Here is a 214,955-nt window from a genome sequence, read left to right as displayed (position 1 = left end):
CCACCGGATACCCGGTCCGCTCACCGATGATCTCCAGCACCACTCCCAACACATCCGCCTCCGAGAACCCCACGGCAGCCGGGGCGGGGGCGGGGACAGGCACGGCCGTCGTCAACCGCGCCGCGAGCCACGCCGTCACCGAGGCCGCCGTACGGGCCTTGGCCAGCTCCTCCAACTCGGCATCCTCGAGCACCGTGAGGTCACCACCACCCCCGACACCGAGCCGCTGCGCCAACTCACCCGCGATCTCCGCCCGCTTGATCGAGTCGATACTGAGATCCGCTTCCAGATCAAGATCCGGCTCGATCATGTCCACCGGATACCCGGTCCGCTCACCGATGATCTCCAGCACCACTCCCAACACATCCGCCTCCGAGAACCCCACGGCAGCCGGGGCGGGGGCGGGGACAGGTGTGGGCACGGCGTAGAGCGCCGGCGGGTACGTGGGCGCGGGCGCCGGCGCGGCCTGCTGCACCTGGGGGTGCGTCTGCGCGACCCCCAGGGACTCCTCCGTCGCCGCCGGTCCGGGTATCCACTGGCCCGGCGTCGCGCCGAAGTACGTCAGGAGTACGTCCCGTTGGGCGGCGACCATCTCGCGGCTGGTGCGCAGGAACTCGGAGATCAGCGCGTCCCTGCCGTCGGTGCCCGGGGTGGCGTCCTGGTGATTCGCGGTCACTGGCGTCGTCTCCACTACGCGTCGGGCCGGTGCCAGGGCACCGGGGAGGAGGTCGCCGGCGGCGGTGCGGACCAGATGGCCGTCGACCGTCCAGCCGGGGCGCTTCGGTGCCTTGGTGCGGGTCGCGTCGACGGCGTCACGCCCGTGGAAGAGCCATCCGGTGCGCACCGGCAGCCCCGCGACGGCCAGTTGGGCCAGCGCGTCCAGCCAGCCGCGCAGTCCGCTGTCGGGCCGCGGTTCGCAGGCGACCGTGCGGTGCGGGCGGTCGCCGAGGATCTGGCCGACCAGTCGGGTCAGTACGGACCCGGGGCCGGCCTCGACGAAGATCCGGGCGCCCGCCTCGTACATGGCCTCGATCTGGGCGACGAAGCCGACCGGGGCGCCGATCTGGGCCGAGAGTTCGGCGCGCACCGCGTCCGCGTCGGCGGCGTACGGGGCGGCCGTACGGTTGGACCACACCGTGAACTCGGGTGCGCGCACGGGATGTTGGGCCAGGGACTCCGCGAAGAGTTCACCCGCCCCGGCGACCAGTGGGCTGTGGAAGGCACAGGCCACGGGGATGCGCTTCGCGCCCAGCCCGGCCGCGCGCAGCAGGCGTACGGCCTCGTCGACCGCCTCCGTCGGTCCCGAAATCACCGTCTGCGTGGGCGAGTTGTGGTTGGCGACGACTACCGAGGCGGGCGCGTCGGCGGCGCGAAGGGCCGCCGTGACCTCCTCGGCGCCCGCCGACACCGCCGCCATGGTGCCCGCGTCGTCGCCGCCCGCGTCACCGGCGGCCGAGAGGATCGCGGTCGCGCGCTGCGCGCTCAGCGCGATCAGGGTTTCCGGGTCGAGGGCGCCGGCCGCGCTGAGGGCGACGAGTTCGCCGTAGCTGTGCCCGGCGGCCATGTCCGGGCGTACGCCCGCCGTGGTGAGCAGGGCGTGTGCGGCAAGGCCGGCGATGCCCAGGGCGGGCTGGGCGACCCGGGTGTCGGTGAGGGCGGTGTGCTGGCGGTCGCGGGTGGCGTCGTCGAAGGGGGTGGGCGGGTAGAGGATGTCGGCGTGGTCGCGGCCGAGCTCCAGGTAGTACTGGAGTTCGGGGAACGCGACGAACACATCGGCGAGCATCCCGGTCCGCTGGCTGCCCTGCCCGGGAAAGAGGAAGGCTACCTGGCCCGGCATCTCCTGTTCGGGCTCATGCCCGGGCTTTTGTTGGTGCTGACCCTGCTGGTCCCGCTGGCTCTGCTTGCTCTGCTTGCTCTGCTTGCTCTGCTGACTCTGCGCGAGGTGGACGCCGGCGCGTGGTTCGTGCTCCCCCGCCAGCGCGCGCCGCAGCTGCCCTACGAGCCCCGCCGGGTCCGTCGCCACGACCGCGACCTGCACGGGCTCGTGCCGGGCGTCGGAGCGGCGCGAGGCGGCGAGCGCCAGATCGCGCAGCCGCCAGGACGACTCCTCGTCCTCCGCCGCCTTCAGCACGTCCTCGATGGCCCGCCGCGCGCCCGCCGGATCGGCGGCCCGGAAGGTGAACAGCTCGGCGGGCCAGGCATCGAGTGTGTGCGTGGGCGCGGCGGAGTCGGCGTAGGCACCCAGCACCACATGGAAGTTGGTCCCACCGAAGCCGAACGCGCTGACCCCTGCGACGCGTTCATGCGCCGGTGCCGCCCAGGGCCGCGCCTGCCCGTGGAACACGAACGGGCTACTGCTCTCCTCCCAGGCGGAGTTGGGCTCGCTGACGTGCAGGGTGGGCGGCTTGACCCCGGTGTGCAGGGCCAGCACGGTCTTGATGAGCCCGGCCAGTCCGGCGGCGCACTTGGTGTGCCCGATCTGCGACTTGACCGAACCGAGGGCGACGGCACCCGGCTTCGCCCCGGCCCCGCTGAACACCTCGCTCAGGATGGTCAGTTCGGTACGGTCGCCCACCACGGTTCCCGTGCCGTGCGCCTCGACCAGCCCGACCTCGGCGGGTGACACCCCGGCGTTGCGGTACGCCCGCCGCAGCGCGATCCGTTGCCCCTCCGGCCGGGGAGCCGTCAGCCCGAGCGAGCGTCCGTCGCTGGAACTGCCGACGCCCTTGATGACACCGTAGATCCGGTCGCCGTCGCGCTCGGCGTCCGCCAGCCGCTTCAGGACGACGCACGCGACGCCCTCCCCCAGCGCGATCCCGTCCGCCGAGCTGTCGAAGGCGCGGGACCGCCCGGTCGGGGACAGGGCGTGCACGGAGGAGAAGAGGACGTAGTCGTTGATGCCGTTGTGCAGATCGGCGCCGCCGCACAGCACGACGTCGCTGGTCCCGCCCACCAGTTCCTTGCAGGCCACGTCGACGGCGGCCAGGGACGAGGCGCACGCGGCGTCGACGGTGTAGTTGGCGCCCCCGAGGTCGAGCCGGTTGGCGATCCGGCCGGAGATGACGTTGGAGAGCATGCCGGGGAAGGAGTCCTCGGTCAGCCTGGGCAGCTGGTCCGCGAGCCCGTCGGGCACCTTGCCGTAGTAGGAGGGCAGTACGGCTCTGAGGGTGCCCGCGTTGGACAGGTCGCTGCCCGCCTCCGCGCCGAAGACAACCGACGTGCGTGAGCGGTCGAACTCCCGCCCCCGCTCCCCGTATCCGGCGTGCGCCAGGGCTCGCCGGGCGGCTTCGAGGGCCAGCAGCTGGACGGGCTCTATGCTGCCGAGCGAGGTGGGCGGAATGCCGTACGACAGCGGGTCGAAGGGGATGCGGGGCAGGAAGCCGCCCCACTTGGACGGCGTGACGCCACCGTCCCCGTCCGCCTCCGAGTAGTGCACGGCGGGGTCCCAGCGGTCGGCCGGCACCTCCCCCACCGCGTCGTGACCGCCGACGATGTTCGCCCAGAAGGAGGCGAGGTCGGGTGCGTCCGGGAACATGCAGGCCATGCCCACGACGGCGACATCGAGGGGCGCGGGCGCCGGGGCTTCCTCCGGCGGACGCACACCGAGAGGCTCCAGCAGCCGCGCCGCCCGCCCGGTGAGGAAGTCGGCGGCGCCGTCCGCGACGGAGTGGTGCAGCGCGTCGATGGTCGTGGTCGCCGAACGCAGTACGGCCACTTCCCCGGCCATGAACATGCCGTCGGCGAGCTGCCGTTGCTCGTCCACGGCCGCCAACTCGCCCTGGGTATCACGCTCGATGCCCTTGCTGGCGATCCGCAGCCGCCCGATGTTGAGCCGTTCCAGCTCCTCCCAGATCCGCCGCTCGGGCACCCCGCTCGCCCTCAACTCCGCCTCGAGCGCGCGGTAGTTGTCGCTGAACGGGCTGGGTACGCACCGGGTGGCATGACCGGGTGCCGTCTCCAGCAGCGCGGTGCTGGTCGCGTCGACGACCTGGCGCTGGAAGAGCGGCTGGACCGCCCCGCAGGCCACGGCCTCCTCGGTGAACAGATAGGCGGTGCCCATCAGCACCCCGACGGACGCGCCGCGCGCGGTCAGCGGAGCGGCGAGGGCGGCGACCATCGCGGCCGACCGTTCGTCATGGACGCCGCCCGCGAAGAACACCTCGATCCGCTCGGCCTCACTGGCCGGCGCACCGGCCAAGTAGTCCTCGATAACGGCGAGTTGGGCCTCCCAGAGCGGAAAGCTGCCGCGCGGCCCGACATGCCCGCCGCACTCGGCCCCCTCGAACACGAACCGGCGTGACCCGGCTTCCAGGAACTGCCTCAGCAGACCCGGCGACGGCACATGCAGGAAGGTACTGATTCCGGCCCGCTCCAGCACCTCGGCCTGGGCGGGCCTGCCGCCCGCGATGACGACGTGCGTGGGCCGCAGCTCCCGTACGGCTTCGAGCTGGGCGTTGCGCAGTTCCTCGGGCGCGAACCCGAGGACGCCGACACCCCAGGGCCGGTCGTCTCCGACGGCTTCCCGGGTCTCGGCCAGCATGGTCCGGGTCTGCTCGCTGGTGGCGAGGGCCAGCGCGACGAACGGCAGCGCACCGCTCCCGGCGACGGCCGCCGCGAACCGCGCCTGGTCGCTGACCCTGGTCATCGGGCCCTGGGCGACGGGGAGTTGGGTGCCGAGGGCCCGGCTCATCGGCGAACCCGCACGCAACGCACGTACGGTCCCGTCACCCCGTACGACATCCCGTACGACCTCCCGCACCGCGTCGGTGAGGGCGCGGACCGTGCGGGCGGTGTCGCCCCAGCGGTCGGCGAAGTGGGCGGCGAGGAAGCCGTCCTGGCCGACCGGGAGGAGCTGGGTGCGCGGGTCCTGGGCGCCGAGCAGCGCCGCGACCACCGCCGGATCCCCGGCCGGGACGGGCGGGGCGTCGGGGCCACGCCGGTGCAGTACGCGATGGCCGGCCACGACGACGGTCTCCGAGCCGTCCATCGAGCGCAGCGCGGCAGCGGTCGTTTCCGGCAGCGACGACTCGGCGAGCAGGGCGAGTTGGCTGTCGAGGACGACGCCGGCGGCTCCCCCGGCGACAGCGGCGGCGGCCGTACGGGGGCCGATGCCGCCACGGGCCCAGACGGGCAGTTCGATGCCGGGTTCGGCGAGGAGCCGTTGCAGCAGGACGAAGGTGCTGAGTTCGCCGATCCGGCCGCCGCCGTCGCTGCCCCGGGCGATCAGCCCGTGCGCACCGGCGCGGACGGCGGCGAGGGCCTCCGCCAGGTCGGTGACCTCGACGAGGACGCGGTGGCGGGCGGCGAGGTCGGGGACCGGCCAGAGGGTGTCGGGAGCACCGGGGGCGTCGGCGGCCAGGATCACCGTGTCCGGGCCGTCGTCCCCGGCCAGGTCAGCGGGGGTGAGTCGGCAGCGAGGGTCGATTCGTACGCCGTAGCGGAATCCGGGGGTTGGGGCGGAGGCGGAGGAGGGAGCGCGGGCGGCGAGGCGGCGCATTCTCGCCAGGGCGTCTCTCGCTCTGCGGTCACCGAGGCCCAGGTCGAGTACTCCCAGGGCGCCCGCCCGGCTGACGGCGGCGGCGAGCCGGGCGTCGGGCTCGCCGAAAGGGGTGACTCCAATGATCATGTCAACGGCGCGCACGGCAGACGTCATGATTCTCCGAAATATTCGGTGAAACTGCACGGTGGGGGTTTTGTGTGGCGCGGAGGCACTTCATCTCAGGGGGGGGAAACCACCGGGAAGCTAGCGCCGACATTACTCGCGAGTCAACATGGCGTGGAGCATTCCGTATGCGGCCGATACCATTCAGCCAGCACCGACCAGCCGTCCCAAGTCCCGAAAAAACGTTCAATTCCCAAACAGTTGCGACGTCAGCGCAGAGCCGACGACCACCCCTCGACGTCAGGGAGTTTCACGATACCCCGGTGAATTCACTTCTGCATCACGCCCTGGAAACACCATCGGCGGAGGAAGTAAACCTTGTAAATTCCTCATGTCGACGCCCCTGGCGGCCGAATCGGGCCATGCGTGGGACACCCCTCGGCGCGACCAAAGAACCCGCCGGGCGAAACCGAGAACCCTCTACTTTCACGCGCCCTCCGCAAGAGGACAAGAGACGGGACACGACAGAACGAGCCGACCTCCCCGGCGGACACCAGGGGAGGTCGGCTCGCTACGAGGGCAAGGACGAAGACGCGGACGAGGGCGCGGACGACTGACCGTCAGGCCTTGACCTCGGCCGAGTCGGAGGCGATCCCCGAAGCCGCCTCAGCCTCCGACGCGGCCCCCGCCGGGCGCACCGGAATGAGGAAGGCGACGACCGCCGCCGCGAGACCGACACCGCAGCCGATCATCATGGCGGACCGGAATCCCGCCTCGGAGGGCAGCGCGAAGCCGCCGAAGTCGGTGGTCATCTGCGCCAGGACGACGCCGATGACGGCGGCCGAGACCGAGCTGCCGATCGAACGCATCAGGGTGTTGAAGCTGTTGGCGGAGGCGGTCTCGGACTGCGGGACCGCGCCCATGATCAGCGCGGGCATGGCGCCGTAGGCGAAACCGACACCCGTGTTGCAGACGATGGTCACCGCGAGCAGGCCCCACGTGGAGCCGGAGCCGACGAGCGGCAGGGAGATGCCGTACCCGATGGCGATGACCAGGCTGCCGACGGAGAGCGTGACCCTGGGGCCGGACTTGGCGGAGAGCATCGCGCCGAGCGGCGACATGACCATCATCATCAGGCCGGCCGGAGCCATCCACAGCCCCATGGCGAGCATGGACTCGCCGAGCCCGTAACCGGTCTCCTTGGGCAGCTGCATCAGCTGGGGGATGACCAGGGACTGCGCGTACATCGCGAACCCGACGAGGATCGAGGCCGCGTTGGTCATCAGCACCTGCGGACGGGCGGTCACCCGCAGGTCGACCAGCGGCTCGGCGCTGCGCAGCTCCCACCGGCCCCAGGCCAGCAGTACGACCACGGCGACGGCGAACAGCCCGAGGGTGATACCGCTGCCCCAGCCCCAGTCGGCACCCTTCGACACGGCGAGCAGGAGGCAGATCAGCGCGGTGCCGAGTCCGATCGCGCCGAGCAGGTCGAAGCGCCCGGAGGCGGTGTTCTCACGCCCGGCGGGCACGAACAGGGAGATCAGCGCGGCGACGGCGAGGGACAGCGCGGCCACGACCCAGAACAGCACCCGCCAGCTGGCGTTCTCGGCGATCGCCGCGGAGAACGGCAGCCCGAGGGCGCCACCGACACCCATGGACGCGCTCATGATCGCGATGGACGAACCGAGCTTCTCCGCCGGTACGACGTCCCGCAGCAGGCTGATGCCCAGGGGTACGACGCCCATGCCCATGCCCTGGAGTCCACGCCCGGCGATCATCGGGAGCACGGAAGAGGAGAGCGCGCAGACGACCGAGCCCAGGATGAGCGGCACGAGCGAGGCGAGCAGCATGCGCTTCTTGCCGTACATGTCGCCGAGCCGGCCGGCGACCGGGGTCACGACCGCCGCGGCCAGCAGGGTGGCGGTGATCACCCAGGACGCGTTCGAGGCGGAGGTGTCGAGGATGCTCGGCAGCTCCCCGATCAGCGGGACCACGAGGGTCTGCGTGATCGCGGCCACGATGCCGGCGAAGGCGAGGATGCCGACGACTCTGCTGGAGCCGGGGCCGGAGCCCGAGTCGGGGCCGGAGTCGGGCTTGGAACTGTCCACTGGGTTGCTCCCTCGGAGAGGATGAAGACGACGCGATGTGCACGATACACAAGAAGTGCATCATGCACATCTCCACTGAACGCATTAACTTGGCAGGGGGCCCGCCGAGGAGAGGCCCCTTCAGGAGCCGGAGGAAGCAGCTGCATGGACAAGCCCATGGACAAACCCGTTGATCAGATCGAGTTCGAGATGATGCTCCTCGGGCGGTACATGCACCTGCTCTCGCCCACGTCGCGGGGCATGGTGGGACGGCTCGACCGCAGCGCGTACATCGTTCTCAGCCGCATCGAGGCGGAGGGGCCGATGTCCATCGGCCAGCTCAGCGCCGCGTTCGGCCTGGACGTGTCCACGCTCAACCGGCAGACCGCCGCGATGGTCCGCGCGGGGATCGTCGAACGCATCCCCGACCCCGAGGGGGGCATAGCGCGCAAGTTCGCGATGACGGAGGAGGGCGAGCGCCGACTGGCAGCCGACCGCGCGGAGAACCGGGTGGGCCTGGGCAAGATCATGACCGAGTGGACAGCCGGGGAGGTCGCCGACTTCGCCGCCCATCTGAGCCGCCTCAACCGTGACGTGGAGCGACTGGACGGACGGCCGTGGCCGCGCGACTGATCGGCACCGCCGACAAGCGGTGAACGCTCGCGCACGCTTGAAGCGTGAACCAACTCGGCATGAATTGCCCCTGGCATGGGCAGAGTTGAGGTGCGCCGACCGTCCCGCGCCGCATTCCGGGAGGCAGCCCAGTCATGCACCCCGAGCCGGACAGCCGCACCCGCCGTCCTTCCGGGCACCCGATTCCCCGCCGGGTCGTCGTCACCGGCCTGGGAGCGGTCACCCCGCTCGGCATCGGGGTCCCCGACCTCTGGCGAGGCCTCCTCGAAGGCCGGTGCGGGATAAGGGAGTTGACCGGCGAGGAGTTCACCGGCCTGCCGGTCCGCTCGGCCGGCACGGTTCCTGTGGATCCGGCCGGTCTGCTCCCCCGCCCCCAGGCCCGCCGGATGAACCGGGCCGCGCAGTTCGGCGTACTGGCGGCGCGGGAGGCCTGGCGGGACGCGGGCTTCGACGGTTCGGGCACGGAGGCCAGCGGCCTGTCCCCCGACCGCGTGGGAGTGTCGGTCGGCGCGATCCTGGGTGACGCGTCGGTGCTGGTCGGCGGCGACCGCCGACTGCGCGAGAAGGGGCCCCGGGCGGTCTCGCCGCTCACCACACCCATGACGGTGCCGTCGCAGGCGGCGTCCCAGATCTCACTGGCCCTGCGCATCACGGGCGAGGCCCGCACGGTGACCAGCGCCTGCGCGTCGGGCACGGAGGCGATCGGCCAGGCGATCGACCGCATACGGTACGGCCATGTCGACGTCGCCCTCGCGGGTGGCGCCGAAGCTGTCGTCACCCCGGCGATCATGGCGTCGTTCGCCGCGATGCGCGCCCTGTCGACGCGCCCCGCCGGGGATCTGCCGTCCCGCCCCTTCGCCAGGGACCGGGACGGTTTCGTCAACGGCGAGGGTGCCGGTTTCCTGCTCCTGGAGTCGGAGGAGCACGCCCGGGCGAGGGGCGCCCGCGTCTACTGCGAGGCGGCCGGCTGGGGCCTCTCGGCCGACGCCCACCACATGGCGGCCCCGGACCCCTCGGGCACCGGCGTGGCCCTCGCCCTCCGCCGCGCCCTGCGGGACGCCGGAGGCCGCCCCGCCGACGTGATCCACGTCAACGCGCACGCCACGGCCACTCCGGACGGCGACCTGGCGGAGGCGAACGCGCTACGGACCGTACTGGGCACACCGGGCGCACCGGGCAGACCCCGCGTCCCCGTCACGGCGCTGAAGGGCCACCTCGGTCATCTTCAGGGCGCCGCGGGCGGGGTGGAGGCGGTGGCCACGGTCCTGACCCTGCACCACGGCACGATCCCGCCGACGATCGGCTGCGCGGAGGGGGAACAGGACGAGGCGATCGACCTGGACGTGGTGAGGGGCTCTCCGCGCGCCCTGCCCGGCCACGGCGACCTGGCCCTCAGCAACTCGTTCGGCTTCGGCGGCCACAACGCGGTGCTGGCGCTACGGCGGGTGGGGTAGGGAGCGGGGAGGAGAAAGGGGGAAGAGGGGGATCACGCCGAACGCTTACGGGCGGCGGCGGTCTTCTTGGCAGCGGTCTTCTTGGCCGTACTGGCGGTACTGGCCTTGCTGGTGCTCGCCGTCTTGCTCGCCGTCTTGCTCGCCGCCCTGCTCGTCGTCTTCTTGGCGGTGCCGGTCGACTTCTTGGCGTCGGCGGCCTTCTTGGTGGCGGCCTTCTTGGCGGTGGTCTTCTTCGCGGTGGAGGTCGACTTCTTCCCCGGCTCGGCCTTGGGCGTGGCTCGGGAACTCGTCCGGGGTGCCGCCCTGGAAGCCGTACGCCGCTCACGCAGCGACTTGACCTCCCCTTCCCCCTCCCCTTCTTCTCCTCCGGCCTCGGCTTCCGCGACCGTCTCGCCGCGCGATTCCTTGGCCTCCCGCACGCTCTTCTCCAGCGCGGCCATCAGATCCAGCACCTTGCCGCCACCGCTCGGAGCCGGGGCGTGCGGCGCCTCCTCGCCGGAGGCCTTCGCGGCGACGAGTTCCTCGACGGCCTCGCGGTAGTCGTCGTGGAGGTCGGCGAGGTCGACCTCGCCGAGGGTGGCCATGAGGGCGTCGGCGAGATCGAGTTCCTGGTCCCGTACGGTGACGCCCGCGTCCGGCGCGACACCCTCCGTGCCCCGGATCTCGTCGGGCCACAGCAGCCCGTGCATGGCGATGACGTCGTCGACGACCCGCAGCATGCCGAGCCGCTCCCTCCCCCGCAGGGCGAACTTGGCGATGGCCACCTTCTGACTGCGCTTCAGCGCCTCACGCAGCAGGGTGTAGGGCTTGGCGGCCGGGACGCCGTTCGCGGAGAGGTAGTAGGCCGTGTCCATCTGAAGGGGATCGATCCGGTCACTGGGCACGAAGGCGACGATCTCGATGGTCTTGGCGGTGGGCAGCGGCAGTGACGCCAGATCGTCGTCGGTGATCGGGATCATCGCGCCGTCGGCACCCTCGTACGCCTTGCCGATCTCGTCCCCCCGGACCTCGCGGTCCTCCATCTCGCACACCTTGCGATAGCGGATGCGTCCGCCGTCCTCGACGTGGATCTGCCGGAAGGAGATCGAGTGGCTCTCGGTGGCGTTCACGAGCTTGATCGGGATGCTGACCAGCCCGAAGGAGATGGCGCCGTTCCATATGGATCGCACGAGGTGAACCTTCCTCCGGAGGTGGCTTTGCCCCGCTTTCGTGGGATTCTCATCGTATGACGCCGATCACGGAGGTGGAGGGGCGAAGGGTGGCCCTCTCGAACCTGGAGAAGGTGATCCACCCGGCGACAGGCTTCACCAAGGGCGAGCTGCTCCACTACTACGCCACCACCGCGGACGCCCTCCTCCCCCACCTGCGCGACCGCCCGGTCTCCTTCCTGCGCTATCCGGACGGCCCCGACGGCCAGGTCTTCTTCACCAAGAACGTGCCGCCGGGTACGCCCGACTGGGTCACGACGGCACATGTTCCGCGCTCGGAGGGCCCGGCGCGCATGGTCCTGATCCAGGACCTGCCCTCCCTGATGTGGGCGGCGAACCTGGTCACGGAGTTCCACACCCCCCAGTGGCTGATCGACGCCCCCGGCGAGGCGGATCGCCTGGTCATGGACCTGGACCCCGGCCATCCGGCGACGATCGTGGAGTGCTGCGAGGTGGCGCTGTGGCTACGGGAGCGGCTGGCGGCGGACGGGATCGAGGCGTACGCGAAGACGTCCGGCTCGAAGGGCCTGCACCTCCTGGCCCTGCCGGCTGCCAGGACCCCGTCCGGCGAGATCACGGCGTACGCGAAGGAACTTGCGGTCGAGGCGGAACGCGCCCTCCCCCACCTGGTCGTCCACCGCATGACCCGCAGCCTGCGCCCGGGCAAGGTCTTCGTCGACTACAGCCAGAACGCGGCCCGAAAGACGACGGCGACGCCGTACACGCTCCGGGCACGCAGAGAGCCGACGGTCTCGACGCCGGTGACGTGGGAGGAGGTGAGGGAGTGCACGGATCCGTCCCAACTCGCTTTCGGGGCGGGGGACATCGGGGGGCGGCTGGGGTCGTACGGGGATCTGTTGGCACCCCTGCTGAGGAATTGACCCCCCGGGATACGAAGCCATCCGCCTCCCTTACCCCCTTGCTCCCCCCTACCCGTGACCGCCCCTAAACCCGCCCCCAAGTCCCCCGATCCCGAGCCACCGCATGCAGCGCCTCCACGTCCGCCGGTTTCAGCACACCCCCCAGTCGCGCCAGCCCCGGCAGTTCCGTGTCCTGGAGGACCCTGACCTCTCTCAGGGGGACCGTGAATCTCAGGTCGGCAGGGCCGGCCAATGCCAGGACCGGGTGGACCTCTGCCGTCAGGGCGTGCGAGGCGCGGTCGGCGATTGCGCGGACTCTGCGGAGCAGGGGGTGGGGGTCGCGGCGGCCCAGGGTCACCATCGGGTCGGCGATCAGGACGCGCTGCTTGCGGGCGTACAGGGTGGTCACCGCGAACAGTCCGCCCGGGCCGATCACCAGGTGGTGGATGCGGTCGCCGCCGGGTAAGGGGAGCGAGTGCAGGGTGTGCCAGCCCGCGCCCTCCAGCGCCTCCAGGGCCTCGCCCACCGCCTGTTCCGCCGTCAGGGCGCGTCGCCTGGGGTCCGGGCGGAGGCGGTGGGGCGGGGCCGGGTCGCGGTCCAGGGCGATCTGGAGGGCCTCGCCGGGACGGTTCGGGGCCAGGTCGTCGTCGGGGTGGAGGGACAGCCGGGCCAGTTCCGCCGGAGTCGGGACCGGGGGCGGGCCCACCGTCACCGGGCCGGTCAGGAACGGCCCCAGGGCCTCCAGTACGTCCCCTCTGAGGTCCTCGCTCAGCAGGTTGACCCGGGACGACTCACGGTCGTACCAGGCGATGCTGCGCCCGTCCGTCATGCACACGTACAGCCGCTCGTGGCCTTGGCGCCAGGCCGGTACGACGCGCAGTCCGCTCATCCACCATCACCCCAATCCCCGCACGCCCATGGGAACAGGCGGGGTGCTGCGACGGCAAGAACCCGGTTACCTTTGAGGAGAGTCGGGGGCGGAGTCGGTTGCCCCGAGTGGGGGAGGCGGCGTAGTTGCGGACCCGCAGGAAGCAGCCCGACGTACCGGCTCCGGGCGAGCCGTGGAGCGAGATCGTGCCCGGTCTGTGGATGGGCGGACACGAGTTCGCCAGGCGCCCGGGAGAGCTCGAACTCGCCGTCGTGCACGACGAGTTCGACCTGGTCATCACCCTGTTGAGAATGCCGGGGCACGGGCCCGATCCCGGCGTCGAGCATCATGTGTGGGCCATCCCGGACGGGCCGCTCGACGGGACCCAGCTCGCCGGTGTGATCCGGCTCGCCGAGGCCGCGTGCGTCGCGCAGGAGGACGGGCGCACGGTGCTCGTCCGTTGCTACAGCGGGTACAACCGGTCGGGGCTCGTCGTCGCGCACGCCCTGATCCGGGACGGACACACCGTCGACGAGGCGATCCGTCTCATCAGGTCCCGCCGCTCGCCCTGGGCCCTGCACAACGACCTGTTCGTGGACTATCTGCGGACGGGCCTGCCCACGGCCCGGCTGCTGGAGGAACTGGCCGAATAGGTGGAGCGGGCGCAGCGGGCGGGGCCTGATGAGCGGACACCGCACTCACAACCCCGGCGTGGCGGGCGGAGCAACCCACCCGGCGTCCATGTCCGCCGTGCGAATAAGGTGTCGGGTACGAGGCGACCGACCGGTTGTCGCCCGCACATCCCCCGGCCCGGAGCAGGAGCGCATTGACTCCCAGCCGCATCTCCCGCGCCGCCCTCGCCTGCCTGGCCACCCTGGCCCTCGCCGCCCTCACCTCCGCCTGCGGCGACGCCGGCGGGCTGCGCGGTGCCGGGCCGACCGCCACCGCCTCCAGCCCCGCCCGGCTCTGGCCCCAGCTGCCCGCCGCCTCCAGCCCCGCCTGGGACTACGGCGAGGCCGAGACCGAGACCGTGCGGGGCGTCACCGCCCCCGGCGACGACATCCACAAGGTCGACCCGGTGGCCGTCGTACGGGCGGAGATCGCCGCGCATCCCGACCTGTACACCGCCGACAGTCCCCCGTACGCCGGGACAGCCGCCGGGATGGCGAACTGCGGCCGCAAGAGCAGCGGCGCCGGTTCCGGTGTGGGCGCCTGTCCCGTCCTCAAGGCCTACTACCGCGACCTCACCGGGGACGGCCGCGACGACATGGCCCTCGGTTTCCGGCTGCTGCCGGGCAACGGGACCGCCGTACGGGTGTACACCTTCCAGCGGCACAAGCTGGTGCAGATCATGGCGAACGACGACGCCGTGACCGCCGTGCAGCTGGCCGGCCGGGCCGTGATCATCCGGTCGCCCTCGCAGATCCCCGGGTACGAGTACCGCACCCAGTGGACCTGGGACGCCGACCAGAAGGCGATGCTGCTCACCCGGGACGAGTTCCTCCGTACCGGCAAACCCAAGCACGCCCCCTCCTCCCTCACCGCCTCCGCGTCCGCCTCCGCGAGTCCCCGGTGAGGGCCGTGCTGCCTGGCTGGGCGGGCACCCTCGCCGCCAAGGCCGCGCTGTTCATCACCGGGATGTGCTGCGCCCTCGCCGCCCTGCTCGGCGTCCTCGTGCATGTCTCCGTGACCCACCAGACCGTCGACCAGGCCCGCGACCGCGCCCTGTCCCGGCTCGTGGAGGCCACGTCCGCGTACGAGGCCGGGGACGCGCTCCGGCCACACGCCGGGATCGATCCCGAGGGGCTGCCGAAGCCGCTGCGGACGCTCGCGGCGGCCGGGGAGCGCGGCACGATGGTCACCGACCACGACGGCGTGCCGACGATGTGGGCGGCCGGCCCGGCGGAAGGCGGCCACGCGCTCGCCGTGGCTCTCGACTACTCGCAGAGCGCCCGGACGATCGAGGGCCTCGACCGGGCCATCCTGTGGTCGTCGGGTCTCGCCATCGGCGCGACGCTGCTGGTCGGCGCGTTCGCGGTGACCCGGGTGAGCCGCCGCCTGCACGCGACCGCGCAGGTGGCCCGCCGGATCAGCGCGGGCGACCTGGACGCCCGCGTCGGCGACCCCCGAACGAAGGACCCGAGCCGTTCGCCGGACGAGGTCGCCGCCGTCGCCGCCGCCCTCGACTCGATGGCGGCCTCGCTGCAACGCAAACTGCTCAGCGAGCAGCGCTTCACCGCCGACGTGGCCCATGAGCTGCGCACCCCGCTCACCGGGCTGCACGCGGCGGCCGAACTGCTGCCTGCCGGCCGCCCGACCGAGCTGGTCCGGGACCGGGTCGCCGCGCTGCGGACCCTCACCGAGGACCTGCTCGAGATCTCCAGACTGGACACGGGCAAGGAGCGGTTGGAGGTCGACACCGAGGCGCTGGGCGCCCTCGCCGAACGGGTCGTACGGTCCGTACGGGGTGCGCGGGACCCGGGAGCCGCCGGGGCCGACACGGAGATCGTCGTCGTCCGTGACGCCCTGGTGGACACCGACCGGCGTCGGCTCGAGCGGGTGCTGGGGAACCTGGTCGCCAACGCCCACCGGCACGGCCGTACGCCGGTGACGCTGACCGTCGACGGGCCGGTGGTGAGCGTGCGGGACCACGGTGACGGCTATCCGGAGTACCTGGTGGAGCACGGGCCGCAGCGGTTCCGTACGGAGGGCGGGGCGACCGGACACGGGCTCGGGCTGACGATCGCGTTGGGCCAGGCGGAGGTACTGGGCGCCCGGCTGGTCTTCGCCAACGTGCCGAGGAGCGAGGGCGGCGGCGCCCTGGCCACGCTCACGCTGGCCGAATCCCGAGGGCTCGCCACCAACGGCCCAGCGTGACGGGCGCCTTACACGACCCGCTCCTAGCGTGGCGGTTAGTCAGCTCGTCCGGACAAAGGAGCCCACATGCCATCGCGGACCGCCCTGACCCGCCTCGGTATAGCCGTCGCCACCACCGCGCTCTCCGCCGCCGCCATCGGCCCGGCACTCGCGAGTCCCGCCGACAACGACTGGGGCCAGCAGAACAACGGCAACAGCTGGAACCAGCAGCAGCCGAACAACAACCAGAACAACAACCAGAACAACCAGAACAACCAGCACAACCAGAGCAGTCAGAACAGTCAGAGCAGTAGCAGCTGGAACCAGCAGCACAACAGCCAGCAGCAGAGCAACAACGGCGACTGGGGTCAGCACAACAACAGCGGCACCAGCAGCGCCGTCGGCCCCTACCGGGGCGTCGTCACCGCCGTCGGCGGACTGCGGCTGCGCAGCGCGCCGAACCGTGGCAGCGCCATCATCCGGGTCGTCCCGCAGGGCGCGATCGTCAACATCTTCTGCAAGGTCGGCGGCGAGAACGTCGACGGCAACTCGCTCTGGTACCTCCTCACGGACGGCACCTGGGCCTGGGGCGCGGCCCGCTACATCAACAACATCGGCGCGGCACCGCGCTTCTGCTGACCTGCGCACCATTTGTCATCCGTTTTAGGTAGATTCCGGACATGACGAAGCCCGGAACCACCGTGGCGGCGGAGTACGAGGAATCCCCGAAGCCCTGGCTCTCGGAGCCCGCCGATCCCTCCGCTCCCGCTCCACGCGTCCCCCGGCGCCGTGGCATCGAGTTGGCCCTCCTCGTCGTCGCCGTCCTCCTCTGTGTGTACGGCTACTGCGCGGTCGGCCTCGCGAGGAACGGCACCGTCCCACCCGGCGCCGCCGGTCACGGCGCCGGGCTCGGCGTTCTCGCCCTCCTCGCCCATCTCGCGGTGCGCCGCCGCGCCCCCTGCGCCGATCCGCTGCTGCTGCCCATCGGCGTGCTGCTCAACGGCCTCGGCCTGGTCCTCATCCACCGGCTCGACCTGGAGACACCCGGGCACCGGGCCGCTCCGGCCCAACTCGTCTGGTCCACGGTCGGAGTCGCGCTGTTCATCGTGGTCGTCGTCTCGCTGCGCGACCATCGTGTCCTCCAGCGGTACGCGTACGTCTGTGTGACCGCCGCCCTCGTACTGCTCGCCCTGCCGATCTTCTTCCCGTCGGTGAACGGGGCCCGCATCTGGATCCGGATCGCCGGATTCTCCATCCAGCCCGGCGAGTTCGCGAAGGTGCTGCTCGCGGTGTTCTTCGCCGCGTACCTCGCCACCAATCGGGCCGCGCTCGCGTACACGGGCCGCCGGATCTGGGGCCTGCGGCGTCTCCAGCTCCCCACCGGGCGGGTGCTCGGCCCGATCGTCGCGATCTGGCTGCTCAGCGTCGGCGTGCTGGTCCTGGAGCGCGACCTCGGCACCTCGCTCCTCTTCTTCGGCCTCTTCGTGGTCCTCCTGTACGTCGCCACGGGCCGCACCGGCTGGATCGCGGTCGGGCTGCTGCTGGCCGCACTGGGCGCGTTCGCCGTCGGCACCCTCGAACCGCACGTCCACAGCCGCGTCGAGGACTGGCTGCACCCCTTCGCGACGATCGACGCAGGCCAGGGCCCCAACCAGCTCTCCCAGTCGCTGTTCGCGTTCGCGGCGGGCGGGGTCCTCGGAACCGGCCTGGGCCTCGGCCACTCGATCCTGATCGGCTTCGCGGCCAAGTCCGACTTCATCCTGGCGACGGCGGGCGAGGAACTCGGGCTGGCCGGTCTCTCCGCGATCGTCATCCTGTACGCCCTCCTGGTGGAGCGCGGCTACCGGGCCGGCCTCTCCCTCCGTGACCCCTTCGGGCGGCTGCTCGCCATCGGCCTCGCCTCGATCGTGGCCCTGCAGGTCTTCGTCATCGCGGGCGGGGTGTCGGGCCTCATCCCGCTCACCGGCATGGCGATGCCCTTCCTGGCGCAGGGGGGCTCGTCCGTCGTCACCAACTGGATCATCGTGGCGCTGCTGATCCGGATCAGCGACTCGGCCCGCGGCCGGCACCAGGACGACGACGGGCAGCCCACACGATGACGAGACAACCCGAAACCCGGACCAAGTCGCGACGGCCCGAACGGGCAAGAAAACCACGGCAGATGAGCCGCTGCATCAAGCACGCAGCCGTCTTCTGCGCCCTGCTCCTGCTGTCCCTCCTCGTCAACATCACCCGCGTCCAGGTCGTCCAGGCCCAGCGCTACGACGACAACCCGGCCAACCGCCGCCAGGTGATCGCCCGTTACGGCCAGCCGCGCGGCGCCATCCTGGTTGGCGGGCGGCCGGTCACCGGGTCCACCGACACCGGGGAGCAGCTCCGCTACGAACGGACGTACAAGAACGGCCCGTTGTACGCCCCGGTCACCGGTTTCGCCTCCCAGGTGTACGGCACGACGTTCCTGGAGCACGCGGAGGACGGCATCCTGTCGGGCACCGATCCGCTGCTGGCGCCGTTCCCCCTGTGGAACGACGTGACGCGTGCCCGGAACCCCGGCGGCAAGGTGGTGACCACCATCGACCCGGCCGCCCAACAGGCCGCCTACGAGGGCCTCGCCGGGCGCAAGGGCGCGGTCGCGGCCGTGGAGCCGTCGACCGGACGCATCCTGGCCCTGGTCTCCTCACCCTCGTACGACCCGGCGGCGCTGTCCGGCAACAGGCTCTCGGTGAAACGGAGTTGGCGACAGCTGAACGGTGATCCGGACAAGCCGATGCTCAACCGGGCGGTGCGGCAGACCTATCCGCCGGGTTCGACGTTCAAGGTGGTCACGGCGGCGGCGGCCCTGGACGCGGGGGTGGTCACCGATCTGGACGAGCCGACCCGCTCCCCCGACCCGTACCGCCTCCCTGGTACGTCCACGGTGCTGACGAACGAGGGCGACGGGTGTGCGGACGTCTCGCTGCGGGAGGCGTTCGCCTGGTCGTGCAACACGGTCTTCGCCAAGCTGGGCGTGGACGTGGGCGTGACCGACCTGGCGGCCACGGCGGCCGGCTTCGGCTTCAACGACCCGGGGCTGCGCATCCCCTTCTCGGTCGCGCGCAGCACCTTCGACCGGCACGTCGACAGGGCGCAGTTGGCGTTGTCCGCGATCGGCCAGTACAACACGCGGGCCACTCCGCTCCAGATGGCGATGGTCTCGGCGGCGGTCGCCAACGGCGGTCAGGTGCCCTCCCCTTATCTGGTGGAGCGGGCAACCGACGTCAACGGCACGACAGTTGCCACGCCGGGGGTGCGGAGCCGGTTCCGGGCGATGCAGCCGTCGACCGCCGTACGGATGCGCGAGCTGATGCGGGACGTCGTGGAGCGGGGCACCGGCACGAACGCGGCGATCCCCGGCGCGACGGTCGGCGGCAAGACGGGCACCGCCCAGCACGGCGTCGGCAACTCCGGTACCCCGTACGCCTGGTTCGTCTCCTGGGCGCAGGGCGAACGGGAGGTCGAACCGACGGTGGCCGTCGCGGTGGTGGTCGAGGACGCGTCCGCCGACCGTACGGACATCAGCGGGGGCGGGGTGGCGGCGCCGATCGCGCGGGCGGTGATGGAGTCGGTGCTCGGCGGGTGAGACAGGGGCGAGCCTGGTCCCACGAGCCTTGTCCCCGACCTGCCGTGCGGCCACGACACCGTCCCGCACACCCCCGCCGCCCACGAACTCGCCCAGGGCGATTGGCCTCCGGTCAGCCGATCGGCTTCCTGATCTCGCCGCGGATCTTGGCGGCGGTCTCGGCGGCCGCCGCCAGGTCCACCTGGTCGGGCTTCTTCGTGACCGAGTCGGCGGTGATCTCGGCGATGGAGGCGCCGGTGTTGCCGTCCACCCAGCCGCAGACGGGCATGGTGATCTCCGTACCGAGCTCAGTCTGGATGAGCACCTCGCAGGTGACGGTGACGTCGGAGCCCGCCGGCTTGAAGTCCTGGGGTTTGACGGCGATCTTGGCCCCCTCGCCGCCGGCCGCGCCCTTCATCATGTTGTCGCGGGCGAGAGCGGTGTTCTTGAACCGTCCGTACATGCCGGAGATCACCAGCGTGCCCTTCGCCTGGTCGCCGCCGAGGCTGTACTGACCGACCACGGCCTTGGTGTCCCGGGCGTCCCAGGCGCCGTCGGCCTCGTTCTCGATGGCCTGGCCCTCGGAGCGGGAGAGGTCGCCGGCGAGTTCGTACTTCTCGTCGAGCACCTTCTGCGGGAGCGTCAGCTTGTACTCGGCCTCGGGGAAGCCGGTGTCGGACTTCACGCTGAACCAGTACAGGCCGGCCACGGCCGCCACGGTCAGCACGACGGCACCGCCGACGATGCCGAGAATCAGCCCGACCTTGCTCTTCTTGGGCGGCGGAGGCGGGGCCCCCCAGGGCGCGGGGGCAGGGGCCCCGTAGGGCTGCTGCCCGTAGGGGGACGGGGGCGGCGGCTGCTGGCCGTACGGCCCCGGCTGCTGGCCGTAGGGACCAGGCTGCTGCTGGCCGTAGGGGCCCGGCTGCTGCCGGCCATAAGGGCCCTGCTGCTGCGGGGCCTGATACGGCGGCGGGGGCGGCTGCTGGCCGTACGGTCCCGAAGTCGGGGGCGGGCCATAGGGGTTGCGGTCGGGCGGCTGGGGCGGCGGAGTCGTGGACACGCCAGCACGCTACTGCACCTGGGTGACACCCAGGGGATTGACCGACTTGCTGACAAGCGGTCTCATAAGAATGTGACGACAGTGACGGAAGCCGAGATACTCCGCGACGCGCTCGGCGTGCTCAAGGACCGGGAACAGGTGGCCGAGCGACTGCTCGACGCCTCCGCCAAACACTCCTTCGACCCGGACAGGGAACTGGACTGGGACGCCCCCTTCGAGGACGGCAAGTGGTTCTGGCCGCCCGAGCTGGTCTCGCTCTACGGCACCCCGATGTGGAAGCGGATGAGCGAGGAGCAGCGTCTCCTGCTCTCCCGGCACGAGTTGGCGGCGCTCGCCTCGCTCGGCATCTGGTTCGAGATCATCCTGATGCAGCTCCTCGTACGGCACATCTACGACAAGGCGGCGACGAGCGCGCACGTCCGCTACGCCCTGACGGAGATCGAGGACGAGTGCCGTCACTCGAAGATGTTCGCCCGGCTCATCAGCCGTGGCGGCACGCCGTACTACCCGGTGAGCCGCGCGCATCACAACCTGGGCCGCTTCTTCAAGACGGTGTCCACCACGCCCGGTTCCTTCACGGCGACCCTGCTGGGCGAGGAGGTCCTCGACTGGATGCAGCGTCTGACGTTCCCGGACGAGCGGGTGCAGCCGTTGGTCAGGGGCGTGACGAGGATCCATGTGGTGGAGGAGTCCCGCCACGTCCGCTACGCCCGCGAGGAGCTGCGCCGCCAGATGATGACGGCCCCCAGGTGGTCCCAGGAGTACACCCGGGTCACCTCCGGCGAGTTCGCCCGCGTCTTCTCGGTCGCCTTCGTCAACCCGGAGGTCTACGCGAACGTGGGGCTGGACACGGCGGAGGCGGTCGCCCAGGTCCGGGCGAGCGGGCACCGACGGGAGGTCATGCAGACCGGCGCACGGAAACTGACGGACTTCCTGGACGACATCGGGGTCCTACGGGGTGTCGGGCGACGGCTGTGGAGGTCATCGGGGCTGCTGGCTTGACTTGAGAGTGCGGCCCGGTGGGTGCTGGTCGCGCAGTTCCCCGCGCCCCTGAAAGACAACGACACGGGCCTGCGGCCCGAAAAGCACGGGGCGCAGCCCCTGCTTTTCAGGGGCGCGGGGAACTGCGCGACCAGCCACAACGCACCCGCACCCGAAACACAACCGCACCCGTCCGACTACCCTGCACACATGCCCGCCGCCCCTGCCTACCGCCGTCTGAACGTCGAGGAGCGCCGCAGCCAGCTCCTCGACGCCGCCCTCTCCCTCTTCGCCCACCGCGCCCCCGAAGAGGTCTCCCTCGACGACGTCGCGGAGGCAGCCGGCGTCTCCCGCCCCCTCGTGTACCGCTACTTCCCCGGCGGCAAGCAGCAGCTGTACGAGGCCGCGCTGCGCTCCGCCGCCGAGGAACTCGAGCTCTGCTTCGACGAACCCCCCGAGGGCCCGCTCCCCGAGCGCCTCTCCCGCGCCCTGAACCGCTACCTCGCCTTCGTCGACGAGCACGACGCCGGCTTCAGCGCCCTCCTCCAGGGCGGCAGCGTCGTCGAGACGTCCCGGACGACAGCCATAGTGGACCGGGTCCGCCGTACGGCCGCCGAGCACATCCTCAGCCATCTCGGGGTCGAGAAACCGGGCCCCCGGCTGCGGATGACCGTACGGATGTGGATCACCGCGGTCGAGGCGGCCTCGCTGATCTGGCTGGACGAGGAGAAGGATCCGCCGGTCGACGAGTTGCGGGACTGGCTGGTGGAGCAGTTCATGGCGGTCCTCACGGTGACGGCCGGCCGCGACCCCCAGACCGCGGCGGTCGTTCGCGACGCCCTGGGTACGGATACCGGACACTGATCCCGTGAAGAGCCAAGACACCGCTTTCGAGGGCGGCCCCCTGGACGGCCGTGTGCTGCCCATCCTGCTCGGGCCGACGGGGCACCCGCCGAAGACGTACCGGGTTCCCGTGCCGGACTCGGCCGGCGGCCCGCCGACCGTGCTGGTCTACCGGCGCGTACCCCGGGGCCAACCGGGAAAGCTGGGCCTGCACCCGGGCTGGAAGTACGCGTACGACCCCGAGGGCGACAGGGGCGGCGAAGGCAAGGTGCGCTGGCCGTGGTCGAAACCGGCCACGGGACCAGGCGCCACGCCGCAGGGCAAGCCGGACGACACCGACGGGTGACGGGGTTGGGCCGAACCGCGCACGCTCGCCGCGCGGACCTCGCGCCCGCGTCACAAGCTCGCGGTGCGGAGCGGAAGGGCCGCCTCGCACCGGAGGTGATGACGTGTCAGGAAGGCTTCTGCGTCTGGTGTGTACGGCGGCGATGACGGTCGGCACGCTCCTCGCCCCGATCCCCGCACTGGCCGCACCGGACCCGAGTCCCAGCGCCGTCCCCGCCCCATCGGCGACCGGATCTCCACGCGAGCCCCTTACCGATGCGGCGGAAGAACCGTCCGTGGCCACCCTCCTGACGGATCTTCAGCGGCTGTACCGCGAGGCCGAGCGGGCCACCCGGACCTACACCGCCACCGCCGAGCGGCTGAAGCAGCAGCGCGCCGAGGTCCGGCGGCTGGACAGCAGGCTCGTACGCGCCCGGCTCTCTCTGCGCGAGCGGCGCGGCGCCCTCGGCCGGCTGGCCCGGCAGCAGTACCAGAGCAGCACCGACATCTCCCCGTACGTGCGGCTGCTGCTGGCCCGCGACCCGCAGCACGCCCTCGAACAGGGCCATGTGATCCGGCAGTTGGCGCTGGAGCGGGTCGAGACGGTGGGCCGCCTGGTCGGCGGCGAACGGCACACCGACGGTCTGGCGCGCGCCGCCCGAGCCGCCCTGGACGAGCAGCTCACCCTCGCGGAGAAGCAGAAGAAGGACCGCGACACCGTACGGCGGCGACTGCGGGAGGTCGAGGAGCTGCTCGCCTCCCTCAGCTCCGAACAGCTGGCAGAACTGGCCGAGTTGGAGCGTGCCGAAGTGGCGGGCAGGCAGCGGGAGTTCATCACCTCCGGTGCCCTCAGCGCCGACCGGAAGCCGTCCGCGGAGGGTGAGCGGGCGGTTCGCCAGGCTGTGGCGCAGCTCGGGAAGCCGTACGAGTGGGGTGCCGAGGGGCCGGCGACGTACGACTGCTCGGGCCTGACCTCACAGGCCTGGGAGTCGGCGGGGCGGCCCATTCCCCGGACCAGCCAGGAGCAGTGGGCACGGCTGCCGCACATCCCGCTGGCCGAGCTGCGCCCCGGTGACCTGGTGGTCTACTTCCCCGAGGCGACGCATGTGGCGCTGTACCTCGGGGACGGGATGGTCGTACAGGCGCCTCGGCCGGACGCGAAGGTGAAGGTGTCGCCGCTCGCGGCCAACCCGGTGCTGGGCGCCGTACGGCCGGACCCGGACGGGGAGCCACTGCGGCGGTACACCCCGCCGACGCTCCCCGCCGACGCCACGGAGGGTCCGGACGAGGGTTACTCCCTCGCGACCGAGCCCACGCGAACTGTCGACACCGCCGGCCCCGCCGGCTACGCGCCCGCGACCGAGCCCAGATAGGCGGCCGTCTTGTCCGGCTCGTAGAAGAAGTTCTCGAAGTCGGACGGGTCGTCAAAGGCGTTGGCGAAACGATCAGCCACAGGCGGCAGCTGGCCGGCCGCGCCCAGCAGGTTGACGATGTGCTCCGGCGGCGGGGCGAGCATCGCGTTGGTCCACTTGGTGACGTGCTTGGCGGTGTCCCAGTAACGGTCGAACGTGGCCCGCATCCAGGCCTCGTCGAACTCCTTCTCGCCGTGCTCGAGGATCGAGGCGAGGTACGAAGCCGCGCATTTCGAGGCCGAGTTGGAGCCCTGGCCGGTGATCGGGTCGTTCGCCACGACCACGTCGGCCACGCCGAGGACCAGACCGCCGCCGGGCAGCCGGCCGACCGGGTTGCGGACGGTGGGCGCGTAGCGGCCGGCCAACGTGCCGCCCGCGTCGGTGAGTTCGGCCTTGGTGGCCCGCGCGTACTCCCACGGCGTGAACCGCTCCATGAGTTCCAGGGTCAGGGAGAGGTGTTCGGCCGGGTCGCGCACGCCGTTGAAGACGTCGAGCCGGCCGCCGGGTATGCCCTCCCAGAACAGGATGTCGGCGCGGCCCGATGTGGTGAACGTCGGCATGACGAACAGCTCGCCGACGCCCGGGACCAGGTTGCAGCGGACCGCCTCCGTGTCCGGGTGCTCGGGGCGCGGGCCCAGGCCGTGGACGTAGGAGACGGCGAGCGCGCGCTGGGGCTCGCTGTAGGGGGAGCGCTCGGGGTCGCGGGCGAACATCGACACCAGCTCGCCCTTGCCCGCCGATATGAGGACCAGGTCGTACGTGCGGGAGAAGTAGTCGAGGTCGCCGACCGCCGCGCCGTGGATGACCAGTTGGCCGCCGCGCTGGGCGAACGTCTCCATCCAGCCGGCCATCTTCACCCGCTGGTCGACCGACTGCGCGTGGCCGTCGAGCCTGCCCAGCCAGTCGATCGCACGCTGGGTCGGGCCCGGGTCGTGCGAGCCGGGGGCCGCGACCGAGACGCCGAGTCCTTCGATCTTCGGGGCCTGGGACTCCCAGAAGTTCAGCTGGAGATCGCGCTCGTGCTGGAGGGCGGTGTGGAACATGCACTGCGTGGACATGACCCGGCCGGACCGGATCTCGTCCGGGGTCCGGTTGGACATCAGGGTGACCTCGTACCCGTGCGACTGGAGTCCGAGGGCTGTCTGGAGTCCGGCCTGACCGGCTCCGACGACGAGTATCTTCCGCATACGGTCTGGTCTCTCCCCTTGTCACCGGCTTTCGCCGGCTGCCGTTGTTACTCGGGACTGACGTCCAGCGCGTGCCCCACCAGGGCGAGCAGGGTCTCGATCACCGGGAGACGGCGCCGCGCATCCATGATCATGACAGGTATGTGCGCGGGGACCGTGAGCGCCTCCCGCACGTCCTCGGCGTCGAACTCGGCGCTGCCGTCGAAGTGGTTGACGGCCACGACGTACGGCAGCCCGCAGCTCTCGAAGTAGTCGAGCGCGGGGAAGCAGTCCTTGAGCCGGCGGGTGTCGGCCAGCACGACGGCGCCGATCGCGCCGCGCACCAGGTCGTCCCACATGAACCAGAACCGCTGCTGGCCCGGCGTACCGAAGAGGTAGAGGACCAGGTCGTCGTCGAGCGTGACGCGGCCGTAGTCCATGGCCACGGTCGTGGTCCGCTTGTCCGGGGTCGCGGTGAGGTCGTCGGTGCCCTCGCTCGCCTCGGTCATCAGCGCCTCCGTCTGGAGAGGCTCGATCTCCGAGATGGTGCCGACCATCGTGGTCTTGCCGACGCCGAACCCGCCCGCGATCACGATCTTGGTGGCGATCGGCGCCCGGGTCCGGTCCTCCTGCCAGGGCCGCAACTCCTCTTCACGCGCGGAGGGTTGGCCTTCCGGCGGGAGTTGGAGAAGCGGGGAGACACCACGGGCGACGTCAGAGACGACGGAGTCCACTCAGTACCCTTTCCAGCAGCGCGCGGTCCGGCTGCCCCGGCCCGTGGCCGGTTCCGTACACACGGATCTTTCCCTGGTCCGCGAGATCGCTGAGGAGCACGCGGACCACACCCAGCGGCATTCTCAGCAGCGCGGAGATCTCGGCCACCGTACGCATCCGGCGACACAGTTCGACGATGGCCCGCAGCTCAGGCATGACCCGGGTGCTGAGGGAACCATTCTCCAACTCCCTGCGCTCCTCGGGCGCTTCGATCGCGGCGACGAACGTCTCGACGAGGAGGACATGGCCGAAGCGGGTCCGGCCACCGGTCAGCGAGTACGGGCGTACCCGGGCCGGTTTGCGGTCGCCGCCCCGGACGGGAAGCCTGGGCGTGCCCGGCGTACTCACTTGGCACCCTCCGCGAAACGACCGCGCCCGGCCCTGACGGCCATCGGACCGACCCCGGCGGGCTCGTCGACCACCGAGCGGCGTTCGATCGACTCCCTGAGTTCACTGCGGAGTTCGGGGGTCAGGACGTGTCCGGCACGGCCCACGAAGAGCGCCATGTGGTACGCCACCACGCTCATGTCGCAGTCCGGGGAGCCGTGCACTCCGAGCAGCGAGCCGTCGCTGATCGACATCACGAAGAGGGTGCCGTCCTCCATCGCGACCATGGTCTGCTTGACGCCCCCGTAGTCCATCAGCTTCGCGGCGCCGATGGTGAGGCTGCCGATGCCGGAGACGATCGTGGCGAGGTCCGCGGCGGAGCCCTTGGGGCCGGTCGGCTGGTCGGGCCGACGTTCCGCGTTCCTGTCTGGGTCGGACGAGAGCAAAAGCAACCCGTCGGAGGAGACGACCGCGACCGACGTCAGTCCCGGCACCTCCTCGACCAGATTGGTCAGCAGCCAGTGCAGGTTGCGGGCTTCACTACTCAGGCCGAAGGTACTGGGCGCGGTCAACTGCTTGCCTCCTCGACTGTTCCCCCCGTGGTTTCTTCGGCACGCGCGGGCTGCGCCGTACGAGCCGGTTGTTCCGTCTGTGATGACTGTGACGCCTGTGAGACGTGCGATGCCTGCGGTGTCGGCGTCGGCTGTCCCGTCTGCTCCGCGAGCTCCGCCTCCACGTCACGGCGTCCGTCACGGGCGCCCCGCTGGAAGCCGCCGAGTCTGCGGCGCAGGGCCTCCGCGTCGACGGACCCGACGCGCGCTCTCGGCGGCGCGGCGGGCGCGGTGATCTTCGGGGTCCGCTTGGGCAGCCCCTTGTCGGTGACCGGCTCCTCGTCGGCGCGCTCGTGCGCGTCGGGGCCGATGGCGTAGGGGTCGTCGGAAGCGGTGGTGCCGGGGGTCGTGGGGGCGACCGGCTCGGTGGTGTCCTCGGCCGGGGGGAACGGCAGGAGGAGTTCCATGGTGATCTCGGACGCGGGGAGGGGCTCGGGGGCGGACTCCGGAGCCGGTGCGTCCGTGTCCCGGACCGCTGCCGTGACCGCCTCCGGCTCGGAGACCGCCTCGACGTCTGCCGCTGCCCCTGCCTCCGCCTCCGCCTCGGCGTTCCGTACGGCCCTTTCCGCCAGGGCGATCATCGGGTCCGGGGCGTCGGCCACGTCCGGGTCGTCGAGCGGTGACGCGCCCGGCACCGCGTCTGGTTCTTCGCCGGGCTCCTCCGCCTCCGAACGCCCTTGCAGGACATTGGAGTTGACCTCCGCGTCGACCCCCGGGAAGGAGAGCGTCGCGCCGCCGGACGTCGACGAGACCGACGGCGGTACGGCGGCCGGGTCCGGGGCCAGCAGCGTCTTCGGCAGGATGACGACCGCCGCGACACCCCCGTCCTTCTGCTCCCGCAGCTGCACCCGCACCCCGTGCCGATGTGCGAGCCGCGCGACGACGTACAGCCCGAGCCCGATTCCGTCGCCGCCGTCCTCCTCGGCGTCCCCGGCCGTGTCGTGCGGGGCGTCCGGATCGAAGTCGGCGAGGCGGGAGTTGAGCCGGACCAGGCGCTCGGCGGTCATACCGATGCCCTCGTCCTGGACGGAGAGCATGATCTCGCCGCTCTCCAGGAGCCACCCGGAGATCTCCACCGGAAGCTCGGGCGGGGTGAACGAGGTGGCGTTCTCCAGGAGTTCGGCCAGCAGATGACTGACGTCGTCGGCGGCGAACCCGGCAAGATGCGCGTGCGGCGGCAGCGCGGCGATGCGGACCCGCTCGTACCGCTCGATCTCGCTGACGGCGGCGCGGACCACGTCCACGAGCGGGACGGGGTTGGCGTGCTGCTGGCCGTGTTCGGCGCCGGCGAGGACGAGGAGGTTCTCGTTGTGCCGGCGCATGACGGTGGCGAAGTGGTCGAGCTTGAAGAGGGTGGCGAGCCGGTCGGGGTCCTGCTCGCGCTCCTCCAGGCCCTCGATGACGGCGAGTTGACGCTCGACGAGGCCGAGGGTGCGCAGCGCGAGGTTCACGAAGGTGCCGTGGATGCTGTCCCGCGTCCGCGTCAACCGGACGGCGGCGGCGGCGAGTTCGGCGCGCAGCTCCTCGCGGGCGTCGGCCATCTTCTGGCGCTGGCCGACCAGGTGCTTGCGGTCGGACTCCAGGGTGGCGATGCGCTCGTGGACGGCGAGGGCGCGCGCGTGCAGGGCGTTCACGGAACGGACGACCTGGGCGAACTCGTCATTGCGGCCGGTGAACTTGACGGGTTCCTCGGCGAGCGGGTCGGCGGCCTCGGCGAGCCTGGCGGTGCCCCGGCGCAGCACGGAGAGCGGGCGGGTGAGGGTGCGGGCCATGGCGGTGGCGATACCGACGGCGACCAGGAGGAGGGCGCCGAGGGCGGCGATCCGGATCTCCAGGTCGGTGACGTCCTCGTCACGGAGCTTGATGAGGGCCTTGGCGCGGCGGTCGTAGAGGGAGGACTCGACGCCGCGCATCAGGTCGACGCGGGCGGAGAGGGCCGCGTCCACGGCACTGAGGCTGGTGGCCAGCTCGCGGGTGGAGAGCGTGGGCTGGTCGGTGAGCGAGGCGAGGTACTTGTCGGCGGTGTCGACCTCGGGTCCGGTGACCGTGGAGTCGTAGCTGCCGACCGAGGACTCGGGGGCGCTCTCGCGGAAGTCGGCGAGCGCCGCGTCCGAGCGCACCCGGGCAAGCTGGGCGGCGGTGCTGAGCGCGGTGCGCTGCCTGGTGTTCGCCGGGGAGGTGACGGTCTGCTCGGAGGACAGTCCGGTGATCGGGTCGTACACGCTCTCGGTGGACGTCGGCACGCTGAGCGCGGCCAGCAGGAGGCCCCGGGCGGCGGCGGCCTGCTGGACGGCCGAGTCGAGTTCGGCGAGGGCGTACGCGCCGGCGCCCGCGCGGGGCGGCTGCCGCTCGGCGAACCGGTCGGCGAGGCGGTGCAGTCCGGCGATGGCGGCGGAGTACGTCTCGTGCGCCTCGAGAGCGGTGCTCTTTCCGGCGAGCGCCGCTTTGCGCAGCGACGCGATGTCGTCCAGGTCGGCGCGCAGCGCGGCCGGGATGTCGGGGTTCGCGCGCAGGTCGCCGACCTGGCGGTCGACGCGGGCGGTGCGCTGCGCGGAGGGCGCCTTCACCTTGGCGCGGCCGGCGGCGAGGTAGACGGTGACCTCGTCGCGTTCGTCGGCGAGCGAGTGGGCGAGGGTCAGGGCGTCCTGGGTCTGTGCGGCGAGGGTCACCAGGTCCTGGGAGTCGTGGAGCTGGGAGGAGGCGGCGATGAGGGTCGGGGCTCCTGCCCCGGCGATCGCGGCGGCCACGACGGCGACGGCCACGATGAGCCGGTTGCGGACGTGTGCGGGGCGTCCCCGGCCCGCGGGATCGGTCGGGGCGCCGCCGGCAGTGCTCCCCGCGGGAGCTGTCTGCCTGCCTGTGCGCCGAGGCCGCGTCTTCTGCACCGGTGCTCGCATTCCTGACTCGTGTGCCCATGGGCCCGGGTGACGATGCGTCCGGACCGGGATGACGATCCGTCAACTGCATGGCCGCCCGGATGGTTCTGGCCTGCCGCTCACCCGGTTACGGTTCCGGTTCTCCGGCACGGTCCGGCTTCCGACCCTCCCATGCCCGTGGGCGGGGAGCGCGCGTCACCTGACCCGCCACTCAAAGGAGTGAACATCAAGGAGTCAACATCGGCGCGGAGTTGGCGGCAAGTTCCTCTGGCCTGTGCTGCCCCTGTGCCCGGCAGGCCGGTTGGACGTGGGCGGCGGGCTTTGACATTATCCGCCGCGACGTCTTCACGGAGTGTCTCATTCCGTCCCAAAACCGGCGGCTGACCAGCGGCTACGCGCTGTTTCGGCAACTGTTGCCAGCCTTTTGGGAAGCTTGTGGAGGGCTCGTGCAGACTGGCCGGATGCGCACTGAACTCGTCACGGAGCCCGGCGATCCGGCCCGCCCCAATGAGGACTTCGCAGCGATCGGGCTCCCCGCCTCCGGACAGGGCGGTTCGCTCGTCCTCCTGGACGGGGTGACTCCCCCCAGGACCGGGACGGGCTGTCTGCATTCCGTCCCCTGGTACACGGCCCGGCTCGGCGGCGCGCTGACCGAACTGTCGGTTTCGCGACGGGATATGACCCTGACGGAGGTCCTGGCGGCGGCAATCTCTCGTACCGCCGAGGCCCACGCACAAACCTGTGACCTTTCTCACCCGCGTACACCCCAGGCAACCGTGGTTCTCGCCCGTTGGTCTTCGGCCGTCGTGGAGCACCTGGTGCTGTCCGACTCGGCCCTGCTGACCGCGTCCCCGGACGGCACGGTCACCGCGCACCTGGACGACCGGCTCTCCCGCGTCCCCCGCGCCTCGCTGGCCACGGACGCGATCGCCGACGCGACGGTACGGAACAAGGAGGGCGGCTTCTTCACGGCGGCGGCCGACCCGTCGGTGGCGTCCCGCGCGGTGACGGGCTCGCTGCCGCGCGCCGAGGTGCACGCCCTGGCCGCCCTGACGGACGGCGCGACCCGCTGGGTGGAGAGGTTCACCGAGGGCGACTGGACGGCATGCTTCACCACCGTACGCAAGGAGGGCGCGGGCGCGCTGGTGCAGCGGGTACGGGAGCTGGAGCGGACGGACGCGGACGGTGGCCGCCCGCGTCTGGGCCGCAGCAAGACACACGACGACGCGACGGTGGTGTACGTGGAACTTTGAAGACGGGTCGCCGGGACGCTGGGTCGGCGGAACGCCTGGACGCCCGGGGCGCCGGGTCCGCGGGACGGACGCCGGGCGGCAGGACGCCGGGGCGGCGGGACGGCGGGTCGGCGGGTCGGCGGGTCGGCGGGACACCCGGGGCGCCGGGACGCTGGGTCGCCGGGACGCTGGGTCGGCGGAACGCCGTGACGCCCGGAACGGCGGGACGGCGGGTCGGCGGGACACCCGGGTCGGCGGGACGCCGGATCCGCGGAACGCCGGGCGGCAGGACGCCGGAACGGCGGGACACCCGGGGACGGCGGGTCGGCAGGACACCCAGGGCGCCGGGACGCCGGGTCGGCGGAACGCCGGGACGCCCGGAACGCCGGGACGCCCGGAACGGCGGGACGCCGGATCCGCGGAACGCCGGGCGGCAGGACGCCGGAACGGCGGGACACCCGGGGACGGCGGGTCGGCGGGACGCCGGGGCGGGCGGAACGCCCGGTGCGCCCGGAGTCGGCGGAACGGAGGGCGGCGGAACGCCCAGGGGCACCGGGGGCACCCGGTGCCGCCGGGGTGCCTACTTCTCCATGCCCGCGTTCAGCTGGTGCAGCAGTCGGGCGAGTTCGGCCACCTCGACGCGGTCCCACGCGATCAGCTCGCGCATGTACCGCTCCCGCCTCGCCTCCCGGACCGCGCGGAAACGGACGCGGCCCTCGTCCGTGAGGTGGACCAGCCAGGCGCGGCCGTCCGCCGGGTCCGGCTCGCGGGCGATGAGGCCCAGCTGCTCGAGGGCGCGCAGCTGCCGGGACATGGTGGCCTTGCCGACGCCGATGTACGCCGCGAGCTCGGTGGCCCGCTGGCGCCCGCACTCCTCGAGCCGTACCAGCAGCCCGTACGCCGAGGACTCCAGGTCGGGATGGACCTCGCGGGCCATCTCCCCGGAGTTGGCCCGGGCGCGCCGCAGGAACACGGTCAACTCGCGCTCCAGGGCGAGGAATTCCCGCTCGACCGCGCGCCCTGGCGTCGCGGCCTCGACAGGCAGCTCGCCGAGGCTCCCCTCGCCGTTCCCGTCCTCGTGCACGTCAGCACCCCTGATCCGGTTTTCGCCGCTCGGAAAGACTCCGTCGAACACGGCCGTTGCCGCAGCTCGGGGCAGTATTCCGCAGGCGCGGGTCGCCGTCGTCACCCAGGTCCCCGCCAGGGCCCTCCGACCCCCGGATCGGCGTACGGGAAGACCCGGACCCCCGTATGGGGACCCGGGTCCTCGCCGACCGGCAGCGTCCGTCACGCCGCTGCCGGAACCTTCACCTCCGCCGGGTTCTCCGCCGGGGTGAGCGCCAGTTCGAGGACCTGGCGGACGTCGGTGACGGCGTGCACGTCGAGCTTCTCCAGGACCTCGGCCGGGACGTCGTCCAGGTCGGCCTCGTTGCGCTTCGGGATGATCACGGTGGTGACCCCGGACCGGTGCGCGGCGAGCAGCTTCTGCTTCACCCCGCCGATGGGCAGCACCCGCCCGGTCAGCGAGACCTCGCCGGTCATGGCGACGTCCGTCCGCACAAGCCGTCCGCTGAGCAGCGAGGCGAGGGCGGTCGTCATGGTGACGCCCGCGCTCGGACCGTCCTTGGGCACGGCACCCGCCGGGAAGTGGATGTGCACGCCCCGGTCCTTCAGGTCGCCCACGGGCAGTTCCAGTTCGGCACCGTGCGAGCGCAGGAAGGAGAGCGCGATCTGCGCGGACTCCTTCATCACGTCACCCAGCTGCCCGGTGAGCGTGAGCCCCGCCGCCCCGGTCTCCGGGTCGGCGAGCGACGCCTCGACGTAGAGGACGTCACCGCCGGCCCCGGTGACCGCGAGCCCGGTCGCCACACCGGGTACGGCCGTACGCCGCTCGGCGGGATCCGTGGCGGACTCGGGCACGTGGTGGGGGCGTCCGATGAGGCCGCGCAGATCGTCCTCGGTGACGGTGAACGGCAGCTTCCGCTCCCCGAGTTCGTGCTGTGCGGTGACCTTGCGCAGCAGCCGCGCGATGGACCGCTCCAGGTTGCGGACGCCGGCCTCCCGCGTGTACTCGCCGGCGAGCTTGCGCAACGCGCTCTCGGCGAGGGTGACCTCGGCGTCTTCCAGGCCGGCCCGCTCAAGCTGCCGGGGCAGCAGGTGGTCCCGGGCGATGACGACCTTCTCGTCCTCGGTGTACCCGTCCAGCCGGACGAGCTCCATGCGGTCGAGGAGGGCCTCGGGGATGGCGTCCAGCACGTTGGCGGTGGCGAGGAACACCACGTCGCTGAGGTCGAGTTCGACCTCGAGGTAGTGGTCGCGGAAGGTGTGGTTCTGCGCCGGGTCGAGGACCTCGAGCAGCGCGGCGGCCGGGTCGCCCCGGAAGTCGGAGCCGACCTTGTCGATCTCGTCGAGGAGGACAACGGGGTTCATGGACCCGGCCTCCTTGATGGCCCGCACGATACGACCGGGCAGCGCGCCGACATACGTACGCCGGTGCCCGCGGATCTCGGCCTCGTCCCTGACCCCGCCGAGCGCGACCCGGACGAACTTGCGGCCCATGGCATGCGCGACGGACTCACCGAGGCTGGTCTTGCCGACGCCGGGCGGCCCGACGAGGGCGAGCACGGCGCCACCACGACGCCCGCCGACGACCCCGAGCCCGCGCTCGGCGCGCCGCTTGCGCACGGCGAGGTACTCGGTGATGCGCTCCTTCACGTCCTGCAGCCCCGCGTGCTCGGCGTCGAGCACGGCCTGGGCGCCCTGGATGTCGTACTCGTCCTCGGTCCGCTCGTTCCACGGCAGTTCGAGGACGGTGTCGAGCCAGGTCCGGATCCAGCCGCCCTCGGGCGACTGGTCGGAGGACCGCTCCAGCTTGTCGACCTCCTTGAGGGCGGCCTCGCGCACCTTCTCCGGCAGGTCGGCGGCCTCGACGCGGGCCCGGTAGTCGTCGGACTCCTCGCCGTCCTGCTCACCGTTGATCTCGCGCAGTTCCTTGCGTACGGCCTCCAGCTGCTTGCGGAGCAGGAACTCCCGCTGCTGCTTGTCGACGCCCTCCTGGACGTCCTTCGCGATGGTCTCGGCGACGTCCTGCTCGGCGAGGTGGTCGCGCAGCTGCTGGGTGGCGAGCTTCAGCCGGGCCACCGGGTCGGTGGTCTCCAGGAGCTCGATCTTCTGGTCGGTGCTGAGGAAGGGCGAGTAACCGGAGTTGTCGGCAAGGGTGGAGACGTCGTCGATGGCCTGTACGCGGTCGACGACCTGCCAGGCGCCGCGCTTGCGCAGCCAGGCAATGGCAAGTGCCTTGTATTCCTTGGCGAGTTCGGTGACCTGACCGGGCACGGGGTCCGGGACGGTCTCGTCGATCCGCGTCCCTTCCACCCACAGCGCGGCCCCGGGTCCGGTGGTGCCGGCTCCGATGCGCACCCGCCCCCGGGCACGGATGAGGGCGCCCGGATCCCCGTCGGCCAGTCGGCCGACCTGCTCCACGGTGCCGAGGACACCGGTGCTCGTGTATGTCCCGTCGATGCGCGGCACCAGCAGAACCCTGGGCTTGCCGGGCTCGGTGCGCGCGGCGGCCTGGGCGGCCTCCACCGCGGCACGCACATCGGCGTCGTTCAGGTCCAGCGGAACCACCATGCCGGGCAGCACGACCTCGTCGTCGAGCGGCAGCACGGGCAGTGTGAGCGGTGTGGACGTCGAAGCCATGATCTCCCCTTCGGCACTCAAGTTGAGTTATGCCGACTCAATGCTTGGGCGGGGTCGATTGTTCCCCGGGGCGTGTTCGCCGTGAGCGATCACCTCTGTCGCCCTGCTCGGGCACCCGCATACAGTCACCGCAGTAACAGCCATTAGCCACTATCGGCTATTACGCAGGAGGTGGGCGTGGACGGAACCGTGCGGGCCTGGGTCGACGGCTGGGTCGTCTCGCGCGGGGCGTCGCCGCCCCTGGTCGAACCCTGGGGATACACGATCGACATGGGCATGGCCGAGCACGTCACCCGGCACGTCCTCGACGCGGTGAACGACGGCGTCGAGGAACGGACCGTGCGGAAGGTGGCCGACGCGGTGACCGGGCCCGGCGTGTGGCTCAAGGTGTTCGACGACCCGGCGACGGTCGGCGCATGGCTCGGCGCGGGCTGGTGGATCGACCCCGAGCCCGGCTACCTGATGTCCGTACCGCTGACGGCCGAAGAGGCGCCGGCCGTCCCGGACGGTTACCGGGTGCGGATGTGGACGCGCGGCGGGGTGACCCGTGTCCTGCTGGCGGCACCCGACGGCTCCTGGGCGGCGCGCGGCCAGCTCGCCCCGACGGGCAGAACAGCGGTCGTCGACCAGGTGGCCACCTCTCCCGCGCACCGCCGCCGGGGACTCGGCTCCTTCGTGATGCGCACGCTCACCCGGGAAGCCGTCGCGCAGGGCGCGGAGAGAGGAGTACTGGCGGGGACGCCGGACGGCCGGGCGCTGTACGAGGCGTTGGGCTGGCGGGTGGAGGCCCATCTGACGAGCGCGAAGTTCACGGGGGCGTAGGCGGATTCGGCCGACGCCGGCGTGCTCACGGCACCGCCGGGCGCAGTCGCCCTGACGCCGGCCACTCCCCACGCTCCGGCGGCGCAACGGCCGCGCCCACGCGGGCGGCCGATGGCGCACGGCAATGCCGGCGCGTTTACTGCAACGCCGGGCACAGCCAGCCTCCGCTGGCCGCTCCCCATTGCTCCGGCGGCGCAACGGCCGCGCGGGCGGCCGACTGCGCACGGCGGTGCCGTCGCGCTTACTGCACGGCCGGGCGCAGCCGGCCGACGGCTCCGGGCAGGGGAGATTGCCGACGGCTCCGGACCGGCTATCCCGGCCGCCACTGCGGTCGTACAGCGACCTGGCGGGATGCGCCCGAGCCGGCGGCCTGCCTCACCCACGGCCGCAGGGCGACCCCGATGGCCAGCGCAGTCACCCTCACGCCGACCGCTCCCCGCGCTCCGGCGGCGCGACGGCCGCGCGGCGGAGCCCGCGCGGGCGGCCGACTGGCACGGCGGTGCCGGCGTGCTTACCGCACCGCCGGGCGCAGCCGGCCGACGGCTCCGGACCGGCTATTCCGGCCGCCGCTGTGGTCGGCCGGCGACCTGCCGGGATTCGCCCTGGCGGGCGGCCCGCCGCACCCACGGCCACAGCGCGACCCCGATGGCCAGCGCCATCACATGCCCCCAGTTGGTCATCGGATCGGTGTACGCGACCAGGTCCTGGACCAGCATCCAGCCGAACCCCACGAGCAGCGGCCACCCCAGCCAGGGCCGCAGCAGCCCGGCCAGCGCCCCCACGCTCGCCGCGACCCCGAAGCTGATCCCGTAGTCGAGCCGGTGCGCCGAACTCACCGGCAGCCACCCCACCAGCACCCCGAGCCCCACGGGCACCTCGGTCGCAAGGGTGGCCAGCAGATGCCCGAGCGCGAACACCCCGGCGGTCCGCGCACCGCCGATCCGCCGTTCCAGCGCGGTGAGGACGAGAAGCAGGACGACGGCGTACGGCGAGGTCACGCCGCCCGCGATCCACAGGGCGCTGGCGACCAGCACGAACACGGGCGTCCGTACGAGATGGGCCACGTCCGTGCTGGAGCCCTGGTAGAGGGCGTGCACCAGGGCGGGGTGGGCATGCTCGGCGACGGAGGCGGTGACCAGGAGGAGGGCGGCGAACGTGAAGGTGAACGGGGTTCCGGTGGGCGTGGGGAGAAGACGCCAGGGGCGCGGGAGGCGCCGCCTCGCGGGAGCGGCGCCCCCGTCGGCGACCGGCCGCGCGCACCCGGTCTCCGCCGGACCCCGCTGCCTCGGCACCCCGTCCAGCAGCCGCGCGCCCTCCACGCCGGGCGCACCCGTGGGCGCCGGCGCACCCGGGGTCACGTCAGGCACCGCATCGGCCCGTTCCAAGGTGAGGCGCTCCTTCCGTTTCGCCCCAGCCTTCGCCTTCACCCGTGCCGCTGTCTGTGACCCGCGCCACGCCCCGGCCGATTCACAGGAAGCCGATAAGTCCGCCAAAGGCCCCGCCCGACCCCGCCGCACTGCCAAAATGCCGGTATGACCCGCACGACCGACCCCCACGAAACCCCCGAAGTCCTGGACCGCCACGAGGGCCCGTACGGAGAGGTCGTGCTGCGGCGGCACGGGGAGTTGCTCCAGATCATCGCCAACGGGTGCTTCCTGATGGACACTTCGGACGGCCGGTCCGAGCGTCTGCTCATCGACGCCGCCCGCGACGCCCTCGGCGGCGACCGCACCACCTCTGCCCCGCACGTCCTCATCGGCGGCCTCGGCGTCGGCTTCTCACTCGCGCACGCCGCCGCCGACCCCTACTGGGGACACATCACCGTCGTCGAGCGCGAACCCGCGATCATCGGATGGCATCGGAACGGACCTCTCGCCCCGCTCTCCCGCGACGCCCTCGCCGACCCCCGTACCGAGGTCGTCGCAGCCGACCTGGTGAGGTACGTCAATGAGACCTCCGACACATTTGACGCACTGTGTCTCGACATCGACAACGGGCCCGGCTGGACCGTCACGGAGGGCAACGAAAGCCTGTATTCGCAGGCCGGACTGGCAAGCTGCGCAAGGGTGTTGAGGCCGGACGGGGTGCTCGCGGTGTGGTCCGCGCAACCCTCTCTGGAATTTGAGCAAACTCTACGGAATGCCGGGTTCCGGGCAGTACGCACCGAAGAGATCCCGGTTGCCCGGGGCGTCCCCGACGTCGTCCACCTCGCCGTCGGGCCTGGATAGCCCGAATGCGGCGACTGCCCGTACTCTGCTTCCCGACGCCGATCACTCATCCGATCAGTCGTGCGTCAATCGCAGTCATGCGCGGACAAGCGCAGCCAAGGAACCACCCCACTGGTTCCGGAAAGCACACTTCAGGGGCGGGCGATGGAGCAGACACACACCTCCCAGAACAGCGCGACGGCGACTCCGGGCGCCCAGCGCCGGGTCCTCGTGGTCGAGGACGACCCGACGATCGTCGACGCCATCGCGGCCCGTCTGCGCGCCGAGGGATTCCTCGTGCAGACCGCGGGTGACGGGCCGGCCGCCGTCGACACCGCCGAGGCCTGGCAGCCCGATCTGCTGATCCTCGACATCATGCTGCCCGGCTTCGACGGGCTGGAAGTATGCAGGCGCGTACAGGCCCAGCGGGCCGTGCCCGTCCTGATGCTCACCGCGCGCGACGACGAGACCGACATGCTGGTCGGGCTCGGGGTCGGCGCCGACGACTACATGACGAAACCCTTCTCCATGCGTGAGCTGGCCGCGCGGGTGCATGTGCTGCTGCGCCGCGTCGAGCGGGCGGCCATCGCCGCGTCGACGCCGCGCTCCGGCATCCTGCGGCTGGGCGAGCTGGAGATCGACCACGCGCAGCGGCGGGTGCGGGTGCGCTCCGAGGACGTCCACCTCACGCCCACCGAGTTCGACCTGCTCGTCTGTCTCGCCAACACGCCCCGCGCGGTGCTCTCCCGTGAGCAGCTGCTCGCCGAGGTGTGGGACTGGGCGGACGCCTCGGGCACCCGCACCGTCGACAGCCACATCAAGGCGCTGCGCCGGAAGATCGGCGCCGAGCGGATCCGTACGGTGCACGGGGTCGGCTACGCACTGGAGACACCGACGCCATGAGCCGAGGGCGGCCGGCCGCACGGAGAAGCCCCGGGGGCGAGCCCTGGGGCGGCGTACGTCCGTTCTCGATCAAGACCAAGCTGGGTGCTCTGGTCGTCGTCTCGGTACTGATCACCACCGGTCTGTCCATGATCGCGGTGCACACCAAGACGGAGCTCCGCTTCATCACGGTCTTCTCGATGATCGCCACACTGTTGATAACGCAGTTCGTGGCCCATTCACTCACCGCGCCGCTGGACGACATGAACGCGGTGGCCCGCTCCATCTCCCACGGCGACTACACACGCCGGGTGCGCGAGAACCGCTGGGACGAACTGGGCGACCTGGCCCAGACGATCAACGTCATGGCGGACGAGCTGGAGGCTCAGGACCGTCAGCGCAAGGAGCTGGTGGCGAACGTCTCGCACGAGCTGCGCACCCCGATCGCGGGTCTGCGCGCCGTGCTGGAGAACGTCGTGGACGGGGTCTCGGCCGCCGACCCGGAGACCATGCGTACGGCGCTCAAGCAGACCGAGCGCCTCGGACGGCTGGTGGAGACCCTGCTCGACCTCTCCCGGCTCGACAACGGGGTCGTACCGCTGCGAAAGCGCCGGTTCGAGGTCTGGCCGTATCTCTCGGGCGTCCTCAAGGAGGCCAACATGCTCGCCGCCACACGCGCGGGCATCGCCTCGGGCTCCGGCGGTCGCACCCGTAACGACGTCCATCTGCACCTGGACGTCAATCCGCCCGAGCTGATCGCACACGCCGACCCGGAGCGCCTGCACCAGGTCGTCGCCAACCTGATCGACAACGCGGTCAAGCACAGCCCCGCGCACGGCCGGGTCACCGTCAAGGCACGGCGCGGGACGCCCCCCGAGTCGCTGGAGCTGGAGGTCCTGGACGAGGGTCCGGGCATTCCGCGCTCCGAGTGGCACCGCGTCTTCGAACGGTTCAACCGCGGCGGCGTCAGCTCGCCGCACGGGCCGGGCAGCGACGGCGGTACGGGTCTGGGGCTGGCGATCGCCCGCTGGGCGGTCGATCTGCACGGCGGCCGGATCGGTGTGGCCGAATCCGAGCGAGGGTGCCGGATTTTGGTCACCCTTCCGGGAGAGTCATCCGTCCCAAGTTGACGTAAAGTTCGAAGCGGAGCCACAAGATCCACCTACGTCCGCGCTGGCGGACGCGCGTGGACACGTGTGATTGATCACAGGCCCGCGCATTTCGTGCGCCCGGGCGACAATCAGGGCTTCCCTCAGGTGTCCCTTTCGGACCGGAACCCCGCTTGTTTCCCGCCATTTCATCCCCCGAAACACGATTGTTGATGTGACTTACGCGACGATGAACGGACCCGGACTGACCTTTCGGCCACGGGGGCGTAGCCTTGATTCCCGCTGTCCATCACCTTGTGAAGCCACCTTGTGAAGCGGAAGAGGGCGGTTGCCGCCGTGTCGCCACAGTCCCCCAGTAACTCATCGAGCATCTCGACCGACGAGTCCGCAGGTAACCCTGCGGCAGCGTTCGGACCCAATGAGTGGCTCGTCGACGAGATCTATCAGCAGTACCTCCAGGACCCGAACTCCGTAGACCGTGCCTGGTGGGACTTCTTCGCCGACTACAAGCCCGGAGCGGCCTCCGCTCCCACGGCTACGGCGGGTACTGCGGCCCCGGGGGCCGCAGAGACCACCTCGACCCCGGCCGCAGCGGCCCCGGTCGCCCCCGCGGCTCCCGTGACCCCGACCGTGCCCGCGCCGGCTCCCGCGGTGGCTCCCAAGCCCGCCGCCGCTCCGGCGCCCGCGCCGGCCGCGAAGCCCGCCGCCGCGGCGCCCGCACCGGCCGCCGCCAAGCCCAAGGCCGCCCCCGCGGCCGAGGCGGAGGCCGTGGACGGTCCGGAGTTCGTGACGCTGCGCGGCCCGTCCGCGGCCGTGGCGAAGAACATGAACGCCTCGATCGAGGTGCCCACGGCCACGTCCGTGCGCGCGGTCCCGGTGAAGCTGCTCTTCGACAACCGCATCGTCATCAACAACCACCTGAAGCGCGCCCGGGGCGGGAAGATCTCCTTCACCCACCTCATCGGCTACGCGATGGTGCAGGCCATCAAGGCCATGCCGTCGATGAACTACTCCTTCCAGGAGAAGGACGGCAAGCCGACCCTCGTCAAGCCGGCGCACGTCAACTTCGGCCTGGCCATCGACCTGGTGAAGCCCAACGGCGACCGCCAGCTCGTCGTGGCCGGCATCAAGAAGGCCGAGACGCTGAACTTCTTCGAGTTCTGGCAGGCCTACGAGGACATCGTCCGCCGCGCCCGCGACGGCAAGCTGACGATGGACGACTTCACCGGCGTCACGGTCTCCCTGACCAACCCCGGCGGCCTCGGCACCGTCCACTCGGTCCCGCGTCTGATGCCCGGTCAGTCGGTCATCATGGGCGTCGGATCCATGGACTACCCGGCGGAGTTCCAGGGCACGTCCCAGGACACCCTGAACAAGCTGGGCATCTCGAAGGTCATGACCCTGACCTCGACGTACGACCACCGGGTCATCCAGGGTGCCGCCTCCGGCGAGTTCCTGCGGATCGTCGCCAACTTCCTCCTCGGCGAGGGCGGTTTCTACGACGACATCTTCGAGGCGCTGCGCATCCCCTACGAGCCGGTCCGCTGGCTCAAGGACATCGACGCCTCGCACGACGACGACGTCACGAAGGCCGCCCGTGTCTTCGAGCTGATCCACTCCTACCGGGTCCGCGGCCACGTCATGGCCGACACCGACCCGCTGGAGTACCGCCAGCGCAAGCACCCCGACCTGGACATCACCGAGCACGGGCTCACCCTCTGGGACCTGGAGCGCGAGTTCGCGGTCGGCGGCTTCTCCGGCAAGTCCCTGATGAAGCTGCGCGACATCCTCGGCGTGCTGCGCGACTCGTACTGCCGCACCACCGGCGTCGAGTTCATGCACATCCAGGACCCGAAGCAGCGCAAGTGGATCCAGGACCGCATCGAGCGCCCGCACTCCAAGCCGGAGCGGGAGGAGCAGCTGCGCATCCTGCGCCGGCTGAACGCGGCGGAGGCCTTCGAGACCTTCCTGCAGACGAAGTACGTCGGCCAGAAGCGCTTCTCCCTCGAGGGCGGCGAGTCGGTCATCCCGCTGCTCGACGCGGTCATCGACAGCGCCGCCGAGTCGCGCCTGGACGAGGTCGTCATCGGCATGGCCCACCGCGGCCGCCTCAACGTCCTCGCCAACATCGTCGGCAAGTCGTACGCCCAGATCTTCCGGGAGTTCGAGGGCAACCTCGACCCGAAGTCGATGCACGGCTCCGGCGACGTGAAGTACCACCTGGGCGCCCAGGGCGTGTTCACGGGCCTGGACGGCGAGCAGATCAACGTCTCGCTGGCCGCCAACCCGTCCCACCTGGAGACGGTCGACCCGGTCATCGAGGGCATCGCCCGCGCCAAGCAGGACATCATCAACAAGGGCGGCACGGACTTCACGGTCCTGCCGGTCGCCCTGCACGGTGACGCGGCCTTCGCGGGCCAGGGCGTGGTGGCCGAGACCCTCAACATGTCGCAGCTGCGCGGCTACCGCACCGGCGGCACGGTCCACATCGTCATCAACAACCAGGTCGGCTTCACCGCCGCCCCGGAGTCGTCGCGCTCGTCGATGTACGCGACGGACGTGGCGAGGATGATCGAGGCCCCGATCTTCCACGTGAACGGCGACGACCCGGAGGCCGTCGTCCGCGTCGCCCGCCTGGCCTTCGAGTTCCGTCAGGCGTTCAACAAGGACGTCGTGATCGACCTCATCTGCTACCGCCGCCGCGGTCACAACGAGTCGGACAACCCGGCGTTCACGCAGCCCCTGATGTACGACCTGATCGACAAGAAGCGCTCGGTGCGCAAGCTCTACACCGAGTCCCTCATCGGTCGCGGCGACATCACCCTGGAAGAGGCCGAGCAGGCACTCCAGGACTTCCAGGGCCAGCTGGAGAAGGTCTTCACGGAGGTCCGCGAGGCCGTCTCCGCCCCGGCGGAGGCCCTCACCGGCGACCCCAGGGCCGAGTTCCCGGTGCCCGTGCAGACGGCGGTCTCCCAGGAGGTCGTCAAGCGCATCGCCGAGTCCCAGGTCAACATCCCCGACCACGTCACCGTCCACCCGCGTCTGCTCCCGCAGTTGCAGCGCCGGGCGACGATGATCGAGGACGACACGATCGACTGGGGCATGGGCGAGACGCTCGCGATCGGCTCCCTGCTCCTGGAGGGCACCCCGGTGCGCCTCTCGGGTCAGGACTCCCGGCGCGGCACCTTCGGCCAGCGGCACGCGGTCCTCATCGACCGGGTCACCGGCGAGGACTTCACCCCGCTCCAGTACCTGTCGGACGAGCAGGCCCGCCTGAACGTCTACGACTCGCTGCTCTCCGAGTACGCGGTCATGGGCTTCGAGTACGGCTACTCGCTGGCCCGACCCGACGCGCTCGTCATGTGGGAGGCGCAGTTCGGCGACTTCGTCAACGGCGCGCAGACGGTCGTCGACGAGTACATCTCGGCGGCCGAGCAGAAGTGGGGCCAGACGTCCGGCGTCACACTCCTGCTCCCCCACGGCTACGAGGGCCAGGGCCCGGACCACTCGTCCGCGCGCATCGAGCGGTTCCTCCAGCTGTGCGCCCAGAACAACATGACGGTCGCTCAGCCGACGCTCCCGTCGAACTACTTCCACCTCCTGCGGTGGCAGGTGCACAACCCGCACCACAAGCCGCTGGTGGTCTTCACCCCGAAGTCGATGCTGCGCCTCAAGGCCGCCGCGTCGAAGACGGAGGAGTTCACGACGGGCGCCTTCCGTCCGGTCATCGGCGACGAGTCCGCCGCCCCGGCCGACGTCCGCAAGGTCGTCTTCTGCGCCGGCAAGCTGTACTACGACCTCGAGGCCGAGCGGAACAAGCGCGGCATCACGGACACGGCGATCATCCGCATCGAGCGCCTGTACCCGCTCCCGGGTGCGGAACTCCAGGCGGAGATCGCCAAGTACCCGAACGCCGAGAAGTACCTGTGGGCGCAGGAGGAGCCGGCGAACCAGGGCGCGTGGCCCTTCATCGCCCTCAACCTGATCGACCACCTGGACCTGGCGGTCGGCGCGGACATCCCGCACGGCGAGCGACTCCGGCGCATCTCGCGCCCGGCGGGCTCGTCCCCGGCGGTGGGTTCGGCCAAGCGCCACCAGGCGGAGCAGGAACAGCTGGTGCGTGAGGTGTTCGAGGCGTAGGCCTCGGGCGGTACGACGGTAAGGGCCCGGCACCGGGGCGATCCGGGGCCGGGTCCTTCGTCATACGCTGCCGGGCGGATCGTAGTAGACGCCGAGATGTCTGATCCAGTCGGTGTTCTTCTCCCGCATGCCGTTGCGGATCCACACCCCCCGCACCCGGGCGAGGAGTTCACGTACGCTCTCCGACCCGCGCAGCAACTCGCGCTCCACCCAGTTGCAGAAGGCGGCGCAGTCGCGGTGATCGGCCTGGCGGCCCCAGAGGATCAGCGGGTAACCGAGGGCGCGGGCCTCTTCGAGCGGGGCGTCGTCGTCGGAACCATGACGGCACCACAGGGGTACGGAGTTCAGCGGGGCGTCGTGGAGGGGGGCCGGGAGCCGGAGGCCGGCCATGGGACCGCTCTGTACGGCGTTCCAGCGCTCCTCCCGCGACGGCCCCGGCGCGACCCGGACCGGGCTCCGGCCGCTGACGAACACGTTGGCCTCGGTACGGAGCAGCTCGCCCGGCGCCCAGTGCATCACGTCGAGCCGCCAGAGCAGTTCGTCCGGCAGCTCGTACTCCACCGTCGCCCGGTGTCTGCTGGTGTCGGCCCATGCCAGCGCCCCCTTCAGCTGATCGCGCAGTTGGGTCACCGGGCCGTCCGGTACGAAGGGCGCCTTGGGCGGCGCGGCCTGGCGCACCCGGTCCGCCTGCGTCGCCCGCAGACTCCAGGTGTAGAGGTCGTTCCCGTCCGTGCCGGTGGGCCAGATCTTGACGGTGATTCGGCATCCGTCGCTGTCGGCGGATCCTGGGCCCACCTGTTGGAGTGCGTGGCGGACGGCCCGTGCCTGTTCCTCGGTCAGCCCCTCCCCGGACTCCCTCTCGATCCAGGCGGGCAGGCCCGCCGGCCCCGATGCCCGGCGCCGGCCTTCGAGCAGGGCGAGGACCTGCGCCGCGTAGACGACGACCGATCCGGCGGCTCCTACGGCGTACAGGTGTCCCGCGCCGTCGCGCCAGCTCCGGGGGGCGTGGTCCGGTGTCGGCGCACCGGCCGACGCGACGAGGCTCAGGACGGTCTCCGGCCCGTCCGGCGGCTCCGACTCGGCGAGCAGACCGTAGAGTTCGGGCCGGCCGGAGGTGCGTTGCCCGGCGTGGTGGCGGTCATGCGCGCGGACGATGCGATGCCACAGGTCGAAGCCCTTCCCCTGCTCCTGCTCGCACAGCTCCCGCAGCACCTCGATGCGTACGGCACGGCCGGACCCGGTGTCCGCCGGCGAGGGAGCCAGGACCACGCCGACGACCGAGCCGTCCCGGCGGCTGCGAACGGGAGCGCCGGCGTTGCCCAGCGCGGTGGAGGGGGCGCCGAGCAGGGTCATCGTGCGGTGCCCCGACTGCCCTTCGGCACGCGCGGGGAAGGAGGGGAGCACCGCGCCGCCCATCACCCGGGTGGGGCTCAGCAGCGTCACCCCGTCGGGCCGTACGTCCGGCGTGTCCGTGAGCCACAGGCAGCCGTAGCGGTCGGCGGCCTCGGGGACCTCCAGCAGGGCCAACTCCCCCACCGTGCGCAGCAACCAGGCTCGGTGCCCCAGTCCGTCCGTGGTGTGGACGGTGATCCGGTTGCGGTCGCCCTTCGACACCCCCTCGACCGCGCTCGCACAGGTGACGAGGAGTCCCGGCGCGACGAAGAACCCGCTGCCGGCCCTCTCGCGTGCCAGGTGTACGGCGGCCACGGCTCGGCCGGCGCCCTCGGGTTCCCGCAGCGGCCTCGGCTCCAGCGGAACCGTGTCCACCCCGCGCGGCCAGTTCGCGTCCCGGGAGGTGATCAGCACATGACCGCCGACCGGGAAGTCCGGCGGGTCCTGCGAGCGCTCCCAGTCGTCCAGGACGATCAGCCAGTCGAGGGCGGTGCCCGCCAGCACCCGGTACAGCTCCCGAAGCCGCTGTTCGATGTCCCCGCCCGCCGGCAGTCCGAACTCGACGCCCAGCCGGGCCAGCCGCTCCCTGCGCTCCTCGGCGTTCTTGCCGCCGACCCACCAGACGATGTCGTACGTGAAGCCGTAGTGGTGCGCGAACTGGGCGGCGAGGTCGGTCTTGCCCGCCAGGCGCGGGCCCACGAGGGCGCACCTCGCGGAATGACGCCCCTGGGACAGACTCCCCCGTACCCGCGCCAACGCCCCCGCCGGTGCCACGAACCCGGTGCTCGTGCGGGGTACCCCATCGCGAAGCCGCTGTGTGGGGCCCGGGAAATGTGGGCCCCGCCCGTCGTCGGAGGTACTCGCCGAGCCGAGGCCGAGACGGATGAGCAACCGCTCCGCCGCCGCTTCCTCGGTGGTGTCCCACACATCCGTGCAGGAGCCCATCTCCCGTGCCCAGGCGAGACCTTCGCGGCGGGTCAGCGTGACGGCGTCGACCCGGACGTCGAGCAGCCCGAGCGCCGCCCGCAGCGGGTTGCCGACGCGGAACGCCGAGTACCAGCTGCCGACGAGGAGGACGACGCGCCCACCGCGGGGACGATACGCCGACAGCCGTTCCCCCACCTGGTCCGTCAGTTCCTGCGGGCTGCCGCGCATCGGCCGCTTCGTCACGAACTGGCCGCGTGATGTCAGCAGATGGGCCACCCACGTCGCCCATGCCTCGTCCTCCGCGACGTACATGAGGTCGAAGACCTCCGCCCGTACGCGCGGTTGGCGCGGTACCCCGAACCGCCCCGCCACCAGCGCCGAGACCTCGGCGAACGCTCCCGGCACGGCGTCCGCGTCGTCCCCGGTGGGTCCTTCGACGGCGCCCCCGCTCAGCTTCGCCAGGGCCAGCGCCGGGAAGTTGCGGGCCCGGCGCCCGAAGTGCCGCTCGACGTACCCACCGCAGTGTTTCAGCACGAGCATCGCGTCGCCGCGCGGCAGCAACCGCAGAAGCGCCTCCCGCACCCCCGGCCGGAACTCGTACCACCCGGCCTCCGCACCCCGTTCCAGCAGCCCGCTGAGCAGCACCTCGGCCAGCACACTCGGCCCTGACCTGGGATGCATCGCCCGCTGGACGAGCTGCATCACCGGCAGGGTCAGCGGCGCCGCCGAGACGGAGACCGCGAGAGCGACGGCCTGGGGGGACGCCGTGCGCCGAAACGCCCGCACGATCGACTCGGGTTCGGCGGCCGGCCGTTCGGGCCGTGGCGGGGACGCCGGGTGGTCGGCGTGCACCCAGGCGGCCGGGGCGGACACCGCCAGCCCGGTGCTGCCGGCGAGCAGCCGCGCCCAGGTTCCCAGCGCCGTACGGGTCGGCGACAGCACCGGCACGGGAAGGGCCCCGGCCGGCCGTACGGCCCCGTCCGCCGGTCTGAACTCCAGTCGTGCGCCGAGCCCTTCGCGCCGTCGGAGCGTGCCGGGCAGCGCGGGCAGATGCGTGCGCTGCCACATGCGCTGGGGCAGCGGCTGCACGACGGCCACGGGTGCCGCCCGCCCCCAGCGATGAAGGAGCCTCTGCATCGCACCCGACCGCCACAACGGGCCCGCACAGTCGCTGAGTACGAGGGTCAGCTGTCGGCCGGTCGGATCGCGCAGTTGCTCCGCGGCCCGCACGGCTCGGTCGAAGTCCCGCCCGGGCGCGGCCTCCAGGCGTCCGTTTTCGCCCTCGCGGACGTAGTCGATCGCCACCTCGCGAAAGGCGCCGAGCCCGGCGCACAGCTGCCGCAGCTCCTCAAGTGCCGTGTCCCAGACACTGGTTGACGTCGAGACGTCCATGAGGAGGCGGAGTCGGGCCTCGCGGCGGGCCGTGGCGCGCAGGACGGGCAGCAGGAGACGGGTCTCCGCCGCCTGTTCCGCCGTGGCCTGTTCGTCGAGGTCGAGGGCGGGACTGCGGACGGGCGGGTGGTAGTGCTGGAGTGGACGCAGGGCGCGTTGGAGCGCGAGGGGGTGCGGCAGCGCGTTGGCGGCGGGCACCCGGACCCGTACGAAGTCACTGTCCGCGTCGCCTGGCCGGTCGCCCGGCGACGCTTCGGCCGACGGCCGGTCGGCATGCAGGCGGGTGCGGTCCACACCGGGCCCGGGGCCGGGATCGGCGGGTCGCGGTGGGACGTCCGGCCGCGTGGCCGTGCGACGGCCCGGCCGTCCGGGCGCAAACGGCGTACGGCCGGGCGCTCCCGAATCCGCGTCGGGCTCGGTCACCCTGTCCGCCCGCCCCATGAACGGCGCCAGCCACAGCGCCTCGGCGAGTTCACGCGCGGACGGCTCGACTCCGAGGGCCCGGAGCCGTTCGGTGAGTTCGGCGAGCTGCCCGGCGTGGTCCGGTGCGTCCGGGGAGGTCATCAGCGCGGTCCGCCGCCCGGCCCGTGTTCGCCGTGGTCGAGGGGCCGCATCAGCAGCTCGGCGAGCCGTTTCCGGTCCGGCTCGCTGTCGCGCACGGCCTCCTGGGTGAGGTAGATGGCGTTGAGAAGCTGGTCTGCGGCGCGCAGGGAACCGGGCGCGGAGTCGAGGAAGGTACGGATCAACTCACCGTTGCGGCCCGCCACTTCGCTGCCCTCCTCGCCGAAGTGGGCGGTGACCATGGTGTCGAGCCGGGCCCTGCCCAGGACGTCGTTGTGCGGCGAGGGGACATCGAGGTGGAGGCAGCGGCGCAACAGCGGTGCGGGGAAGTCGCGTTCACCGTTGCTCGTCATCACCACGATCGGGAAGGCCTTGCAGCGGACGCGTCCGCCCTTCACCGCGGCCCGCTCGTCGTCGTCCGTGAGGACCTCGACGTCCGCCTGCCGTTTGGCGATGCGCTGGAGCTCGGCGATCCTGAACTCGCCTTCCTCCAGGGCGTTCAGCAGGTCGTTGGGGAGGTCGATGTCGCTCTTGTCCAGCTCGTCGACGAGCAGGACGCGCGGCCGTTCGTACGGCAGGAGCGCCGTTCCGAGCGGGCCGAGCCGCAGGTAGTCGCCGATGTCCTCGGTCTGCGTCTCGCCGCGCGCGTGCGCCATCTGGGTGTCCTGGAGACGGGCGATGGCGTCGTATCTGTAGAGGCCCTCTCGCAGCGTCGTACGGCTCACGATGGGCCACTGGAGGACCCTGCCGAGGCCCAGTTCGTGCGCGATGGCGTGGGCGAGGGTGGACTTTCCGGAGCCGGGGTCGCCGGTCACGAGAAGCGGGCGGCGCAGATACAACGCCGCGTTGATCAGCTCCAGTTGCTCCGGCCGCCAGGCGATGCCCCGCCCGCCCCGGCTGCCGAGCCGCCGCGTCGACTCGGTGCCGAGCGGCGGTACGACGGTGTCGCCCGGTACGCCGTCGAAGTCGCGCCAGGGCGGCGGGGTGGGCAGCCGGCCGATGCCGTCGTGCGGCCTGCCTGCGCCCCGGTAGATGTACCAGTCGGGCTCGGGGGTGCCGATCGTGTCGGTCGCGGTCGTCAAGGGGACTCCAGCAGGTCGTCGCAGTGCGGGATCGGGCGCCCGGGGTCGTCGTAGAGAAGGGCCAGGTGTTCGACCCAGTCGGCGTCGGGGTCGGCCCGTCTGAACCCTTCGCGCAGGGCACGCACACGTTCCGGCAGGGCGGTGGCCCGGCCCGCCGAGCTGAGCAGTTCCGCCGTACGGTCGTGGAGTTCGCGACAGTCGGTGCCGCAGCCGTGCGTGTGCTCGGCCTGGAGGTTCCAGAAGATCACGCCGTATCCGGCGGCCACCGCCTGCGCCAGCGGTCCGGTGCTCTCGGCCGGGGGCCGGCACAGCACGGGCACCGCGCCGGGCGGGGCCGCGTCGAGGGCCTGGCCCGCGTAGGCGTCGGAGATGACGGGCAGCGCCTTGGGCTCGCCCTCGGCGACCGCGCGCCAGCGCTCGCGCCACACGGCCGTGGGCTCTCCGCGCCGCTTCAGACACCGCACCACGACCTGCCGGTGCACTCCGAAGGGCCGCTCGGCGAGGTGCGCCCGGAGACTGGGGACGACCGGTCCCGGCAGCCAGAGATGGGCGTTGATCCCGAAGTGCTCGACGGGTACGGCGAGTTCGAGCCGGGCCCGGCGCCCGTTGTCGAGCCGGCCGAAGGTACGGGCCAGCGGCTCGTTCAGTACGGACGGCAGGTCGGCGAGCGAATCGCCCTCGGGGTCGGAGCCCTCGTCCCCGGCCCGTACGGTCTCCGGGCCGCCCGTCCAGGTCCAGATCCGCCAGTGGAAGCGGTCGTGCGGCCGGAACAGATCGGGCTCCAGCTCGACGGCGACCACCGGCCCGTCCGAGTCGTCCGACCCGTGCGCGTAGTCCGCGTCGTCCCCGTCACCGTGCCTGAGGAAACCGTCGATCCTCGGGTCGGTCCACACGTCGGCACCGGCGCTGCCCCAGGGGGCAGGCGCGCCGGCCACCACGCCCATGAGGAGGGCCCGCAGGTGGCCGGGCAGGGCCTCGGCACGCTGTTCGACCCACCGTTCGAGCGCGGCGGCCGCATCCGGTGCGCGCGGGCCGCACACCTGGGCGACGACCCGCAGATAGTGGAGTGCCACAAGGTCGGCGCCCTCCGGATGGTCGTACAACCAGCCGTGGCCGTCCCGCCAGTCGCGAGGGGCGGCCTCCTCCGTCCACAGGGGATCGTCGCCCACGACGTGCCCGATCAGACCCTGCAACTCGGCCGAGGAGCGCGGCTCGGGCAGCCCGGCGAGCAGCGCGGAGGCCTTGGCGCTGTCCCCCGGCCCCCAACTCCGGTCGCCGCCGACGGCGACCCCGGTCTGCGCCTTCACCCAGGACACGGCTCCGGCTACCTTGCTGTGCCAGATGTCGTGGGCCCGGATGAGGGCCGCGTAGGGGTCGGCCCCGAGGCCGTTCTCCTCCCCCACGGGCACTGCCCGCCGGAAGCCGCGCAGCGCGGTGACGGCGACGGCCAGCCCGCCGTCCTTTCCCACCCGGCGCGCCTTGACGATGCCGGCGACCAGCCCGCGCTCACGGTCGAGCAGCGGCCCGCCGGACGCCCCGTGGGGGATCTCCGCCAGGGGCCCGAGCGTCAGTCCGTAGCCGCCGTCCGTGCCGTTGCAGTCGGTCTCTCCGCTCCAGCGCTTGGGCAGTCCGTCCGTGGGGCGCCAGCCGTACGCGGCGACGGAGTTGGGACGGTCGTAGTGGTCGGTGAGCCGCACGCACGCGTGGGGCACGTCTTCCGTCAACCTGATGAGGACGAGGTCCTGTTCGGGGTCCGTGCCGCCGCCGAGCCAGTAGGCCGGCCGGGCCCGTACGTCGAGGCCGTCGTACCCCTGGACCCGTAAGGAACCCACGCCCTCCGGGCCGTCCTTGAGGGGCAGGATGTGGCGGCAGGTCAGTAACCATCCCGGTGCGACGAAGAATCCGCTGCCCCAGAGGGTGCCCGGTTCGTCGTCGGGTCCGATACGTACGGTGGCTCGCACAACCAGGGCGTCGAGCTTGGCCGAGGTCATGTGGGGTTCGTGTCCCCCCGCCAGGTGAGGGTGATGGACAGCGCCGCCTTGGCCTCGCCGTCGGCGAGCAGCGCGACGGCCTTGCCCGGTTTCACGGCCAGTTCGATCCCGAAGGTAGCGCTGACCTCGTCCGGCTTCACGGCCCGCGCCGCGTCGAGCACGGCGCCGCCGACGCCTCGCACCAGTTCGTTCAACTGGTCGACGCGGGACGCCATGTGGTCGAGGGCGCCGACGTCGTCGTAGGAGAACTCGTCCGCGGCGCCCGGCACTTGCCCCGGCCACGCCTCCGGGTCGAGAACGCTGACCCGGGCGAGTACGGTCCCGCCGCCCGGCAGCTCGATCTCCTGGATTCTGCGCTGTTCCACGACACCCCCGAACCTGGTGACTACAGGTGATGCCATTGTGCCCGTACGAGCACGCGCGCGTGGCGAGGATCGTGAGGTTCCGGCAGGCAGGGCCCGTTCACGCGTGCGCATAACCTGGAGGGACAGCACAAGCGGACCCCGAGAGTCCCCCCATCAGCCCAGGAGAACATCCGTGTACTTCACCGACCGAGGCATCGAAGAACTCGAGAAGCGCCGCGGCGAGGAAGAGGTCACCTTCGAGTGGCTCGCCGAGCAGTTGCGCACCTTCGTCGACCTCAACCCCGACTTCGAGGTACCGGTGGAGCGCCTGGCGACCTGGCTGGCCCGCCTGGACGACGAGGACGACGAGTAGTCCGGTCCACGAACGGGTGTCTTGACTTCCCGTGAGCGCGATATATCGTGAATAGCGGAAGACGCGATATGGCGCGTTGCGTCCTGTCGTCTCCTCCGTCGTTCAGCCTGTCATCCGTTCGCGTTCACCAGGGGGTCCGCATCATGTCCACGACGTCCGAGTGGTCCGTCAAGGAGCCCGGCAAGCTCACCTTCGACGAGCCCGTCACGGGCCTGCACGTACGCATCGTCAACGGAACGGTGAACGTGGTGGGCACCGACGATGGTTCCGCCCGTCTGGAGATCTCCGAGATCGAGGGCCCACCCCTGCTGGTGACCCAGGAGGACGGCGTCCTGACGGTGGCCTACGAGGACCTGCCCTGGAAGGGTTTCCTCAAGTGGCTGGATCGCAAGGGCTGGCGCCGCAGCGCGGAGGTGTCCCTGGCCGTCCCGGCGGCCACCCGCGTCAAGGTGGGCGTGGTCGGCGCCAGCGCCGTGGTCTCGGGGGTCGACGGACCGACAGTGGTCAACGGCGTCACCGGCGACACGACACTGGTCGGCCTCTCCGGCCCTGTCCGCGCCGACACGGTCTCGGGCAACCTGGAGGCCCAGGCGGTCACGGGCGATCTGCACTTCAACTCCGTCTCCGGCGACCTCACCGTGGTCGAGGGCTCCGGCCCCTCCGTGCGCGCCGAGTCGGTCAGCGGCTCCATGATCGTCGACCTCGACCCGGAGGGCCCGACGGACGTGCGGCTGACGAACGTGTCAGGCGAGATCGCGATCCGGCTCCCGCATCCGGCGGACGCCGAGGTGGAGGCGAACACGGCGAGCGGCAGGATCTCGAACGCCTTCGACGACCTCCGCGTACACGGCCAGTGGGGCGCCCACCGTGTCACGGGCCGCCTGGGCGCGGGCACGGGCAAACTGCGGGCGACCACGGTCTCCGGTTCGATCGCCCTGCTCCGCCGCCCCCAGCACGAGGACGAACCGACCGACGCCACCCCCACCGCCCCCGCCGCCCCGAAGGACGCTTCCGGCCCGACGAACAAGAAGGTGCTCTGACATGCCTCCCGTCTTCGCCCACGGCCGCCTGCGCCTCTACCTGCTGAAGCTGCTGGACGAGGCCCCGCGCCACGGCTACGAGGTGATCCGCCTCCTGGAGGAACGCTTCCAGGGGCTGTACGCACCGTCGGCGGGCACCGTGTACCCCCGTCTGGCCAAGCTGGAGGCCGAGGGCCTGGTCACCCACACCACCGAGGGCGGCCGCAAGGTGTACGCCATCACGGACGCGGGCCGCGCCGAACTGGCCGACCGAAGCGGCGAACTGGCCGACCTGGAACTGGAGATCCGCGACTCCGTCGCCGAACTCGCCGCCGAGATCCGGGCCGACGTCCGGGGGGCTGCGGGCGACCTGCGCCGAGAGGTTCGCGCGGCGGCGAGCGAGGCCCGCAGGGGCCCCGGCACCGTTCGGAACGCTCCGTACGGAGAGCACGCGGGGACCGGGACGTACGGGGACCACACCGACCTCGGCGACAAGGAGGCGTGGCGCGCCGCGAAGGAGGAGATGCGGCGCGCCAAGCAGGAGTGGAAGGAGCAGGCCCGCCGCGCGAAGGACGAGAGCCGCCGCGCCCGCGAGGAGGCACAGCGGGCCAGGCGCCAGGCCAAGGAGGCCCAGGACCACGCCCGCGCCCAGGCGCAGGAGGAGGTGCAGCGCATCGCCCGACGCGTGCAGGAACAGGTCCAGGACCACTTCAGCAGGGGCGACTGGCCGACGGGAGTCCGCGAGGGCCTGACCGAACTGGCCAAGGAGTTCGGCGAGTTGGGAATGGACATAGGAAAGAACCTGGGCAAGGACTTCGGCTTCACACCCCCCTCAGCCAACCCAGCCTCCGCAACACGCGAACCGGAGAACCCGGAGCACCCGGAGCACCCGGAGCACGCGGAATACTCGGACACTCCCCCGGACTTCCCGGCCAGCTATGAACCGCCCTGGGCCCACGAGGCGTCCACCGGCGACCCGGCCCGCGACCTGGACCGCCTCCTGGACCGCTTCCGCGACGACATCCGCGACACGGCTCGCGACCAGGGCGTCACGGAACCCCAACTCCACGAGATCCGCCGCCACTTGTCAGCGGCGGCGGCCCTGACGGAGGCGGCACTGCGAACACCGAAGGTGTGAGGCGGTGGGGGCCAGGGACTCAGCCCGCCTTGGCCTCACCCCCACGCTCCCCCTCACCGTAAAGCACACGATTCAGGGCCTCGTAGGTGACGCCTTGATCGGCGAGGACCTCCGACGGGACGCCGAGGCGGGTCACGAGGGCGAGGAGGATGTGCTCGTCGCCGATACGGCGGTCGCGGTGGGCCACCGCGATGCGCAGGCACCTCTCCAGCACGTCCTTGGCGTCCCGGTCGAAGAGGCGGCGCCCCGACAGCCACCCCCCGTCCTGACGGTCACCGGACATCGCGCCGACCCCGTGCACCTCCTCGACCCGGGAGACGATGTCGGACACGTCGATACCGAGCCCGGCGAGTGCGTCGGCCTCCGCCTGGGACAGTCCGGCGCGGCGGCGGGCGTCGGCCAGGGCGGCCCTCACCGGCTCCTTGCGGTCGGCGAGTCCGAGCGAGGCCAGCGCGAAGGAGGCCCGCCCGCCCTCGCGGTCGAGCAGCGCGAGCAGAAGGCACTCGGCGCCGACCCACCGACTGCCGATGCGCTCCGCGTGCTCGACGGCACCCTGCACCACGGCGCGCGCATCACTCGTGAACCGTTCGAACATCACTGCCTCCCGTATTTCTTGTGCACGGCCTGCCTGCTGACACCGAGTTCCGCGGCGATCTCCTGCCACGACCAGCCCTGATTGCGCGCACTGCGCACCTGTACGGACTCCAACTGCTCGACCAGCTTCCGCAGCGCGGAGACGGCTCGCAGCCCGATCCGCGGGTCGCGGTCGCCCGCGCGCTCGGCGAGATCTGTTGCTTCGGTCATGATGTCAACCTAGGTTGACATCTTCATCCTTGTCAACCCTGATTGGCACCTCAGGGCGCGCGGACACACAAACGGCGGGCCCGGAAACCCGGACCCGCCGCGGAGGGAAGGTATGCGCGATGGCGCTCAGGAGGCGGTGAGGACGATCTTGCCGAACTGGTCACCGGATTCCAGACGTTCGAAGCCCTCGCGGGCCCGGTCCAGCGGAAGCACCTCGTCGATGACGGGGCGTACGCCGGTGGCGGCGCAGAAGGACAGCAGGTCCTCCAGCTCGTCCTTGGTGCCCATCGTCGAGCCGACGACCTTGAGTTCGAGGAAGAAGATCCGGGTCAGTTCGGCGTGCGAGGGCCGGTCGCCGCTGGTGGCACCGGAGATGACGAGCGTGCCGCCGGGCCTGAGCGACTTGACCGAGTGCGACCAGGTGGCCGCCCCGACCGTCTCGATCACGGCGTCCACGCGCTGCGGCAGCCGCGCCCCGGACTCCACCGCCTCGACGGCACCGAGCTCCACCGCCCGCTTGCGCTTGGCCTCGTCCCGGCTGGTGGCGAAGACCCGCAGCCCCGCCGCCTTGCCGAGCACGATCGCGGCGGTCGCGACACCGCCGCCGGCGCCCTGCACGAGCACCGAGTCCCCGGGGCGTACACCCGCGTTGGTGAAGAGCATGCGGTACGCCGTCAGCCAGGCCGTGGGCAGACAGGCGGCCTCCGCGAAGGAGAGCTCCTTGGGCTTGGGCAGGATGTTCCACGCCGGTACGGCGACCTGTTCGGCGAAGGTCCCCTGGTAGCGCTCGGTGAGGATGGAACGAGGTTCCCTGGGACCGACACCGTGACCCGTCTGGCCGATGACGGAGTGCAGGACGACTTCGTTGCCGTCCGCGTCGACGCCGGCGGCGTCGCAGCCGAGAATCATCGGGAGACGGTCCTCGGGGAGTCCCACTCCACGCAGGGACCACAGATCATGGTGGTTGAGCGAGGCGGCCCTGACATCGACCGTCGCCCACCCGGGACGCGCTTCCGGGGCTGGGCGCTCACCCAACTCCAGCCCGTTGAGCGGATGGTCGGGATCGATGCGGGCGGCGTAGGCAGCGAACATGCCTCCGACGATAGGCCTCAGGGCGGAGCCGCGGAACGAGCCGCCCCTGTGACACACACCCTGTTGACGCCCCCCGCCCCTTCAGCCCGTCCGGCGTTTGAGGACGAGGCCCGTTTCAGGGCCGTAGGGGGGGTCTGGGGGCGCAGCCCCCAGGAACGGGATGGGACGGGTAGGGGCGGCGGGGGCGAGATGACCCCACCGCACCCGGACGGGGCCACCCCCGAAAGACACCCCTCAGCGCCGAGCAACCCCCTCCGCCCGAGCCGCCGCAGCAACCGCGGCCGTAACCGCCGGAGCCACCCGAGGATCGAACGGCGACGGAATCACGTAGTCAGCCGCAAGTTCCTCCCCCACCACCGCAGCCAACGCATCAGCCGCCGCGATCTTCATCCCTTCGGTGATCCGAGACGCCCGCACCTGCAACGCCCCCGCGAAGATCCCCGGAAACGCCAGCACGTTGTTGATCTGGTTCGGGAAGTCCGAACGCCCGGTCGCGACGACCGCCGCGTACTTGTGCGCCACATCGGGGTGCACCTCGGGATCCGGGTTGGCCATCGCGAACACGAACGCGTCCTTGGCCATGGAAGCGACCGCCGCCTCGGGAACCGTACCGCCGGAGACGCCGATGAAGACGTCGGCGCCCGCCAGCGCGCTCTCCAGCGACCCCGTCAGCCCGGCCTTGTTCGTCAGCTCGGCCAGCTCCCGCTTGACCGGCGTGAGGTCGTCCCGGTCCGCCGAGACGATGCCCTTGCGGTCGGCGACCGCGACATCGCCGAGCCCCGCCTCGAGAAGGAACTTCGCGATGGCGACGCCCGCCGCACCCGCGCCGGAGATCACGCCACGCAGTTCGCCGAGCTCACGCCCGGTCAGCCGCGCGGCGTTGCGCAGGGCCGCGAGCGTCACGACCGCGGTGCCGTGCTGGTCGTCGTGGAAGACGGGGATGTCCAGCCGCTCCTGGAGCTGCCGCTCGATCTCGAAGCACCGCGGTGCCGAGATGTCCTCCAGGTTGATCCCACCGAAGGACGGCGCCAGCCGGACGACCGTCTCGACGATCTCGTCCACGCCGGTGCAGGCGAGCGCGATCGGGACCGCGTCCACGCCGCCGAACTGCTTGAACAGGATCGCCTTGCCCTCCATCACCGGGAGGGAGGCCTCGGGGCCGATGTCCCCGAGTCCGAGGACGGCCGTACCGTCCGTCACGACCGCGACGACCGACGACTTCCAGGTGTAGTCGTTGACGAGGTCGGGCTGCTCGGCGATGGCGGTGCACACCCGGGCCACACCGGGTGTGTACGCGAGGGACAGGTCGTCCTTGTCGCGGATCGGCACGGTGGCCTGGACGGCCATCTTGCCGCCACGGTGCAGGGCGAACGCCGGGTCGAAATCACCGGCGTCACTGTCCGTGTCGATGTCGCTGCGAGGATTGACGGTCTCCGCTGCCACTTTGTTTTACCCCTTAGGTCTTCACGGTTGAGGGTGGCCACTCCTGGTGAGGGGTGGGCGGGCACCGCGTAAGGCCCCGGTGAGTGATGCGCACGGGCACGAACGCGACGGGCGCGCCGCACACGCGCCCTGAGCCCCTGATGAGGGGTGTAAAGAACCTTCTTACCGGATGGAGAACACAGACGACGACCCCACAACGGGAAGGTCACACCTGGGCGGCCCGACTCATCACCACACATGCCCACATACACGGGCATGATCGATCAAATCAGTAGCGCTCGGCGCCCCGGCGGGAAGCGGATCGATGCCCCGGGCCGGGAGCAGTCGTGACGGAGTCCTCGTGACTCCTCGTGACTCCTCGGCGAGTCCTCGTTCGGCCGTTCGCGCGGGATGCAACAGCCGTTCACCTGGCGAGATGCGCCGAAGATCTTCCGGCCGGAACGAATGATTCCCGTAGAAGATCCGGGAAGGTCCGGCCTGATGTACCGACCTGACACATGACGGGGGTCACCCGTTATCCGATTTTGACATAGTCGGTCGCCTGAATGACCAAGTCCGAATGGCAAGATGCCGTAATCACACAAGGTCGCGACACTCAAAGATGCGTGCACCGGCGGACGACCCGCCGGTACCGTCCGCTCCCCGAGCGGACGGCGGCCCAATGGCACACCATCCATCCGCCGGAGGAACCCACCATGACCGCAAGCTCCACCCTTCGTACGACCGCCGCGCACAACCGGCTAGCCGCGGTCGGTGCGATCGCGGTCGCGGGCGCCCTGCTGCTCACCGGCTGCGGTGACCAGACAGACAAGAACAGCGACAGCAACTCCAGCGCTCCGTCCTCGTCGGCGCCACTCGCCGCCAAACTCCCCGCGAGCATCCGGGCCGCCGGCGTCGTCAAGGTGGGCTCCGACATCGCGTACCCGCCCGTCGAGTACGTGGTCGGCGGCAAAGCCACTGGCATCGACCCGGACATCGCAGCCGCCCTCGGCAAGCAGTTGGGCGTGAAATTTGAGTTCCAGAACGGGAAGTTCGCCCAGCTCATCGTCGGTCTGCAGTCCAAGCGGTTCAACGTGCTCATGTCGGCGATGAACGACACGAAGGACCGTCAGAACGGCATCGACTCGGACACCGGCAAGAAGGTCGGCAACGGAATCGACTTCGTCGACTACTTCACCGCCGGCACCTCGATCCTGGTCCAGAAGGGCAACCCGAAGGGCATCAAGTCCCTGGACGACCTGTGCGGCAAGGTCGTGGCTCTGCAGAAGGCCACCACATCCGAGGGCATTGCCAGGGCTCAGAGCACGAAGTGCACGAAGGACGGCAAGAAGGCCATCACCCTGCAGACCTTCGACACCGACCCCGAGGCGCTGCTCCGCCTCAAGCAGGGCGCCTCGGTAGCCGACCTCAACGACTTCCCGGTCGCCGCCTACAACGCGAAGACCTCGGGCGGCGGCAAGGACTTCGAGGTCGTTGGCGAGCAGATCGAGGCAGGCCCGTATGGCATCGGAGTCAGCAAGGACGACACCGAGCTGCGAGATGCCCTCCAGGCGGCGATGAACGCGATCATCAAGAATGGCGAGTACGCGAAGATTCTTGAGAAGTGGAACGTCACGGATGGCGCGGTTACCGAGTCCAAGGTCAACGGTGGCTCCTGATCCGCCCGGCGCAACACTGAAGGGCAGTCACTGTGACTGACACTGTCGACAAGGCTCCGGCGCCCCCGCTGCCGCCGGAGCAGATCAAAGCCATCCCGGTGCGCCACTACGGCCGCTGGGTGGCCGGCTCTGCGGTCGTCGCGCTGCTGGTGACGATCGGAATCGCGTTCTCCAACGCGAAGATTAACTACAGCATCATCCCGGAGTACATCACGGATGGGACCATCCTGTCCGGCGTCTGGCACACGCTGTACATCTCCGTCCTCGCCATGATCCTCGGACTCGTCCTGGGTGTGATCCTCGCGGTGATGCGGATGTCGTCGAACCCGGTCACGAGCACGGTGGCCTGGTTCTATGTCTGGTTCTTCCGCGGCACGCCCGTACTGGTCCAGCTCCTCCTCTGGTACAACATCGCGCTCGTGTTCCCCGTCCTCAACCTGGGGTTCTACAAAGACGAGATGAACCAGGTGATGACGCCGTTCCTGGCGGCACTGCTGGGGCTCGGCCTCAACGAGGCCGCGTACATGTCGGAGATCGTCCGAGCAGGCATCCAGTCAGTGGACGAAGGACAGACGGAAGCGTCGCATGCTCTGGGCATGACCCAGGGCAAGACTCTGCGGCGGGTAATCCTCCCGCAGGCGATGCGGGTGATCGTGCCACCGACGGGCAACGAGTTCATCAACATGCTGAAGACCTCGTCGCTTGCTTACGCGGTCCAGTTCAACGAACTCATCAAGCGGGCCCAGGACATCTCCAGCACTTCGCTCGCGGTCGTTGAATTGTACTTCGTGGCATCGATCTGGTATCTGATCCTCACCAGTGTGTTCAGTGTCGGCCAGTACTACCTTGAACGACGTTATGCTCGTGGCTCATCGCGCAGCCTGCCACCGACGCCACTGCAACGCCTGAGGAAGAACCTCCGGCTGTTCGGTTCGTTTCGCCGCCCGGAGGCAGCCCGATGAGCGGTATCAGCAAAGGCCTCAGCAAGCCCGCGAGTGGTCACCCCATGGTGAAGGCTGAGGGCGTGCACAAGTCCTTCGGTCCTGCGCACATCCTCAAGGGCATCGAGCTGGAGGTGAACGCGCGTGAGGTGTTTTGCCTGATCGGCCCGTCCGGCTCCGGCAAATCAACCTTCCTGCGATGCATCAACCACCTGGAAAAGATCAGTGCCGGCCGCCTGTCCGTCGATGGCGAGCTGGTGGGCTACCGGCAGAAGGGCGACAAGCTTTACGAGCTGAAAGAACGTGAAGTCGCCGCGCAGCGACGGGACATCGGCATGGTGTTCCAGCGTTTCAACCTTTTCCCTCACATGACGGCTCTGGAGAACGTCATGGAAGCGCCGGTCCAGGTCAAGGGCGAGTCCAAGGCCGTCGCCCGGGAGCGGGCCCAGCAGTTGTTGGACCGTGTGGGCCTGGGCGATCGCAAAGGTCACTACCCAGCCCAGCTCTCCGGCGGCCAGCAGCAGCGCGTCGCCATCGCCCGAGCATTGGCGATGGAGCCCAAGCTGATGCTCTTCGACGAGCCGACCTCAGCCCTCGACCCCGAGCTCGTCGGCGAGGTTCTCGATGTCATGCGCGACCTCGCCGAGGACGGTATGACGATGATCGTCGTCACACACGAAATGGGCTTCGCCCGCGAGGTCGGTGACTCTCTCGTGTTCATGGACGACGGGGTGGTTGTCGAATACGGCCAGCCACGCGAGGTCCTGACGAACCCTCAGCATGAGCGGACCAAGTCGTTCTTGTCCAAAGTGTTGTAGCGACATAATCGTGCAAACAAGTGTCGGGGTGGTGCGGGGGTTCATGAACCCCCGCACCACCCCGACGTCTTCAATGGCTCACGTTGCAAGTCCCCAAGCGGCGGAAGCGGCGGCTCCGGGCAGGGAACTCAGTCCATCCACCGGTTGTTCCACTTCCCGTCGTAATACACCTGCCATCCCCACTTCACCATCTCGGAGTTGCGGGAACAGTATTCGGTACGGCTGGTCCCTCGCGTGACCGAAGGCCCATAGTTCATGCCGGACCCGCCGAGGGCCGCACACTTCGTCATCGCCCGGGCCGGGCGGTCGCAGCGGTTGAGCGCTATGTCGATCTGGTACCCGCCCTGGCCACTCGACGAGATCGTCTTACCGTAGACGTCCATGGCACACGGCGGGTCAGCGGCAGCCGGGCTGGCAGCCAACGGAACCATCGCTGCCGCAGCGATAACGGCCGGCACCAAGGCGCCAAGTATCTTGCTACGCAAAATCTTCCCCCTCGTTTCATGCTGCCCGGCTGGTCAGAACCGGACGCATAGACAGAAACACATGCTGTCCAGCGGACAACCAAATCCGCCTCGGAGACCGTACAGTTCGCTCGCAATTCGATCAACAGTCTTTACAAGTCGACCGTTTTCCGCCGGAAGGGCCCCCGGGGCAGACGACGAGAGGGGGTGTGGTGTGGAGACGCGCCGAGCGCCTCGCACACGGCATTGTCGAACGTGAGCCTGCACCCCCTCGTAGCTCGGAGACCGTAGCCGGAGGGACAGTTGAGGGTTCCGAGATTCAGGAAACGCATCTGCGACGCAGAGTTCCGCGTCGGGCACGCCCGTCCAGGCGTCGGCGGAGGCGCTGGTTCGGGCGCACCGGCTGCGGAGGGGGAGCAGGCCGCTAGCCAGGTTCCGTAACCGCTGGCGAACCGGGTTGCAGCCGGTGTTCTGACCCCGCCCAAATACCTCTCGGGCCTACTTGAGCGCGAGCAGCAGCGTGTCCGACGGCGAGCACCACACGGGGCGCGCCTCCGCGAACCCCTTCTCGCGCAGCACGCGCGCGTGCCACTCGGCGGAGGGCATGTCGCCGTCGGCGTGCTCGCCGTAGATCTCGAAGCGGCGGGCGGTCGGGCCGGCTAGCACGGGGTCCTGGGCGGCGAGCCGCCACCATTCGGCCCAGTCGAGGGCGCCGTCGACTTTGGCCTGATCCATACGCGCGTGGCGCAGTGCGCGCTCCGCCGCGTTGATCCGGGGCGTGCTGTCGTCGATCATGTGGTCCGCGTTCATGAACAGACCGCCGTCGCGGACGACCTCCGCGATCCGGCCGTAGAGGTCCGCGAGAGGTTGGCTGTGCAGCCAGTGCAGGGCGGTGGCGGTCAGGACGGCGTCGTACGAGTCGTACGGCAGCCCGCTCGTCCACCGCGGGTCCTTGAGGTCCGCCGTGACGAAGGTGACGCGGTCGTCGCCCGCGAAGGTGCCCTCGGCGATGGCGAGGAGCGCCGGGTCGAGGTCGACGCCGACACTGGTGGCCTGCGGGAACCGGTCGAGCAGCCGGGCCGTGATACTTCCCGTGCCGCATGCCAGGTCGAGTACGTGCGGGGCGGGGCCCACGAGGGCCTCGACCATGTCGAGCATGATCCGGAACCGTTCCTCACGGTCCGGCATGTACCACTCCTGCTGCCGGTCCCAGCTCGCCTGCCAGGCATTCCAGTCGGTTTCGGCGTCACTACCGGTAGTGCCCGCGTTGCCGGTCGTGGTGGTCATTGAAACCCTTCCGTCGGCCGTTCCCTCGCCTGCCGCGCCCGCCTTTTGAACGCACGCGTAATACCCTGGAAGCAATGTCAGCCGTTACTTCCTCGCATCCACGACCATAGAACGCCCTCGTAAGGACTACAAGTGGAACTGGCCTATTACTCGGACTACGCCGTGCGCCTCGTCAACACCGAGGAACCGGCCCGCGGAAAGGACTCGCTGACCTCGATCGACGCCGTCCGCGATCTCTTCGGCGCCAACCAGCAGGCCGCCCGCCGCGCCACCGACGCCGACGTGACCCGGTTCCGCTCCGTACGGGCCAGGCTGCGCGCGGTCTTCGAGGCGGCGGACACCGGCGACGAGACGCTCTCGGTGGACCTGCTGAACTCGCTCCTGCTGGAGTTCCCGGTGAGCCCGCAGATCTCGGGGCACGACTTCCGCAACGACGACGGCCGCCCGCTGTGGCACATGCACCTCGCCGACCACCCGTCGAACGCGACCGCGGGCTACGCGGCCATCGCCGCGATGGGCCTGGCCTTCCACCTCACGGAGTACGGCGTGGACCGCCTGGGCCTGTGCGAGGCGCCGCCCTGCCGCAACGCCTACCTCGACACCTCGACGAACCGCTCCCGCCGCTACTGCTCCGACCGCTGCGCGACCCGGGCCAACGTGGCCGCCTACCGCGCCCGCAAACGGCTGGAGGCCGACCGGTCCGAGAAGACGAGCCTGGCGGCCGACACCGCCCAGCGCAGCAGCGCCAGCGGCGAACGCTGACCCGGCTTGAGCGGCCGGTAGCGGAACCGGACCCGGCCCAGGATCAGATCGTGCGGCACGGTCCCGTAGTCGGTGCTGTCGCCGCCGGCGAAGGAGTTGTCCCCGAGCACCCACCAGCCGCCCTCACGGCGCTCCGCGGCCCGCTTGACGACCAGCAGGTCCTGCTGGAAGGGATGACGCAGGACCACGATGTCGCCGACCCTGACGCGGTTCCCGTATCGCACCACGAGAAAATCGCCGTGATACAGCGTGGGCACCATCGACGGCCCGGTCACGGCGAACCATCCGAAGAGCTTCGCGATCCCTCCGCGTTCGCTCTCGTGTTCGCTTCCGTGCTCGCTCTCCTGCGACAGCTCCGGCATCCCGGCACCTCCCCGGTTCCATCCTCCACCAGTCCCAGTCTGACCCCCTACTTTTGTCCTAAGCCCATGGGGGCACTCGCGAAAACCCATCTCCCAGGGAGTAATGTCCAACCTGAGAAGACGATCACGAGGAAGGAACGCTCCATGCTTTCCCGCCTGTTTGCCCCCAAGGTCAAGGTCAGCGCTCACTGCGACCTGCCCTGCGGTGTGTACGACCCGGCCCAGGCCCGCATCGAGGCGGAGTCGGTGAAGGCCGTGCAGGACAAGATGGCCGCCAACGACGACCCGCACTTCCAGGCGCGTGCCACCGTCATCAAGGAGCAGCGCGCAGAACTCGCCAAGCACCACGTCTCGGTCCTGTGGAGCGACTACTTCAAGCCGCCGCACTTCGAGAAGTACCCGGAGCTGCACCAGCTGGTCAACGACGCCCTGAAGGCCCTCTCGGCCGCCAAGGCGTCCACCGACCCGGCGACGGGCCAGAAGGCACTGGACTACATCGCCCAGATCGACAAGATCTTCTGGGAGACGAAGAAGGCCTGATGCGAGGCCTCGACGAAAAGGGCCGGTCGACAACCCGACCGGCCCTTTTCGCTGCCCTCCCTCAACGGCCGCACACGAGGATCCCCGCCCGGCAGCCGACCTCGAACGCCCCCTGTCGGGTGATCCGGTCGGTGACGATGGTGCGGGCCCGTTCCACGACCGCGGTGAAGGGGGCCTCGTACAGGTCCGCCCAGGCGCGGTACGACGTCAGGTACGCGATCACCGGCTCGGGATCGCGGACCGTGACGGTGCTGGGGAGTTCGATGGTTCGCAGCCGGCCGAACTCCGCCCCGAGGAACGCCTGCGCCTTCTCCAGGGAGAAGCGGGCGCCGATCGAGAACCGGGCCGGTTCTCTGCCGGTGCCGAGCACGTCGGTCGCGGCCCGCTGCCACAGGTCGTGCAGTTCGGCCTTGTCGTCGTCGCTGTTGGTGGAGGCGATCAGCACGCCGTCACGGGCGACGACCCGCGCCAACTCCCGTACCGCCTGCGGGATGTCGGGTACGTGGTACAGCATGTGCATCGCCAGGGCCGCGTCGACGCTCTCCGAGGCCAGCGGCAGCCGCGTGACATCCGCCACGGCGACGGGGCCGGGGACGGTGGCGAGGATGCCGGGGGCGAGGTCCAGGCCCAGCGCGGCGAGGTCGGGGCGGGACTCGCGCAGCCGCTGGACGTATCTGCCGTTGCCGCAGCCGACGTCGACCACGCGCCCGCCGGCCCGGACACTGCCCAACTGTTCGACGACGATGCCCGGCAGATCGTGCCTGGGCGTCTGCCACTGGTAGAGCGACTGCCGGGCGGCGAGGTCCCGGTCGCTGCTGTACGCGCCTTCGGCGAGGCGGGTCCGGTCGGTGGCGGTGGATCGGTCGGTCACGTCAGCGGCTCCCGGAGTGTGTCGGGCGGCGTTCACACGCCGTCGTCATCCTCCCCCGCCTCCAGCAGGTTGGCCGCCGCGCCCACGATGCGCGGGTCCGGACTGCCGACGACCTCCTCGTCCTTGCCCGTGTAGTCGAAGCGGGCCAGCACGCTGCGCATCGCCTCCACCCTCGCCCGCTTCTTGTCGTTGCTCTTCACGACCGTCCACGGCGCCTGTTCGGTGTCCGTCGCGCGGAACATGGCGACCTTGGCCGCCGTGTAGTCGTCCCAGCGGTCCAGGGAGGCGAGGTCCATGGGGCTCAGCTTCCACTGTCTTACGGGGTCCACCTGGCGAATCGTGAAACGGGTGCGCTGTTCGCTCTGGGAGACCGAGAACCAGAACTTGATCAGGTCGACGCCGTCATCGGCGAGCATGCGTTCGAACAGCGGGGCCTGGCGGGTGAAGCGACGGTACTCGTCGTCCGTACAGAAGCCCATGACCCGTTCCACGCCGGCCCGGTTGTACCAGGAGCGGTCGAAGAGGACGATCTCGCCGGCGGTCGGGAGGTGTTCGACGTACCGCTGGAAGTACCACTGGCCGCGTTCGCGTTCGGTGGGCTTCTCCAGGGCCACCACGCGGGCGCCGCGCGGGTTGAGGTGCTCCGTGAAGCGCTTGATCGTGCCGCCTTTCCCGGCCGCGTCCCGGCCCTCGAAGACGACGACCAGCCGGCGGCCGGTCTGCTTGATCCAGCTCTGCAGCTTCAGCAGTTCGATCTGCTGGAGCCGCTTGTGCCATTCGTACTCCCGCCGTTCCATGCGCTCGGGGTACGGGTAGTTCTCCCGCCAGGTCTCGACCGGACTTCCGTCCGGCCGGATCAGCACGGGCTCGTCGTGGTCGCTGTAGTCGACCTTCAGTCCGGACATCAGTGGTGTCATACCGTAGGCCTCCTTCAGTGGAACTGCGGGACGATCAGATAGATCCCGTACGCGACCACCGCCGCACACGCCACAAAGCACAGTCCGGCCTGGGTGAACCCGAGCGCTCGGGTACTCCCGTCATTCTCGCGCGCCCCCTCCACCCGGGCGACTCCGAGCACGCCCAGGGCGAAGACGACGACCACGGCGACGGTGGCCCCGAGGCTCACCGCGGCGCCCGTGCGGTCCAGTCCAGCTTCATCAACGTCCGCAGGCGAGGTACGTGGCGATCAGGGGTGATGTCGTCCATGCCCCCGATGGAAGCAAGCACAGGCGTATTCGCGACGAACTGCGGGCAAAGCCTGTTCCCGGAAAAAGGCAGGTGACGTGGACAACCGCCGCTTTTACGATCACCCCATGAGCACTGCTCCTGGCACCGGCAACAGCACTGGCACTGCCACCGGCACTGGTATCCGCTGGACCTACGCCTTCGTCGACCGGCCCGCCGGGCTCCTGGGCCCCGCCCAGGCCTTCTGGACCGCCGTCACGGACACCCGCTTGTCGGGAACCCGGGGTGAGCAGGGCGAGTTCGTGACCCTGTTGCCGGGCGAGGGCGACGCCTGCGTCAAGGTCCAGGGGGTGGACTCCGGGGACGGGGGTGCCCATCTCGACTTCGCCGTCGAGGACGTCGACGCCTTCGTGGGCTCGGCGTCGGCGCTCGGGGCGACGGTCGCCGCCGCGCACACCGGGTGGGCCGTGCTGCGGTCCCCCGCCGGGCAGCTGTTCTGCGCCGTGCCCTGGAACGGGGAGTCGGTACGGCCCGCCGTGGTGAACGGCAGCCGCCTCGACCAGGTGTCCATCGACATCCCGCCGGCCGCGTACGCCACGGAGGTCGCCTTCTGGGAGCGTCTCACCGGCTGGGACTCCCTGACCGGCTCACTCCCGGAGTTCCACGTCCTCAGGCCTCCGGCCGGCCTCCCGATCCGCATCCTGCTCCAGCGCCTCGGCACCGAACGGCCCACCGCCTCCGCCCACCTCGACCTGGCCTGCGCCGACATCGGGGCGACCGCCGCCCGCCACGAGCGCCTGGGTGCGGCGGTCGTCGCCCACGGCCCCCACTGGACGGTCATGCGCGACCCGGCGGGCGGTACGTACTGCCTCACCGGCCGCGACCCCGAAACGGGCGGCCTGCCGAAGCCGACACAGACGTCGGCGGACGACATCGCCTAACGAGGGTCGCGTACACACACCACGATCACCCTGGTCGTCTCCTCCGGCGTCGGAGTGGGCCCCGGCGTCGCCGGGCACATGCTTTCGGCAGCCTCCTTGTCCTGCCGCAGCAGCGGGGCCGGATCGCTGTCGCCCGTCCGATACCAGGCGGGCCTCTCCGGCGGCTCCGCCGCGTCCTGCAGCCACACCGTGAGCCCGCCCCCGGCGGCCACCGCGACCACCCACACGAGCACGGCCCACCGCCACGCCCTTCGGCTCACTCCCACGCCTCGACGTCGACCACGGCGGCCACCGGAATCGGCCCGTACACGTGCGGGAACTCCTCGCCGCCCGGCTTCGGGGCCTCGTATCTCAGGGGTACGTCGAGGAGGGCGGGGTCCACGACCAGCACCACCAGGTCGTCGGGGCCGGCGTAGGTGCCGTACAGGAAGGCCGCCACTGCGGGGAGTTGGGCGCGGGTCGAGCAGTGGATGAACCCCTCCTCCTGGAGGGTGCGCCCACGCGTCGACATCTCGTACGCGCCTCGCTCGCGGGCCGCGTCCCAGAGGGCGCGTTCGGTGATGTGGAGTATGTGCGGGAGTTCGGACATGCGCCCAACCTAAAGGGTGGCCGCGACCTGCGGGGTGGCCGCCCTCATGGTTCCCGTACTCATGGTTTCCGTGCGGTGCGTCCGCCCTTCGTCCTCGGGCCTGCCGCCGCCGCTGCCTCCGCCTCGGCCGCCGGATCGACGTACACCTCGCACTCGGTGTTTCGGCACGGCCCGGCGACCCACTTCGGCACCCATGCGCCGAGCGTCTTGTACCGGCGGATCACCGTGGTCACATGCTGTCCGCAGACGGGACAGTCGTGCTCTTCTCTGTCCATGCCCTCAGGGTATTGCCGGAACACCCGAATCGCTCCCCGCCGGTCGGCGCATTCCGCGTCTTCAGCGCCTCTGCTGCGGTTCGCGCCACATGGGCCACATCCGGGGGCCGTCCGGGAGGTCCAGGGGGCGGTCGAGGAGGTCGAAGCCGAGCCGTTCGTACAGCTTGCGGCTGCGGGCGTTGCTCGCCTCCAGATAGGCGGCCACTCCCTCACGGTCGCAGCGGTCCAGGACCTGCCGCACGAGGGCCGTGCCCAGGCCCCTCCCCTGAGCGTCCGGTGCCACGGCGATCAGCCACAGATACTCGTGGGCGCGCCCGGCGGGATGGATACCGGCCGTGAGCCGTCCGATCAGTTCCACGCGCTCGTTGTCGGGTTCGACGGCCTCCCGCAACTGGGCGGCGCCGTCGTCCTGTTCCGCGTCGTCGGGGTGGGCGTCGGCGGGGACGGACAGCCACAGGGCGCACGCCGTGCCGTCCTCGGTGAGGTCGACCCGGCCCTCGGCGAGCACGATGTCGAGGAAGGCGGCCATCAGCCGGGGATGCGTCGCCCGGCGTTGCGCCTGGTCCGGGAAGACCCAGCCGCTCACCGGATCGTCCTGGAACGCCCCGTCCAGCAGCTGGACGACCAGCTCCCGGTCGCCCTCGTCCGCCGTGCGTATCGCCACGTCCATGCCCCGCCCCTTTTGTCTCAACCGCCGCTGATCACGCGGCGGTTGAGCCTAACGGGTGTGCGATGTGGCAGGGCCCGCACACCGTGGGGATGTGCGGGACCCGCCACCCGGAGCGCCGTGGCGGGGCGTACGGAGTCAGGGCCGTACGCCCCGCCACGGGTGTCTCCGGGGCTCAGGTGCTGCGGCGGGTCACGAACTCGGCCAGGGACAGCAGGCCGCCGGCCGCCTCCGGGTCCGGGACCGCGCGGGACAGTTCCTGTATGGCACGGGCCATCCGGTCGGCCGCCTGGAGCTGCGCCCAGTCCCGGCCGCCCGCCCGCTCGAGGGCGAGCACCGTCCGCTCCAGCGCCCCTTCCTCCCCCTCGTCGTACGGAACTCCGTACAACTCGGCCAGTTCGGTGGCCGCCGGTGTGCCGGAGGCCAGTGCGGCGACCACCGGCAGGGATTTCTTGCGGGCGAGCAGATCCGCCCCGGCCGGCTTGCCGGTACGGCTCGGGTCCCCCCATATCCCGATCACGTCGTCGATGAGCTGGAAGGCGAGCCCGGCCTCCCGGCCGAACGCGTCCATCGCCTCGACGTCCGCGGCCGATCCGCCCGCGTACAGCGCGCCGAGGGCACAGGCACAGCCGAGCAGCGCGCCCGTCTTGGCCTCGGCCATGAAGAGGCACTCGTCGAGGGTCACCTCGTCGGGGCTTCGTTTCTCCATGGCCGTGTCCGCGTGCTGCCCCTCGCACAGTTCGACGACACAGGACGCGAGCCGGGCGGCCGCGGTGGCCGCCGCCGGATGCGGGTCCTCGGCGAGCAGTCGCAGCGCCAGGGCCTGCAGGGTGTCCCCGGCGAGGATCGCGTCGGCGTCGCCGAACACGGTCCACGCGGTGGGCCGGTGTCTGCGGGTGGTGTCCCGGTCCATGACGTCGTCGTGCAGCAGGGTGAAGTTGTGGATCAGTTCCACCGCGGCGGCCGCCCGTACGGCTGCCTCCGGCCGGCCGCCGAGAGCCGCGGCCGCGGTCAGCACGAGGGCCGGGCGGATCGCCTTGCCCGCGTTGCCCGCCGCCGGGCTGCCGTCCGCGTGCTCCCACCCGAAGTGGTAAAGAGCGACGCGGCGCATGGACCCGGGCAGCGACTCGATCGCCCCACGCAGCTCGGGATCGACCACGGTCCGGGCCTGTTCGAGGATGAGGGCGGCGTCCTGCCCGTCCGACCCGCCGGACACCACCCGCTTCTCCCCCTGCCACCGTGCCTGTACGGGGGCACAGACCTGGCCCGCGTGCCTGGTGCCCACGTCCGGCCGCTCCCCTGCCACGGACTCCGGGGATCTTTCCGAAGGGCTCTGAGCGGGACTGCCCATGGGGTTCCGCCTCTCCGGATCCAGAGTCTCGATGGTCTCGGCCGGGCCGTGGGCCGAGGTCATCGCCAGCGGCCGATCTCGACGTTCTCCAGCACGCCGAGGGCGTCCGGCACCAGGACGGCCGCCGAGTAGTAGGCCGTCACCAGGTAGTTGATGACCGCCTGTTCGTTGATGCCCATGAACCGCACGGACAGGCTGGGCTCGATCTCGTCCGGGATGCCGGCCTGCTGGAGCCCGATGACCCCCTGCTCGGCCTCACCGGTACGCATGGCGATGATCGAGGTCGTACGGGCCTCGGTGACCGGGATCTTGTTGCACGGGAAGATCGGGACACCGCGCCAGGTGGGGATGCGGTTGCCGCTCATGTCGATGGTCTCGGGGACGAGGCCGCGCTTGTTGAGCTCGCGGCCGATCGCGGAGATCGCGCGCGGGTGGGCGAGCAGGAACTTGGTTCCGCGCCGCCTGCTGAGCAGTTCGTCCAGGTCGTCGGGGCTGGGTACACCGTCGTGCGGCTGGAGCCGCTGGTCGTACTCGCAGTTGCTGAGCAGTCCGAATTCCCGGTTGTTGATGAGTTCGTGCTCCTGGCGCTCCTTCAGGGCCTCGACCGTGAGACGGAGCTGCTGCTCGGTCTGGTTCATCGGCTGGTTGTAGAGGTCGGCCACACGGGAGTGGATGCGCAGGACGGTCTGGGCGATGCTCAGTTCGTACTCACGGGGCTTGGCCTCGTAGTCGACGAACGTGCGCGGGATGTCCGGCTCGCCGCTGTGACCGGCCGCGAGGTCGATCTGCTTCTCGCCGTACCTGTTGGCGTTCTGCTCCGGGATCGCGCTCAGCGCCTGGAGGTGTGCGCGCAGCGAGTCGGAGCGCTCGGCGACCTGCTCGAAGTGCGAGCGGGAGAGGGTCAGCACGACGCATGTGGTGACCGCGCGGGCCGTGTACTCCCACAGGGCATCGGGGTCGAGCAGTGCCTGGTCGCCGAAGTAGGCTCCGTCGGCCAGCATGCCGAGTTCGGCGTCGTCCCCGTAGGGACCCGTGCCGATCTTCTCGACCTTGCCGTGGGCGAGGAGGAACACCTCGTCGTTCGTGCTGCCGAAGGAGGCGATCTCCGAGCCGGGCGCGAACTCCCGCTGCTGGCAGCGTCGGGCGAGCTCGGCGAACACCTCCTCGTCCTCGTAGGAGCGCAGCGCCGGCAACTCGGACAGCTCAGCGGGGACCACTTCGACCCGTTCCCCGGTCTTCACGAACGTCAGACGGCCGTCTCCCACGGAATAGGTGAGCCGCCGGTTCACACGGTATGCACCACCCTGCACGTTCACCCAGGGAAGCATCCGCAGCAGCCAGCGCGAGCTGATCTCCTGCATCTGGGGTACGGACTTGGTGGTGGTGGCCAGGTTCCGCGCGGCCGACGTACCAAGACTCTGCTGAGGCCTGTCCTGCTCCGTGCGGATCTCTTCGCCTACCGACATAAAGAACTGCCCTCCCGATAACACGTAATGCGCCGATGCGTCGATTCCCCATCGGGTCCGCCCGCATCGGACGCCTGCCCGCCCCACCCTTCCTCACCGAACGTGCCGGTGCTATTACACGAATGAGCGGGAATGGATCATCCCCGAAGTGGGCACAAAGGGGTTCTTCGGCAGCTCGTTCGACCGGGCGAACGGAAAGCGCCCCGATCGGGGAACTTCAAGATCGGGCCGGGCGTTCGAGCCATTGACGGACGACGAACAGGAGACACCGATGACAGGCTTCCTGGACCGCGCCAAAGAACAGGCACAGCGCGGCCTGACGCAGGGCAAGCAGAAGCTCGACGAGGTGCAGGCCCAGCGGGCCGGCAGCGACCTTCTGAAGAAGGTGGGCGCCGCGTACTACGCGGAGCGGCGCGGCAGCGGTTCGCCCGACGCGACACAGCGGGCGCTGCAGGCCCTGGAGAGCCACATCGCGGTGAACGGGGACGCGTTTCTGCGTCAGTGACCGAGGTCAGCATCACTGACCGGATCGGCTCGCACGCCGTACGAACAATTCGCCCCTGACCGTCTGATTCCGGTACAAGCTGCGGTACGAGGTGGTCACGACCGGTGGCCGTCGCGCAGCACGAAGGAGACGGTCATGGCCCCACCCATGTCCGCTGCCGATTTCCTGGACCGGCTCAGGGAGGAAGGCGTCACCGTCGTCGAGGTCGGCGACTGGGCCCACCACAACCGCAATCACAAGGGCCCCTGGGGGCCGGTCCACGGCGTGATGATCCATCACACGGTGACCAGGGGCAGCGAACACACGGTGGAACTCTGCCGGGAGGGCTATGCCGAGCTGCCCGGTCCGCTGTGCCACGGCGTCATCACCAAGGACGGCTGCGTTCACCTTGTCGGTTGCGGCAGGGCCAATCACGCGGGTCTCGGTGATGACGACGTTCTGCGGGCGGTGATCGCGGAGAAGGCGTTGCCGCTGGACAACGAGGCCAATACGGATGGGAACCGGCACTTCTATGGGTTCGAGTGCGAGAACCTCGGGGACGGGGAGGATCCGTGGCCACAGGTTCAGCTCGACGCGATCGAGAAGGTGGCCGCGGCGCTGTGCCGTCACCATCGGTGGACGGAGCGGTCGGTGATCGGGCATCGCGAGTGGCAGCCCGGGAAGGTTGATCCTCGGGGGTTCAGCATGTCGTGGTTGAGGGAGAGGGTGCGGGATCGTTTGAAGTGACGGTTACGGCCCTGAAGAGGCCTCGTCCTCAAACGCCGGACGGGCTGAAAGGCAGAATGGGGCTGTGGCGCTCCCCTCCCCGCTTCAGGAACTCTCCGATCCCCGCTTCGGCCGTCACGGTCTTCGTCTGCTGCTGAAGCGGGACGATCTGGTCCATCCGGATCTGATCGGCAACAAGTGGCGCAAGCTGGTGCCCAATCTGGAGGCCGCCGACGGGCGGGCGATCCTTACGTTCGGTGGGGCCTACTCCAACCATCTGCGGGCCACAGCCACCGCCGGCCGACTTTATGGTCTGCCGACGGTGGGGGTGGTCCGCGGTCAGGAACTCGCCGATCGGCCCCTCAACCCCTCCCTCGCCCACTGCGTGGCGAACGGTATGCGGCTGCACTTCGTCGACAGATCGACGTACCGGCGCAAGGCCGAGCCCGACACCCTCGCCGCCATCCGCCGGGCGGCGGGCGGTGACGCCGAGGACGCCCACGTCGTCCCGGAGGGTGGCAGCAACCTTCTCGCCGTACGCGGCTGCCGGGCTCTCGGCGAGGAGCTGCGCGGCCACGCCGATGTCGTCGCGGTCGCCTGCGGCACCGGTGGCACCCTCGCGGGACTCTCCGCCGGGCTCGCCCCCGAGCAGCGCGCTCTCGGTATCCCGGTCCTCAAGGGGGGCTTCCTGGACGCGGAGATACGGGCTCTCCAGAACCTCGCCTTCGGCGGCCCCCGCGGCTCCTGGACCCTCGATCACCGTTTCCACTTCGGCGGCTACGCCCGCACGCCCCCCGAACTGCACGCCTTCGCCGACGACTTCGAGGCCCGTCATGGCGTAGCCGTGGAACGTCTCTATGTCGCCAAGATGCTGTATGGACTTGTCGCTCTGGCGGAAGAGGGGGCGTTCGAGAGGGGGACGGCCGTCGCGGCGGTGGTCACGGGGCGGCCGTTTCCGTAGGGGTGGCGGAGCGTGTCCCCCGCTACTCCGTTTCCCGGAACGCCGCCGCCTCCTCCAGGTCGAGCCGGCGCAGCAGTGTCCGCAGCATCTCGTCGTCGATGTAGCGCCCGTCGCGCAGCCGCACGAACACCTCCCGCTCCGTGCTGATCATCTCTCTCGACAGCCGCCGGTAAGTGTCGTCCACCGTCTCCTCGGTCACGGGGTTGACCGAGCCCAGACGCTCCCAGACGGCGTTCTGACGGCGTTCCAGCACCGAGCGGAGCCGATCGGCCAGCGGGGGCGGCAGGGTGTTGCGTTCGTCCTCCAGCAGGCCCTCTAGGCGTTTCTGTGCCGCCCTGGACGCCTGCGCCTGGGCGTTCGCCTCGGCGAGCGTCTCGGCCTGCGCGTCCCGGCCGGGCAGCTTCAGCAGCCGGATCAGCGGGGGCAGGGTCAGGCCCTGGACGACCAGCGTGCCGATGACGGTCGTGAAGGTCAGGAAGAGGACCAGGTTCCGTTCCGGGAAGGCCTCGCCGCCCTCCACCGTGAGCGGGATCGAGAAGGCGATGGCCAGCGAGACGACCCCCCGCATCCCGGCCCAGGAGATGACGAACGCGCCCTGCCAGGTCGGGTTCGGCTCCCGTTCGCTGAGCCGCGCCGACAGCAGCCGGGGCACGAACGTCGCCGGGTACACCCAGGCGAAGCGGGCGACGACGACCACGAGGAAGACGGCGATCGCGTACCAGGCGGCATGGAGACCCTCGTACTCCCCAAGCCCCTCCAGGACGACCGGCAGTTGCAGCCCGATCAGGGCGAAGACGGCCGATTCGAGGACGAAGGCGACCATTTTCCAGACGGCCTCCTCCTGGAGGCGGGTCGCGAAATCGACCTCCCACGCGCGATGTCCCAGATAAAGGGCGACGACCACCACCGCGAGGACCCCGGAGGCGTGCACCGATTCGGCGACCGCGTACGCGGCGAACGGGATCAACAGGGACAGCGTGTTCTGCAGCAGCGCCTCCCTGAGGTGGGTGCGCAGCCAGTGGATCGGCATCATCAGGATCAGGCCGATCCCGATGCCGCCGACCGCCGCGAGCAGGAACTCGCCGATTCCGCCCGCCCAGGTCGCGCCCTCGCCCACGGCCGCCGCGAGGGCGACGCGGTAGGCGGTGATCGCGGTGGCGTCGTTCACCAGGGACTCGCCCTGGAGGATGGTGGTGACCCGCGACGGCAGGCCGACCCGGCGCGCGATGGCCGTGGCCGCGACGGCGTCCGGCGGTGCCACGACCGCGCCGAGCACCAGCGCGGCGGTCAGCGGCAGGCCGGGCACGATCAGATAGGCGGCCCAGCCGACGACGATCGTCGCGAAGAGCACGTAGCCCACCGACAGCAGTGCCACGGGCCGCAGTTGCGCGCGCAGGTCGAGGTAGGAGCTGTCGACGGCCGCCGTGTACAGCAGCGGGGGCAGCATCAGCGGCAGGACGACATGCGGGTCGAGGGCGTAGTCGGGCACCCCGGGGACGTAGGAGAACACCAGGCCGGCGGCGACCAGCAGCAGCGGGGGCGGGACAGGGGTGCGGCGGGCGGCGGCGGCAATGGCGGCGCTGCCGGCGACCAGCAGGAGCAGTGGCATCACATGCATCGGTTTCGGCCCACTCTCGTCTCCGCCCACCCTGGTCCCTCGCGCGCTCGGGCATTCCGCGCGGCTTTCCCCACCACCGTCGTAACCTGGCAATCATGAAACAGTGCACGCATGCCGACGCGCTGCCGCACCCGGAGCCCGAGCCCAAGAGCGAGACCTGTCCGGAGTGCCTGGCGGCCGGTACCCACCCGGTGCAGCTGCGTCTGTGTCTGGACTGCGGCCACGTCGGCTGCTGCGACACCTCGCCGCATCGCCACGCGACTCAGCACCACAAGGAAACTGGGCACCCCGTGATGCGGACCTTCGAACCCGGCGAGAACTGGCGCTGGTGCTTCGTCGATCACGTTCTTGTATGACCGCGCGGAAACCGTACATCGCCGTGCCCCCCGGCTCCGCACCCGTGTGAGCAGGGGCATTGGTGACCGAGGGCGTACTCGTGTGACCCTGGATCCGGACGGTTCGACCGTCTGACGTCTGGGTACGTCAACCCGGCGCGCGCTCTTCCCAATTGGGCCCGCAGACCCCTAGCCACTGTGCGTATCCATAGGTTTACTATGAGTGACAGCAAGGGGCTGGGGTCCCGGGGACAGGAGCATCCGGAGCGCGGTAGCGTCACCGCTGAACCACGTACGCGTTACCCCGGGGGGCGACCCTCGGCCCCCGAAAAAGCTTGTACCACCTTGGAGGTGAGGGTGTCCCAGTTCGCAGGCGAGCCCGCGACCCAGGACTTCGTCGAAGTCCGGCTGCCGGCCGCGGGTGCCTACCTGTCGGTGCTGCGTACGGCCACGGCCGGACTCGCGGCCCGTTTGGACTTCACCCTCGACGAGATCGAGGACCTGCGCATCGCAGTGGACGAGGCCTGCGCGATCCTGCTTCAGCAGGCCGTGCCCGGCTCCGTGCTCAGCTGTGTGTTCCGGCTGATCGACGACTCTCTGGAGGTCACGGTCTCCGCCCCGACCACGGACGGTCACGCCCCCGCGCGCGACACCTTCGCCTGGACCGTCCTGTCGGCCCTCGCGGGCCAGGTCGACTCGACCGTGGCCGAGGACAAGACCGTGTCGATCAGTCTCTACAAGAAGCGCGGCGCGGGACCCGGGCCGGCGTGAGGAACGGGGACGGGCCGGTGCGGGACGAAGAACGCGGCACACGGGAGCTGCCCGCGGCGGGCAGCGACGGCCCGGACGGGCCGCGGGACACGGCGGACGCTGCCGCCGGTATCCCGGGCATCCCCGAACAGGCCCGGCCGCACCCGGAGGACGACCTCTCGGAGGCCGGCCTCAAGGACGACGGGCAGCTGGATCGGGAAGGTGCCGTGCAGAGTGCGCCCCTGGAAGGGCCAAGTGAGGTCTCCCCGGTGCGCGCCGACGCGCGGACTCGGGGAGGGTCGACGGGCGGGACGATGAGCGAGCACGAACGAGACGAAGCGCAGGGCTCACAACAGACGGTGCAGGTCACGCACCCCTCTCCGACGGACCGCAGCGGGGCCCGCGCCCTGTTCTACGAGCTGCGCGCACTGCCGGACGGCAGCGCGGAGTACGCGGAGCTGCGCAACCGGCTGGTACGTATGCATCTCCCGCTGGTCGAGCACCTCGCGCGCCGCTTCCGCAACCGCGGTGAGCCGCTGGACGATCTGACCCAGGTCGCGACGATCGGCCTGATCAAGTCGGTCGACCGGTTCGACCCGGACCGAGGCGTCGAGTTCTCGACGTACGCCACCCCGACGGTCGTCGGTGAGATCAAGCGGCACTTCCGTGACAAGGGCTGGGCGGTCCGCGTGCCGCGCAGGCTCCAGGAGCTGCGCCTCTCGCTCACCACGGCGACGGCGGAGCTCTCGCAGCTGCACGGCCGCTCCCCCACGGTCCACGAGCTGGCGGAGAAGCTCGGCATCTCCGAGGAGGAGGTCCTGGAGGGCCTGGAGTCGGCCAACGCCTACTCCACGCTGTCGCTGGACGTCCCCGACACGGATGACGAGTCCCCGGCGGTCGCGGACACCCTGGGCTCGGAGGACGAGGCCCTGGAGGGAGTCGAGTACCGCGAGTCGCTCAAGCCGCTCCTGGAGGATCTCCCGCCCAGGGAGAAGCGGATCCTGCTGCTGCGCTTCTTCGGCAACATGACGCAGTCGCAGATCGCGCAGGAGGTCGGCATCTCCCAGATGCACGTCTCCCGTCTGCTGGCCCGGACCCTGGCCCAGCTGCGGGAGAAGCTGCTGGTCGAGGAGTAATCCTTTCGGGGTTACTCCCCTCCCCCTCCGGCGCTTCGAGGTTATTACTGCGCGTTGCCGGGCCCCCGGATCCCGAGGGCCCGGGTCGTCTCCTGGTTCACCAGCAGCACGAGCGCGGCGATCGCCACGACGCCCAGCACGATCCCGCCCGGAATGGCCATGCTGTCGGCCTGGAGCAGGTTGTAGGCGACGGGCAGCGCCATGATCTGGGTGATGACGGCGGGCCCCCGGCTCCAGCTCCGCCGCCCCAGCAGCCCGCGCGCGGCGAGCAGCGGCAGCAGGGCGAGCACGATCAGCGTGACCCCACCGGTGACGGCCTGCTGCCGGTCGTCCGGATCGCCCGTCACCCCCAGCACGAGGATGAATGCCCCGCCGACCAGCAGGGCGAGTCCCTCCAGGGCGGCGAGCACGGCCGCGGCGGTCAGCCGCAGCGGGCGCGGCCCCGTCGGGTCGAGGGTTTCCGGGGCCGGGGCTTTGGGGTCGGGGGTCTGCTCAGCGCTCACCCCTGAAGGGTAGCCGTGGGCGCGGAGCGCATCGTGGGGTGTGCGGTTCGTCCGCACACGCCCCCTACGGGGTGCGGTCACGCGCCCCCTGATTCTTACGGACCCCTAACCTGCCCTAGGGGTGAGTACCACCCAGTAGGTACTCTGCTTCGCATGCGTGCACTTCTCGTGGTCAATCCGGCGGCTACCACCACAAGCGCACGTACGCGCGATGTGCTGACCCATGCTCTCGCGAGCGAGATGAAACTCGAGGCGGTCACCACCGAGTACCGGGGCCACGCGCGTGATCTCGGCCGGCAGGCGGCGGAGAGCAAGGACATCGACCTGGTCGTCGCCCTCGGCGGCGACGGCACGGTCAACGAGGTCGTCAACGGCCTCCTGCACAACGGACCCGACCCGGACCGGCTGCCCGGCCTCGCCGTGGTCCCCGGCGGCTCCACGAACGTCTTCGCGCGTGCCCTCGGTCTGCCCAACGACGCCGTGGAGGCCACCGGCGTCCTCCTGGACGCCCTGCGCGAGGGCCGCGAGCGCACGGTGGGCCTCGGTGTCGCGAAGGGCACCCCGGGCACCGAGGACGAGTCGGTGCCGGAGCGCTGGTTCACGTTCTGCGCCGGCCTGGGATTCGACGCCGGTGTGATCGGCCGGGTGGAACAGCAGCGCGAACGGGGCAGGAAATCCACACATTCCCTTTACCTTCGGCAGGTCGTGCGCCAGTTCCTGGGTGAGGCGAATCGCCGGCACGGCACGATCACTCTGGAACAACCGGGCGCCGAACCGGTTACCGATCTTGTGCTCTCCATAGTCTGCAACACGTCCCCGTGGACGTTCCTGGGCAATCGTCCGGTATACGCGTCGCCTAAGGCCTCGTTCGATACCGGGCTCGATGTTCTCGGTCTCAGTCGCATGTCGACGGGTGCTGTTGCCCGGTATGGCATGCAGTTGCTCACTTCGTCCCCCGAGCGGGGACCCCACGGCAGGCATGCCACCTCCCTGCATGACCTGACCGACTTCACCTTGCATTCGAAGGTGCCTCTGCCCCTCCAGATGGACGGCGACCACCTCGGACTGCGAACGAGCGTGACGTTCACAGGCGTACGCCGTGCACTGCGTGTGATTGTGTGAGCGGAACGGGCTAAAGTCCTTCCACTCGAACGTTTAGGCCAGGGTCCACCCCATGGAAGTACGGCTGTGACTGAGCCGACACCGAGGAATCAAAAAAAACTTTCCGGTAGGGGTTGTATCCGCCGCTGAGGTTTGCGAGTCTCTACGTGGCGCTCGGGACGGCCCGCAACACCGGCCACCACAGAGAGCCAGAACCCCTCCTCACTTCACAGGACCACATCAGTCCGTCTGATGATCGGCCCTTCAGTTGTTGAGGGATTCGTGAAAGCGTTCACATTCACAAGCAACGTGCATGTAATACCAAGGAGAGGTAGCAGCCATGGACTGGCGTCACAACGCCGTTTGCCGCGAGGAAGACCCCGAGCTCTTCTTCCCCATCGGCAACACCGGTCCTGCGCTGCTGCAGATCGAGGAAGCCAAGGCCGTCTGCCGCCGCTGCCCCGTCATGGAGCAGTGCCTGCAGTGGGCGCTTGAGTCCGGCCAGGACTCCGGCGTCTGGGGTGGTCTCAGCGAGGACGAGCGCCGTGCCATGAAGCGTCGCGCCGCCCGCAACCGGGCCCGTCAGGCAACCGCCTGACAACCCACCCCGCTAACAGCCTGAGCTTGGCGGCGCGTACAGCGAGTACGCATCTCCCGCCCCCGAGCCGCAGCGCGCAGTGCCCCCGATGCGCATAGCAAACGCGCGAACAAGCATATGAGCCCCGGACCGTTCCATGGTCCGGGGCTCATCGCTGTGCTGGGCTGATCGCCGCCGTGCGCGGGCTACTTGTTGGCGCGCACCGGGATGTCGAGGATCACCTGCGTACCCCGCTCGGGTGCCGGCACCATGTCGAAGGTGCCGCCCAACTCCCCCTCCACCAGCGTCCGTACGATCTGGAGGCCGAGGTTGCCCGAGCGGTGCGGGTCGAAGCCCTCGGGGAGGCCCACGCCGTCGTCCTGAACGGTGACGAGCAGGCGGGACTCCTTGGTCGTTCCGCCGCGTACCGCCGAGACCTCGACGGAGCCGGTGTCGCCCGGTCCGAAGCCGTGTTCCAGCGCGTTCTGCAGGATCTCGGTCAGCACCATGGAGAGCGGAGTGGCGACCTCCGCGTCCAGGATGCCGAAGCGCCCGGTCCGCCGGCCGGTGACCGTGCCCGGCGAGATCTCGGCGACCATCGCGAGGACGCGGTCGGCGATCTCGTCGAACTCCACACGTTCGTCGAGGTTCTGCGAGAGCGTCTCGTGCACGATCGCGATGGACCCCACCCGCCGTACGGCCTCCTCCAGGGCCTCGCGCCCGCGCTCCGAGTCGATGCGCCGGGCCTGGAGGCGCAGCAGGGCGGCCACCGTCTGGAGGTTGTTCTTGACGCGGTGGTGGATCTCCCGGATGGTCGCGTCCTTGGTGATCAACTCGCGTTCGCGGCGGCGCAGTTCGGTGACGTCCCGGAGCAGGACGAGCGAACCGATGCGCGTGCCCTTGGGCTTGAGGGGGATGGCGCGGAACTGGATGACCCCGTCGACGGACTCGATCTCGAACTCGCGCGGCGCCCATCCGCTGGCGACCTTGGAGAGCGCCTCGTCCACCGGGCCCCGGGTGGGGGCGAGTTCGGCGGTGGTCATGCCCAGGTGGTGGCCGACGAGGTCGGACGCCAGACCGAGGCGGTGGTACGCGGACAGCGCGTTCGGCGAGGCGTACTGGACGATGCCGTCGGCGTCGAGGCGGATCAGTCCGTCGCCGACGCGCGGCGAGGCGTCCATGTCGACCACCTGGTTGGAGAAGGGGAACGATCCGGCGGCGATCATCTGGGCCAGGTCGGAGGCGCTCTGGAGATACGTCAGCTCCAGGCGGCTCGGGGTCCGGACGGTGAGGAGGTTGGTGTTGCGGGCGATCACCCCGAGGACGCGTCCTTCCCTGCGCACGGGGATCGACTCGACGCGTACCGGAACCTCTTCGCGCCACTCCGGGTCGCCCTCGCGCACGATCCGGCCCTCGTCCAGGGCGGCGTCCAGCAGGGGGCGGCGGCCACGGGGGACGAGGTGGCCGACCATGTCGTCCTGATAGGAGGTGGGGCCGGTGTTGGGCCGCATCTGGGCGACCGAGACATAGCGGGTGCCGTCGTGTGTGGGCACCCACAGGACGAGGTCGGCGAAGGAGAGGTCGGAGAGCAGTTGCCACTCCGACACCAGCAGGTGCAGCCACTCCAGGTCGGAGTCACTGAGCGCGGTGTGCTGGCGTACGAGTTCGTTCATGGAGGGCACGTGTGCGAGCGTACCCGCCGGTCCGGACCTGGCCGGAAAACACCCGCGGGCCGCGGCGCCTGAGAGGGACCCTCAGCCCTCCCGGCACCGCAGCCCGGAGCAGCAACGGCCGTGGGGTGTGCGGTCCCGGTCGGCCGATGGATGAGGAGCCGGTGCAGTCAGGGCAGAGAGCCCGGTTCCTCGATCCGTCCTCCTGTGCGGGGAAGACGGAAGCTCTGGTCGTACTACTTGGTCGCCCTACTTCTACGCATTGTGGACTAGACCACAAGCCGTGTCCATGCGTTGAAGTGTGTTTGTTGCTGTGCCTTCACGAGCGGAACGGACTCCCCGGGGCAGTCCGGAAGAACTGGTCGGACATCCGAGCGTCCTCCATGCAGCCTAGCTCTGTTGGTTCCTGTGCGGGGGCGGATCTCCCGGTCAATTTCCGCCGTAACCGGGGTCTGTTAGATTGGTCTAAACCACACGGTTCTCTCAGATCGGCAGGCCCAGCGTGGAAGTTGTCATCGTTCCGGACGCCAAGGCGGGTGGCGAGCTCATCGCCGGGGCCATGGCACAGCTGCTCCGGCACAAGCCGACGGCCCTGCTCGGCGTGGCCACCGGCTCGACCCCGCTGCCCGTCTACCAGGCGCTCGCGGCCCAGGTGGGCTCGGGTGCCGTGGACGTGTCCCGGGCGCGCATAGCCCAGCTCGACGAGTACGTGGGGCTGCCGGCCGAGCATCCGGAGTCATACCGTTCGGTGCTGCGGCGCGAGGTGCTGGAGCCGCTCGGGATCGGGATGGACGCGTTTCTGGGGCCCGACGGGACCGCCGAGGACGTGCGGGGCGCGTGCGAGGCGTACGACAGGGCGCTGGCCGAGGCCGGCGGGGTCGATCTCCAGTTGCTGGGGATCGGGACCGACGGGCACATCGGGTTCAACGAGCCGTGCTCGTCGCTGCGCTCGCGGACCCGGATCAAGACCCTGACCGAGCAGACCCGGGTGGACAACGCGCGGTTCTTCGACGGGGACATCGACCAGGTGCCGCATCACGTGATCACGCAGGGTATCGGGACGATTCTCGAGGCTCGGCATGTCGTGCTGCTGGCCACGGGTGAGGGCAAGGCGGATGCCGTGGCGGCGACTGTGGAGGGGCCGCTCGCCGCGGTGTGCCCCGCCTCGGCGCTGCAGTTGCATGCGCATGCGACTGTGGTTGTCGATGAGGGGGCGGCTTCCGAGTTGAAGCTCGCGGATTATTTTCGGCACACCTTTGTCAACAAGCCTGAGTGGCAGGGGATCTAAGCGGTTGCCGGGTTCGGTTCGTGGGTGGGTGCGGGTTCGTTGTGGCTTGTCGCGCAGTTCCCCGCGCCCCTAAAGACAAAAAGCGCCGGTCCCCCTGGTTTCCGGGGGGACCGGCGCTTTTGTCATTGTGTGGGTCAGGTTCCTGTGAGGAATTCTGCTGCTGCCTGGCCGCAGACTCTTGCCGCGCCGTGGGTTGCCAGGTGGAGGGGGGCTCTGCGGGGGGCCTGGGGGACGCCCATTTCCACCACGATCGTGTCCGGGCGGGCGGCGAGGAGGGTGTCCAGGGCCGCCGACATCCAGGGGTGGCGGTGCTCGTCGCGGACCACGGCGACGATACGGTTCGGGCCCGCCTCGGCCAGGGCCGTCCGGCCCGCGTTCTCGCCGGTGAAGGTGCCCGTGCGGGTGCCCGGGAGGAGGCGTACCAGCTCGGCTGCCACGCCCCAGGGGGTCTCGTTGCCGACGGCGAAGTTCGCCACCGGGGTGAAGGCGGCCACGTACGGGGGTTCCCGGAGGGGTTCGTAGGGACCGGAGTGCGTTGCCTCCAGGGCTCGGCGGGCGGCTGTGAGGCCCACGTCCGTGGGCGTCGTACCGGCGGAGGTCTTCGGGGTTGACGCCGTCCAGCGGGCCAGGGTCCGGACGCGTTCCGCCGCGTCCGCCAGGCGGTCCTCCGGAAGTTCGCCGGTGCGGACCGCCCTGACCAGGGCGTCTCGCAGCCTGCGTACCGTCTCGTCGTCCGAGAGGCCGCCGCCCACGCAGATGGCGTCGGCGCCGGCGGCGATCGCGAGGACGCTGCCGCGTTCGATGCCGTAGGTGCCCGCGATGGCCTGCATCTCCATGCCGTCGGTGACGATCAGGCCGGTGTAGCCGAGTTCGCCGCGCAGCAGGTCTGTGAGGACGGGGTGGGAGAGGGTGGCCGGGCGGTCGGGGTCCAGGGAGGGGATCAGGATGTGGGCGCTCATCACCGCCTTGGTGCCGGCGGCGAAAGCGGCGCGGAACGGGGACAGCTCGCGTTCGAGGACGACGGAGCGGCTCGCGTCGATGCGGGGAAGGGCGTGGTGGGAGTCGACCGAGGTGTCTCCGTGGCCCGGGAAGTGCTTGGTGCAGGCGGCGACACCCGCGGCCTGGAGTCCGGTGACGTAGGCGGCGGTGTGGCGGGCGACCAGCTCCGGGTCGGCGCCGAAGGAGCGGACGCCGATGACGGGGTTGGCGGGGTTGGAGTTGACGTCCGCCGACGGGGCCCAGTTGAGGTTGACCCCGCAGGCGCGGAGGCGGTGGCCGAGTTCGTGGGCCACCTGCCGGGTCAGCTCGGTGTCGTCGACCGCGCCCAGGGCGTGGTTGCCGGGGAAGGAGGAGCCGGTGCGGACCTCCAGCCGGGTGACGTCGCCGCCCTCCTCGTCGATCGCGACCAGGACGTCTTCGCGTTCGGCGCGCAACTGGGCGGTGAGGGCGACCAGTTGGGCGGGGGATGTGATGTTGCGGCCGAACAGGCCGACGGAGGCCAGGCCTTCGCCGAGGCGGCGCAGCAGCCAGTCGGGGGCGGTGGTGCCGGGGAAGCCGGGCTGGAGGACGGTGAGCGCGTCGCGGGTCAACGTGTCCGGGCGCCGGGTGAGAGTCGTCATGGGGTGGGGGTTATCCCTTCACGGCGCCAGCGGTCAGGCCCGCGGCCATCTTGCGCTGGACAAGGAGGAAGAGGACGACGATCGGCACGGCCATCATCGTGGAGCCGGCCATCATCGGGGCGTACTCGGTGCCGTGCTTGGTGGTGAAGTTGCCGAGCCAGACGGTGGCGGTCTGGTTCTTCTGGCTCATCAGCATCAGGGCGTAGAGGTACTCGTTCCAGGCCTGGATGAAGCCGTAGACCGAGGTGGCGACCAGGCCGGGGGCCAGGAGGGGGAAGACCACGCGCAGAAAGGCGGTGGTGCGGGAGCAGCCGTCGACCATCGCCGCCTCCTCCAGTTCCTTCGGGATGTTGACGATGAAGCCGCGCAGGGTCCACACCGTGAACGGAAGGATGAAGGTGAGGTAGGTGATGATCAGGCCGGACAGGCGGTCGTACTGGTCGAGGTCGTTGAGCAGCAGGAACACGGGGATGATCATCGCGACCAGGGGGACCATCTGTACGGCCAAAATGCCGACGATGACGACTTTTCGGCCGCGGAAGGCGAAGCGGGAGATGGCGAGGGCCGCCAGCATGCCCACGACGATGCCGATCACGACCACCGTCAGGGACACGATGAGGCTGCGGCCGACCGGGCCCCAGAAGTCGGCGATGTCCAGCGCGCGGCGGAAGTTGGCGAGGGTGAGGCCCGTCGGCAGGAGGCTCGGGTCGGGGTCGATCGCGTCCTTCGCCGGTTTGACGGCCGTGTTCAGCATCCAGTAGACGGGGAAGCCGGCCGTCAGGAACACGAGCAGGCCGAGGAGATTCCAGCCGAGTCGGGACTTCCGGGGACCGGAGACGGTGGCAGTGCTCATGCTGGTCGTGCCGCTCATTCGACGTCTCCGATTTTCAGCATCTGGCGCATGTAGACGGCGACGACACCGAGCAGCAGCACCACGGTGAGCAGGGCGATCGCCGAACCCTGGGCGTAGTCGTTGACGGCGAAGGCGCGGTCGTAGGAGTAGGTGGTCAGGAGCTGGAACTCGGCCTCCGGGTGGCCGCCCCGCATGACGAACACCTGGGGGAAGACGCCCATGTCCCAGATGACCGACAGGGTCGTGAGCATCACGATGATCGGCTTGAGGATGGGCAGGGTGACGTACCGGAAGACGCCCCAGGCGCCGGCGCCGTCCAGGCGGGCCGCCTCCTCCAGTTCCTTCGGGACCTGGGTCAGGCCCGCGCCGAGCGTGATGACCACGAAGGGCACCGCGCCCCAGACGACGAGCAGCATGATCACGGCCAGGCCCTGCGGTCCGCTCGCGAACCAGTTGTGGCCGATCAGCTCGACGCCCGGCAGCTTGCTCAGCAGCGCGTTGACGATCCCGTAGTCGGAGTCGAACAGCCACTTGAAGACGGTGGTCGCCACGATGATCGGCATGCCCCAACTGGCCACCAGGACGATGTTGATGAGCGTCTTCATCCAGCCGCTCACCCGCTGGAGCAGCAGTGCGATCAGCATGCCGCCGACCATGGTGAGGACGACGCAGCCGACCGCGAAGACGATGGTGCGCACGACGACGTCCCAGAACTCGCTGTCGCCGAGCACCTTGTCGAAGTTGCTGAGTCCCACCCACTCGGCCGGCTGGAAGCCCCACAGCTGGGACTGCCCGAACTTCTGGAACGACAGGGTGACCAGACGTACGAGGGGATAGCCGAGGACCAGCGCGAGGATCAGCAGACAGGGGGCGAGCAGGGCCCACGGGATCGCGGCGGTCGTCCTCGACGTCCGTCTCGCGGGTCTCGCGTCCGAGCCGGGCGGCGGTGACGGCGGCGTGTGCCGCGTCGGCGGCGGCAGCTTGGCAGGTGTGGTGGTATCAGCGGCACTCATCCGCGCACTCCTCAGCGGTCCCTCAGGTCGTACGGTCGTTGCGGTCGCCCGGGTCATGGGCGATCAGGCGGCGAGCGAGCGGGGCCCTCCCCGTGACAGGGCCCCGCCTCGGCTCACTGCGTGACGTTGATGACCTTGTCGATCGCGGCGTCCGCTTCCTTCGCGGCGGCCTCGACCGTCTCCTTGCCGGTGCCGATGTTCTGGAGCATCGTCTGCAGGATCTGGGCCTTCTCGACCTGGCCCCAGCCCGGCGCCATCGGCACGAACCAGTTGGACTCGGCCGCCGTGGCCGGGACCGCGGTCGCCGGGTCGTTCTTCAGGGTGGCGAGGTCGGTCTTGTTGTTGGGCAGGTTGCCCTTGGCCATCAGGCCCTTCTGGCCGCTCGCTCCGGTGTAGGCGTTGATCCACTCGGCGGCGAGGCTCTGCGCCTTCGACTTCACCGGGACGGCGAGGTCCGAACCGCCCAGGAACACCGGCATGTTCTTGCCGGAGGGGCCGGGCATCACGAAGTTCTCCAGGTTGCCCTTGAGCTTGCCGGTCTTGTCGTTCTCCGGCGTCTCGGCGGTCGCGCCCTCCCAGGCGGCGCCGAAGATCATGCTGGTCTTGCCCTGGCCGTAGACGATGTAACGGTCGGACTCGTCCTTGGTCTTGTCGCCGTGCATGTACTTGTCGACGACGTTCTTGAACTCGGTGAGGCCCTTGACGGACTCCGGGGAGGAGAGGCTCGCCTTCCACTGGCCGCCGGACTCCTCGGCGATCGAGCCGCCGGCGTCGTACACGAAGGACATGGCGGCGTACCAGTCGCGGGTGGGCTGGTACCAGGCGTTGTACTTGTTCCCCTCCTTCTTCTGGATCTTGTCCAGGGCGGAGGTGAGTTCGGCGTATGTCTTCGGCACCGACTTGACGCCGACCGAAGCGGCAACGTCCTTGCGCCAGTTGGCGACACGGCCACCGGCGTAGTACGGGACGCCGTACGTCTTGCCGTCGTAGGTGACGGAGGCCTTGAGGCCGTCGAGCCAGGCGGACGAGTTCTCGAACTTCGCGGGGTCGACGGGGGCGAAGGCGCCCTTGACCATGTAGCCGAGCATCTCGGTGTTGCCCATCTCGACCACGTCGGGGGCCTTGTCGGTGGCCAGGACGGCGTCGAGCTTGGCGTTCTTGTCGGGCCAGCCGTAGTACTCGTGGTTGATCTTGACGCCGGGGTGCGCCTTCGTCAGCGTGGCGTCGGCGGCCTTCACCAGCTCGGGCCAGTTGTTCTGCGCGTCCACGGTCAACCAGACGGTCAGTTCCTTGGCGTCGGCCCCGGACTTGTCCGAGCCGCCGCCGTCACTGTCCCCGCATGCCGCGATGGAGACCATCATGCCCGCGATACCGATCGCGACTATCAGCTTGCGCTTCACGCCACCCTCCTCAGGGACCTGGACCAATGGTGTAGACCAGTAGGCGGAGCTTGGCTCAGACCAAACGGCGTGTCAAGGGTGCTGGAATGGCTTTGACCAGCCGTTATGCGACCTACATATGCAGGAACCTTTAAGTAAGAAAGTGGCGGAAATACCCCGCCCATCCATCCGGAACGAGGTAGACCACTCCGGCAGAGCGTCGGCATGCCGTCTTTGGCGCGGCTTTCCCCGCGGTGGACTAGACCAGCAGGGGGCGTGAAGGTATACAGAGGGGATCACGGAGCGCGCGGGGGTCCGCCCGGACCATTCGGAGGTCAATCGCGGCGCCGACCGTGCCACGATGTGAACTTCGACCGGCGGGGCGCCGGCGTAACGGCACCAGAAGCCGGGAAGGCGGAGCATGAGCACCGACGTGAGCAGTGCGGAGAACGAGGGTGGGGCTACCGTCCGTACCGCGCGCGTGCCCAAGTACTACCGTCTGAAAAAGCATCTGCTCGATATGACGGAGACCCAGGCACCCGGCACTCCCGTCCCGCCCGAGCGCACACTGGCCGCGGAGTTCGACACCTCCCGCACGACCGTCCGTCAGGCCCTCCAGGAACTGGTCGTCGAAGGCCGGCTCGAACGCATCCAGGGCAAGGGCACCTTCGTCGCCAAGCCGAAGGTCTCCCAGGCACTGCAACTCACCTCGTACACCGAGGACATGCGCGCCCAGGGCCTCGAACCCACCTCGCAGCTCCTCGACATCGGTTACATCACCGCCGACGACACCCTCGCCGAGCTGCTCGACATCACGGCGGGCGGCCGCGTCCTGCGGATCGAGCGGCTGCGGATGGCGAACGGCGAGCCGATGGCCATCGAGACCACCCATCTCTCCGCGAAGCGCTTCCCGGCCCTGCGCAGGTCACTCGTGAAGTACACCTCCCTCTACACGGCCCTCGCCGAGGTGTACGACGTCCACCTCGCGGAGGCCGAGGAGACCATCGAGACCTCCCTGGCCACCCCGCGCGAGGCCGGTCTGCTCAGCACCGACGTGGGTCTGCCGATGCTGATGCTGTCCCGGCACTCGCTGGACCAGGACGGGCAGCCGGTGGAGTGGGTGCGGTCCGTCTACCGGGGGGACCGGTACAAGTTCGTGGCGCGGCTCAAGCGGCCCCTGGACTAGGGCTGTTCCATAAAGCGGGGCCGTCCCGTAGATTTCCTGCGCGTTGCACTAGTGATCACAGGTAATCGGTAGTCGGTGAGGGGACGGAGGCCGTGACATGTCAGAAGCGCCTGAAGTGAGACAACCGGTGGCGGAACAACCGGTGGTGACTCCGATGCGCGTCGTCATCGGGCTCTGCCTATTCGCACCGTTCGTCTCGATGCTGTGGGTGGGCTCGTACGCGAAGGTCGACCCGACCTTCATAGGCATACCGTTCTTCTACTGGTACCAGATGCTGTGGGTGGTCATATCCACCGTGCTGACGATGACGGCCTACCAGCTCTGGCAGCGTGACCAGCGCGCCCGTGCCGCCTCGAAGGGTGGTGCGGACGCGTGAAGGACGGCGTGAACGGCGTGGCACTCGCCGTCTTCATCATCTTCTTCCTGGCCGTCACGGTCATCGGCTTCATGGCCTCGCGCTGGCGCAAGGCCGAGAACGAGCACAGCCTCGACGAATGGGGCCTGGGCGGACGGTCGTTCGGCACCTGGGTCACCTGGTTCCTGCTCGGCGGCGACCTCTACACGGCGTACACCTTCGTGGCCGTACCGGCGGCGATCTACGCGGCGGGCGCGGCCGGGTTCTTCGCGGTGCCCTACACGATCCTCATCTACCCGCTGATGTTCGTGTTCCTGCCCCGGCTTTGGTCGGTCTCGCACCGGCACGGGTACGTCACCACCTCGGACTTCGTACGTGGCCGGTTCGGCTCGAAGGGGCTGTCGCTGGCGGTCGCCGTCACCGGCATCCTGGCGACGATGCCGTACATCGCCCTTCAACTGGTCGGCATCCAGGCCGTGCTGGACGTGATGGGTGTCGGCGGCGGCGCGGACACCAACTGGTTCGTCAAGGACCTCCCGCTGCTGATCGCCTTCGGTGTGCTGGCCGCGTACACGTACTCGTCCGGTCTGCGGGCCCCCGCACTGATCGCGTTCGTGAAGGACGGGCTGATCTACATTGTCATCGCGGTCGCGATCATCTACATCCCGATCAAGCTGGGCGGCTTCGACGACATCTTCAAGGCGGCGGGCGACGCCTTCTCCCAGACCAGCCCGGCGACCGGCAAACCGCGCGGGGCAATCGCTCCCGGCGAGGCCTCGCAGTGGACCTACGCCACGCTGGCACTGGGCTCGGCGCTCGCGCTGTTCATGTACCCGCACAGCGTGACGGCGGTCCTCTCCAGCCGCAGCCGTGACGTGATCCGCCGCAACTCCACGATCCTGCCCCTGTACTCGCTGATGCTGGGCCTGCTCGGCCTGCTGGGCTTCATGGCCATCGCGGCCGGAGTCAAGGTCACCAACGGCCAGTTGGCGATCCCGCAGCTCTTCGAGAACATGTTCCCGTCCTGGTTCGCGGGCGTGGCCTTCGCGGCGATCGGCATCGGGGCGCTCGTCCCGGCGGCCATCATGTCCATCGCTGCCGCGAACCTCTTCACGCGCAACATCTACAAGGACTTCCTCAAGCCCGACGCGACACCGGCGCAGGAGACGAAGGTCTCCAAGCTGGTCTCGCTCCTGGTGAAGGTGGGCGCGCTGGTCTTCGTCCTCACCATGGACAAGACGGTCGCCATCAACTTCCAGCTCCTGGGCGGCATCTGGATCCTGCAGACCTTCCCGGCCCTGGTCGGCGGCCTGTTCACCCGCTGGTTCCACCGCTGGGCGCTGCTGGCCGGGTGGGCGGTCGGCATGCTGTACGGCACGCTGGCGGCGTACGGGGTCGCGTCTCCGACGCAGAAGCACTTCGGGGGCAGTTCGAAGGAGATTCCGGGGATCGGTGAGATCGGTTACATCGGTCTGACGGCGTTCGTCCTGAACGTCGTCGTCACGGTGGTCCTCACCTTCGTGCTGAAGGCGCTGAAGGCGCCGGACGGGGTGGACGAGACGAAGCCGTCGGACTACACGGCGGATGCGGGGGATGTGGGCGTGGAAGTCGAACTGCCGCCGGCCACGGCTGGCTCGGTTCACTGACGGCTCCGCCGGGTCCGTGGTTTTTGTCCGCGGGCCCGGTGGGGGGCTTGTCGCGCAGTTCCCCGCGCCCCTTAGGGGCGCTCAACTCCCGCCATGACACAAGATGTGGGGGTGCTTCCTGGGGGCGGCACAAGATGTATGCTCGTGCTCGCTGTCGTCGCAGGGGAATCCGGTGTGAATCCGGAACTGTCCCGCAACGGTGTACTCGTGCATGTTTGTGCGCGTGGTCAGTCCGAGGACCTGCCGACAGCGCGCCCGGCCGACCGGTCCGGGTGCCTGACGTCCGGGCCTCGTGGAGTGGGCCGGTGGACGCGCGCGTACCCGTAAGGCGTCCGTGTGCCCCGCTGCCCTCCGCAAGGCCCCGTGCCGAGCGAGGGAGAGCCCCCCTGTGACCATCGCGCCAGCCGAACCGGCTTCAGCGAACCCAGTGGACGCGGTCGAGACGGACGGTCCCGGTGCCGCCCTGCTGCGGACCCTGACCGAGCTGACCGCCGACCTCCCCGACACCGACCCCGGCCGGGTCGCGGCGGCCGCGTTGCGCGGCCGGTCCGCGCGGGCCGACGCGTCGGAGCTGCGCGAGCTGGCCACCGAAGCGGCGGCCGGCCTCATCTCCGAGGACCCCGCCTACTCCCGGCTGGCCGCCAGGCTGCTGACCGTCACCATCGCCGCCGAAGCCGCCTCACAGGGCGTCACCTCCTTCTCCGAGTCGGTCGAGGTCGGACACCGGGAGGGCCTGATCGCCGACCGCACCGCCGAGTTCGTACGGCTGCACACGGACCGGCTGAACGCCCTGATCGACGTCGAGGGCGACGACCGCTTCGGGTACTTCGGGCTGCGGACCCTGCACAGCCGCTACCTCCTGCGCCACCCGATCACGCGCCGGGTCATCGAGACGCCCCAGCACTTCATGCTGCGGGTGGCGAGCGGTCTGGCGGAGGACGACAGTCAGCGCGCCCTCGACGAAGTCGCCGCGCTCTACCGGCTGATGAGCCGCCTCGACTACCTCCCCTCCTCCCCCACCCTCTTCAACTCCGGTACCCGGCACCCCCAGATGTCGTCCTGCTATCTCCTCGACTCCCCCGTCGACGAGCTGGACTCCATCTACGACCGCTACCACCAGGTCGCCCGCCTCTCCAAGCACGCCGGCGGCATCGGACTGTCGTACTCCCGTATCCGCAGCCGCGGTTCGCTGATCCGCGGCACCAACGGGCACTCCAACGGCATCGTGCCGTTTCTGAAGACGCTGGACGCGTCCGTCGCCGCCGTGAACCAGGGCGGCCGGCGCAAGGGTGCCGCCGCCGTCTACCTGGAGACCTGGCACTCCGACATCGAGGAGTTCCTGGAGCTGCGCGACAACACGGGTGAGGACGCCCGCCGTACGCACAACCTGAACCTCGCGCACTGGATCCCGGACGAGTTCATGCGCCGGGTGAACGCGGACGCGCTCTGGTCGCTCTTCTCCCCCTCCGACGTGCCCGAGCTGGTCGACCTGTGGGGCGCGGAGTTCGACGCCGCCTACCGGAAGGCCGAGGAGGCCGGGCTCGCCCGCAGGACCATTCCGGCGCGCGACCTGTACGGCCGCATGATGCGTACGCTCGCGCAGACCGGCAACGGCTGGATGACCTTCAAGGACGCGGCCAACCGCACCGCCAACCAGACGGCCGAGCCGGGCAGTGTCGTCCACTCCTCGAACCTGTGCACCGAGATCCTGGAGGTCACGGACGACGGGGAGACGGCGGTCTGCAACCTGGGCTCGGTGAACCTGGGCGCGTTCGTCGACACGGCTGCCGGGGACATCGACTGGGAGCGGCTGGACGAGACGGTCCGTACCGCCGTCACCTTCCTCGACCGGGTCGTCGACATCAACTTCTACCCGACCGAGCAGGCGGGCCGCTCCAACTCCCGCTGGCGCCCGGTCGGCCTGGGCGCGATGGGCCTCCAGGACGTCTTCTTCAAGCTGCGTGTCCCCTTCGACTCGCCCGAGGCCAAGGCCCTGTCCACGCGCATCGCCGAGCGCGTGATGCTCGCCGCGTACGAGGCCTCCGCCGACCTCGCCGAGCGCAGCGGCCCCCTGCCGGCCTGGGAGAAGACCCGTACCGCCCGGGGCGTCCTGCACCCCGACCACTACGACGTGGAACTGACCTGGCCCGAGCGCTGGTCGGCGCTGCGGGAACGTATCGCCCGGGTCGGCATGCGCAACTCGCTCCTCCTCGCGATCGCTCCCACCGCCACCATCGCCTCGATCGCCGGTGTGTACGAGTGCATCGAGCCGCAGGTGTCCAACCTGTTCAAGCGCGAGACGCTCTCCGGCGAGTTCCTCCAGGTCAACTCATATCTGGTCCGGGAGCTGAAGGAACTCGGCGTGTGGGACGCCCGCACCCGGGAGGCGCTGCGCGAGTCGAACGGCTCGGTGCAGGACTTCGCCTGGATCCCGGCCGACGTACGCGCCCTGTACCGCACGGCGTGGGAGATCCCGCAGCGCGGGCTCATCGACATGGCCGCCGCCCGGACCCCGTTCCTGGACCAGGCGCAGTCGCTGAACCTGTTCCTGGAGACGCCGACCATCGGCAAGCTCTCCTCGATGTACGCGTACGCCTGGAAGTCGGGCCTGAAGACGACGTACTACCTGCGCTCGCGCCCGGCGACCCGCATCGCCCGCGCCGCGCAGGCCACCGTCCCCGTCCAGCAGGCCGCCGACCCCGACGCCGTCGCCTGCTCCCTTGAGAACCCCGAGTCCTGCGAGGCCTGCCAGTAATGACCACCGCACCCGAGAAGACCGCACCTGAGAAGACGTCACCCGAGAAAACCGGGAAGAACCTTCTCGACCCGGGCTTCGAGCTGACCCTGCGCCCCATGCGCTACCCGGACTTCTACGAGCGCTACCGGGACGCCATCAAGAACACCTGGACCGTCGAGGAGGTCGACCTCCACTCGGACGTCGCCGACCTGGCGAAGCTGTCCGAGGGTGAGCAGCACATGATCGGGCGGCTGGTCGCGTTCTTCGCGACGGGCGACTCGATCGTGGCCAACAACCTGGTGCTGACGCTCTACAAGCACATCAACTCCCCCGAGGCGCGGCTGTATCTGAGCCGCCAGCTGTTCGAGGAGGCCGTGCACGTCCAGTTCTATCTGACCCTGCTGGACACCTACCTCCCCGATCCGGACGACCGGGCGGCGGCCTTCGACGCGGTGGAGAACATCCCGTCGATCCGCGAGAAGGCCGAGTTCTGCTTCAAGTGGATCAACGAGGTCGAGAAGCTGGAGCGGCTGGAGACCCAGGCGGACCGCCGCCGCTTCCTGCTCAACCTCATCTGCTTCGCCGCGTGCATCGAGGGCCTGTTCTTCTACGGAGCCTTCGCGTACGTCTACTGGTTCCGCAGCCGGGGTCTGCTGCACGGCCTCGCGACCGGCACCAACTGGGTGTTCCGGGACGAGACGATGCACATGAGCTTCGCCTTCGAGGTGGTCGACACCGTCCGCAAGGAGGAGCCGGAGCTGTTCGACGAGCAGCTCCAGCAGCAGGTGACCGCCATGATGCGGGAGGCGGTGGAGGCCGAGCTCCAGTTCGGCCGCGACCTGTGCGGGGACGGACTGCCGGGGATGAACACCGAGTCGATGCGCCAGTACCTGGAGTGTGTCGCCGACGAGCGTCTGGTGCGCCTCGGGCTGGCTCCGGTCTACGGGTCCGAAAACCCCTTCTCCTTCATGGAGTTGCAGGGCGTGCAGGAACTGACCAACTTCTTCGAGCGCCGCCCGTCGGCGTACCAGGTGGCCGTGGAGGGCACGGTCGACCTCGACGAGGACTTCTGACGATGCGCCACTGATGGTGCCGGGCCGGACAAGCGGCCCGGCACCATCGGTTCGGCCTCGTCCATGGACCGTCCATCGGCCGTCCATGGACCTCCTATGGAGCGGCAAAGTTCTTCCGGCGCATCTGTTCCGGTCTCGTCGGTCCGGGCTACTTTCTGGCCATCCGGTCATGCGTACGCACCGGCATCACGGACCGCTCAATGTGTCATGCCCCTGACGACTGCGCTCTGCCGCCGCTACGCGCGTCACAGGCCTGCCACCAGCGTCGAGAACCCCACTCCAACGACGGAGGCAGTAACCCCCATGCGTAAAACACGCACCGACAAGCCCAGGCGGAGCCTGCGAAGACTCCTGGTCGTCGCCACTCCCGCCCTCGCCCTCAGCCTCGCCGGACTCGTCGCGGCGCCGGCGCACGCGGCGCCCACAGCGCGCGCGGTCGCGCCCACCTCCCACATCAGCCAGAACTCCAGGGCCCTCACCTCCCCGGACCGGCAGACGTTCCACTCGACCGGCAAGGCCGGCCAGAAGGTGCCGACCACGCATCTGTGCGCCACCGCCGAGCCCGGCCAGGTCTCCTGTTTCGCCCAGCGCCGGACCGACATCAAGCAGCGACTGGCCGGCGCGGCCGCTGCCGCCGCGCCCTCCGGGCTCAGCCCGGCCAACCTGCACAGCGCCTACAACCTCCCCTCAACGGGAGGGTCAGGCCTGACAGTTGCCGTCGTCGACGCGTACAACGACCCCAACGCCGAGGCGGATCTCGGCACTTACCGGTCGCAGTTCGGCCTGTCCGCCTGCACCAAGGCCAACGGCTGCTTCAAGCAGGTGAGTCAGACCGGCTCGACGACCTCGCTGCCGACCAACGACACCGGTTGGGCAGGCGAGGAGGCGCTCGACCTCGACATGGTCAGCGCCGTCTGCCCCAACTGCAACATCATCCTCGTCGAGGCCAACTCCGCCAACGACACCGACCTCGGCATCGCCGAGAACGAGGCCGTGACGCTCGGCGCGAAGTTCGTGTCCAACAGCTGGGGCGGCGACGAGGCCTCCTCCCAGACGAGCGAGGACACCTCGTACTTCAAGCACCCCGGTGTCGCGATCACGGTCAGCGCCGGTGACAGCGCCTACGGCGCCGAGTACCCGGCGACCTCCCAGTACGTGACCGCGGTCGGCGGCACCGCCCTCTCCACGTCCTCCAACTCCCGCGGCTGGACCGAGTCCGTGTGGAAGACCAGCAGCACCGAGGGCACCGGCTCCGGCTGCTCGGCGTACGACCCGAAGCCGGCCTGGCAGACCGACACGGGCTGCTCCAAGCGCATGGAGGCCGACGTCTCCGCGGTCGCCGACCCGGCCACCGGCGTAGCGGTCTACGACACCTACGGCGGTTCCGGCTGGGCCGTCTACGGCGGTACGAGCGCCTCGGCACCGATCATCGCGGGCGTGTACGCGCTGGCGGGCACCCCGGGTTCCAGCGACTACCCGGCGAAGTACCCCTACAGCCACACGAGCAACCTGTACGACGTCACCAGCGGCAACAACGGCTCGTGCTCGACCTCGTACTTCTGCACCGCGACCACCGGCTACGACGGTCCGACCGGCTGGGGCACCCCCAACGGCACCACCGCCTTCACCTCGGGCACCACCAGCACGGGCAACGCCGTGACCGTCACCAACCCGGGCAGCCGGTCCACCACGACCGGCAGTGCGGTCAGCCTGCAGATCGTCGCGACCGACAGCGCGGGGGCGGCCCTCACCTACACCGCGACCGGCCTGCCGACCGGGCTGTCGATCAGCTCGACCGGCCTGATCTCCGGTACGGCGTCCACCGCGGGCACGTACCAGGTCACCGTGACCGCGAAGGACAGCACCGGCGCCTCCGGTTCGGCCTCCTTCAGCTGGACCGTCGGGTCGAGCAGCAGCACCTGCACCTCTTCCCAGCTGCTCGGCAACCCCGGCTTCGAGTCGGGCAACACCACCTGGACCGCCTCCACCAGCGTCATCGGCAACTCCACCAGTGAGGCGGCGCACGCCGGCTCGTACTACGCCTGGCTGGACGGCTACGGCTCCGCGCACACCGACACGCTGTCCCAGTCGGTGACCGTGCCCAGCGGCTGCAAGGCCACCTTCACCTTCTACCTGCACATCGACACCAAGGAGACCTCCACCAGCAGCGCCTACGACAAGCTGACGGTCACCGCCGGATCGACCACCCTGGCGACGTACTCGAACCTCAACGCCGCCTCGGGCTACGCGCAGAAGTCCTTCGACCTCTCCTCGTACGCCGGCTCGACCGTCGCCCTGAAGTTCAGCGGGGTCGAGGACTCCTCGCTCCAGACCAGCTTCGTCGTCGACGACACCGCCGTCACGACCAGCTGACCACCGCTCGGCCACAGAGCCCCGGTCGCCGCCTTCGCGGCCGGGGCTCCGGTGTGGGATCCGGATGCGCGGGTCACACGTCGAACAGCGGAAGGAGGCTCCCCCATGCGTCGAACGACCCGTCGGCACACGATCCGCCGCCACACGACTCCCGCCCTCTCGGTACTGGCCCTCGCCATCGCTCTCGCGGGCTGCGCCGACCCGACCGACAGCGGCAAGGGCGGCGGCATCAGCGTGTCGCCCTCCTCACCGACGAGCGCGAGCCCGAGCGCGTCCGCGAGCCCGAAGACGAGCCCGACGCCGGGTTCCACGGACTGTTCGCCGACGGCGACGCTCGGCGCCCGCGACAGCGGCCGGACGGTGTGCCTGGCGGTGGGCGACACGGTCCGTATCAGTCTGGACGGAACCTCCGAGCGGCCCTGGAAGCCGCTCACCGCGAGCGGCTCCGGCCTGAAGGCCGCCAACAGCGGGATCGTCCTGCGAACCGGCGACGCGAGCGCCGCCTTCGAGGCCGTGTCGGCGGGCAGGACCCGGCTGGAGTCCACGCGGCCGCTGTGCGCCACCGGGCCGGACCGGGTCTCGTGCCGGGGGATTCAGGAGTGGTGGGTCACCGTGGTGGTGAAGTAGAGGCGACGCCGTGCGGGAAGCTCCGTCGGTCCGATTCGCTCGGCTTCCCGACGAGCCCGCTCGGCCGCGCGGATCTGCTGGTCGATGCGACGGTCGCGGGCCAGGCCGATCAGGGACGGGAGGGCGAGAGCCACGAAGATCGCGACGACGACGAGGATTCCGACGATGTTGTCCGTTGCTGTGTTCATGGACATCAGTCTCGCGCCGGACACTCCTGACCGTCAGTGGCAGGACTGCCGCACACCCTCGATTTCCTGCCAATGCCGAGGCACACTGGCAGCATGCTCGAAAACGTGGCCGTCGTCCTGCTCGACGGGGTGCATCCATTCGAACTCGGGGTCGTCTGCGAGGTCTTCGGCCTCGACCGCGGCGACGAGGGCCTGCCGGTGTACGACTTCGCGGTCGCCTCGGCCGAGGGCCCGACGCTGACCACCCACGCGGGCTTCTCCGTGGGTACGGAACACGGGCTGGAGCGCCTCGAGAGCGCCGACCTCATCGCCGTACCCGCCGGCCAGACCTATGTGGACCGCGAGTACCCGCCGGAGCTGCTGGACGCCCTGCGCAGGGCGGCGGACCGCGGGGCCAGGATCCTCAGCGTCTGCTCCGGGGTCTTCGTGCTCGCCGCCGCAGGACTGCTGGACGGCCGACGGTGCGCCGTGCACTGGCGGCACGCCGACGAGCTGGCCAGGCGCTATCCGCTGATCCGGGTCGAGCCGGACGTGCTGTACGTCGACGCGGGACCGGTGATCACCTCCGCCGGTACGGCCGCGGGGATCGACGCCTGTCTGCACCTCGTACGGGAGGAGCACGGGCCCGAGGTCGCCAACGCCATCGCCCGCCGGATGGTCGTACCGCCGCACCGGGACGGCGGGCAGGCCCAGTACATCGAGCGGCCCCTGCCCCGGTCGCGGTGCGACACCGTCGGGGAGGTGCTGGTGTGGATGGAGCGCCATCTCGACGAGGAGGTGACCGTCGAGCAGCTCGCCGAGCGCGCCCATATGTCGCCCCGCACCTTCGCGCGCCGGTTCCAGCAGGAGACGGGCACCACGCCCTACCGCTGGATTCTGCGGCAACGGGTGCTGCTGGCACAGCGGTTGCTGGAGGCGACGGACGAGACGATGGACGCCATCGCCTGGCGCACCGGGTTCGGCAACGCGGCGGCCCTGCGCCATCAGTTCGTACGGTCGCTGGGGACCACCCCGCAGGCGTACCGGCGTACGTTCAAGGGCCCGGAGGCCGCCTGAGCGTACGCCTGGTCGCCTTCAGGGGTTCTCAGTCGTTCGCCACCACGGGGTACCGGGGCTCGTTCTCGGCCATCTGCCGCAGGGCGTCCTTGCGCTCGCGCTTGGAGAGCCGGTCGATGTACAGGTACCCGTACAGGTGATCGGTCTCGTGCTGCAGGCAGCGCGCGAAGTAGCCGGTGCCGCGCACCTTGATCGGGTTGCCCTTCTCGTCCTGCCCGGTCACCTCGGCGTAGTCGGGCCGGGCGAGCGGCGCGTACGCGGTCGGCACGGAGAGGCAGCCCTCGTTGCTGTCGTCCAGCCGGCGCCGGTCGGCGGGCAGCTCGACGAGCTTGGGGTTGCAGATGACGCCGGTGTGCCGCTGACCCTCGTCGTCGGGGCAGTCGTAGATGAAGACCTTCAGGTCGACGCCGATCTGGTTGGCGGCCAGGCCCACGCCCTCGGCGGTGCGCTGGCTGGCGAACATGTCCGCGACCAGCTGGTCCAGGTCCGCGCCGAACTCGGTGACGTCCTGGCACTCCTTGTGCAGCACCGGGTTCCCGACGACCGTGATGGGCCGGGAGGTCCCCCGCTCACGCCAGGCGGCCTCACGCTCCTCCCCGTCCTCGGTGTCGATGACGAAACCCTCGTCGTCCACGGGAAGCACGCCCACGTGCTGCTGATCGGTGTCCTGCTGCGCCATGACCGACGATGCCTTCCTCAAACAAGCGGGGAGAGTTGCTGATACAGGGTACGGGGAGCGCGCCCTGGGGGCCGCCCCGCAGGGGGCGCCTCAGGGGCGCGGGGAACTGCGCGACAAGCCCCCACCGGACCCGCACCCGGCAACGATCCCTAACAGACCTCTTCCAGATCCCGCCAGTCCCGAGTCTCAGGACTGTCGGCAACCCACCCGTCCAACAACCCCCTCACAAGCGAGGCCGGGGCAGCAATGCCACATTCCCGCTCGGGCGCCCAGAACTGCCCATCCGTCCGATGCCCCAGCGGCCCAGGATGCCCCGGCTCACTGTGATCGTGGGGATCAAGATGCTCCCCGTCCCCCTCATCGGACGGCATCCGCGACTCCGAGCACATCCGGCACAGCAACCGCACCGACGACGACCAGTCCTCCGCCGCGAACCCCGCGTCGGACGCCAACCGCTCCAACGCGTCCCGGTCGTCCTCGGCGGCAGCCTCCAGCAGCACCACCCACGTCGGCACGGGCGACGGCGCCCACAGCTCGATCTCGTCGAAGACGGGGTAGGAGTGCCCGGCCGCGGTGGTCCGCTCCCCGTGGGGCACCCCGTCGTGCAGCACGACCTCGCCCCAGCGCCGCCCGGAGGACGGCAGCGGGATCGACAGCACCTCGAGACGGGCGGGGTCGAGCCGCCGCCCCCACACGACCTCGGCCTCGCCCTCCGGGGACAGCCGTACGGCCGCGCTGCCCAGCTCCATCCCGGCGGGCTCACCGGCGGCGGTGGCACCGCCGGGCACCCGCAGCCCGTACGCCTGCCAGGCCCGCCGGGCCAGCGACCAGTCCTGGAGGGCGGTGGCCGCGATGCCCACGTTCCACCAATCGGGGGCCCCGGTCTCCCGGTCGAGCAGCGCGACGGCGCGCAGACCGGCCGCCCGGGCCTGCTCCCAGTCGTGCCGGAACTTGTGCAGCAGGGCCAGATTGAACCAGGACTCGGACAGCCAGGGTTCCAGATCGGCGGCACGTGTCAGCAACGCTCCCGCGTCCTCGTACCGCCCGTCGCCGATCAGCGTGAACGCCCGGTCGGTGGCCTGCCGCCATGAGGCGGAGGGCCGGTGCCGCCCCTTGCCGAAGATCCTCACGATTCCCGCCTGCCAGTGCCGTGGAGTGGGCCGGCTTCTGCCCCCGTACAGCCTCTCCCTCGCATCCAACCACGGACCGCTGGAGGGGCGCTCATTACCCATGGGTTACCCAACCGAGGGCAGCGTAAGACCGTCCACCCCTGTCCCACCACCACCTTCAGCCGATGCGCTCATGGACGACTCCGCCATTCCTGGCGAGTACCCGGGCGAGGGATTCCACCACCTCGGGCCGATAATCCCGTCCCGTCCCGAGCCGCAACTCCTCGAGCGCGTGCAGCGGTCCGCCGGCTCCGGCGTCCCGCACCATCTCCTCGTACGCGTTGACCGCCCGCACGACGCACGCGGAGATGGGCTGCTCCCGGTAGGGGTCGGCCTGCCGCTCCACGACCACGGCGACGGCCGAGGCCACCCCCGTCCGCCGTACGACGGCCCCGCCGAGCAGTGCGATCCGGCGCTGTTCCGCCACCGGGAGTACGGCCGTGGCCCCGGCCGGAACCGGGTCGACGAGGCTGAGCTGCCCGATGTCGTGCATCAGGGCCGCGTACTCCAGCACGGTCAGCTCCGCCTCGGACAACCCCAGCTCACGGCCCACCGCCCGGCTGAGCACCGCGACCCGCCGGGCGTGCCCGGCCGGGGTGTACCCGGCGATCTCGGTGGCGCGGGCCAGGGAGGCGATCGTCTGCCGATAGGTGGCCCGCACGGCTGCGTACCGCCGGAAGGCGAACTGGGTGAGAAGCAGCGGCAGCGAGAAGACGGGCAGCGCCCAGAGCCCGACGACACCGACGGCGAGCGCCATGACCACCCCGGTCGCGCACACGGCGGTCCCGATCCCCAGCACGGCCCGCAGCTCGTCCCGCAGCAGCGAGTACGGCGTCGCAGAGCGCAGTGAGCCCGAGCAGCGCGACGAGCAGGGGGCCATAGGCAGGGAAGGAGCCGGGACCGCCCCAGGCCTCGAACACGCCCTGGTTGTAGAGGGGTTGGAAGCAGATGGCGGCGAAGCCGGTGGTGAGCACGCGGCGGGCGAGATGGTCGGCGGTCGGCCCCTGGCCACGTGCGACGTGCGACGTGCGACGTGCGGTACACAGCCGACGAGGGTGGCCGCGACGACGACGGAGACGACCTGGAGCGCGCCGTGGTGCGTGGCCCGTCCGGCGTCCTCCCCGAGCAGCGCGTACGACAGCGCCCCGGCGGCGGCGAGCGGCGCCGCCTCCCGCGACTCGGGCCCACTCCACCGGGTCAGCTCCCCGAGCAGGACGAGCAGCCCGAAGGAGAACGCGACGGCACGTTCGTCGAGGCCGAACCAGAGGGTGTGGGAGAGGGAGGAGGGCGGCGCTGCCGTGAACGAGGGGTGGTAGCTGCTCGACAAGGAGGACACGAGGCCGCATTAGCTCGATCGTGTGATCGTCCCCTTCGGGCTTGCGACGCCCTGGGCCGATCGGGCTAACGTGGTGGTGCGACCTGGGACACCAGGTACGGCGTCAGCGTGCGGGGCCCCTGCTCCACCAGAGGATGGTTCAGGGCCTCCCCGTCGCCTCTGGCCGTACCCGCCTGGCCAGGTCGCACAGGGAACTGGCCTCCCGGGCCCGGACAACGCACACGATGCGTGTCGCCACCCGGGGTCGAGTACGCCGGGGACCAGTACGCCCAAGACCGTTCGGGGCGCGCGGCTGAACGGACTCACCCCCGCTCAGTCCACAGGAACGGTACCCGCTGCCGTCGAGCCGCTCGTGGTGGTGCAGGGGATCGGGCCTCGCCGAGGAAGCCGATCCCCGGACCATCTCGTGTCCGTACTCCGGATGCAGCTCGATCACCCGCCGCTCCTCCGGCGTCAGCGGCCCGTCCTTGCGCAGTAGCCGGGTGGGAACGCCCAGCTTGCCGACGTCGTGCAGGATCCCGGCGAAGCGAAGAACCTCCACTCGCTCCTCGTCCATGCCCAGTTCCCGGGCGATCATCATCGACGCCTGCCCGACCCGTTCGCTGTGCCCGCGTGTGTACCCGTCCTTGATGTCGACGGCCTGCGCGAGCGCCCTGATCGTCGCCTGGTGTGCCGTCCGCTCCCGGTGGTACTGCGCGAAGACCCACCACGACACCCACATCGGCAGCAGCACGAGCAGCGCGGCGAGGGGCCCGTAGGGGCTGCGCCACAGGACGGCCATCATCAGCCCGGCGAGCCCGTGCACGCCGACCGGCACGAGTGACCGTACGAAGAGTCCCCGCCAGGCCAGCCGTACCGGCACCTGTTCGGCGAGCGCCAGGATGCCGCCGTCGAGCAGGGCCAGGACCAGGCAGAACGCGACCACGGACACCCCGGCGGCGAACAGGGTGTACGGGAAGTCGGAGGAGACGACCGTGTCCGGCCCGCCCAGGGCTCCGTGCACCCGCGAGGCCGTCCAGGCGCCGATCCCGAGCTGTCCGGCCCGCCAGAGCCGGCGCGGCCAGGGCGTGTGTTCGCCGCCCCGCACGAGCAGCGCACCCGGCAGCGGCACGAGCGCGGCTGCCTCGGGCGGCAGCAGAAACGCACCGGCGAGCAGGACGGGCGTGTGCCGGCGGGGCGGACCACCGACGGCGCCCCCGGGAGCCGCGGCGCCGGGACTCTCGTATCCCCGGCCCGCGCCGAACCGGCCGACCGCGAGCTGCTCGCACGCCGCGCACAGCGCGGCGAACAGCGCCACGGCGCCCCAGGGGGCGTGCGCGAACCGGACGGGCGCCGCACACAGGGCGGCCCCCGCGGCGACGGCGACGACGTAGACGCGCGCCCACGGCGTGATCGACCGCATGGCGCTCCCTCCCCCGAGTCCCGCCTGTTTCAGGCTCCGGGTCAAGGAGGATAGGGCGCCCGACGGCGGCCGTACGGAGGCATTGGGCGATTCTCAGGCCTCAGGAACCGCAGATTAGCCCGTTAGAGTGAGCCGCCGTCATACCGCGCCATACGCGCCATACAGCGTCGTACGGCGTTATACGGCGTCACACCGTCAGTACGCCACATCCGCGGCCAGCACCTTGGTCAACTCCTCGACCGTGGCCGGGGATTCACGCTGGAACGCGGCGATGTCCAGCCCGTCGTCGCCCACGACGGTCAGCAGCGCGCGTTCGCCGACGGCCAGGACGATGACGTGTCCGGAGCCGCACCGGGCGACCACTTCGCGCAGCGCGCCGACCTTCGCCTGGTCGGCGATGCGACGGCTCACTCCGAGTGTGGCGGCGGCGAGCGCCGCGACCGACTCGGGGTGCACGGTCTCCGCGTCGGCCACGACGAGAAGACCGTCCACCGTGGAAAGAACGCTCTCGGAGACTCCCAGCACCCGGTCCCGCAACGAGATCAGGATGCCGGTCAGTTGGGAGGACTGAGGGGGCTGTGGGTCGGGGTTGTCGCTCAGGGGACTCGGGGGGCTCAGGGGACCCATGGGACGTACTCCTTGCGGTCAGTCGGGCTCCGGAAGAGCGCGCAACGCGCGGCGGACCCGCCGCAGCGTCTCGACAGAGGGTTGGTCGGCGGCCAGTTCTTCGGCCGTGGGGCCCAGCAGGGCGGGGTTCGGCGCACCCCGTACGGGAAGCGGCTTCCGTACGGGCAGAGGGGGTGTCGTCACACCCTGGTCGTCGAGGTCCGCCGCACTTCCGTCGGGGCTTCCCTCGGTGTTTCCCGCAGTGTTGCCTTCGGCGTTCCGGTCGGCGTTCCTGTCGGCGTTTCCGCCAGTGTTTCCGTCAGTGCCCCGCTCGGTGCCGCTGTCGGCACCTCGGTCGGTGCCTGGGTCATCTCTTCCATCGTCCGCACTCACTTCCCCCCTTTCTCTCCGCCACGGGGCATACGCCTCGGCAGCGGCTCGGTTCTCGACGGCACCGGCGGCGGGCCGGCGGCCGACGTACGGCCGGGGGTGACACGTGGCGCCGTGCTGGGCCGACCGCCGGGGACGGTCGGGGTCTCCCACCTGAGGAGCCCGAGCGTCTGCATGCGGATCAGGTCCAGCATCACGGCGTACAGCCCGCGCCCCAGCGCGAAGGCGATGTCCCGGGCCGTACGGCGCCCGTTGACCTGGTTCAGAATGTTCTCGTGCCGCCCGGACAGCGGCCCCTCCACAACTCCCGTACCCGGTACGGGGCGTACCCGGGCGAGATCGCCCGGTGGTCCCCACAGGCGGATGAGCAACGCGATGCGCCGGGTGGTCTCGTCGGTCAACCGCCGTGGTTCCACGCCCGGTCGGGCAAGAACCGCCGGCTCCCGTTCGCTCAGCTGCCAACTGCCCGGCGCGCCCAGCGACATGGCGAAGGCCCCGTCGAACACCGCGGCCGCGCAGATGACTTCGAGTTCGCCGGCGCCCACCAGCCCGTCGGCCACCAGGCGTTCACCGAGCAGGTCCGCGTCGCGCTGTGCGGCGCACGCGGCGAGCCAGTCCTCGTCGCCGATCCGGCCCGAGGTCAGCAGTAACGAGGTCGCGGTCGGCGCACCCGGTGTCTCGACTGCGCCCACCAGACCCTCGCGCAGCTGGAGCGTGCCGCCCGGGGTGCCTTCCACCCGTACTGTGCCGCTGAACCTCTCCTCGCGCAGCTCCAGCAGCAGCGCGGGCAGATTGCGCGCGGCGGACGCCCTCATGCACCCACCCGCGCTCTCGCACCCTTCGTACGAGTCATGCCCTCCGTGCCGGTCGGGCCGGCCGTGCCGGTCGGGCCCCTCACGCCAGCACCTCGGCGGCCAGGTCCCCCACACTGCGCGCGGCGAGCGCGAGATTGGCCCGGTCCCGGTCGAGCCCGGCCGTCAGCAGCAGCGGATCCCCGGCCGGTCGGCCCACCATGGCCAGGACCTGATGGCGTCGCACGCTCGTCGTGACGACACTCTCCAACTCGCCCTCGGCGCCCGCCCGGCCCAGCCGTTCGGCGACGAGGGCGGCGAACTCGGAGCTCTCCTGGCCGTCCCCTGCCTCGGCGGTGTCCCCCGCCACTCCGTAGGTGAGGCCTGTGACTGCGTCGACGAGGGCGACACCGGTGACGCCGGGGGAGTCGAGGAACCTGGCCAGCGAAGCCTCAACTGCCGTCGACATTTCGCCATTCCCCCTTCGCGTGCGACCGCTGCGCAGTACTTTGAACGACAACTTTCGTACCGCACACCAAAGTTGATGTTTTGCGACCCGCAAGTCGCTTGAGTTCGATCGTAGTTGCACGGACAGCGACCGGTCAGCGTCACTGAGGAATTGGGGCAGCAGAATGAACATCGAGACAGCGCTCAAGGAAGCCATGACCGTCGACGGGGCACTCGGAGTCGCGCTCGTCGACTACGACAGCGGCATGTCGCTCGGCACGCTCGGTGGCGGCCCGGGCCTGGACCTGGAACTCGCGGCGGCGGGCAACACCGAGGTCGTACGGTCGAAGATGCGCACGCTGGCCTCGCTGGACATGGACGACACCATCGAGGACATCCTGATCACGCTGGGTAGGCAGTACCACCTGATCCGCCCGCTGGCCAGCAGCAAGGGCGCGCTCTTCCTGTACGTCGCGCTCGACCGGTCGCGCAGCAACCTGGCGCTGGCCCGGCACAGCCTGAAGAGGATCGAGAACGGCCTGGACGTCTGACGGCGCAGCCCGAAAACGACGCCGCAAACGACGATCGGCCCCGCTTGTGCGGGGCCGACGACGTACGAGCGTGGGTCAGCTCTCGGCAGCCACGTCGTGCTCGGGTACCGTCTCGCCGGATCGGATCATGTCGAGCCGTCCCATGACCTTGGCGCGCAGGTCGGTCGGCACGTCGTCCTGACCGCAGCAGCGCTTCACGAGCTTCTTCACGGCCTGTTCGAGCCCGTACTTCTCGAGGCACGGAGAGCATTCCTCGAAGTGGACCTCGAACTTGGTGCAGTCCGAGTCCGGCATCTCCCGGTCGAGGAACTCGTAGAGATGATCGAGTACTTCACTGCAGTCCGTCTCGTGCGGCTCTCCGCAGCTCATGAGCCCGAACCTTTCGCTTCGTTCGACTCTCCGGCACCGGCCGGAACGAGGCCACGGTCACGGGCGTAGTCCTCCAGCATGCCGCGCAGCTGACGACGGCCGCGGTGCAGCCGGGACATCACCGTACCGATGGGTGTCCCCATGATGTCCGCGATCTCCTTGTACGCAAAGCCCTCTACGTCCGCGAGATAGACCGCGATGCGGAACTCCTCCGGGATGGCCTGGAGGGCTTCCTTGACATCCGAGTCGGGCAGGTGGTCGAGCGCCTGCGACTCGGCGGAGCGCAGACCGGTCGACATGTGCGACTCGGCACGCGCGAGCTGCCAGTCCTCGATCTCCTCGGCCGCACTGCGCTGGGGTTCACGCTGCTTCTTGCGGTACGAGTTGATGAACGTGTTCGTGAGAATCCGGTACAGCCACGCCTTGAGGTTGGTGCCCTCACGGAACTGGTGGAAGGACGCGTACGCCTTGGCGTACGTCTCCTGCACCAGGTCCTCGGCGTCGGCCGGGTTGCGCGTCATGCGCAGCGCGGCCGAGTACATCTGGTCGAGGAATTCGAGCGCGTCCCGCTCGAAGCGCGCGCTGCGCTCGACGGTCGACTCACTCCTGCCCTGGCCCTCGGGCTGCTCCGCCTGACCGTGTTCGGTCCCCGCGTCGGTCCCAGTGACCGGACCCACCTCCTCAGACGATGTGATGGGACCAAAACCGATCCCACTCGAATCGGAGGATAGACGACCTGCGGTCGGAGAGGCGTGAACATTGTGTCCGCCCGCCGGCCTGATAGGGCCGGTCTTCGACGCGTGCAGCACCGTCCAGTCCAGGTCAGCGCTGCTGCGACGAGTCGGGCAGGTGGTCGAACCCATGCGGCGGACTTCCTCTCGTACGAACGGTTACCCCACGCTCGTGGTGTCTGATCCGCACAACAGTGGTCCGCCGCCCGGCATTCCCGGCCCTCACCCGAGTGACGCGACCCACTCCCCCACCCGGCGGGTGATCACCGCCACCGCCTCGTCCTGTCCGAGGGGCGCCCGCTTCGGCACGACGAAGCCGTGATCGCCGTACGGCACCTCCACCAACTCGTGCTCCCCCGGCGGGAACTCGTCCGGTTTCCCGAACGGATCGTTGCCGCCCTGGACGACGAGGGTGGGCACCCCGGCCCCGAGCAGTTCGGCGGCCCGCGACTTCTCCGGCTTGCCGGGAGGGTGCAGCGGAAAAGAGAGCGCGAGCACCGCCACAGCGCCCAGTTCCCGGGCCGTACGACAGGCCACGCGGGCCCCGGCGCTGCGCCCGCCCGCGATCACCGGCAGCCCGGGCTTCGCCAGCGCGGGCCAGATGCCCCGCCAGCCCACGTCCAGCGTCTTCGGCGCGGGCGCGACCTTCTTCCCGGCCACCCGCCAGGGCTGCTCGACGAGCGCGACGGTGACACCGTGCGCGGGCAGCTCCCCGGCGAGCGCCTGAAGATCCCGCGCCTCGATGCCCCCGCCCGCGCCATGGCCGACGGCCAGGACGAACCGGGCCGCCTCGGCCGGGTGCCAGGTGACGCGGGCGGTACCGGCATCGGTCTCGACCGTCTCGACGCTGTCGGCGGTCTCGGTATGCGCTTCGGAAGGGCTCACATCAGAAGAGTGTGCCCTCCTCGGGCCCCTCCAGCTCGGTGAGCAGCTCCGGCCCGTTGTTGCGGACGTTGCTCACGGCCGTGGAGACGGGGTACGCGCGCATCAGCCCGGTCGGGGGCGGTGCGAGCAGCTCGCGCAGGTCGTCCACCTCGGTACGCGCCGGGTCGAGCCAGGCGTCCCAGTGGTCCGGGGTGAGCATGAGGGGCATCCGGGGGTGGATGTCGGCCAGGGCACGCGGGCCCTCGGCGGGGGCGACCGCGAGCGGCGAGGTCTCCGCCTCGGTGGTGATGACGGAGCACGTCACCCACCAGGCGAGCGCGTGGTCGTCCGGCAGGGTCCGGTCCCGCCAGAACTCGTACAGTCCCGCCATCGCGAAGACCGACCCGTCGGCGGGCGTCACGAAGTACGGCTGCTTGCGCGGCCGCTTCTTCCTGCCCTCGACCTCCAGCTCACGCTCGCCGGCCCCGGTGACCCACTCGTAGTACCCGTCGGCGGGCAGGATGCAGCGCCGGGTGGTGAAGGCACGACGATACGAGGGCTTCTCGTGGACCGTCTCCGCGCGCGCGTTGATCATCCGGGCGCCGCCCTCGGGCGTCTTGGCCCAGGAGGGGACGAGGCCCCATTTCAGCTTCCGGAGCTGCCGAACCGGTTGGGGGTCCTCGGCGTCCTTCAGAGGACGGTCGAGGACCGCGTAGACCTCTTTGGTCGGGGCCACGTTGAAGTCAGGGGCGAGGGTCTCCTCGGGCTCCCACTTGTCGACCTCAAAGATTCCTGCGAGATCCTCGGGCGCACGACTCGCTGCATACCTACCGCACATACGTGCCACACTGCCAGGCCCACCCGCCTCCCGACCACCACCCCTCAACGATGGCGCTACGCGCCGGCCCCCATCGACTGCGACGCTAGGAGCCTCCGCCGACAATGGACAGCACCGCATCCACCTCGCTGGCCGGCCTCTGGGACGAGATATTCGGCAGCCAGCCCGACCCCGACCTGTGGGTGGTGATAGCGACCCTGGCCGCCGCGCTCGCCGTGACCGTCCCGCATCCCCTGTGGCGCCTCTCGCGCAACGCCATCACCATCGCCCACGAGGGCGGCCACGGGCTCGTCGCGCTGTTGACCGGCCGTACCCTCACGGGCATCCGTCTGCACTCCGACACCAGCGGCCTCACGGTCAGCCGGGGCAAGCCGCACGGCATCGGCATGATCCTCACGGCCGCCTTCGGCTACACCGCTCCCCCGCTGCTCGGCCTCGGCGGCGCCGCGCTCCTCGCCGCCGGCCACATCACGGCCCTCCTGTGGCTGGCCACGGCGCTGCTGGTGGCGATGCTGGTGATGATCCGCAACGCGTACGGCGCCCTCACGGTGTTCGTCACCGGCGGCACCTTCGTCCTGGTGTCCTGGTTCGCCGGCCCCCAGATCCAGGCGGCGTTCGCCTACGCGGTGGTGTGGTTCCTGCTGCTGGGCGGAGTCCGCCCGGCCTTCGAACTCCAGGCCAAGCGCAGAAGGGGCGGAGCGGGCGACTCGGACGCGGACCAACTGTCCCGACTGACCCACGTACCGGCAGGCCTGTGGCTCTTCCTGTTCCACGCGGTGAGCCTGTGCTCACTGATAGGCGGAGGCAGGTGGCTGCTGGAGGTGTAGGCGGGGCGAACAAGGAGAGACAGGCGGAGGCCCCCGACCCGATGGACGCGCCCCGCAGGGGCAGCGTCCCAGGGGCGCGGGGAACTGCGCGACCAGCCACAACGCACCCGCACCCGAACCACCACCGGCTACTAAAGTGACCCCATGGCCCCGAACCCCGCAGACACCGCCCTCTGGCCCGCCCCGCACGCGAGCGGAGCCGTCGACGCGACGGTCCACGTGCCCGGTTCCAAGTCCGTCACCAACCGCGCCCTCATCCTCGCCGCCCTCGCCTCGGAACCCGGCTGGCTGCGCCGCCCCCTCCGTTCCCGCGACACCCTCCTGATGGCAGCCGCCCTGCGCACGATGGGCGTCGGCATCGAGGAGACGGTGTCGTCGAGCTCCTCCGTGGCGGGCGGCTCCGACGGACCCTCGGGTGAGGCCTGGCGCGTGATCCCGGCCGGCCTGCACGGCCCCGCCACGGTCGACGTCGGCAACGCCGGCACCGTGATGCGCTTCCTGCCCCCGGTCGCCGCCCTCGCCGACGGCCCCATCCGCTTCGACGGCGATCCGCGTTCGTACGAGCGTCCGCTGCACGGCGTGATCGACGGTCTGCGCGCCCTCGGCGCCCGCATCGACGACGACGGCCGCGGCGCGCTCCCGCTGACGGTGCACGGCACCGGGGCCCTGGACGGCGGCCCGGTGTCGATCGACGCGTCCTCGTCGTCGCAGTTCGTGAGCGCCCTGCTGCTGTCCGCCCCACGCTTCAACCAGGGCGTCGAGGTCCGCCACACCGGCGCGACCCTGCCTTCCCTCCCCCACATCCGGATGACGGTCGACATGCTGCGCGCGGTCGGCGCCCAGGTGGACACCCCGGAGTCGGGCGGCGAACAGAACGTCTGGCGGGTCACACCCGGCGCCCTGCTCGGCCGGGACCTCACCATCGAGCCGGACCTCTCCAACGCCCAGCCGTTCCTGGCGGCGGCCCTGGTGACCGGCGGCAAGGTCACGATCCCCGACTGGCCGGCCCGCACCACCCAGCCCGGCGACCGGCTCCGCGAGATCTTCACGGAGATGGGCGGCTCCTGCGAACTCACCGAGTACGGCCTTGAGTTCACCGGCTCCGGCGCGATCCACGGCATCGACGTGGACCTGAGCGAGGTCGGCGAGCTGACCCCGGGCATCGCGGCTGTCGCCGCCCTCGCGGACTCCCCCTCCACCCTCACCGGCGTCGCCCATCTGCGCCTCCACGAGACGGACCGTCTGGCGGCCCTGACCAAGGAGATCAACGAACTCGGCGGCGACGTGACCGAGACGGCCGACGGCCTGCACATCCGCCCGCGCCCCCTGCACGGCGGCACCTTCCACACGTACGAGGACCACCGAATGGCGACGGCCGGCGCGATCATCGGTCTGGCGGTGGAGGGCGTACGGATCGAGAACGTGGCGACGACGGCGAAGACCCTCCCGGACTTCCCCGATCTGTGGGCCGGAATGCTCGGGAACTGACGGGCGGACCGGAATCATGCGCCGCTACGGCAAGCACACCGACGAGGACGACATCCGCTCCCGCCCGAACCGCAAGGGCAACCGACCGCGTACGAACATCCGCCCGAAGCACGAGGACGCGGCCGACGGCATGGTCCTGACCGTCGACCGGGGCCGGCTGACCGTCCTGGTCGAGGACCGGATCGTCCTGGCGATGAAGGCACGCGAACTGGGCCGCAAGGCGGCGGTGGTCGGCGATCAGGTGGCCCTCGTCGGCGACCTCTCCGGCAAGAAGGACACCCTGGCCCGTATCGTCCGCATCGGCGAGCGCACCTCGCTCCTGCGCCGCACGGCGGACGACGACGACCCCTACGAGCGGGTGGTCGTGGCCAACGCCGACCAACTGGCCATCGTGACGGCCCTGGCGGACCCGGAACCCCGCCCGCGTCTGATCGACCGCTGCCTGGTGGCCGCCTTCGACGGCGGCCTGGACCCCCTCCTCGTGCTGACCAAGTCGGACCTGTCCCCACCGGACAAGCTCCTGGAGCTGTACGGCGCCCTGGACATCCCGTACGTCGTCACAAGCCGCGAGGAGCTGGAGAACGGTACCGCCGTGGCCCGCGTACGCGAGCAACTGGACGGCAAGACCACCGCGTTCGTCGGTCACTCCGGTGTCGGCAAGACGACGCTGGTCAACGCGCTGGTGCCGAACGACCAGCGGCGCTCCACGGGCCACGTCAACGCGGTGACAGGCCGTGGCCGCCACACCACCACCTCCGCCCTGGCCCTCCCGCTCTCGGGCGACGCGGGCTGGGTCATCGATACCCCGGGCGTACGTTCATTCGGGCTGCATCATGTCGACCCGTCCCGGGTGATCCACGCCTTCCCCGACCTCGAACCCGGTACGGAGGGCTGCCCGCGCGCGTGCAGTCACGACGAGCCCGACTGCGCGCTGGACGAGTGGGTGGAGAAGGGCCACGCCGATCCCGCGCGGCTCTACTCCCTGCGCCGGCTGCTGTCGACGAGGGAGCGGACGGAGGGCGACTGACCTCCGCGTTGTTTGGCAGGGGCGAGTGCCGGTAAGTGCATAATCGCACCGAGCCGGATCCGAGCGTGACGAAGCAGAGCGAAGCAGACCGAGCCAGTCGGCGTGGCACACGGGAGGACAAGACATGGCGTGGCTGCTGGTCGTTGTGGCGGGGCTCCTGGAAACCGGCTTCGCCGTCTGCCTGAAGCTCTCCCACGGCTTCACCCGACTGTGGCCCACGATCGCGTTCGCCATCTTCGCCCTCGCCAGTTTCGGCCTGCTGACCCTCTCCCTGAAGAAGCTCGACGTGGGCCCCGCCTACGCGGTGTGGACGGGCATCGGCGCGGCGGGCACCGCGATCTACGGGATGATCTTCCTCGACGACCTGGTGTCCGTCCTGAAGATCGTCTCGATCAGCCTGGTGATCATCGGTGTGATCGGCCTCCAGCTGTCGGGCTCGTCGCACTGACGCGAGCTGCGGCCCGGGCGCTCCCGGCCCGCGCGCTCAGTTCCACACGGCAGGGGAAGGCGGCAGCTCCATCACACTTTTGACGAGCTCGCCGATGCCGCCCTCCCCCGGCGGCGCGGACACGCAGGACAGGGCGAGCCGGACGGCCAGTTCGCAGGCGCGGGACATCTCGGCCGCCTCCGACTTGGCCGCGCCTGCACCGGACAGCACGGTCACGGCACGGTCCCTGACCAGGGCCACGAGATCGCCGGGCGAGGGCAGCGGCCCGTCGGCCCGCCGCTGCGCGGGCACCGCCGCGGAGGACGGCACGGCGGACAGCGTCGGCGAGGGCAGCCGTTCGCTCCAGCAGCCGGTCAGCAGGGCCCGTACGAGGACGCTGTCGCGAGCGGCCGACGCGGTCCACTCGGCGGTCGCGGTGAGCCGCTCACGCGCTCCGGTACCCGGGTCGGCGGGCCCGGTCAGCGCCCGCTCGACGCCCGCGAGGTAGGCGTCGGCCTCTCTACGGACAAGGGCCCTGGCGAGCCCCTCCTTGCTGCCGAACTCGTTGTACAGCGTCTGCCGTGACACTCCGGCCGTCGCCGCGACGTCGACCATCCGCACCGCGGACCACGGACGGCGCGCGAGCGCCGTGTAAGCGGCATCCAGTAAGGAATCCCGCGCTGCAGGCATCATTCGCCTCCCAGGGGCGAGCGGCTCTGCGCCATAGGTTTGACGCGCACGGAGTCACTGTCAAGGGTTCGCGACGGCGCCGGGGGCGCATGGCGACATTCGCACCCTGTACGCGGCCGACCGCACAGCGCCGGAGCCGGTCAACCGCGGGTGATCGCACCCGCCTCCCCCTGTAGCCCGGCGGCAGCCGTGAAAGATACGGTTCGCCTATGCCCGACTATCTCGATGACCTGCGCCTTGCCCACGTCCTCGCGGACGCTGCCGACGCCACGACGATGGACCGGTTCAAGGCACTCGACCTCAAGGTCGAGACGAAGCCGGACATGACACCGGTCAGCGAGGCGGACAAGTCTGCCGAGGAACTGATCCGGGGCCAGCTGCAGCGGGCCCGCCCGCGTGACGCGATCCTCGGCGAGGAGTTCGGCATCGAGGGCACCGGTCCCCGCCGCTGGGTGATCGACCCGATCGACGGCACCAAGAACTACGTCCGCGGGGTGCCCGTCTGGGCCACGCTGATCTCCCTGATGGAGGCGGGCGAGGGCGGTTTCCAGCCGGTGGTCGGCGTGGTCTCCGCCCCGGCGCTGGGCCGCCGCTGGTGGGCGGCGAAGGGGCACGGCGCCTTCACCGGCCGCAGCCTCTCCTCGTCATCCCGGTTGCGCGTCTCGAACGTCTCGAAGATGACGGACGCGTCGTTCGCCTACTCGTCGCTCACGGGCTGGGAGGACCGCGGTGTCCTGGGCGGCTTCCTCGACCTGACCCGCGAGGTGTGGCGCACGCGCGCGTACGGCGATTTCTGGCCGTACATGATGGTCGCCGAGGGCACCATCGACATCTGCGCGGAGCCGGAGCTGTCCCTGTGGGACATGGCGGCCAACGCGATCATCGTCACGGAGGCCGGCGGCACATTCACCGGCCTCGACGGCCGCCCGGGCCCGCACAGCGGAGACGGGGCGGCGTCCAACGGCCACCTGCACGACGAGATGCTGGGTTATCTCAACCAGCGCTACTGATCCCCCGTACGCCCTGTAACAGCCGTACGCGCCCTCTTGTTTGCCGTCTCTTTAACTGCCACCCTGAAGTTCCCCCCATTTGTGAACTTGTGAAAAACTGAACAGGGGCGGGAACTCTCTAGGAGGTGGCTCCACCCCATGCTCGTACGTGACGCCATGAGCACCGTGGTCCTCACCATCGGCCCCGATCACACCCTTCGCCAGGCAGCCACGCTGATGGCCGCGCGGCGTATCGGCGCGGCGGTGGTCCTCGACCCGGACGCCGGCGGAATCGGCATCCTCACCGAACGCGACATCCTCAACTCCGTCGGCCTCGGCCAGAACCCCGACGCGGAACGCGCCCACGCCCACACCACCAACGACGTCGTCTTCGCCACCCCCTCCTGGACACTGGAGGAGGCCGCGTACGCGATGGCCAACGGCGGCTTCCGCCATCTCATCGTCCTGGACGGCGGCGAGCCGACGGGCATCGTCTCGGTCCGCGACATCATCCGCTGCTGGGCCCCACTACGACAGCACGCGCCCGCCTGACCGAAAACACACCGAGGGCCGGAACCCTATACAGGATTCCGGCCCTCGGCCTCAAGTAGCGGGGACAGGATTTGAACCTGCGACCTCTGGGTTATGAGCCCAGCGAGCTACCGAGCTGCTCCACCCCGCGTCGGTAAACCCAACGTTACGTCAGCCCAACCCACCAAGGCAAATCGCTTAGGTCTTGAGCCCCGGCGGGCACCCCCAGCCCGCCCCGGCGTTCGAGCACGAGACAGGCCCACACCCCCAGCCCGTCCGGCGCTTGAGGACAAGGCCCGCACCCCCAGCCCGTCCGGCGTTTGAGGACAAGGCCCGTTCAGGGCCGGAGGGGGGTCTGGGGGCACAGCCCCCAGGAAGTGATGGGACGGGTAGGGGCGGCGGGGGCGAAAAACCCACCCCCACCCACCCGCACCGTCAAGCCGACAGCTCCTCCCGCAAAGCGTCCCGCAACCGAGCCGCCCGCTCCGCCACCTCCCCAGGCCCCAACGAGACCGCCAGATCAGCCCACCGCTGCCCTTCCGCCAACTCCCCCCGCCGCGCATACACCAGCGCCAGCCGCAACGCAGCCCGCCCATGCCCCGCCTCAGCCGCCCGAGCCCACCACACCGCGGCCTCGGGCTCACTCCCCTCCCGAGCCAGCAACAACCCGAGGTTGAACGCCCCGTTACGGGACCCGGCCTCGGCCGCGGCCCGGTACCACCGAGCCGCCTCCACCACGTCCCCCCGAGCCGACGCCAGCATCCCCACCCGCACCTGCGCCCGCCGATGCCCCTGGGAAGCCGCCCGCTCGTACCACTCCTCGCACTCGGTCTTCTCGTGCGCGATCTCACCGAGTTCGTGCGCGGGCGCCTGCGGTCGCCGCGCGTCGAGCACCGCGGCCAGCCGGTACGCCGCCTCGGGGCTCCCCCCGCCCGCCGCACACCGCAGATACCGCTCGGCCTCGCGCTCGTCCCCGTCCCGCAGCCGGACGATCCCGACCTGAAGCGCCGCCTCGGTGTGCCCGGCGCCGGCGGCACGCTCGTACCAGCGCAGCGCGGCCTCGTCCTCACCGCGCCCGGCGTGCAGGATCCCGAGGTTGAAGGCGGCGTCGACACTGCCCGCCTCGGCTGCCTTGGAGAACCACGGCTCGGCCCCCGCCGCGTCCCCGCCCTGCAACAGCAGAATGGCGAGCGCGTTCGCAGCCTCGCGATGCCCGGCGTACGCGGCCCGCCGGTACCACTGCTCGGCCTGCGCGGTACGCGACTGCTCGGCGCACAGCAGACCGAGGTTGTACGCGCCGTTCACGTCCCCGGCGTCCATGGCCGCCCGGTACCAGCGTTCGGCGGTCTGCGTCTCACCGCGTTCGGCGTGCAGCGCGCCCAGCGCGTTGGCGGCGTTGCCGTCCCCGTCCTGAGCGGCCCGCAGCCACCACACGGCGGCACTCTCGGCGTCCCCCGCGTCCCGCAGCAGGAACCCGAGCGCGCACGCGGCCCGGGCCTCGCCGTCCTTGGCGGACGTCAGATACCAGCGCCCGGCCTCCTTGAGCTCACCACGCTTCTCCAGGATGGCCCCGAGGTGCAGCGCGGCCCGCTGATGCCCCCGGGCGGCAGCCTGTCGATACCACTGCTCGACTTCACCGGCCGCACCGTCGCCCGCACCACCCTCGGCGCCGGCACCACCCGCGCCGCCCATGCCCTCCGCGGCCTTCCGGTCGAGTGCCCGGGCCAGCCGATAGGCGGCCTCCCGGTGCCCCCGCTCGGCGGCGACCCTCATCCACTTCTCCGTCGCCGCGTCCCCGCGGTGCTCCAGCAGGTCGGCGAGGGCGTACGCGCCCAGCACATGTCCCTGTTCGGCGGACTGCCGCAGCCAGTACTCGGCGGCCGGCTCGTCACCGCGCTCGCGGTGGTGGCGGCCGAGTGCGTGCGCGGCGGGAGCGGATCCGGCGACGGCGGCGATCCGCCACCATCCGGCGGCGTCGTCGGCGTAACCGCGCTGATGGAGGAGGACGCCGAGGTTGTTGGCGGCGGCACGGTCACCGGCGGCGGTGGCGGCACGCAGCTGAGGCTCGGCTCCGTCGAGATCACCGCGGCGCAGCAGCATGGCTCCGAGGACACTCATCGCCTCGACGTCGCCGGCTTCGGCGGCGAGCCGTTGGCGCGCCTCTTCTACCGCCTCGCCGGTTTCGTCCCGGCCGGAAGGCTGCACAAATCGCCCTGTCTCCAACAGAGTTGCCTTGTCCCCCATAACGTCCATCGTCGCACCACCTGCAACCTGGGTACACCTGGTATACCGCAGCCAGTGAGGTCTCTACAGCGTTTTGTCGACATGCCCACAGAGAGACAAGTCAAACACAGTTCCTCTCAACTGCCCCAGGAAGACGTGGCCTTCACCAGGTCGGCACATGCGTTCGCACACCACGAAGGCCCGGATCCTTGGAGGATCCGGGCCTTCGAGATCAGTAGCGGGGACAGGATTTGAACCTGCGACCTCTGGGTTATGAGCCCAGCGAGCTACCGAGCTGCTCCACCCCGCGCCGTTGTGTCTCAACCGTACCACGGCGCGGGAGGAGCGGAGGACGCAGCCTCAGCAGGGCCTTCGACCAGCACTAACCACTGGTCGAACCGCTACTGGGACTACTGCTGGGACTGCTGCTCGGAGAACCACTGGGACGGGGACTCGCACTGCCGGAGGCACCGTTCCCGGCCCCACCGGTACCGCTGCCGTCGGTCTTCTTGTCGGCCGCGGACTGCGCCTCCTCGGCCCGCTTGAGCGCGTCCTCGAGGTCCGACTGCGCCTTGCCGTACGCCTCCCAGTCGCCCTTCTGGAGAGCCGCCTGGCCGTCGTCGAAGGCCTTCTGGGCGTCGGTGAGCGCCTCCTGGACCGTCGGATTGCCCGACGCCGGCGGCGGCTTGGTGGTACCCCCGCCGTCGTCCGGTGGCTGGGTGACCGGCCCCTCCGTCCCGAACACCTTGTTGAGCGCGGCGTCGAGAGTGTCCTCGAAGGCGGTCTGACCGCCGTAGGTCACCAACACCTTGCGCAACAACGGGTACTTGAGGCCGCTGCCGCGGACGTAGACAGGCTCCACATAGAGCAGGCCTCCGTCGAGCGGCACCGTGAGCAGGTTCCCGTACTCGATCTCCGAGTCGCCGCCTCTCAGCAGCCTGATGGACTCGGCGATGTCCTGTTCCGAGTTGAACTGGCTCTGGACCTGTTTGGGTCCGTCGACCGTTCTGCTCGTCGGCAGTTTCAGGATTCTGATCCTGCCGTAATCACTGGTCCCCGCCTCGGCGTTGACCGACATGAAGGCACTCAGGTTGTCCCGGCCGTTCGGCGTGAACGTCGTCGTCAGCGAGAACGCCTGTGCCTTCTGGTCGGGCATCTTCAGGCTCTGGTAGTACGGCGGGACCGCGTCGCCCGACTTGTTGCTCGGGTCGTCCGGCACCTGCCACACCTCGGAGCCGGAGAGGAACGTCTGCGCGTCCTTCACGTGGTACCGGGTCAGCAGTTCGCGCTGGACCTTGAACAGGTCCTGCGGGTACCGGAGATGGGCCATCAGCGAGGCCGAGATGTCGCTCTTCGGCTCGACCGTGTCCGGGAAGGCCTTCATCCAGGTCTTGAGGACGGGGTCCTTGGTGTCCCACTGGTAGAGCTTGACCTCGCCGGTGTACGCGTCGACGGTCGCCTTCACCGAGTTGCGGATGTAGTTGACCTGGTTCTGCTGGGCCACCACCGCCCGCTGGTTGTTGTTGGCGGTGAGGGAGTCGGCCGTCGTGTCACCCAGCGTGGTGCGGGAGGCGTACGGATAACCGTTCGTCGTCGTGTACGCGTCGACGATCCACTGGATCTCACCGTCGACGACGGCCGGATAGGCGTCGCCGTCGATGGTCAGCCAGGGCGCGACCGCCTCGACCCGCTCCTTGGGCGTGCGGTTGTACAGAATCCGCGAACCCTCGCCGATGGCACCGGAGTAGAGGATCTGCGGCTCGCTGAACGCGACGGCGTACGCGGCGCGGTTCATCGGGTTGGAGAGGTTGACGCCGCTCTTCCCCTTGTAACTGGTGGTCTTCTCACCGGTGTCGTCGGAGTAGTCGATCTCCTTCTGGGGACCGCCGACGATCGAGTACTGGCTGGTCTTCTCGCCGTAGTAGATCCGCTGCTGGTACGTCCCGAGGTCACCCGTGGACGGCAGATCGGACTCGGTGAAGACCGGGCGGCCCTCGGCGTCCGCCGTCGTGCCCTTGGCCGCGACCACACCGAAGCCGTGTGTGTAACGGAAGTGGTCGTTGATCCAGTTGTTCTTCGGAATGCCGTTGAGGTTCAGCTCACGCAGACCGATGACCGTGTCCTGGTCCTTGCCGTCCTTGCTGTACCGGTCGACATCCAGGTTGGTCGGGAACGCGTAGTAGTTGCGCATCTGCTGGAGCTGCTGGAACGTCGGCGAGACGATGTTCGGGTCCATGATGCGGATGCTCGCCGTGGTGTCGACGTCGTCGCGCAGCTTGGTCTTGTCCTCGGTCTCACTGCGTCCGGCGTACTCGCTGACCTTGGCGCCGTCGATGCCGTACGCCTCGCGCGTCGCCTTCAGGTTCTTCTCGACGTACGGGGCTTCCTTCGCCTGCTCGTTCGGCTGGACCTGGAACTTCTGGACGATCGCCGGGTACAGCCCGCCGATGAGGATGGCCGAGAGGACCATCAGTCCGAAGCCGATGACCGGCAGCTGCCAGGTGCGCCGCCACAGGGTCGCGAAGAACAGCAGCGAGCAGATGATGGCGATGCAGAACAGGATCGTCTTGGCCGGCAGATAGGCGTTGGCGTCGACGTACCGCAGACCCGTCCAGTTGCCGGTCGCCTTGAAGTCGCTCGACTTCACCGCGAGGCCGTACCGGTCGAGCCAGTACGCGACCGCCTTCAGGGCGACGAAGAGCCCCAGCAGCACGGACAGATGCCCGGTCGCGGCGGCCGTGGCACGGGCTCCCGGGCTGGTGATGCGCAGCCCGCCGTACAGATAGTGGGTGAGGGCGGCGGCGATCAGGGAGAGGATCGTCGCGGCGAAGCCGAAGCCCAGCAGGAAGCGGTACCAGGGCAGGTCGAAGGCGTAGAAGGACACGTCCAGACCGAACTGGGGGTCCTTCTGCCCGAAGGACACACCGTTGACCCACATCAGCCAGGTCCGCCACTGCCCGGACGCGGACGCGCCCGCGATGAGGCCGACCATCGCCGTGATGCCCAGCAGCAGCCACTTCTTGTACGGGGCGATGCCCATGCGGTACCGGTCGAGGCTCTGCTGCTCCATCGACATGGCACTCAACGGCGGACGCAACCGGTGCGCCAGCCAGATGTTCACACCCACCGCGATCGCCATCAGCAGACCGAAGACGAAGAAAAGACCGATCTTGGTCCACAGCGTGGTCTTGAACACCGAGGAATAGTTGACCGAGCGGTACCAGAGCCAGTCCGTCCAGAACCCCGCGAACATGATGAACGCCATGCCGAGTACGGCAAGGACGCCCAGCGTCATGAGCAGGGTCCGGACGCGCCGGGACGGGCGGCCCACTCTGATCCGTGGCCCCTGCGGGCCTCCGCCGCGGTCCGGCATCTGGAAAGCCAAGGTCGGCACCTCAATAGTCGCTGTCGGTCCGTCAGGCCCCCGTGATCGCGGACCATCCGTCAGGCCTCGTGATCGTAGAGGCCTCACCTATGCAACTTACTCACGCTTTACTCGGTTCCCGGTTCGGGCCATGAACGAGGCAGGATTGTGACCATGTCCAACACTCCCATGGCGGCGAACCCGCTCACCCGGGCCGTACTCGAGATCGACGAGTACGCCTCCGGCCTCGGCTGGGACCAGCCGGCCCGCCTCTTCGCCCTCGTAGACACCGCCCGGCTGCGGGTCCAGGAACCGGCTCTCGCGGCCCAGCTCGACCTGGCGGACGAGCAGAAGGCCGCCGGTCTCACCCCGATCGAGCAGGACGAGATCCCCGCGGGCAAGCCGCTGGACGAGTTCCTCGCCACCATCGCCTGGCCGGACGCGGTGGTCGGCTGCGCCCTCACCGTCGAGCGCCTGATGCTTCCGCCGTCGGCGGAGGCGTCGGTTCCGCAGGGACTGAGCGACAAGAAGCTGGCCGCCTGGGTCGCCGCGCACCCGGACCGCCAGGAGGTCCGGATGACGGTCGCGGTCCTGCGCGACGGCTCGCGCGACTCGGCGGTGCGTCTGCGCGAGAAGGACGCGGCGACGGAGGTGCTCACGGGCTCGGGCCTGGTACCGGGCCTCGCGGAGGCGCTGTCGGCGACGTTCGCGGACTAGCGGAACGCAGGAGCGGGTGCGCGGCTCTGCAAACCACGCACCCGCTCCACTCGGTGTTGCCGACTGCTGATGCCGACTGCCGTTGCCGAATGCTGTCCTTTACTTGGTGCTGCATTTCGGCAGATCGCCGGTGTCACCGGAGCGGATGTCCTTGAGGGCGTTCAACGCGTCGCCGATGGTGGCCACCTTGACGAGCCTGAGCCCGTCGGGGACGTCCTTGGCGGCGGCCGCGCAGTTGTCGGCCGGCGTCAGGAAGTACTGAGCCCCCTTGTCCCGCGCGCCGACGGTCTTCATCTCGATCCCGCCAATGGGACCGACCTTGCCGTCGTCGTCGATGGTGCCGGTCCCGGCCACGAACTTGCCGCCGGTGAGGCTTCCGGGCGTCAGCTTGTCGTAGATACCGAGGGCGAACATGAGCCCCGCGCTGGGCCCTCCGACATCGGCGAGCTTGATGTCGATGGTGAACGGGAAGGTGTGGTCGGTCCCGGCGGAGATCCCGACGATGGCGCGCTCGGGTTCGCCGTCGTCGGACCTGGTGGTCGTGATGGTGACGTCGCGCGTCTTGGTGGCCGCCCGGTGCGCCTTCTCGGCGGCGGCCTGCTCCGCGGCGGGCACGATGGTGAAGACGACCTTCTCGCCGGCCTTGTGCTTGGTCACCAACTTGGCCACGTCGGTGGTCTCCTTGATCGTCGTGCCGTCGACGGCCTTGATGACATCACCGGCGTGCAGCGCGCCCTCGGCCGGGGACCCCTTCAGGACGGTGGCGACGATCACCCAGGACTGCACCGGGACACGGAGTTCCTCGAGGGCCGCGACCTTGGCGCTCTCCTGGGACTGGCTGAACTCCTCGGCGTTCTCCTGGGTCGACTCCTCCTCGGTCTTGCCGTTCGGGTACAGCGTGTCGTACGGCACGATCTTGCTGTCGTGCGCGAGCCACCCGGTCACGGCCTCGATGAGGTTCATCCGGTAGCCGGCGCTGGTGACCCGGACGGTGGTCATGTTCAGATGCCCGGTCGTCGCGTAGGTCTTGCGCCCCGAAATCTGCAGCACCGGCTCGCCGTCGTGGTCCCCGAGGGTGTTCACGGTCGGCCCCGGCGACAGCTCCGAATACGGCACGCGGATGAACACTCCGGCGCACAGGAGCGTGATCAGCATCAGGGTGGAGGCGAGCAGCGTCGCGGTGCGGCGTGGCATGGCACGACAGTACGGGACGGTCCTGTCGGCACACCGTCAGGGCCGTCCGTACGGGAACTCAGGTACGGGACTTCTCCATGGCCTCGCGGAACCGCTCGTAGCCGTCGAGCTCGGGCCCGTCACCGCGGGTTCTGCGTGTCCGGTTGGCCCAACTGCCCCACAGACCGGCACCGATCGCAGCCACCAGCGGAATCAGCAACCAGGCGAGCGCCGCCATGCCGACCTCCCAACCCCAAAGAGCGACCGCAACTGACTGATCAGCAGACTAACCTCCGCCGTGTCAACGCTCACGTTCGGGGGGCGGTTACGCAACCGGAGAGTCGTCAGCAGGCGCCGACCCATTCCTCGGTCCCGTCCGAAAACGTCTGGTGCTTCCATATGGGCACCTCGTGCTTGAGGTCGTCGATCAACTTCCGACAGGCCTCGAAGGCCTCGCCCCGGTGCGGACAGGACACGGCGACGACAACCGCGAGATCCCCCACGGCCAGGTCTCCCACCCGGTGCACGGCGGCAAGCGCCCGCACCGGAAACTCGGCGACGACCTTCTCGGCCACACGCCGCATCTCGGCCTCGGCACTGGGATGGCACGAATAGCCGAGCGCCTTGACGTCGGCACCCCCGTCATGATTCCGCACGGTCCCCACGAACAGCGCGGTCCCCCCGGCGGAGTCGTCCCCGACAGCACGAAAAACCTCGTCAAGGGAGAGCGCCGTGTCACGAACGGCCACCAACTTGATGGGGTCGAGAGCCGCCTGCTCACCGGGGTGCTCATTGAGAGATGCCATACCCCCCATCCTGCCTCACCCCACTGACAACCCGCCCGCCACCACCAGCCCGTCCGGCGTCTGAGGCCCCGGCCCGCACCACCAGCCCGTCCGGCGTCTGAGGACAAGGCCCGTCCAGGGCCGGAGGGGGGTCTGGGGGCACAGCCCCCAGGAACAGGATGGGACGGGTAGGGGCGGCGGGGGCGAGAAACACCCGACCCCACCCCACCCCTCAGATCCGCCGCCGAGCCTTCCGAGCCCTCCGCACCAACGCCGCCGTACCCAGCAAAGCGACCGTCGCCCCCGCAGCCCCCGCCGCAGTCGCATCCTTCCGCCCCAGCCGCCGCCCAGCCACGGTATGCCGCCCGGCAACCTCCTCCAGCAGCTCAGCAAGCACCTCCTCGTTGCTCCACCGAGGCCGCCACCCCGCATCGTGCAACCGGCTCCCACTCACCACCCAGGGATACATCGTGTACGCCAGATCCCCGGCCGGAGAGGGCGTGAGCCCGATCCGGTGCAACCGCGCAGCCGCCCCCAGAGCGACAGCGGACGGCAGCTCCATGCGCCGGATCCCGCTGAGCTCCTCGACCTCCTCCTGCTCCAGCCACCCGTCGCACCCGACCGCCAGCTCGCCCTCGACCTTCTCCAGCACCGCGTACTCCAGAGCGCTGCACAGATCCTCGACATGACAGAACTGCCAGGCGGGCCGCGACCCGGCCACGACGAGCAGCCGAGGCGACTCGAAATACCTGGTCAGAGCGGTGTCCGTACCCCCGATCAGCACTGCGGGCCGGACGACCGTCACATTGAGCCCCGGATGCGCCCGCGGCGCGCGCCGGGCGAGCCGCTCGATCTCCAGCAGGTCCCCGACCCCGGTCGCCTCGGCGGTCGCCCGCAGCTCCGCGTCCTCGGCCAGCGGCAGTTCGTTGTCAGGCAGCGCCCCGTAGACCATCGCGGACGTGCACAGCACGACCCGGTGCACCCCTGCCGCGGCGGCAGCCGTCAGCACGGTCTGCGTCCCGCGCACGTTGTACGCCGTACGGGCCGCCCCGTCCGTCTCCAGGTCCAGGTCCACGGCCAGATGGACGACGACGTCGGCGCCCCGCAGCTTCTCCGCGATGGCCGGATCGCGTACGTCGAGAATGTGCCACTGCGCCGCCGCGCACTCGCCGCGCCGCTCGTCGATGGCGACGACCTGCTTGATCTCCTCGGACGCGGCGAGCCGCTCGGTGAGCAGCGCCCCGATCCCGGTCGCGGCGCCGGTTACCGCGACGACTGGTCGGCGTAGGGCCGGATTGGTTGAGTGGTTTCGCGCTGCGCGAACCTGCGGATCTGGGGAACTCACCGGCGTCTCCAGCGGTTGTCTTCAGTAAGGACGCGCGTGACGCGTACGTACCAGGTGACATCCATCCTGCCGCAGGCCAGGAGTCGGCGAAGCACCGAGCCCCCAACCGGCCGCGGTGTCTAGGCTGGGTGGTGTTGTCGGGCAGCCGCCGTCGAAAGAGCCGACGGCCTTACCAGCCGAGGAATCCCGTGAGTGACACCCCATTCGGATTCGGCCTTCCGCCGGAGGAGCCGGAGAACGGCGACGAGGGCAAGCAGAAGGACCCACAGGGCGGTGCTGGTCAGGGGCCGTTCGGTTTCGGACTGCCCGGCTTCGGCGGTCCAGGAGGCGACAATCCGTTCGCAGCCATGTTCGGTTCCATGAACCCCAACGACCTGGGTGCCGCATTCCAGCAGCTGGGCCAGATGCTCTCGTACGAGGGCGGACCGGTGAACTGGGACATGGCCAAGCAGATCGCCCGTCAGACGGTCTCGCAGGGGACGTCCGACGGCGTCAAGGACTCGAGCATCGGTCCCGCCGAGCGCACCGCCGTCGAGGAGGCCGTCCGGCTGGCGGACCTGTGGCTGGACGACGCGACGTCGCTGCCGTCGGGTGCCGGCTCCGCGGTGGCGTGGAGCCGCGCGGAGTGGGTCGAGGCGACCCTGCCCGCTTGGAAGGAACTGGTCGACCCGGTCGCGGAGCGCGTCGGCGCGGCCATGGGTGATGTCCTGCCCGAGGAGATGCAGGCCATGGCGGGCCCGCTGATCGGCATGATGCGCTCCATGGGCGGCGCCATGTTCGGCACGCAGATCGGGCAGGCCGTCGGGGTGCTCGCGGGCGAGGTCGTCGGCTCGACGGACATCGGGCTGCCACTGGGCCCGACGGGCCGGGCCGCGCTGCTGCCGGCGAACATCGAGGCGTTCGGCAAGGACCTGGGCGTCCCGCAGGAGGAGGTACGGCTGTATCTCGCGCTGCGCGAGGCCGCCCACCAGCGTCTGTTCGCCCATGTGCCGTGGCTGCGCTCGCACCTGTTCGGCGCGGTCGACGGCTACGCGCGCGGGATCAAGGTCGACACGGCCAAGCTGGAGGACGTGGTCGGCCAGTTCGACCCGCAGAACCCGGAGCAGTTGCAGGACGCGCTCCAGCAGGGCATGTTCCAGCCGGAGGACACCCCGGAGCAGAAGGTCGCCCTGGCCCGTCTGGAGACGGCGCTGGCCCTGGTCGAGGGCTGGGTGGACGCGGTGGTGCACGCGGCCGCGAAGCCCCGGCTGACGTCCGCGGACGCGCTGCGTGAGACGCTGCGCCGCCGCCGTGCGTCGGGCGGCCCAGCCGAACAGACGTTCGCCACCCTGATCGGCCTGGAGCTGCGTCCGCGCCGACTGCGGGACGCCTCGCGCCTGTGGGCGTCGCTGACGGACGCGCGCGGTGTCGACGGCCGGGACGGCCTGTGGGCCCACCCGGACATGCTGCCCACGGCGTCCGACCTGGACGATCCGGACGGCTTCGTGCACCGTGAGCAGCTCGACTTCTCCGAGCTCGACAAGATGCTCGGCGAGGCGGCAGGCGGCTCCACCGAGAAGCCGAACCTGAAGAAGGACGACGACTCCGAGTGACTCTTCACGGCGACGCGGTCCGGGTGCTCGAGAAGTACGAGGACCAGCAGGATCTCCGTCAGGTCTACCTGGACCATCTGCACGGCCGTCCCGACGGGATGTGGAAGGCCTGCGAGGACGGACACCTCACGGCCAGCGCTCTGGTGATCGACCCGGAGCGTGAGCGGGTCCTGCTCACGCTCCACAGGAAGCTGCGGATGTGGCTCCAGATGGGCGGTCACTGCGAGCAGAGCGACAGCACGCTCGCCGAGGCGGCGCTGCGCGAGGCCACGGAGGAGTCCGGCATCCCCTCGCTGCGGCTGCTCCAGAGCACGCCGGTCCGCCTGGACCGGCACCACACGCCCTGTGCCTGGCACCTGGACGTGCAGTACGCCGCCGTGGCCCCGCCCGGCGCGGTGGAGGAGATCAGCGACGAGTCCCTGGACCTGCGCTGGTTCCCCTACGCCGAGGTCGCGGACGTGGCTGACGACTCGGTCGTACGACTGCTCGAAGCAACCCGCGCCCGACTGTGAACGGCTGAACGGATGAACGGGTGAACTGGTAAGGGGCGACCGCCCATGGTGGTCGCCCCTTACCGTTCGTGCGGTCAGCTCCAGACGTTGCCCTGGTTCTGCGCCCGCGCACCGTGCTGTCCCATGCCGAACTGCGCGGCGGCACCCTGGCCGATCTGGGCGTTCTGCGGCGGCAGCAACTCGCTGGGCTGGACCAGCGCGTAGCCGCTGCCCATGAAGCTGAGCTCCCAGCCCTCGCCGGTGTTGCCGCGCCGCCGCCACACTCCGGACGTGTGCGTCTGGGCCTGCATCTGGACGCGCAGTCCGGTCGACCAGGCGACGATCGCGTCGGCGTCGCAGTTGACGTACTTGTCCGGCGTCACCTGCATCATCAGCGGCGCGCCCGAGGTCATCAGGGCGACCCTGCCGCGGCCGGTGATGTTGAGCTGGTACTTCCCGGAACCGGAGATGCCGTACAGGCTGTCCACGGCGATGACCTCGTGGTGCAGCCCGGAGTCCATCGCCAGCACGTAGCTGCTGTCGACCGTCAGCCCGTCCTGTTCCACGTCCACCATGTGGATGTGCTGGGCGAGGTTGGCGAGATAGACCGTGCCCTGCCCGTGGCAGCGCATCAGGTCCAGGCCCTCGCCGGTGTGCGCGCGGGAGCGGCCCTGGTTGCGGCTCTGGTACTCGGCGTCGAACTCCATCAGGCCCTGGTAGGCGACCATCGTGCCTTTGCGGGCGAGGATGTCGTCGTGGCCCTCCAGGGTGACCCGGAGCATCTGCTTGTTCTGCAGACTCCAGCGTTCCTGGGTCTGCGAGTCGTTGTGCGCGAAAAGTGGGCTCTGCATGGCGTTCTGGCTCCCCCTCAGCCCCGGAACCGGAGACGGTCGGTGCTGTCCTCGCTGGGCTGTACGACGACGATGCCCTGGCCGGAGAAGGCCATCTGGTAGGCCTCGCCGCTGCCCCGGCCGATGAGCGACTGCGCCTTGAAGCTGCGCTTGCCCTTCACCTTGAGGTTCGGGGACCAGGCGACGAGCGCGTCCGGGTCGACGTACGTCTCGTCGTCGCCACCGCCGCAGTCGACGACGATCGGCTTGCCCCGGGAGGTCAGCGCGACCCAGCCCTGCCCGGAGATCTTGGTGTTCCACAGGCCCTGGCCGGCGAACTTCGCGAGCCCCTTGACCCGCTCGACGCCCCAGGTGAGGTGCGCGTCGAAGGCGAGCAGGTTGGTGGCGTTGACGGAGATGCCGTCGCCGTTGAGGTTGATCACGACCACGTTCGCGCCGTAGTCGGCGAGATAGAGCAGACCGTCCCCCGAGCACTTCATCAGGGGCGCGCCCTCGCCGGTCATCCAGTCCTTGGCGATCTGGCGTACGGCAGGCGGGTTGGGCTCGTACTGGACGAAGCCCTCGTAGGCGACCATCGACCCCACGCGCGCGAGGAGGTCGTTTCCGGTCTGCATGGCGACCTTCAGCATGTGGTTGCCGTGGTTCTCCATACGGGCTGTGACGGGTGCGGGAGCGTAGCCCGCGAGTGGCTGGTTCATGACGGGCTCCCTCAGACCTCGTACGGCTGGACGACGATGAAGTTGCCGGGGGCGCCCCGGAACTGGAGGTTGACGCTCTCTCCGGTGTCGCCCGGGTAGGCGTTGCGGCGCATCCGTACCTGGCTGGAGACGACCACCTGGGAGGCGGCCGACCAGGCGACCACGGCGTTGCAGTCGGCGAACGTGGTGGGTGTGACGGGCAGGACGACGGGGACGCCGTGCGTCTTCACGACGATGGTGCCGGTGCCCGTGAACTGCATGGTGAACAGGGCACCGCCGGGGATGCCGTGTCCCTCGACGCGACGGACCTCGTACTGGAGGCCCTCGTCGAACGCGAGGACGTTCTCGGCGGACACACAGATGCCGTCGCCCTGGAGTTCGATGGGGTGCAGCATCGTGGAGTTGTCCGCGAGGAACACCTGGCCCTGGCCGGTACAGCGCATCAGCTGCATCTCCTGGCCGGTCGCGTTGCCCACGATCCGGCCGGAGAACCCGGCGCCCTTGTAGCTGAAGTCGACCTTGCCCTGGTAGAGCACCATGCTGCCCTGCCGGGCCAGCACGGGCTGACCGCCCACGCCCAGGTCGACGCGGATCAGCTTCTTGTTCTGCTGTGTCCAGCGCTGCCCGGTCGGCGTCTCCTTGAACTGCTGGAGCGCGGCCGACACTCCGGCGCCCTGGCCGCCGCCCTGGGGGACGCCCTGCGGCACCCCGTAGGCGGCCTGCTGGCCGGGGGCCTGCCCGAGCGGGGGCTGCTGAGCGTAACCGGGCGGGCCGGGGGGCGCCTGAGGAGCCTGAGGCTGACCGTAGCCCGGGGGAAGCGACCCGGTCTGACCGGGTACCTGGCCGTACGGAGCCTGCGGGGGCACCGGCTGTCCGTAGGGCGCGGGTGCCGGAGCAGGCGGTGGCACCTGGGCACCGCCGGGCGGTGTCAGGGGCGCCACGATGGTGGGGGCCGCGTGCACCGACGGCGCGGGCACCGGGGGCGGGGTGGCTCCCGGAGGGGGCGCGAAACCCTGGGCGACGGGCTGCGGAGCGGCCGGGGCCGCCGCCGGAGCACCGAAGGCGGGCGGCGGAGCGGCCGGGGCAGGGGCGCCGAAGGCGGGCGGGGCGAAACCGGGTGCGGCTGAGGGCTGGGGCTGCTGCTGGGCGGGGGCCTCCTCCTCTGCGACCTCACCGCCGAAGTTCTTCAGCAGCGCCTCGAGGCCGCCGTCGAAACCCTGTCCGACCGCAGCGAAGCGCCACACGTCCTTCAGATAGAAGTCGCCCAGCATCACGGCCCGCTCGGTGGAGAACTCCGAGCCGTTGAAGGCGTAGCGGGCCACCTCCTCGCCACCGGCGACGATGCGGATGTACCCGGGGGCGATCTGCGACATCTGCCCGGCGCCGTCGAGCGTGGCCGTGAACGACAGTTTCTGGATCTGCGGCGGGATCCGGTCGAGGGTGACGCGGAAGGACTCCGTGTCGCCTGCCTGAGCGCCCAGGAGCTGGATGGACTCCTCGGGTGACTTCGGCTGGTTGAAGAAGACGAAGTACCGGTCGTCCGAGAGCCGCTCGTCGGCGTCGAGGCCGAAGCAGCTGATGTCGAAGGTCAGCCCCGGTCCGGAGATCTGCACACCCACGTACAGATCCGTGCCCGCTGTGAGATCACTGATCCTGGCCTTGTGGCCGCGTTGGAATTCCCTGGCCATGCGTAACGACCGTCCCCCATCCCGAATGCCGAATGCGTCGGGTCAGGCTAACGGCTAATTCCGGCCTTGGACGAAGCCGGTACAAATCCGGTACACAACACCTCGTCGCCCCCCGGCCCACCCGCCGCTCGGGCTCACTCCCCGCGCGCGGAGGGCGGGGTCGGCAGCCGGTCGGCGGCGACCACTCCTTCGAGGTAGCCCCGGGCCCGTTCGGTGCGTGGATACGCGTCCAGCAGCCGCCAGAAACGGGGCCCGTGCCCGGGCACCAGCAGATGCGCCAGTTCATGGAGGAGGACGTAGTCGACGACGTACTCGGGCATGCCCTGCAGCCGGTGCGACAGCCGGATGCTGCCCTCGGCCGGGGTGCACGAGCCCCAGCGTGTGTTCTGGTTCGTCACCCAGCGCACCGACGCGGGCCGGGCGCGACCGCCGAAGTACTGGGCCGACAGCTGCTCGGCGCGCTCGGCCAGCTCGCTGTCGCCGGGCACCCGTTTGTGTTTGCTCTCCTGGGCGGCCAGTTTGTCGAGCATGACAGTCACCCAGCGCTGTTCCTCGGCCTCGGACATCCGGGCGGGGATGAGCACGATGGTGCGATCGCCCTCGCGGTACGCAGAGACCGTCCGGCGTCGCCGGGAACTCCTGCGGACCTCGATCGCGCTCGCCCCCGAGCCGCTTGGCGGCTGGCTCGTCGTGCTGCGCTGTGGGTTTCCGGCGCGGTGCAGTGGGTCGGCGGGCACGGCACGACGTTACCCGCTGTGCACGGAGGAAGTCTTGACTCCGGCACGGTTCGGCGGCGATCCCCCACCATGCGTTTGATTTGTACGACGAATACTCACCGCCTGTGGACAACTTTCGACGCCCGATGAGCGAACCGGGCAAGCTGGCACCCGTCGGCGGAACGATCACCGAAATCCACCGACAAACCAGGACTTTCAACGGGACGTTCTCTGGCTACGGGGGCCTGTCATGCGATCAACCACCACTTCTGCGCCTGCGTCGGACACAGCTGCCGCGCTGCCGGCCACAACCCACCTGGGTGAAACCCACCCGCGTGTCACCCACCCGACCATGAAGGGCGCGCTGCGCACCTGCTGGCGGGATCTGAACACCGTGCAGTTCGGGATGACGCCAGCCCACGCGATGACACTCGGCCCGATGGACACGGCGACGGGCAGCTTTCTGAGCCTGCTCGACGGCACCCGCGGGCTGCCGCTCCTCCATGAGGAGGGGCACCGGATGGACCTGCCCGCCGACCACATCGACGGTCTGCTGGAGCGGCTGAGCGAGGCCGGGCTCCTCGACGACTCGAGCGGTGGCGGCCCAGCCGTCGAGAAGCTGCGCGGTAAGAAAAGGGTTCTGGAGCGGCTGGGCCCCGATCTGGCCTCCCTCTCCCTGGTCGCACCGGCGCCGGGCGAGGCGATGGCCCGGCTGGCTGCTCGCCGGACGCTGCGGGTGCAGGTCCGGGGCGCGGGCCGGGTGGGCGCGGTGGTGGCCTCCCTGCTGGCGGGGGCCGGCGTGGGCCATGTCGATGTGCGCGACGGCGGGGTGGTCGAGCCGTGGGACGTCGCACCGGGTGGCCTGCCCCTCGACTCCGTCGGCGAACGCCGGGACGAGTCCGCCCGGCGCGCGGCCCGCAAGGCGGCTCCCGACCGCCCGCCACGGCGTACGGCCGCCCAGTCACCGGACGGTGAGAGCGACTCCGGTCTCTCCCTGGTGATCCTCGCCCCGCGCGACGACCTCGCCGTGCACGCGCCCGACCCGGCCGCGGCCGAACCGCTCGTGATGTCGGGCACACCTCATCTGTACGCGGGTGTCGTGGAGGGAACCGGAATCGTGGGCCCGCTGGTGTTGCCGGGAGAGACCGCCTGCGCGGGCTGCCTGGAGCGGTGGCGCGTCGACCGGGACCCTGTCTGGCCGCGTCTGGTGACGCAGTGGCGCTCCGCACGACCTCGCCAGGTCAGGGCCTGTGACCTGGCCCTGGCGACGACGGTCGCGGGCCTGACCGCGAGCCATGCGCTCGCCTTCCTCGACGGCAGGACCCCGTCCACCGCGGGCGCCCGTTGGGAGGTCTCCGTACCCGGGCTCGACTGGCACGCCCGCCCGGTCTGGGCCCATCCCGCATGCCCGTGCGGCGCCGAGGAGAAGAGTAAGAAGGAAGAACACACCTCAAAGGACGGGGAGTCGCACGAGACAATGGCGGAGCAACGGCCGTCGACGGAGTTTCGCCTTAAGGCACACGCGGCGCGGCTGTCCGGAACTTGGAGGGCTCATGTCTGATCTTCCCCGGAAGGCGGTCACCCGTACCGCCAAGCTCGCCGCGCTTCCGCTCGGCATCGCCGGGCGGGCCACCTGGGGACTCGGCAAACGGATCGTCGGCGAGTCGGCGGACATCGTCGGCCGCGAGCTGCAACAGCGCACCGCGGAACAGCTGTTCAAGGTGCTCGGCGAGCTCAAGGGCGGCGCGATGAAGTTCGGGCAGGCACTGTCCGTCTTCGAGTCCGCCCTGCCCGAGGAGGTCGCCGGCCCCTACCGCGCCGCGCTGACGAAGCTCCAGGAAGCGGCCCCGCCGATGCCGACCCGCACGGTGCACTCGGTACTGGCGACGCGGCTCGGCGCGGACTGGCACGACCTGTTCCTGGAGTTCGAGGACAAACCGTCCGCCGCGGCCTCGATCGGCCAGGTGCACCGGGGGGTGTGGCACGACGGGCGCGAGGTCGCGGTCAAGGTGCAGTATCCGGGCGCCGGCGAGGCGCTGCTGTCCGACCTGACCCAGCTGAGCCGCTTCGCCCGTCTGTTGGGGCCCCTCATTCCCGGCATGGACATCAAGCCGCTGATCGCCGAACTCCGGGACCGCGTCTCGGAGGAACTCGACTACGGCCTGGAGGCCCAGGCCCAGCGAGCCCACGCGGAGGAGTTCGCGGACGATCCGGACGTCGTGGTTCCGGCCGTCGTCCACCAGTGCGAGCAGGTGCTGGTGACGGAGTGGATCGACGGCATACCGCTGTCGGAGGTGATCACCGACGGTACCCCGGAGCAGCGCGACCGTGCCGGCCAGTTGCTGACCCGGTTCCTCTTCTCGGGTCCCGCCCGCACCGGTCTTCTGCACGCCGACCCGCATCCCGGCAACTTCCGGTTGCTGCCCGGCGGCCCGGCGGGCAAGGACGACTGGCGGCTGGGAGTACTGGACTTCGGTACCGTCGACCGCCTCCCGGGTGGTCTGCCCCCGACGATCGGCCACTCCCTGCGCCTGACCCTGGACGGCCGGGCGGAGGCGGTCTACGAGGCGCTTCGCGCGGAAGGCTTCGTCAAGGACTCGATCGACCTGGATCCCGACGCGGTACTCGACTATCTCCTGCCGATCATCGAACCGGCCCAGGTGGACGAGTTCACTTTCAGTCGAGGCTGGATGCGCAACCAGGCGGCCCGCATAGCCGACCCGCGCTCCCCCGCGCACCAACTGGGCAAGCGCCTCAACCTGCCCCCCTCCTATCTGTTGATCCACCGGGTGACCTTGAGCACCATCGGCGTCCTGTGCCAACTGGGCGCGACGGTCCGGATGCGCGCGGAACTGGAGGAGTGGCTGCCGGGATTCCTGCCGGAGGACGAGGAGGAGTCCGTGGCCGCCGAGGCCTGACCGGCGCCCACGCGGGCCCAACGCGCGGCGAGGGCCGGTCCGTTGGACGGACCGGCCCTCGCGAGAAGTGGTTGCTGTTACTGCCGAGTTGCCGTGGTCGTTACTGCATGACCGCCATGGCGAGCGCCCGGCGGGCGCGCAGCGAGGCGCGCTCCGCTCGGCGCTGGAGGCGGCGGGCGGTCACCACGCGGTGCGCGCGACGTTCCCGCTCGGCCTCCTGGAGGCGGTCGTGCATATGCGCACGAGCCAGGGCTTCTGGGATGAGTTGCATCTCTCGGGTCCTGTTCTGGCGCGAGTCGTTCGCACCGGTGGTGATGAAGTCTTGGGTCGCGGAGCCGACGGGCTCGCTGGTGGATGGCGTCATCGGGGCCTGCTTCTTGGGGTCGTGCGTGAAGGGGCGGTCGATCGTTCCTGCGGTGTTCATGCCGTGACCGGGTTCTTGCGCGGACGGCCGCGGGGCCGCTTGCGGGCCACGACGACACCCTGGACGAACAGTTCGCCGCCCCAGACGCCCCAGGGCTCACGCCGCTCCTTGGCGCCGGCGAGGCAGGCCTCCATCAGCGGGCAGGTGCGGCAGAGGGACTTGGCGTACTCGACATCGGCCGGCGACTCGGCGAAGAAGACCTCCGGGTCGTAGGAACGGCAGGGGACGGGTACGCCGAGGTTCTCGATGGCGTCGTCGAGCGCGGTGAGCGCAGTGAGCGGGATCAAGGTGCAGTCCTCCGTGAGGCCGGGCGGGGGGATCGTTTCGGAAGGCGGTACGGACGGGGCGTGCGCTTCGAGTTGCACGGTTTGTTTTCCTCGTCTGGTCGTTCCGGCCCTGTTGGGCCGAGTGCGGCTGGTACCGGCGGGTTTTCTCTTGTCCCGAGGCCCCTTCACTCCGTCGTCCCCGTTCGGGGAAAACAGAAGGGCCGCGGATCCCGGATGGGGTTCCGCGGCCCTGAAGGCGCCGGCCTGACAGATCAGGCTGGATCACTCCAGGGTTCTGGCCCACGGAAGGCCCACATCGTGTGGTGCTGCGTCGTCTGCTTGAGGGATCCGGCACCGGCTGCAAAGGCATAGGCCGGGGCCTGTGCCGCTACTGCTCCTGCTTCCAGTGCCTTGCTCGGTCGCTCATTGCGCTCGCGGACAGGGAGACCCGCGAGAGACACGGTGGACGCCGGCCGGACGGCAGGAATGCCGGACAGACCGGTGCCCAGGTTCGAGACGCCGAGCATGCACAGGGAAGCGGTCGAGAGATCGGTCATTTTGACCTCGCTGACAGAGCTGGTGTAGATGCTGATCACTGGACTCGCCTCCTCTCGGCGTCTTGGGGGACTGGGGTGAACCAGTCCAACGGATATACGACTATGAAGTACAGCACGGAGCCAGGCCTTCTGAGAAGACTCTGTTCCGATGGCTAAGAACCTATGGGGATTGCCGGGGCATGCGCAAACCATTTTTCCGACGAGTTTGAATCAGTCATCGCCGTCCTCCCCCGCAACTTCCTGACCTGCGCAGATGGCCAGAACCTCGGTTCCGTACCGGTTGAGCTTGCGCACGCCGACGCCGGGGATGCGGGCCAACTCCCCTTCTTCGTCCGGGACGGTCTCCGCGATCGCCATCAGGGTCCGGTCGGTGAAGACGCAGAAGGCGGGCTGCCCACTGCGCGCCGCCTGGACGGCCCGCCACTCGCGCAGCCGTTCGTAGAGCCCCTCGTCCATGTCCGAGGGGCACTCGTCGCAGCGCATCAGTTTCATCTCGCCCGCGTCGGTCAGAGTGCGCCCGCAGACCCGGCAACGGGCCGGGGTTCTCTGGGTCCGGCGCGGGGCGGCTCCTGGGCTGCCCACGAAGCCGCGCTCGATACCGGCGGAGCCGCCCGTGCCGGTCCGAGGGGCGGTGGCGACGGACCCGGGGCGAAGGCCGTCGAGGAAGCGGCTGGGGCGTCGGTTCGGCCGGCCCCCGGGCGTGCGCGAGAGGGCCCACGAGACCTGAAGGCGTTCTCTCGCGCGGGTCACCCCGACGTACAGGAGGCGTCTTTCCTCCTCGATCTGTTCATCGGTCTTCGCGTAGCTGATCGGCATCATGCCCTCGGCGACTCCGACGAGGAAGACGACGTCCCATTCCAGCCCCTTGGCCGAATGGAGGGAGGCGAGTGTGACTCCCTGCACGGTCGGGGCGTGTTGTGCGTTCGCCCGCTCGTCGAGTTCGGCGACGAGGTCGGCGAGTGTCGCGTCCTGTTTCGCAGCAGCGAAGTCGTGCGCGAGGTTCACCAGGGCGGCCAGGGACTCCCAGCGTTCCCTGACGGCCCCTGACCCCGCCGGCGGTTCACTGGTCCAGCCCTCCCCCGACAGCACGGCACGTACCTGGGAGGGCAGGTCGACGACATCGTCCAGGAGGGAGTTGTTGGCTCCGAACCGTGCGGAGGCGCGCAGCGAGCTGAGGGCCTTGCGCACCTCGGGCCGGTCGAAGAACCGTTCGGCGCCGCGCAGCTGGTAGGGGACACCGGCGTCGGCCAGTGCCTGTTCGTAGGTCTCCGACTGGGCGTTCGTCCTGAACAGGATGGCGATCTCAGCGGCCGGGACACCGGCGGCGACGAGGTCACGGATGCGTCGGGCAGCGCCCTCGGCCTCGGCCGGTTCGTCGGTGTACTCGGTGTAGGCGGGTTCGGGTCCGGGGGCGCGCTGCGAGACCAGTTCCAGGCGGTGTTCCGCGGCGCGGCCCCGGGCCTGGGCGAGCAGGCCGTTGGCGAGGTGGACGACCTGGGGGGTGGAGCGGTAGTCGCGGACCAGTTTGACGACGGTGGCACCGGGATGGCGGGTGCGGAAGTCGAGCAGATGGTCAGGAGTTGCTCCTGTGAACGAATAGATCGTCTGGCTGGCATCACCGACCACGCACAGGCTGTCTCTCTCCCCGAGCCAGAGCTCCAGCAGTCGCTGCTGGAGCGGGCTGACGTCCTGGTACTCGTCGACCACGAAGTGCTGGTACTGGGTGCGCACCTGTTCGGCGATGTCGCGCCGGTCCTGGAGGACCGCCACAGTGAGTAGCAGGACGTCCTCGAAGTCGATGACGGAACGATCCCGCTTGAGGTCCTCATAAGTGGCGTAGAGCTGGGCGATCTCGGCCGGGTCGCGGGGCGCGACACGGCCGGACTTCGCGATGGCGGGCACGTAGTCGGCGGGGACGGTCTGGGTGACCTTGGACCATTCGATCTCGGCGGTGACGTCCCGCAGTTCGCCCCGGTCGAGGCGGATTCGGCAGGCCGCCGCGGCATCGGCGACCAGCTGGATCTTGCGGTCGACGAGGCGCGGCATGGAGCCGCCGACGGCCTTCGGCCAGAAGTACTGGAGCTGGCGCAGCGCGGCCGAGTGGAAGGTGCGCGCCTGGACTCCGCCGGCGCCGAGCTGTCGCAGCCGCCCGCGCATCTCTCCGGCTGCCCGGGCGGTGAAGGTGACGGCGAGCACACTGGAGGGCTGGAGGATTCCGGCGCGCACGCCGTAGGCGATGCGGTGGGTGATCGCCCGTGTCTTGCCCGTGCCGGCGCCTGCCAGTACGCACACCGGACCGTGCAGGGCGGTGGCCACTTCGCGCTGCTCGGGATCGAGTCCGTCGAGCACCGCGTCGGCCGAGTCCGGAACCTGCGGGAAGAGAGTGGAGTGCGTTGCTGCTGTCACACCGCCATGCTGCCAGGTCGCCGGAGACGGGTGAGCAGGTTGTCCACAGGCAGGCCCCTGCAGTCGTACTAATGCGGCAGGCGTCTCCTGCCCGGCCGCTCGCTCGATACCCCAGGCGGGAATGGTGGCCGGGGCGCGAACGTTCACCCAGAGCGAGCACCCGTCCCCGAACTGCTGAGGAGCGCTAGAGACCATGCCGGGCACTGTGACGATGTACAGCACCACGTGGTGCGGCTACTGCCAGCGGCTGAAGAGCCAGATGAATCGCGAGGGCATCGCGTACAACGAGATCAACATCGAGCACGACCCGGACTCCGCGGCGTTCGTGGAGAAGGCGAACGGCGGCAACCAGACGGTTCCGACGGTGCTGGTGGTTCCCTCCAACGACGGCCCGCAGGTTGTGATGACGAACCCGAGCCTCGCCCAGGTGAAGCAGGCCCTCGGCGCCTGACCCGCGTGACTGCGACCCCCGCCCGGCCCGGTGGCCGTACGGGGGTCTTCGCATGCCCGGGGCGCCGGGCAGCCGGCTCAGGGGCCGTCCTCGGGCGTCAGAGCGCGCTGCCCGGCTTCGGCAGCGGCTTGCCGTACCAGAGTTCGATCAGGCGGGCCGCGATCGAGATGCCGTACGGCGGGAGGACCTCACCGGATTCGAAGCCCGCGCGCAGGTCCTCGCGGGAGAACCAGCGGGCCTCGTGGATCTCGTCGCCGTCGACCTCGATCTCGTTGGAGACGGCCCGGGCATTGAAGCCGAGCATGAGACTGGACGGGAAGGGCCACGGCTGACTGGCGACGTACTCGACCTGGCCGACGAGAATGCCGGCCTCCTCGAACACCTCGCGGCGCACCGACTGTTCGATGGACTCGCCGGGCTCGACGAATCCGGCGAGCGTCGAGAAGCGGCCCTCGGGCCAGTGGACCTGGCGGCCGAGGAGGATGCGGTCGTCCTCGTCGGTGACGGCCATGATCACGGCCGGGTCGGTGCGCGGGTAGTGCTCGGCGCCGCAGGCCTGGCAGCGGCGGATGTGGCCGGCAGCGGCGATGACGGTGCGCTCGCCGCAGCGGGAGCAGAAGCGGTGCAGGCGCTGCCAGTTCTCCAGGGCGACGGCGTGCACCATGAGGCCGGCGTCGCGGGGCGAGAGGAGCAGGCCGGCCTCGCGCAGGCCGGCGGGGCGCGCGGACTGGTCCATGCGGCCGGGCAGGCCGTCCTTCTGGAGGGCGAAGTAGCTGGTGCCCTCTTCGTCGGTGCCCAGGAAGTAGCGGTGTGCCTCGGTGAGGGGGGCCTCGAAGGAGGGGGTCATGACGAGTTCGGTCCGCCCGTCGGGCGTCTCGTCGATGAGGACCTGCCCGCCGGAGACCACGAAGCAGCGGGTGGTGGGGTGGCTCCACGCCGCGGCGAGCCAGGCCTCGTCGAGCCGGTGGTGGGCGGCCCGGTCGATACCGCTGGGGGCGGTGAGGGAGATGGGACGGTCGGCGGTGTGGTCGGTCCAGGTGGTCACAGGTGCTTCCAACTCCCCCGGTGGAACGGATATTTCGGCGGGCGGTTCGGCGGGACGTGGGTGGCGGCGCTTCGGGGGCGGCGGTTTTCGGACGGGTTCGCGCGGGTTTCGGGCGGTGCTGTCGGAACCGCCCGGCGCGTCCGACGGTCCGGACCGGACCGGATCGTCAGGACTCATGGCGCCAGTTTTCCGCGAGGTCGCCCCACAGATGGGCGGTGGTCTCGACGCCCTTGAGGAGCAGATCGATCTCCACCTTCTCGTTGGGGGCGTGCCAGCCGTCGGAGGGGACGGAGATGCCCAGGAAGAGCACGGGGGCACCGAGGACGTCCTGGAGGTCGGCGGCCGGGCCGCTGCCGCCCTCACGCGTGTAGCGGACCGGTTTGCCGAAGGCGCGGCTCATGGCGCGTACGACGGACTGGAGGGCGGGGTGGTCCAGGGGGGTCAGACACGGGCGGGTGGCCGCCGCGAACGTGATCTCGTACCGGATCCCGGCAGGGACGTGGGTCGCGGTCCAGTCGCGGACGATCTTCTCGATGTGGTCGGGGTCCTGGCCCGCGACCAGCCGGAAGGAGAGCTTCACCATGGCCGAGGCCGGGACGATCGTCTTGCTGCCGGGCCCCTGGTAGCCGCCGCCGATGCCGTTGACCTCGGCGGTGGGGCGCGTCCAGACGCGCTCCAGGGTGGTGTGTCCGGCTTCACCGTGGGTGGCGTACGACTTCGCGGTGCGCAGCCACTGCTCCTCGTCGAAGGGGAGTTCGGCGAAGAGTTCGCGTTCCCGGTCGGTGAGGTCGGTGACGCCTTCGTAGAAACCGGGTATCGCCACGCGTGCGTGCTCGTCGTGCAGTGCGGCGACAAGTCGGGCGACGGCGGTCGCCGGGTTGGGCACCGCGCCGCCGAAGGAGCCGGAGTGGATGTCCTGGTCGGGTCCGTGGAACTGGATCTCGCACTCGGCGAGGCCACGCATACCGGTGCACACCGTGGGGGTGTCCTCGGCCCACATGCCGGTGTCGGAGACGATCACGGCGTCGGCGGCTAGCCGGTCTGTGTGCGTCTCGACGAGGGTCCGGAAGTGGAGGGAACCGGACTCCTCCTCGCCCTCGACGAGCATCTTCAGGTGGACGGCGGGTGCGGTGCGGCCGGTCGCGGCGAGGTGAGCGCGGACGCCGAGTGTGTGGAAGAACACCTGGCCCTTGTCGTCGGCGGCGCCTCGCGCGTGGAGGCGGTTGCCCCGGACGACCGGTTCGAAGGGGTCGCTGTCCCAGCCGTCCTCGCGGGCCGCGGGCTGCACGTCGTGATGGCCGTAGACGAGGACCGTGGGAGCGGCGGGGTCGTCGGCGGGCCACTCCGCGAAGACCGCCGGTGCGCCAGGTGTCGCCCAGACCTCGACGGTCGGGAAGCCGGTTTCCCTGAGTTTGGCGGCGAGCCAGTCGGCGCTGCGTCGTACATCGGCGGCGTGGTCGGGCTGGGCCGACACGGACGGAATGCGCAGCCACTCGGCGAGGTCGTCGAGGAAGACGGCGCGGTGCTGCTCGATGTACGTGCGGACGGCGCTGTCCGGGGCCTGGCTCATGGTCATGAGCTTATCGGCCCGCGCTGACATCCTCGTCCGGTACCTCGAACGCGGCCGGCTCGTCCAGGAGCAGCCGCTCCAGCGCGGCCCGGTCCAGAAGATCGTCCGGCCGCACGGTCTCGCCGCTACGCACATAGAGGAAGGCGGCCTCGACGGCTTCCAGCGGCACGCCCTGCTGCTCGGCCCAGGCCAGCCGGTAGACGGCGAGCTGGAGGGGGTCGGCGGTGTGGGCGCGGTGGGTCTTCCAGTCGATGATCTCGTACGTGGCTTCCCCGCCGTCGCCCTCCTTGTAGACGGCGTCGATCCGGCCCCGTACGACGCGTCCGGCGATGTCGAGTTGGAAGGGTGCCTCGACCCGGTAGGGCGTGCGGTGTGCGTACGGGGTCTGTTCGAAGGCGTCCTTGAGAACTTCCAGGTCGCGTTCGTCGTCGATCTCGGCGTCGCTGCCGGGCAGCTCCTCGGGCCCCAGCATGGGGAGCTGCAGTTCCTCGAAGCGTGCCTCGACCCAGGCGTGGAAACGGGTGCCACGGCGGGCCGCGGGCTGCGGAGGGCGTGGCATGGGGCGCGCCAGTTCCTGCGCGAGGGCGTCCGGGTCGGCGGCCAGGAGCATCAGCTGGGACGCGGTGAGGGACGGGGGCAGGGGCACGTCGGTGACGCTCTCCCGCGCGCGCAGCAGTTCCCCGGTGAGGGCGTCGAGGTCGCGGTCCCAGGAGGCGACGGCGCGAGCCTCCTCGGGTGTGAGATCCGCCTCGGCGGGGTGTCTGCGGGCGTGAGGAACCGTGGGTGGACGGTCGGGGCCGTGCCCGGTGCGGGGCACGCGCGCGTGGGGCGGCGTGTGTGCGTGCGGTGCGGGACGGTCGGTGGTCCAGGTGTCCCAGTCGGTGTCCTCCTCGGCAGGGAGAGTGGCGTCTTGGTCGGGAGGGCCGTGGTCGAGGTATGCGTTGTGGGGTTCGTCGTCCTCGTACGGAAGCTCCTCATACAGAGGCTCCTCGTACGGAGGCTCGTCATCCGGGGGCGGGGGCCAGTCCGGGTCGTCGTACGTGTCGGGAGCGGCGGAGAGGGTCTCCAGGTGGGCGAGGACGGTCTCGGCGGCGGCCCTGCGTCGGCGGAACGCGGCGTCGTCCAGGGGCAGGGGCCACACCTGGTCGGCGGTTGTCGCGTGCAGGGCCGGATTCTCCTCGCCCTCCTCGGGTTCGTCCGCCCACACCTCGGTCTCGCCGTGTCCGGCCGCGCAGTGGTTGTGGAGGGCCCACAGGAAGTCGGAGGGCCCCCGGGGCTTCTTCTGGGAGGGCCCCCACCAGTGGCCCGAGCCGAGCAGGAGGGAACGGGGGCGGGTGAAGGTGACGTAGCCGAGGCGGAGTTCCTCGGTGTGCTGGTGGTCCTTCATCGCCTCCTGGAAGGCCTTCATGCCCCGGGAGTCCCAGGCCTCGATGTCGGGCAGCGTGGCGGTGTCGCCGCGCAGTCCGTGCGGCAGGACCTTGGCCTGGGAGGTCCATTTCTCGCGGCCCTGCGCGCTGGGGAAGGTACCGGTGACCAGGCCGGGGACGGCCACGACGTCCCATTCCAGGCCCTTCGACTTGTGCGCGGTGAGCACCTTGACGGTGTTCTCGCCGCCGGGCAGGGCGTTGTCGAGGCCCTTCTCGTACTGCGCCGCGGTGCGCAGGAAGCCGAGGAAGGCGAGCAGGCTCGCCTCGCTCTCGCGGGCGGCGAAGGAGGCGGCGATGTCCAGGAAGTTGGAAAGCGTCTCGCGGCGTCGGGCGGCCAGGGCCTGTGGGGACGCGGACAGTTCCACCTCCAGGCCGGTGACGGCGAGCACGCGGTGCAGTACGTCCATCAGCGGGTCGGCGAGGGAGCGGCGCAGGTCGCGCAGTTCGGTGGCGAGCCGGGCGAAACGCACGCGCGCGTCCGGCGAGAAGGGCAGCCCGTCGTCGTCGCCCTCGCCCCTCATGGAGGTCTCCAGGAAGGTGTCGAGGGCGTCCGCGAGCGATATCACCTCGGCGGGATCGACCCCCTCGACCGCCTCGGCGAGCCGACGGTCCGGGTCGTCCGGGTCGCCCACGCGCGCGTGGGCCACGAGAAAACGGGCCCGGCGGCCCAGCAGGGCGAGGTCGCGCGGGCCGATGCGCCAGCGCGGGCCGGTGAGCAGCCGGACCAGGGAGGCGTTGGCCCCCGGGTCCTGCAGGACCTCGCAGACGGACACCAGGTCGGCGACCTCGGGCAGGTGCAGCAGCCCGGAGAGCCCCACGACCTCGACGGGAATGTCCCGGGCGACGAGCGCGCCCTGGATCTCGGCGAAGTCCGTGGCGGTGCGGCACAGGACGGCGATCTCGCCGGGTGCCTTGCCGGTGTTCACGAGGTGGGCGATGGAGTCGGCGAGCCAGTCGATCTCCTCGGCGTGGGTGCGCAGCAGCGCGCAGCGCACCTGGCCGTCGCGCTCGGCGCCGGGTGCGGGGCGCAGGGCCTCCACGCCCGCGTGCATGGCACGCAGGGGCTCCGCGAGGCCGTTGGCGAGGTCGAGGAGGCGGCCTCCGCTGCGGCGGTTCTCGCTGAGCGACTGGCGGACCGCCGAGCCGCCGTCGGCGTGGGCGAAGTGCTCGGGGAAGTCGTCGAGGTTGGCGACGGAGGCGCCGCGCCAGCCGTAGATGGCCTGGCAGGGGTCGCCGACCGCGGTCACCGGGTGGCCGGTGCCGCCGCCGAACAGCCCTGCCAGGAGGATGCGTTGGGCCACGGAGGTGTCCTGGTACTCGTCGAGGAGCACCACCCGGAACTCCTCGCGCAGGCCGCGGCCCACTTCGGGGATGCGGGCGAGCGTCGCGGACAGGGCGATCTGGTCGCCGAAGTCCAGGAGGTCGCGCTCGCGCTTGGCGGCCCGGTAGCGGGTCACCAGTTCGGCGAGTTCGCGGCGGGCGGCGGCCGTTTCGGGGACCTTGCGCAGATCGGCGTTGGTGAGTTTGGCGCCCTCCAGAGCGCGCAGCAGTTCGGCGTCGTACGCGCGCAGTTCCTCGGGGCGCACGAGGTGTTCGGCGAGTTCGGCGTCCAGGTTCAGGAGGTCGCTGACGAGGTCCGGGAAGGAGCGGGTGAGCGACGGGTAGGGGCCGGGGGCTTCGCGCAGTACGCGCGCGGCGAGCTGGTAGCGGGTCGCGTCGGCGAGGAGGCGGGCGGTCGGTTCGAGGCCGATGCGCAGGCCGTGGTCGGTCAGCAGGCGGCCGGCGAAGGAGTGGTAGGTCGAGATGACGGGTTCGCCGGGAGGGTTGTCGGGGTCGATGACGTCCGGGTCGGTGACGCCTGCCTTGACGAGTGCCTTGCGGACGCGTTCGGCGAGTTCACCGGCGGCCTTGTTGGTGAAGGTGAGCCCGAGCACCTGTTCGGGTGCGACCTGGCCGGTGCCGACGAGCCACACCACGCGTGCCGCCATCACCGTCGTCTTGCCGGACCCCGCTCCGGCCACGATCACCTGCGGGGCGGGCGGCGCGATGATGCAGGCCGTCTGCTCCGGGGTGAACGGGATGCCCAGGAGCTCCTTGAGCTGCTCGGGGTCACTGATACTGGCTGGCACGTCAGAGAGGCTAGCGGCGGCCACTGACAGTGGGCGTCACTCGACCACGTGCCGGCCTTCCGGGCGGGCGCTGCACGACGCCCTGAAGGAGCAGTGGGCGCACTGCTGGCCCGCGGTCGGGGTGAACCGTTCGTCGAGCACCTTGCCGGCGGCGGTGGCCAGCAGGTCGCCGATCCACTCCCCCCGCGCGCGTGCCTCCACCGCTCCCTCCAGCCCCCCTTCCGGCGTTCCTGCCGGAGTTCCTTCCAGGGGAGCCTGGGCCTGCACCTTGGGCAGCGACTCGCCGCCGTCCCTCTTCGCGGCGCCCTGACGCAGCTGGACGAGTTCGGCCCCGCCCGGTTCGGGGCGCGCGCCGTCGAAAACGTCGTCGACGGCACCTTCACGGACGGCGAGCTGGTAGACGGCGAGCTGGGGATGGCGGGCGACCTCGGCGGCGGTGGGCGCCTGTTTGCCGGTCTTGAAGTCGACCACGTAGGCGCGGCCTTCGCCGTCGGCGTCGACGCGGTCCATGGAACCCCGGATGCGCACTTCGTAGTCGCCGGCTTCGAGGGTCACGTCGAAGTCGTGCTCACTGGCGACGGGGGTCCGGCCGGTGCGCCTGGAGTCGACGTGCCACGTCAGGAAACGTTCGAGGGCCACACGCGCGTGCTCCTTCTCCTGCGCCGACTTCCAGGGCGCGTCGAAGGCAAGCGCGTTCCACACCGACTCGAGGCGTTCCATGAGGACGGCGAGGTCGGCGGGGGTGTGTCCGGAGGCCACCTCGTCGGCGAGGACATGCACCACGTTGCCGAAGCCCTGGGCGGCGGTCGCGGGGGCGTCGGCCTTCACCTCACGGCCCAGGAACCACTGCAGGGCGCAGGTGTTGGCGAGTTGGTCGAGTGCGCTGCCGGAGAGCACGACGGGCTGGTCCCGGTCGCGCAGCGGGACCTTGCTCTCGGTCGGCTCGTACATGCCCCACCAGCGGTAGGGGTGCGCGGACGGTACGAGGGGGCGGCCCTCCTCGTCGGTGAGAGCGGCAAGCCGGGCCAGGCGGCGCGCGGCGGCCTCTCTGAGGGAGGCGGACACCCGCGGGTCGACCGTGGTCGCGCGCAGTTCGGCGACGAGGGCGGCCACGGAGAGGGGGCGGCGCGGACGGCCCGTGACGTCCTTGGGTTCGACGCCGAGTTCGGTGACGAAGCGGGAGGGCTGGTCGCCGTCGTCGGCCGGGGCCTTCACCGCGGTGACGACCAGGCGTTCACGCGCGCGCGTGGCGGCCACGTAGAACAGCCGCCGTTCCTCGGCGAGCAGTGCGCCCGGGGTGAGCGGTTCGGCGAGGCCGTCGCGGCCGATGCGGTCGGCCTCCAGGAGGGAGCCGCGGCGGCGCAGGTCGGGCCACAGGCCCTCCTGGACGCCGGCGACGACCACCAGGCGCCACTGGAGGCCCTTGGCGCGGTGCGCGGTCATCAGGCGTACCGCTTCGGGGCGTACGGCACGACGGGTGAGGGTGTCGGCGGCGATGTCCTCGGCGTCGATCTCCTCCAGGAAGTTGAGGGCGCCACGGCCGCCGGTGCGCTCCTCCGCGCGCGCGGCGGTCGCGAACAGCGCGCACACGGCGTCGAGGTCGCGGTCGGCGTTGCGGCCAGCCGCGCCGCCGCGTCGGGCCGCCCGCTCCAGCCGTCCTGGCCAGGGTGTGCCGTTCCACAGGTCCCAGAGGGCCTCCTCGGCCGTACCGCCGCCCGCGAGGCGCTCACGTGCCTTTCCGAGGAGCGCGCCGAGACGCTGGGCTCCGCGCGCGTACGTCGGGTCGTGGACGACCAGGCGTCGCGGTTCGGCCAGCGCGCGTGCCAGCAGTTCGTCCGAGGGCGGCGGTGCGGGGTTGCCCGCGGCGCGCTCCTCCTCGCGCAGGGCACGGCCGAGGCGGCGCAGATCGGCGGCGTCCATGCCTGCGAGCGGTGAGGTGAGCAGGGTCAGGGCGGTCTCGGTGCCGAGCCAGCCGGTGGCCCCCGGCGCCGCGACGTCGGAGACTGCGCCCTCGTCGTCCCCTGCCTCTTCGGCGTCACCCTGCGCGCCGCCGCCCGATGCCTCGGCGGTCGCCACGGCTCGAAGCGCCGTCAGGAGTGGGGCCACCGCCGGTTCGTGGCGCAGGGGCAGGTCGTCGCCGTCGATGTCGAGGGGCACGCCGGCGGCCGTGAGGGCGCGCCGGATCGTCGGGATCGTACGGCCGCCGGCCCGCACCAGGACGGCCATCTCGCCCCAGGGGACACCGTCCTCGAGGTGTGCGCGGCGGAGGATGTCGGCGATGTTGTCCAGCTCCGTACCGGCTGTCGGGTACGTGCAGACCTCGACACGGCCTCCGTCGCGGACCGGGGTGAGCCCGCGGTGGGCGCGCACCTTGTCGGCCGGGAGCCGGGTCAGAGGCATGCGCTGGGTGAGGAGTCGGGTGGCGGTCAGTGGGACGGCGGCGGAGCGGCGGGAGGTCCTGAGGACCTCGACCGGGGCCGGGCGGCCGTCCGCGCGCGGGAAGGCCTCCGGGAAGTCCAGGATGCCGTTGACGTCCGCCCCGCGGAACGCGTAGATCGACTGGTCGGGGTCACCGAGGGCGACCAGCGTCCGGCCCCCTCCGGCGAGCGCGTGCAGCAGCCGCACCTGGGCCGGGTCGGTGTCCTGGTACTCGTCCACGTAGACGGCGTCGTAGCGGGCGGCGAGCTGCCCGGCGGTGTCGGGGCGGCTCGCCAGGAGTACCGCGCGGTGCACGAGTTCCGCGTAGTCGAGCACTCCTTGCATGTCGAGTACGTCGAGGTACTCGGCGAGGAAGGCGGCGGCGGCGCGCCAGTCGGGGCGGCCGATGCGCCGGGCGAAGGCGTCCAGGGCGTCGGGGCCGAGGCCCAGTTCGCGGCTGCGGGCGAGAACGGCGCGGACCTCGTCGGCGAAACCGCGGGTGGTGAGGCAGGCGCGCAGTTCGTCCGGCCAGCGCACATGGGCGAGGCCGAGCCGCTCCAGGTCGGGCTGGCCGGCGAGCAGTCCGCGTACGGCCACGTCCTGTTCGGGACCGGAGAGCAGCCGCAGGGGTTCCACGAAGAGGTCGCTGTCCTGGTGGGCGCGGACCAGGGCGTAGCAGAAGGAGTGGAAGGTCGTCGCGCGGGGAGCGCGGGCGGCACCGATCCGCAGCGCCATGCGGTCGCGCAGTTCGACGGCCGCCTTACGGCTGAAGGTGAGGACGAGGATCCGCTCGGGGTCCCCGCCCCGGGTGATCCTGGCGGCCACCGACTCGACGAGTGTGGTGGTCTTCCCGGTTCCCGGGCCTGCGAGGACGAGCAGCGGTCCGTGCGCGTGGTCAACCACCGCGCGCTGTGCGGCGTCCAGACGGAGGGGATCCTGCCGCGTGGGCGGGGTACGGACCAGTCGGTAAGCGCCACGGGTCCCCTGTCGCCCCTGGGGGTGCGGCAGGCGTCTGGTGGAGGAAGAGGAGCTCACGTGGTTCGCCGGTCCTGGTGGGTGTGCTGGTTTGCGGTGAGCCACGTGCGGAGAACGGTGGCCGGGAGGTGAGGGGGGCAGGTGCAGCCGACGCTACGCCGCCGGGCGGTTCGGAAGCAGGGCTTCCGCATGTTCCCTCCGGCCCCGAGCGCCACCCCGGCCCCTCGCCCCACGAACGTACGCCATGGCACGGACGTGCCCGGTCTACCCCGTACGGGCCACAGGTCCCCCTGATGCCCGCCGGATGGCGGAAGCTGTCAGGTGTGACCCTCCGCCCGCTCGCCGCCGTCCCACCGTGCCCGTCTCATGTCGAGGCGCGGCAGGTGCCCCACGGCGGCCGTGCTCGCCTCTTTCAGGGGTGTGCCCTCCGCGCGGTAGTGGTCGAGGGCCTCCAGCTCGTGCCCAGGGAGCAGGACGCCGTCCGCGCGGACGACCCGCCACCAGGGAACAGCCCCTCCGTACAGGGCCATCACGCGCCCGACCTGGCGCGGTCCGCCCTCCTCCAGCCATTCGGCCACGTCGCCGTAGGTCATGACACGCCCGGGCGGGATCATTTCCGCGGCCTCCAGGGCCCGCTCGGCGTACTCCGGCAGGGCGTCCGCCGGGTGGCTCTCGTCACTCATCCGCCCCATCCTGCACCACCCCACCGACAATGGGACAAGGCGGCGGCCGCGGGCATTCCTCGCCCCGGAGCGGTGCTTGCGGCAGACTGTGCGCCCCCGCATCGCACCCTGATGCCCCTGTGTGTCAGTGGGGCATGCCACCATCGTGCGGGCGGTGACCGGTGATACGAGACCAAGAAGAGACCATGAGGCATCAGGGCGTGCACCCCGAAGACGCGGAGGACACCTCTGAGGTCTCGCCGCGCCCCGGAGCCGACGGCACCGGCCACGAGCACGAGCGGACACCGGCCGGCCCGGACGTCGACTGTGCCGACGACGACGCCCACGTCGAGGAGGTCGAGGGCGACGAACCACTGCTCCCCGCGCGCGTGCACCGCCCCTCCGATCTCATGCGGCTCCTCGCGGGTGTCTTCGCGGTCGTGGTCCTGCTGGCGATCGCCGCGTTCGCGCACGGCACCACCTCGGGGCTCGAACAGGACATCAACAAGGGCACCGGCCAGGCACCCGACCTGCTGATCAAGATCGCGGGTCTGGCGTCGAGCATCGCGATCCTCCTGGTGCCGGTCGCCTTCGCCATCGAGCGGCTGATCAAGCGGGACGGGCTGCGCATCGCCGACGGTGTCCTCGCGGCGGTCCTCGCGCACGGGGTGACCCTCGCCACCGACCTGTGGGTCGCCAAGGCCGCCCCGGACTCCATCCAGGAGGCGCTGACCCAGCCCTCCCCCGGCGACATCCACGCCCTCACCGACCCGGTGCACGGCTATCTCGCGCCGGTCATCGCGTACATGACGGCCGTCGGTATGTCCCGCCGGCCACGCTGGCGCGCCGTGCTGTGGGTGGTGCTGCTGCTCGATGCCTTCTCGATGCTGGTCACCGGCTACACGACCCCGTTCTCGATCATCCTGACGGTGCTGATCGGCTGGACCGTGGCGTACGGGACGTTGTACGCGGTCGGCTCGCCGAACGTGCGTCCTACCGGGCGCAATCTGATGGCGGGCCTGCGGCACGTCGGTTTCCGCCCGGTGAGCGCGGCCCGTGAGGAGGTTCCGGAGACTTCGGACAGCGGCGACCGGGGCCGACGCTACTTCGTCACCCTGGAGGACGGCCCCCCGCTGGACGTCACGGTGGTCGACCGCGAGCAGCAGGCGCAGCACTTCTTCTACCGCATGTGGCGCAACATCACCCTGCGCGGTCTGGCCACCCGCAGCAGCCTCCAGTCGCTGCGCCAGGCGCTGGAGCAGGAGGCTCTGCTCGCCTACGCGGCGATCGCCGCCGGCGCCAACGCGCCCAAGCTGATCGCGACCTCGGAACTCGGCCCCGACGCCGTGATGCTCGTCTACGAGCACACCGGAGGCCGCACCCTGGACTCGCTGGACGACGAGGACATCACCGACGAACTGCTGCGCAACACCTGGCACCAGGTGAAGGCCCTGCAGTCGCGGCGCATCGCGCATCGCAGGCTCGTCGGCGAGGCGATTCTGGTGGATCGTTCCGGCAAGGTGATCCTCACCGACCTCCGGGTCGGCGAGATCGCGGCCGGGGACCTGTTGCTACGTATGGACATCGCCCAGCTGGTGTCGACGCTGGGCCTGCGCGTGGGCGCCGAACGCGCGGTGGCGTCCGCGGTGGGCGTACTCGGCCCTGACGCGGTGGCGGACTGTCTGCCGATGCTCCAGCCCATCGCGCTATCGCGCTCCACGCGCGCGACGCTGCGAAAACTCGCCCGCGAGCGCGCCGAGCGTGAACGCGAGGCGGTCCTGGAGGCCTCCCAGCAGGCCAAGCAGGCCCGGCTCGAGGCGGCGCACCCCGACATCGCGCCCGTCGTACTGGAAAAGCCCGACAAGAAGGCCGTCCGCGCGGAGCAGCGGGCCGAGAAGCGGGCCATCGACGAAGCCCTGGAGGGCGCCCGCGAGGAGGATCTGCTCACCCAGATCCGCCATCAGGTGCTGCTGATCAGACCGCAGGCACCGGTGGAACCGGCCCGGCTGGAACGGGTCAGACCCCGCACGCTGATCAGCTTCATCGCCGGCGCGTTCGGCGCGTACTTCCTGCTCTCCCAGCTCACCCACATCGAGTTCGGCACCCTGTTCGACAACGCCGAGTGGGGCTGGGTCATCGCGGCCGTGCTGTTCTCGACGCTGAGTTACTTCGCCGCCGCCATGAGTCTGCTCGGGTTCGTCCCGGAGCGCGTGCCGTTCCTGCGGACGGTGGCCGCGCAGGTCGCCGGGTCGTTCGTGAAGATCGTGGCGCCCGCTGCGGTCGGCGGTGTCGCCCTCAACACCCGTTTCCTGCAGCGCGCGGGCGTGCGGCCGGGGCTCGCGGTGGCCAGCGTCGGCGCGTCGCAGCTGTTCGGACTCGGTTGCCACATCCTGATGCTGCTGTCCTTCGGCTATCTGACCGGCACCGAGAAGACGCCCTCCCTGTCGCCGTCCAGGACGGTCATCGCGGGTCTGCTGACCGTCGCGGTACTGGTCCTCGTGGTGACCTCGGTGCCGTTCCTGCGCAAGTTCGTCGTCACGCGCGTGCGGTCGCTGTTCGCCGGTGTCGTCCCGCGCATGCTGGACGTTCTCCAGCGGCCGCAGAAGCTGGTCACCGGTATCGGCGGCATGCTGCTGCTGACCGCGTGCTTCGTGATGTGCCTGGACGCGTCCATCCGGGCGTTCGGCGACGAGTCGACCTCGCTCAGCCTCGCCAGCGTCGCCGTCGTCTTCCTCGCCGGAAACGCGCTCGGGTCGGCGGCGCCGACCCCCGGTGGTGTGGGCGCGGTCGAGGCGACCCTGACGGTCGGTCTGATCGCCGTCGGCCTCCCCAAGGAGGTCGCCGCCCCCGCCGTACTGCTCTACCGGCTGCTGACGCTGTGGATTCCGGTGCTGCCGGGCTGGCTGTTCTTCAACCATCTGACGCGGAAGGGCTCCCTCTGAGGGTGCCTCCGAAGGCGAGCTGTCGCGTGCCCACGGCCCTTGGCGCGCGGTAGCTCGTACGGCTCGCGCCCCGAGCGCCTCGTGGAGTACGACCGCAGGATGGGGGCATGCCCAGTCCCCTCCGGCCGCGTGCCGCTGTCCTGACGGCCACTGCCCTTCTGCTGTCGTCCCTGATGACGGGGTGCAGCGACGACTCCGGCCCGGCGAACGAGGATCTGCCGGCCCAGAAGCTGAGCTGGAAGGACTGTCCCGCGCCGGACGCGTCGGAGGGCGGCGGCGAGGCGCCGTCCCCCTTGCCGGGTGGCGCGCCCTGGCAGTGCGCCACCATGAAGGCACCGCTGGACTGGGCCCGCCCGAAGGGCGACACGATCGAGCTCGCGTTGATCAGGGCGAGGACCAGCGGCAGCACGAGCGGGCGCATCGGGTCCCTGATCTTCAACTTCGGCGGTCCCGGCGGCTCGGGAGTCAGCACGCTCCCCTCGTTCGGCGCGGACTACGCGACGCTGCGCACGCGCTACGACCTGGTGAGCTTCGACCCACGCGGCGTCGGCCGCAGCGCCGGTGTGCGATGCGAGGACGACGAACAGCTCGACGTGCACTTCCAGCAGGACGCAACGCCCGACGACGACGCCGAACGCGCCGAACTGCTGGACACCACCCGGAAGTTCAACGCGGCCTGCGCGAAGCACTCCAAGAAGATGCTCCCGCACGTACGGACCACCGACGCGGCCCGTGACCTGGATCTGATGCGCCAGGTCCTCGGCGACGACAAGCTGCACTACTTCGGCATCTCGTACGGCACCGAACTCGGCGGTGTCTACGCCCACCTGTTCCCCAGGAAGGTGGGCCGTGCGGTGTTCGACGCGGTCGTCGACCCCACCCAGACCCCCGAACAGGGCTCGCTCGGGCAGGCCAGGGGCTTCCAGCTCGCGCTCGACAACTACGCCGAGGACTGCACCTCGAAGGCCGAGGGCTGCCCGGTCGGCGACACCCCGCAGGGCGTCAAGGACCGGATCTCCAGGCTCCTCGAGCAGCTCGACGCGAGGCCGATCCGGGGCCTCTTCCCTCGCGAGCTGACCCAGAGTTCGGCGACCGACGGCATCGCGCAGGCGCTGTACTCCCAGGACTTCTGGCCGTATCTCACCCAGGGCCTCGACCAGGCGTACGAGGGTGACGGCACGGTCCTGATGCTGCTGGCCGACTCGATGAACGGCCGCAACCGCAACGGCGAGTACAGCAACCTCACCGCGGCGAACCTCGCCATCAACTGCTCCGACGCGAAAGCGCGCTACACCGTCGCGAACGTCGAGGCGAAGCTGCCCCGGTTCCGCGCCGCCTCGCCTGTGTTCGGCGACTACATGGCCTGGTCCATGGTCGACTGCACCGACTGGGCCGTGCCCGGCGCCGCCGAGCACCCCGACGTCCGTGCGAGCGGATCAGCGCCGATTCTCGTCGTCGGCAACACCGGCGACCCGGCAACGCCGTACGGGGGCGCGCGGAAGATGGTGGGGGCGCTGGGTGAGGGCGTGGGCGTCGAGCTGACGTACAAGGGGCAGGGGCACGGCGCGTACAACAGCGGGAACCGTTGCGTGCTCACGGCGGTGAACGGCTACCTACTGAAGGGGAAGGTACCGGCCGCAGGGACCGTCTGCACCTAGAAAGTGCAGGTCAGAACGTTATCCACAGGCCGATATGGCCTCGGCTCGATCCGCCTACTATGGCCCGAACGCCATCCGCCGACTCGAGCGGACGGTCCGCAGGGGGGAGTTCGCATGTCTCGTTTCGTACGGTGGACGGCCGCTGCCGCCGCCGCGTTGCTGGTGGCCGGGTGCAGCGGCGGCACGTCCGGCAGCGGGGACGACAAGGGGTCCGGCACCACCACTCCTTCGTCGACCGCTGCCACGTCCGGCGCCCCATCCGGTCTGCCGGCCTCGCTGACCTCGCAGAAACCGGACTGGGGCCGCTGCGAAGGTACGTCGGACTCCCCCACGCCGGGCAACAACTGGCAGTGCGCGACGCTCAAGGTGCCGCTGGACTACGCGAAGCCGGACGGCGAGACCATCGACCTGGCGCTCATCCGCGCCAAGGCCACCGGAGGCAAGCGCATCGGGTCCCTGCTGTTCAACTTCGGCGGACCGGGCCAGTCGGGGATCTCCATGATGCCCTCCTACGCCGGCACGGTCTCCGCACTGCGCGAGCGATACGACCTGGTGAGCTGGGACCCGCGCGGGGTCGGGGCCAGCGAGGGAGTGCGCTGCCGCAGCGACAAGCAGATCCAGGCCGCCGAGTCGGTGGACCCGTCGCCGGACGACGCGGCCGAGGAGAAGGCGTACTTCCAGGACGCGGCCGACTTCGGAAAGGGCTGCGAGAAGGCCGCCGGAAACCTCATCGCGCATGTCTCGACGACCGACTCCGCCCGCGACATGGACCTGATGCGTCAGGTTCTCGGCGACACGAAGACGCACTACTTCGGCATCTCGTACGGCACCGAACTCGGCGGTGTCTACGCCCACCTGTTCCCGAAGAACGTGGGCCGGCTGATCCTCGACGCCGTCGTCGACCCGAGCGCCGACCTGGTGGGACACGCGAAGAACCAGGCCCGGGGTTTCCAGCGCGCGCTCGACGACTACCTGAAGTCGACGGGCCAGGACCCGCAGCAGGGTTCGCGGAAGATCACGGCTCTGCTGAAGCGGATCGACGCCAAGCCACTGCCCACGTCCTCCGGCCGGAAGCTGACCCAGGGGCTGGCGGTCATCGGCATGGTCCTGCCGCTGTACAGCGAGCAGAGCTGGCCGGCCCTGACAAGTGCCCTTGACGCGGCCGAGCAGGGTGACGGATCGGACCTGCTGGCACTCGCTGACGGCTACAACGACCGCGACGCGTCGGGCCACTACGGCACGACGACACATGCACAACGGGTCATATCGTGCTTGGACGACAAGCAGCGGCCGACCGCGGCACAGGTCAGGAAGCTGCTGCCCGAATTCAGGAGGATCTCCCCCGTGTTCGGGGAGTTCATGGGCTGGGACACGGCCGGTTGGTGCCACGACTGGCCGGTAGCGGGCCAGTACGACACACCGGAGGTCAGCGCGCCCGGGGCGGCGCCCGTCCTGGTGGTCGGCAACACCGGCGACCCGGCGACGCCGTACGAGGGCGCCCGCAGGATGGCGGACGAGTTGGGCAAGGATGTCGGCGTGATGATGACCTGGAAGGGCGAGGGCCACGGGGCGTACGGCAGTGGGAACGCCTGTGTCGACTCCACCGTGAACGCGTATCTGCTCGACGGGACGGTGCCGCGGGACGGCAAGGTCTGTTCATGACGGCGGCGGGGGCCCCGGGCACCTGTGGTGCGCGAGACCCCCGCCGACCAGACAGGGTGGTGAGGTGCGGGTCAGTACACCGGCTTGTGGGGCTCGATCTGGTTGACCCAGCCGATCACACCGCCACCGACGTGGACCGCGTCCGCGAAGCCGGCGGACTTCAGGACCGCGAGGACTTCCGCACTGCGGACACCGGTCTTGCAGTGCAGGACGATCTTCTTGTCCTGCGGGAGGGTCGCCAGGGCGGTGCCCATGAGGAACTCGTTCTTCGGGATCAGCTTGGCGCCGGGGATCGAGACGATCTCGTACTCGTTGATCTCGCGAACGTCGATGATCTCGAGGTTCTCGCCGTCGTCGATCCACTCCTTGAGCTGCTTGGGAGTGATCGTCGAGCCGGCCGCCGCCTCCTGGGCCTCCTCGGACACGACGCCGCAGAAGGCCTCGTAGTCGATGAGCTCGGTGACGGTCGGGTTCTCGCCGCAGACCGCGCAGTTCGGGTCCTTGCGGACCTTGACCTGGCGGTACTGCATCTCCAGGGCGTCGTAGATCATCAGACGGCCGACGAGGGGCTCGCCGGTGCCGGTGAGGACCTTGATGGCCTCGGTGACCTGGATGGAGCCGATGGACGCGCACAGCACGCCCAGGACGCCGCCCTCGGCGCAGGAGGGGACCATGCCCGGCGGCGGGGGCTCCGGGTAGAGGCAGCGGTAGCAGGGGCCGTGCTCGGACCAGAAGACGGAGGCCTGGCCGTCGAAGCGGTAGATCGAGCCCCACACGTACGGCTTGTTCAGCAGCACGCACGCGTCGTTGACCAGGTAGCGGGTCGCGAAGTTGTCCGTGCCGTCGACGATCAGGTCGTACTGGCTGAAGATGTCCATCACGTTCTCGGCCTCGAGCCGCTCTTCGTGAAGGATCACCTCGACGTACGGGTTGATGCCCAGTACGGAGTCGCGGGCGGACTGGGCCTTGGAGCGGCCGATGTCCGCCTGGCTGTGGATGATCTGCCGCTGCAGGTTCGACTCGTCGACCTCGTCGAACTCCACGATGCCGAGCGTGCCCACGCCCGCGGCGGCCAGGTACATCAGCGCCGGCGAACCCAGCCCGCCGGCGCCCACACAGAGCACCTTGGCGTTCTTCAGCCGCTTCTGCCCGTCCATCCCGACATCGGGGATGATCAGGTGGCGGGAGTACCTGCGGACCTCGTCTACGGTGAGCTCGCCGGCGGGCTCGACCAGGGGTGGCAGCGACACGGGGACTCCGTTGGTCGGTCAATCACTACAGTTGTTCTCCCCGTAACACTGCCACGCCCTTCTTCATTCCGAGACACCCGTTCCAAGGCGCGAGACAAGGTCGTCCCAGTAGCCGGGCAGGGTCTCCCAGGGGTCGGTGCGGCCACCGCGCTCCGTACGGTCGGTGAAGAAGATCGTGGCGGCGCCCTGCCAGCGGGCGACGCGCAGCGCCTCGTCGAGATGACCGAGCGGCAGTCCGTGCACGAAGTGGCAGAAGCGCTCCGGCGGATGGTCGGCAGTCCACTCGGCCACCTGCGACCAGCGGTAGTCGCTCCAATGGCCGGAGAAGGTGACGAGCTGGTCGCCGTGCTCGGCGTAGCCCGGATGCGGATGGGTGCCGTGGCCCAGGACGATGTGCGGGTCGTCGTCCGCCGCGCGGAGCGCGCCGACCGTGCGGCCGATATCGGGGAGCGCGGAGCGGTCGGTCGGGCAGCGGTCCAGGAGGAACCCGTCGGCCTTGTACCAGGCACGGTACCGCTGCGCTTCGGCCATCAACTCCCCGTGCGGGCGGGCACCGTGGGCCGTGTCGAGGTGGCCGAGGACGCGGACGCCCGCGTTGCGCAGACGGCCGACGGCCTCCAGACAGTGCGGATCGGGGCGGCTGCCCGGGCCGTCGGCGACGTTGAGGACGACCCAGTGCAGGGGTGTGCCCGGGCGGGACAGTTCGCCCCACTCGGTCGGGGCGAGGAGGGGGTGCGCGAAGCCGGGGACGCCGAAGCCGGTGCGCACACCGGTGCTGGCCGTGCCCGACTTGGCGCTGGTCAGATGCGGCATGCCGCCTCCATCCAGATGTCCGCGAGGGACTCCTCCAGGTTGATCCGGGGCCGCCAGCCGAGCCGGTCGCGCGCGGTGCGTACGTCGGCCTGCTGCCAGCTGCCGCAGCCGTCCGGGTACGGATACGCGACCGGGCCCGCGTGGTCCGGGTCGGTGCGGGGGTGGCCGATGGACGCCCGCAGGGGGCCCGGGGGACCGTCGAGCTCGTGCAGCGCGCCGCCGTATCCGGCCACCCGGGCGAGGACGGAGGCGGCGTCGCGCAGGCGCATTGCACGGCCGGAGCCGATGTTGATGACGCCCTGCGCGGCCGAGAGCGAGGCGGCGTGCACGGCCCGCGCCACATCCCGTACGTCGATGAAGTCGCGCTGCGCGCCCAGGCCGCCGAGCTTGAGCTCGCCGTCACCGGACTGCATCGCGCGGCGCATCGCCTCGGCGAGGCGGCCGAGCGGGGAGCCGGCGGGTGTGCCGGGCCCGGCCGGCGAGAAGACGCGCAGGACGACGGCGTCGAGACCGGAGCCGAGGACCAGTTCGGTGGCGGCGAGCTTGCTGACGCCGTACGGACCGCCGGGGCGGGGGACGGCGTCCTCGGCCGTGGAGGAACCGGGCTGGCTGGGGCCGTACTCGGCGCCGCAGCCGAGCTGGACCAGACGGGCGCCGCAGCCGCTGCGCCGCAGGGCCTCGCAGACGGTGGCGACGGCGACCGTGTTGTGGCGGGTGAGTTCGCGGGCACCGCCACGGGTGGCGCCCGCGCAGTTGACGACGACTCCCGGGTGGACGGCGTCGAGGAAGCGGGTGAGTGCGCCGGGGCTGCCGGACGCGAGGTCGAAACGGACGTCGGCGTCGTCGCCGCGGCCGAGGACGGTGAGCTGCACGGCCGGGTCGGCGAGCAGCCGGTCGGCGACGAAGCGGCCGAGATAGCCGTTGGCTCCGATCAGCAGAACCCTCATCGGACGGCTCCCTCGGCGGACTCTCCGGCTCCGGGTCGGGAGGTGATCATCGGTGTTCTCCTTCGGGGGGTTGCGGGTGCGTTCGTGATCGGGGACCGGGCGTTGCGGAACGGGCCGACTGCCGTAGTCGTGGTCCGGGGCGTCATACGGGCTCCCCCGGGATCGCGTGCGCCGACGCTCTGGTCAGCGAGCGGGTCGCGTGGAGCAGGAGGAGCAGGGCGGCCACGCCACAGGCCGCGGCCGGGATGCCCGCCGGGCCGCAGGCGGCCACGACCGCGTCCACCGGGGCCGCCAGGAAGGCGCAGCCGGGGAGGCGGGACGCGAGGGCGGCGGCCAGGGTCGTCGCCTCGGCTGCGGCTGCCGCACCGAGGACGACGGCCGGGGCGTGGGTGAAGCCATGCGTCGTGAGGAGGCGGGCAAGGAGGAGCAGAGCGCCCAGGGTGACAGTCGTGGTGTAGGCCACCGGTTCGTGCAGCACCGTCGCGCAGAGCGCCACGAGCACTGACGACACGCAGAGGAACAGGGCGACGGCGCCCAGGAGGAGGGGTTTCACGGCCGCGGTGAAGTCCGCCAGGCCACGGCTGGCGGCCAGCTTGCGACGGGCTCCGGCCGCGAAGAGGTGTGCGCACCAGGCCGCCGGCGCACAGGACAGGGTGAGTACCAGCGCCGGGCCGGTGGACAGTTCCCGTAGTGCGGCCGGGAATCCGTCGGGGCCGTCCGTCAGGGCGGCGGTGAGCAGGCCGTCGCCCAGGAGGGCGTACGCGAGGAGCCAGGAGGTCCACGCGCGCGTGGAGGCCGGGGTGCGGCTCGGGTACGTGCCCGGGGACTCCGGGCGGGACCTGGCGCTCAGCGGGCCCCGGCCGAGTGCCGCGCGCACGGCAAGCACCACGGCCAGGGCGCCCAGTGTCGCCAAGGCCAGCCGGATCCGGCCCTCGGTGAGGTGCAGGCCGGCCACCGTCGCCGCGCACAGGGCGCCCGGCAGCACGGAGAGCAGGACCCAGTCGGCCCGTACGCCGGATGCGGCCGGCGGGGCGGGCCGCGGTGCTGTTTCCGCGTCCCTGGAGACCCGGGCGTGCATCTCCTCGGCCAGGGAGAACACGTCCCGGTGGCGGAAGCGTGCGGCAGTTCGGTCCGTCACGCCGTGGGCCTCCAGGCCTGCGGCGATCTCCAGTGGGTCCACCGCCCGCTCGCACAGCTCACGGTGTCGGTGCATGAGAGCCTTCACGGGGTCGGCGGTCCCACGGCGTGCGGCGCGAGTGGAAGGCGTCGACGGTTGCGAAACCGTCTGCGTCGTCTCCGCGTCTCGTACGTCCGCCTCCGCCTCCGTCTGCGCGCCTCGTACGTTCGACTCCGTGTCTTGGACGTCCGTCTCGGCGGTGCCCATGAGCCACTCCTCCGAGTGGTCGTCCCAGGCTCCGGGGCTGTCCGGTGTCCCGGGGCGGTCCAGTTCTCCCAGCTCGCTCATCGGGCGCCCTCCCCGGCCGGTACGGGGGTCGCCTGTACCGGTGCGGAAGCGCGTCCTGTCGCCCAACTGGGCCCGCCCCGGGCCACCACGCCTATGCCGGGCTGCGTCCAGCGGCCGGGGACGTGGGCCTCCGCCGGGACGGCGAACGGGAGCGGTTCCCCGGCTCCGTCGAGAACCACCCCGCGGGCGGGGCTGCGCGCGACGACCTCCAGGTAAATGCCGTGAAATGCCTCGACGTTCTGCTCGACGGTGAACAGTTCGAGGGCACGGGCGCGGGCGGCGGCGCCCAGCCGCTCCCGGCGCGCCGGGTCGCGCAGCAGCGCCACGCACGCCTCGGCGAGCGCTCGCGGGTTGCGCGGGGGCACCACGAGCCCCGTACCGCCGATGATCTCGACCACCGCGCCCACGTCCGTCGACACGGTCGCCCGACCGCAGAACATGGCCTCGACCAGGCTGATCGGGAAGCCCTCGACCACGCTCGACAGGACGACCACCCCGCCCGCCGCGTACGCCTCGGCGAGCGTCGGTGCCTCCGGGCCGCCGATCTCCTCGAACGACACCGGGTTGTCGCCGACTGCGTGAATGCCCTCGGCCTCGTCGGGGAAGAGCTGCGCGGCCAGCGCCCGGCAGTGACCGAGGTAGGCCTCGCTCTCGGCGCCCGTGGCCGCCCCGATGACGCGCAGGCGGGTCTTCGGTTCCTCCTTGCGCACCTCGGCGAAGGCATGCAGCAGGGAGACCAGGTCCTTGGCGGGCTCGATGCGGCCGACCCAGATCAGCGTGTCGGTGTCCCCGGACTCCGGCGACTCGCCCACCTCCGCGAAGTGGGACGCGTCCATGCCCGGATAGACCGTGCGCAGCTTCTCCCGGTCGGCCCCGCATCTCTCCTGCCAGCGGCGGGTGTGCGTGTTGCCGGGGGTGACGATCGCGGCCCGTCGGTAGACCTCCGCGGCCAGCCTGCCGTGGAAGGCCGCGAGCAGGGACCGTACGGCGGGGGCGCTGTCGTCGGCGCCCGAGGCGAGGTAGTGCGCACGCAGCGGGACGCCGTACTCGGTGACCAGCAGGGGTACGCCGGAGAAGTGGTGGGCGAGCAGGCCGGGGAGCGCCGCCGGACCACCTGCCGCGGCATGGCACAGGTCCACCGAACCGAGCCCGTCGTCCTCGTACCAGTCGAGAGAGAGGGGGCGCAGGGCGCGTTCCAGGGACGCGGCGACGGTGAGCAGGTCCGGGACGCGCGCCTCGCGCGCCGCTCCCTGTGCGCCGGGCGCACGACAGGCGCGCTCCAGGGCGCGTACGGCGACTTCGGAGCGGAGCGCTCCCACCAGGCCGCCCTCGTCGCGGGCCAGTTCGGCGAGGCCGTACAGCGCGCTGCCGAAACGGTCCGCCTCGGCGGTGGACGCCTCCGGTCCGTTCGGTGCGCCCCCCGAGGCGGTCCCCGTACCGGGCCCGGCACACAGGGCCGAGGCCAACTCTCCGTAGAGCTCGGCGAATCGCCGCCGTGCGCGGCGGCCGTACACCACGCCGTCGTCCTCGGCGGTCCACAGGGGAGCTGTCCGGACCCGGCTGACCTGCGGTGGCAGCTCGATCCAGCCCTCGTCCTCCTGTCGCTCGCTGCGACTGAGCGCGTATATGTCGAACTCGTGTCCGCCGAGCCCGCGCACGAGCCGGTCGCACCAGAGCCTGGCGTCACCGCTCACATACGGATAGCCACCCTCCGTCAGCAGTCCGATGCGCACGAGCACACCCCCGATCTCCCGTATGAGGAGCCGCCGTTGACCCGGCGGCTCGCAGCGGGACGAACGTATGCGGACATCACGGTGGTGCGACGGACGGTTGTCCGTCGCACCACCAAAAGGGGTGAACGGTCGTAACTTTCCCGTGCGGTTCGCGTTCCGTCGCGCTAAGAGATCACTCGCACACTCTGGTCACGAACACACGTGTGGTCATGCCGGGGCCAACTCCCGTCGCGTGGCACGGCGCCGGGCAGCGACAAGCGGATCGAGAGCGGGTACGGCGGCCGGCAACTGCCGGGTGTACGGATCCCGCGGATTGTCGTACACCTCGTCGGCGGGGCCCGATTCGACGATCCGTCCGTGCCGCATCACCGCGACGCGGTCGCTGACCTGGCGTACGACCGCGAGGTCATGGGCGACGAACACCAGCGCGAGGCCGAGTTCGCGCTGCAACTCGCCGAGCAGGGCGACCACCTGGGCCTGGGTCGTGACGTCGAGCGCCGGGACCGGCTCGTCGCAGACGATGACGCGGGGCTCGGCGGCCAGCGCCCGAGCGATGCCCACACGCTGGCGCTGGCCGCCGCTGAACTCGTGGGGATAGCGGTCGAAGTGTGCCGGGTCGAGCCCGACCCGCTCCAGCAGCTCGCCCACGCGCGCCCGGACCCGCGCGTCGTCCCGCTCGCCGCGTGCCCGCAGCGGGTCGGCGATCGACTCGCCCACGCTGCGGCGCGGGTTGAGCGAGGAGACCGGGTCCTGGAACACCATCTGCACGGCCGGACCGACCCCCGACCGCACCCGCCCCTCGTAGCGCACCTCGCCGGCCGTCGGCTCCAGCAGCCCGACCAGCATCCGCCCGAGCGTCGTCTTGCCGCTGCCGCTCTCGCCGACGATGCCGAGGGTCTCGCCCCGGCGCACGGTCAGCGACACGTCGTCCACGGCCGCGAACGCCCGCTTCCCGCGCCCGAACTCGCGCCGCACACCGGTGGCCTCCAGCACGACCTCCGCGGAGCCGACGCCGACGCCCGGGCCCGAGCCGGACCCCGACCCGGCCCCGGACCCGGAGCCGGAGCCGACGCCCGAAGTGGACCCGGAGCCGGAGCCGACGCTCGACCCGGACCCGGACCCGGACCCGTACCCGAACCCGGACCCCGACCCGGACCGGGAGCCGACGCCCAAGCCAGACCCGGACCCGGAGCCGACGCCCGAGCCAGACCCGGACCCGGACCCGGAGCCGGAGCCCGACCCGAACCCGGACCCCGACCCGGACCGGGAGCCGACGCCCAAGCCAGACCCGGACCCGGACCCGACGCCCAAGCCAGACCCGGACCCGGACCCGGACCCGACGCCCGAGCCAGACCCGGCGGCGTCCCCCGGGACCCGCCGCGCCTCCACGCGTGGTACGGCGGCGAGCAGTTCACGCGTGTACGCCTGGGCGGGTGCCCCCAGGACGGCGGCGACCGGGCCGTGCTCGACGGCCCGCCCGTGCCGCATCACCAGCACGTCGTCGACGCTCTCCGCCGCTACGCCCACGTCGTGCGTGACGAGCAGCAGGCCCATGCCGGTCTCCTCGCGCAGCGTGTGCAGCAGGTCGAGGATCTGGGCCTGGACGGTCACGTCCAGCGCGGTCGTCGGCTCGTCGGCGATCAGCAGGTCGGGTTCGCAGGCGAGCGCCATGGCGATCAGCGCGCACTGGCGCATCCCGCTGCGCACGCAGCCGTCGCCAGAACTGACGGGCCCCCGAAACCGCCGGGGCGGGTGTCGTACCCGTCCCGGCGGCCTGGGAGGCGAGAAGGACCTCGCTCACGTCGTCGTCACTTCACCGAGACCTGGGAGATGTCCAGGACACCCGTCCAGTCGCTGATCACGATGTTCTTGATGTCCTTGCCGTACAGCCGCTTGTAGACGGGGTGGAACAGCGGCACGGTCAGCGCCTGCTCTCCGATCTGGCTGTCCAGTGCGCCCCACCTCTTGGCGGCAGCGTCAAGATCGGTCAACTTGTTGATCGCGTCAATCTCGGCATTGACCGACTTGTCGTCGAGGAAGCCGGTGTTGAAATTCGCACCGTCCTTGACGATCTGCCGGCCGTCGAAGATCGGAGCGAGGAAGGGGCCGCCGGAGGGCCAGTCGGCACCCCAGTGGGCGAGGAAGAACCCGGGCTCCTTCTTCACGTCGTGGATGGTGTCGGAGTAGTCGTTGTCCTCCAGCCCGTTCGGCTTCATCGTGATCCCGGCCTTCTTGAGCGCGTCCTGGACAGCGGTCGCGATCTCCGGGCTGGTCTCGAAGTCCTTGGCGTTGGAGTGGGTCAGGGTGACGGTCAGCCCGTTCGGGTAACCGGCCGCCTTCAGCAGTTCCTTGGCCTTCGCCGGGTCCCCCGAGGCACCCGCCGGGAAGTGGTCGTACGGCGTGTACCCGAAGGACTTCTGGTTCGGCAGATAGGTGGTGGCGGGCTCGGCGAGCGACGAGCCGCCGGCCGCGTTGACGACGCTCGTACGGTCGATGGCGTACGAGACCGCCTGGCGCGCCTTGATGTTGTCGAACGGCTTGATCTTCGGGTTGAACGCTATGTAGTTGGTGTAGCCGAAGTGTCCGGTGCCGACGCGCGCGGCCAGTTCCTTGTCGCCGGAGACCTTGGCGAGTTCGGCCGGGCCGAGGTTGGTGTCCGTGGTGACGGACGTGGCGTCCGCCCCTTGAGACGCGGAAAGCCGCTGGTTGATCACCGACGAGTCGAGCCCGGACCGTACGTCGATCTTGTCCGGGTACGCCTTGCGCTCCGCGTCCGTCGCGGCCGACCAGTAGGTGTTGCGCTCCAGAATCAGCCGCTCGCCGTCCCCCTCGTTGCTGACGACCTTGTACGGGCCCGACGAGATCGGGTGCTCCTCACTTGGTGCCGGTGTCCTTGGCCTTCGGGACCGGGGTGAACTGCGTCTGGGTGGCCAGGTAGGGGAACTCGCCCTCGGGCTTGTCCAGGTGGAAGACGATCGTGCGGGCGTCCGGCGTCTCGATCGCGTCGAGGCCCTTGCCCTTGTCCTTGTAGGGGCCCTGGTAGTCGGCGGCGCCGATCAGCCAGTCCCTCAAGTAGGGCGCGCCGCCGGAGAGTTCGGGGGCGAAGGAACGCTCGATGCCGTACTTGATGTCGGCACTGGTGATCGCCGTACCGTCCTCGTACTTGAGCCCTTCCTTCAGGGTGTACGTCCAGACGGTCGCGTTCTCGCTCGGGCGCCCGGTGTCGGTGGCGAGGTCGGGGACGACCTTCGCGCCTGCCGCCCCGCTCTCGCGGTTGCGCGTGGTGAGCGTACGGAAGACGAGCGAGGGGACGTTGCCGCCGCCGGAGGTGTACAGCCTGGCGGGGTCGAAGTCGTCCTGCGGCTTGGAGTTCAGAACGGTGAGTGTGCCGCCCTTCTGCGGCTTGGAGTCGCCGCTTCCCGCGCCCTTGGCATCGTTGTCCTTCGGACCGCACGCGGCGGCGCCCGCGGCCAGGACAAGGCTGACGGACACCGCTGCGACGCGGCGCGCTCTGACGGACGGTTGGCGCATCGGAAGACGACCTCTCGAATAATGAGACGGAACGACGAGGAATGAGACGGAAATGAACACACGTCCGCCCGGCGTCACAGCACGCGTCAGGTCACACCAATGGCACTGAAGAGCACCAGGTCATGGAGAACCGCCGACGACGAGACGTCGGCAGAAGTCGAAGGTCAGTCGGTGACGGCAGAGGTGCCGGTCGCGACACGCACGCCGGGGGCGGGTGTCAGCGACAGAGAATGTCGGCCACGCAGAGCGGGGTCACGCCGATCAGCGCCAGCTCGATGGCGGCGCGACGGACAGCATGACTAGACCACATGCGCAAAAATATGAACGAACTTTCCACCGGTGTCAACGTGACACCTGAGCCATGTGTCAACTTCCGGGGAACGGCCAGGGGTTGGCCCGGCAGTGGATCCCGTCGTGGTCGAGGAACTTGGTCTGCTGCTGCATGACCGGGGCGAGTTCGCCGTCCTTGTCGCAGGTCACATGCCCCTTGCCCAGACGATGGCCGACCTCGTGGTTGATCAGCATCTGCCGGTATGCGTAGATCTTGTCGCCGTAGGTCACGGACCCCTGCGCCCATCGATACGCGTTGATCATCACGCGGTCGGTGGCCGCCGAGTCGCAGGACACGTTGTCCTCGGTGGTGTCGAGTTCGGACTTGGCGCACCAGAAGGCGGTGGTGCCGGGGCTGGCCAGGGTGATCACGAAGTCGGGCTTGCCGGAGGAGATCCGCTCGAACGTACGGCCGCCGTTGTGCGCCCAGCTGCGGTTGTCGTTGAGCGTCTTCTGCACGGCCTGCGCGAACAGTTCACCGTCGAGCCCGAGCCCCTGCTCGACGTCCACCCGGTACCTGTACTTCTGCCCCGTCCCCGGCGCCTTGGCGAACCCGCGGATCGCGTCGAACTTCCCGGAGCCCTTGAGGGCCGCTCCGAGCGCGTACTTTTTGACCATCTTCTGGTCGTAGGTCAGCGTCGCCGCCGCGTCCGGTGCGGCGGGAACGGCGTCACTGCGCGCCCCCGAGTCCCCGTACCCCCGTACGTCCTGGCCCGAGCCGCTCGCGGTCTGTGTCCGGGTACCGCCGTCGTCGTCCGTCTGGCCGCTGGTGACCTGCCCGGCCACGACGACCGCCAGCACGGTGGTGACGGCGGCCGCCGCGATCCCGGTGAACGCCCGCCCCTTGCCCCCCTTGCCCTTGACCGCCGCATCGGCCGCCGGCGCGTGAGCGTCGCCGGTCCCGGGCGTGTCGGAGGGGTGCGAGGTCCGGACGCGGGGCGCGAAGAGGTCGACGTCGTCGGCTACGGCGCCGTGCGCGCCCGTTCCCTCGAAGGCGTCGACGTACGCCTGCCGGGGACCGGAGACGGGCGGGGGCGCGGGCCACTGACGCGGTATGGCGGGACCGACCCCGGGCCGCCCGCCCAACTCGCCCCAGCCACCGCCGGCTTCACGCTGCTCAGGGTGTCCGCCTCCCCGGACCCGGGGGAAGCCGTGGGCGGGGGTTCCCTCCGGGAGACGCGGCGTCCCGTGCGCCGGGGTGCCGTCGGAGAAGCGCGGGAAGCCGTGAGCGGGCGTGCCGTCGGGAACAGGGAAGGGGGGGGCTTCCTGCCCCTGTTGAGGTTGTAGCCCCTGTTGAGGCTGCCGTCCCTGTTGACCCACAGGGGTGTTCGCCGTGTTGCCCGTACTCGGGCTGCCGCCGGATCGACCGCGCCGGCTGTGACGTCCCACCTCGCGTCTCAGCTCCCCGCGTTCGCGGCGTCGACCCTGCTGCCGACCGTCCTCGCTGCCACAGTACCGGCATCCGCCGTCAACTCACCTGCGTCCTCGAGCAGTTCACGGAAGGCCGACGCCACGACCTCCGGGTACTCCATCATCGCCACATGTCCGGCGTCGGGCAGCGTCAGCAGCCGGGAGTCACGGAAGGCACGCGACGCGCGCTGGGCCATGCGGAAGGCGACGAGCTGGTCCCGGCCGCCGTAGACGAGGAGCGTCGGTGCGAGCACGCGCTCGGCCTGACGCCACAGTCCGTGCTGTCCGCCGAGCGTGTACGCGTTGACGATCCCGCGCGCGGAACGCGCCATCGCGTCCCAGAAGTACGGCAGTTGCAGCCGCCTTTCCATCTCCTCGACCGCGTTGCGGAATCCCTCGGGCGTCACCTGCCCAGGATCCCCGTAACAGAGCGCGGTGACCCCGCGGACGCGCTGTTCGGCGCTCCAGTCCTTGGTCAACCGGGTGAACAGACGGGCCACGCCGGGCAGGGCGAGCAGCCCGGTCGGCACCGCGTTGCGCTGCACGCGGATCTCCGGCAGCGCGGGCGAGACGAGCGTGAGCGTGCGGACGAGGTCGGGTCGCACCGCCGCGACACGCGTGGAGACCGCGCCGCCCAGCGAGTTGCCGAACAGGTGCACGGGACCGCGTCCGGAGGCGTCGAGGTAGCGGATGACGGCACGCGCGTGCCCGGTGACCGAGTAGTCGCCGTCGTCCGGTGGCGGAGAGTCACCGAAGCCCGGCAGGTCCAGCGCCTCGCTGTCGACGAGCTCGTCGTTCAGCGGCATGAGCGCCGACCAGTTCTGCGACGAACCGCCCAGGCCATGGACGTACAGCGCGGGCGGCAGTCCCTCGCGCGCGGGGGGCCGTGACCGCACGGTCAGTGTGATCCCCGGCAGACCGACCGAGCGCAGCCGCTCACCCTCCGCGACCCTGACGGGAGTCACCTTGGGCAGCACGTTGGTGGCCGACACGTACGGCAGCTCGGTCGAAGACATGCGGCAATGTTACGAGACGATCACGCAGGGGTTCGTGTGTTCGGCATCACAGGCGGGGTTCGCGGTCGCACGGGGACCCGATCGCATGGCATCCCGCCTCTGTGTCTCCTACGCTCGTAAACAGGGCACCCGTAGGAGAACCACACCCCTGGAAGGGAGCCCAGCATGGCCGCCGACCCCACCGACCCCAAGGCTTTCGAAGAAATCACGGACCCCGAAAATGCCGAGAACCCGGGGGACCACGAGGACTACGAAGCTGAGGACGACACCACCGAGGTCGCCGTGGAGGCCCCCGAGGGCGACGCGGCCGAGCAGCACAGGGAAGTCACCCCACAGCACGACGAGCGGCTGACCGGCGAGAACACGGACCGCGCCAACGAGGCCGACCTCGCGGAACAGGCCCGCGTCGTGGAACTGGACGAGGACGACTACCGGTAGCCGTCCATGTATTCCGCACCCAGCCCAGGATTTGTTGCCATTTGAGCAGATAGACCGGAACATACAGTCGCTCGGTCGAGGAATTTCTGCGCTTGGACCGCGCACACCAGGGTTACCGAAAAGTACGATGGCGGCGCGGCGCACACCGCATGTGGACGAAATTGGGAGGCGGCGTGACAGCCATCGAGCAAACTGAGGCGGCACGCCCGCGGGGCACGCGGTTGCCGCGTCGCGCCCGACGGAACCAGCTGCTGGGCGCCGCCCAGGAAGTGTTCGTGGCGCAGGGCTACCACTCCGCCGCGATGGACGACATCGCCGAACGGGCCGGCGTCAGCAAGCCGGTGCTCTACCAGCACTTCCCGGGCAAGCTCGACCTCTACCTCGCCCTGCTGGACCAGCACTGCGAGGCACTCATCGAGTCGGTCCGTACGGCCCTGGCCTCGACCTCCGACAACAAGCAGCGCGTCCGGGCGACGATGGACGCGTACTTCGCGTACGTGGAGGACGACGGCGGCGCCTTCCGCCTGGTCTTCGAGTCCGACCTGACGAACGAGCCCGCCGTGCGCGAGCGTGTCGACAAGGTGACGCACCAGTGCGCGGAGGCGATCTCCGAGGTCATCGCCGAGGACACCGGCCTCTCCCCCTCGGAGTCGATGTTGCTGGCCTCCGGCCTGGGCGGACTCTCCCAGGTGGTGGCGCGGTCCTGGCTGCACAGCGACCGCAGCGTCCCGCGCGATCAGGCGGTCCAGTTGCTGGCCTCACTGGCCTGGCGCGGCATCGCAGGCTTCCCGCTGCACGGCACCGAGCACCACTGACCGCCCGTTTGTTCCCACTCGTTGTTCGCTCCTGGCGTTCCCGCGCGGAACATCAACGTCCCCTCACCGGGCTAATGTGTGCTGGGTACGGCGCGGACGCCCGCGCACTTCACTGACCGTCGGAGGGACATAGCCGTGGAGGTCAAGATCGGCGTGCAGCACGCGCCCCGCGAGATCGTTCTGGAGAGCGGTCAGAGCGCCGAGGAGGTCGAGCAGGCCGTGGCCGATGCGCTGGCCGGTAAGTCGGCGCTCCTGAGCCTCGTGGACGACCACGGCCGCAAGGTCCTGGTGCCGGCCGACCGTCTCGCGTACGTCGAGCTGGGCGAGCCGACGGTCCGCAAGGTGGGCTTCAGCGCGCTGTAGGGCACGGACGACACGTATGTGGGTGGGGCCCGGCGGTCTTGAACCGCCGGGCCCCACCCATGTCCGCGCCAGTGTTCGTGCCCGCTGTCGATGTTCACAGGTTGACCACACGTCACCCTTACAAGGGGATTGCCCTGCGCAGGTCACGGGTATGACGGGCTGAGAACGTCACGCGCCGGCACGCTGTGGGAGGGACCCCGACATGTTCTTTGAAGCACTCGGCTCCGCGATCCTCGGCCTCGCCCTGGCCTGGGCGGCGGCCCGCCGTCTGCCCGACCGCCTCCCCGCGCGCCACCTGGTCCTGTCGACGGGAGTGGCCGGAGCCCTTTTCGGCGCCTTCCTGACACACAGTGCGCTGAGCGCCGGCCACTTCGTGCTGATCCTGCTGGGCGCGACGGCCGTCAGCGCCGCGTCCCTCTCCCTGCTGCTCCGCCCCAAGGGCGGTTTCCGCCGATCATCGGCGACGGCGTAGCCGTCGCCGACAGGGGCGCGGGGAACTGCGCGACCAGCCACCGCGCACCCGCAGACAACTACGCGGCCAGCCCCAGCGCAGCCATCCGCTTCGTGTGCGCCTCGGTGATCCTGGAGAACATCCGGCCGACCTCGGCGAGGTCGAACCCGTCCGCGACGCCGCCGACGAGCATCGTCGACAGTGCGTCACGGTCGGCCACGACCCGCTGCGACTGCGACAGCGCCTCGCCCATCAGCCGCCGTGCCCACAGCGCGAGCCGCCCGCCCACCCGGGGCTCCGCGTCGATGGCCGCGCGCACCTTCTCCACGGCGAAGCTGGCGTGCCCGGTGTCGTCGAGGACCGCCAGCACCAGCTTGCGGGTGTCCGCGTCGAGGCGGGCGGCGACCTCGCGGTAGAAGTCACTGGCGATCGAGTCACCGACGTACGCCTTGACGAGCCCCTCCAGCCAGTCGGAGGGCGCCGTCTGCTTGTGGAAGCCGTCGAGCGCGGCGACGAACGGCTCCATCGCCTGCGTGGCGTCGGCGCCGATCTCCGTGAGACGGTCCCTGATCTGCTCGAAGTGATGGAACTCCGCGGACGCCATCTTGGCCAGTTCCGACTTGTCGACGAGGGTCGGCGCCAGCTTGGCGTCCTCGGCGAGCCTCTCGAACGCGGCCAGTTCGCCGTACGCGAGCGCGCCGAGCAGGTCGACGACGGCGGCGCGGTACTGGGGGTCGACGGCAGCCTGCGCCCAGTCCTGGGCCGCGACTCCGGTGGGTGCGGGAGCGGCTTCGGCCGCGGTCTCTGCTGCGCTTCCGTCGGGGGTCGCGGGGCTACCGGAGGCATTGTCAGACGTCGTCATGAAGCGCACAATAGCCCGCTGACCGCGGCGTGGAAGTCCCTGCTCAATCAGTGTGACGACCACTACGTGACCGAATCGGCCATCGCATGTGCGCGATTCCGGGGTATGGTGGTAATGCGCCCGCTGAGTTGAAAGACGTAGCTCGACGGGCCACACGAATGAGGATGCCCGGTCGGTGGCCCGATCGGCTCCGACCCGACAGCTCTCCTCATCCGTACGGCACGATGCGTACGGAATTCGGAGGGACCCTCAGCGGTACGAGCGCTCGAGCGTCGGCAGTGGTCCCGTGCCACTCGGCCCGCCCGTGAGGCGGCCGAAGTCCCCGGCCCGGTCCCGACACGACCCCCGCGCTCGCCTCGCACCGCGTACACAGAAGAGGCATTGCCCTGACTACGACTTTCCGGGATCTCGGAATCCTTCCCGAGACCGCCGAGGCGCTCGAAGCCGTCGGCATCATCACTCCCTTTCCCATCCAGGAGATGACCCTCCCCGTCGCCCTCACCGGCACGGACGTCATCGGCCAGGCCAAGACCGGCACCGGCAAGACGCTCGGCTTCGGGCTCCCGCTCCTCGAGCGCGTGACCGTCCCCGCCGACGTCGAGGCCGGCCGCGCCCAGCCCGAGCAGCTCACCGAGGCCCCGCAGGCCCTCGTCGTCGTCCCGACGCGCGAGCTGTGCCAGCAGGTGACGAACGACCTGCTGACGGCCGGCAAGGTCCGTAACGTGCGCGTTCTCGCCATCTACGGCGGCCGGGCGTACGAGCCGCAGGTCGAGGCCCTCAAGAAGGGCGTGGACGTCGTCGTCGGCACCCCGGGGCGCCTTCTCGACCTCGCCGGCCAGAAGAAGCTGAACCTGAAGCACGTCCGCGCGCTCGTCCTCGACGAGGCCGACGAGATGCTCGACCTGGGCTTCCTGCCCGACGTCGAGAAGATCATGAACATGCTGCCGGCCCGCCGTCAGACGATGCTGTTCTCGGCGACCATGCCGGGCGCGGTCATCGGTCTCGCGCGCCGCTACATGTCGCAGCCCACGCACATCCGCGCCGCCGCGCCGGACGACGAGGGCAAGACGGTCGCGAACACCGCGCAGTACGTCTACCGCGCGCACAACATGGACAAGCCCGAGATGGTGGCGCGGATATTGCAGGCCGAAGGCCGGGGACTGGCCATGGTCTTCTGCCGTACGAAACGTACGGCGGCCGATCTCGCCGACCAGCTCTCCCAGCGTGGCTTCGCCTCCGGCGCCGTCCACGGCGACCTCGGCCAGGGTGCCCGCGAGCAGGCGCTGCGCGCGTTCCGCAACGGCAAGGTCGACGTCCTCGTCTGCACGGACGTGGCGGCGCGCGGTATCGACGTCGAGGGCGTCACGCACGTCATCAACTACCAGTCTCCCGAAGAGGAGAAGACGTACCTGCACCGCATCGGCCGTACGGGCCGCGCGGGTGCCAAGGGCATCGCGATCACGCTGGTCGACTGGGACGACATCCCGCGTTGGCAGCTGATCAACAAGGCGCTGGAGCTGGACTTCAACGACCCGCCGGAGACGTACTCCACCTCTCCGCATCTGTTCGAGGATCTGAGCATCCCGGCCGGCACCAAGGGTGTTCTGCCGCGCTCGGAGCGCACACGTGCCGGCCTGGGCGCCGAGGAGCTCGAAGACCTCGGTGAGACGGGCGGACGCGGTGGCCCGCGCGGTCGCGGTGGCCGCAACTCCGGCCCGGCGGCTGCTTCCGCGCCGTCGGCGGAGCGGGAGCGCCCGGCGCGTACGCCGCGCAGCCGCCGCCGCACCCGTGGCGGTGCCGCCACGGACGCGCAGACGACCCCGGTCGCGTCGACCACCCCGGTCGGCGACGCGGTCACCTCGTCCGAGCAGCCGACCGAGCGCCGTACGCCGCGTCGCCGTCGCCGTACGCGTGGTGCCGCCGCCGAGCAGGTGACGGCCCCGACGGCGACGTTCGTCCAGCCGTCGGCCGAGGCCGCGGTCGCGACGGCGGAGGGCACGGCTCCGGAGTCCGCGGAGCGGCCGCGCCGCCGCCGCACCCGCAGGACGGCGGAGGACGCACCGGCCGCCGTCACACCGACCGAGACCGTCACCGAGGCACCCCAGGCCGAGGCCCCGGAGGAACTGCCCCGCCGCCGTACGCGCAAGGCGGCCGAGCCGACACTGACCACCCCGGCCCAGGCCCTCCCGACCGAAGCCCCGGCAGCGCCCGAGGCCGAGGCCACGGAGGAACAGCCCCGCCGGCGCCGTACCCGCAAGGCGGCGGAGCCGGTCGTCGAGACCGAGGTCGTCGCGGAGACCAAGCCGCGCCGCGCACCCCGCAAGGCGACGGCGACTGCCGAAGCCGCCGTGGACACCGCCGAGGCCGTGGAGGCCAAGCCGCGCAGGACGGCCGCCCGCAAGGCGACCGCGACCGCGCCGGCCGCGGAAGCCGCCGTCGACACCGCCGAGGCGACCGAGGCCAAGCCCCGCCGCCGTACGACCCGCAAGGCCGCCGAGCCCGTCGTGGCCGTCGTCGAGGCCGCTGCGGAGACTCCGGAGCCCGAGGCCGTGAAGCCCCGCCGGACCCGCAAGGCCGCGGTGGCCGCCGTCGACACCGCCGAGGCGGTCGAGGCCAAGCCGCGCCGTACGACCGCGCGCAAGACCGCCGCGGCGAGCGCGCCGGCAGCCGAGGTTGCCGTCGAAGCGGTTGAGGCGAAGCCGCGCCGGACAGCGCGCAAGGCCACCGCGGCTACCGCCCCGGCTGCCGAGGCCGCCGTCGACACCGCTGAGGCGGTCGAGGCGAAGCCGCGTCGTCGTACGACCCGTAAGGCCGCCGAACCGGCGGTCGTGCCGGAGACGGTCGACATCCCGGCCCAGCCGACCTCGGCCGACGCCCCGGAGCCGAAGCGCCGTGCGACCCGCAAGGCGACGGCACCGGCCGCCGAAGCTGTCGTGGACACCGCCGAAGGTGTCGAGGCCAAGCCCCGCCGCCGTACGACCCGCAAGGCCGCCGAACCGGCGGTCGTCGCGGAGCCGGAGGCAACCGAGGCGAAGCCGCGCCGTACCCGCAAGGCGGCGGCCACGGCCGCCGAGGCCGCTGTCGACACCGCCGAGGCCAAGCCGCGCAGGACGGCCGCCCGCAAGGCGACCGCGACCGCGCCGGCCGCGGAAGCCGCCGTCGACACCGCCGAGGCGACCGAGGCCAAGCCCCGCCGCCGTACCGCGCGCAAGGCCGTCGAGGTCGTCGCGGACATCCCGGCGCAGGCCACCGAGGAGCCGAAGCCGCGTCGCCGGACCCGTAAGGCCGCCGAACCGGCGGTCGTGACGGAGACGGCATCGGAGGCCGCAGCCGAGGCGAAGCCCAGGCGCCGTGCCACCCGCAAGGCCACGGTCACCGCGCCCTCCACGGACTCCGTGGAGGCCTGACCCCCTGAGGGCCCCGGCCCTCCGCAGTACCGGCCACCACCAGACGGCCCGGACCACCACCAGGTGGCCGGGCCGTCGGCGTTCCCGCCGGCGCCTGTCCGGCGGAGCAGGAGCCCCGGAGCGGGGCACGCCGCCGATGCGTCGCGCCCCCCAGCCCGGACGCACCCGCCCGCTGTTGGCGCAACGCCGTTCTCTCCGGATCCGGCCTCCCGGGACAGACCCCGTCCCCACCCCGTGCCCCGCGACATCCGCCTGGACGCCCCCTACAAGACCCGCCGCTTCTGCGACAGCCCCCTCAGCCCGGCCAGACAGACTCGCCCGACCCCCGCCACCACCACTCCCCCGACCCGCCCACCGAGAACCCGCAGCCCCAGCCCACACCTGCTCACTCACCCCCTCACCCACGCCGCCGACCTCCCCTGCCCTCCTCTCACCTCCTCCGGATAACCTCGACGCATGAGCAGGCCCGCGACCTTCGCCCCGCCCCCCGGCGCCCGTGCGTACGCCCTGCGTACCGCGCGTGGTGAGTTCGCCGTCATCGACGCCTCCGTCGGCGTCGGTGCCGAGCCGAAAGGGACCGTTCTGCTGCTGCCCGGGTTCACCGGCAGCAAGGAGGACTTCATCTCGCTGCACGAGCCGCTGGCGGCGCGCGGGTACCGTACCGTCGCCGTGGACGGGCGCGGCCAGTTCGAGTCGCCCGGCTCCCGGGACGACGAATCGGCGTACGCACAGGCCGAGTTGGCGCAGGACGTGCTCGCCCAGGCGGCAGCCGTCGGCACCCCCGTGCACCTCGTCGGGCATTCGCTCGGCGGGCAGATCGCCCGAGCCGCCGTCCTGCTCGACCACACCCCGTTTCTCTCGCTGACCCTCGTCTCCTCCGGTCCCGCCGAGATCTCCGAGGCGCAGCAGCAGCGCGCGAAGCTGCTGCGGGACGCGCTCGCCGTGATGAGCATGGCCGACGTCTGGGCGGCCATCCAGGCCATGGACGACCCCCAGAGCGGTGGCGGCGACCTCGACTCGGTGGACGCCGTGGACGCCGGGCTCGACGACCGCGAGGACCTGCGCCGGCGTTGGATGGGCAACAGCCCCGCTCAACTCGCCGCCACGGGGCTTCAGTTGTGCACGGAGCCGGACCGGGTGGCGGAGCTCGCCGCCGTACCGCTGCCCTTCCATGTCCTGTCCGGTGAGGAGGACGGCACCTGGGCCGTCCCGCTGCTCGACGACATGGCCGTACGACTGGACGCGCACCGGACCGTCATCGCGGGCGCCGAACACTCCCCCAACACGGACCGTCCCCTGGAGACCGCACGCGCCCTGGCCGACTTCTGGGACACCCTCGAGCGGTAGCGGTAGCGGGTAAGCAGAACCGGCAAGCAGTGGTCGGCAATTCACCGGAATGGCCTAGTGTCGCCAGCCTAGTACTGCGTCTGCAGATGCTCCCAGAAGCCGTCCCGCAGCGCCCGCCGCAGTTCGGCCTGGCCGCGCAGCGAGTACTGCAGCAGCCCCTCCGCCTCCACCAGCAGATCCTGATCGACGGAACCGGGCAGATACGGATGGCCGGGCAGCAGTTCGACCAGTGCCTCGCGCCCCCGCGCCGCCAGCCACTTCGCCGCGATCTGCGCGCCCACGAACCGCACGTCCTCGCGCGTGGGCCGCGCCCCTCCCGACGCCTCGTAGGTCGCGGCCGTGCGCCGGGCGACGTACGGCTTGAAGAAGTCGAGGTCGAACGTGCGCTGGCTGTCGACCTCCCACAGCAGCGGCTCGGCCTGGTTGCGGCCCTCGGGCGCCTCGATGCCCCACAGGTGGACGCGGGCGCCGTACCCCTGCGCCGCCTCGACCGCCGACACCAGGTCCTCGTCGCCGCCGATGAGCGCGGCATCGCTGATCGCGCGGTGCCGAGCCAGGGACTCCAGGTCGGTGCGGATCAGCGAGTCGACACCTTTCTGCTGGTTGTTGGCGTTGAGGTTGCCCAGGCGGACCTTCACATCGGGGAGTTCCGCGATCGACTGCTGCTCGATGGTGTGGATGCGGCGCCTGGCACCGTCGTACCAGTAGACCCGGAGCAGCCGGCTGTCCGCGAAGATCGTGCGAGCCTTGTCGATGAGCGCCTCGATGAGACCTTCCGCGTCCAGCTCGTAGGAGCGGCGGTCCTCGGTTCCGGCGACGAGCCGTCCCGCCGCCGCGTACAGATATCCCGCGTCGACGAAGATCGCATGCGTCGAGGGTGTCTTCGCCACCTCGGCGAGCATGCGGTGGAGGAGTTCGTTCGTGCGGTCGATGCGGGCGCTCAGTTCCGCGTGGTCGTCGTTGTTCATATGCCGTCCATTGTTCCGGCGGTCACGCTTCGAACACAACCGGTCCCGGTCAGTCTCCTGCACAGCTTGTGTGCGGCTCTTACCGGTCAGTAGTTAGGCGTTCGAAAAATTTATTTAGCGTAGGGAATGTTCGTAACACGCGGGTAGTTGACTACCTACGTAACCAAGTAGTTCTCCTCAGGAGGATGACCAGACGAAGGGAGAAGCCCATGCGCTTCGAAATCATGCGTCTCGACGATGTCGACGGAACCCCCGTTGACAGCACGGTCGTGGACGCCGCCTCCGTCAACCGGATCGTGCAGCAAGCAGCCGCCATAGGGCAGCGCCTCTGGATCCGCCCGGCCGACACCACGGCCTCATAACGCGCCAACGCGCGGACGCCGCTCGCGGACGACGAGCAGACTTCAGAACCCCCGTACGGCACCCATGCCGTACGGGGGTTCTGCGTACGAACCTCGTCGCGGTCAGCCGGCTCAACTCTGCTGGATCACCTGGGTGATCCCGTTGATGATCTGCTGCACGGCGATCGCGGACAGCATCATCCCGGCGAGCCGGGTCACCAGCACCACGCCGCCGTCCTTGATGACGCGGATGATCAGCAGCGAGTACCGCATCACCACCCACAGCACGACATGGACGGCCAGGATCGCCGCCCACACCGACACCTGCATGGCCACGCCGTCCGCCTTCTGGACGGCCAGGATGACCGACACGATCGCACCGGGGCCCGCGAGCAACGGCATCCCCAGCGGCACGAGAGCGACGTTCACGTCCTTGGTCTGCTTGGGTTCGTCCGTCTTGCCGGTGAGCAGGTCGAGGGCGATCAGCAGGAGCAGCAGCCCGCCGGCGATCATCAGGGCGGGCACGGAGACGTGCAGATAGTCCAGGATCTGGTGCCCGAGCAGCCCGAACACGGTGATCACACCGCCGGCCACACACACCGCCTGGAACGCCATCCGCTTCTGGACGCGGGCGGGGCGACCGGCGGTGAGCGCGAGAAAGATCGGGGTGATCCCAGGGGGATCCATGATCACGAACAGGGTGAGGAAGAGCGAACCGAAAATGGCGACGTCGAACATGGGTGGGCGAGCCTTGCGTAGATACGGGAAGCGGGGAGGGCGCAGCGCAGAGCGGCACGGCGCATGTGAGGTGAGGTGAGGTAAGACGAGAAGGGAGGCCGCGGCCCAGGGCTCAGGCTCCGCCGGTTCCCGGTACCGGGAACGCGCCTGTGGCCCGCCGAGTGATCTCGCCGTACACCTCGGGGTCTGTCGTGTACTCCCCGAGCACGCAGGTCTTGCGGCTGCCGTGGTAGTCGGACGAGCCGGTGCCCAGCAGCCCCAGCTCCGCCGCGAGGCCGCGCAGTCGCGACCGGGTCGCCGGTTCGTGGTCCATATGGTCGACCTCGATGCCGTCGAGCCCGGCGGCGGCCAGCTCCGCGATCACCGACTCCGGCACTGTCCGCCCCCGCTTGCTCGCGGCCGGGTGCGCGAACACGGCAACCCCGCCGGCCCCCTTGATCAGGCGCAGCGCCTCGAAGGGGTCGGTCTCGTGCTTCGGTACGTAGGCCCGGGCGCCGTCGGCCAGCCAGCTCCCGGTGAAGGCGTCGTTCACGGTCGGTACGACACCCAGCTCGACCAGCGCGGTGGCGACGTGCGGCCGGCCCACGGAACCGTCACCGGCGATCCGCGCGACCTGCTCCCAGGTGATCGGTACGCCCAGCTCCTGCAGCTTGGCCACCATGGCCCGGGCCCGCGGCACCCGGTCGTCCCGCACCAGCTCACGCTCGGCGAGCAGCTCGGGTTCCTCGGGGTCGAACAGGTAGGCCAGCATGTGCAGGCTGATTCCGTCGAGCCGGCAGGACAGCTCGGCCCCGGTGACCAGCGTGAGCCCGGCGGGCAGCGCGGCGATCGCCTCGGCGTACCCCCGGGTCGTGTCGTGGTCGGTCAGCGCGACGACGTCGAGCCCGGCAGCGGCGGCGTTGCGCACCAGCTCGGCGGGCGTGTCCGTACCGTCGGAGGCCGTGGAGTGGCAGTGCAGATCAATGCGCACGGTGCGGACTCCAGGCGGCGACGAAATGAACAAGACACGCCAAGCATACCGGCCCCAGAAGCCTGCGCGTCACACCCGAACTATGAGAACACCCCTTACACGAGCCGTCCGTAGGGGCGCGGGGAACTGCGCGACAAGCCCCCACCGGCCGTGAGCCCGCCACACACCAGCCGCCCCCGGACGATGTCGGCCCTGAAGAACGCCCTAAGGCTGAAGCAACCGGGGCGACAACGCCCCACACGGCACCAACTCCACCTCGGCCCCCGCATCCCGCAGATCCGTCAGCACCAGCTCGTCATACATCAACAACCCCGACTGCTCGGGCCACACCACCGCCCACAGCCAAAGCCCCAGCGCCTCACCCGCGAATACCGCACGATCGTCGGGGCCGCCCGCGACATGCCACAGCGGCGTCGGCCGCCCCGCAGCCAGCACCTTCGCCTCGGCCGGCTTCTCGACGTTCATGTACGGCCCCGGATCGGGCCCGTCGATGCCCGCGTACCGCGCACCGAGTCCGACGCCGAGTTCCTCCGCGACCAGGATCAGCTCGCCCATGCCGCCGAGGGGGCCGGGGCCCGTACAGGCCACCGCCGTCGCACGGCCGCCGCTGCGGTCGTCGCCCGCGCAGCCCACGCCCGTGAACAGCCAGCCGACCGGCAGCGGCCACGGCATCCACACCGGCACCTGCGTGCGGTGCACCACGACACTGAGGGCCTCGACGCTGGGCGGGATCACGGGCTGCAGCGGATGCACCGTCCCGTGCGCATCACACTGCCAGGAGTCGGAGAAGAGTCCGGGAGCCCTGACCCGGCCACCACACTTCGGGCAACTGGGTTCGCCCCTCATAGAGCCCCACGGTCCTCCCCGTCCTTCCTCCCGTCAAGGACGATCACCCGTCCGGAGTGACAGGTTTCCACCCTTTCCATCAGACGAAATAGATGTAGCTTGCATTAATTAGCTGACCTAACTTAGTATGTGCATACACCAATGATCTCCTCACGGGTCGAGTGAAGCGGGTCGAAGGGAAGGAGAAGGAGCGGGCATGCACAGCAGCACGGAAAACACGGGAGGACTCCTCCGGCAGCCGAAGGCCGTCTGGGCGACCGCGGGCGCGTCCGTCGTCGCCTTCATGGGCATCGGGCTGGTCGACCCGATCCTGCCGTCCATCGCCAAGGGCCTGGACGCCACGCCCGGCCAGGTCTCCCTGCTCTTCACGTCGTACTTCCTGATCACCGCCGTGGCGATGCTGGTCACCGGCTTCGTCTCCAGCCGCATCGGCGGTAAGAAGACCCTGCTGCTCGGCCTCGCGTTCGTCGTGGTCTTCGCGGGCCTGGCGGGCACATCGGGCTCGGTCGCCGAACTGGTCGGCTTCCGGGCCGGCTGGGGCCTCGGCAACGCCCTCTTCGTGTCGACGGCCCTCGCGGTCATCGTCGGCGCGGCGGCCGGCGGCAGCGCCGCGGCGATCCTGCTGTACGAATCGGCCCTGGGCCTCGGCATGGCGTGCGGCCCCCTGCTGGGCGCACTGCTCGGAAACGCGAGCTGGCGCTACCCCTTCTTCGGCACCGCGTTCCTGATGGCCGTCGGCTTCCTGTGCATCACGGTGTTCCTGAAGGAGCAGCCGAAGCCGGCCCGGAAGACGTCACTGCTGGACCCGATCAAGGCGCTCGGCCACGGCGGACTGGCCTCCGCCGCGATCTCGTCCTTCTTCTACAACTACACGTTCTTCACCGTGCTGGCCTTCACCCCCTTCGTGCTCGACATGACGCCCTACAGGTCCGGGGCCGTGTTCTTCGCCTGGGGTCTGCTGCTCGCCGTCTCCTCGGTGCTCGTGGCCCCGCGCCTGCAGCGGCGGTTCGGCTCGCTGACGGTCCTCGGCGGCTCACTGGTGCTGCTCGCGGTCGACGTACTGGTCCTCGGCTACGGCAGCCACACCGTCGCCGTCGTCTGCACGATCCTGTCGGGTGCGTTCATCGGCGTGAACAACACCGTCTACACCGAACTGGCGCTGGGCGTGTCGGACGCGCCGCGCCCGGTGGCGAGCGCCGGCTACAACTTCGTGCGCTGGTTCGCGGCGGCCGCGGCCCCGTACTTCGCACCGAAGATCGAGGAGTGGAGCGACATCCACATGCCCTTCGTGGTCGCGGCGGTCACCGCCGTGCTCGGCGCGGCGGTGGTGGTCGTACGGCGGAAGTCGCTCACCCACGAGGTCGAGGAACTGGAGACGCGGCACGCGACGGAGGACAGTGTCGCCGTGTTCGCGAACTAGAGCCGCAGCCGACGCTGGGGACGGAGCCAACTCGCGCCGCTCTGCCAGCTGTTGGTGACATCAGTCACTCTGATGTCGAGTACGAGGATCAGTCCAGCGGGACGGATCTGCGGGCCGGGTCCCGTAGGTCCGTCCCGTTCGTGAGCCAGCGTTCCTGGAGGGCCTGGGCGCCGTGGACGCGCTTCCAGGCGGCCTCGTTGGGGGTCATCGGCAGCAGGGGCAGGAAGCGTACGGGGTCCAGGGGCTCGTCGAGCTCCAGGTCCTCGACCAGGCCGCCCGGTTCGGCGACCAGCACCGAGGTGAAGGGGGCGCCGGGCCACAGCGGCTCCCCGACGTCGAGTGAGGCGCCGGGAGCCACGATCACACCCTCGACCTGCGGGGACGCGGCGAGGATCGCGAGCGGGCGCAGCACCTTGTCGGTGTCGGCGAGGCCGGCCCGGACGGAGATGACCAGTTCGGCGCGCGGGCCCTTCACCGGGTCGGCGAGCATCACGGTGGGGTCGGCCATCGGCTGCGCGGACATGCCGAGCGTGGCGTAGCGGACGAGGTCCCCGTCCTGGTCCCGGTCCCTGAAGCGCAGCACCTCGACGCGGTCCGTACCGAGGAAGGTGACCGCGGCGCGCGCGTCCGGTTCGCCCAGCGTCGTACGCAGCCGGGCCTCGACCAGAGGAAGAACATCAGACATGCGGCGAGCATAGAACTCGTCAGTTACGGGCAAACGAGCACCTTGACAGTTCTGTCGGCTGTTACCCTAGGCCGGGTTCGGGCAGCAGGCGCAAGCGTCGGTACAACGTCCCGCACACCGCTGAAGTTCCCCTCAGGGGGCTCCCCTTGACGGGGAATGGATCGTCCCTCACGAGGGACCGGCCGGAGGAGGTGGGGCTGCAATGGATCGAAGTCATCCGTGCAGTAGCACCCGCTCTTCCGCCCGCTGATGTAGTCGCTTGACGTAGTCGCTCCGGCCTACTCCCGCTGGCTGTCACTCTCGCATTCGCGTCACCGCGTTCGCGTCGTCGCGGAAGAGCACTTGGTTTCGTTTTGCCTGATCCATGTGATCTCAGTCAGTTCTGAATCAGCAGCGAAGCTCACCACCGCGACGGTGCGGTGCTCCCCGCTTTGTGGACGTGCCAAACATCCTCAGTCAGGACGTCCCCATTCCGGGCAGTTCCAGTCGTTGTCGGCGGTCTTTCGTTGCGTGTCGCGAAGGAGCCAGCCACATGTCGATGATCCACAACCTGCGTGCCGCGGTCCGCCCGTCCCGTCCGTCCCTGCGCAAGGACGGCAGCACGTACGACACCACCCGCGACCCCTCGACGCCCTCCGCCGTCGTCGACTGCGCCGTCTACCGCGACGGTGCCCGGGTCGAGACGCCGAAGGCGCTCACGCCGCACGAGGCGATGCGCAAGGTGCGGCGCGACGGCGGCTTCGTGTGGATCGGACTGCACGAGCCGACGGAGGCCGAGTTCTCCGGTATCGCCAGCGAGTTCGGGCTCCACCCGCTTGCCGTGGAGGACGCGATCCAGGCCCACCAGCGGCCCAAACTGGAGCGCTACGACGACACGCTCTTCACCGTCTTCAAGACCATCCACTACGTCGACCACGCCGAACTCACCGCGACCAGCGAGGTCGTGGAGAGCGGCGAGGTCATGTGCTTCACCGGGCGGGACTTCTTCATCACCGTCCGGCACGGCGGCCAGGGTTCCCTGCGCGCGCTGCGCCACCGCCTCCAGGACGACCCCGAGCTGCTCGCCAGGGGCCCCTCCGCCGTACTGCACGCCATCGCCGACCACGTCGTCGACGGCTATGTCGCGGTCGCGGACGCCATGCAGGACGACATCGACGAGGTCGAGACGGAGGTGTTCTCGCCGGGCCGCAAGGGCACCCCGCGCGGTACGGACGCCGGCCGGATCTACCAGCTCAAGCGCGAGGTCCTGGAGTTCAAGCGGGCGGTGTCGCCGCTGCTGCGGCCCATGCAGCTGCTGAGCGAGCGGCCGATGCGGCTGATCGACCCCGACATCCAGAAGTACTTCCGCGATGTCGCCGACCACCTCGCCAGGGTCCAGGAGCAGGTGATCGGCTTCGACGAGCTGCTCAACTCGATCCTCCAGGCCAACCTCGCCCAGGCCTCCGTCGCGCAGAACGAGGACATGCGCAAGATCACGTCCTGGGCGGCGATCATCGCCGTACCGACGATGGTGTGCGGTGTCTACGGTATGAACTTCGACTACATGCCGGAGCTGCACTGGAAGTTCGGCTACCCCGTGGTCATGACGGCCATGATCGGCATGTGTGTGGGCATCCACCGCACGCTGAAGCGCAACGGCTGGCTGTGACGACGCCCCACCTCGCTGTCACAGGGCATCGCTACGCTTTGCCCATGACTGACACGCTGCTCGACCGGGCCCTCGTCGAGGAGGCCACGAAGAAGTCCGGGCTCATCTGGGTCCAGGGCCCCACCGGTCCCGCCCGCGCCCTGTGGCACGTCTGGCACGAGGGCGCGGCCGTCCTGGTCGGCGACGGGCCCGGTGAGCAGCCGCTGCCGGGGCTCTCCGAGGGGGCGGAGGCGGAGGTCACCGTCCGCAGCAAGGACAAGGGCGGGCGGCTGGTCGTCTGGGCGGCGACGGTCGAGGAGCTGGCGCCGCGCTCTCCGGAGTGGGAGGCCGCGGTCGCCGAGCTGAAGGGGAAGCGGTTGAACGCGCCGGACGGTGAGGCCATGCCCGATCGGTGGGCGCGGGAATGCAGGGTTGTACGGCTGGTTGTTCGCGCCGGGGGGACGCGGCCTTTGCCGGAGGGGTCGTTGTCGGCGCCGCCGTTGCCGAGCCCGGCGACGACCAGGGAAGCGATCCCGGCGGGGTTGCCGCGGCTGCTGTTCAGAAAGCGGAAGCGGTCCGCGGGATAGGTGGTTCGTTCAGTGCGGCCCGGTGGGGGCTTGTCGCGCAGTTCCCCGCGCCCCTGAAAGACCTGCGGTTCCCCGCACCCCTCAGGGGCGCTCCACAGCACCGGAGATGAATTTAGGAGGTCGGTAGTTGTTGGCCGTAGTCGACTGTTTCGTCCTTCTTTGGTTCTTCCAGCGGGAAGTCCTTGCCCCAGTCGCTCAGGAGGAGGGTGCCCGCGCCGCCCGCGCGTACGAGGCGGAGGGGGTACGGGGCTCCCTCGAGGGAGACGTCCAGGGTGCCGCCGGAGCCCTCGTCGCCGGTGATGCGGATCGTGCGGACGCCCGACTGTTTGTGGTGGCCGTCGGTGGCGAGGCTGCCGTGCAGGGTGAGCAGGCCGTCCAGGAGGACGTCCTTGTCGGTGAATCCGCTGAACTTCTTGTACGAGGGGTCGCCCGTCGGCACCTTCACGAACAGGCCGCCGAGCTTCGCGGCGGCTGCCGTGTCCGAGTCGCTGTCGTCTTCCTTGGCGCCGTCCTCGTGGCTCCAGAACGCGGCGTCGGCCTTCAGGAACAGGTGCTCCCCGACCCGCAGCAACCGGAACGTCGACCCCTTCGCGGTGACCGAGCCGGTGCCGCCGTCGCTCTTGAGCTGCATGTCGAGGGTGTACGTGGTCCCGCTGGTCACCACGGTCCCGGACAGCCGTACCGCGTCGGCGGTCGTGGCGGCCTTGCGTGTCTTGGTCTGGATGGTGTCGGCCGGCAGCTTGCCGACCCCGTTCGTGCCCTCGTCCGGGTCGGCACCGCAACCCGTCAGCAGCCCGGTCCCCGCCACTACCAGCGCGCACATCGCGCTCACCAGTCCGGCGCTGCGGGTACGGCCACGGGGTTTCACAGACACAGGTGGGGCTGCCTCTCGTACGGGTGTCCTGAGGGGTGTGGACGGCAGCGTACCGGTGCCGTGGGCCCCCGGCGGAGCCAGTCCGTCCGGACCCCCCACCAGGGCGCGGCCGAACCGGACGGGCTAGCCTGAAGCGCATCCGAGCAGGCAATTCGGAACCCTTGGACGCAATCCGACGCGCTCCCCACAGCGCACCCCGAGGCAGGAGGCGTGGCATGGCGGCAGGCTCCTCCCGGGTCTTCGTCTCGCACCTCGCCGGTACGGCGGTCTTCGACCCGAACGGCGACCAGGTGGGCCGGGTACGCGACCTCGTCGCCATGCTGCGCGTCGGCAACCGCCCGCCCCGGCTGCTCGGCCTCGTCGTCGAACTCACCACCCGGCGCCGCGTGTTCATGCCCATGACCCGCGTCACCGGCATCGAGTCGGGTCAGGTCATCACGACGGGCGTGCTCAACGTCCGGCGCTTCGAACAGCGCCCCACCGAGCGGCTCGTCCTCGGCGAACTCCTCGACCGGCGCGTCACCCTCGGCGAGACCGGCGAGGAGGTCACCGTCCTGGACGTGGCCGTACGACAGCTTCCGGCCCGCCGCGACTGGGAGATCGAACGGGTCTTCGTACGAAAGAAGGGCCGCGGCGGAGCCTTCCGGCGCAACACCGGCGAGACGCTGACCGTGGACTGGTCCGCCGTCACCGGTTTCTCCCTGGAGGAGGACGGACAGGGCGCCGAGAGCCTCCTCGCCACCTTCGAGCAACTGCGCCCCGCCGACCTCGCGAACGTCCTGCACCATCTCTCCGCCAAGCGGCGCGCGGAGGTCGCCGCCGCTCTCGACGACGACCGGCTGGCCGACGTACTCGAGGAGTTGCCCGAGGACGACCAGATCGAGATCCTCGGCAAGCTCAAGGAGGAGCGGGCGGCCGACGTCCTGGAGGCGATGGACCCGGACGACGCCGCCGACCTGCTGGGCGAGCTGCCCGAGGCCGACAAGGAGCGGCTGCTGAGCCTGATGCAGCCCGCCGACGCCGCCGACATGCGCCGGCTGATGGCGTACCGGGAGGACACGGCGGGCGGTCTGATGACGACCGAGCCGATCGTGCTGCGCCCCGACGCGACCGTGGCCGACGCGCTGGCCCGGATCCGCGAGCCCGACCTGTCGCCCGCGCTCGCCGCCCAGGTGTACGTGTGCCGTCCGCCGGACGAGACGCCGACCGGCAAGTACCTGGGCGCCGTCCACTTCCAGCGACTGCTGCGCGACCCCCCGTACACCCTGGTCGGCTCGCTCGTCGACGACGATCTGCAGCCGCTCTCCCCGGACGCCGAACTCCCGGTCGTCGCCGGTTTCTTCGCGACGTACGACATGGTGGCGGCGCCGGTCGTCGACGAGAGCGGATCGCTGCTGGGCGCGGTGACCGTGGACGACGTCCTCGACCACATGCTGCCCGAGGACTGGCGGGAGACGGAGTTCCACCTCGACGACAGCGACAGCGAAGGTGACGTGGAGGCCGAAACCGACGCCGACGACTCCGAGGCCGAGGAAGGGGGTGTCCATGGCGCCCGAGCGTGAGAGCGGCGCCCGGGAGCGCGCGGCCAGTGGCGCCACCGCGGCCTCCCGTTCCCGGGTGCGCCTCGACCAGCCGCGGGCGCCCCGGCGCCGGCTGCTGCCCGAGTACGACCCGGAGGCCTTCGGACGGCTGTCCGAACGCATCGCGCGTTTCCTCGGGACCGGGCGGTTCATCGTCTGGATGACGGTCGTCATCATTCTGTGGGTGGTGTGGAACGTGTCCGCACCCGCCGACCTGCGGTTCGACCACTACCCGTTCATCTTCCTGACGCTGATGCTGTCGCTCCAGGCCTCCTACGCTGCCCCGCTGATCCTGCTCGCGCAGAACCGGCAGGACGACCGCGACCGCGTCAACCTCGAGCAGGACCGCAAACAGAACGAGCGGTCGATCGCCGACACCGAGTACCTGACCCGCGAGATCGCCTCCCTGCGGGCCGGCCTCGGCGAGGTCGCGACCCGGGACTGGATCCGTTCCGAGCTCCAGGACCTGGTCAAGGAGCTGGAGGAGCGGTACGCGGAGGGGCCGCCGGACCGACCCGGTGTATTCCCGGCAGAACGGCCGCGGGGGCGTGACGTAGAAGACCGGTGACGGGCTTTCCGGGGGCCAGGTGCGGACCCGTACCATCGGGGCTATGGCTACGGAAGACGCGGTGCGCGAGGCACTGGCGACGGTGAACGACCCCGAGATCCAGCGACCCATCACCGAACTGGGGATGGTGAAGTCGGTGGAGATCGGCGCGGACGGAGCGGTCGCGGTCGCCGTGTACCTGACGGTCTCCGGCTGCCCCATGCGCGACACGATCACGAAGAACGTGACGGAGGCGGTCTCGCGGGTCGAGGGTGTCACCAGCGTCGCCGTCGAGCTGGACGTCATGAGCGACAACCAGCGCAAGGAACTGGCGTCCGCCCTGCGCGGCGGCCAGGCCGAGCGCGAGGTCCCCTTCGCCAAGCCGGGCTCCCTCACGCGCGTGTACGCGGTCGCGTCCGGCAAGGGCGGTGTCGGCAAGTCGTCGGTCACCGTCAACCTGGCGGCGGCGATGGCGGCGGACGGCCTCAAGGTGGGTGTGGTCGACGCCGACATCTACGGCCACAGCGTGCCGCGCATGCTGGGCGTGGAGGGCCGTCCGACCCAGGTCGAGAACATGATCATGCCGCCGTCGTCGAACGGTGTGAAGGTCATCTCCATCGGCATGTTCACCCCGGGCAACGCCCCGGTCGTCTGGCGCGGTCCGATGCTCCACAGGGCCCTTCAGCAGTTCCTGGCGGACGTGTTCTGGGGCGACCTGGACGTCCTCCTCCTCGACCTTCCGCCGGGCACCGGCGACATCGCGATCTCGGTGGCCCAGCTGGTCCCGAACGCCGAGATCCTGGTCGTGACGACGCCTCAGCAGGCGGCGGCCGAGGTGGCCGAGCGGGCCGGCGCCATCGCCGTCCAGACCCACCAGAAGATCGTCGGCGTGGTCGAGAACATGGCCGGCCTGCCCTGCCCGCACTGCGGCGAGATGGTCGACGTCTTCGGCACGGGCGGCGGCCAGACCGTCGCCGACGGCCTCACCCGCACCACCGGCGCCACGGTCCCGGTCCTCGGCTCCATCCCGATCGACGTCCGCCTGCGCGAGGGCGGCGACGACGGCAAGCCGGTGGTCCTGGCAGACCCGGACTCCCCAGCAGGCACAGCCCTACGCGCCATCGCAGGCAAACTGGGCGGACGGCAGCGGGGCCTGTCAGGCATGTCGCTGGGCATCACCCCACGGAACAAGTTCTGACGGGGGTCGGCTGGGGCTTCTGCCTTTAGGGGCGCGGGGCTGTCACATTTGCGGCTCCGCCGCGTGGGCGCGACCAGCCCCCACCGGGCCCGCAGTCGCCCACTCGCGTAAAGCACCAAGGCGAAGGGGCGCCGCAAACAAACGGCGCCCCACTCCTCACGCGTACACGCCAATATCCTTGATCACGGCAAAGCCCAACCCGTACGCACTCATCCCCCGCCCGTACGCCCCCACATGCACCCCCGCCTGGGTGGACCCGGCAAGCACCCACCCGAACTCGGACTCCCGGTAGTGGAACGGCGTAGGCACCCCGTCCACCGGCAGGGAGAGCGTGGTCCAGTCCTCACCGGCGAGATCGTCCGCGAGAACCCACGCCGTCTCCGTCTGCTGGTCCAGCCAGTCGTCCCGCAGGGTGTGGTCCATCTGTCCGGGCCAGGTGAAGGACAGCAGCCCCACACCGGCCAGCCAGGCCGCCGAGGACACCGAGGTGGCCTCCAGCAGCCCCGTGCCGTCCGCACTGCGCCGTACGGGGTTCGCGGCCACGGTGACGACCACCGCGAACCGCTCCTTGTCCTCCCCCATGGCCTCGTGCCGTACGGAGGGTTCGTCGCCGTGCCCGATCGAACCGTGCTCGACGGCACCGTCGGCCGCCGTACCCACCTGCATCAGCCAGCGCGGTCCCGTGAAGGCCTCGTCGAGGCCGTACCAGGGGAAGGGCGCCAGCAGATAGCCGTCGACCGTGCGCCGGGCGGAGGGGACCTGTTGTCCACCCTCCGCGGCCGGCGCCTGCGCGCCCACCCGACTTGTCGTCTCCATGTACCCGGACGCCTCCTCGTTCTCGTAGGCCCGGACGGCCCGCCCCCCTTCGGGCGGCGTTGTTCGCCCATGAACGGCCCCACAACAACTCGGCAGCATAGCCACACCGCTCCGAGCAGCAGGGAAAGCGCCCGGCGCGCGGGCCGCGCGGACGTCCGGATCAGGCCGTCCGGGGCCCGGTCGGAGTATGAATCACGTCACGCGCGGACCTACGACGGTCAGGTGGCGTCCGCGTCGAAGGGCGGGCGCTCGTCCGGCTCGGGCTTCTTCGTCATGTCGACGGTGCCACCGGAGGAACCCGCCGAAGACGACGAAGAGGAGGAGGAAGACGACGTGTCCGAGTCGCGGCCGTGGACCGCGTCCGTGACCTCGGCCATCTCCTTCTTCAGGTCGAAGCCGTTGCGGATCTCCTTGAGCCCCAGCTCGTCGTTGTCCAGCTGCTTGCGGATGAACGTCTTGGGGTTCAGGTCCTCGAACTCGAAGTCCTTGAACTCCGGGCCCAGCTCCTGGCGGATGTCCTGCTTCGCGCTGTCCGAGAACTCCCGGATCTTGCGGATGGTGCGCGTGACGTCCTGGATCATCTTCGGAAGCTTCTCCGGACCGAAGACGAGCACGGCGAGGAGCACGAGCGTCACCAGCTCGAGCGGTCCTATGTCATTGAACACCTGAAGCTCCTTGCGATGTCCTCGGTCCTCGGCCCTCGGCGGTCCGTACGGTCTTCGCGGTCTTCCGTGGTCCGGGCCGGTTCCACGGTACCCGGCCATCCTGTCCCACCGGTACCGTCCAGGGGCCCAAGAGTGTGTGTACAAGGCCTGTTTTCCGCGATGTTTGCCTTGTGGCAGGCCGTACGGGCCCACCACCTGTGACGTTTCTGTCAGTTGCCGCCCGAGGAGCCGAGGACGAGGGAGACCGTCCGCTGCCTGCCGCCGCGCAGCAGGGACAGCTCCAGCCGGTCGCCGGGGCGGTGGGCGCGGATCTTGACGATCAGTTCCTCGCCGGAGTGCACACGCCGGCCGTCGACCTCGGTGATGACGTCGCCGGCCTCCAGGCCGGCCCGGTCGCCGGGGCCGCCGGTGGTGACCGAGGGCCCGCCGTCCTCGCCGTTCGTGCCCACGCGCGCGCCGTCGCCGTTGTAGTCCATGTCGAGGGTGACGCCGATGATGGGGTGGGTCGCCCTGCCGGTGTTGATCAGTTCCTCGGCGACGCGCTTGCCCTGGTTGATGGGGATGGCGAACCCGAGCCCGATCGAACCGGCCTGTGCGCCGGCCGACCCCGAGCCGCTGTCGGCCGAACGGATCGCGGAGTTGATCCCGACGACCCTGGCCCGGGCGTCGAGCAGCGGTCCGCCGGAGTTGCCCGGGTTGATGGACGCGTCGGTCTGGAGCGCGTCGACGTACGAGACGTCGCTTCCGTCGCCGCTGCCGCCCCCGGCGGTGATGGGCCGTTCCTTGGCGCTGATGATGCCGGAGGTGACGGTGTTGGCGAGGTCGAAGGGGGCTCCGATGGCGACGACGGGGTCACCGACCGCCACGTTGTCGGAGTTCCCGAGGACCACGGGCCGCAGTCCGTCGACTCCGCTCACCTTGACGACGGCGAGGTCGTAGCCGGTGTCCCGTCCGACGATCTCGGCCTCGGCGGTCTCGCCGCCGCTGAACGTCACCGTCACCTTGCCGTCGGCACCGACGGGCTCGACGACATGGTTGTTGGTGAGGATGTGTCCCCGCCCGTCGAGCACGAACCCGGTGCCGGTGCCCTCGGCGCCGGCGCCGCGCACCCTCAGCGTCACCACACTGGGCAGCGCACGCGCGGCGATCCCGGCCACGCTGTCGGGTGCTCGCCCGACGGTCTCGTCCTTCCCGGTCTGCGACAGCTGGATACGGTCGCCGTCCCCGTGATGCCGCTGCAGATAGGACCCGACGGCCCCGCCGACGCCCCCGGAGAGCAGCGCGATCACCAGGGCGCCGACGAGCAGCCCCCGCCTGCGCGTGCCCGGCGGGCCGGCGGCGGTGCCGGCACCGTTCTGCTGGAGGGGGGCGACGGGTGCCCAGGGGTCGTAGCGGCGCCAGGGGTCGGGGTTGTCTGCGGGCTTCTGCGGCTCCGGTACGGCCGTACCGTGCGCCGGGGTCATCGCGGGGTGCTGAACCGGCGGAGCGGGCGCCCAGGGGCCGGGATGGCCGTAGGGAGGGGTGCTGTAGGGATCGGGGTCGTGCAGCGACCGGGGGCCCGCCTCGGCGACGGGCCCGGAGTCGGCGACCTCTGCGGGCTCCGGTACGGGCGGCGCGGCCGGAGCCGACGGCGCGGGCGCCACCGGCGGCGGCAACTCGAAGTCGCCGCCGGAGTCGCCGCCGGAGTCGGTTCCGGCGGCGGTTCCGGCGGCGGTTCCGGCGGCGGTTCCGGCGGTTCCGGAGTCGGTCGGGGCCTCGCTTCGGGCGTCCGGCTCGGCCGGGCCCGGCCCGTGCAGCGACTCCGCCTCCGACTCCGGTTGCTCGTCCTCCCGAGACCGGCTCCACCAGTTGGCCTTCGCCGGTTTCCCCTCGTTCATGTTCTCCCCACACCTGGCCCGCCGTTGTGCGGCCCGCACCTCGGATTCAACCAGGTTCGTGGGATCAGCGGACCGTGTCCGACGTGGACGTGGACGTGGACGTGGTCGTGGAGGCCGACGCGGACGGTGAGGGGGACGAGTCGGGCGCCGGTGCCATGAGCAGGCCCTGGACCGCGGTCTCGGGGGCCGAGGACCACGAGGTCAGGGCGATGTTCGGGGCCGCCAGCGGCTGTATGAGCGGGGACAGTACCGCAGCGGCGGCCACGACGGGCGTGGTCAGCGGATGCATGGCCGCGTGCTCCCGGACCCCGGAGGCAGGCGCCGGTATGCCCGGCAACAGCGGCGCGGACGCCTCCGTCGACGCCACCGGTGTCTGTCCGAACGTCCCCTGTCCCAGTCCCTGGGTGAACAGCGGGCCGACCGATCGGCGCCGCTGGCTCTCGGGAGCCGTCGAGGTCCCGCCACCCTGCGGGCGCATCGGCGTCACATTGCTGCCCCCGGAGGTGCCCCGGGCGTCGGTGTCGCCGGGAACGCCCGTCGACACGCCGCCCAGCGCGATCGCGGCCAGCGACACCGCACCGGCGGCGGCGAACGCGAACCGCAGGCCGCGCGAGGACGACCGGTCGGCATCGTGACGTCCGACGTCATGGATACGGAAACCCCGGCCCGGAGCGGACGACGGGAGCACGGAGGTGTGCGGCCGGGCGGGAACGTACCCGAACCCCTCGCCTCTCACCCCGAAGACCCCTGAGCCGGAACCTGGCCCTCCGGGGAATCCGGAGAGTCCGTCGGCGAATCCCCCGCCCAGCGGTGAGCCGCCGGAGTCGGAATCACCTCCTCCGGGCAGGCCCTGGAGACGTGCCAGGAAGCTCTCAGAGGGTGGCGGCGGGGCCATCTCCGCGAAGACGTTCTTCAGTCGGCGCTGTGCGTCGGCCTCCGCCTTGCACTTCGCGCAGGTGGCCAGGTGCGCCAGGACGCGTTCCCGCGTCTCATGACCGAGTTCTCCGTCCACCAGGGCGGAGAGCCGGTCTCCCAGATGCTGCTCGGCGAGGCGACGCTCGGCAGAGTACGGCCGTGATCCACTCACGCGGTCGCGCCCCCTCCTCCCAGCGCGGCCACCCGTGGCACCGCGAAGCGGCGCTCGGAACGGGCCTCCGGAGAGCGGTGCGCGAGGGCCTTGCGGAGCTGGGAGCGGCCACGGTGGATACGGGAGCGGACCGTACCGAGCTTCACGCCGAGAGTCGCGGCGATCTCCTCGTACGACAGTCCCTCGATGTCGCAGAGGACGACGGCGGCGCGGAACTCGGGCGCGAGGGTGTCCAGCGCCTGCTGGACGTCGGCGTCGAAGTGCGCGTCGTTGAAGACCTGCTGCGGGGACGGCTCGCGGCTGGGCAGACGCTCGGCCGCGTCGTCGCCGAGGGCGTCGAAACGGATGCGCTGCTTGCGGCGGACCATGTCCAGGAAGAGGTTGGTGGTGATGCGGTGCAGCCAGCCCTCGAAGGTGCCGGGCGTGTACGTCGACAGGGAGCGGAAGACGCGGACGAAGACCTCCTGCGTGAGGTCCTCGGCGTCGTGCTGGTTGCCGGTCAGGCGGTATGCCAGGCGGTAGACGCGGCCGCTGTGCGTGCTGACGATCTCCTCCCACGTGGGCGGAGTCCACGCCTGCCCGTCCGCGTCGGTGGTGAAGGTCGCGGTCTGGGCTCGGTCAGCGGCGTGGCTGGGGTCAGCAGCGGTCTTGTTCACGGATTTCGGCCTGCCCGCTGATCCAAGAAGGCGCCGGAGCGCTCCTCCTCGATCCACAGGCGCAGCCGCACCTCCCCTATCGGCTCTGGTGGTGTCCAGTGGAGCCCCTACCATAGCCACCTCGCCCGTTAGCTCCGGATAAGCGGTTTTACGAGAAATTGATGCGTGCTGATCCGGCTCATCCGGCCGCGCCAGCACCTGTACCGCGTCGCCGGTGTACCCGGTGTGCCGGTCCATCCGCTCGTCCCCCTTGTCCTTCTCTTGTCTCTTGCCCCTGGTTCCTCAACCTGTCTGCCCCACCTCGTCCCGCACCCCTCTAAACGCCCGGTCCCATCAGCAGGTTCCCGGCCGCAACGGATACAGTCACGCCCAGGCAACCGCGGGGACAGGAGAGGGTCATTACCGGCAACCGGCAGACGAGCTGGGCGTTCGCCGACGCCTTTGTCGCCGAGGACGAAGCACTGCGCTGGGCCCGTGACCGGGCCCGCGAGGCGGGGCTGCGCTCGGTCGCGCCCAGCACGGGCGCCGCGCTACGGCTGCTGGCCGCCTCCGTGGACGCGAAGGCGGTGGCGGAGATCGGGACCGGGACGGGCGTCTCGGGCCTGTATCTCCTGCAGGGCATGCGCGCGGACGGGGTCCTGACGACGGTCGACCCCGAGCCGGATCACCAGCAGTTCGCCCGGCAGGCCTTCCGCGCGTCCGGCTTCGCCAGCAACCGCGCCCGCTTCATCCCGGGCCGCGCCCTGGATGTGCTGCCCCGGCTCGCGGACGCCGGCTACGACCTCGTCTTCTGCGACGGCGACCGGCTGGAGAGCCTGGAGTGTCTAGCTGAATCGTTGCGTCTGCTCCGTACGGGTGGCCTGGTCGTTTTCGAGGGCGTCTTCGCCAACGGCAGGACGGTCGATTCGGGGCCCCAGCCCACCGAGGTCATACGGCTGCGAGAGCTGCTGCGCGCGGTGCGGGAGAGTCCGGAACTGGTGCCGTCCCTGCTGCCCGTGGGCGACGGACTGCTGTGCGCGGTCAAGCGCTGAGGCGCTGAGACTTCTTCGGGGCGGGCGGGGCGGGCGGCAAAACAGTGCCCCGGCACCGTATGCGCACGATGCCGGGGCAGCTGAAAGGGTATGGACGCGTCCGCGCGTCAGCCGACGACCTTCTTGAGGGCATCGCCCAGGGCGTCAGCCTCGTCAGGGGTCAGCTCGACGACGAGCCGACCGCCGCCTTCGAGCGGAACTCGCATGACGATGCCCCGCCCCTCCTTTGTCACCTCGAGCGGGCCATCGCCCGTCCGCGGCTTCATGGCCGCCATGCTCGTTCCCCTTCCTGAAACCAGCTCATCGTCGCCGACGGCCCCTTGGGAGGGCACGCAGATCCCCTCATGGGACACACGTCACCGGCATCGAACACATTGCTTCCAGGCCATTATCCCGCATCTCAGGACCCTATGACCAACATCAGTCGGCATCGCTTGGGCAACGCGCGCGAGCAAAACCACCCAATTCGGCGATGTGGCTGCGATACTGCGCCGCCGCGCCGACTCGTACGGACCGCGGCCGAACCGGAATTCTTTGACGCAGGTCACATGACCGGCCCGCTCCTGCGCGCATGATCTCCGCCATGCTGTCATGCAACGAGGACGTACTGATCAGTACGTACGACGACGCATCCGCGACACCGGAGGGGACCCCCATGGCCGACACCGTGCTCTACGAGGTGCACGACGGGCTGGCGACGATCACGCTGAACCGCCCCGAGGCGATGAACGCGCTGAGCATCGCGACCAAGGTCGCACTCCGGGAGGCGGTCCAGGCGGCGGCCACGGACGACGCCGTACGGGCGGTGCTGCTGACCGCCGCCGGTGACCGGGCGTTCTGCGTGGGCCAGGACCTCAAGGAGCACATCGGGCTGCTGGCCTCCGACCGTGAGGCCGGCACGGGCCAGACCATGACGACGGTCCGCGAGCACTACAACCCGATCGTGCGGGCACTGACGGGCATGCCCAAGCCGGTGGTGGCGGGCGTGAACGGCGTCGCGGCCGGGGCCGGCTTCGGCTTCGCGCTCGCCGCGGACTACCGGGTCGTCGCGGACACGGCCGCCTTCAACACGTCGTTCGCCGGCGTGGCGCTGACCGCCGACTCGGGCGTCTCCTGGACGCTCCCGCGCGTGGTCGGCCCCGGCCGCGCCGCCGACCTGCTGCTGTTCCCGCGCAGCATCAAGGCGCAGGAGGCGTACGAGCTGGGCATCGCGAACCGGGTCGTCCCCTCGGCGGAACTGCGGGCGGAGGCCGAGAAGACGGCACGGGCCCTGGCCGAGGGCCCGACGGTGGCGTACGCGGCCCTCAAGGAGGCCATGGCGTACGGGTTCACCCACTCCCTGGAGGAGACCCTGGAGAAGGAGGACGAACTCCAGGCACGCGCGGGTGCGTCGGCGGACCACACGATCGCGGTGGAGGCGTTCGTCAACAAGGAGAAGCCGAAGTACCTGGGGCGTTAGTCCCCTTCGGGAGCGGGAAGCGCGTTGGTGGTGGGGAGCCGCGGGTCCGTAGGGCTGGTCACGCGGTTCCTTGCGCCCCCGATGCGGCGCCTCTCGCCACGCAAGTCTCCAGGTGGTCGTCCACCAGTCCGCAGGCCTGCATGAGCGCGTACGCGGTCGTGGGGCCCACGAAACGCAGCCCGCGCTTCTTCAGTGCCTTGGACAGGGCGGTGGACTCGTCGGTGATCGCCGGTACGTCGGCGAGGGTCCGGGGAGCCGGGCGGCCGGCCGCGTCGGGGGCGTGGGACCAGATCAGTTCGTCCAGCTCACCCGGCGCCCAGTCGGCCAGCACGCGCGCGTTGGCGATCGTCGCGTCGACCTTCGCGCGGTTGCGGATGATGCCGGCGTCGGCGAGGAGCCGTTCGCGGTCGGCGTCCGTGAAGACCGCGACGGACGAGATCTTGAAGTCGGCGAAGGCGGTACGGAAGCCCGGTCGGCGGCGCAGGATGGTGATCCAGGAGAGGCCGGACTGGAAGGCCTCCAGGGAGAGCCGTTCGAAGAGGGCGTCGTCGCCGTGGACCGGGCGGCCCCACTCCTCGTCGTGGTACGCCACGTAGTCCTGTGTGGACAGCGCCCAGGGGCAGCGCGGAGCGCCGTCCGGACCGGCCAGGGTGCCACGGGCGTCGCTCACTGCTCGCCGTCCTCGGCCTGCTTGTCCAGGGTGACCCGGGACACGGCCTGGGCACCGGCCAGCGCGGACTCCAGGTTGGCGATACGGGCGTCCCGCTCGGCGAGTTCGGCACCGAGGCGGGTGAGCGCGTCGTCGACGTCCGACATGCGGTAGCCGCGGGCGGCGACCGGGAAGCGGAGGGACTCGACGTCGCCGCGGCCGACCGGGCGGTCGAGCGGCAGGAGGTCCTGGAGCCGTTCCGGCGCGACCTCCGGCAGGACGGCGGTCTCGCCGCCGCCGACCACGGCCAGCGTCACCGCGGCGACCACGACGGCGAGCGCGACGACCAGGAACAAGAACATCAACATCGCTGGGTCCCCACGGGGTTCGGACGGATCGGGTTGAGCAGGTTGACCAGGTTGAGCAAGTTGATCGCATTGACCGGGTTGAGCAGGTCGATCGGGTTGAGCAAGTGGATCGGGTTGAGCAGGTGGATCAGGTTGATCCAGTTGATCAAAGTGCCCGTGCCGAATGCGGCAGGCTCCGATCGTGCCATGCGAGTCTGGCAGTTAGGGTCGCAGGCGGCCTAATGCAGGGCTGATTACTAGGAGGGGTCGCAGGCGATGCTCAGACTGGGCAGGCGCGAGTTCGACGCGCACGAGCCGGTGATCATGGCGATCGTGAACCGCACCCCCGACTCCTTCTACGACCAGGGAGCCACCTTCCGCGACGAACCGGCGCTCGCCCGCGTCGAGCAGGCGATGTCAGAGGGTGCTGCCATCATCGACATCGGCGGGGTGAAGGCGGGTCCGGGCGAAGAGGTGACGGCGGAGGAGGAGGCGCGGCGGACGGTCGGCTTCGTGGCCGAGGTACGGCGCCGTTTCCCCGACGTGATCATCAGCGTGGACACCTGGCGGGCCGATGTGGGCGAGGCCGTGTGCGAGGCCGGTGCGGATCTGCTGAACGACGCGTGGGGCGGCGTCGATCCGCGGCTCGCGGAGGTCGCGGGGCGGTACGGAGCGGGGCTGGTGTGCACGCACGCGGGCGGTGCGGAGCCTCGGACGCGGCCGCATCGGGTGGCGTACGAGGATGTCATGGCCGACATCCTGCGGGTGACCGTCGGGCTGGCCGAGCGGGCGGTCGCGCTGGGGGTGCCGCGGGAGTCGGTGATGATCGATCCCGGGCACGACTTCGGGAAGAACACGCGGCACAGTCTGGAGGCGACGCGGCGACTGGGGGAGATGGTGGAGACGGGGTGGCCGGTGCTGGTATCCCTGTCCAACAAGGACTTCGTGGGCGAGACGCTGGACAGGCCGTTGAAGGAACGGCTGGTGGGGACGTTGGCGACGACGGCGGTGTCGATGTGGTTGGGGGCGCGGGTTTATCGCGTGCATGAGGTGGCGGAGACGCGGCAGGTGCTGGACATGGTGGCGTCGATCGCGGGCCACCGGCCTCCGGCGGTGGCCCGGCGGGGGTTGGCGTAGGGGGTTCCTCGCCCCCGCCGCCCCTACCCGTCCCATCCCGTTCCTGGGGGCTGCGCCCCCAGACCCCCCTTCGGCCCTGAAGGGGCCTCGTCCTCAAACGCCGGACGGGCTGAAAATCAGCGCGTCCGGCGTTGGCCCGAGCCCAGCGCTTAGCGGCCAGCCTCCTTGGACACCAGTGCCACCGCCTCGTCCACGTCGTCCGTGACGTGGAAGAGGAGCAGGTCCTTTTCCGATGCCTTGCCCTGGGCGATGAGTGTGTTCGTCACCCAGTCCACCAGGCCGCCCCAGTACTCGCTTCCGAAGAGGACGATCGGGAAGCGCGTGACCTTCTGTGTCTGGACGAGGGTGAGGGCCTCGAAGAGTTCGTCCAGGGTGCCGAGGCCGCCGGGCAGGACCACGAACCCTTGTGCGTACTTTACGAACATCATTTTTCGTACGAAAAAGTACCGGAAGTTCAGGCCGATATCGACGTAGGGGTTGAGCCCCTGCTCGAAGGGGAGCTCGATACCCAGCCCCACCGAGACGCCCTTCGCCTCGCACGCGCCCTTGTTCGCCGCCTCCATCGCGCCGGGCCCGCCGCCCGTGATCACCGCGAAGCCGGCCTCGACCAGCCCCCGGCCGAGACGGACGCCCGCCTCGTACTCCGGCGAGTCGGCCGGGGTCCGCGCCGAGCCGAACACGCTGATCGCGGGCGGGAGTTCGGCGAGCGTGCCGAAGCCCTCGATGAACTCCGACTGGATGCGCAGGACCCGCCAGGGGTCCGTGTGGACCCAGTCGGAGGGGCCTCCCGCGTCGAGGAGACGCTGGTCGGTGGTGCTCGCCTGGACCTGCTGGCGTCTGCGCAGCACCGGTCCGAGCCGCTGCTCCTCCGGTGGCTGCTTCTTGTCCTCGGGGTTGCCGGTAGCCATGGCCGCTCCCTTCCTCCACCTACTGTCGTTCCACCTCAGCGTAGATCTCCACCGGTTACGGACGGGGGACGTGAGCATGTCCGCCGTGAAGCGCCACTCTCCGGCACGCTGGGGCGCTGTGCCGGGTCATGACGTCAGCCAGGCCCGCAGCCGTTCCTCGCCCGCCAAAATCTTTCCGGTTTCCACCCGTTCGTCCCGCTTGTGCGCCAAGTGCGGGTTGCCCGGGCCGTAGTTGACGGCGGGGATGCCGAGCGCGCTGAAGCGGGAGACGTCCGTCCAGCCGTACTTGGGCTGCGGGGTGCCGCCCACCGCCTCGATGAAGGCCGCCGCGGCGGGATGGGAGAGGCCGGGGAGGGCGGCGCCGCTGTGGTCGTCGACGACGAACTCCGTGACCCCGCAGTCCGCGAAAACCTCACGCACGTGCGCGAGCGCCTCGGCCTCCGAACGGTCCGGCGCGTAACGGAAGTTGACGGTCACCACGCACTCGTCGGGGATGACGTTGCCCGCCACTCCGCCCCCGATGCGGACCGCGTTCAGCCCCTCCCGGTACTCCAGGCCGTCGATCACCGGGTAACGCGGCTTGTACACGGCCAGCTTGGCCAGGATCGGGGCCGCCGCGTGGATCGCGTTGGAGCCCATCCAGCTGCGCGCCGAGTGGGCCCGCTCCCCCGCCGTCTTCAGCAGCACCCGCAGCGTGCCCTGGCAGCCGCCCTCCACCTGACCGTCGGACGGCTCGAGCAGCACCGCGAAGTCGCCCTCCAGCCACTCCGGGTGCGCCTCGGCCACGTGCTTGAGGCCGTTCAGCTCGGCCGCGACCTCTTCCTGGTCGTAGAAGACGAACGTCAGGTCCCTGTTCGGCTCGGGCACGGTGGCCGCGATACGCAGCTGCACCGCGACCCCCGACTTCATGTCGCAGGTGCCGCAGCCCCACAGCACCCCGTCGTCGTCGAGCCGCGACGGGACGTTGTCGGCGATCGGGACGGTGTCGATGTGGCCGGCCAGGATCACGCGTTCCGCACGGCCCAGGTTCGTGCGGGCGACGACGTTGTTGCCGTACCGCTCGACCGCGAGGTGGGGCAGGGCGCGCAGGGCGGACTCGATCTCGTCCGCGAGCGGTTTCTCGCTGCCGCTCTCGGAGGGGAAGTCGACGAGCCACGCCGTGAGGAGGGCGGCGTCCAACGAGAGGTCAAGCGGGGTATCGGCCATGCCGACGACCCTAACGCGCCGCCCCGCCGGCCTCACGCGCCCGGCCCGCGCCGCGGCCTCCCGCCGCGCCCGGCGGGGGCTGGTCGCGCAGTTCCCCGCGCCCCTTAAGGGCGCGGGTCGCGCCCACGACATCACTGCCGCGCCGCACACCCACGCCCCGCGCCACCCGTCGCCCACCACCACGACCTGCCCGCCGGCCCGCTGCACCCCGCCCGTCGTCCCGCAGCGCACGACCCTGTCGCCCCGTGAACACCGCCCGTCGCCCGCGACCCGCACACCCCGCTACACAGCACCCACCACTACGGGCCGTACGACCCACCGCCCCGCTACACAGCACCCACCACCACGCAGCCGCACGACCCGCTACCCCGCCGAACACCCCCCGCCCCGCAACCCCGGTCGCCCCACGTCCCACTCCCCACTCCCCACTCCCCGCTCCACTCCACACCGTCCTCTCACCTCCTTCCGACTACCCTCCTCACCCGTCACGGAAGTCGCACTCCTTACCCTCCAGTACCTTGTACGGATGCCGGAGTCGTCTGCCACCTACACTCGTCGCGGCCGCCTCCTCCGTCGGGGGGCGTCCTTTCTGGTGCTGCTCGCCGTCGCGGGGTATCTCGCGGTGCAGTACGTCACCGGTGGCACCGGTGACAAGGACTGCGAGGTCGTCTCGGCCGGCGGCGACGGGGCCACCTACGCGTTCACCCCCGAGCAGGCGGTGAACGCGGCGACGATCACCGCGGTCGGAACGTCGCGCGGGCTGCCCGAACGGGCCGTCGCGATCGCCCTGGCGACCGCCATCCAGGAGTCGGGGCTGCGCAACATCACCCATGGCGACCGGGATTCACTCGGCCTGTTCCAGCAGCGGCCCTCGCAGGGCTGGGGCACGAAGAAGGAGATCCTGGACCCGACCTACTCGGCGGGCGAGTTCTACGACCGCCTCGTCAAGATCTCCGACTACACGCGCCTCCCCCTCACCGTGGCCGCGCAACGCGTGCAGCGCAGCGGCTATCCCGAGGCGTACGCGAAGCACGAGCCGGACGCCGTGCTGCTGGCGGCGGCCCTGACCGGGCGCGCGGCGGCCACACTGACCTGCGAGGGCCGCCCTGCCGACACCCCGGCCGGCGGCCCGGACGCCGTACGGGCGGCGCTCGTACGGGACTTCGGCCGCGACGCGCTCGCCGTGGCCGGCGCGGAGGTGCGCCGCAGTACCACCGCCACCCCCTCGCCCTCCCCCACCGCGACGACGGACACCGCAAGCCGGACCGTGACGGTTCCCGTGCCCCCGGGCACCGGCAAGGCCGCCGGGACGACGGTCCTGCGGCGCGGCTGGCAACTGGCCCAGTGGGCGGTGGCCAACGCCTCCGCGCTGCACATCCAGAACGTCACGTACGCGGGGCGCCGTTGGACGGCCGGAAACACCGACAGCCAGTGGCGCCCGGTCGGCACGGGCAAGGGCACAGGTGACGGCACGGACGTGGTCCGTATCGTCACCATGCAGTAGTACGAGCAGGTGTACGGGAGATCACTCGCAAGGGTTACTCCTGGCGGGTGCGGGCGGAAGTCTGCGCGGGTTTTCGCCGAGTCGCTCCCACATCCGCGCACTGTCCGCCAAAACCCTTGCGAACAAAGGGCTGCAACCCGTCACAAGGATTCACCCGACTTTCAGACCGGGTGGCCTTTGCCCGTTTTTATCCGCAGCCGATAATGCGACGCATTGCCAACTCTTTACATTGCGGCGCCGCAACCTTCAGGGGCCTTCGAGCGGTAGTCACTGCGTCCGAGTCCGGACGATCAACAGTCAACCGACACTCAGGAGCATCATGTCCCTCCCCCTGACCCGCCGGATCGCCCGTGCAGCGCTGCTCGTCGCAGCGGGAGCGGCAGCCGGGGTCGGTGCGGCCGGCTCGGCCAGCGCGGCCCCGGCCGGTCTGCCGGCCACCCCGAACCTCGGCGGCCTGACCGCCCTGGACGGGGCAAACGTCGGCAACACCGTCGACGGCGCGGCTCAGAACGTCTCCGGGCTCGCGGGCCAAACCGGTGGCGACACGCTCAAGAAGTCCGTGCCGTCGGCAGGCGCGACCGGCGGCAAGGTCGCCAAGAAGGCCACGCCCGCCGCGCAGAAGACGGCCGGTGGAGCGACGGGCGACGCCGGTGCCCTTCTCGGTGACACCGCCGAGACCGCCACGAAGGGCGGCCTGCCGACGGACGCACTCCCCACGAAGGGCCTTCCGGGCGGCGGCCAGCTGCCCGTGCCGGGCGGGCTGCCGCTGGGCTGACCGAGCAGCGGTGACCAGGTGATGGCGGAGGGGCCCGGGGATCTTCCCCGGGCCCCTCCGTCGCGCTGAGGGCTACAGGCGGGCCGACTACAGGCGGGCGACCGCCGCCGCCACCCGCTCGTCCGTCGCCGTGAGGGCCACGCGGACGAACGTCTCGCCTGCGGTGCCGTAGAAGTCGCCCGGCGCCACCAGGATGCCCAGGTCGGCGAGGTGGGCGACGGTGTCCCAGCAGGACTCGTCGCGGGTGGCCCACAGGTAGAGGCTGGCCTCGCTGTGCTCGATGCGGAAACCGTGCCGTACGAGGGCCTCGCGCAGTGCCGTACGCCGGGCCACGTACCGTTCGCGCTGCTCACGCACATGCGTGTCGTCGCCGAGCGCGGCCACGACCGCCGCCTGGGTGGGCGCCGAGGTCATCATGCCGCCGTGCTTGCGGATCTGCAGCAGCGGGCCGAGGACCTCAGGGTCGCCGGCGAGGAAGGCGGCGCGGTAGCCCGCGAGGTTGGAGCGCTTGGAGAGGGAGTGGACGGCCACGATCCCCTCGTACGAGCCGCCGCACACGTCCGGGTGGAGCACGGAGACCGGGTCGGCCTCCCACCCCAGCTCGAGGTAGCACTCGTCGGAGAAGACCAGCACGCCGTGCTCGCGGGCCCAGGCGACCGCCCTGGTCAGTTCCTCCTTGCTCAGCACCCGGCCCGTGGGGTTCGAGGGCGAGTTGAGCCAGAGCAGCTTGAGGTTCGTCGGGTCCAGCTCGGTGGGGTCGTCGTAGACCTCGTACTCGGCGCGGGCCAGCCGGGCGCCCACCTCGTACGTCGGGTAGGCCAGGCGCGGGTGGGCGACCTTGTCGCCGGGGCCGAGGCCCAGCTGGGTCGGGAGCCAGGCGACCAGTTCCTTGGAGCCGACGATCGGCAGGACATGGCGGTGGGTGACGTCCCGGGCGCCGAGGCGCCGCTCGACCCAGGAGGTGAGGGCGTCGCGCAGTTCCGGCGTACCCCAGACGGTCGGGTAGCCCGGGGAGTCGGCCGCCGCGATGAGCGCCTTCTGGATCAGCTCGGGAACGGGGTCGACCGGCGTGCCGACCGACAGATCGACGATGCCGTCCGGGTGCGCGGCAGCCGTCTTCTTGTACGGCTCCAGCTTGTCCCAGGGGAAGGTGGGAAGGCGGTCGGAGACTGCGGAGGACACGGTCACTGGCTCACTTTCGTACGTACGGCAAACGCCTCGGTCCCGTACGGCGGTCTGGATCGGGGCGATCAGGCCGTACGGGACCGGGGTGGCGCAGGCTCTACGGGCCGCACTCAGCCGTTCTGCGGGGGCAGCGCGGCGATGAAGGGGTGGTCGCGCTCGATCAGGCCCAGCTTGCTGGCGCCGCCGGGCGAGCCGAGGTCGTCGAAGAACTCGACGTTCGCCTTGTAGTAGTCCTTCCACTCCTCCGGAGTGTCGTCCTCGTAGAAGATCGCCTCGACCGGGCAGACCGGCTCACAGGCGCCACAGTCGACGCATTCGTCCGGGTGGATGTACAAGGACCGGGAGCCCTCGTAGATGCAGTCGACCGGGCACTCTTCAATGCACGCCTTGTCCTTGACGTCGACACAAGGCTGCGCGATGACGTAGGTCACGCTGTCGTTCCTCCTCGATAGGGCGCTGGCGAGCCGTCTTCAGGCTCCGCCACCTGGCGCGCGGGAGCGCGGCGTCGTCGATGCCCGCACCTAGTATCTCCGTTCCCGGGCATGATCCATACAGGAGGGGTGAACTGACCTGTGGAAATCTCTGCGGCCGGCCGTCTCGAGGTCCGCATTACCGCTGCTGACGTGGGCAAACGTGTCTCTGTTCGACGGCTGAACGAAGAAGCTCCGGGTGCAGAGAAGTTCACCGACACGGTCGGAGTTCTCACATCATGGGACGAAGAAGCCGGTGTGCTTCTGATCACACGGCGGGACGGCGAGCCCGTCCGGGTCGCGGAAGCGTCCCTGGTGGCGGGCAAGGTCGTCCCCGCGGCCCCCGCCCGCCGTCGCGGTCCCGCCGCCTCGTACGAGGAGCTGGCGCGGGTCTCCGCGCGAGCCTGGCAGCCGGTGGAGAGCGAGCGGCTGGGCGAGTGGGAGCTGCGGGCGGCCTCCGGATTCACCCGGCGGGCCAACTCTGTCCTGCCGGTCGGCGACCCCGGCATACCGCTCGACGAGGCGCTGACCGTCGTACGGAACTGGTACGGCGAGCGCGGTCTGCCCGCCTACGTCCAGACCGCCACCGGCGCCGAGGGGACGCAGGAGCTGCTGTGCGCGCAGTTGGAGACGCGCGGGTGGACGCGGGAGGTGACGGCCGAGCTGTGGGTCGGAGGGCTGGCTCCCGTCGCCGACGCGGGTACGGGCGGGACGGAGGTCGTGCTGTCCCGGGAGGCGGATGACGCGTGGCTCTCGCGGTATCAGCGCAAGGGCGTGAGTGACGTGGCCATGGCTGTGCTGGGGAGCGGTCCGTCCGTGTGGTTCGCGACCGTGCCCGGTGGTGAGGGTGAGTCGCCCGCCGCGATCGGGCGGTGTGTCGTGGACGGGCGGTGGGCCGGGTTCGGCGCGGTGGAGGTGGATCCCGCCCAGCGGCGGCGGGGGCTGGCCACGGCCGTCATGGCCGCGCTGGCCGGCCGGGCGCTGGAGGAGGGGGCGTCGGCGGCCTGGCTCCAGGTCGAGGCCGACAACGCGGGGGCGCGGGCCCTGTACGCCGGGATGGGGTTCGCGGCGCATCACTCCTACCATCACTATCGAGCCATGTGACACGAGACGGGCCTGGTATGCGTTTCCCTCATCCCCCTCCGTATCCGCCGGGGCCCGAACGGTCCGCCGAGCTGCGCGCGCTCTTCGCCGACGAGGCGCGGTCCGAGCGGCCCGATCTGACGACGCTGTGCCTGCTGATGGGCGCGGTCGCCGACCGGGCCCTCGACGACGCCGGTATCGACGCCGTGCAGATGGAACTCGACCGGCTGGCCGGGCAGTTGCCCTACCAGCCGGGCGGGCCGCACTCCTGGGCGACGGCCCTGCGGGAACTCCTCGGCGGGCGGGAGGGGTTCGGTGGCAGCCCCGCCGACTACCAGCGGCTGCAGTCGTCGCTGCTGCACGAAGTGCTGGTGCGACGGCGGGGGTTGCCGATTCTGCTGTCCGTGGTGTGGATGGAGGTCGCACGGCGGGCGGGGGCGCCGGTGTACGGGGTCGCGCTGCCCGGGCACTTCGTCGTGGGGTTCGGTCCGGTCGACGAGCAGGTGCTCGCCGATCCCTTCGACGGGGGACGGGTGTTGAGCGGGGTCGACGCGGAGTTGCTGGTGGCCGGGGCCACGGGGGAGGCGCTGGATCCGTCGATGCTGGCGCCCGCGGATCCGCTGGATGTGGTGTTGCGGGTGCTGAACAACATCCGGGCGTGGGGGGCGGCGCGGCCGGAGCGGTCGGAAGTGTCCTTGTGGGCGGTGGAGTTGGCGTTGCTGCTGCCTTCGCATCCGGCTCGGTTGCGGTACGAGCGGGCTCAGTTGCTGGTGCGGAGGGGGGAGTTTTTGGCGGGGGCGACTGAGCTCGAGGGGTATGCGGAGGTTGTTTCCACGTTTGACGGGCCGTCGGCTGAGCGGATGCGGGGGCAGGCCCGAGCGGCTCGGGCCCGCCTCAACTGAGGTTGTGGGTGCGTGGGTGGGTGCGGGTGCGTTGTGGCTTCGCGCAGTTCCCCGCGCCCCTAAGGGAGCTGCCCGCAGCCCCGTTGGGAAGTGCAGCTCGGGAGATCTACAACCAGCCCTTCTCTCTCGCTATGCGTACCGCTTCTGTTCGGTTCCTTGCCGTCAGTTTCTGGATGGCTGTGGAGAGGTAGTTGCGGACCGTGCCCTGGGAAAGGTGGAGGGATTTTGCCAGTTCGGCGTTTGTGGCGCCGTCGGCTGCCGCGCGCAGGACCTCGCGTTCGCGGTCGGTCAGGGGGTTGGCGCCGTCCGCCAGGGCGGCTGCCGCCAGCATCGGGTCGATGACTCGCTCGCCGGCCAGTACCTTGCGTACCGCTGCCGCGAGTTGGGCGGCCGGGGCGTCCTTGACGAGGAAGGCGTCGGCGCCGGACTCCATGGCGGTGCGGAGGTAGCCGGGGCGGCCGAAGGTCGTCAGGATGACCAGCTTCAGGGCGGGGAACTCCCGGTGGAGCCGGGCCGCCGCCTCGATGCCACTGGCACCCGGCATCTCGATGTCCAGGAGGGCCACGTCCAGGTCGGGGTGGGTACGGGCGGTCTCCAACACCTCGTCCCCGCGCGCCACTTGGGCCACGACCTCGATGTCGGGCTCCAGGCCGAGCAGCGCGGCCAGCGCCTCGCGGACCATCGACTGGTCCTCCGCCAACAGGACCTTGATCGTGCGGGTCATGAAGCGGATCCTACGTCCGTCGGGGCCGGCCGGGGGCTCGACGGCACCCTGGCCACCAGACGGAAACCGCGTTTCGTACGGGACGTCTCCAGCGAGCCGCCCGCCTGCTCCAGGCGTTCCGCGAGGCCGGTGAGACCGTTGCCGGGGGTGCCGTCGGAGCCGTTGCCCGAGCCGTCGTCCTCGACCGAGAGTTCGAGCACCGGGCCTGCCAGGGTCTGCCGGGTCAGCACCTCCACCGTGCAGCGCAGGGCCCCGCTGTGCCGTACGACGTTCGTCACGGCCTCGCGCAGTGTCCAGGCGAGGGCGGACTCCGCCTCCTCGTCGACGTCGGTCGGGGCGGCGTCGGCGTCGGCGGGCAGTGCCGCTTTGATGCCGGCCGCCGTCAACGCGACCTGTGCGCCCGCCAGTTCACCGGCCAGGCGGGGACGCCGGTAGCCGCTCACCGCCTCGCGTACGTCCACCAGGGCCTGCCGGCTCACCTTCTCGATGTCGGCCACCTGCAGGGCGGCGGTCTCGGGGTGTGCGGGGAGCATCCGGCCCGCCAGCTCGCTCTTCAGGGTGATCACGGAGAGGGAGTGGCCCAGCAGATCGTGCAGGTCGCGGGCCAGCCGCAGCCGTTCCTCGTTCGCCGCGAGCTGGGCGACCGTGGCCCGTGCCTCGCGCAACTCGATGGTCGTGCGCACGAGTTGCCGTACTCCCGCCATGGCGGCCCCGCCGAGCAGGGCCGGGACGAGGAGGCCGGCCAGGTAGGAGTGGCCGCCGGGGACGGCCAGCGCGACCGCCGTCATCAGGGCCGCGTTGGCGCCGATCGCCCAGCGGGACATACGCAGCGGCAGGGCGGCGCCGGACGAGGTGGACACGTACACGAACAGGACGAGCCACTCGCGGCCCAGGCTGAGCGCCAGGACGGCCGACTGGGCCGCGAGGACCCCCAGAGAGCCCACCACCAGGCGGGTCGTCTCACCGCGCCCCGTACGGAACACCAGGGCCGCGTACCAGGCCACGAAGGCCACCAGGCCCAGCCAGCCGAGGATCCGTACGCCCGTGCTGTGGCCGCCGTGGAGGAGGTCGCTGACGGGGGCGCCCAGGTAGAACAGCCAGACGCCGATCCACAGGGACTTCATCACCCGCCGCTTGGGGGTCGTGGGGCGCTGCCCGATGCCGACGCTGCTCACGCCTTCAGCGTGTCCTTCCGGTACAGCCAGGCCGCGCCGCCCGCGAAGAGGACGAACGAGACGGCCAGGATCGCCATGTCCTTCGCCTGTGGGGCGTTGCCCAGTTCTATGGACCGCCCCAGGGCAGCGTACGCGTGCGTGGGCAGCCATTTGGCGATGTCCTGCAGCCACTGGGGGAAGGTCGTCGTCGGCATCCACAGGCCGCCGAGCATGGACAGGCCGAAGTAGACGATCATCGTGATCGGGCGCACCGCGTCCCCGCTCGCCAGATAGCCGATGGCCACCCCGAGCGCGGCGAAGACCAGGCTGCCGATCCAGATCGCCCCGGTGAGCGCCAGCCACTTCCAGGCGTCCAGGCGTACGTCCTTCACCGCCGCCGCGACGACGAAGACGATCACGATCGACGGAAGGCTGATCACCGCCGCGCTCGCCGTCTTCGCCAGCACGAAGCCGCGGCCCGGGAGCGGGGTCAGCCGCAACTGCCGTACCCAGCCGCTCTCGCGCTCCTTGGCGATGCGCTCGCTGTTGCCCATCAGGACGGCCGTGAGCGCGCCGAAGGAGGCCATGGAGACCATCATGTACGTCGGGACGGTCAGGCCGGTTCCGTCGACCTTGGTGGTGGCGTCGGCGCTGCCCGCGATCAGCAGGAACAGGGCGGACGGATAGATCACCGAGAAGAACAGGAACTTTCGGTTGCGCAGGGCCCGGGTGATCTCGAGTCGGATGAGGTTGTTCATGCTGTGCGCGCCTCCTCGGCTGCGGCGGTGAGGGTGACGAACGCCTGCTCGAGGCCCAGGCCGGCCACTTCGAGGTTGCGCGGGTAGAGGCCGAGGCCGTACACGGCGTGGACGGTCGCGTCGGCGTCGGAGGACTGGATGCGGACGGTCTGCCCCGACACGTCGAGGGAGGTGAGGAAGGGCAGAGAGCGGAGTGCGGCCTCTTCCACCGGGGTGTCCAGTGCCTCCAGGTCGAAGGAGATCCGGCGCGCGCCCGCCTTCGCCTTGATCTCGGCGGCGGTGCCGTCGGCCAGCAGCCGTCCCCGGTGCAGGACGAGGACGCGGTCCGCTATCGCGTCCGCCTCCTCCAGGTAGTGGGTGGCGAACAGGACCGTACGGCCCTGGTCCGCCTGCTCGCGCATGGTCGCCCAGAAGGCCTGGCGGGCGGTGACGTCCATGCCGGTGGTGGGCTCGTCCAGGACGATCAGGGCGCTGTCCCCGGCCGTGGCGAGCGCGAACCGTACGCGCTGCTCCTGGCCGCCGGACAGCTTGTTGACCTTGCGGTCGGCGAGCTGGGTGATGCCGGCCCGGGAGAGGACCTCACCGACCGGGAAGGGGCGCGGATGCAGGGCGCAGACCAGCGATACGAGCTCGCGGACGGTGACCTCGTCCATCAGGCCGCCGCTCTGGAGCATGGCCCCGACGTCACCGGCGACGATGGCGTCCCGGGGGCTCTTGCCGAGGACGCGGACCGTGCCGCTGTCGGGCTGCTTGAGACCGAGGAGCAGGTCAAGGGTGGTCGACTTGCCGGCGCCGTTGGGGCCCAGGAGGGCGACCGTCTCGCCGGGCCGGAGGGTGAGCGCGAGCCCGTCGACGGCCCGTACGTCGCCGTAACTCTTGGTGACCTGGTCGAACGCGACCACTGGGGTGGTTTCCATGCGTCCATCGTGGCCGCGGGCCGGGTCCCCCCGGCAGTGCCGGAGATCCTGACTGCCGGATGACAGATGTCATGGGCGCGGCCCCGCGCCCCCTAAGGGGCGCGGGGAACTGCGCGACAAGCCCCCACCGGGCCGCAGCGGAAAACTGCGTACCTAGAGGAACGCCTACGTCGGGTTGGTCTCGATGATGCCGACCCGGTTGGTCGTACTGACCAGAGCCTGACGCAACGCCCCGATGACGTCCTCGACGGTGACCGGCGTCTTGTTGCCGTTGCCACGGGCGATCAGAACCTGGTCGAAGGTCCCGCCGTACAGCTCCTTCAGCGCGGCCTTGTCATAGGCCTCGACGAGCGTGCCATTGATCGGCTTCACCTGGAGGAACTTCCACAGCGAGTTCTTCGGACTGAACTCCAGCTCCGGCGCGCCGGTGTCCGGGCGGACGGTGACGTTGGCGGACATCGCCGGGATGGCGAACTTCTTCATCATGCGATCGACCTCGGCGTTCGAGATCGTCGGCTCCTGCGTCTTGGTGGGGACCTGGATCGGCGTGCTCGTGCCGGTCTCCACCTGGCTGCGGTAGGCGTTCTCGACCGACTCGGCGGCCGCGCCGGCGTCGATGCCCTTGCCCGCCTTGCCGTAGACGGCGACGGCCTTGCCGGACACGAACTTGATCGTGCCGTCGGTCGCCGAGCTCGCCCCGCCGGCCACCCGCTGGAGCGCGGCGGCCAGTTTCTCCTCGTCGACCGGCATGACGGGTTCGACGACCCGCTGCTGCCCGAAGAGCGAGCCGACCACCGACACCGGGTTGTAATCGCTGACAGCCGCCGCCCGGACCGTGGCCTGGGTGTCGAACTGGAGTCCTGCCTGGTCCGGCTTGAGCTCGACCGTCTTGCCGTCGACCGTCAGCTTCAGCGGCTGGGTCATCCGGTCGTCGAAGGCGTCGTCGAGCTTCTTGACGGCGTCGTCACGGGTGCCGCCGCCGATGTCGACGCCGAACACGGTGGTGCCCTTGGGCACGTCGGAGTGGTTCATCAGCAGCCCGGCACCGTACACGGCACCGGCGGCGACGAAGACGGCGACGAAGAGCAGCGTGACCTTGCTGCGGCCCTTCTTCTTCGCCTTCTTGCCCTTGGGCGCGGCGGCGGCGGGCGTGCTCGGCGACACCGGCTCGGGCAGCTTCGGCGGGGTGTGCGGAAGCGGTCCGTCGGAGTGCGTGCCCGGCCCGAACGGGGAGTTCCGCTCGTCCGGTACGACGGGCATGGCGCTGGTGAGGGTGGAGCTGGAGATGTTGTCCACGGAGCCGCCATAGCCGCCGCCCGGTTCGGGGGCGTGCTTCTGCGGGGTCAGGATCGCGGTGTCGTCACTGAGCCCGGCGGCGAGCCGGCCCGTGCCGGAGACGCCGGGGGCGACGGAGCCGTTGCCGGTGACAGGCGGGACGACAGAGCCGTCTCCGGTGACGGGGCCTCCGGTGGGACCGGCTGGGCCGCGCCGGACGGGGCCTCCGGGACGGGCTGCGGGACCGCCGGCCCCGAAGCCGTTCTGGCCATTCTGACCGTTTTGACCGCCCTGGCCGTTCTGGCCGTTGGGGCCGCCCTGGCCGTTCGGGCCGCCCTGGCCGTTCGGGCCGCCGAAGTCACCGAAATCGCCGAAGTCATTGGGCGCGGTGAAGTCGTTGGACGCCGTGAAGTCGTGCTGGGGCCCGAATCCGCCGGCCTGACCGCCGAAGCCGTTCTGGCCATTCTGGCCGTTCCGGTCGGCGTGGCCGTTCTGCGCGCTGGGGCCGCCCTGGCCGTTCGGCCCGGCCTGGCCGCCCTGCGTATTCCTGCCCTGCCCGTTGTCGGAGAAGTACGGCAGGTCGTCGCGGCGCGGCTCACCACGGCCGTCGCCGGTTCCGGCGCCGAAGCCGGGATCGCCCTGGCCGGGAGGGTTCGCGGTCGACGGGCGGGGAGACGTGCTCAGCGGTCCCGCCCCGGCCGCCAGCGCGGACACGTCGAAGGAACCGGTGCCGCCGCCGTGCCCGGGCGCCACGGGACCGGCGCCGGTGGCACCGGGGAGCCCGGCACCCTTCGTACCGCCGCCTGCGGCGCGTGGGCCGCCCGCGTTGCCCGCTGCGCCCATGACACCGAGGCCGGGACGCGAAGAGCCCGTGGAACCCACGCCGTTGGGACCGCCGGGACGTGAAGCACCGGCCGAGCCTGTGCCGTTGGGGCCGGCGGGCCGGGGACCGCTGGGCACGGGGCCCGAAACACCGGGCATACCGGCCCCGTTGCTCGCGCCGCCGCCCGGACTGCCCTTGGGCGCACCGGACTTGCGCGGCGCGAACCAGTCGCTGGTCTTGTCCCCCGGCTGACCGGTGGACTCGGCGGAGGGCTCGGCGATGCCGTGGGACGGGGACGCGCCCGGCGTCGCTCTGCCCTCGCCTCCCGCCTTCGGCCGCGCGTGCGTGCCGGTCTCCTCGGAGGACTCGGTGTCCGCGACGGGGGTGCGGACGACGACCGGCGGAATCGGCCGGGATCCGGGGATGTTGATCCGGATCCGGGTCGTCAGCGTGGTCTCGGTCTTGGGCCCGTCGGGCTCCGCGGCCGAACGGCCCGCGTCCGCACCGCCGTCGGACGCCATGGGCGTGCCGTACGGCGGTGTCCCCGAGGGGTAGGCGGCACCTCCGCGCCCGTTGGGCCCGGAGGACGGACTGTCAGTTTCACGACTCAAGGCAGGTTCTCCCGGTTGGCTCCGCCGCCCGACGCGACCTCACGCGGGCAGCTCGGCGGCGCGCACCACCATACTGGCCACTCCTGGCGCGTATCCCACGACCGCTGAGGAAACCATCACTGGACCCCCACGTGATTGCGGCGGCGAAGTAGTACGTCACTTGCCAAGTCGGACGGCGGAGCCGTCCGGTTGCCGCGTCCTGGCGAGGGTGGCGCACATCACAGCGACAGCCATCCCACCGAGGAGGAAGAGGTACGAGCCGACTCCTGCGGCGAACAGGAAATCCCCCTCCGGGCGGCTGGCGGTGAGCAGGACGACGGCGACCATCCAGCCGGCCGCCGGCGCGACCGCCCCGGCGCGAGTGCCGACGCCCCGCGCCCCGCCGAGGAACAGCCCGGCCGCTCCGCCCAGCGCGAGCAGTAGCCCGCCCGGAAACCAGGCGGCCTGCATGAGCGCCCCAGCGGCCCCCACGACGGCCCCGAGGACGAAGAGCCCCAGATAAACCGCCGCACGCCCCGGAGAGGGCCCGACAAGCGGCTGAGCCAGCACACTGCCCCCACTGCCCCCACCGCCCCCGGCGCCCGTCACGGCCTTCCCACGCGCCCCGCCCGCGGCGATCTTCCCGTTAGCACTCTTCGCACTGCCGCCATGCGTCGCACTGTTTCCACTCGCAGCGCTCTTTCCACCGGCCGCGCTCTTTCCGCTCTTTCCGCTCCCGGCACTCATCGCACACCGCTCTCCGTGAGCCCGTCGAACAGATCCGTCTCACGCGCCGCGCCGTGTCTGCCTCGGTCCCCACGCACCAACTCGTAGTACTCGTCCGTGAAGAGCGGCTGGGCCTGCTGGTTGGAGAGGGCGAACCAGGGCTCGGCCACCTCGATCTGCGTGGCGTGGGCGCGCATCGCGGCGGCTTTGGCGGCGGCGTACGCGGTGCCGTCGAGGGCCGTCGTGATCCGGTCCTCGTCCACCACACCCGGTACGTCGTCGATCGCGGCGGCCTTGGGGAAGGACAGCCCCGGCAGCGCTTCCTCGAGTCGGGCGAAGCCCTCCTCGGCGACCTGCCGGGGCACCCGGTTCCAGTACACCTTGGGGATGCTCCAGCCGGCCTCCGCGGCCAGCTCCACGGCGCGCATGGCGACGCGGTGGGCCTGGATGTGGTCGGGGTGGCCGTAGCCGCCGTCCGGGTCGTACGTCACCAGGACCTGCGGGCGGACCTCGAGAATCGCCTCGACGAGGTACCCGGCCGCCTCGTCGACGTCCGCCTGCCAGAAGCAGCCGGGGTCGTCGTTGTCGGCGAGCCCCATCATCCCGGAGTCACCGAAGCGTCCGGCTCCGCCGAGCAGGCGGTGGTCGGCGACACCGAGGGCACGCATCGCCTCGTCCAGCTCACGCAGCCGGTACTCGCCGAGGGCGGCCCCGGTGAGATGCGCGAGCTCGGGCGGAATGACCTCGCCGTGCTCACCGAGGGTGCAGGTGACCAGTGTCACCAGGGCACCCTCGGCCGCGTACCTGGCCATGGTCGCGCCATTGTTGATCGACTCGTCGTCCGGGTGCGCGTGCACCAGAAGCAGACGCCGGGCGGGCAGTTCCGTCATGGGCCAAGCCTACGAGGCGCAGGTCTGCGGTCCGCTGCCACCTGCCCGCCCGTCACCCCTGGGGGTAACGCGGCAGACCGGAGGTCGCAATCGTCCAGTCGACGATGGTGACGTCCTCGCCGTAGACGAAGTCCTTGCGGGTCGCGTAACGGGGGCCGTCGGGGGTGGGTTGGATGTCGGTGAGGACTGCGCCAGTGCCGCTGCGGGGATCGAAGATCGCGTAGACGGGGATGCCGATCAGGGGGTAGTCGCGCATCTTGGTGACCCAGTCGTTGGCCGGGTTCGAGCTGGATACGACCTCGATCGCGGCCATGAGGGTGCGGGGGTCGAACGACGCGGCACCCTCCATGCCCGCCTCCGCGATCAGCATGACGTCGGGGCGGCGCATGATGCCCTCGAATTCATCCTCCACATCCGGAGTCCCGGTGTGGGCGACGAGCCCTTCAGGCATGACCTGTTCAAGGCTTCTCCGAAGGCGGGCCACAGTCAGTTCGTGAGGACCATTGGGCCGCAACAGGTCGTGGACAATCCCTTCCTTCGTGACCTCGAACTTCCCGGGCAGAGTGTCGTCCATCGTCCGAACGAAGTCCCGCATGGTCCGGTACACGTGGGAAGCGCTCAGCTGTGGTCCGTCCGGGCCGGTGGTCATCGCCCTCATTCCTCGTCACCCCAGGTAGGTGATCTGGACAACGTAAACGCGCTCGCTCCGCACTACGACCTGGTACGTGAACATTCCCCCGCGGACGATGATGTCGCCGCCCTTCGGATCCACGTCTCCATGGGCGCGGCCGTGGACGTGGAGGGCTTCCGCCGCCCTGACCAGTTCTTCCGCTTGCCTCTCCACCGCGGCTAGGAAAGCGGCCGGAGCCGTACGAGCCGCGGCCTCCGCGCCAAACGCGTATTCCCACTTCCAGCTCACTCGCGGGCAGCCCTCATGGCCTCGTCCAGGACGGCACTCAGTTCCCGTAGTGCATCCCGCGCGGTGACCGGGTCCTGGTGCTCCAGACGGCTCGTCGCAAGGGTGTAGCGGGCGGCCAGATCAGGCCGGCGCGCGATTTCGATGTTCCTTGCCCAGGTCAGGACCCAGCTCTGCACAGGGCTGAGGGACTGCCACTCCACCGCCTTGGCGAAGGCCTCGTCCTTCTGCGCCTGCATCTCCTCCAGACGTCCCGGTTCGACGGCCGCGAGGGCCGCGCGCAGAGCGTCAGGGGTGTGCTCGGGACGGGGGATCAGCTCGTGTCCGTGGTCAGACTGGGTGCTCATCGTGTCCTCCTGGGGATGCCCCCGCAAGCGTATCGAGCCAGGGTGGCGGCCGAGCGAACCTCGGGAGGAGGCGGGAGACGCATCGGCGGAGAAGGTGAATCTGTTCAAGGGGGACGAGCTGACCATTACAGGGCCCTGAGTCCTTCGTGGGGCGGAGGCGATGACGTGCGCGGGCAAGCTTCAGGCGGCCACAGGAACTGTGCCCCGGCAGGCGCGGCAGCGGCCCCGTTCGGGGCTTCGGAATGCCCGGTCGCAGCCGTCGCAGTTCTGGAGGGGGTGGCGGATATGGGTCGGTTCCGATTGCGGGGTTGGTGGGCGGTAGGGCGCCGGGGGCGGTAGTTGGGTGATCAGTCGGTGGGCCAGGAGGGCTGCCGGGCGGCGCATGCCTTCGGGTGGAAGGTCGCTGATCAGGGCGTGGCGTACGGCGGTGAGGCTGGCGTCGCGTTCCAGCCAGGCGGCGACGCCGGGTGCGAGGTGGGCGGTGTCGCAGGCGGACAGGAGCAGGTCGGGGTCCGCGCGGCGGAGTCCGGCGAGGAGGTCGGTGGCGGCCTGGAGGAGTTCCGGTCCCTTGTAGGAGGGCTGCGGTACGGCGGGGAGCGGCTTGCGCGGGGTGCGCTCCTTCGGCGGACCGGGGGTGGTCGGGTGCGCGGGGTGGGTGGGCTCGGGGTCAGGGGCGGGACCGGGGGCGGGGGCCTGGTCGGGGCAGGGCGCGGGATGGGTGATGTGGGTGGAGTGCCCTGGCTGCGGCTGGGGTTTGTGCTGTGGCGCGAGCCGCGGCTGCGGCTGCCGCTCCTGCTGCTGTGGACGGCGGTCGGGGTGCCCCTCGGCGTGCCGTCCGGGCTGGTTGCAGGACACCGTGCGGGAGACGATGCGGCCGCCGGGGGTGCGTTCGCGGGATCGGCGCAGGTACCCATGAGCTTCCAGTTCGCGCAGGGCGGCGGAGATGCGGTCCGCCCCCTCCGGGAACCTCTTGGCGAGGGTCTTGATGTCGACGGGGGCACCGGTGGGCAGCGACTGGATGTGGACGCTCAGTCCGATGGCGAGCAGTGAGAGCTCGCGGTGCTGGGCGAGATGGTTGCCGATCACCGTGAAGCGGGTGTCGTGGCGGGTGTTCTCGTGCACGACGCCGGAGATGCCCGAATTGGGGCGCCGGTGAGGGTGGTTTTTGCCCGGCATACGGGCTTGGGCGCGCGAGGGCACGCTAAGGTTTTTCGTATCCATCGGGAAGCCCTAACTTCCTTGGTGGTCAGGCCCTCGCATTGGGATTGCACTCCCGGCGAGGGCCGTCGCATGTCTGCGGTTGTTGCGCTGAGCGTAAGGCAGGCAACCGGGCACAAATCCAGCCGAGTTGGCGATGTTCACTCGTGGGAGTGACGACGACTGACGGCGGGTGCGGGCGCCTGAATCCGCGCGGGAGCGGCAGTGGCCGGTGTTTCCTGCGGACGGGAGGGGCGTGGTTTGGTCCCGTTTCTTATTCCCTAAATGCCTTTAACCTCGATCTTTCGTGACGGTCTGCCGACGGAGTCGGTAGACCGTTTCGCCTTCCGCGGCTGCTGGCGGGCAGGCCGGTAGCCCGACTGTCGTGTCGGGT

The 214,955-nt window shown here is 70.5% G+C and carries 191 protein-coding genes, 2 tRNA genes, 4 pseudogenes and 1 riboswitch; of the genes and pseudogenes, 81 read left to right on the top strand and 116 right to left on the bottom strand.

What is annotated here, in order from left to right:
• Positions 1 to 5,653: polyketide synthase (locus PV396_RS33180; RefSeq protein ID WP_319210972.1), on the bottom strand; the 5,653-nt coding region annotated here is incomplete at its 3' end.
• Between the two features lie 569 nt (positions 5,654 to 6,222).
• Positions 6,223 to 7,710, bottom strand: a complete 1,488-nt coding sequence (locus PV396_RS33175) for an MFS transporter (protein ID WP_319210971.1) — start codon at positions 7,708 to 7,710, stop codon at positions 6,223 to 6,225.
• Positions 7,711 to 7,866: 156 nt separating this feature from the next.
• On the opposite strand from PV396_RS33175, the gene PV396_RS33170 reads away from it, so the two are divergent.
• Together PV396_RS33170 and PV396_RS33165 are read left to right on the top strand one after the other, a co-directional pair.
• Positions 7,867 to 8,322 carry a MarR family winged helix-turn-helix transcriptional regulator gene (locus PV396_RS33170; protein WP_319211013.1) on the top strand — a complete coding sequence of 152 codons (456 nt, stop codon included), beginning with the start codon at positions 7,867 to 7,869 and terminating at the stop codon, positions 8,320 to 8,322.
• A 134-nt stretch (positions 8,323 to 8,456) separates the two neighbouring features.
• Positions 8,457 to 9,776 carry a beta-ketoacyl-[acyl-carrier-protein] synthase family protein gene (locus PV396_RS33165; RefSeq protein WP_319210969.1) on the top strand — a complete coding sequence of 440 codons (1,320 nt, stop codon included), beginning with the start codon at positions 8,457 to 8,459 and terminating at the stop codon, positions 9,774 to 9,776.
• Positions 9,777 to 9,808: 32 nt separating this feature from the next.
• Here PV396_RS33165 and PV396_RS33160 read toward each other — a convergent pair whose 3' ends face one another.
• Positions 9,809 to 10,945, bottom strand: coding sequence for a Ku protein (locus PV396_RS33160; protein ID WP_319210967.1), 1,137 nt, complete (start codon positions 10,943 to 10,945; stop codon positions 9,809 to 9,811).
• Positions 10,946 to 11,001: 56 nt separating this feature from the next.
• On the opposite strand from PV396_RS33160, the gene ligD reads away from it, so the two are divergent.
• The gene (gene ligD, locus PV396_RS33155) at positions 11,002 to 11,865 is read left to right on the top strand and encodes a non-homologous end-joining DNA ligase (RefSeq protein ID WP_319210965.1); all 864 of its coding nucleotides are present in this window, start codon (positions 11,002 to 11,004) and stop codon (positions 11,863 to 11,865) included.
• A gap of 64 nt (positions 11,866 to 11,929) precedes the next feature.
• Here the strand turns inward: ligD and PV396_RS33150 are convergent, their stop codons facing one another.
• Positions 11,930 to 12,733 carry a nuclease-related domain-containing protein gene (locus PV396_RS33150; protein WP_319210963.1) on the bottom strand — a complete coding sequence of 268 codons (804 nt, stop codon included), beginning with the start codon at positions 12,731 to 12,733 and terminating at the stop codon, positions 11,930 to 11,932.
• Between the two features lie 125 nt (positions 12,734 to 12,858).
• Here PV396_RS33150 and PV396_RS33145 point away from each other — a divergent pair, with 125 nt between their 5' ends.
• From PV396_RS33145 to PV396_RS33120, 6 genes are all read left to right on the top strand, one after another.
• On the top strand, positions 12,859 to 13,365 hold the full coding sequence (locus tag PV396_RS33145) for a dual specificity protein phosphatase family protein (RefSeq protein ID WP_319210961.1): 507 nt from the start codon (positions 12,859 to 12,861) through the stop codon (positions 13,363 to 13,365).
• Between the two features lie 173 nt (positions 13,366 to 13,538).
• Complete coding sequence (locus PV396_RS33140; protein ID WP_416071516.1) at positions 13,539 to 14,288, top strand: hypothetical protein; 750 nt, start codon at positions 13,539 to 13,541, stop codon at positions 14,286 to 14,288.
• Positions 14,285 to 15,589, top strand: coding sequence for a HAMP domain-containing sensor histidine kinase (locus tag PV396_RS33135; protein WP_319210959.1), 1,305 nt, complete (start codon positions 14,285 to 14,287; stop codon positions 15,587 to 15,589). Before PV396_RS33140 ends, PV396_RS33135 begins: the two co-directional genes overlap by 4 nt.
• Positions 15,590 to 15,655: 66 nt before the next feature.
• Positions 15,656 to 16,207, top strand: a complete 552-nt coding sequence (locus PV396_RS33130) for an SH3 domain-containing protein (RefSeq protein WP_319210957.1) — start codon at positions 15,656 to 15,658, stop codon at positions 16,205 to 16,207.
• A 41-nt stretch (positions 16,208 to 16,248) separates the two neighbouring features.
• Positions 16,249 to 17,667 (top strand): FtsW/RodA/SpoVE family cell cycle protein, encoded by a 1,419-nt coding sequence (locus PV396_RS33125; RefSeq protein ID WP_319210955.1) that lies wholly within the window; start codon positions 16,249 to 16,251, stop codon positions 17,665 to 17,667.
• A gap of 62 nt (positions 17,668 to 17,729) precedes the next feature.
• Positions 17,730 to 19,187 (top strand): penicillin-binding protein 2, encoded by a 1,458-nt coding sequence (locus PV396_RS33120; RefSeq protein ID WP_319210953.1) that lies wholly within the window; start codon positions 17,730 to 17,732, stop codon positions 19,185 to 19,187.
• Positions 19,188 to 19,299: 112 nt separating this feature from the next.
• Here the strand turns inward: PV396_RS33120 and PV396_RS33115 are convergent, their stop codons facing one another.
• Positions 19,300 to 20,226, bottom strand: coding sequence for a hypothetical protein (locus PV396_RS33115; protein WP_319210950.1), 927 nt, complete (start codon positions 20,224 to 20,226; stop codon positions 19,300 to 19,302).
• 72 nt (positions 20,227 to 20,298) lie between these two features.
• Between PV396_RS33115 and PV396_RS33110 the strand changes: the two genes are divergently transcribed.
• From PV396_RS33110 to PV396_RS33095, 4 genes are all read left to right on the top strand, one after another.
• Positions 20,299 to 21,228, top strand: a complete 930-nt coding sequence (locus tag PV396_RS33110) for a diiron oxygenase (protein ID WP_319210949.1) — start codon at positions 20,299 to 20,301, stop codon at positions 21,226 to 21,228.
• A gap of 189 nt (positions 21,229 to 21,417) precedes the next feature.
• Positions 21,418 to 22,071, top strand: a complete 654-nt coding sequence (locus PV396_RS33105; RefSeq protein ID WP_319210947.1) for a TetR/AcrR family transcriptional regulator — start codon at positions 21,418 to 21,420, stop codon at positions 22,069 to 22,071.
• A gap of 4 nt (positions 22,072 to 22,075) precedes the next feature.
• Entirely contained in the window at positions 22,076 to 22,396 is a 321-nt protein-coding gene (locus PV396_RS33100; protein ID WP_319210945.1) for a hypothetical protein, read from the top strand.
• A gap of 103 nt (positions 22,397 to 22,499) precedes the next feature.
• Entirely contained in the window at positions 22,500 to 23,747 is a 1,248-nt protein-coding gene (locus tag PV396_RS33095) for a C40 family peptidase (RefSeq protein ID WP_319210943.1), read from the top strand.
• Here PV396_RS33095 and PV396_RS33090 read toward each other — a convergent pair.
• The 5 genes from PV396_RS33090 to PV396_RS33070 are packed head-to-tail and all read right to left on the bottom strand — an operon-like array spanning position 23,720 to position 29,561.
• Complete coding sequence (locus PV396_RS33090; protein WP_319210941.1) at positions 23,720 to 24,973, bottom strand: styrene monooxygenase/indole monooxygenase family protein; 1,254 nt, start codon at positions 24,971 to 24,973, stop codon at positions 23,720 to 23,722. The two genes, PV396_RS33095 and PV396_RS33090, sit on opposite strands and share 28 nt — an antisense overlap.
• Before the next feature lie 47 nt (positions 24,974 to 25,020).
• The gene (locus tag PV396_RS33085; RefSeq protein WP_319210939.1) at positions 25,021 to 25,686 is read right to left on the bottom strand and encodes an ATP/GTP-binding protein; all 666 of its coding nucleotides are present in this window, start codon (positions 25,684 to 25,686) and stop codon (positions 25,021 to 25,023) included.
• Complete coding sequence (locus PV396_RS33080) at positions 25,667 to 26,074, bottom strand: DUF742 domain-containing protein (RefSeq protein ID WP_319210937.1); 408 nt, start codon at positions 26,072 to 26,074, stop codon at positions 25,667 to 25,669. Before PV396_RS33080 ends, PV396_RS33085 begins: the two co-directional genes overlap by 20 nt.
• Positions 26,071 to 26,625 carry a roadblock/LC7 domain-containing protein gene (locus PV396_RS33075; protein WP_319210935.1) on the bottom strand — a complete coding sequence of 185 codons (555 nt, stop codon included), beginning with the start codon at positions 26,623 to 26,625 and terminating at the stop codon, positions 26,071 to 26,073. The genes PV396_RS33080 and PV396_RS33075 overlap by 4 nt, the downstream gene beginning before the upstream one ends.
• On the bottom strand, positions 26,622 to 29,561 hold the full coding sequence (locus PV396_RS33070) for a nitrate- and nitrite sensing domain-containing protein (RefSeq protein WP_319210934.1): 2,940 nt from the start codon (positions 29,559 to 29,561) through the stop codon (positions 26,622 to 26,624). Before PV396_RS33070 ends, PV396_RS33075 begins: the two co-directional genes overlap by 4 nt.
• Before the next feature lie 440 nt (positions 29,562 to 30,001).
• Here PV396_RS33070 and PV396_RS33065 point away from each other — a divergent pair, with 440 nt between their 5' ends.
• Positions 30,002 to 30,793: a hypothetical protein gene (locus tag PV396_RS33065; RefSeq protein ID WP_319210932.1), complete on the top strand. Its 792-nt coding sequence runs from the start codon at positions 30,002 to 30,004 to the stop codon at positions 30,791 to 30,793.
• A gap of 559 nt (positions 30,794 to 31,352) precedes the next feature.
• On the opposite strand, the gene PV396_RS33060 is transcribed toward PV396_RS33065, so the two are convergent.
• A complete protein-coding gene (locus PV396_RS33060; RefSeq protein ID WP_319210930.1) occupies positions 31,353 to 31,856 on the bottom strand; it encodes a MarR family winged helix-turn-helix transcriptional regulator in 504 nt (167 codons plus the stop codon).
• A 203-nt stretch (positions 31,857 to 32,059) separates the two neighbouring features.
• Complete coding sequence (lon, locus tag PV396_RS33055) at positions 32,060 to 34,474, bottom strand: endopeptidase La (RefSeq protein ID WP_319210928.1); 2,415 nt, start codon at positions 34,472 to 34,474, stop codon at positions 32,060 to 32,062.
• A 177-nt stretch (positions 34,475 to 34,651) separates the two neighbouring features.
• Between lon and PV396_RS33050 the strand changes: the two genes are divergently transcribed.
• On the top strand, positions 34,652 to 35,296 hold the full coding sequence (locus tag PV396_RS33050; protein ID WP_319210927.1) for a GNAT family N-acetyltransferase: 645 nt from the start codon (positions 34,652 to 34,654) through the stop codon (positions 35,294 to 35,296).
• A gap of 554 nt (positions 35,297 to 35,850) precedes the next feature.
• Here the strand turns inward: PV396_RS33050 and PV396_RS33045 are convergent.
• Entirely contained in the window at positions 35,851 to 36,681 is an 831-nt protein-coding gene (locus PV396_RS33045; RefSeq protein ID WP_319210926.1) for a rhomboid-like protein, read from the bottom strand.
• A 147-nt stretch (positions 36,682 to 36,828) separates the two neighbouring features.
• Here PV396_RS33045 and PV396_RS33040 point away from each other — a divergent pair, with 147 nt between their 5' ends.
• From PV396_RS33040 to PV396_RS33025, 4 genes are all read left to right on the top strand, one after another.
• The gene (locus PV396_RS33040; RefSeq protein WP_319210924.1) at positions 36,829 to 37,524 is read left to right on the top strand and encodes a spermidine synthase; all 696 of its coding nucleotides are present in this window, start codon (positions 36,829 to 36,831) and stop codon (positions 37,522 to 37,524) included.
• A gap of 144 nt (positions 37,525 to 37,668) precedes the next feature.
• Complete coding sequence (locus tag PV396_RS33035; protein ID WP_055528598.1) at positions 37,669 to 38,406, top strand: response regulator transcription factor; 738 nt, start codon at positions 37,669 to 37,671, stop codon at positions 38,404 to 38,406.
• Positions 38,403 to 39,515 carry a HAMP domain-containing sensor histidine kinase gene (locus PV396_RS33030; protein WP_319210921.1) on the top strand — a complete coding sequence of 371 codons (1,113 nt, stop codon included), beginning with the start codon at positions 38,403 to 38,405 and terminating at the stop codon, positions 39,513 to 39,515. The genes PV396_RS33035 and PV396_RS33030 overlap by 4 nt, the downstream gene beginning before the upstream one ends.
• A 315-nt stretch (positions 39,516 to 39,830) precedes the next feature.
• A complete protein-coding gene (locus PV396_RS33025) occupies positions 39,831 to 43,634 on the top strand; it encodes a multifunctional oxoglutarate decarboxylase/oxoglutarate dehydrogenase thiamine pyrophosphate-binding subunit/dihydrolipoyllysine-residue succinyltransferase subunit (protein ID WP_319210919.1) in 3,804 nt (1,267 codons plus the stop codon).
• Positions 43,635 to 43,694: 60 nt separating this feature from the next.
• Here PV396_RS33025 and PV396_RS33020 read toward each other — a convergent pair whose 3' ends face one another.
• Genes PV396_RS33020 through PV396_RS33005 form a run of 4 tightly spaced genes read right to left on the bottom strand, consistent with a single transcriptional unit; the run spans position 43,695 to position 51,344 of the window.
• Positions 43,695 to 47,909: an SAV_2336 N-terminal domain-related protein gene (locus PV396_RS33020; protein WP_319210917.1), complete on the bottom strand. Its 4,215-nt coding sequence runs from the start codon at positions 47,907 to 47,909 to the stop codon at positions 43,695 to 43,697.
• On the bottom strand, positions 47,909 to 48,988 hold the full coding sequence (locus PV396_RS33015) for an AAA family ATPase (protein WP_319210915.1): 1,080 nt from the start codon (positions 48,986 to 48,988) through the stop codon (positions 47,909 to 47,911). Before PV396_RS33015 ends, PV396_RS33020 begins: the two co-directional genes overlap by 1 nt.
• The gene (locus PV396_RS33010; protein WP_319210913.1) at positions 48,985 to 50,979 is read right to left on the bottom strand and encodes a trypsin-like peptidase domain-containing protein; all 1,995 of its coding nucleotides are present in this window, start codon (positions 50,977 to 50,979) and stop codon (positions 48,985 to 48,987) included. The genes PV396_RS33015 and PV396_RS33010 overlap by 4 nt, the downstream gene beginning before the upstream one ends.
• Complete coding sequence (locus tag PV396_RS33005; RefSeq protein WP_319210911.1) at positions 50,976 to 51,344, bottom strand: CU044_2847 family protein; 369 nt, start codon at positions 51,342 to 51,344, stop codon at positions 50,976 to 50,978. The genes PV396_RS33010 and PV396_RS33005 overlap by 4 nt, the downstream gene beginning before the upstream one ends.
• Before the next feature lie 172 nt (positions 51,345 to 51,516).
• Here PV396_RS33005 and PV396_RS33000 point away from each other — a divergent pair, with 172 nt between their 5' ends.
• From PV396_RS33000 to PV396_RS32990, 3 genes are all read left to right on the top strand, one after another.
• The gene (locus tag PV396_RS33000) at positions 51,517 to 51,696 is read left to right on the top strand and encodes a DUF6104 family protein (protein WP_003992906.1); all 180 of its coding nucleotides are present in this window, start codon (positions 51,517 to 51,519) and stop codon (positions 51,694 to 51,696) included.
• Between the two features lie 143 nt (positions 51,697 to 51,839).
• Positions 51,840 to 52,736, top strand: coding sequence for a DUF4097 family beta strand repeat-containing protein (locus PV396_RS32995; RefSeq protein WP_319210909.1), 897 nt, complete (start codon positions 51,840 to 51,842; stop codon positions 52,734 to 52,736).
• Position 52,737: 1 nt separating this feature from the next.
• Positions 52,738 to 53,853 (top strand): helix-turn-helix transcriptional regulator, encoded by a 1,116-nt coding sequence (locus PV396_RS32990; protein WP_319210908.1) that lies wholly within the window; start codon positions 52,738 to 52,740, stop codon positions 53,851 to 53,853.
• A 19-nt stretch (positions 53,854 to 53,872) separates the two neighbouring features.
• On the opposite strand, the gene PV396_RS32985 is transcribed toward PV396_RS32990, so the two are convergent.
• From PV396_RS32985 to PV396_RS32970, 4 genes are all read right to left on the bottom strand, one after another.
• Positions 53,873 to 54,448 (bottom strand): Clp protease N-terminal domain-containing protein, encoded by a 576-nt coding sequence (locus tag PV396_RS32985; protein ID WP_319210907.1) that lies wholly within the window; start codon positions 54,446 to 54,448, stop codon positions 53,873 to 53,875.
• Positions 54,448 to 54,657 (bottom strand): helix-turn-helix domain-containing protein, encoded by a 210-nt coding sequence (locus PV396_RS32980; protein WP_055525534.1) that lies wholly within the window; start codon positions 54,655 to 54,657, stop codon positions 54,448 to 54,450. The genes PV396_RS32985 and PV396_RS32980 overlap by 1 nt, the downstream gene beginning before the upstream one ends.
• A 126-nt stretch (positions 54,658 to 54,783) precedes the next feature.
• Positions 54,784 to 55,749: a zinc-binding dehydrogenase gene (locus PV396_RS32975; RefSeq protein ID WP_319210904.1), complete on the bottom strand. Its 966-nt coding sequence runs from the start codon at positions 55,747 to 55,749 to the stop codon at positions 54,784 to 54,786.
• A 234-nt stretch (positions 55,750 to 55,983) separates the two neighbouring features.
• A complete protein-coding gene (locus PV396_RS32970) occupies positions 55,984 to 57,192 on the bottom strand; it encodes an NADP-dependent malic enzyme (RefSeq protein ID WP_319210902.1) in 1,209 nt (402 codons plus the stop codon).
• A gap of 695 nt (positions 57,193 to 57,887) precedes the next feature.
• On the opposite strand from PV396_RS32970, the gene PV396_RS32965 reads away from it, so the two are divergent.
• The 3 genes from PV396_RS32965 to PV396_RS32955 are packed head-to-tail and all read left to right on the top strand — an operon-like array spanning position 57,888 to position 60,609.
• On the top strand, positions 57,888 to 58,850 hold the full coding sequence (locus PV396_RS32965; RefSeq protein WP_319210900.1) for an ABC transporter substrate-binding protein: 963 nt from the start codon (positions 57,888 to 57,890) through the stop codon (positions 58,848 to 58,850).
• A gap of 32 nt (positions 58,851 to 58,882) precedes the next feature.
• Entirely contained in the window at positions 58,883 to 59,812 is a 930-nt protein-coding gene (locus tag PV396_RS32960) for an amino acid ABC transporter permease (RefSeq protein WP_319210899.1), read from the top strand.
• Positions 59,809 to 60,609, top strand: a complete 801-nt coding sequence (locus PV396_RS32955; protein ID WP_319210897.1) for an amino acid ABC transporter ATP-binding protein — start codon at positions 59,809 to 59,811, stop codon at positions 60,607 to 60,609. Before PV396_RS32960 ends, PV396_RS32955 begins: the two co-directional genes overlap by 4 nt.
• A 962-nt stretch (positions 60,610 to 61,571) precedes the next feature.
• Here PV396_RS32955 and PV396_RS32950 read toward each other — a convergent pair.
• On the bottom strand, positions 61,572 to 62,360 hold the full coding sequence (locus PV396_RS32950; protein ID WP_319210895.1) for a class I SAM-dependent methyltransferase: 789 nt from the start codon (positions 62,358 to 62,360) through the stop codon (positions 61,572 to 61,574).
• Between the two features lie 132 nt (positions 62,361 to 62,492).
• On the opposite strand from PV396_RS32950, the gene PV396_RS32945 reads away from it, so the two are divergent.
• Positions 62,493 to 63,122 (top strand): CGNR zinc finger domain-containing protein, encoded by a 630-nt coding sequence (locus PV396_RS32945; protein ID WP_319210893.1) that lies wholly within the window; start codon positions 62,493 to 62,495, stop codon positions 63,120 to 63,122.
• Here PV396_RS32945 and sodX read toward each other — a convergent pair.
• Positions 63,026 to 63,484, bottom strand: a complete 459-nt coding sequence (gene sodX, locus PV396_RS32940) for a nickel-type superoxide dismutase maturation protease (protein ID WP_319210892.1) — start codon at positions 63,482 to 63,484, stop codon at positions 63,026 to 63,028. The genes PV396_RS32945 and sodX overlap by 97 nt on opposite strands.
• Before the next feature lie 144 nt (positions 63,485 to 63,628).
• Between sodX and sodN the strand changes: the two genes are divergently transcribed.
• A complete protein-coding gene (gene sodN, locus PV396_RS32935) occupies positions 63,629 to 64,024 on the top strand; it encodes a superoxide dismutase, Ni (protein WP_005480378.1) in 396 nt (131 codons plus the stop codon).
• Between the two features lie 61 nt (positions 64,025 to 64,085).
• On the opposite strand, the gene PV396_RS32930 is transcribed toward sodN, so the two are convergent.
• The 3 genes and pseudogenes from PV396_RS32930 to PV396_RS32920 form a co-directional block, all read right to left on the bottom strand.
• Entirely contained in the window at positions 64,086 to 64,895 is an 810-nt protein-coding gene (locus PV396_RS32930) for a class I SAM-dependent methyltransferase (protein ID WP_319210890.1), read from the bottom strand.
• Positions 64,896 to 64,927: 32 nt separating this feature from the next.
• Entirely contained in the window at positions 64,928 to 65,812 is an 885-nt protein-coding gene (gene ppk2, locus PV396_RS32925; protein ID WP_319210888.1) for a polyphosphate kinase 2, read from the bottom strand.
• Between the two features lie 14 nt (positions 65,813 to 65,826).
• Positions 65,827 to 66,053: pseudogene (locus tag PV396_RS32920) on the bottom strand (hypothetical protein).
• Between the two features lie 155 nt (positions 66,054 to 66,208).
• Here PV396_RS32920 and PV396_RS32915 point away from each other — a divergent pair.
• Positions 66,209 to 67,021 (top strand): VOC family protein, encoded by an 813-nt coding sequence (locus PV396_RS32915; protein WP_319210886.1) that lies wholly within the window; start codon positions 66,209 to 66,211, stop codon positions 67,019 to 67,021.
• Here PV396_RS32915 and PV396_RS32910 read toward each other — a convergent pair.
• From PV396_RS32910 to PV396_RS32885, 6 genes are all read right to left on the bottom strand, one after another.
• Positions 67,018 to 67,281 carry a hypothetical protein gene (locus PV396_RS32910; protein ID WP_319210884.1) on the bottom strand — a complete coding sequence of 88 codons (264 nt, stop codon included), beginning with the start codon at positions 67,279 to 67,281 and terminating at the stop codon, positions 67,018 to 67,020. The two genes, PV396_RS32915 and PV396_RS32910, sit on opposite strands and share 4 nt — an antisense overlap.
• Positions 67,278 to 67,610 carry a DUF952 domain-containing protein gene (locus tag PV396_RS32905; protein WP_319210883.1) on the bottom strand — a complete coding sequence of 111 codons (333 nt, stop codon included), beginning with the start codon at positions 67,608 to 67,610 and terminating at the stop codon, positions 67,278 to 67,280. Before PV396_RS32905 ends, PV396_RS32910 begins: the two co-directional genes overlap by 4 nt.
• Before the next feature lie 59 nt (positions 67,611 to 67,669).
• Entirely contained in the window at positions 67,670 to 67,885 is a 216-nt protein-coding gene (locus PV396_RS32900) for a hypothetical protein (RefSeq protein WP_319210881.1), read from the bottom strand.
• Between the two features lie 61 nt (positions 67,886 to 67,946).
• The gene (locus PV396_RS32895) at positions 67,947 to 68,555 is read right to left on the bottom strand and encodes a GNAT family N-acetyltransferase (RefSeq protein WP_319210880.1); all 609 of its coding nucleotides are present in this window, start codon (positions 68,553 to 68,555) and stop codon (positions 67,947 to 67,949) included.
• A gap of 172 nt (positions 68,556 to 68,727) precedes the next feature.
• Positions 68,728 to 69,837 carry a family 2 encapsulin nanocompartment cargo protein polyprenyl transferase gene (locus tag PV396_RS32890; protein WP_416071515.1) on the bottom strand — a complete coding sequence of 370 codons (1,110 nt, stop codon included), beginning with the start codon at positions 69,835 to 69,837 and terminating at the stop codon, positions 68,728 to 68,730.
• 125 nt (positions 69,838 to 69,962) lie between these two features.
• Complete coding sequence (locus PV396_RS32885) at positions 69,963 to 71,369, bottom strand: family 2B encapsulin nanocompartment shell protein (protein ID WP_319210878.1); 1,407 nt, start codon at positions 71,367 to 71,369, stop codon at positions 69,963 to 69,965.
• A 271-nt stretch (positions 71,370 to 71,640) separates the two neighbouring features.
• On the opposite strand from PV396_RS32885, the gene PV396_RS32880 reads away from it, so the two are divergent.
• The 3 genes from PV396_RS32880 to PV396_RS32870 all read left to right on the top strand — a co-directional run bounded on the left by PV396_RS32880 (position 71,641) and on the right by PV396_RS32870 (position 73,540).
• The gene (locus tag PV396_RS32880) at positions 71,641 to 71,874 is read left to right on the top strand and encodes a hypothetical protein (RefSeq protein ID WP_319210876.1); all 234 of its coding nucleotides are present in this window, start codon (positions 71,641 to 71,643) and stop codon (positions 71,872 to 71,874) included.
• Positions 71,875 to 72,009: 135 nt separating this feature from the next.
• On the top strand, positions 72,010 to 72,600 hold the full coding sequence (locus PV396_RS32875; RefSeq protein ID WP_319210874.1) for an N-acetylmuramoyl-L-alanine amidase: 591 nt from the start codon (positions 72,010 to 72,012) through the stop codon (positions 72,598 to 72,600).
• 64 nt (positions 72,601 to 72,664) lie between these two features.
• A complete protein-coding gene (locus PV396_RS32870; protein WP_319210872.1) occupies positions 72,665 to 73,540 on the top strand; it encodes a 1-aminocyclopropane-1-carboxylate deaminase/D-cysteine desulfhydrase in 876 nt (291 codons plus the stop codon).
• A gap of 22 nt (positions 73,541 to 73,562) precedes the next feature.
• Here the strand turns inward: PV396_RS32870 and PV396_RS32865 are convergent, their stop codons facing one another.
• The gene (locus PV396_RS32865) at positions 73,563 to 75,158 is read right to left on the bottom strand and encodes a Na+/H+ antiporter (RefSeq protein WP_319210870.1); all 1,596 of its coding nucleotides are present in this window, start codon (positions 75,156 to 75,158) and stop codon (positions 73,563 to 73,565) included.
• A 95-nt stretch (positions 75,159 to 75,253) separates the two neighbouring features.
• Between PV396_RS32865 and PV396_RS32860 the strand changes: the two genes are divergently transcribed.
• From PV396_RS32860 to PV396_RS32850, 3 genes are all read left to right on the top strand, one after another.
• Entirely contained in the window at positions 75,254 to 75,514 is a 261-nt protein-coding gene (locus tag PV396_RS32860; RefSeq protein ID WP_319210868.1) for a UBP-type zinc finger domain-containing protein, read from the top strand.
• A 336-nt stretch (positions 75,515 to 75,850) separates the two neighbouring features.
• Entirely contained in the window at positions 75,851 to 76,264 is a 414-nt protein-coding gene (locus tag PV396_RS32855) for an anti-sigma regulatory factor (protein WP_053744517.1), read from the top strand.
• Positions 76,261 to 77,379, top strand: coding sequence for an RNA polymerase sigma factor SigF (locus PV396_RS32850; RefSeq protein WP_319210866.1), 1,119 nt, complete (start codon positions 76,261 to 76,263; stop codon positions 77,377 to 77,379). Before PV396_RS32855 ends, PV396_RS32850 begins: the two co-directional genes overlap by 4 nt.
• A gap of 44 nt (positions 77,380 to 77,423) precedes the next feature.
• Here the strand turns inward: PV396_RS32850 and PV396_RS32845 are convergent, their stop codons facing one another.
• Positions 77,424 to 77,882 carry a hypothetical protein gene (locus PV396_RS32845; RefSeq protein WP_319210864.1) on the bottom strand — a complete coding sequence of 153 codons (459 nt, stop codon included), beginning with the start codon at positions 77,880 to 77,882 and terminating at the stop codon, positions 77,424 to 77,426.
• A gap of 153 nt (positions 77,883 to 78,035) precedes the next feature.
• Between PV396_RS32845 and PV396_RS32840 the strand changes: the two genes are divergently transcribed.
• Both PV396_RS32840 and PV396_RS32835 read left to right on the top strand, forming a co-directional pair.
• Entirely contained in the window at positions 78,036 to 79,004 is a 969-nt protein-coding gene (locus PV396_RS32840) for a diacylglycerol/lipid kinase family protein (protein ID WP_319210863.1), read from the top strand.
• A 319-nt stretch (positions 79,005 to 79,323) separates the two neighbouring features.
• The gene (locus tag PV396_RS32835; protein WP_006380970.1) at positions 79,324 to 79,581 is read left to right on the top strand and encodes a WhiB family transcriptional regulator; all 258 of its coding nucleotides are present in this window, start codon (positions 79,324 to 79,326) and stop codon (positions 79,579 to 79,581) included.
• Positions 79,582 to 79,766: 185 nt separating this feature from the next.
• Here PV396_RS32835 and PV396_RS32830 read toward each other — a convergent pair whose 3' ends face one another.
• Positions 79,767 to 81,233: a PAS domain-containing sensor histidine kinase gene (locus PV396_RS32830; RefSeq protein WP_319211006.1), complete on the bottom strand. Its 1,467-nt coding sequence runs from the start codon at positions 81,231 to 81,233 to the stop codon at positions 79,767 to 79,769.
• Positions 81,234 to 81,732: 499 nt separating this feature from the next.
• Here PV396_RS32830 and nagB point away from each other — a divergent pair, with 499 nt between their 5' ends.
• Entirely contained in the window at positions 81,733 to 82,518 is a 786-nt protein-coding gene (gene nagB, locus PV396_RS32825; protein WP_319210862.1) for a glucosamine-6-phosphate deaminase, read from the top strand.
• Between the two features lie 134 nt (positions 82,519 to 82,652).
• Here nagB and PV396_RS32820 read toward each other — a convergent pair whose 3' ends face one another.
• The 4 genes from PV396_RS32820 to PV396_RS32805 form a co-directional block, all read right to left on the bottom strand.
• Positions 82,653 to 84,137 carry a glycoside hydrolase family 3 protein gene (locus PV396_RS32820; RefSeq protein ID WP_319210860.1) on the bottom strand — a complete coding sequence of 495 codons (1,485 nt, stop codon included), beginning with the start codon at positions 84,135 to 84,137 and terminating at the stop codon, positions 82,653 to 82,655.
• Between the two features lie 10 nt (positions 84,138 to 84,147).
• Complete coding sequence (locus PV396_RS32815; protein WP_319210858.1) at positions 84,148 to 84,990, bottom strand: carbohydrate ABC transporter permease; 843 nt, start codon at positions 84,988 to 84,990, stop codon at positions 84,148 to 84,150.
• A gap of 14 nt (positions 84,991 to 85,004) precedes the next feature.
• Complete coding sequence (locus tag PV396_RS32810) at positions 85,005 to 86,003, bottom strand: sugar ABC transporter permease (RefSeq protein WP_319210856.1); 999 nt, start codon at positions 86,001 to 86,003, stop codon at positions 85,005 to 85,007.
• Between the two features lie 113 nt (positions 86,004 to 86,116).
• Entirely contained in the window at positions 86,117 to 87,403 is a 1,287-nt protein-coding gene (locus tag PV396_RS32805) for an extracellular solute-binding protein (RefSeq protein ID WP_319210854.1), read from the bottom strand.
• Between the two features lie 400 nt (positions 87,404 to 87,803).
• Here PV396_RS32805 and PV396_RS32800 point away from each other — a divergent pair, with 400 nt between their 5' ends.
• The 7 genes from PV396_RS32800 to PV396_RS32770 all read left to right on the top strand — a co-directional run bounded on the left by PV396_RS32800 (position 87,804) and on the right by PV396_RS32770 (position 97,379).
• The gene (locus tag PV396_RS32800; protein WP_319210853.1) at positions 87,804 to 88,568 is read left to right on the top strand and encodes a GntR family transcriptional regulator; all 765 of its coding nucleotides are present in this window, start codon (positions 87,804 to 87,806) and stop codon (positions 88,566 to 88,568) included.
• Positions 88,569 to 88,665: 97 nt separating this feature from the next.
• The gene (locus PV396_RS32795) at positions 88,666 to 88,944 is read left to right on the top strand and encodes a DUF3311 domain-containing protein (RefSeq protein ID WP_319210851.1); all 279 of its coding nucleotides are present in this window, start codon (positions 88,666 to 88,668) and stop codon (positions 88,942 to 88,944) included.
• Positions 88,941 to 90,569 carry a monocarboxylate uptake permease MctP gene (gene mctP, locus PV396_RS32790; protein WP_319210849.1) on the top strand — a complete coding sequence of 543 codons (1,629 nt, stop codon included), beginning with the start codon at positions 88,941 to 88,943 and terminating at the stop codon, positions 90,567 to 90,569. The genes PV396_RS32795 and mctP overlap by 4 nt, the downstream gene beginning before the upstream one ends.
• A gap of 108 nt (positions 90,570 to 90,677) precedes the next feature.
• A riboswitch (cobalamin riboswitch) is annotated at positions 90,678 to 90,832 on the top strand.
• A gap of 125 nt (positions 90,833 to 90,957) precedes the next feature.
• Entirely contained in the window at positions 90,958 to 93,324 is a 2,367-nt protein-coding gene (locus tag PV396_RS32785; RefSeq protein ID WP_319210848.1) for a ribonucleoside-diphosphate reductase subunit alpha, read from the top strand.
• Positions 93,324 to 94,379, top strand: coding sequence for a ribonucleotide-diphosphate reductase subunit beta (locus tag PV396_RS32780; RefSeq protein ID WP_319210846.1), 1,056 nt, complete (start codon positions 93,324 to 93,326; stop codon positions 94,377 to 94,379). The genes PV396_RS32785 and PV396_RS32780 overlap by 1 nt, the downstream gene beginning before the upstream one ends.
• 303 nt (positions 94,380 to 94,682) lie before the next feature.
• Entirely contained in the window at positions 94,683 to 96,752 is a 2,070-nt protein-coding gene (locus PV396_RS32775) for a putative Ig domain-containing protein (RefSeq protein WP_319210844.1), read from the top strand.
• A gap of 105 nt (positions 96,753 to 96,857) precedes the next feature.
• Positions 96,858 to 97,379, top strand: a complete 522-nt coding sequence (locus PV396_RS32770; RefSeq protein ID WP_319210843.1) for a hypothetical protein — start codon at positions 96,858 to 96,860, stop codon at positions 97,377 to 97,379.
• On the opposite strand, the gene PV396_RS32765 is transcribed toward PV396_RS32770, so the two are convergent.
• The gene (locus tag PV396_RS32765; protein WP_319210841.1) at positions 97,346 to 97,567 is read right to left on the bottom strand and encodes a hypothetical protein; all 222 of its coding nucleotides are present in this window, start codon (positions 97,565 to 97,567) and stop codon (positions 97,346 to 97,348) included. The two genes, PV396_RS32770 and PV396_RS32765, sit on opposite strands and share 34 nt — an antisense overlap.
• A 93-nt stretch (positions 97,568 to 97,660) precedes the next feature.
• On the opposite strand from PV396_RS32765, the gene PV396_RS32760 reads away from it, so the two are divergent.
• Positions 97,661 to 98,623, top strand: coding sequence for a GlxA family transcriptional regulator (locus PV396_RS32760; RefSeq protein ID WP_319210839.1), 963 nt, complete (start codon positions 97,661 to 97,663; stop codon positions 98,621 to 98,623).
• 28 nt (positions 98,624 to 98,651) lie between these two features.
• Here the strand turns inward: PV396_RS32760 and def are convergent, their stop codons facing one another.
• From def to PV396_RS32720, 8 genes and pseudogenes are all read right to left on the bottom strand, one after another.
• A complete protein-coding gene (gene def / locus PV396_RS32755) occupies positions 98,652 to 99,302 on the bottom strand; it encodes a peptide deformylase (protein ID WP_319210837.1) in 651 nt (216 codons plus the stop codon).
• Between the two features lie 149 nt (positions 99,303 to 99,451).
• Positions 99,452 to 100,432 (bottom strand): tetratricopeptide repeat protein, encoded by a 981-nt coding sequence (locus PV396_RS32750; RefSeq protein WP_319210836.1) that lies wholly within the window; start codon positions 100,430 to 100,432, stop codon positions 99,452 to 99,454.
• Between the two features lie 157 nt (positions 100,433 to 100,589).
• A pseudogene (locus PV396_RS32745) lies at positions 100,590 to 101,798 on the bottom strand (HD-GYP domain-containing protein).
• A gap of 148 nt (positions 101,799 to 101,946) precedes the next feature.
• Complete coding sequence (locus tag PV396_RS32740) at positions 101,947 to 103,209, bottom strand: HD-GYP domain-containing protein (RefSeq protein ID WP_319210834.1); 1,263 nt, start codon at positions 103,207 to 103,209, stop codon at positions 101,947 to 101,949.
• A gap of 195 nt (positions 103,210 to 103,404) precedes the next feature.
• Entirely contained in the window at positions 103,405 to 103,836 is a 432-nt protein-coding gene (locus PV396_RS32735) for a roadblock/LC7 domain-containing protein (protein ID WP_319210832.1), read from the bottom strand.
• A gap of 18 nt (positions 103,837 to 103,854) precedes the next feature.
• Positions 103,855 to 104,019 carry a hypothetical protein gene (locus PV396_RS32730; protein WP_319210830.1) on the bottom strand — a complete coding sequence of 55 codons (165 nt, stop codon included), beginning with the start codon at positions 104,017 to 104,019 and terminating at the stop codon, positions 103,855 to 103,857.
• A gap of 185 nt (positions 104,020 to 104,204) precedes the next feature.
• Entirely contained in the window at positions 104,205 to 105,020 is an 816-nt protein-coding gene (locus tag PV396_RS32725) for a hypothetical protein (protein ID WP_319210828.1), read from the bottom strand.
• A gap of 79 nt (positions 105,021 to 105,099) precedes the next feature.
• Complete coding sequence (locus tag PV396_RS32720) at positions 105,100 to 105,465, bottom strand: hypothetical protein (protein WP_319210826.1); 366 nt, start codon at positions 105,463 to 105,465, stop codon at positions 105,100 to 105,102.
• A 163-nt stretch (positions 105,466 to 105,628) separates the two neighbouring features.
• On the opposite strand from PV396_RS32720, the gene PV396_RS32715 reads away from it, so the two are divergent.
• Positions 105,629 to 105,994 (top strand): hypothetical protein, encoded by a 366-nt coding sequence (locus tag PV396_RS32715; protein ID WP_307626471.1) that lies wholly within the window; start codon positions 105,629 to 105,631, stop codon positions 105,992 to 105,994.
• Positions 105,995 to 106,069: 75 nt separating this feature from the next.
• Here the strand turns inward: PV396_RS32715 and rsrA are convergent, their stop codons facing one another.
• From rsrA to PV396_RS32695, 4 genes are all read right to left on the bottom strand, one after another.
• Entirely contained in the window at positions 106,070 to 106,363 is a 294-nt protein-coding gene (gene rsrA, locus PV396_RS32710) for a mycothiol system anti-sigma-R factor (protein ID WP_319210822.1), read from the bottom strand.
• Complete coding sequence (gene sigR, locus PV396_RS32705; RefSeq protein WP_319210820.1) at positions 106,360 to 107,040, bottom strand: RNA polymerase sigma factor SigR; 681 nt, start codon at positions 107,038 to 107,040, stop codon at positions 106,360 to 106,362. Before sigR ends, rsrA begins: the two co-directional genes overlap by 4 nt.
• A gap of 276 nt (positions 107,041 to 107,316) precedes the next feature.
• On the bottom strand, positions 107,317 to 107,979 hold the full coding sequence (locus PV396_RS32700) for an alpha/beta family hydrolase (RefSeq protein WP_319210818.1): 663 nt from the start codon (positions 107,977 to 107,979) through the stop codon (positions 107,317 to 107,319).
• Between the two features lies 1 nt (position 107,980).
• Entirely contained in the window at positions 107,981 to 108,796 is an 816-nt protein-coding gene (locus PV396_RS32695) for an SOS response-associated peptidase (protein ID WP_319210817.1), read from the bottom strand.
• A gap of 104 nt (positions 108,797 to 108,900) precedes the next feature.
• Between PV396_RS32695 and PV396_RS32690 the strand changes: the two genes are divergently transcribed.
• From PV396_RS32690 to PV396_RS32675, 4 genes are all read left to right on the top strand, one after another.
• A complete protein-coding gene (locus tag PV396_RS32690) occupies positions 108,901 to 109,623 on the top strand; it encodes a M50 family metallopeptidase (protein ID WP_319210816.1) in 723 nt (240 codons plus the stop codon).
• A gap of 144 nt (positions 109,624 to 109,767) precedes the next feature.
• Positions 109,768 to 111,111, top strand: coding sequence for a 3-phosphoshikimate 1-carboxyvinyltransferase (gene aroA, locus PV396_RS32685; RefSeq protein ID WP_319210814.1), 1,344 nt, complete (start codon positions 109,768 to 109,770; stop codon positions 111,109 to 111,111).
• A gap of 16 nt (positions 111,112 to 111,127) precedes the next feature.
• On the top strand, positions 111,128 to 112,138 hold the full coding sequence (gene rsgA, locus PV396_RS32680) for a ribosome small subunit-dependent GTPase A (RefSeq protein WP_319210812.1): 1,011 nt from the start codon (positions 111,128 to 111,130) through the stop codon (positions 112,136 to 112,138).
• 124 nt (positions 112,139 to 112,262) lie between these two features.
• Positions 112,263 to 112,586, top strand: coding sequence for a multidrug efflux SMR transporter (locus tag PV396_RS32675; protein ID WP_319210810.1), 324 nt, complete (start codon positions 112,263 to 112,265; stop codon positions 112,584 to 112,586).
• A 36-nt stretch (positions 112,587 to 112,622) separates the two neighbouring features.
• Here the strand turns inward: PV396_RS32675 and PV396_RS32670 are convergent, their stop codons facing one another.
• Positions 112,623 to 113,255, bottom strand: a complete 633-nt coding sequence (locus PV396_RS32670; RefSeq protein ID WP_319211004.1) for a TetR/AcrR family transcriptional regulator — start codon at positions 113,253 to 113,255, stop codon at positions 112,623 to 112,625.
• A gap of 209 nt (positions 113,256 to 113,464) precedes the next feature.
• On the opposite strand from PV396_RS32670, the gene hisN reads away from it, so the two are divergent.
• Both hisN and PV396_RS32660 read left to right on the top strand, forming a co-directional pair.
• The gene (gene hisN, locus PV396_RS32665; protein ID WP_319210809.1) at positions 113,465 to 114,265 is read left to right on the top strand and encodes a histidinol-phosphatase; all 801 of its coding nucleotides are present in this window, start codon (positions 113,465 to 113,467) and stop codon (positions 114,263 to 114,265) included.
• Positions 114,266 to 114,403: 138 nt separating this feature from the next.
• The gene (locus PV396_RS32660; protein ID WP_319210807.1) at positions 114,404 to 114,796 is read left to right on the top strand and encodes a cyclic nucleotide-binding/CBS domain-containing protein; all 393 of its coding nucleotides are present in this window, start codon (positions 114,404 to 114,406) and stop codon (positions 114,794 to 114,796) included.
• A gap of 56 nt (positions 114,797 to 114,852) precedes the next feature.
• On the opposite strand, the gene PV396_RS32655 is transcribed toward PV396_RS32660, so the two are convergent.
• The 4 genes from PV396_RS32655 to PV396_RS32640 form a co-directional block, all read right to left on the bottom strand.
• Positions 114,853 to 114,926: transfer RNA gene (locus tag PV396_RS32655), tRNA-Met, on the bottom strand.
• 284 nt (positions 114,927 to 115,210) lie between these two features.
• The gene (locus PV396_RS32650; RefSeq protein ID WP_319210805.1) at positions 115,211 to 117,028 is read right to left on the bottom strand and encodes a sel1 repeat family protein; all 1,818 of its coding nucleotides are present in this window, start codon (positions 117,026 to 117,028) and stop codon (positions 115,211 to 115,213) included.
• A gap of 206 nt (positions 117,029 to 117,234) precedes the next feature.
• Positions 117,235 to 117,308 (bottom strand) — tRNA-Met (locus PV396_RS32645).
• Positions 117,309 to 117,380: 72 nt separating this feature from the next.
• Positions 117,381 to 120,371, bottom strand: a complete 2,991-nt coding sequence (locus PV396_RS32640) for a UPF0182 family protein (RefSeq protein WP_319211002.1) — start codon at positions 120,369 to 120,371, stop codon at positions 117,381 to 117,383.
• 165 nt (positions 120,372 to 120,536) lie between these two features.
• Here PV396_RS32640 and PV396_RS32635 point away from each other — a divergent pair, with 165 nt between their 5' ends.
• Positions 120,537 to 121,079 (top strand): PPA1309 family protein, encoded by a 543-nt coding sequence (locus PV396_RS32635; RefSeq protein WP_319210803.1) that lies wholly within the window; start codon positions 120,537 to 120,539, stop codon positions 121,077 to 121,079.
• Between the two features lie 99 nt (positions 121,080 to 121,178).
• Here the strand turns inward: PV396_RS32635 and PV396_RS32630 are convergent, their stop codons facing one another.
• The 4 genes from PV396_RS32630 to PV396_RS32615 form a co-directional block, all read right to left on the bottom strand.
• Positions 121,179 to 122,273 (bottom strand): PDZ domain-containing protein, encoded by a 1,095-nt coding sequence (locus PV396_RS32630; protein ID WP_319210801.1) that lies wholly within the window; start codon positions 122,271 to 122,273, stop codon positions 121,179 to 121,181.
• Positions 122,274 to 122,331: 58 nt separating this feature from the next.
• The gene (locus PV396_RS32625) at positions 122,332 to 122,490 is read right to left on the bottom strand and encodes a hypothetical protein (protein ID WP_006379628.1); all 159 of its coding nucleotides are present in this window, start codon (positions 122,488 to 122,490) and stop codon (positions 122,332 to 122,334) included.
• Positions 122,491 to 122,596: 106 nt separating this feature from the next.
• Positions 122,597 to 123,058: a molybdenum cofactor biosynthesis protein MoaE gene (locus PV396_RS32620; RefSeq protein WP_319210799.1), complete on the bottom strand. Its 462-nt coding sequence runs from the start codon at positions 123,056 to 123,058 to the stop codon at positions 122,597 to 122,599.
• Between the two features lie 211 nt (positions 123,059 to 123,269).
• On the bottom strand, positions 123,270 to 124,382 hold the full coding sequence (locus PV396_RS32615; RefSeq protein WP_319210798.1) for an SDR family oxidoreductase: 1,113 nt from the start codon (positions 124,380 to 124,382) through the stop codon (positions 123,270 to 123,272).
• 188 nt (positions 124,383 to 124,570) lie between these two features.
• Between PV396_RS32615 and PV396_RS32610 the strand changes: the two genes are divergently transcribed.
• Positions 124,571 to 125,974, top strand: coding sequence for a zinc-dependent metalloprotease (locus PV396_RS32610; RefSeq protein ID WP_319210796.1), 1,404 nt, complete (start codon positions 124,571 to 124,573; stop codon positions 125,972 to 125,974).
• Positions 125,971 to 126,486, top strand: coding sequence for an NUDIX hydrolase (locus PV396_RS32605; protein WP_319210795.1), 516 nt, complete (start codon positions 125,971 to 125,973; stop codon positions 126,484 to 126,486). Before PV396_RS32610 ends, PV396_RS32605 begins: the two co-directional genes overlap by 4 nt.
• Positions 126,487 to 126,560: 74 nt before the next feature.
• Here PV396_RS32605 and PV396_RS32600 read toward each other — a convergent pair whose 3' ends face one another.
• From PV396_RS32600 to PV396_RS32585, 4 genes are all read right to left on the bottom strand, one after another.
• Entirely contained in the window at positions 126,561 to 127,316 is a 756-nt protein-coding gene (locus PV396_RS32600) for an AIM24 family protein (protein WP_319210793.1), read from the bottom strand.
• A gap of 17 nt (positions 127,317 to 127,333) precedes the next feature.
• Positions 127,334 to 128,014, bottom strand: a complete 681-nt coding sequence (locus tag PV396_RS32595; RefSeq protein ID WP_319210791.1) for an AIM24 family protein — start codon at positions 128,012 to 128,014, stop codon at positions 127,334 to 127,336.
• Between the two features lie 11 nt (positions 128,015 to 128,025).
• Positions 128,026 to 129,702 carry a TerD family protein gene (locus PV396_RS32590; protein ID WP_319210789.1) on the bottom strand — a complete coding sequence of 559 codons (1,677 nt, stop codon included), beginning with the start codon at positions 129,700 to 129,702 and terminating at the stop codon, positions 128,026 to 128,028.
• 134 nt (positions 129,703 to 129,836) lie between these two features.
• On the bottom strand, positions 129,837 to 130,439 hold the full coding sequence (locus PV396_RS32585; protein ID WP_319210787.1) for a M48 family metallopeptidase: 603 nt from the start codon (positions 130,437 to 130,439) through the stop codon (positions 129,837 to 129,839).
• Positions 130,440 to 130,770: 331 nt separating this feature from the next.
• Between PV396_RS32585 and PV396_RS32580 the strand changes: the two genes are divergently transcribed.
• A complete protein-coding gene (locus PV396_RS32580; RefSeq protein ID WP_319210785.1) occupies positions 130,771 to 131,979 on the top strand; it encodes a TOMM precursor leader peptide-binding protein in 1,209 nt (402 codons plus the stop codon).
• The gene (locus tag PV396_RS32575; protein WP_319210783.1) at positions 131,972 to 133,336 is read left to right on the top strand and encodes an AarF/ABC1/UbiB kinase family protein; all 1,365 of its coding nucleotides are present in this window, start codon (positions 131,972 to 131,974) and stop codon (positions 133,334 to 133,336) included. Before PV396_RS32580 ends, PV396_RS32575 begins: the two co-directional genes overlap by 8 nt.
• Positions 133,337 to 133,436: 100 nt before the next feature.
• Here PV396_RS32575 and PV396_RS32570 read toward each other — a convergent pair whose 3' ends face one another.
• From PV396_RS32570 to PV396_RS32555, 4 genes are all read right to left on the bottom strand, one after another.
• Positions 133,437 to 133,760: a hypothetical protein gene (locus tag PV396_RS32570; RefSeq protein ID WP_319210781.1), complete on the bottom strand. Its 324-nt coding sequence runs from the start codon at positions 133,758 to 133,760 to the stop codon at positions 133,437 to 133,439.
• Entirely contained in the window at positions 133,757 to 134,125 is a 369-nt protein-coding gene (locus PV396_RS32565) for a WhiB family transcriptional regulator (protein ID WP_189147026.1), read from the bottom strand. The genes PV396_RS32570 and PV396_RS32565 overlap by 4 nt, the downstream gene beginning before the upstream one ends.
• A 173-nt stretch (positions 134,126 to 134,298) precedes the next feature.
• Positions 134,299 to 134,622, bottom strand: coding sequence for a hypothetical protein (locus tag PV396_RS32560; RefSeq protein ID WP_319210779.1), 324 nt, complete (start codon positions 134,620 to 134,622; stop codon positions 134,299 to 134,301).
• A gap of 171 nt (positions 134,623 to 134,793) precedes the next feature.
• On the bottom strand, positions 134,794 to 136,989 hold the full coding sequence (locus PV396_RS32555) for an ATP-dependent DNA helicase UvrD2 (protein ID WP_319210777.1): 2,196 nt from the start codon (positions 136,987 to 136,989) through the stop codon (positions 134,794 to 134,796).
• A gap of 193 nt (positions 136,990 to 137,182) precedes the next feature.
• Here PV396_RS32555 and PV396_RS32550 point away from each other — a divergent pair, with 193 nt between their 5' ends.
• Positions 137,183 to 137,440 carry a glutaredoxin domain-containing protein gene (locus tag PV396_RS32550; protein WP_319210775.1) on the top strand — a complete coding sequence of 86 codons (258 nt, stop codon included), beginning with the start codon at positions 137,183 to 137,185 and terminating at the stop codon, positions 137,438 to 137,440.
• 97 nt (positions 137,441 to 137,537) lie between these two features.
• Here PV396_RS32550 and nudC read toward each other — a convergent pair whose 3' ends face one another.
• The 5 genes from nudC to PV396_RS32525 all read right to left on the bottom strand — a co-directional run bounded on the left by nudC (position 137,538) and on the right by PV396_RS32525 (position 147,696).
• Entirely contained in the window at positions 137,538 to 138,485 is a 948-nt protein-coding gene (gene nudC / locus PV396_RS32545; RefSeq protein WP_319210773.1) for an NAD(+) diphosphatase, read from the bottom strand.
• 166 nt (positions 138,486 to 138,651) lie between these two features.
• Positions 138,652 to 140,061, bottom strand: a complete 1,410-nt coding sequence (locus tag PV396_RS32540; RefSeq protein WP_319210771.1) for a dipeptidase — start codon at positions 140,059 to 140,061, stop codon at positions 138,652 to 138,654.
• Between the two features lie 4 nt (positions 140,062 to 140,065).
• On the bottom strand, positions 140,066 to 143,611 hold the full coding sequence (locus PV396_RS32535; protein ID WP_319210769.1) for an ATP-dependent DNA helicase: 3,546 nt from the start codon (positions 143,609 to 143,611) through the stop codon (positions 140,066 to 140,068).
• 36 nt (positions 143,612 to 143,647) lie between these two features.
• Positions 143,648 to 147,064, bottom strand: a complete 3,417-nt coding sequence (locus PV396_RS32530; protein ID WP_319210767.1) for an ATP-dependent DNA helicase — start codon at positions 147,062 to 147,064, stop codon at positions 143,648 to 143,650.
• Between the two features lie 257 nt (positions 147,065 to 147,321).
• The gene (locus PV396_RS32525; RefSeq protein ID WP_416071514.1) at positions 147,322 to 147,696 is read right to left on the bottom strand and encodes an MGMT family protein; all 375 of its coding nucleotides are present in this window, start codon (positions 147,694 to 147,696) and stop codon (positions 147,322 to 147,324) included.
• A gap of 176 nt (positions 147,697 to 147,872) precedes the next feature.
• On the opposite strand from PV396_RS32525, the gene PV396_RS32520 reads away from it, so the two are divergent.
• The 3 genes from PV396_RS32520 to PV396_RS32510 all read left to right on the top strand — a co-directional run bounded on the left by PV396_RS32520 (position 147,873) and on the right by PV396_RS32510 (position 153,928).
• Positions 147,873 to 150,608 carry a lysylphosphatidylglycerol synthase transmembrane domain-containing protein gene (locus PV396_RS32520; RefSeq protein ID WP_319210763.1) on the top strand — a complete coding sequence of 912 codons (2,736 nt, stop codon included), beginning with the start codon at positions 147,873 to 147,875 and terminating at the stop codon, positions 150,606 to 150,608.
• A 107-nt stretch (positions 150,609 to 150,715) separates the two neighbouring features.
• Positions 150,716 to 152,266, top strand: coding sequence for an alpha/beta hydrolase (locus PV396_RS32515; protein ID WP_319210761.1), 1,551 nt, complete (start codon positions 150,716 to 150,718; stop codon positions 152,264 to 152,266).
• A 114-nt stretch (positions 152,267 to 152,380) separates the two neighbouring features.
• On the top strand, positions 152,381 to 153,928 hold the full coding sequence (locus tag PV396_RS32510; RefSeq protein WP_319210759.1) for an alpha/beta hydrolase: 1,548 nt from the start codon (positions 152,381 to 152,383) through the stop codon (positions 153,926 to 153,928).
• A 71-nt stretch (positions 153,929 to 153,999) separates the two neighbouring features.
• Here the strand turns inward: PV396_RS32510 and moeZ are convergent, their stop codons facing one another.
• From moeZ to PV396_RS32460, 11 genes and pseudogenes are all read right to left on the bottom strand, one after another.
• A complete protein-coding gene (gene moeZ, locus PV396_RS32505; protein ID WP_319210757.1) occupies positions 154,000 to 155,178 on the bottom strand; it encodes an adenylyltransferase/sulfurtransferase MoeZ in 1,179 nt (392 codons plus the stop codon).
• A 63-nt stretch (positions 155,179 to 155,241) separates the two neighbouring features.
• The gene (locus PV396_RS32500; protein WP_319210755.1) at positions 155,242 to 155,991 is read right to left on the bottom strand and encodes a spherulation-specific family 4 protein; all 750 of its coding nucleotides are present in this window, start codon (positions 155,989 to 155,991) and stop codon (positions 155,242 to 155,244) included.
• Positions 155,979 to 156,938 carry an NAD-dependent epimerase/dehydratase family protein gene (locus tag PV396_RS32495; protein WP_319210753.1) on the bottom strand — a complete coding sequence of 320 codons (960 nt, stop codon included), beginning with the start codon at positions 156,936 to 156,938 and terminating at the stop codon, positions 155,979 to 155,981. Before PV396_RS32495 ends, PV396_RS32500 begins: the two co-directional genes overlap by 13 nt.
• 142 nt (positions 156,939 to 157,080) lie before the next feature.
• Complete coding sequence (locus tag PV396_RS32490; RefSeq protein ID WP_319210751.1) at positions 157,081 to 158,403, bottom strand: hypothetical protein; 1,323 nt, start codon at positions 158,401 to 158,403, stop codon at positions 157,081 to 157,083.
• Positions 158,400 to 160,136, bottom strand: a complete 1,737-nt coding sequence (locus PV396_RS32485; RefSeq protein ID WP_319211000.1) for a DUF3492 domain-containing protein — start codon at positions 160,134 to 160,136, stop codon at positions 158,400 to 158,402. Before PV396_RS32485 ends, PV396_RS32490 begins: the two co-directional genes overlap by 4 nt.
• Before the next feature lie 207 nt (positions 160,137 to 160,343).
• Positions 160,344 to 161,843 carry an ATP-binding cassette domain-containing protein gene (locus PV396_RS32480; RefSeq protein WP_416071513.1) on the bottom strand — a complete coding sequence of 500 codons (1,500 nt, stop codon included), beginning with the start codon at positions 161,841 to 161,843 and terminating at the stop codon, positions 160,344 to 160,346.
• A pseudogene (locus tag PV396_RS45230) lies at positions 161,815 to 161,937 on the bottom strand (ABC transporter permease); the annotation flags it as partial. The gene PV396_RS32480 and the pseudogene PV396_RS45230, both read right to left, overlap by 29 nt.
• A gap of 7 nt (positions 161,938 to 161,944) precedes the next feature.
• A pseudogene (locus PV396_RS32475) lies at positions 161,945 to 163,667 on the bottom strand (ABC transporter substrate-binding protein).
• A 217-nt stretch (positions 163,668 to 163,884) separates the two neighbouring features.
• A complete protein-coding gene (locus PV396_RS32470; RefSeq protein ID WP_319210749.1) occupies positions 163,885 to 163,977 on the bottom strand; it encodes an Ms4533A family Cys-rich leader peptide in 93 nt (30 codons plus the stop codon).
• A gap of 56 nt (positions 163,978 to 164,033) precedes the next feature.
• Positions 164,034 to 165,386 carry a DUF3152 domain-containing protein gene (locus PV396_RS32465; protein WP_319210747.1) on the bottom strand — a complete coding sequence of 451 codons (1,353 nt, stop codon included), beginning with the start codon at positions 165,384 to 165,386 and terminating at the stop codon, positions 164,034 to 164,036.
• 8 nt (positions 165,387 to 165,394) lie between these two features.
• On the bottom strand, positions 165,395 to 166,423 hold the full coding sequence (locus tag PV396_RS32460) for an alpha/beta hydrolase (RefSeq protein WP_319210745.1): 1,029 nt from the start codon (positions 166,421 to 166,423) through the stop codon (positions 165,395 to 165,397).
• 165 nt (positions 166,424 to 166,588) lie between these two features.
• Here PV396_RS32460 and PV396_RS32455 point away from each other — a divergent pair, with 165 nt between their 5' ends.
• The 4 genes from PV396_RS32455 to PV396_RS32440 all read left to right on the top strand — a co-directional run bounded on the left by PV396_RS32455 (position 166,589) and on the right by PV396_RS32440 (position 168,511).
• The gene (locus PV396_RS32455) at positions 166,589 to 166,861 is read left to right on the top strand and encodes a hypothetical protein (protein ID WP_319210743.1); all 273 of its coding nucleotides are present in this window, start codon (positions 166,589 to 166,591) and stop codon (positions 166,859 to 166,861) included.
• 173 nt (positions 166,862 to 167,034) lie between these two features.
• Positions 167,035 to 167,676 carry a TetR/AcrR family transcriptional regulator gene (locus PV396_RS32450; RefSeq protein ID WP_319210741.1) on the top strand — a complete coding sequence of 214 codons (642 nt, stop codon included), beginning with the start codon at positions 167,035 to 167,037 and terminating at the stop codon, positions 167,674 to 167,676.
• Between the two features lie 135 nt (positions 167,677 to 167,811).
• Positions 167,812 to 168,039, top strand: a complete 228-nt coding sequence (locus PV396_RS32445; protein ID WP_319210739.1) for a DUF3107 domain-containing protein — start codon at positions 167,812 to 167,814, stop codon at positions 168,037 to 168,039.
• Positions 168,040 to 168,241: 202 nt separating this feature from the next.
• Positions 168,242 to 168,511, top strand: a complete 270-nt coding sequence (locus PV396_RS32440) for a hypothetical protein (RefSeq protein WP_319210737.1) — start codon at positions 168,242 to 168,244, stop codon at positions 168,509 to 168,511.
• A 58-nt stretch (positions 168,512 to 168,569) separates the two neighbouring features.
• Here PV396_RS32440 and PV396_RS32435 read toward each other — a convergent pair whose 3' ends face one another.
• A complete protein-coding gene (locus tag PV396_RS32435) occupies positions 168,570 to 169,352 on the bottom strand; it encodes a ferritin-like fold-containing protein (protein WP_319210735.1) in 783 nt (260 codons plus the stop codon).
• A gap of 479 nt (positions 169,353 to 169,831) precedes the next feature.
• Here PV396_RS32435 and PV396_RS32430 point away from each other — a divergent pair, with 479 nt between their 5' ends.
• A complete protein-coding gene (locus PV396_RS32430; protein ID WP_319210734.1) occupies positions 169,832 to 172,759 on the top strand; it encodes a DEAD/DEAH box helicase in 2,928 nt (975 codons plus the stop codon).
• 456 nt (positions 172,760 to 173,215) lie between these two features.
• A complete protein-coding gene (locus tag PV396_RS32425) occupies positions 173,216 to 174,106 on the top strand; it encodes an alpha/beta hydrolase (RefSeq protein WP_319210733.1) in 891 nt (296 codons plus the stop codon).
• Between the two features lie 68 nt (positions 174,107 to 174,174).
• Here the strand turns inward: PV396_RS32425 and PV396_RS32420 are convergent, their stop codons facing one another.
• Positions 174,175 to 175,074, bottom strand: a complete 900-nt coding sequence (locus tag PV396_RS32420) for an NYN domain-containing protein (protein ID WP_319210731.1) — start codon at positions 175,072 to 175,074, stop codon at positions 174,175 to 174,177.
• Between the two features lie 209 nt (positions 175,075 to 175,283).
• Here PV396_RS32420 and PV396_RS32415 point away from each other — a divergent pair, with 209 nt between their 5' ends.
• On the top strand, positions 175,284 to 175,436 hold the full coding sequence (locus tag PV396_RS32415; RefSeq protein ID WP_020136747.1) for a hypothetical protein: 153 nt from the start codon (positions 175,284 to 175,286) through the stop codon (positions 175,434 to 175,436).
• Positions 175,437 to 175,547: 111 nt separating this feature from the next.
• On the opposite strand, the gene PV396_RS32410 is transcribed toward PV396_RS32415, so the two are convergent.
• From PV396_RS32410 to PV396_RS32400, 3 genes are all read right to left on the bottom strand, one after another.
• Complete coding sequence (locus PV396_RS32410) at positions 175,548 to 176,153, bottom strand: MarC family protein (protein ID WP_319210727.1); 606 nt, start codon at positions 176,151 to 176,153, stop codon at positions 175,548 to 175,550.
• Between the two features lie 112 nt (positions 176,154 to 176,265).
• On the bottom strand, positions 176,266 to 177,123 hold the full coding sequence (locus PV396_RS32405) for a PHP domain-containing protein (RefSeq protein WP_319210725.1): 858 nt from the start codon (positions 177,121 to 177,123) through the stop codon (positions 176,266 to 176,268).
• Between the two features lie 204 nt (positions 177,124 to 177,327).
• Complete coding sequence (locus tag PV396_RS32400; protein ID WP_319210723.1) at positions 177,328 to 177,969, bottom strand: DUF6758 family protein; 642 nt, start codon at positions 177,967 to 177,969, stop codon at positions 177,328 to 177,330.
• 196 nt (positions 177,970 to 178,165) lie between these two features.
• Here PV396_RS32400 and PV396_RS32395 point away from each other — a divergent pair, with 196 nt between their 5' ends.
• A complete protein-coding gene (locus PV396_RS32395; RefSeq protein WP_319210721.1) occupies positions 178,166 to 179,389 on the top strand; it encodes an MFS transporter in 1,224 nt (407 codons plus the stop codon).
• 88 nt (positions 179,390 to 179,477) lie between these two features.
• Here PV396_RS32395 and PV396_RS32390 read toward each other — a convergent pair whose 3' ends face one another.
• The gene (locus tag PV396_RS32390) at positions 179,478 to 180,074 is read right to left on the bottom strand and encodes a suppressor of fused domain protein (RefSeq protein WP_319210719.1); all 597 of its coding nucleotides are present in this window, start codon (positions 180,072 to 180,074) and stop codon (positions 179,478 to 179,480) included.
• A gap of 532 nt (positions 180,075 to 180,606) precedes the next feature.
• On the opposite strand from PV396_RS32390, the gene PV396_RS32385 reads away from it, so the two are divergent.
• Together PV396_RS32385 and PV396_RS32380 are read left to right on the top strand one after the other, a co-directional pair.
• Positions 180,607 to 181,722, top strand: coding sequence for a magnesium and cobalt transport protein CorA (locus PV396_RS32385; RefSeq protein WP_319210717.1), 1,116 nt, complete (start codon positions 180,607 to 180,609; stop codon positions 181,720 to 181,722).
• A 44-nt stretch (positions 181,723 to 181,766) separates the two neighbouring features.
• On the top strand, positions 181,767 to 182,288 hold the full coding sequence (locus PV396_RS32380; RefSeq protein WP_319210716.1) for a hypothetical protein: 522 nt from the start codon (positions 181,767 to 181,769) through the stop codon (positions 182,286 to 182,288).
• Between the two features lie 112 nt (positions 182,289 to 182,400).
• On the opposite strand, the gene PV396_RS32375 is transcribed toward PV396_RS32380, so the two are convergent.
• The gene (locus PV396_RS32375) at positions 182,401 to 183,111 is read right to left on the bottom strand and encodes a hypothetical protein (protein ID WP_416071518.1); all 711 of its coding nucleotides are present in this window, start codon (positions 183,109 to 183,111) and stop codon (positions 182,401 to 182,403) included.
• A 266-nt stretch (positions 183,112 to 183,377) separates the two neighbouring features.
• Between PV396_RS32375 and PV396_RS32370 the strand changes: the two genes are divergently transcribed.
• The 3 genes from PV396_RS32370 to PV396_RS32360 are packed head-to-tail and all read left to right on the top strand — an operon-like array spanning position 183,378 to position 186,487.
• Positions 183,378 to 184,724, top strand: coding sequence for a magnesium transporter MgtE N-terminal domain-containing protein (locus PV396_RS32370; RefSeq protein ID WP_319210712.1), 1,347 nt, complete (start codon positions 183,378 to 183,380; stop codon positions 184,722 to 184,724).
• Entirely contained in the window at positions 184,708 to 185,310 is a 603-nt protein-coding gene (locus PV396_RS32365) for a DUF1003 domain-containing protein (protein WP_319210710.1), read from the top strand. The genes PV396_RS32370 and PV396_RS32365 overlap by 17 nt, the downstream gene beginning before the upstream one ends.
• Positions 185,311 to 185,353: 43 nt before the next feature.
• Positions 185,354 to 186,487 carry an Mrp/NBP35 family ATP-binding protein gene (locus PV396_RS32360; RefSeq protein ID WP_319210708.1) on the top strand — a complete coding sequence of 378 codons (1,134 nt, stop codon included), beginning with the start codon at positions 185,354 to 185,356 and terminating at the stop codon, positions 186,485 to 186,487.
• 156 nt (positions 186,488 to 186,643) lie between these two features.
• On the opposite strand, the gene PV396_RS32355 is transcribed toward PV396_RS32360, so the two are convergent.
• The 5 genes from PV396_RS32355 to sigE form a co-directional block, all read right to left on the bottom strand.
• Positions 186,644 to 187,303, bottom strand: a complete 660-nt coding sequence (locus tag PV396_RS32355) for a hypothetical protein (protein ID WP_319210706.1) — start codon at positions 187,301 to 187,303, stop codon at positions 186,644 to 186,646.
• Between the two features lie 218 nt (positions 187,304 to 187,521).
• A complete protein-coding gene (locus tag PV396_RS32350; RefSeq protein ID WP_319210704.1) occupies positions 187,522 to 187,968 on the bottom strand; it encodes a sec-independent translocase in 447 nt (148 codons plus the stop codon).
• 209 nt (positions 187,969 to 188,177) lie between these two features.
• The gene (locus PV396_RS32345; protein ID WP_319210703.1) at positions 188,178 to 189,845 is read right to left on the bottom strand and encodes a trypsin-like peptidase domain-containing protein; all 1,668 of its coding nucleotides are present in this window, start codon (positions 189,843 to 189,845) and stop codon (positions 188,178 to 188,180) included.
• Between the two features lie 64 nt (positions 189,846 to 189,909).
• Entirely contained in the window at positions 189,910 to 190,932 is a 1,023-nt protein-coding gene (locus tag PV396_RS32340) for an anti-sigma factor (protein WP_319210702.1), read from the bottom strand.
• The gene (gene sigE / locus PV396_RS32335) at positions 190,929 to 191,702 is read right to left on the bottom strand and encodes an RNA polymerase sigma factor SigE (protein ID WP_319210700.1); all 774 of its coding nucleotides are present in this window, start codon (positions 191,700 to 191,702) and stop codon (positions 190,929 to 190,931) included. Before sigE ends, PV396_RS32340 begins: the two co-directional genes overlap by 4 nt.
• Before the next feature lie 218 nt (positions 191,703 to 191,920).
• Here sigE and PV396_RS32330 point away from each other — a divergent pair, with 218 nt between their 5' ends.
• Positions 191,921 to 192,619 carry an O-methyltransferase gene (locus PV396_RS32330; protein ID WP_319210998.1) on the top strand — a complete coding sequence of 233 codons (699 nt, stop codon included), beginning with the start codon at positions 191,921 to 191,923 and terminating at the stop codon, positions 192,617 to 192,619.
• A 107-nt stretch (positions 192,620 to 192,726) separates the two neighbouring features.
• Here the strand turns inward: PV396_RS32330 and PV396_RS32325 are convergent, their stop codons facing one another.
• Complete coding sequence (locus tag PV396_RS32325; RefSeq protein ID WP_003966491.1) at positions 192,727 to 192,894, bottom strand: DUF3117 domain-containing protein; 168 nt, start codon at positions 192,892 to 192,894, stop codon at positions 192,727 to 192,729.
• A 380-nt stretch (positions 192,895 to 193,274) separates the two neighbouring features.
• Between PV396_RS32325 and PV396_RS32320 the strand changes: the two genes are divergently transcribed.
• Positions 193,275 to 194,078 carry an enoyl-CoA hydratase/isomerase family protein gene (locus PV396_RS32320; protein ID WP_319210997.1) on the top strand — a complete coding sequence of 268 codons (804 nt, stop codon included), beginning with the start codon at positions 193,275 to 193,277 and terminating at the stop codon, positions 194,076 to 194,078.
• 58 nt (positions 194,079 to 194,136) lie between these two features.
• Here the strand turns inward: PV396_RS32320 and PV396_RS32315 are convergent, their stop codons facing one another.
• From PV396_RS32315 to PV396_RS32305, 3 genes are read right to left on the bottom strand one after another with little or no spacing between them, the layout of a single operon-like run.
• Complete coding sequence (locus PV396_RS32315) at positions 194,137 to 194,748, bottom strand: DNA-3-methyladenine glycosylase I (protein WP_319210699.1); 612 nt, start codon at positions 194,746 to 194,748, stop codon at positions 194,137 to 194,139.
• The gene (locus tag PV396_RS32310) at positions 194,745 to 195,095 is read right to left on the bottom strand and encodes a DivIVA domain-containing protein (RefSeq protein ID WP_319210697.1); all 351 of its coding nucleotides are present in this window, start codon (positions 195,093 to 195,095) and stop codon (positions 194,745 to 194,747) included. The genes PV396_RS32315 and PV396_RS32310 overlap by 4 nt, the downstream gene beginning before the upstream one ends.
• Positions 195,089 to 195,283: a hypothetical protein gene (locus PV396_RS32305; RefSeq protein ID WP_319210695.1), complete on the bottom strand. Its 195-nt coding sequence runs from the start codon at positions 195,281 to 195,283 to the stop codon at positions 195,089 to 195,091. Before PV396_RS32305 ends, PV396_RS32310 begins: the two co-directional genes overlap by 7 nt.
• Positions 195,284 to 195,350: 67 nt before the next feature.
• Here PV396_RS32305 and folP point away from each other — a divergent pair, with 67 nt between their 5' ends.
• Entirely contained in the window at positions 195,351 to 196,211 is an 861-nt protein-coding gene (gene folP, locus PV396_RS32300; protein WP_319210694.1) for a dihydropteroate synthase, read from the top strand.
• A gap of 149 nt (positions 196,212 to 196,360) precedes the next feature.
• Here folP and PV396_RS32295 read toward each other — a convergent pair whose 3' ends face one another.
• Positions 196,361 to 197,119 carry a TIGR00730 family Rossman fold protein gene (locus PV396_RS32295; RefSeq protein ID WP_319210692.1) on the bottom strand — a complete coding sequence of 253 codons (759 nt, stop codon included), beginning with the start codon at positions 197,117 to 197,119 and terminating at the stop codon, positions 196,361 to 196,363.
• 126 nt (positions 197,120 to 197,245) lie between these two features.
• On the bottom strand, positions 197,246 to 198,325 hold the full coding sequence (gene dapE / locus PV396_RS32290) for a succinyl-diaminopimelate desuccinylase (RefSeq protein WP_319210691.1): 1,080 nt from the start codon (positions 198,323 to 198,325) through the stop codon (positions 197,246 to 197,248).
• 526 nt (positions 198,326 to 198,851) lie between these two features.
• Here dapE and PV396_RS32285 point away from each other — a divergent pair.
• Entirely contained in the window at positions 198,852 to 199,829 is a 978-nt protein-coding gene (locus tag PV396_RS32285) for a heavy metal transporter (protein ID WP_319210689.1), read from the top strand.
• Between the two features lie 319 nt (positions 199,830 to 200,148).
• Positions 200,149 to 200,604, top strand: a complete 456-nt coding sequence (locus PV396_RS32280) for an ATP-binding protein (protein ID WP_319210687.1) — start codon at positions 200,149 to 200,151, stop codon at positions 200,602 to 200,604.
• Between the two features lie 87 nt (positions 200,605 to 200,691).
• On the opposite strand, the gene PV396_RS32275 is transcribed toward PV396_RS32280, so the two are convergent.
• Together PV396_RS32275 and fdxA are read right to left on the bottom strand one after the other, a co-directional pair.
• Complete coding sequence (locus PV396_RS32275; RefSeq protein WP_319210685.1) at positions 200,692 to 201,786, bottom strand: bifunctional succinyldiaminopimelate transaminase/glutamate-prephenate aminotransferase; 1,095 nt, start codon at positions 201,784 to 201,786, stop codon at positions 200,692 to 200,694.
• A 113-nt stretch (positions 201,787 to 201,899) separates the two neighbouring features.
• A complete protein-coding gene (gene fdxA / locus PV396_RS32270; protein WP_019889199.1) occupies positions 201,900 to 202,220 on the bottom strand; it encodes a ferredoxin in 321 nt (106 codons plus the stop codon).
• 141 nt (positions 202,221 to 202,361) lie between these two features.
• Between fdxA and PV396_RS32265 the strand changes: the two genes are divergently transcribed.
• The gene (locus PV396_RS32265) at positions 202,362 to 203,363 is read left to right on the top strand and encodes a GNAT family N-acetyltransferase (RefSeq protein WP_319210681.1); all 1,002 of its coding nucleotides are present in this window, start codon (positions 202,362 to 202,364) and stop codon (positions 203,361 to 203,363) included.
• 17 nt (positions 203,364 to 203,380) lie between these two features.
• Positions 203,381 to 204,244, top strand: a complete 864-nt coding sequence (locus PV396_RS32260; RefSeq protein WP_319210680.1) for a transglutaminase-like domain-containing protein — start codon at positions 203,381 to 203,383, stop codon at positions 204,242 to 204,244.
• Between the two features lie 106 nt (positions 204,245 to 204,350).
• Here PV396_RS32260 and PV396_RS32255 read toward each other — a convergent pair whose 3' ends face one another.
• The 11 genes from PV396_RS32255 to PV396_RS32205 all read right to left on the bottom strand — a co-directional run bounded on the left by PV396_RS32255 (position 204,351) and on the right by PV396_RS32205 (position 214,585).
• Positions 204,351 to 204,968 carry a response regulator transcription factor gene (locus PV396_RS32255; protein WP_319210678.1) on the bottom strand — a complete coding sequence of 206 codons (618 nt, stop codon included), beginning with the start codon at positions 204,966 to 204,968 and terminating at the stop codon, positions 204,351 to 204,353.
• A complete protein-coding gene (locus PV396_RS32250) occupies positions 204,965 to 206,143 on the bottom strand; it encodes a sensor histidine kinase (RefSeq protein ID WP_319210676.1) in 1,179 nt (392 codons plus the stop codon). The genes PV396_RS32255 and PV396_RS32250 overlap by 4 nt, the downstream gene beginning before the upstream one ends.
• The gene (locus PV396_RS32245; RefSeq protein WP_319210674.1) at positions 206,140 to 206,880 is read right to left on the bottom strand and encodes an ABC transporter permease; all 741 of its coding nucleotides are present in this window, start codon (positions 206,878 to 206,880) and stop codon (positions 206,140 to 206,142) included. Before PV396_RS32245 ends, PV396_RS32250 begins: the two co-directional genes overlap by 4 nt.
• Positions 206,877 to 207,797 carry an ABC transporter ATP-binding protein gene (locus PV396_RS32240; protein WP_319210672.1) on the bottom strand — a complete coding sequence of 307 codons (921 nt, stop codon included), beginning with the start codon at positions 207,795 to 207,797 and terminating at the stop codon, positions 206,877 to 206,879. The genes PV396_RS32245 and PV396_RS32240 overlap by 4 nt, the downstream gene beginning before the upstream one ends.
• A gap of 165 nt (positions 207,798 to 207,962) precedes the next feature.
• The gene (locus PV396_RS32235; protein WP_319210671.1) at positions 207,963 to 210,506 is read right to left on the bottom strand and encodes a hypothetical protein; all 2,544 of its coding nucleotides are present in this window, start codon (positions 210,504 to 210,506) and stop codon (positions 207,963 to 207,965) included.
• Positions 210,507 to 210,662: 156 nt separating this feature from the next.
• Positions 210,663 to 211,055, bottom strand: coding sequence for a DUF6113 family protein (locus tag PV396_RS32230; protein WP_319210669.1), 393 nt, complete (start codon positions 211,053 to 211,055; stop codon positions 210,663 to 210,665).
• Positions 211,056 to 211,228: 173 nt separating this feature from the next.
• Positions 211,229 to 212,101, bottom strand: coding sequence for an N-acetyl-1-D-myo-inositol-2-amino-2-deoxy-alpha-D-glucopyranoside deacetylase (gene mshB, locus PV396_RS32225; protein WP_319210667.1), 873 nt, complete (start codon positions 212,099 to 212,101; stop codon positions 211,229 to 211,231).
• 52 nt (positions 212,102 to 212,153) lie between these two features.
• A complete protein-coding gene (locus PV396_RS32220) occupies positions 212,154 to 212,750 on the bottom strand; it encodes a Uma2 family endonuclease (protein WP_319210665.1) in 597 nt (198 codons plus the stop codon).
• Between the two features lie 15 nt (positions 212,751 to 212,765).
• On the bottom strand, positions 212,766 to 213,020 hold the full coding sequence (locus PV396_RS32215) for a hypothetical protein (RefSeq protein WP_319210663.1): 255 nt from the start codon (positions 213,018 to 213,020) through the stop codon (positions 212,766 to 212,768).
• Positions 213,017 to 213,364 carry a hypothetical protein gene (locus PV396_RS32210; protein ID WP_319210661.1) on the bottom strand — a complete coding sequence of 116 codons (348 nt, stop codon included), beginning with the start codon at positions 213,362 to 213,364 and terminating at the stop codon, positions 213,017 to 213,019. The genes PV396_RS32215 and PV396_RS32210 overlap by 4 nt, the downstream gene beginning before the upstream one ends.
• Before the next feature lie 180 nt (positions 213,365 to 213,544).
• Entirely contained in the window at positions 213,545 to 214,585 is a 1,041-nt protein-coding gene (locus tag PV396_RS32205) for a helix-turn-helix domain-containing protein (protein WP_319210659.1), read from the bottom strand.
• Between the last annotated feature and the right edge of the window lie 370 nt (positions 214,586 to 214,955).

Source organism: Streptomyces sp. ME02-8801-2C (genome assembly GCF_033793965.1).
GTDB lineage: Bacteria > Actinomycetota > Actinomycetes > Streptomycetales > Streptomycetaceae > Streptomyces.
Note: the sequence above shows the minus strand (reverse complement) of the source record. Positions and strands in the feature narration are given on the sequence as shown.

What these genes read in the sequence shown, in the direction of transcription:
- PV396_RS32375 (WP_416071518.1), bottom strand. Translation starts at nt 183,111, where the DNA reads ATGTGCGCGCTGGTAGTGGCGGGGACCGGGCTGCTGACGGGTTGCGGT.
- sodN (WP_005480378.1), top strand. Translation starts at nt 63,629, where the DNA reads ATGCTTTCCCGCCTGTTTGCCCCCAAGGTCAAGGTCAGCGCTCACTGC.
- PV396_RS32725 (WP_319210828.1), bottom strand. Translation starts at nt 105,020, where the DNA reads ATGAGGGCGTCCGCCGCGCGCAATCTGCCCGCGCTGCTGCTGGAGCTG.
- PV396_RS32470 (WP_319210749.1), bottom strand. Translation starts at nt 163,977, where the DNA reads ATGTGGTCTAGTCATGCTGTCCGTCGCGCCGCCATCGAGCTGGCGCTG.
- PV396_RS33105 (WP_319210947.1), top strand. Translation starts at nt 21,418, where the DNA reads ATGCCCGCCGCCCCTGCCTACCGCCGTCTGAACGTCGAGGAGCGCCGC.
- PV396_RS32285 (WP_319210689.1), top strand. Translation starts at nt 198,852, where the DNA reads ATGCCGGAGTCGTCTGCCACCTACACTCGTCGCGGCCGCCTCCTCCGT.
- PV396_RS32595 (WP_319210791.1), bottom strand. Translation starts at nt 128,014, where the DNA reads ATGAACCAGCCACTCGCGGGCTACGCTCCCGCACCCGTCACAGCCCGT.
- mshB (WP_319210667.1), bottom strand. Translation starts at nt 212,101, where the DNA reads ATGACGGAACTGCCCGCCCGGCGTCTGCTTCTGGTGCACGCGCACCCG.
- PV396_RS33040 (WP_319210924.1), top strand. Translation starts at nt 36,829, where the DNA reads ATGACCCGCACGACCGACCCCCACGAAACCCCCGAAGTCCTGGACCGC.
- PV396_RS32395 (WP_319210721.1), top strand. Translation starts at nt 178,166, where the DNA reads ATGCACAGCAGCACGGAAAACACGGGAGGACTCCTCCGGCAGCCGAAG.
- PV396_RS32365 (WP_319210710.1), top strand. Translation starts at nt 184,708, where the DNA reads ATGGCGCCCGAGCGTGAGAGCGGCGCCCGGGAGCGCGCGGCCAGTGGC.
- PV396_RS32590 (WP_319210789.1), bottom strand. Translation starts at nt 129,702, where the DNA reads ATGGCCAGGGAATTCCAACGCGGCCACAAGGCCAGGATCAGTGATCTC.
- PV396_RS33010 (WP_319210913.1), bottom strand. Translation starts at nt 50,979, where the DNA reads ATGACCTCGGCCAAGCTCGACGCCCTGGTTGTGCGAGCCACCGTACGT.
- PV396_RS32690 (WP_319210816.1), top strand. Translation starts at nt 108,901, where the DNA reads ATGGACAGCACCGCATCCACCTCGCTGGCCGGCCTCTGGGACGAGATA.
- PV396_RS32980 (WP_055525534.1), bottom strand. Translation starts at nt 54,657, where the DNA reads ATGACCGAAGCAACAGATCTCGCCGAGCGCGCGGGCGACCGCGACCCG.
- PV396_RS32550 (WP_319210775.1), top strand. Translation starts at nt 137,183, where the DNA reads ATGCCGGGCACTGTGACGATGTACAGCACCACGTGGTGCGGCTACTGC.
- PV396_RS32650 (WP_319210805.1), bottom strand. Translation starts at nt 117,028, where the DNA reads ATGGACGTTATGGGGGACAAGGCAACTCTGTTGGAGACAGGGCGATTT.
- PV396_RS32525 (WP_416071514.1), bottom strand. Translation starts at nt 147,696, where the DNA reads ATGGGGCGGATGAGTGACGAGAGCCACCCGGCGGACGCCCTGCCGGAG.
- rsgA (WP_319210812.1), top strand. Translation starts at nt 111,128, where the DNA reads ATGCGCCGCTACGGCAAGCACACCGACGAGGACGACATCCGCTCCCGC.
- PV396_RS32770 (WP_319210843.1), top strand. Translation starts at nt 96,858, where the DNA reads ATGCGTCGAACGACCCGTCGGCACACGATCCGCCGCCACACGACTCCC.
- PV396_RS32210 (WP_319210661.1), bottom strand. Translation starts at nt 213,364, where the DNA reads ATGAGCACCCAGTCTGACCACGGACACGAGCTGATCCCCCGTCCCGAG.
- PV396_RS32380 (WP_319210716.1), top strand. Translation starts at nt 181,767, where the DNA reads ATGACTGACACGCTGCTCGACCGGGCCCTCGTCGAGGAGGCCACGAAG.
- PV396_RS32640 (WP_319211002.1), bottom strand. Translation starts at nt 120,371, where the DNA reads ATGCCGGACCGCGGCGGAGGCCCGCAGGGGCCACGGATCAGAGTGGGC.
- PV396_RS32420 (WP_319210731.1), bottom strand. Translation starts at nt 175,074, where the DNA reads ATGAACAACGACGACCACGCGGAACTGAGCGCCCGCATCGACCGCACG.
- PV396_RS32660 (WP_319210807.1), top strand. Translation starts at nt 114,404, where the DNA reads ATGCTCGTACGTGACGCCATGAGCACCGTGGTCCTCACCATCGGCCCC.
- PV396_RS32460 (WP_319210745.1), bottom strand. Translation starts at nt 166,423, where the DNA reads ATGTCTTCGACCGAGCTGCCGTACGTGTCGGCCACCAACGTGCTGCCC.
- PV396_RS33035 (WP_055528598.1), top strand. Translation starts at nt 37,669, where the DNA reads ATGGAGCAGACACACACCTCCCAGAACAGCGCGACGGCGACTCCGGGC.
- PV396_RS32575 (WP_319210783.1), top strand. Translation starts at nt 131,972, where the DNA reads ATGTCTGATCTTCCCCGGAAGGCGGTCACCCGTACCGCCAAGCTCGCC.
- PV396_RS32740 (WP_319210834.1), bottom strand. Translation starts at nt 103,209, where the DNA reads ATGCGGTCGATCACGCCGTGGGCGCGCGTCTACGTCGTCGCCGTCGCC.
- PV396_RS32255 (WP_319210678.1), bottom strand. Translation starts at nt 204,968, where the DNA reads ATGACCCGCACGATCAAGGTCCTGTTGGCGGAGGACCAGTCGATGGTC.
- PV396_RS32500 (WP_319210755.1), bottom strand. Translation starts at nt 155,991, where the DNA reads ATGCCGCATCTGACCAGCGCCAAGTCGGGCACGGCCAGCACCGGTGTG.
- PV396_RS32950 (WP_319210895.1), bottom strand. Translation starts at nt 62,360, where the DNA reads ATGACCACCACGACCGGCAACGCGGGCACTACCGGTAGTGACGCCGAA.
- PV396_RS32385 (WP_319210717.1), top strand. Translation starts at nt 180,607, where the DNA reads ATGTCGATGATCCACAACCTGCGTGCCGCGGTCCGCCCGTCCCGTCCG.
- PV396_RS33090 (WP_319210941.1), bottom strand. Translation starts at nt 24,973, where the DNA reads ATGCGGAAGATACTCGTCGTCGGAGCCGGTCAGGCCGGACTCCAGACA.
- sodX (WP_319210892.1), bottom strand. Translation starts at nt 63,484, where the DNA reads ATGCCGGAGCTGTCGCAGGAGAGCGAGCACGGAAGCGAACACGAGAGC.
- dapE (WP_319210691.1), bottom strand. Translation starts at nt 198,325, where the DNA reads ATGGCCGATACCCCGCTTGACCTCTCGTTGGACGCCGCCCTCCTCACG.
- PV396_RS32355 (WP_319210706.1), bottom strand. Translation starts at nt 187,303, where the DNA reads ATGGAGACGACAAGTCGGGTGGGCGCGCAGGCGCCGGCCGCGGAGGGT.
- PV396_RS32320 (WP_319210997.1), top strand. Translation starts at nt 193,275, where the DNA reads ATGGCCGACACCGTGCTCTACGAGGTGCACGACGGGCTGGCGACGATC.
- PV396_RS32490 (WP_319210751.1), bottom strand. Translation starts at nt 158,403, where the DNA reads ATGAGCGAGCTGGGAGAACTGGACCGCCCCGGGACACCGGACAGCCCC.
- folP (WP_319210694.1), top strand. Translation starts at nt 195,351, where the DNA reads ATGCTCAGACTGGGCAGGCGCGAGTTCGACGCGCACGAGCCGGTGATC.
- PV396_RS32540 (WP_319210771.1), bottom strand. Translation starts at nt 140,061, where the DNA reads ATGACCATGAGCCAGGCCCCGGACAGCGCCGTCCGCACGTACATCGAG.
- PV396_RS32390 (WP_319210719.1), bottom strand. Translation starts at nt 180,074, where the DNA reads ATGTCTGATGTTCTTCCTCTGGTCGAGGCCCGGCTGCGTACGACGCTG.
- PV396_RS32205 (WP_319210659.1), bottom strand. Translation starts at nt 214,585, where the DNA reads ATGGATACGAAAAACCTTAGCGTGCCCTCGCGCGCCCAAGCCCGTATG.
- PV396_RS32400 (WP_319210723.1), bottom strand. Translation starts at nt 177,969, where the DNA reads ATGAGGGGCGAACCCAGTTGCCCGAAGTGTGGTGGCCGGGTCAGGGCT.
- PV396_RS32760 (WP_319210839.1), top strand. Translation starts at nt 97,661, where the DNA reads ATGCTCGAAAACGTGGCCGTCGTCCTGCTCGACGGGGTGCATCCATTC.
- PV396_RS32345 (WP_319210703.1), bottom strand. Translation starts at nt 189,845, where the DNA reads ATGAACGAGGGGAAACCGGCGAAGGCCAACTGGTGGAGCCGGTCTCGG.
- def (WP_319210837.1), bottom strand. Translation starts at nt 99,302, where the DNA reads ATGGCGCAGCAGGACACCGATCAGCAGCACGTGGGCGTGCTTCCCGTG.
- PV396_RS32885 (WP_319210878.1), bottom strand. Translation starts at nt 71,369, where the DNA reads ATGTCGGTAGGCGAAGAGATCCGCACGGAGCAGGACAGGCCTCAGCAG.
- aroA (WP_319210814.1), top strand. Translation starts at nt 109,768, where the DNA reads ATGGCCCCGAACCCCGCAGACACCGCCCTCTGGCCCGCCCCGCACGCG.
- PV396_RS32865 (WP_319210870.1), bottom strand. Translation starts at nt 75,158, where the DNA reads ATGCATGTGATGCCACTGCTCCTGCTGGTCGCCGGCAGCGCCGCCATT.
- PV396_RS32985 (WP_319210907.1), bottom strand. Translation starts at nt 54,448, where the DNA reads ATGTTCGAACGGTTCACGAGTGATGCGCGCGCCGTGGTGCAGGGTGCC.
- PV396_RS32775 (WP_319210844.1), top strand. Translation starts at nt 94,683, where the DNA reads ATGCGTAAAACACGCACCGACAAGCCCAGGCGGAGCCTGCGAAGACTC.
- PV396_RS32440 (WP_319210737.1), top strand. Translation starts at nt 168,242, where the DNA reads ATGTTCTTTGAAGCACTCGGCTCCGCGATCCTCGGCCTCGCCCTGGCC.
- PV396_RS33120 (WP_319210953.1), top strand. Translation starts at nt 17,730, where the DNA reads ATGAGCCGCTGCATCAAGCACGCAGCCGTCTTCTGCGCCCTGCTCCTG.
- PV396_RS32955 (WP_319210897.1), top strand. Translation starts at nt 59,809, where the DNA reads ATGAGCGGTATCAGCAAAGGCCTCAGCAAGCCCGCGAGTGGTCACCCC.
- PV396_RS32830 (WP_319211006.1), bottom strand. Translation starts at nt 81,233, where the DNA reads ATGAACGAACTCGTACGCCAGCACACCGCGCTCAGTGACTCCGACCTG.
- PV396_RS32860 (WP_319210868.1), top strand. Translation starts at nt 75,254, where the DNA reads ATGAAACAGTGCACGCATGCCGACGCGCTGCCGCACCCGGAGCCCGAG.
- PV396_RS32360 (WP_319210708.1), top strand. Translation starts at nt 185,354, where the DNA reads ATGGCTACGGAAGACGCGGTGCGCGAGGCACTGGCGACGGTGAACGAC.
- PV396_RS32720 (WP_319210826.1), bottom strand. Translation starts at nt 105,465, where the DNA reads ATGTCGACGGCAGTTGAGGCTTCGCTGGCCAGGTTCCTCGACTCCCCC.
- PV396_RS32260 (WP_319210680.1), top strand. Translation starts at nt 203,381, where the DNA reads ATGCGTTTCCCTCATCCCCCTCCGTATCCGCCGGGGCCCGAACGGTCC.
- PV396_RS32630 (WP_319210801.1), bottom strand. Translation starts at nt 122,273, where the DNA reads ATGCCACGCCGCACCGCGACGCTGCTCGCCTCCACCCTGATGCTGATC.
- PV396_RS32430 (WP_319210734.1), top strand. Translation starts at nt 169,832, where the DNA reads ATGACCCTCCCCGTCGCCCTCACCGGCACGGACGTCATCGGCCAGGCC.
- PV396_RS32800 (WP_319210853.1), top strand. Translation starts at nt 87,804, where the DNA reads ATGAGCACCGACGTGAGCAGTGCGGAGAACGAGGGTGGGGCTACCGTC.
- ppk2 (WP_319210888.1), bottom strand. Translation starts at nt 65,812, where the DNA reads ATGACACCACTGATGTCCGGACTGAAGGTCGACTACAGCGACCACGAC.
- PV396_RS32765 (WP_319210841.1), bottom strand. Translation starts at nt 97,567, where the DNA reads ATGAACACAGCAACGGACAACATCGTCGGAATCCTCGTCGTCGTCGCG.
- PV396_RS32240 (WP_319210672.1), bottom strand. Translation starts at nt 207,797, where the DNA reads ATGGAAACCACCCCAGTGGTCGCGTTCGACCAGGTCACCAAGAGTTAC.
- PV396_RS32675 (WP_319210810.1), top strand. Translation starts at nt 112,263, where the DNA reads ATGGCGTGGCTGCTGGTCGTTGTGGCGGGGCTCCTGGAAACCGGCTTC.
- PV396_RS32880 (WP_319210876.1), top strand. Translation starts at nt 71,641, where the DNA reads ATGACAGGCTTCCTGGACCGCGCCAAAGAACAGGCACAGCGCGGCCTG.
- PV396_RS32670 (WP_319211004.1), bottom strand. Translation starts at nt 113,255, where the DNA reads ATGCCTGCAGCGCGGGATTCCTTACTGGATGCCGCTTACACGGCGCTC.
- PV396_RS32220 (WP_319210665.1), bottom strand. Translation starts at nt 212,750, where the DNA reads ATGACCACCGGCCCGGACGGACCACAGCTGAGCGCTTCCCACGTGTAC.
- PV396_RS32715 (WP_307626471.1), top strand. Translation starts at nt 105,629, where the DNA reads ATGAACATCGAGACAGCGCTCAAGGAAGCCATGACCGTCGACGGGGCA.
- PV396_RS32520 (WP_319210763.1), top strand. Translation starts at nt 147,873, where the DNA reads ATGAGGCATCAGGGCGTGCACCCCGAAGACGCGGAGGACACCTCTGAG.
- PV396_RS32310 (WP_319210697.1), bottom strand. Translation starts at nt 195,095, where the DNA reads ATGTTGATGTTCTTGTTCCTGGTCGTCGCGCTCGCCGTCGTGGTCGCC.
- PV396_RS32875 (WP_319210874.1), top strand. Translation starts at nt 72,010, where the DNA reads ATGGCCCCACCCATGTCCGCTGCCGATTTCCTGGACCGGCTCAGGGAG.
- PV396_RS33065 (WP_319210932.1), top strand. Translation starts at nt 30,002, where the DNA reads ATGCGCACTGAACTCGTCACGGAGCCCGGCGATCCGGCCCGCCCCAAT.
- PV396_RS32795 (WP_319210851.1), top strand. Translation starts at nt 88,666, where the DNA reads ATGTCAGAAGCGCCTGAAGTGAGACAACCGGTGGCGGAACAACCGGTG.
- PV396_RS32820 (WP_319210860.1), bottom strand. Translation starts at nt 84,137, where the DNA reads ATGACGACTCTCACCCGGCGCCCGGACACGTTGACCCGCGACGCGCTC.
- PV396_RS33165 (WP_319210969.1), top strand. Translation starts at nt 8,457, where the DNA reads ATGCACCCCGAGCCGGACAGCCGCACCCGCCGTCCTTCCGGGCACCCG.
- PV396_RS32965 (WP_319210900.1), top strand. Translation starts at nt 57,888, where the DNA reads ATGACCGCAAGCTCCACCCTTCGTACGACCGCCGCGCACAACCGGCTA.
- PV396_RS32415 (WP_020136747.1), top strand. Translation starts at nt 175,284, where the DNA reads ATGCGCTTCGAAATCATGCGTCTCGACGATGTCGACGGAACCCCCGTT.
- PV396_RS32900 (WP_319210881.1), bottom strand. Translation starts at nt 67,885, where the DNA reads ATGGACAGAGAAGAGCACGACTGTCCCGTCTGCGGACAGCATGTGACC.
- PV396_RS32735 (WP_319210832.1), bottom strand. Translation starts at nt 103,836, where the DNA reads ATGGGTCCCCTGAGCCCCCCGAGTCCCCTGAGCGACAACCCCGACCCA.
- PV396_RS32905 (WP_319210883.1), bottom strand. Translation starts at nt 67,610, where the DNA reads ATGTCCGAACTCCCGCACATACTCCACATCACCGAACGCGCCCTCTGG.
- PV396_RS32370 (WP_319210712.1), top strand. Translation starts at nt 183,378, where the DNA reads ATGGCGGCAGGCTCCTCCCGGGTCTTCGTCTCGCACCTCGCCGGTACG.
- ligD (WP_319210965.1), top strand. Translation starts at nt 11,002, where the DNA reads ATGACGCCGATCACGGAGGTGGAGGGGCGAAGGGTGGCCCTCTCGAAC.
- PV396_RS33150 (WP_319210963.1), bottom strand. Translation starts at nt 12,733, where the DNA reads ATGAGCGGACTGCGCGTCGTACCGGCCTGGCGCCAAGGCCACGAGCGG.
- hisN (WP_319210809.1), top strand. Translation starts at nt 113,465, where the DNA reads ATGCCCGACTATCTCGATGACCTGCGCCTTGCCCACGTCCTCGCGGAC.
- PV396_RS32635 (WP_319210803.1), top strand. Translation starts at nt 120,537, where the DNA reads ATGTCCAACACTCCCATGGCGGCGAACCCGCTCACCCGGGCCGTACTC.
- PV396_RS32840 (WP_319210863.1), top strand. Translation starts at nt 78,036, where the DNA reads ATGCGTGCACTTCTCGTGGTCAATCCGGCGGCTACCACCACAAGCGCA.
- rsrA (WP_319210822.1), bottom strand. Translation starts at nt 106,363, where the DNA reads ATGAGCTGCGGAGAGCCGCACGAGACGGACTGCAGTGAAGTACTCGAT.
- PV396_RS33030 (WP_319210921.1), top strand. Translation starts at nt 38,403, where the DNA reads ATGAGCCGAGGGCGGCCGGCCGCACGGAGAAGCCCCGGGGGCGAGCCC.
- PV396_RS33130 (WP_319210957.1), top strand. Translation starts at nt 15,656, where the DNA reads ATGCCATCGCGGACCGCCCTGACCCGCCTCGGTATAGCCGTCGCCACC.
- PV396_RS32995 (WP_319210909.1), top strand. Translation starts at nt 51,840, where the DNA reads ATGTCCACGACGTCCGAGTGGTCCGTCAAGGAGCCCGGCAAGCTCACC.
- PV396_RS32895 (WP_319210880.1), bottom strand. Translation starts at nt 68,555, where the DNA reads ATGGACGTGGCGATACGCACGGCGGACGAGGGCGACCGGGAGCTGGTC.
- PV396_RS32245 (WP_319210674.1), bottom strand. Translation starts at nt 206,880, where the DNA reads ATGAACAACCTCATCCGACTCGAGATCACCCGGGCCCTGCGCAACCGA.
- PV396_RS32620 (WP_319210799.1), bottom strand. Translation starts at nt 123,058, where the DNA reads ATGGCATCTCTCAATGAGCACCCCGGTGAGCAGGCGGCTCTCGACCCC.
- PV396_RS32695 (WP_319210817.1), bottom strand. Translation starts at nt 108,796, where the DNA reads ATGTGCGGTAGGTATGCAGCGAGTCGTGCGCCCGAGGATCTCGCAGGA.
- PV396_RS32780 (WP_319210846.1), top strand. Translation starts at nt 93,324, where the DNA reads ATGACCACCGCACCCGAGAAGACCGCACCTGAGAAGACGTCACCCGAG.
- PV396_RS33070 (WP_319210934.1), bottom strand. Translation starts at nt 29,561, where the DNA reads ATGCGAGCACCGGTGCAGAAGACGCGGCCTCGGCGCACAGGCAGGCAG.
- PV396_RS32835 (WP_006380970.1), top strand. Translation starts at nt 79,324, where the DNA reads ATGGACTGGCGTCACAACGCCGTTTGCCGCGAGGAAGACCCCGAGCTC.
- PV396_RS32280 (WP_319210687.1), top strand. Translation starts at nt 200,149, where the DNA reads ATGTCCCTCCCCCTGACCCGCCGGATCGCCCGTGCAGCGCTGCTCGTC.
- PV396_RS32305 (WP_319210695.1), bottom strand. Translation starts at nt 195,283, where the DNA reads ATGGCACGATCGGAGCCTGCCGCATTCGGCACGGGCACTTTGATCAAC.
- PV396_RS33020 (WP_319210917.1), bottom strand. Translation starts at nt 47,909, where the DNA reads ATGACCTCCCCGGACGCACCGGACCACGCCGGGCAGCTCGCCGAACTC.
- PV396_RS32410 (WP_319210727.1), bottom strand. Translation starts at nt 176,153, where the DNA reads ATGTTCGACGTCGCCATTTTCGGTTCGCTCTTCCTCACCCTGTTCGTG.
- PV396_RS33125 (WP_319210955.1), top strand. Translation starts at nt 16,249, where the DNA reads ATGACGAAGCCCGGAACCACCGTGGCGGCGGAGTACGAGGAATCCCCG.
- PV396_RS32570 (WP_319210781.1), bottom strand. Translation starts at nt 133,760, where the DNA reads ATGAACACCGCAGGAACGATCGACCGCCCCTTCACGCACGACCCCAAG.
- PV396_RS32515 (WP_319210761.1), top strand. Translation starts at nt 150,716, where the DNA reads ATGCCCAGTCCCCTCCGGCCGCGTGCCGCTGTCCTGACGGCCACTGCC.
- PV396_RS32295 (WP_319210692.1), bottom strand. Translation starts at nt 197,119, where the DNA reads ATGGCTACCGGCAACCCCGAGGACAAGAAGCAGCCACCGGAGGAGCAG.
- PV396_RS32325 (WP_003966491.1), bottom strand. Translation starts at nt 192,894, where the DNA reads ATGGCGGCCATGAAGCCGCGGACGGGCGATGGCCCGCTCGAGGTGACA.
- PV396_RS32510 (WP_319210759.1), top strand. Translation starts at nt 152,381, where the DNA reads ATGTCTCGTTTCGTACGGTGGACGGCCGCTGCCGCCGCCGCGTTGCTG.
- PV396_RS32975 (WP_319210904.1), bottom strand. Translation starts at nt 55,749, where the DNA reads ATGTTCGCTGCCTACGCCGCCCGCATCGATCCCGACCATCCGCTCAAC.
- PV396_RS32990 (WP_319210908.1), top strand. Translation starts at nt 52,738, where the DNA reads ATGCCTCCCGTCTTCGCCCACGGCCGCCTGCGCCTCTACCTGCTGAAG.
- sigE (WP_319210700.1), bottom strand. Translation starts at nt 191,702, where the DNA reads ATGGTAGGGGCTCCACTGGACACCACCAGAGCCGATAGGGGAGGTGCG.
- PV396_RS32815 (WP_319210858.1), bottom strand. Translation starts at nt 84,990, where the DNA reads ATGAGCACTGCCACCGTCTCCGGTCCCCGGAAGTCCCGACTCGGCTGG.
- PV396_RS32455 (WP_319210743.1), top strand. Translation starts at nt 166,589, where the DNA reads ATGGCCGCCGACCCCACCGACCCCAAGGCTTTCGAAGAAATCACGGAC.
- PV396_RS33170 (WP_319211013.1), top strand. Translation starts at nt 7,867, where the DNA reads ATGGACAAACCCGTTGATCAGATCGAGTTCGAGATGATGCTCCTCGGG.
- PV396_RS32625 (WP_006379628.1), bottom strand. Translation starts at nt 122,490, where the DNA reads ATGGCGGCGCTCGCCTGGTTGCTGATTCCGCTGGTGGCTGCGATCGGT.
- PV396_RS32915 (WP_319210886.1), top strand. Translation starts at nt 66,209, where the DNA reads ATGAGCACTGCTCCTGGCACCGGCAACAGCACTGGCACTGCCACCGGC.
- lon (WP_319210928.1), bottom strand. Translation starts at nt 34,474, where the DNA reads ATGGCTTCGACGTCCACACCGCTCACACTGCCCGTGCTGCCGCTCGAC.
- PV396_RS32580 (WP_319210785.1), top strand. Translation starts at nt 130,771, where the DNA reads ATGAAGGGCGCGCTGCGCACCTGCTGGCGGGATCTGAACACCGTGCAG.
- PV396_RS32425 (WP_319210733.1), top strand. Translation starts at nt 173,216, where the DNA reads ATGAGCAGGCCCGCGACCTTCGCCCCGCCCCCCGGCGCCCGTGCGTAC.
- PV396_RS32495 (WP_319210753.1), bottom strand. Translation starts at nt 156,938, where the DNA reads ATGAGGGTTCTGCTGATCGGAGCCAACGGCTATCTCGGCCGCTTCGTC.
- PV396_RS32435 (WP_319210735.1), bottom strand. Translation starts at nt 169,352, where the DNA reads ATGACGACGTCTGACAATGCCTCCGGTAGCCCCGCGACCCCCGACGGA.
- PV396_RS32600 (WP_319210793.1), bottom strand. Translation starts at nt 127,316, where the DNA reads ATGCAGAGCCCACTTTTCGCGCACAACGACTCGCAGACCCAGGAACGC.
- PV396_RS32810 (WP_319210856.1), bottom strand. Translation starts at nt 86,003, where the DNA reads ATGAGTGCCGCTGATACCACCACACCTGCCAAGCTGCCGCCGCCGACG.